The organism is Sphingobacterium sp. B29 (assembly GCF_001952815.1).
Taxonomy (GTDB): Bacteria; Bacteroidota; Bacteroidia; order Sphingobacteriales; family Sphingobacteriaceae; genus Sphingobacterium; species Sphingobacterium siyangense.
On the sequence record NZ_CP019158.1, the window covers coordinates 5,824,816 to 6,055,501 of the forward strand.

A 230,686-nucleotide genomic window follows, 5' to 3' on the forward strand; every position below is an offset into this window, starting at 1 on the left:
TGCAACTATGCTAATTGGTAATTTAGCCGCTTTGCGCCAACAGGATGCCAAAAGGATGATGGCCTATTCTTCTATAGGGCATACGGGGATACTTCTTATGGCTGTATTGGTTTATCAAAATAATGAGTCAAATGTGCTCTTATTTTACCTTTCCATATACGCCCTGATGAATATCGCTGTGTTTATCTTCATTGATGCCTTGGAAGCTAGTTTAGGAAATACTACAATTGAATCGTATCGCGGCTTAGGAAAGCAGTACCCACTGCTGTTCACCTCCTTTTCAATTGTTTTAATCGCTTTGGTGGGGCTACCCCCTACTGCAGGTTTTGTTGGAAAACTTTTGGTCTTTTCCAAAGTGTTCGAACAATATCAAAACTTCCAATCCTTTGGTTTATTGGCATTGCTCCTAGTTGGTGCATTGACATCTGTCATTTCTCTATTTTATTATTTTAAAATACCACTGAATGCATTTTTAAGAGAAAATACGGGATCTCCAGCAGTGAAGTTCAATATGGTACTCTTGTGTATTGGAATCTTATGTACCGTAGCCGTATTGATCTTAGGTATCTTTCCCGATGTATTACTTTCGGCATTCTAGAAAACAGGAAACTTCTTTCATTTTAAATAAGTCTATCGTCCAATTCATTCCCTTAATGTCTGCGTTGAATAGTAAGAATAACTCCATAATATATTTTATATTTCCTCAATAAAAGTATTATCAATGGTTGAGGAGAGACCGATAAATTGTTTTTTATGTAAAGCGCAATTAAATTGCATATAAAAAGCAATTTATCTAAGTTTGTACCATGATTAGTGCAATAGCAAATCCAATTTTTCAGCGTGCTATCCAGGATTACCACGTCTACGATCAGATTGATCATCCAATCCAAAATCCGTATGACAAACAATCCCTGGAACATCTCCTCTATTTAAAATGCTGGATTGACACCGTGCAATGGCATATGGAAGATGTGGTACGTAATCCCTCGATTGAACCCCAAGAAGGCTTATACTGGAAAAGACGTATTGATGAATCCAATCAGTACCGCACAGATACCGTAGAGTATATTGATAGTTATTTTCTACAAAAATTTCAAGATATACAGGCGAGTCCTACCGCAACAATCAATACTGAAAGTCCGGCATGGGCTATTGATAGGCTTTCCATTCTGGCTTTAAAAATCTACCATATGGAGCAGGAAACATTGCGCACGGATGCTTCCGAAGCACATATCATTTCCTGCCAAGAAAAACTGAACGTTTTATTGGAACAAAGGAAAGATTTGTCCCAAAGTATTGATGAATTGATGACCGCAATCGCATCTGGCGATAAATACATGAAGGTTTATAAACAGATGAAAATGTATAACGACCCTTCATTGAACCCTGTCCTATATTCTTCAGGAAAATAAAACATGTCCTTACCGCAACGGATCATAGTAACCCGATTTTCAGCTATGGGCGATGTTGCCATGGTTGCCTCAGTGTTGAAAGAATTCTGCATTCAGTACCCTGATGTAGAAATTATTATGGTCAGCAGGCAATTCTTTGCCCCATTTTTTGATGGAATAAAAAACATACGGTTTCACGCCATTGAGCCCAAAACAATTCATAAAGGTTTATTTGGTTTGGTCAGGCTAAAGAAAGAGCTAGCACAGTACGGCACAGATACTATTGCCGACTTACATTTCAATTTGCGTTCGCGTATAATTGATCTATTATTTTCCTTATCGGGCGTAAAAGTAAAGCAGCTTGACAAAGGGCGGGAAGAAAAAAAAGCTTTAAGCCGAGAAAATAACAAAATTAAGGTTCCTTTAAAGCCAACGGTGGAGCGCTATGCAGACGTATTTCGTGCATTAGGGTTCAAATTTGAGCTCAGCAAAAAATTGGTTTCTAATTTGCAAGATGTACCCAAAGCTGCTTTTAGTATGTTTGCAAACTTCAATCGAAAGAAAATTGGTATTGCCCCATTTGCACAACATCGTTATAAGATTTTTCCTCAAACCAAAATGGAAAAGGTGATAGACGAACTCACGCACAATGGCTATGATGTTTTGTTGTTCGGCGGTGGCGAACAAGAGTTCCAAATTGCCCAAAACTGGACCGAGCGATTTCCCAACACCTATAATACCATAGGCAAATTTTCGCTGCGGGAGGAACTGGATTTGATTTCGAACCTAGATCTCATGATCAGTATGGACTCTTCCGGACTTCATATGGCATCGTTAATGGGCGTAAGGTGTCTTTCTTTGTGGGGAGCAACGCATCCTTATGCTGGATTCACAGGTTATGGGCAACAGCTAACAGACTGCATCCAAGTTGAGCACCCCAATAGACCAAGTTCAGTCTATGGCAACAAGCCCTGTGATTGTGATGGGATAGAAGCAATTGATTTAATTACACCGGAAATGGTGATCGAAAAAATAAGAGCAATAGGATGAAAATAGGATTCGATGCAAAACGCTATTTCCTAAACAAAACAGGTCTGGGAAATTATAGTCGGGACTTAATTCGTATGCTCGAAAAGTATGCTCCCGAAAATGAGTATCTAAAATATACACCAAAAACCGGTGATCAATATATCAATCAACCAGCATCTCAAAAAAATATCCGGTTGCCACAGGGTTTTATCAACACTACTTGGCCTAATATCTGGCGTAATCAACGTATTGTTCATGATTTGAAAAAGGATAAAGTTGATATTTACCATGGACTGTCTGGAGAAATTCCATTAGGTTTAGCAAAGGCACATATTAAATCTATCGTTACCATTCATGATTTAATTTTTTTGAGACACCCTGAACTTTATCATCCAATTGATCGTTGGATTTATAAGAAGAAATTCAAGCATGCCTGCGAGGCATCTGATCGTATCGTTGCCATAAGCGAATGTACTAAAAACGATATTGTCGACCTTTTTCATATACCCGAAGAAAAAATCGATGTTGTTTACCAAGGTTGCCATGAAGCATTTAAAACTATCAAAACTGAAGAGCAGAAAGCAAATCTTCGAGAGAAGTTAAAATTACCACAGGATTTCTTATTGAATGTTGGAACTATTGAACCGCGTAAAAATATTTTACCAGTAGTGAAGGCCATAAAAGACCTTGATATCCCCCTTGTTATCGTAGGTAAACCAACACGTTACTATCAAGAGATCATGGCCTATATGCAACAAAACAACATGGAAAACAGGATATTCTTTTTCCAAGGATTAGCAATGGAAGAATTGGCCGTTCTTTATGCATCGGCAACGATTTTCATTTATCCCTCAATTTATGAAGGCTTTGGAATTCCTATTATAGAGGCGCTTTACTCAGGCACTCCTGTTATCACCAGCAATATGGGCGTCTTCCCAGAAGCGGGGGGACCGGCATCTTGCTATATTGACCCTACAAATATTTCAGAGATAAAGCATGTTATAGCGACGCTGCTTGTCGATTCATCCAAGCGCCATGAAATGATCGAGAAAGGATTGGAATTTGCGCAGAAGTTTAATGATGACCGTGTTGCCAAACAGATGGCTTCTATTTATGCCAGCTTATAAATCGACCGACTGGCCCGTTGAAATAAAATACTTCTTCAATACATGAAGAGAAACCAACTCTTCTTGTGCCCGATCCATAAATAATTTCACATAGGCATTGGCCTGTTTAACAATTGTTTCAGCCTCGTCCGGATGATCTATATAAAACTGTAATTTTTCTTCCAGGTCCGAATAATCGTTTTTAATACAGATAAAATGATAGTCCGGTAATAAGGTTCCTTCCATAAACCAGGTTTCATACGTTGGCATCGGCATGACAGCGATGGAATTTGAAGACATGATCCATTTTAAGTTGGTAGCGACGTCATTTCCTTCCAGGGCAAGAATAAATTTATAAGCTAAATGTCCAGTGATAGAAAGGTAATCGTGATCAGAAGACCTAAATGCTCTTCTTAAATCACATAAGGGATGTTTGTGGTATTTCTGAAAGAAAAGTTCCCGATGGATCTGTGCAAATTCACTCCTTCCAACAAGCTTATTTTTTTTCTCCCGAAAAGGTATATGGTCAGTAATAAAATTAAAGTGCCTACTCTTATCTAGGTTAAATAATACCGAGTTGGCATTGTCACCTGCGATTGGCCTACTTTTCACTAAGGCAGGTTTATCCGGAATAGCAATAATATCACCTGGAAGGATCTGAAATTTCAGTTTTTGATTAAAATAATCAAGAAATTGTTTACTATCAAAATAATAAACACGAATCTTCTTGGGCATCTTATAATCTTTGATCGGAATTGCATCGATTGACAAAGACCGCTGCCGAGATAGTTTATTATAATAGTTTATCCGAAACCGAACCCATTCAGACTGCTGGGCCAAATCTCTGTTCAGCAACACCGAGGCCTTTTTCCGCAGCAGAAACTTTGGTCTCAGCTGTCGTCCAAATACCCTCAAATAATAAAAGAATTTAACATTCTTATTTTTTAAAAAGATTTTCTTGAAATTCAACTTCATACCATATATAAGAAATAAGAGCTGTCGTTATCTAATCGTCCTTAGGTTTGACGACAGGTACACGAAGCTGCATTTTTTTCCAATGTAACGAGCGATCGCCGTAAATCAGAATTTTACTTAGCTTATACTTGAATTTCAAAAGTCCCTGATAATCGTCTGTTATCCGTCGATAGGCAACCTGAGGATCATCTTCTAAAACCCGATTTATAGCTTCGGTATATACCGTTGGTCCTGTCATCTGATGGACATCATGTGGATATCTATTTTCCTCGATATTACGGACGATCAACTCAATTGTTTTTTTCAGGAATGGATGCCCTTTATCGTAGATCAATGCCCATTGTGCATAAAGACTTCTATTCTTCTCATGCGTAATAACCGCCGTATCCTCAGGTTTAATCACTTCATCCAAAACGCCAATAATATCGCTATCTAAATCTAAATAGATACCGCCATAAACATATAAAACCGCATACCTAAAAAAATCCGCTTTGGCAGCTCCGATCTGTAAACGGGCAAAGGCCTTATACGTACGTTGGTCAAAATTTTCCCTGATGAGCGTATCGATTTGCCCATCATCAAAAAACCGTCTGCTATAGCCCTTATTTCGTTTTAGAAATCGCCAAATATAAAACTTCGTCAACAAGGGTATCTTATTGGTTTTAAAAGTCTGATAAATAACTTTTGGAATCGCCACTTGGATTAAAAATTAAATTATGGTAATAAATAGCTTATACAGTATTGTAAAAATAGATTCAAAACTATAAAACATACAAAAATAACGATATATCCCTTACAAACACGTATTTTCTTATATTTAGTTAATCAAATATTCGCTAACTGAGAATAAACTTGTACTTCACAAACATTTCATATTTTTTATATTTTATTACAAAAAATATGTAATATATTTGTCACAATGCAATAAAGTCCACTGTGGTGATCTACATTGTGAAAACATTAAATGTCATTTTTTCAATTTGTTTGTAACGAATTAGCGAACTTTCACGTTACAATAAAGTAAGGTCCAATTTTTCAATTATATCGTATACCTTGAGTCAAAAATTAAGCGCTTTAATCATTACATACAATGAAGAGGATAATATAGTAGAAGTCCTCAAAAGCATGGATTTTGCAGATGAGATTATTGTTTTGGATTCATTCAGTACTGATCGAACGGTTGAGTTAGCCGGTCTGCACCCCAAAGTGAAAATTTATCAAAACAAATTTGAGGATTTCACTAAACAGCGCAATTTGGCTCTGGCATATGCGAATAACGATTGGATACTTTTTTTGGATGCCGACGAGCGTTTGACTTCAGCATGCCAAACGGAAATACTATCGACAATAAACGATCCGCAAGCAAAAGACGCTTATTACATGTATCGTTTATTTTTCTTTTGTGGTGAACGCATTAATTTTTCGGGAACGCAAAACGATAAGAACTTCCGTTTGTTCAAAAAAAGTAAAGCAACATACGACACGAAAAAGAAAGTGCATGAGACATTACTGGTTAATGGTACAATTGGTAGCTTAAAAAACAAGATATGGCACTATTCCTTTGCAGACTACGCGAGTTACAAAGAAAAAATGGTCCATTATGGTCAGCTTAAAGGGAAAGAACTATACGCTAAAAATAAGCAGTACTCGCTCTTAAGTCACCTGGCGAAAGTGTCCTTTAAATTTTTTAAGGCATACTTTTTGAAACTAGGAATATTAGATGGGCGACGAGGATACCAACTTTGCTACTTACAGAGTCTCAGTGTGCATGAAACTTTTAAGTCATTGAAAAGAGAAGAAAAAAAATGAAGATTTGCATTATAAGCTTTGATTACTGGAATTACGACCACCACATTGTAAAGAAATTACAAGAAAAGGGTATTGATGCATCACATATCAATATGGGTACCTATAAATACAAGAATTTTAGTGAAAGGGCTTCCAATGCAGTCAGCAAAATTTTTCTAAATAGAAATATCAAACATATAAAACGACAAGAGTACGTATTAAATACCTTGGAAAAACTAGGTCCTCAAGATCAGATATTGGTACTTAATCCACATACTTTAGATTACAAGACTATCAAACAGATCAAATCTTATACACCATATTTAATTTCCTATCTGTATGATAACCTCGAGCGTTTTCCAGTGGAAGAAAAGTTGGAGTTGTTTGATAAGATCTATTCATTTGAAGATAAGGATGTAAAAAAATATGGTTTTGAAAAGATAACAAACTACAATTATCTTTCAGAACAACCCATTCAGGCCGAAGAAATTGAAAACGACTTATTCTATATCACTTCCTATGACAAACGGCGTATCAAGCTTTTGCGTAAACTCGCGGCTCGTCTTTCTACCCTCCAAGTACGAAGTAAGATTATTGTGGTCGGAAAACAGGTATGGAAAGAGAAATTACGGAACTTTATATTAAGGCCGAAAGGCGCATCACTGATAGAATACCGAAAAAAACCTATCGACAATGAAGCCGTATTAAAAGAATACAAAAAGTCAAAAGCGATAATAGATTTGATGCGTGAAGGACAAGAAGGTTTAAGTTTTCGAGTTTTTGAAGCGATGGCTCTAGAGAAGAAAATAATAACAGATAATCCATGTATTATTGATTATGATCTATATACCACACAAAATATTCTATATATAGATAAAAATTTAAGTAACTTAGACACATCATTCTTAAATAGCCCATATAAAGCTTTATCCAACGACATTTATGAGCGCTATACACTTGATGCTTGGCTGCAGAAAATTTTTAATCTTAAAACTCTTCTATATTAAATGAAGAAAAAAATTCTATTTATCGCTCCAGGATATTACGGATTTAATGAAGTGGTAAGCGATGGGCTCAAAAAATACAGTGGCTATAAAATAATTGACGTCAATTCAACACTCCCCTACCAATACAAAAATCTCGGAGAACGTATCTATAATTTTTTCCTCAAAACTTTTTTGGGTAAAAATTTGAAAGAGATCAAAAAAGGACAATATATCCGACAAACTATAACTCAGCACGGAGAAATCGATTTATTAATCGTTAATCGCCCAGATGTATTGACAACAGAAGATTTACGTCTTGCTCAGCAAGCCTGTAAACGATCAGTATGCTTATTCTGGGATAGTATAGATAAAATTCCCTCACAAAAGAATTTTATTAATTCTTTCGATACTATATTTAGTTTTGACCCCGTCGATTGTGAGCAATTTGGTTTTAAATCAATTACAAATTTCTATTTTGCAACTCTACGTAAAACAATATTACAATATGATATTGCATTACTGATGACTTACGACAAAAGAATCACTGATGCAATTAAATTGTTCAAATATTTTGAAAAACATGGAATAAAAGCTAAAGCAAAAATATTCACCTACAAATCCCACCCTATTAAGGAAGATCTTCCAAAAAATATGGAAGTAATTCATACAATTGTTCCATTTAATAAGGCCTATGAATACTATCTTGATAGCAAGATAATACTAGATTTAGCACACCCAAACCAACGCGGCCTATCATTTAGACCATTTGAAGCTATCGGTTTGGAAAAAAAAATTAATAACGACTGCTAATATTGATCAAGCGGATTTATATCATGAGGACAACGTATACATCATTAAAGATATAAATACGATAGATATACCTAAATCTTTTATAGAGAACGATTATAGGATAATCAGCAGCAATATCAAGGAAAAGTATTTTATAAAAAACTGGATTCAAACGATCATATCATAATGCCAAATACGCCAACTATTTATTTTATTTGTCCAACCAATAGATCTGCGAGCGGTGGTGTAAAACAAATGTACCGTCAAGTACAAGTCCTAAATGAGGCTGGGTATCATGCTATAATTCTACATCGTAAAATAGGGAAAGTAGAACGTTGGTTCCATGCCAAAGTTCCCATAAAATACAATCCTTGGTTATTCAAAAGATTAAAATACGATTACCGACAAAAAAAGATCACATTCACTAAAAAAATATTTTTAAAAATACTTCGGTTGATTAGCTGTCATATTGAAAAAGATGCTATTCTAGTATTCCCTGAAATCTATGGTCCCAGAATCCATAAGATCATGCCCTTAAATAAGCGTGTTATTTTTAATCAGAATTGCTATTATACTTTTGACCATTTTGGATTAGATGAAGACTATAAAGATACACCTTATAACTCCACCGATACTCTAGCTACAATTGTCGCCTCTGAAGATGCAAAAGATTATTTTAATTATGCTTTTCCGCATATAAAAACCCTAAAAATGAACTTAGGAATAGACCATAATATCTTTTCATTGGGCACAAACAAAAAAAAAACAGATATGCTTCATGCCTAGAAAGCTTGGTGGAGACGTTGCGCAGGTTATTAATATTCTTCGATTAACTGAGCTGCCAAACGACTGGTCTCTCATATCTATTGACAATAAAACTGAATCAGAGGTTGCCGCTATTATGAAAGAGAGTATGATCTTTTTAAGCTTCAACTTTAGAGAGGGCTTCGGTTTACCGCCTGTTGAAGCTATGGCATGTGGTTGCTATATAATAGGTTATATTGGTCAAGGTGGCAGAGAATATTTTAACCCTTCATTTACAACGGCAGTTAATGAAGGAAATATCATCGATTATGTCGAATCAGTAAAGAAAATTATTGATAAATTTAATGTGAACCAAGACGAGATGTTAGAAAAGGGTCGACTGGCTTCTAAATTTGTTTTTGCTCATTACACGATAGAAAAAGAAACAGAAGATACGTTAAACATTTGGAATGAAATCATGCAATCCTCCAAACTATTGGCTCGATAATCACGATTTAAAATACGAATGGAATACAATAATAGAAAAATTATTATACTGGGTACTCCAAAAAACTTTGGGCTGAATTTAGTAATCCGCGGACAACTGGAATCTTTAGGATTTGAAGTTGTGGATATTAATATAGAAGAAAAAGCATTTTATTATAAAAGTTATTTCCTACGGCTCAAAAACCTTTTTCGAAAACTTATTTTAAAAGATCATCAGTATAAAAATCTATTACGCAAAAGATTTTTGGATGAACAATATGAGGAAAAATTTGCACATATCCAGCGAGCAGATTATGCACTTTTTATCCGAGCAGATATTTTTCCCAAATCAATTATTTCTCAGGTAAAAAGTATCACTGAACTTACAGTCGCTTATCAGTGGGATGGTTTAAATCGATATCCAGATATTTTTTCTAGAATGGAGCTTTTTGATCGATTTTTTGTTTTTGATCCTGCTGATTTAGCCATTGACGGTACTTTACCATTAACCAACTTCTATCTGGATCAGCAATTAACTGAACAAGAAAACGGCAGTTTAATTATTCCATCCATTGATATACTTTTCATAGGCACCTATATTGAAGAAAGAATCGCTGATATTTATCGGTTCTTCAATTTATTCAAAGATCGAAAAGAATTAAAAATCAAAGCAATAATTAATACTCACAGCGACAAGTTGATAAAAGAAATAAAAGAAAAGTGCCCTATCATCAGCACTATTTATGATGGCATCACTTATTTAGAGAATATTGATATGGTTAAGAGGTCCAACGTCTTAGTCGATTTTTCTAATTATTTACATGATGGATTATCTTTTCGTGTTTTTGAAGCCATTGGCTTCAAAAAAAAGCTGATCACAACCCAAAAGTCGATTAAAGAATATGATTTCTATCAACCAGAGAATATACTGATCATTGATTCTACAACAGATTACGATCAGGTCATTACATTCCTTAACGCCCCTATGCAAGAAATATCGTCTATAATAAAGAGAAAATATAGCTTCTCTAACTGGATTAAGTATGTTCTTGACCAGAAAGATTATATTCCGATCAATTTCCCTATTCAGCTATAATTTATAAGGTTTCAATTCATTAACTACGTAGTTTAACATCTTTTAAAAATAAACAGATGTAATGAAAACCTCTTTGTACTCGTTATTGATTATAATCATATAAGAAAATATCCATTCCGATAGATGAGTACGGTCACAACTTTTTTATAACTAATTACACAATGGCATGTTGTGATTTTAAAAAAAATAGAACGAAATGGGAGAAACAAAAAAGATCTTAGTAGCAACTAATCATCTAGCCGGAGTCGGCGGTTCAGAAATGTATACTTATGATTTAATCAAAGCACTTAACGTACGGCCTAATGTTGAAGTAGAATACTTCACTTTTGATAAAGGCTTAATTTCAGATAAGATAGAAGAAGAATTACACATACCTTTTATGAAAAAGAAAAGGTATGATCTGATCTTTGCTAATCACAACAGCTCGGTTAAAGAACTCTTTGCTAAGGCGCCCATCATTCAGATCTGCCACGGTATTGTACCCGAGTTAGAACAACCCTCTCCCCTTGCAGATTATCATGTCGCCATTTCAGAAGAAATATCCGATCATCTAGTGAACCTCGGTTATGCAAATGATATTATTTTAAATGGAATTGATGTACAGAAAAAAAAACCATTACGTCCAATAAACAGCACACTTCAAAGCGTACTGTCGTTATGTCAGAGTGATAAGGCCAATGCAAAATTAAAGGCTGTCTGTGATGCTAAAGGTTTAGACTTTCAGGCTTATAACAAAAATAGTAATCCAGCAGTCAGCATTGAGCAAAAGATTAATCTTTTTGATTTAGTAGTAGGAATCGGCAGATCTATTTATGATGCAATGGCATGCGGACGTCCCAGTTTAATATATGATCATCGTGTGTACAACGGAAATAAAGGAGATGGCTATTTACGTCCTGAGAATTTTTCAAAATATGTGAAGATGAATTGCTCCGGACGTTATCTTAACCGACAGTATCAAGAAAAAGAACTGATCAGGGAACTGGAGAAATACAACCCCGAAGACGGAGAGAAATTAAGAAAGATTGCTTTGTCAGAATTGAATGCCTATAAAATGGTAGATCAGCTGCTAAATACCGAAGAGCGATTAAACTGGCGTAATCGCATCAATAAATGGAAACGTTTTACCGAACATACGAAATTAATAAAACATGCATTTTTCTATAAAAAATTATATGCATTTACCAAAAATGAGTATTTCAACAGATAGTTAACCCTCCAATAGTCATCGGAAAAAATCAAGTAATTTCTTCCTTAATAGCGTGTTTACTGTATATTCTTTTTTTCAAAATAATCGAATTTCATTTTATATTTCATTGAGCCAAAGTTCTCTAAGCTGTTCAGTTTATACCAAATAGGGAATTCGTAGCTTTTATTTCTTTTGTCACTCTTTTCTTTGAACATCTTCCATGCGGCTTCTATTTCCTTCAATCCTTCAGCTCTTTTAATATAACTTTCCTTACTACCACTGCGTAGATAGATAACTATAGAGCTTAATTCTAAAAGATCTTTATCTGTATTATCCAGCTGCTCACCTGCTTTCAACTTCTTCAAGATATTCTTGATCTCATCAACAGCATAATCACTTTCAACTAAAATCAAACTATGTTGCCCATAAGCAGCAGCGCTTACATAGGTTGGCACATTCCCTTCTGTAGTCAGGGATTCTACATATTTTTTATCGAAGAAAGCCACAAACTCGTCATATTGTGTTCCAAGCACAAGGTCCAACAAAACCTGATCTTCATAATAACCATGCTTTCGCTGCACCATTCTTTCTCCATCTTTATCCTTCACAATGAGTGTGAGAATTTCATCCGCATCAGAGCTATTTTTTAAGAAAGTCCTGATCATATTGTAATCAGAGAAATTACCATAGCTAAAATTGACATTTGCAGAAAATATATCATTCTTAAACAACTTTGCATAAGCTGCAACATTTTGATAATTCGGGGTAAAATCTCCAAACTTAATCGTACTTAGATCGGAATTATGAACAACTTTCATCTTAAAATTACTGATGTCTACACGTAGCTTCTCTAATTCCCCCCCTTCCTTTGTACTATCAACCAACCACAATCCTCCTAAGAAAAGATCTTTATCAATTGTGTTTGACATCATAAAATAGTTTGAAGAAAATACAGCGCTATTTTTACGATACTCCACTAGATCGGTTTCATTATCAAATTGTTCATCTTTCGAACAAGATGTTAAAAATAAAACTGGAATTAAAATAAAAGATAGAATCTGTTTCATTGCTAATAATATTACAATATATAATCGACAAAATTAAATTAATATTTATTATACACAATTAATTTTCATCTATTTTTCTTAAAAAAATTATAACACCTCTATCCCCTTCTTCAGATAATCCTGACAAATCCAATTATTGCTGATATAGTTTTGAATACTTCTTAGGCTTAAACAATAAATAAAATATACGTTTATACCATTTATGATAATATTTCCTTCTGAACTTTCCAAGTTCATCTTCCAAGATAAACAGATAATCCAGAGACATTTCGTTTTCAACATAGATCTGTTGATGTTTTTGAAAAATATATAACTGAACCTCCCGAAGTACCCTATGGTTATCTCTATATTTATCTAATGCCGAATCTATAGTAAATCTTTTTCGATAATAATATTGGGGTTCTTCTATTCGATATACCTCGGCATTAAACTGCTTAAATAAATGGATCCAACATTCCCAATCTTCACAGAAAACAATAGACTCATCGAAGCCACCAATAGCTCGCAACTGGTCTGTACGAACTAAAGCAAATACAGGAATACAGTTCGCTTTTAAAAAATTTTTAAATTGAATTTAGCTAAAGGGAAAGGACCTGATTCTCGCTCGAATAGCTCCATATTACTATAAACGAGGGTTAAACTCGGCTTCTTTTCAAATATATTTACTCCTAAATCAATATAACTATCCTTTAACTTATCATCACCATCCAAGAAAACAATAAAGCTTCCTCTAGCGACCCTTAACCCCAGGTTTCTCACCGCTGATACACCTTTATTTGTTTGTGAATAAATACTCAATCGAGAATCACCTTTAATAAGCTCCGCGACAATGGACTCCGAATTGTCTACTGAACCATCATTTACTACGATCACCTCAATATTAGTATATGTTTGAGACAAAGCTGATCCAATCGCTTCCTCGATCGTATTTTCACAATTATAGCAGGGAATTACTATGCTTACTAATGGTTTTACAAATTGATTAATCATATAATAATTGCTAATAAAATCTATTTTATTACTGAAATTTTTTGACACCTATCTTTTTTAAGAGTCTAAAGGCACTTGATGATCGAATCTTCTCTAACGTATTCTGTGTATTTGTATGTGTAAGATAATCTTGATAAAAAAGAGGGAATTCTATTTCTAAAACAGCCTTTCTTTCATTTGCGATCTTTAATTGATTTTCCTCCCTGGAGCTAATTCCATTTGTATCAAAATTGGAAATAACTTGTTTGACATGTTTGGTAGAGGCATTTTTTTGCGCTATGACTTTAATAAAGAAAGCCCAATCAGCAGCTATTTGAAAACGCGTATCATATTTTCCAAAACGTCCAAATAGATCCCTCTTTATAAATGTCGCAGGGTGTGCCAAAGAAGCATTAAATAGAAATGAAAAGGATAGCTCCGAGGGATAATGATATATATAAGGGTTTAGCTTGTCTGCAAAAAACAAATCACCATAGATAATGTCAAACTGGTTTAACAATGGAACTATTTTTTCTAAAGTAGTATTTTCATGGAGGCAATCACCACTATTTAAAAACAACAGATACTCACCAGTGGCAAGTGCTATACCCTTATTCATTGCGTCGTAAATTCCTTCATCTTCTTCACAAACCCATTTAGAGATAAATTGAGTTTGTTCAATTAATTCTTTACTCCCATCAGTAGACCCTCCATCAATCACAATATATTCTATCTCATTAAGAGTCTGTTTTTGGATAGATGTGATTGTCTTCAGCAATCCTGTTTTGTTATTTAAATTGACTGTAATAATCGAAATGCTATACTTCGTCATTTTTTCGTGCTTGTTTATAAAAATTTATTCATTACCTCCACAACCCTATTGATATCCTCTTCTGTATGACCATAGGAAATTGGTAGACTGATTATTGTACGATGGATTTCTTCAGAGATTGGATATCCTCCATCTGATAGGATTCCTTTCATCGCTTTTTGTTGATGTGGAGGGATTGGATAATGAATTTCCGTTCCAATTTCATTTGCCAAAAGGTGAGCGCGCAATCGGTCTCGTTCGGGATGACGGATCGCAAAAATATGATAAACATCTTCTTGTCTAGGTTGTACAACTGGAAGTATAAAATCGGACTTTAACTCACGTAGATAAACTGTTGCCAACCTCTGTTTGTGCGCTGTAATTTTATCTAGGTATTTTAATTTCACAGACAAAAAAGCAGCTTGCAGTTCGTCGAGCCGCGAATTATACCCCACCTCATCAAAGACATATTTAGCAGATGAACCATAATTCCGTAGCGTACGAATTGAATTATTCAGTATATCGGCCTTACATGTAATAGCTCCAGCGTCTCCCAGTGCGCCGAGATTTTTGGTAGGATAGAAACTAAATGCACCAAAATCACCAAAAGCTCCTGCCTTTTGACCATTGTACTTAGCACCATGCGCTTGTGCACAATCCTCGATTATCTTTAAGTCATATTGAGCGGACAGCTGAAGAATGGGATCCATATCACTCATCTTTCCATAAAGATGGACAACAAGTATGGCCCTCGTTTTTTTTTGTAATGCACTCTTCTATCCGTTTTGGATCAATATTGTACGTGTTTATATCCGGTTCAACAAGTACTGGTTTCAAACCAACTTGAACAATAGCCAATATCGAAGCAATATAGGTGTTAGCAGGTACGATAATTTCATCTCCGGGTTGAAATCCAAAATAGCGCAGTGAAAGAACCAATGCATCTAGCCCGGAGGCTACTCCGATACAGTGCTCGACACCACAGAAATTCGCAAATGATTGTTCAAATTGCTGTACCTGTTTTCCCAAAATATACCAACCTCCGCGTAATACCTTCTGAAAAACATGCGTGTATTCATCCATAAATTCCTTATTGACCTGCTGTAAGTTCTCGTATGCTATCATGTTTTAAATAGGGTTCATAAATGTAATCTGTAGCGTCATAATATTCAGAAGCAAGCACCATAAGAATAGCATCCTCCGAAAAGTCGAACATCTGATGCCAATCTTTTGGCTCTAAAATCAAGCATTGGTCCGGTGAATTCAATTCAAAAATTTGTTCCTTTGCACCATCTTGATTGTAAATTGCACAACGTCCACGCAAGCAGACTGCTGCTTGAACGGTCTGATAATGTCGATGCCCTCCTCTGATAGAATCATCAACTCCATAGATATAGAATATACGCTTGACATCAAAAGGAATAACCTTTTCAATCACTGTCAAATTACCGCGATCATCAGTAAATGTCTTTAAATCAACTTGGTAAGCCATCTCATTTTAAAATAATTGTTGTGATAAAACTCTCCTGTTTTTCCCTTAAAAAAGAGGTTAGCAATTCGACGAATGGATGTCCTAATCTTCGGAATTTTGATATTTTCATGTAGTACAGCAGTAATCCCCCGTTTCTTCAATCCATTACTTACTTCTACCAAAGCGGACATATAGGGCTTATACATAAACAAGAGGCCATTATCATTTAAATCATAGTACGCTGTTGGTAACGGAATAAAACTATTAGCTTCTGCTATCTTGAGCCCATGATAGTGATAAAATATGACTGGAAAACTAAGTCTAGTCCCTATACTTTTTGCCCATATTGAACTATCCCTATCACCAAATTCATATTGTTGAATATTCCAGGGAGCAATTCCCGCTCCTCGATGTTCACAAGCATGAACACAGTTAAATCTCGTCATCCAATCATCAAGATATTTCTGATCGCCAAATTTCCCATCTTCCACGCGCGCATAACACCAATCTAAACAAGCATTGCGCCACCATTCAAGTACTTCCATTCCCTCTTTCGTGTTTTTGAAACAAACGAATTGAACACAATATGTTCCACTTGTTGCTGACTGATCGTATTTTTCAGTATAATGATGTGGTGTAATTAATACCGAATTATCTCCCATCTCTTCAAACAGAACCTGTGGATTTCCAAAAAACAACAAGTCTGCATCCAGATATGTACACGATTGCAATCCATAGGTATTAATTGCATAACGTATAATAGATGGTGTACAAGTCCAGCAATATTCTGCAGCTGTACGCGTCGACTTAACAGCAAGTAAATCCCTATCCTCAAACTGGATTAGCGGAATAATTGTAGCTTTCGGCAGATTGAGATTTTTTAAAATTGAAAAGCACGCCTCATCAAATGCGAAAATATAAAGATGAAATCCCTTAACATACTTATCGAGAGAATTATACATTGCTAATCCTCTAGTCAAATATGTTGAGTTAAATAAAGTACAGTAGTTATGCATCATATCATTTTCTTAAAAAAAAATCCGCTATCATATCCTGCCAACTTTCCATCAATTAGCATATCTTGTTCTCCAATAACATAGGATGCAAATTGAGCTTGTAGTTCATACTCATTAAAATGGTTCAGGAATTTTGCCTCATTAAAAAACCATGCTGGGTAGGATGCATCATAAATAGATGGTGGCACACGTTGCAAGGTAAGGCGGTCAGGTCCCTCATAGACAAACGCCGTACGATCGAAAAAAAGATAGGCTATTCGCAAACCCGTCAAATAACTGAGAAATTCATGCGGTTTTTCCAAATATTGGACAACACTGGATAGAATAATTATATCTGGCAGGCCATCAGCAATACTCTCTTCTATTGTTTTATAAAATTTTAACTGCTTATTTTCAAACTCTTTTTTACCAAGCTCTACATAGGACTCTTGTTCCACAATGTGCCATTCTAACGATTCCAAAGGCTTTAAAAAGTCACGTGTTTGATAATAAGTTGTACCCAAAGAGCCTCCAAAATCAATGACTTTCAATTTCAAATCATTTTTTGTTGCTATATAAAGAAGACTTGAAATTAGTGCAAAAGGAAATTCTTTTTTCTCAAATAGCACGGAATCTCTCTCATATACAGCATGCCCATCACGAATTTTAAGCATCGATTGATAGGTTCTGTTCAAAATCAAATTCGCATCATACCCATCTGTTAAGCTTTTAACATCTTCCCAATACATATATCTTCCTGACCAGCCATATCCATGATCAGTCCTTTCTTTATTACTTTTTTTTGAAAAGAACTTCTTTATCATTTATCTTTTATATTTTTTAGAATCGCAGAACTCATACTTTACTATTTTGTTATAATGAAGAAAGTAATCTCATCATTTTTACAATGAAATATTGCTATCAAGCGTTATTAGTATAGAATCAAAAATTTTAATCATGGACAACAGTAAAAAACTTTATATCATCCGACATGCCAAAGCTGAAACCATTCCGGGAATAAACGATTTTGACCGAGCTCTTACCTCCGATGGAATTCAGCATGCAAAACAGGTTGCTGCCAAGCTTGCCACAAAATTGAATCTTGACGAAAATAGTATGGTGATCAGCTCCCCAGCCAACCGCGCACTTCAAACAACGCGCACTTTTCTGGACGTCATGGGTTCTTCTTCTTTTGATATTCAGATCGAAGAAACGATCTACGAATGCACATACAAACATCTGCTATCCATTATCAATGCAATTCCTGACCATATCAATCAAGTTCTGCTCTTCGGTCATAATCCTACGTTAACTGATCTCGTTGAATACTTAACCCGGAAAGCGGCATATCTACGGACCTCATCATGCGCAGAGATAAAACTCGACACCGGTTTCACTTTTCAGATGCTCAGCGGCAATTGCGCTGATCTTGGGCAAATAATTGATTAAAATTCAAAGAACCATTTGTATTGAAGCACGTCTAGTTGTTCAATCTTTAATAATGACAATAACATTATTAAAAAGTCCTAATAGCATTTTCATTTTCTAATCAACAAAATTTAATAGAAACAAATTCACATAAAAAAAGCCATATACGATTCTTACGTATATGGCTCTTAATTTTAATGATTAAATTGGCTATTTAGCGTTTCTAATATCTTTCATCGGAACTGTTTTCTTGATTCCATCCATTACATAGAAAAATCCAAGGGCGTTTCCCGTAACATTTCCTTGTACATTCGCAGGGACTGCTGACAATAGCCCTTTCCATTTTGTTTCTTGGAACAAATTATATAAAAACTTTGCATATCTCGGCGAAATCGCAAATTTAGAAATCGCTAAACTGTCTTTCCTTCCCATTTCATAACTATAAGTAGCAGCCAGCAATGTATTTAAAACATTTGGAGCTCCCGACCTAAAACTATAACTATAGGGTGCTTTAAAAAATACCATACTTTCATCCGAAAATTCCTTTTGCGGCATGATAAGCCATTTATTGGAATTGCTCATACCAAATAAATATGTATCAACCTTGACATGCCATTTTTTATTAACATCAGATTTTTCTACCGGAATAAAAGACTTTTCTATCGGCACATTGGTGATTAGCTGATCTTGTGATTCATACACCTTCCCATTCAATTCAATTTTTAATTGGAATATATTTCCAACGGTATCTCTTAAATCAAACAATTGACCTCTATACAGACCATTTCCAACATCTTCAAAATCAATTTGATTTGGACCATTTGTCACGATAACCGTAGCAGCAGTAATTCCTTCAAGTTCACTAGTAACGCCAGAAATATGAAGTCGCTTTAATTGAATATATTGCTCTTTATACATGGTATTGATACCACCTTCCACGATCATATCATAAGATTGCCCATCTTCTAGCGCTGATTTTTCACAGGCGTAAAGCATGCTGCAGCAAAACAACAAAACAAGGACTTTCCAATAGATATTTTTATTCATCTGCCCCAACCTAATTTACTAGTTCCAAATTTACATTAACCATACGATTAAAATGAACTTTTAGATACAGGGAACATCATTTATTTTAAAATCTTATTGCATAATTTACTGACGGAACAATTCCTGAAAATGAAGTCTGTTTAACGATGGGGGAACCATTTCCACTCTCTAAAAAACTATAATATAATGGATTACGCCGGTCAAAAACATTATATAGACCTATATTTAAAGTATTTAGCCGACCTTTTTCTCGCTGTTTTTTCGTTTCTAAATCGAAAGAACAGCTTATATCGAAGCGACTAAAAATCGGCATACGATGTGAATTTCTATCCGAATAAATAGGCATAACTATGCCTTCATACTCCGTAAACCCCATTGGATATGTTAATGGCCTTCCTGACTGTAATACATAAAATGTATTCAAATGAATAGTTGTATTGATATCGTAAGACAAACTAACTTTTGCCACATGTGGAATGTCATAGTTAGCCACGTATTCATTGCCTTTATTTATTCCTACAATTTTGCGAAAGGACCGAGAATAGCTATATAGAACAGTTCCCTCAACAGGGCCTATACGTTTATTAAAAGAAAATTCTAAACCATATACTCGACCGTTTCCCTGTTTTATCTGAGTTTCTATAAAAGGATTTAAAATAAGTTGCGCATGGTCAATAAGTTCAACTTGATTTTTCATCTTTTTCCAATACCCATCTATCGCAATGTATCCTCCATGAATCATTCTATTTATGCGAAATGAGACTGCATCTGTATATTGAGGTTTTATATTTTGCCCAGCAGGTATCCAGGCCTCCAACGATGAAAAAGCCAATTCATCATTCTGTAAAAGCTGTAGATATTGGTATACACGGTTATAAGATATTCTTGCATAATAAGCATCGGCAAACTTATACTGAAAAGAAAAACGAGGTTCGATCCCGTAATAAGTCTTTTTCTTATCCAAATCTCCCGCCAATACTTTGTATTGGTTATTCAATAAATAATATTGTCCAAACGAAGTGCTATAAAAAGCATTTAAACGTGTACCTAAAACGACCCGAAAGGAAGAGTCAATCTTCCAGTTAAAGGATACGTAGCCTGCATACTCATATGCTTGTGCCCTGAAAATATTTTCTTCCTTAGCTAGATCAACGGGAGAAATTTCCCCAGGTTTGAACCTATGCAGCGTCCCTTGGATTCCAAAATCAAGCATGCGATCTAATCCTCCAAAATAGGTAAAATCAGTTTTAAGGCTAAAATCTCTAATTTGGGTCAGCCATGTTCGGTTTTCTGGCGATTCGGGTTTACTGATATCCAACCTGTTCGAATAATTACTAAAAATCGCGGACAAATTCATAAACAGGCGTGGACTATGCACATAATTCCATCGTAATGTAGACGCCCAATTCCCCCAATGATTAGTATTTTTATTAGGTGCAACCACTTTATCTTGCCCGATATATCCAGAAACATAAACCCTATGACGGTCCCCAATTGCGTAATTCAATTTGGCATTATAGTCACTATAATTCCCCTTCACATTGAACAAACGATATTCTTTATTGAACACATTCGATATACTTGATCTTGCCGTCACTAAAAAAGATCCCTTCCCTTTCTTTATAAGTGGACCTTCAGCTCCAATGCGAGCAACTAGTAAGCTTGCGCCTCCGAAGACATGTACTGTGTTTACATCGCCATCACGTGTGCTCATCTCCATGATGGATGAAATCCGTCCTCCGAAATTCGATGGGATAGCATCCTTATAAATTTGAGTATGTTTTAAGATATCAGGATTAAAGACAGAAGTCAAACCAAATAAATGCGAGGGGTTGTAAACAACGGCTTCATCCAACAATATAAGATTCTGATCTTTACCACTGCCTCTAACAAACAAGTTACTCCCCCCCTCAGTCAATCCGTTAACACCATTTTGCATCTGTAAAACCTTGATAATATCCGCTTCTCCCTTATAGAAAGAACTTCTCCGAGCTCTATTCCAGTCTATCTTCCCATTTAACACCTGTAATTGCTTACTTCGCCCGATAGAGTCTCCATTGATCACAATTTCACTTAGATTCATATCTAGAGGAGAAAGTTTGATTAAAAATGTACCAAACTCCATATCGGGAGAAAATCTCACAATTTTTGTTTTATACCCGACATAGCTTACCACACAGACATTGGTCTCCAGGGGTAGAGTTAATGAATAAAACCCATATTTATTACTAAAACTACTTTTACTTTTCTCAGCAATCAACAAAGTAGCACCGATCAGGTTTTCACCGCTTAGACTATCTACAACACGCCCCTTAATGGTAAAAGTCTTATCCTCTTTGTAGAAGATCAGGGCCCTATTGATCATTGTGAATCCAATATTGGAATCTTTGAGCAAATAATTAAGAACCTCTTCTAAACTCGATTTATTAAATGATCGACTATAGATAATGTCCTTGTTAAAAATCTGCTCATCATAAGACATGGATATATCGTATGTTTTATGAATTTCGACAAGTATCTGAATGATCTGTTTGTTATGTGTGTCAATTGAAATTTGCGAATCCGTAGGAGAATTCTGCCCCATGGATTTCGAACACATGACTATAACCAACCAGCATAAAAAGAGCAAACGATACAGTACCCTATCTTTCATATCAGCAATGCGAAAAGTCTATTCGTAGATTCTATATCCTTTTTTACCCGATTTCCATTTCACATTGAGGGTCTTGGAGAGAATCTGAACAATCTCATTGAGCGTTTGTCCATCAAAATACATGGTCAGCTTCCGCGCTTTTAAGCTATCCCCAACAACAGTAATATTCGCCCGGAAATGCTTTTCCAAATCCGCACAGATACTATCCAATCGAATATTCGAATAGCTCAGTTTCTGAGCAACTTCGGTATCATTTTGCTCAGAAAGATCTATTTTGGACAAGGATGCTGTTTGTTTTTTATACAGGCCTTTCTGATTTTTTTGCAGAATAAGTTCTTTTGCATGATCTCCTTTTCCACTGCTCAAGGCGACAGAGCCCTCCTTAACAAAAACCTCAACATCATTTTCAAGCAAATTCACTTCAAAAGTAGTTCCGATATCACGCACATAATTGTCTTCAAGATCTACGACGAAAGAATTCCCCGTTTTGTGCTTTACATCAAATAGCGCTTTTCCCTTTTTAAGTTCGACAATCCGTTCTCCTAGAAATGTTCGCCTATTGAACAAAGCTTCCGCTCCTGCATGCAATATCACAATTGAACTATCAGGAAGCAAAATGGGCTGCTGCGCTGCTGATCCATATATTCGGATTTCATTGTCCATCCAGCGGTCAAAGTTCAGATAACAGGCAAAACCGACAACCAACAATACGGCTGCAGCCACAAATTTCATCCAGGGTTTCCAGATTGCTCGTACAGGTGTCTCGATCTCCGCTTCTTGTTGATCCCCTGTTTTATCCAACTGATTTTTAAATTTTTCCCATTGGTTACTGGCATCTACCTTTTTATAGCATTCCAGTGCTCTAAGATCATCAGCTATACTTCTAACTTCATGGTATAGCTCGTAGTTCGCCACATCCTCCGAAATCCAACGCCCAAGCAACACTCCTTCCCTTTCGGAAATAGTCCCATCCAGCTCTTTCTGAATCAAGTCATAAGGAATAAATCTTGAAGTATTGTTTTCTTCCATATCTATAAGATAATAAACTGAACAAAAAGTCCTAATGAAAAAAATAAAAAGCCGATTAGAAGCAACAGAAATGTCTTTTGCCTGGCCAAAGCCACCCGAATTTTATCGTAAGCAATCGTCAAATGATTTTTTACGGTTTTAATGGAAATCCCTAATTGATCCGCTATTTCCTGTTGTTTCATCTTATCGTACTTACTCATAAGAACGATTTTTCGACACTGCGGCGGCAGCCCTTCCAATATACTTTCGATCATCAATAATTTGGATTCGTAAAGTGCTGCGCTATCGGTCTGATCTTCCTCATCTGTCAGATCCAGTTCCTTGCTATAATCATTATTCCGTTCTAATAAACGTTGATTCTTTTTGAGGTAAGTAAGCGAGAGATTGATAACACTGCGGGATAGGTAGGCTCCAAGTGATTGATTAATGATCAATTTTCCTGCATTTTCCCATAACATCATAAATACATCATTGGTGAGCTCTTCAGCGATTGCCTCCTCTCGCACATACCGAAAAGACAAGATATACAATTTACGGAAATGACTCTTATAAATAGCTTCAAAAGCATTTCTATCTTTTTGGACTATCTTCTTAAGCAGATCAACGTCATTTGACATAGGACTTCGGTAAAGCTAATAATAAATGCATGTAAAACTAATCAAATTCATCGGACATTATATAACATCTAATTAATTTTCAATCCAATGAAGTTACTTTAACACGACGTAGAAATAAAAAAAAAATGCTACAGCAAAGTTTATTGCCTGTATGTTTTTCACTAGGCTCGTTAATAATTACTTTTTCACTACCTTCGTCTTATGGCGAATCAATTGCAATTTGAAAATTCACCCTACCTTAAACAGCACGCACACAATCCAGTAGATTGGATGCCCTGGGGGCCGGAAGCTTTAAAAAAAGCAAAAGACGAAAATAAACTGATCATTGTAAGCATTGGCTACTCGGCTTGCCATTGGTGCCATGTGATGGAGCGTGAAAGTTTTGAAAACTCAGCCATCGCCCAAACCATGAATACGTTTTTCGTATCGATCAAAATTGACCGCGAAGAACGCCCCGATATTGATCAAGTGTATATGCTTGCTGTGCAACTGATGACCAATGCCGGGGGCTGGCCATTGAATTGTATCTGCCTGCCCGATGGGAGACCTATTTACGGTGGTACTTATTTCAAACCGCACGACTGGCAGAATATCTTATTGCAAATTGCACAAATGTGGGCGGAGAAACCCGAAGTCGCATTTGACTACGCCGAAAAGCTAAACAATGGCATTCAACGGGCCGAGAAACTCCCCATCCATCCCATCCCCGATCAATACACGATTGAAAATTTAAATGAAATTGTTGCCCCTTGGACCGAGATGTTCGATAAAAAAGAAGGTGGTTATCAAAGAGCGCCCAAATTTCCGCTACCAAACAATTGGTTATTCTTCCTAAAATATGGCGTACTTGCCGACGATCGGGAGATCTTAGATCATGTCCATTTTACATTAAAAAAGATAGCATCTGGTGGTATATATGACCAGATCGGAGGTGGCTTTGCCCGCTATTCGGTGGACCATTATTGGCATATTCCCCACTTCGAAAAAATGCTTTATGACAATGGCCAGCTACTGTCCCTGTATGCCGAAGCTTATCAACAAAGTCGGGATCCATTCTATAAACGGATTATCGAAGAAACGATTACTTGGGCCGAGCGTGAAATGCTTGCTCCAAACCATGGTTTCTATAGCGCTTTAGATGCCGATAGCGAAGGCATTGAAGGGAAATACTATTCCTTCTCCAAAGTTGAATTTGACGAGGTATTGGGCGATGATGCCCCCCTACTCGGGCAATATTTTAACATAACCGAAGCAGGGAACTGGGAGGAAGAGAAAACCAACATTCCTATTTGCGCCATTAATGCAGACCAGTTAGCAACAAAGGTCAATATGTCAGCTGACGAATGGGCAGATTTTCTAAAAATTTCAAAGAAAAAATTATACAACTATCGTGAACAACGGATCCGTCCGGGACTCGACCATAAGCAGCTGACCACTTGGAATGCGCTATTTCTAAAAGGACTAATAGATGCCTATCACAGTCTTGGATACAGCCATTTCCTTGAACTCGCTTTAAACAATGCCCAGTTTATCTGTACACATCTTATTCAAGACGATCTCCAGTTATTGCACCAACCAAAAGATAACAATAGAGCGATCGCAGGCTTCTTAGATGACTATGCATTCACTATTGAAGCCTTTATAGCATTATATGAGGCGACATTTGACCTCAATTGGCTCACAAAAGCAAGACAGCTCGCTGATAAGGCCATTGCATTGTTTTACGATGGATCACAAAAAACATTCTACTATACATCGTCGCAGGCAGAGGAACTCATCGCACGGAAAAGCGAAATTATGGATAATGTAATTCCATCCTCTTCGTCGACAATGGTTCGTCAGCTGAAACGATTAGGTTTGTTTTTTGATGATGAAAATTACATCGCCATTACAGACCAATTGCTCGCGAATGTTTTCCCGCAAATCAAGACTTATGGTTCGGCTTATTCAAATTGGGCAATATTATTGCTAGAAGAAATATATGGAATCAATGAAATTGCATTGACGGGGGATAAAGCAATGGCTTTCAAAAATGAACTCGGCAACTATTATATTCCAAATAAAATTGTTCTTGGCGGTACAGAAGAAAATCTTCCATTGCTCGAACATAGAGTCGGAAAGGAGACAAAAGCATATCTTTGTAAAAACAGGACCTGCAGTCTACCACAGGATTCCATACAAGCGTTAATAAATTATATTTAATAAACGGTAGCCTCGGGCTTCCAAAAATCAAAATCAGATGGCTATAAAAGCAAACGACGTCGTAGCATTGACGTACAGACTTCACACAGTAGAAAACGGTGAAAAAGTTTTCGTTGAAGAAACAACTGCAGAACAACCTTTAGATTTCTTATATGGTGTAGGTATGATGTTACCTAAATTCGAAGAAAACATCGCAGACTTAAACGTTGGTGATAAAATTTCATTTGAATTGGCACCGGATGATGCTTACGGTCAAAAAGATGACAAGGCATTCGCACAGTTGCCAGTAGATATGTTCAAAGAAACAGGTTTACCTCCAGTAGGAGAAGTATTGCCTTTGCAAGACAACCAAGGAAACCAATTCCGCGCTGTAGTAGCTGAGGTTACTCCAGAAGTAGTTGTTGCTGACTTAAACCACCCGATGGCTGGCAAAACATTAAATTTCGATATCGAAATCTTAACTGTACGTCCTGCTACTGAAGAAGAATTGTCTCACGGGCATTCTCACGGTGTAGACGGTACGCAAGGTCACTAATCCTGACCCAAGATACAAAAAAACAAAGCCGGGTGTCAAATGACACCCGGCTTTGTTTTTTTGTTCTTTAAAAATCGTATTTTGTTTTTAAACACACGAACAATGCTAACATTTGCGGAAAAAGTAATTTTATTCAACAAACAACTTCATTACAGAGGGAACCTACCTGTAGGATTCAACGTTATCAACCCCTACCTTGATAACCCCGAAACATTAGTCGTAATGAAACAGTTCTACCAGAAATATTACAATGATAATCTAACCAGAAAATTCATTATCGGTATTAATCCGAGCAGACACGGTGCTGGTGTAACGGGAGTTCCTTTTACAGACACCAAAAGATTAACTAGTGCATGTGGAATAGAGATGCAATCTGCACATACCCATGAAATATCTTCGGTTTTTATGTACGATATGATTGAAGCTTATGGTGGACCAGAGATCTTCTACAAACAGTTTTACATCAATTCGCCATTTCCCCTCGCGATTGTCCGAGAAACAAAGCCCAACAACTGGATCAATGCAAATTATTACGACGACAAGCAACTTTTTGATATGGTCAAACCCTTTATGATCGATTCCCTAAAACAGCACATTTCCATAGGCTTAGCGACGGATGAGGTCTTTGTGCTCGGAAAGAAAAATGCAACCTTTCTTGCTAAAATCAATAATGAAGAAAAGCTCTTTGGAAAAATGACCATTTTAGACCATCCCCGCTATATCCAGCAATATAAATCCAAAGACAAACTGCATTACATCGATAATTACATCAGCTTGTTAAGCGGCCTTTAAATATATCAGTATGTCTTCCCTCCATCATGCTTTAGCCTTCATTCCGACTTTAACTCGGAGACAACACGGACACATATCGTACTCATGTCGCTAGCATGTCGAGCCTATCACGTCGTTGTCCCGAAGCTGTTACGAAATTATTCCGAAGCTTTCTCGAAGTGTATACAACGATCATACAATTTAGATAGATCCCTAACTGTGATGGCGTATTTTTTACAAATTCCACAGCGTCCTTTTGCTTCCTATTTCCAAATCTCCAATAGGAGTCGAACAGCAATTTCCATTTCCCCAAAAATTAACAACAAATTGTTTTTAAGTAACTTAACAAGTAATTTTATCCTATGGCAACATTAAAAAATGGAAATCTGAAAGGCGCCGTTGGAAATATCGTCTTTCGACAATCAAATGAACAAACAATCGTACAGACGATACCGAAACCTGTAAAGAAACCGACTCCGGCCAAAAAAGCTATTGGATCAGATTTTGGACATATCAGCACCGCCGGTGCCCGAATCAGGGAATTCATGGGGGATATACATTTGAACATGCATGATAGCGACATGCACAACAGGTTAATTACACAGCTCAAAAGAGTGGTCCGCCCAAATGGGCGTCCTACTGGAATGAAAACCATTCATGGGGGAAAAATAGATCGTTTAGTCAATTTTCAATTCAACGATAAATGCCACATCCATGATTTTATGCATTTTGACCCAGATCTTAGCTTATTGGATAAGCAGGTCCATATTCGATTTCCAAAGTTCGACCTTCGCAATGACATCGTATTACCAAAACATTGCGACGCACTGGCAATAAATTTTACCGTCGCCGTATTTAACTTCGAGCTACAGCAGCATATCCATTTTTATTGCCACGAGATTGAACTTAACCTTCATCGATCAGAGAAAATAATCGAGCTTGAGGAGCTTATTTTTGATATGGATTATAAAAACGCCGAAACAATAATCGTGGGCATGAATATAGAATATTACAAATTGTTACGTCAAAAACACCTGTTACTTAACAATAAAGAATTTCATCCAGCTGCTATTGTTGCCGCATTTGCTATTGAATCCTAAATAAACCGATATTTTTAACAAGCAGGGAACAAACGGAGTATTCGCCTTTTTTTGCGGCAAATAATTCTTTTATTTACCGCATATACTTTAAAGTCACGGCAGTTTATACACATGAACGATATCGTTTTGGGCAAAAGTACAAACGATACGGCGGTTATTCGACCCTTCATGCTATGATATAAGAATTATCCGTTACAACTTCGTTGCACGCAGCATTTCTCGCTTGCCAGGCGCACCAGGCGCCTTTTCTATTGAAAATCCCAATGCTTTCATACTGCGTTTGAGGTTTCCGGTAATAGCATAAGTCACAAAAACACCACCAGGTTTAACAAACTGCGCAATATGCCCCAATGCAGCATCATTCCACATCTCAGGCTGATGCACTGCCGCAAAAGCATCAAAATAAACGATATCAAACAAGCGATCCGACTGGAAATTCATCAATAAGGTATGGTCAATATGAAGCTTTAAGTACTCGTTAATCCGTACGTTTTCCGTCAAAGCCTGCTCGTATGCATTCAAATAGCTTGCCCACACGGTCGGATCTACCGTCGCCTCATAGCCCGTTGCAGCAATAGTGGATAAAGGCAAGGGAAATCCTTCTATTCCGACATATTCCACCTGAACGGATTTGGTCCTAAGAAAGTCAGCTGTTTGCAAAAAATTCAAACCTGTTCCGAACCCCACCTCCAAGATACCGACGTCGGTTACCCCTGTTGTTTGTACATAGTGGTCAAGCCCCGTTTTTATAAAAACATGCCTGCTTTCCTGTACTGCACCATGTTTCGAATGATAACATTCTCCTATTTTAGCATTAAACAACGTTTTCGAACCATCTCCTGTCGTTACAAATTCCATTTTTATACAAATACTTTAAGTTCCAATTTTCACACATTCAGTCTAAACAACTAAACAGTAATCCAAATAAATGGCGCATTCCTTACCCATGACACTTAGTCACTGCTACTGTCCAAAGATAAAAAAGCCAATTCGAGTATCAAAACCTTCCTGATTTCAACAGCATCAACAGCTGGGAAAGCGGACGGAAACTCTTTTGTAGATCATAAGCCGAGCATAGCAAGCTCTTTGATACCTTAATGAAAAGATACAAAGCAATCACCTAGATATTTGCAGAAAAAAGCGGATTTTTTCAGCAAGGTAAAACAAAAATGAACAAACACGCATAAATTCAGCTCGTTTTAATAGACCTATTCGAGAAAAACACTATTTTAGCAATCTAATTACGAAATATTCACAAAACCTAATGAAATATCCAAACCTAACAAGCGCAAGCAATACAACAGCATTGGATATGCTCAATGTGACCGAATACAAAGACAATATAAGCAGTTCTTCCATGTGAATGAACTCCTTTTAAAATAACTAATCATACACCTATGAAATACGCTACAAAAACTTTTGTGCAGAACTACGGCAGTATCTTACTTCTACTCCTTGGGATCAGTATTGGAAGTTTGATCGGCATCTTCTTTCCGCATATCGTCAACAATCTTAAACCGATCGGTGACATTTTCCTAAACCTCCTCTTTGTCAGCGTTATACCATTGGTGTTTTTTGCCATATCCGCATCTGTTGCTAATATCAATGGCGACAGTGTACTGGGAAGGATCATCGGCATGATGTCGTTCGTATTTGTACTGGGTATTGTCGTCGCTGGACTGTCAAGCATCTGCTTCCTTTACCTCTTTCCAGTGGATGCTCCACTGCCTATTGAACAAACAAACAAGATCATAGAAACAGTTGTTCATGATTCTTGGGGTGAAAAAATGGTCCGCTTTTTAACCGTTAGCGAATTTTCAAGTTTATTATCACGACAAAATATGCTGGCCTTTGTCATCTTTTCGTTCCTCGTTGGCATTGCTACGCGCAAATCAGGGGCATCTGCAGAGACCTTCCGTAAATTTATAAACTCGGGCAATGTTGTGATGGGAAATCTGCTCGTGATGGTCATGAACCTCGCTCCCATTGGTTTGGGAGCATATTTTGCCTATCAGGTTGGAACATTAGGCCCTCAGCTCTTTGGTTTTTATGCCAAACCTATCGGTCTGTATTACTTTTTTGGAATCTTCTATTTTTTCACGGTATTCAGTTTATTCGCTTTTTTTTGCATTCGGGCTAAGGGGTGTCAAACGCTATTGGCAAAATAACATATTGCCTTCCTTGACCGCATTGAGCAGCTGCAGTAGCCTCGCCACCATGCCAGCGAACTTACTTGCAGCCAAGCAAATTGGAATCCCGGACAGCGTCGCTAGTGTCGTCATTCCCCTAGGCACAACATTGCACAAGCATGGATCCGCGATCGCCTGTATCTTTAAAATCTATATCGCACTTTTATTAAGCGGCAAGGAATTTTTTGATCCAGCCAATCTGATTATGGCGGTTGGCATTACTTTACTGGTGAGCATCGTAGCCGGAGGTATTCCTAATGGTGGCTACATCGGAGAAATGCTGATCATATCGGTTTATCAGATGCCAACGGAGGTGATTCCTTCCATTATGATTATCGCCACGCTGGTCGACCCATTGGCAACAATGCTCAATGCTACTGGAGATACCGTAGCCGCTATGCTCACCACCAGATTGATCGGGCAAAAACTGGCTGACCATATTCCCGAAAACCCAGGTTAAACAATCTCCAAACGACAAACATTTGAACGCTGGACCAACGAAGATCCTATCAAGCGGATCCATGTAGGTCCTACCTATGGCCGGCTGATCAAAATCGGTAGGCAAAAAACAGCTCGCCATATTGATGCCGGTGAAACACCGATTTGAGCTCTTTCGAATTGAAGATGTAATTGATACCGTAATTGATCTTGTGGTTAGACCAATTGAAACCAATGCGGTGACTAAGCATCCAAGGCTGAATAGTGTATAACTTGCCTATGGGATCATTTTTACCTCTCCCTCCTTCTACCGTTGCGCTGTAAAAAATACGAGACACGCTTGGTTGATAGACAAAATACCATTCTTTATCATTGTCTGCTCTTCCCTGTGTCAAATGTCCATGTGTAAAGGTGGATGCCTGATAGGATTTCAGCTTCCCCAACCGAAGCGGGGCCGCAATTCCCATATTGGTATTATTTAATCCAATGGTCCCCTCACCTATAATTCCGACATCGAATTGCTGATTTTGACTGCGATATAGTCCTTTTTTATAGGTTGCACTTAAATCAATACCAAAGGAATTTCCAAGCTGCGTATCCCAACCTGTCGCCTCGTACATCCCAAAGAGATGATGGATAAACTTCTGTGCCTCTTCACCGTAGGATTTAGGGCCGATCTGCGCCAATTCAGTCTTGAACTCAACAACCTGATCGTGCGGTAAAAACCGCGTTACCCCAGCACTAAAATAGAGGTAACCTGCAAATGGTCTATCGTATTTCTTTTCCTGCCGTCTATAGTCAATGATACTGATACCATTGTAAATCCGTTGGCCTATTTCAAAATCCAATACCGTATTTGAAGTCTGGCTATCTGTTTTCCCTGGCAACGCAATCCTATAGTTGATATTGATACCATTGGTATAATAGCGGTCCTGACCGGTCAGTAGATAAACGTCATTGTCATTTTGGATAGCAATTTCCTGATTACGGAATTTTACCTGTCCAAAAACAAAAAAGCAGGGGAATATAACAGCCCAAAAGAGGCCTAAAAATCGCAAAGCAACACTCATATTAACAGGCAATTGTAAAATTCATGCGATATCATTAGAACCAAAATAGCAAATTTCACTTCAAATTATCCAAAAGCATTCGAATCTAGCTTATTTTTCCAATTAATTCAAACTATTTAGAATAGATATAAATAATATGGAAAAGTTGCATTATTCCTTTCTTAGCGAATCTATTTGTAATTTTGCATTCGATTAGGTCTCAAATGTAATCAATTTGGGATTTTAGTGAGCACAACGTTGTCAGATTTGGGTAATAATCTTTCTGAAAAAAAAGGAGAATATCTGGCAGATCGGAACTGCTATCCATCGTTAAGAAAAAACAAACCGGGTGAAACGAGCTCATTTTACGATGAGATCAAACACTTATAAAATAAGTAAATACAAATGAAAAAAAGTTCAATTATTCTAATCGCTATCATTGCTGTCGCAATTGCCATGATACTTGTTATCTATACCGATTCAAGTACCTATTCGACATTTACCGAAGCTAAAGAAAAGAAAACCGAACTATATGTGGTAGGTCAATTGAATAAAGACAAAGCGCTTCATTATGATCCCAAAACTGACGCCAACAAATTTTCGTTTTTCATGCGTGACAACGATGGTACAGAATGTGAAGTGATTTTTAGAGGCGCCAAACCTCAAGATATTGAACGTTCAGAGCAAATTGTATTGACAGGAAAAATGGACGGAAATGTGTTTAGGGCAAGTAAGATATTGATGAAATGTCCGTCAAAATATAACGATAAATCGGTCGTCACCGAGATCAATGCTACTGCTTTCAATAATTAATTCGTAAAATCAATTTTCAATGGACGTTAATTACGTTGGTGAGCACCTGCTACCAGGGCAGATCGGACAATTCTTTATTGTACTTTCTTTTGGTGCTGCACTTCTATCTTGTATCAGTTACTTTTTTGCAACAAAATACCCTGAAGAGAATTCATGGAAAAAAATTGCACGTATTGCCTTTTGGGTTAATGCGGTCTCCGTAGTGGCGATTGGTGCAACTTTATTTTATATTATATACAATCATCTTTTTGAATATAATTATGCTTGGGCGCACTCGTCCAAGACACTCCCTACCTACTATATCATTTCCAGTTTTTGGGAAGGTCAGGAGGGTAGTTTTTGGCTCTGGATGTTCTGGCAAACAGTATTAGGTTCTGTTTTGCTATTTAAAGCAAAAAGCTGGGAATCGTCTGTCATGACTTTCGTCATGTTATGCCAAGCATTTTTAGCTTCCATGATTATTGGTGTGGAAATCTTCGGTCTGCGTATCGGTAGCTCTCCGTTTATCCTATTGCGTGAAGCAATGGATATTCCAATCTTTAGAGAAGCTAACTATCTTTCACTTATCACCGACGGTAATGGTTTGAACCCTTTGCTTCAAAATTACTGGATGGTAATTCACCCACCAACACTGTTCCTTGGCTTTGCGTCGATGATTGTTCCTTTTGCGTATGCAACAGGTGCTCTTTGGACCAAGCGATACAAAGAATGGATCAATGCAGCACTTCCTTGGGCTTTATTTGCCGTGATGATTTTAGGTGCAGGTATTATCATGGGTTCATTCTGGGCTTATGAAGCACTTAACTTCGGTGGCTTCTGGGCCTGGGATCCAGTAGAGAATGCATCAATTATTCCTTGGTTTACCCTGATTGCTGCTGTCCACGTCATGATTGCTTATAAGAATTCAGGCCACTCCTACTTCACCGCTACATTTTTGGCGATGATCAGTTTTGTACTTGTTATCTATGCATCTTACCTGACACGTAGTGGTGTCCTTGGAGAGACTTCTGTACACTCCTTTACCGATCTGGGAATGAGCGGACAATTGATCTTATTCAATGTTGTCTTTTTGGTAATTATGGTCGTATTTCTTACCGTCAAAAAGAAAGAGATGCCCATCACAGAAAAGGATGAGGATATCTATTCAAGAGAATTCTGGATGTTTATTGGCGCCTTGGTATTGACTGTCGCATGTGCACAGATCATTGCTTCAACATCAATTCCAGTATTCAACAAGATCTTTGGCACCAAGGTAGCTCCACCTTTGGATCCTATCCAACATTATAACAAGTGGCAATCGGGTTTTGCGGTGATCGTTATGATCTTAACCGGATTTACACAATTTTTAAAATACAAACGTACCGATAGCCGCAAGTTTTTGGCTTCTACGGTAGCATCGTTGGTTGTGTCTCTCATTCTAACGGCTGCTGTCGTCTATTTTACGAAGACGTATACCAACCTGATCTATATTTTGATCACTTTCGCAAGTATTTTCTGTATTTTGGCGAATATCCGTGTATTGGGTGACGCTGTCAAAGGTAAATGGAAGCTGGCCGGCTCTTCGGTAGCCCATATCGGCTTTGGATTACTACTTATCGGTGCCATGGTGGCTGCAGCAACCAACGAGGTCATCTCGGTCAACAACACAGGTTACATTGCTGTATCCGGATTTGACAAAGTAGAGAAACCTGGCGACAACTTATTCTTGACCGAAGGTGAACCTGTACAAATGGGGGAATACAAAATAACCTATATCGGTGATAGCATTGTGGCTCCAAATACGTTTTATAAAATAAAATACGAGCGGATCGACGAAGAAACAGGTAAAGTGAAGGAGCATTTTGTGCTGCAACCTTTTGCACAAAACAACGCGAAAATGGGCGGTTTGATTGGTACTCCAGCGACCAAACATTATGTCACGCATGACGTGTATACACTGATTACCGCAGCTGCAGCTGAAAGTCAGGCAACACATACGAAAGTTCCGGCAGAAGACAAAACTGGTTTCGAAGACTACGAGGAGCCGGCAACGTATCAGGTAAATATCGGTGATACCCTACGCTACCGCAATGGATATTATGTCATTGAAGGCTTAAACAAAGAAGCTCACCTGGAGAAAATTCCAAAAGGTCCTAGTGATGTCATGGTTGGATTGAAAATAAAAGTATTTTCGGCCGACAACAAACAGTATGAAGTACAACCAATCTACTTAATTAAAGACGGTGGTGTTTATGACTTCAATAAAGATGTCAACGAGCAAGGGCTTAAATTCAGATTTACGGGAATTAAACCTGACAAGGATAAACTGGAAATCATGGTTTATCAAAAGCCGCTTCCAGAAAAGAAATGGGTCGTATTTAAAGCCATTAAATTCCCATACATCAACTTTTTCTGGTGTGGAACGATTGTCATGACCATTGGTTTTATCATGTCCATTGTGAGAAGAAATAAAGAGGAGAAACGAAAAGCACTTAAATAATGAACATTGTGATCTTAGGAAGCGGTAATGCCGCTACGCATTTTGGACAACAGTTTCAAAAAACAGGACATCATATCGTTCAGATCTACAGTAAAACAAAGGCCAATGCAGATGCATTGGCCTTTGCTCTTCATTGCGCAGCAATTGACCAACTATCTGAACTAGACCTACATGCTGATCTTTACCTCATTGCCGTTACCGATCAGGCCATTGTATCGCTGGTAGAAGCGCTACCAAAAGATATAAAAGGTGTTGTTATTCATTGTTCGGGAGCAACCGATCTTTCTGTACTAGCCGGATTTAAAAATGCGGGAGTCATCTATCCACCACAATCATTATCCAAAAATAAAGCAGTCGATTTTTCGACCGTCCCACTTTGTGTTGAAGGTAACACGGATGAAAATAGTGCCGCGCTACTTCAGGTAGCACAGACATTTGCACCGCGGAGCATCTATTGTAATTCCCAGCAGCGCTTAGCCATCCACCTTGCCTCGGTCATGGTCAACAATTTCACTAACATCCTTTATCAGATGGCCTATGAGCTCTTAGCAGAAAACGACTTGTCCTTTGATCTAATCAAACCAATCATCCTTGAGACGGCAGAAAAAGTGCAAAATCATATTCCAATAACAGTTCAGACAGGACCAGCGATCCGACAGGACAGCACAACAATGCAAAAACATTTGCAATTTATTAGCAATAAACCAGATTTACAGCAAATCTATCAACTTTTATCGCAGGAGATTAATAAAAGAAAATAGTTTGTGAGAAACGGTTATAAACTTATCAAAACTTACCTCCAAGGGGTAAATATATCCATTTACTTCAGGAACTTTAGTACATTTGCTTCGTCCAAAAGCGCATTTTGGAATGCTAATTGAGTAATAAAATAATCAGTTGGGCTAAACATTAAAATAGCGAATTAAAACTAAACAATCGTATTTTCTATGGAAGTTAGAAAACTCATTCTTTCAATAATGATTGTGATTAATTTAATCATTGTATCATTTGGATTTATATTTACATCAAGCTGGTTTTGGCTGCTTATCATCCCATTTCCATTGCTATTGATCGCGTTATACCATAGTTTCCAGACCAAACATGCCATCCTACGCAATTATCCCTTAGTTGGATATTTCCGTTATATCTTCGAATCTATTCGTCCTGAATTGAGACAATATTTTTGGGAATCAGACATGGATGGACGTCCTTTCAACAGAAGACAGCGTTCGATCGTATACCAACGTGCAAAAAATCAACGTGAAACTGTCGCATTTGGTATGCAGACTGATCCACAGGCTGTCGGGAACGAATGGGCTGCACACTCTGTTTTCCCTTGCCATATCGAAAATCACGACCTGCGCACCACTGTTGGAAATGCAGCCTGTAAAAAACCTTATAGCTTAAGTGTGTTCAACATCTCGGCAATGAGTTACGGTGCGTTGAGTAAAACAGCGATAACGGCATTAAATAAGGGTGCTGCACTTCAAAACTTTGCACACAATACCGGCGAAGGGGGAATCAGCGATTACCACAACAATGGGGGTGATTTAATCTGGCAGGTGGGTACAGGTTATTTTGGATGCCGTAATAAGGAGGGAAAATTTGATCCGGAACTTTTCCGAGAAAAATCCAATCGTGAAAACGTGAAGATGGTCGAATTGAAACTTTCGCAAGGAGCTAAACCCGGTCATGGGGGTATCCTTCCAGCGGCAAAAAACACCCCTGAGGTCGCGGCTATTCGTCACGTCATTCCAGGAACAGATGTGATGTCGCCTCCAGCACATAGCGCTTTCTCCTCACCGACTGAAATGATGCACTTCATACAACAGCTGCGCGAGCTATCGGGTGGAAAGCCTATCGGTTTCAAAATTTGTATCGGCGATAAACATGAGTTTATCGACATCTGTCACGCCATGCAAAACACGCAGATCTTCCCGGATTTTATCTCCGTAGATGGATCAGAAGGTGGTACAGGAGCTGCGCCACTAGAGTTTACAGATAACCTAGGAATGCCACTATACGATGCATTGGCATTTGTAACGAAAACCTTGATTGCTTTTGGTTTGAAAAAACATGTTAAAGTTATCGTATCCAGCCGTATTGTAACGGGTTTCGACATCTTAAAAGTTATTGCCTTAGGCGCAGATGCATGTTATAGTGCTCGCGGTATGATGTTCGCTTTAGGTTGTATTCAAGCACTTAAGTGTAATGAAGACGTTTGTCCGGTTGGAGTTGCCACGCAACAGCCGCATTTATACAAAGGACTCGACGTAAATGATAAATATGTACGCGTAGCTCAGTTCCACCGCAACACATTACGTGCTACAGTCGAAATTATGGAAGCTTGTGGTTTCAAAACACTTTCAGATGTATCTGCTGATAAATTCTATCGTAAGGTAGACGCTATCCGTACATTAAGTTTTCAGGAAATCTATTTCGGAACTGAAGGTAAATTGGTCAATAGCCACACAGATTTCGAAAGCAAACTTTTCGAAGATTAACTGCTAGAAATTCATATAAAAAAGGTCCCCTATGTATTCAACATAGGGGACTTTTTTATACCCTGATAGTTCCCTTATAAAATAACCCCCACTAAGTATCTTTATTTCAAATTAAATAATACGCGATGCAGAATGGTATTTGACAAGGCAATTTGATCGTCGGCTAATCCGCCTAAAGCCTGTTCAATGGTATTTTTTGCCTGCTTCATTCCTTCATCCTTCATCTTTCGTCCTATTTTTGTTAAATAGATCAGATTGGACCGTCTGTCGTTTTTATCATTAACGCGGATAACCAAATTTACCCTTTCCAGGTTATTAATTAATCGAGTGACACTTGGTTTATCTCGAAATGTGCGAACAGCAAGCTCCTGCTGAGTAAGCCCCTCTTCTACCCACAGGTTATACATGATACTCCATTGTTCAGAAGTAATGTTTAACCCGGCCTCCTTGAGATTACGCTGTAATCTCCGCATAACTGCAATTGAGTATTTCCCTGTTAAGAAATTATAAAAATACTCTTGTGATACTAAATCTTGGTCTAACATATGAATAATGGTTATGGTTGTTTACGCAACTTATTGCAATAATAAAACGTTGTCTTTCATATAATTTGAGAAAAAGCTAAACGTATTTTGGCTAATAGTTAGCCTAAATTACACTTTAATCTAACTGTCTCAAACAAAATTTTATCAACATGTCACCAGTAGATGTTGATAAATCATAACAATTTGATTTATACTAGACTGAATTTAACAAATAAAAAGGATACAAACAAAACCTTCATAACTTTACAAACACCAACAGCAATTAAATCAAACTGAAGGTTCTTTCTGACCAATAAGATCAGGCACTCTCAGAAAAAATAAATGCTTGCAATTATACCTAATTTAGAGCGTGTTACCCGATTGTAAAAGAATCGGAGTCTTTTAAGAAAGGAAATTTCTCCCGTGCTTCCAACAGATCATTCGGATTTAAGGTAAATGTATACAAATCCTCGTCTTCTGGCTTATAATACACCACATCACCAAGTGGAGAGATACACATAGAACCACCTGAATAGTAAATATCATTACCATCATGCCCAACCCGGTTTACTCCAACAACGTAAGCTTGATTTTCTATAGCACGTGCTGGAATAAGGGCTCTCCAATGTGCAGAACGCTTATCCGGCCAGCTGGCCGTATACACTAAAATATCATAGGCGCCATTTTGATTTTTAGACCAGACTGGGAATCTAAGGTCATAACAGATCATCGGGCAAATTTTCCATCCTTTGATATCCACCAGGATACGTTCATTTCCTGGCTCGAAGTACTCGCTTTCTTTAGATAATCCGAAAAGATGACGTTTATCATATTTTACATATTTACCATCTGGAAACATCCATACAAAGCGATTATAGTATTTCCCGCCTTCTTCGATAATCAAAGAACCGGCAACCACGCAGTTAAGTGAGCTTGCCATCTCAAATAGCCATCTTGTCGTCGGCCCATTTGCAGGTTCTGCACATTTCTCGACATTATTCGTGAAGCCTGTATTAAACATTTCGGGGAGAATAATAACATCCGTTTTCTCACGCAATGAGGAAAGTCTCAATGCAAGATTATTTAGATTCTTTTCGATATTTTCCCAGAATAAATATGCTTGAAATACGGTGATTTTTAAAGGCTCCATGAACGTAATCTAAAAATTTATTTAATTATTTTCTTACAAAAAAAACATTTACAGGCAAGATACGAATTTTAATAGAATTTATACTTATTGCTGTCTTACCAAAAGGTTATTTGCTAACACTAATAACGCTTCTTTGCGATCATTTGGTACATTCAATGCTTCCATTTTTTCAAATGCCCGTTGTGTATATATATCTTTCAATTCGTCGGCAGCACTTTTAATCGCATACTTCTCGTATAAGGTAAGCATATCCGCTACTTTTGATGGAGCAGTTGCTATAGACGCGTCCAATAAGCCTTGTAAGACGGTCTTATCTTCGTCCGAAATTACCGCCATCAACTTCACCAATAAAAAGGTTTTTTTATTGATCATGATATCACCACCAACGATCTTTCCAAAGGTATCTGGATCTCCATAGGCATCCAAGATATCGTCCTGTAATTGAAATGCTAAGCCGACATTCTCTCCAAAATCGTAGATCAGCTGCTGTTGCTGTTCATCTGCTCCAGACAAAATAGCACCCAACTGTAACGCTCCGCCCAATAACACCGAAGTTTTAAGACGGATCATCTCAAGATATTCAGGCATTGTCAGCGAATCCCGACTTTCATAATCCATATCTAATTGCTGACCCTCACATACTTCCATAGCCACTTTACTCAAAATTTTCAAGGTTGCAGGCAGGTAAATAGGATTACACTTTGAAATTTCCTCATAAGCTTTGACCAACAAGCCGTCTCCAGACAATATAGCAATATTAGCATCCCACTTTTCGTGAACTGTCGTTTTACCCCTTCTTAAAGGAGCCTTATCCATCAGATCATCGTGGATCAGTGAAAAGTTATGAAAAAACTCCACTGCCTTGGCAGCAGGGATAATTTCATCCATCTCTTGCATACCGAATAATTCGGCTGCCATCAATGTCAGCACTGGTCGAACCCTCTTTCCGCCCAAAGTCAATATATACCGTATCGGATCATATAAATTTGATGGTGTTTCAGGAAATTGACTTGTCTCTATCGCCTCTATCACGAGTTGTTGTAAATGTTGCATATATCTTTACGATCGAATCTTGCGAATATAGCAATAATCATATAGAAATGGCAATTTTGTCCCTTTAAAGGAAGTCACCTCAAAATTGTACATTTGTATAAGTCTTTTATTATGCGCATACTGATTATCCATACATTTTATCAAGATCCTGGTGGTGAAGACACTGTATTTCAGCAGGAATCTTCCCTCCTCGCGCAAGGACATGAGGTCCAAACGCTAACCTTTCAAAATAAAAAGGGTTGGCAGGGTGCATTACAGACAATAGGATCTTTTTGGAATATTTGCGCTGCTCAACGTGTCAAAAAAATAATTCGGACGTTTAAACCGGACATCGTTCACGTTCACAACACCCATTACGCAGCGGGCCCGATTATCGTTCGTACAATTGCAAAACTCGGCATCCCTCAGGTCATGACCTTGCATAACTTCCGTTTACTATGCCCTTCGGCGACGCTGTACCACCACAACCATCTCTTTTTGGACTCACTCCAAGAGGAGTTTCCGTGGACAGCCGTTCGACAAAAAGCATTTAACAACTCTATAGTAAAAACATTTCTTCTCGCACTGAATTACTGGTTTCATCGTAAAATTGGAACTTGGGCAAAGGTAAATCGCTACATCAATTTAAGCTCTTTTGCAAAGAACATCTTCGTTGAATCGACCATACACCTTCCGTCTTCTAAGTTCGAGATTAAACCGAACTTCGTTTTCCCTAATGCAATAGCGCCCGAAGATACACAGGCCCACTTCGTATACGTCGGTCGTCTTTCAGATGAAAAGGGGATATTGAATCTGATCGATACTTTTATCGGAACAGATTTTCAACTACAGCTAATTGGTGGCGGTCCGCTCGAAAATGAGGTCCTGAGAAGAATTAAAGACCAGCCGAATATTTCCTACCTCGGTTTTAAAAAAAGGTCAGAAATACTTCCCCTGATAGCCAAAGCACAGGCACTACTCGTACCATCGATTTGTTTTGAAGGTATGCCGATCACGATTCTTGAGGCTTATTCAGTCGGAACAGCTGTGCTCAGCTCAAATCTAGGCCCACTCCCCGAACTGATTATCCCCGGCAAAACAGGACAAACTTTCGATCCCCACAACAAAAACGATATCATCCAATGTTTAACGGAGTGGAGTACAAAAACGACAAATGAAAAAGATGAGATAAGAAAGACCTGTATTGCTTACTATTTTAGTAATTTTACTCCTGAAATAAATGAAGCGAAATTATTAGCGATCTATCAAAACGCTATTCACGATAAAAACTGAATAAATGAGTATCATTGTATTAGATAAACTGGGTCTAGCGCCACAAATCCAAGCTGTACTGGAAACAATTTATGATCCTGAACTGAAACCTGCAAATATTGTGGATTTGGGGCTTGTCTATGAAATCATTACGAAGGAAGAGGGTATTGCAAAGATTGTAATGACGCTGACGGCTCCTGGCTGTCCCGTGGCAGGCGAAATCATGAATGAAGTTCAAGAAAAAGTTGCTGCCGTCGCGGGTGTCAAAGAAGCATTGGTCGAATTGACATTTGATCCACCCTGGACAAAAGACATGATGTCGGAAGAAGCAAAGCTAGAATTAGGATTTTTGTAAAATTCAATAGCTCATACAAGCAAAGGAGGATCCTACAGTACTGTAGGATCCTCCTTTGCTTGTGAGCACTCATTTAAGAGCAACTCTATCATCCAGAAGTGCTAAGTGGTCTGCTTATTTTCTAAATCGCTCAACTTTTTCAAAGGCTTTGCACTGTTGGCATCTGCACCGAAAAGTAATTTCCACAGATTACGGGACTCTTTGGTCAATAGTGGGGATACTATGGAAAGAATGAGAACATATACAACCACAAAGGATTGAATAACGGGCAATAAAGCCCCTGCTTTACCAATGTTTGCCATGATAATGGAAAACTCTCCCCGCGCAGACAAGGTAAAGCCAATATCAAAAGAAGTTTTAGGTTTCATGCCCGAAAATTTAGCTGCAAAATACCCCGATGCAAGATTACCCATCACCGTCACCACTGCTGCAATCGAAGCCCAAAATACAGCTCCCCCAAGTGACATAATATCAATAGACAATCCGAAACTAAAGAAAAACATTGCCCCAAAAAAATCTTTATAAGGCAGTACCATCGATTCAATCTTTTTGATGTATTGCGAATCTGCCAACACCAAGCCAGCCATCAACGCCCCAATAGCCTCCGCAACATGGATGGTTTCAGAGAAACCTGCTACAATAAACAGTAAGGCAAAGATGATCAATATAAATAGTTCAGAAGTTTTCTCCTTCAATAAACGATCAATCGCAGGCACCAGTTTTCTGCCCAAAATCAAAAAGGCCAATATAAATCCCAAGGCCAGTAAGGACGTTCCTGCTACCGTCCAAAACGAACTGCTCCCGGTCAGTATCAAGCCTGAAAGGAAAGAGATGTGCATCGCGATAAACAGATCATCGAACATGATCATGCCCATGATGACCTCCGTCTCGGGGTTGGCCGTGCGTTTAAGATCTGTAAGAACCTTTGCGACAATGGCCGTGGAAGAACTTGTCATGATACCGCATAAGACCATCATCTCCTTAAATGGCATATCCATTAGCCATCCGATCAACAAGCCTGAAGTAAAGTTCAATAAGACGTAAATTGTTCCGCCTGTCACAATTGCTTTACCGGATTTAATAAGGCGATTGACCGAAAACTCAAGCCCCAAGTAGAACAGCAGGAATAATACACCCAACCGTCCCATGAAATCTATAAAGGGTTTACTTTCTGTAAATGTTAAATCCACCAGACCAACCTGCGGAGCGTGCTGTCCCAAAACCATTCCTATAATAATGAAAAATGGAATAACAGAAAACTTAAGCTTATTGGCGATTAGGCCAACAATGGCAACAAGTCCTACAGCGATTCCAATTTCCAGTATTAAGGTATGTGATAGCATAAATTACAGTAAAATTTCCTTCAAAAGTTTAATATTATTCTTCTTTCCAGCAATGACAAGTGTGGTACCTGGGCTAATCAAATAAGACGGTCCTGGATTGATAACCGTATCATCATCCCGTATCCCAGCAATAATCGATGCACCTGTACGTTGACGAACTTCCAGTTCTCCAATCGTCTTTCCGGCCCCCTCATTTTTGCCTTCCACTTTGTACCATTCAATACGCAAATCGTCCAAAGCAACTTCAATTGTCTCCAAAGCTTTAGGTTTGTAGGACAAGCCACCGATAATACCCGCGATCTGACGGGATTCATCGTCATTAAGTGTCATAACGCAACGTGACTCGTGCTCCTCGTCATCATAGCGATAAAGTTCCCGTCTGCCATCGTCATGGATAACAACAACCATATTGTCTCCCGCATCGGTTTCAATTTGAAATTTTTTTCCAATTCCAATCAGATCGGACTCTCTTACAATAGACATAATCTTCTATTTAAATAAATACTAATAATATAAGCTTCATAACGTTGTTTACAACAATTACGAAAACAAGCTAAAGGTTCTTTCTAACAAAAAAACAAAGACTTTTAGAAAAAACAGCATCAGCCCTTAGCTACTAAAACACAAATTTACCCAAAAAATCAATCTTAAACGAATCCGCTGGTATCTGACGGGATGGGCTACAAAGACCAAATTACCCCAAAATACTAAAAAAAGAGCAGAAAAACGACCCTTTTGATCGATATCATCCTTTTTTTCGACGTATGGCATCTTGATGACACAACTGAACAACAATAAAAGCGTTCGACGTATACATGTTATTAACGATCGGAATTTCTCGCCGAAAAAATCAGCTTTCATTAGCTCCAATTTTTCATTACAAAACCCCATTTCTATAACGTTTTCGTAGTTCGTGCAATCGTTTGTTCCAAGAAGCAATAGAATTGCCAACGCTTTATTTCTTTATAATTGCCGCATTAAACACTTACTGAATCTAAATTACACACCTATGGTCAAAAAGAGTCATCTCATCCTGCTGACACCATTATCAATTTTGTCATTAGCGGCACCTATTTACGGGGTAGCAAATCCACGTAATTTGGTTGCAATAACCAGTCGTTCACCCTTCCAGCAAGTCGTCTCCGGAAAGGTCGTTGACGAAACGGGGAATCCAATAAGCGGTGTTACTGTTTCTGAAAAAGGTAAAGCAGCAGCAACTACCACCAATCAAGACGGTATCTTCTCACTGAACGTCAGTTCAAAAAGTGCCATCCTAACATTTAACTCGATCGGATTTACGGCGAAAGAAGTTCCCGTATCACAAGCATCACAAATAACCTTGACAAAATCCGAGGATGTTTTGGATGAAGTTGTGGTCGTAGGTTATGGTAAACAGAAAAAGAGCGATTTGACAGGAAGTATCGCTACAGTGGAAGCAAAATCCCTGGAACGAATAAATTCACCGAATGTTGTCGATAAACTTCAGGGTAAGATTTCCGGTCTGGCGATCAATTCCGGTTCGGCAAAACCTGGCGAAACAGCTTCTATCAATATCCGCGGTGAGAACTCGATCTCGGCGTCCAATGCACCTCTAATTATCCTGGATGGAATTCCTTTTAGTGGTTCCCTGGGCGATATCTCTTCCAATACAATTGCCAGTATCTCGGTACTGAAAGATGCCTCATCCACTGCAATCTATGGTTCAAGAGCTGCAAATGGCGTTATCCTCATCACCTCAAAAAAGGGTGCAGCAGGAAAAGCACGCATCAATTATAACGGCTATTTTGGGGTTCAAAGTGTAGAACGCCGCCTTAAATTGATGAACGGTCCACAATACATCCAATTTATGCGTGATTACCAGGCTTCGAAAGGAAAAACCGGCGATCAACTCAACCCAGAAAATTATCTTTTTGCCAACGTATTGGAACAATACAAAAAAGGGGAAGAAGTCAATTGGCAGGACGAAGTATTCAATAGTGGCGCTCCCATTCAGGAACATCAACTCAGTTTTTCGGGTGGAACGGATAAATCCGATTATTATGCATCTGTAAGCTACCTAAATCAAGATGGTGTGGTAAAAAACACGCCCTACGAAAGATATAATGTCAATCTAAACCTCAACCAAAGTTTAAGCTCTTGGTTAAAGCTAGGAATGACCATGCAGGCTTCTCAAGGGAACCGTGACGGCGTACAGCCTAACCTTGAAAGTGTTGTAAAACTTTCCCCTTACAGTAAAAACCGTGATGCCGATGGCACTGCTGTAACGTACCCAATGTACGCACAAACGCTGTGGGCACACCCTTTCGCAGACGAAAAAGGCCAGTGGGATCAGACCAGAAGAACGGTCTATGCGAATACTTGGCTTGATGTGAAACTCCCTATTGAAGGATTAAGTTTCAAAACCACATTCGGAACCAACTACCGAAATATTAACGAAAACTCCTACTATGGCTCAAATACGGTTACAGGACGTGGCGTGAATGGTACCGGATCAATTTATAATGAGCATTTCTGGGACTGGACCTGGGAAAATCTCTTGACCTATGACCGTACCTTTGGTGACCACAAGATCAATGTCGTGGGCCTCTATTCTTCTCAGAAAACAAATTTGAAAACTTCAAGAATGAATGGAGACGACTTTGTATCAGATGCCGGATATAACAACATGGCTTCTGCCTCTAAAAATCTTAAGATCGAATCCAACCTTCAAAATACAGCGATGATTTCCTACATGGGAAGAATCAACTATGCCTTTAAGGATCGCTACCTATTAACCTTAACAGGTCGTTCGGACGGTTATAGCGCATTTTCTGTTAACAACCGATATGCATTTTTCCCATCCGTTGCAGGAGCCTGGGTGGTTTCTAAAGAAGGGAATGTGCAGGACTATTTCGACTTGTTAAAACTTCGTGTTTCTTATGGTAAAAATGGAAATCAGGCCGTATCACCTTATCAAACTTACGACCGTCTGACCAACGTCGATTATATCTATGGTCTTGACCCAGTCAAAGGACTTGTGATGAATTTCAATGGACGTGGAAGCAATCTAACTTGGGAAACGACAGCTTCATTAAACCTTGGTTTGGATTTTGCGATTCTCAAAAATAGACTTTCAGGAACGATCGACTACTACTCCTCAAAAACATCGGATCTTTTATTAAGTGAACAGGTCCCTGTCATGAACGGCTATAACACCATTTTAACCAATATCGGTGAAACTTCCAACAAAGGGATAGAAGTTACCTTGAATGCCATACCTGTCAAAAATGACAATTTCCAATGGAATGTAAATACAACCTTTGCCTATAACAACAATAAAATCACCAAACTGCGCGCTGACGGAAAAGATGATTTGACCAATGCCTGGTTAATCGGAAAGCCTATCCGTATTTTCTACGACTATAAAGTCATTGGTGTATGGCAAGAGGGCGACGACATCGCAAACTCCTATCAACCTAAAGCGAAACCTGGCGATGCCAAGTTAGCAGACCTCAACAACGACGGTAAAATCGATGCCAATGACCGTACCATGATGGGGAACAAAATATCACCTTATACGCTCGGTATAGGCAATGATTTCACGTACAAAAATTTCTCCCTGTCGTTCTTTATGAATGGGGCATTTGGTGGAACGAAAATAGATGATTTCAAAAACATCGAACGTTTCTTACCTAACAACGGCGCCAATTATCTTGCTGACATGCCTTACTGGACACCGGAGCGTACAAACACAGACATCCCATCCCCTGGATACACGCCAGTAAACAACCATACGTATTATATCAATTCATCCTATTGGCGAATTAGGGACTTTAGCTTGGGCTATACCTTTGATGGCGATTTTCTAAAAAGATTGAATCTCTCTTCCATTAAAGCATTTATTAACGCCCGTAACCTCTATACATTCTCCAAAATCAAAGGTTACAACGTAGAGGCATTGAGCGTAAGTTCGACCACAGGTAATCCAACAACGACAAATATTGCCAGTCCTTATCCTGTTGCGAGAACATTCTCATTGGGAGTAAATGTCCAATTCTAAACACATCAAGATCATGAAGAAAAGAAATACAACTTTATATACAATGCTAGCTGGCCTAAGCTTACTTTTTACAGGCTGCAGCAAGAACTTCTTAAATGAAGACACCAGCAGCTTTCAGTCACCTGATAATACCTATATTAATACGAAAGGCTTCGAAACTGGACTAAATGGTTTATACTCTTATGCCCGCATGGAATTCCTGACCTGGAACGGTAGTATCTTTTCCCAAGGAGCAACTCCACAGGAAGCGCTACAGGTCGGAACAGATATCGTTGCTATCAAAACCACAGGTACAGACGCTACATTGGCTCCATTCAGCAATTATACGCTAAATCCTGCTTCGTCTTATGTCCGCAATTATTGGAAATATGCCTACGGATTTATTGGTAATACCAATACCATCCTTGAGGCTTTAAAAAAGGATGGTATTAGCTGGACAGACAAGGACAACGATCCAAAACGTGTGGAAGCAACGGCTCGTTTCTTCCGTGCCTACAGTTATCGCTACTTGGTCAACCTGTATGGCGATGTGCCTTGGGTGGACAAAGTATCCGAAACACCCCGTCGTGATTTCACGCGTACACCGAAAGCTGAAATCTTGACGCACATGATTGAAGACCTTAAGTATGCAAGTGAAAACCTGCCCGACAATCCAGGAACAATTCAGGAAGGTAAATTGACGAAATGGGCTGCTTTACACTACCTGGCAGAAGCATATATCGAAGCTGGACAGCCTGATTTAGCTGCAGAAGCTGCCAACAAAGTTATTCAAAGTGGCTACTTTAAATTGAACGATCAACGTTTTGGCGCCGAAAAAGATAAACCCGGGGATTATTTCCACGATATGTTTATCGAAAACAATCAAAATCGTGGTTCCGGCAATCAAGAAACGATCTGGGCCATCCAATTGGAATACAATACACAAGGGGGCGGCGACCGCTACACAGATTGGAGTAAACGTGCCTGGGTACCTTTCTATTCACAACAAAAAGGATTTGCCTTGGCCGACTCACTTGGTGGAAGAGGTCTTGGGCATGTACGTCCTTATCAATGGTGGCTGGATAGTTATGAAAAACAAGATGTCAGAAACTCCTCTTTCAATATCAAACGCGATTGGTATTACAACGATCCTTCCGTCCCTGAACTTTATGGCAAGAAGATCGAACTGACCGACGCCATCAAAGAATCAGGCAATGTATTCCCGACAACAACCAAATTTTTCTACGGAAAGACAGCTGTTGACCCTGCATTTGAAGGAAATATGAAGGACCGTGTGAAAGTACGTTTGGCAGAAACTTACCTGCTATTGGCTGAAGCATACTGGCGCGCCAATAAACCAGCACAAGCTAAAGACGCCATCAATGCTGTCCGCGCGCGTGCAAAGGCGTCATTAATCGATGCCACAGCAATCAATGCTGATTTGATTCTCGACGAACGCGCCCGGGAGCTTATTGGTGAGGAAATGCGCCGTATGACCCTTGCCCGTTTTGGTGAGGACATCTTTTTACGTCGCGTGCAAACATTAAACACACAATCAAAAAATGTGGTGAAAAAAGAATTTATTCTTTGGCCTATTCCACAAGAAGTTATTGACAGTAACACTGGCGCAGCCTTCCCGCAAAATCCGGGATACTAAACCTTCCAAAAACCTCCATGTTCCCAAAAGGTCATGGAGGTTTTTCCTTTATAACTTTGCGTCAACTAGCTTATAGGTCCCATCTTCCCGGATCTGACTACGGCCAATGGTTATACTTTTAGAATGATAAAACAAAAAAATCCAGCCCGCTGGCGCGCCTTCTGCCCAATACTCCTGACGCAAGGATTTGGAGCGCCGACCATCGAAATCATATTTGGCGACATAATTATGGAAAATTTCTTCAGGCTCAGGTAATACATCTCCGCCAAAGAAATAGTGCTGATCATCCGTTTGAATATGAAATGCCTGATGATGCGCGGTATGTCCACCATTGAGCGCATAGCTGATTTCATCATTTATTTTTCCTTCACCTTCCACCAGTACCAAATTTCCACTGCGTTGAATCACATCAAAAATCTCGGTCCTGTATGAACTGGAGATGCCTGAATAGGCGTCTTCCCATTCGCCACGTTGAACAATATATTCGGCTTCAGGAAATGCGATACGTCCAGTTCCGTTTTCAAATGTGACCATCCCACCGGCATGATCCTTATGAAGATGGGACATCAGTACATATTTTACATCTTCGGGTCTAAAGCCAGCCTTACGGATATTATGATGCAGCTGTAGCACAGCACCGTCATCCGTATAGCCAAGGCCGGTATCACAGAGAACAAGCCCGGAATTAGTTTGGATCAAGAAGGGATGGACATGGATAAACATCGCCCCCGGTCGGTCCTTAGGGTCGTCTAGAAGTGGGTCAAAGGGAATAAATTTTCTACTCTTGTCTACGGAAAAAGAACCTTCATATAAAGAATAAGCCTGCACCATATTTAAAACATTGGGAATATGCACGTTAAGCAACAGCGGATCAATACCGGGTTTAGGAATTAGGTAAGTCCAGCCTTAAAACGTATATTTACACTTAAAATATTGTGCAAAGATATGCAAAAAAGGTGGGTACTAAAATCTAAAACTGATGTCAAAATAACCAACAAACTGCGCGAGGAATTAAACATCAACACTGTATTGGCAGAGTTGCTCGTGAGCAGGGGAATTGAGACTTTTGACGAATCAAAGCAGTTTTTTAGACCTCAATTATCGGATTTGCACGATCCATTTTTGATGCGGGACATGGAGAAAGCCATCACCCGTATTATCCAAGCCATCGGCAACAAAGAAAAAATTCTGATCTATGGAGACTATGACGTAGACGGTACCACAGCGGTAGCCGTTGTTTATAGTTTTTTCAGGGAATTTCATAGCCAGCTGGAGTTTTATATACCAGACCGCTATGCCGAAGGTTATGGCATCTCTACACAAGGCATCGACTATGCCGCAGCAAATGGTTTCAGCTTAATTATTGCATTGGACTGCGGCATCAAGGCAGTCGATAAAATAGATTACGCAAATAGCAAAGGAATTGATTTTATCATTGGCGATCACCACCTTCCCGGTGAAGAACTTCCTAAAGCTTATGCCGTATTAGACCCCAAGCGAGCAGACTGTGAATATCCCTACAAAGAACTTTCAGGTTGTGGAATCGGCTTTAAGATTATTCAGGCTTTTATATTGACCAATGGCATGGATATCAATGCCTGCTATCAGTTTCTAGATCTTGTGGCCGTGAGTATCGCTTCGGACATTGTTCCGATTACCGGTGAAAATAGAATACTCAGCCACTTTGGCCTTATTAAACTTAATACGAATCCCTGCGTCGGACTAAAGGCACTGATTGATTTATCAAATAATCGAACGAAGATCTTTACAGTTAACGACATCGTGTTCCAGATAGGCCCACGCATTAATGCTGCGGGCAGAATAGACCATGCCAAAGACGCCGTCAAGCTTTTGATTTCCAAATCGCTACAAGAAGCCAAAGACTTCAGTTCGAGCATAGACGATCAAAATAATGTCCGTAAAGATTTTGATCTCAAAATAACAGAAGAAGCGCTGGCACTCATTGAGGACAATGCCCTACTTAAAAGCCGTAAATCCACCGTATTGTATAAAGCCGACTGGCACAAAGGTGTCATTGGTATTGTAGCTTCCCGCCTGACCGAAAAATATTACCGTCCGACGATTATATTGACCGAAACAAATGGTCATATTGCAGGCTCCTGCCGTTCGGTCCTGGGTTTTGACTTGTATGAAGCCTTAAGCGAATGCGCCGATCTATTGGAGCAATTTGGTGGTCATAAATATGCTGCCGGACTAACGATGTCCTTAGATAATGTCACCCTATTCCAAGATCGTTTTGAGGAAGTGGTATCGCGACGTATCAGCCCTGAAATGCTGACCCAAGAAATTTTGATCGATGCTAAGCTAGCGTTGAAAGATATTGATGCTAAGTTCTTCCGTATTCTCCAGCAGTTTGAACCTTTCGGGCCCCAAAATGAATCTCCCATTTTCCTCAGTAAAAAGGTAAATGCAGTAGGACAAGCTTTTATTGTAGGCACCAATCACCTCAAGATGACCGTTGTTCAAGAAGACTCTCCTTCATTTGACTGTATCGGTTTTGGACTGGCAGAACATATCACACATATCAATTCCGGACAAAGTTTCGACATCTGTTACAGCATTGAAGAGAATGTGTGGCGCAACAAAAGAAACTTACAGCTAAACATCAAAGGGATTAAGTATTAGTATTGCAATAGTAAGAAGATATTAAATATATTTACACAAGATTTGGTCAGGCATAAAACCCTCATACTGGATTAGATGCCAGGCATGAAAGAACGGTGAGGGTTCTTAAGTAGTCCTATTGAACAGATACATATAACACAAGACATTCCACGAAGATGATTTTAAAGGCAGAACATCTCATAAAAAAATATAAGCAGCGCACCGTTGTCAACAATGTTTCCTTCCATGTGGAACAAGGAGAGATTGTCGGGTTATTGGGTCCTAATGGGGCAGGAAAAACGACCTCATTCTATATGATTGTTGGTCTTATCAAGCCCAATGAAGGCAAAGTATTCCTCGACGATCAGGAGATTACGCAGGATGCGATGTACCAACGTGCCCAACGTGGGATAGGTTACCTCGCTCAGGAAGCATCGGTCTTTCGGAAGCTCTCCGTAGAGAACAACATCCTGGCTGTATTAGAAATCCACTATCCGAATAAAGAAGAACGTTTGGCAAAACTGGAAGAACTACTCACAGAATTCAGCCTGCACCGTGTCCGCAAAAACAGGGGTGATTTGTTATCCGGTGGTGAGCGTCGACGTACCGAAATTGCGCGAGCATTAGCTGCAAATCCATCTTTTATACTTTTGGATGAACCTTTTGCAGGGGTTGACCCAATCGCCGTAGAAGAAATTCAGACGATCGTAGCCAAGCTCAAAACCCGTAATATCGGCATCTTAATTACCGACCACAACGTACAGGAAACCCTATCTATTACGGACAGGGCCTACCTCCTGACCGAAGGAAAGATTATGCTGACGGGTACACCTGAGGAAATTGCAGATAATGAGCTTGCCCGTAAATTTTATCTCGGTCGACATTTTGAATTAAGAAGGAAAAAATTTTAAAGATTAAAGAATCTCTCCCCCTATGGCCTTATTAAACTCCATTTTTACTTGGTTCATGAAAAAAAGAATTCACCAGATTGAACTTTTCATGAAATACCCACACGATGTACAAGAAGAATGGTTTCAGAGTTTAATTGCCACTGCTGAAGCTACGGAATGGGGAAAAAAATACGATTATACAAGTATATTAACGCCAGAAATCTTCAAAGAACGCGTCCCTATACAGGACTATGATGATATCAAGGGCTACGTTGATCGCATGATAAAAGGCGAACAGAATATCCTGTGGCCTTCTGATATCAAATGGTTTGCCAAGTCCTCAGGCACCACATCTGACCGTAGCAAATTTATTCCCGTTAGTGAGGAAGCACTCGAAGAGTGTCACTTCCAAGGCGGTAAAGATATGCTTACAATCTATTGTCATAATAGACCCGAAAACCGCGTATTTACGGGAAAATCTGTTGTTATTGGTGGTTCTTCACAAATCAACAATTTCAGTCCGGATTCCTACTACGGCGATCTTTCATCAATCCTCATCCGTAACCTTCCTTTCTGGGCAGAATTTAAGCGAACGCCCAATATGGAGGTTACTTTAAACCCAAACTTTGAAGAGAAAATTGAACAGATTGCCCAAATTACACTCAAAGAAAACGTAACGAGCCTAGCCGGCGTACCGACATGGAATATTGTTATGGCCAAACGTATTCTTGAGATTACAGGCAAAGACAACCTCCTGGAGGTATGGCCAAATCTAGAGTTTTATGGGCATGGCGGAGTGAGCTTCAAACCTTATCGCGAGCAATTCCAAAAATTGATCCCTTCTGACAATATGTATTATCTAGAGAATTATAATGCCTCAGAAGGATATTTTGGTCTACAAGATCAATCGGATTCGGAAGACCTTCTGCTTATGCTAGATTATGGTATTTATTACGAATTCTTACCTACTGAGCGAATGCACGAAGAAAATCCGTCAACCTTACGTTTGGATCAGGTGGAGCTTGGCAAAAACTATGCATTGATCATTTCAACGAATGCTGGTTTGTGGCGTTATAAAATCGGAGATACCATCAAGTTTACGTCATTATCTCCTTATCGTTTTCAGATCTCCGGACGTACCAAACAATACATTAACACCTTTGGCGAAGAGGTTATTGTTGACAATGCCGAACAGGCCCTGGCCGAAGCGAGCAAGTTGACACAGGCACGTATAAGAGATTATACTGCTGGACCTGTCTATTTTAAAGATGCCGAAGCCGGAGCACATGAATGGGTGATAGAATTTGAACAACAACCCAATGATTTTAGGCGTTTTTGTGAAATATTGGATGCTAAACTCCGTGAAATCAATTCGGATTATGACGCCAAACGTTTTAAGAATATGGCGCTACGACCACCTATTGTACACAATGCGCCAGAAGATACGTTCTATAAATGGATGAAATCAAGAGGTAAGCTAGGTGGACAAAATAAGGTTCCAAGATTGAGCAATAGTCGCGAATATCTCGACCCGCTATTGAAAATACTAGCCGAATAATACGGCTTACAGACTGAAATATTCCGCACATTGACCGAATAATAGGGGGTCTCCGGCTGGAGATTAGCCAAAATTTTTGGATTCCCTTATTTTGGCTAATCTCGTATTGCTGAATTTTGTTGTTTTAAAGAACCGCTGTGAGTTCGTCTAATTGGTAAGCTCAAGAAAGCTTAGACTATAATGGAGGTTTGTTAAGGTTTAATTGCCGTTTTATATAAAAAAACAAAAAAACCAAGGATAAAATTCATAGAAATACCTTTCTTCTGAACTTCAACTTCACCCTGTAACACTGAGCGATTTTCGCCTGATGTTACTTCACTACTTTTGTTAAGACTGTGAGTCAATTCCATACTAAGTTTATTTTTATGATAAGTGATTTTATAGCGTTACTGCGGACCAAAAAGCCCATCTATAGGACCGCATTCTTTATAGCCAAACTTTATGCCATAATATGAAATAACGGCGTTAATTAATAAATACTTAACACATTTAATTATTAATACAGTCCAGCCGAGAAATATGAAGTAAAATTCTTCCATTTCAAAAAAAGTGTAGTAAAATAGGGAACAACTGTCCGAAATAAAAGGCATATCGAAGCGGGTAAATTATCCGGGTACAGGTGCAACTTATATTTCATTTTTTTCCTAACTTAGCCTAAGTAATTAAAAAATAAGATGAACGCGACAGAGAACTATTCAATTCGCGTAGAGCCAACTCAAAATTCAAGACTCTCGCAAGTAGATTTCGACAATCTAAAATTCGGAAAGATTTTATCCGACCACATGCTGGTCGCAAACTATGATGACGGTGAATGGAAAGATGTCAGCATCGTCCCTTATGGAGATATCAGTATTAGTCCTTCGATGTCCGCTTTACATTATGGTCAAGCGATCTTTGAAGGAATCAAGGCTTATAAATTTGCAGATGGAACAGTGAGTATCTTCCGTCCGGACAGAAACTGGGAAAGATTCAACAAATCTGCCGCACGTCTTCAAATGCCGGAGGTACCTGAGGAGATTTTTATGGATGGCCTAAGCAAACTATTGGACATCGACCGTAACTGGATCCCGGCAAAAGAAGGTTCATCATTGTACATCCGTCCTTTTATGTTCGCAACAGAAGCAGCATTAGGTGTACACCCTTCAAAGTCATACAAATTTATCATTATCACTGGCCCTGTAGGCGCATATTACAGCAAAGCAATCAGCTTAAAAGTTGAGACCTATTATACGCGTGCAGCAGAAGGTGGTGTTGGCTTTTCTAAAAATGCAGGTAACTATGCATTATCGCTTTACCCTACACAATTGGCCAATGATGAAGGTTATGACCAAATTATGTGGACAGATGCTTCTGAACATAAATATATTGAAGAAGCAGGTACGGCAAACCTTATTTTCCGCATTGGAGATACGATTATTACACCACATGGTGATACGATCTTACACGGTGTAACACGACGTACAATTATGGAATTGGCGGAGAAATGGGGTTATAAAGCCGAGCAGAGAAAGGTATCTATTCAAGAACTAATTGACGGTATTAAAGCCGGTACAGTAACTGAAGCTTTCGCAGCTGGTACTGCAGCCACAATTACGGATATCAGCCGTATCGGTTTTGAAGGACAAGATTACCACTTGCCACCAGTAGAGGGCCGCGAGTTTTCAAATCGTGTTTTGAATTACCTCAACGACTTGCGCTATGGCAAAGTAGAAGATCCATTCGGATGGAACTATTTAGTAAAGTAATTTCCAAAATGAAATAGAAAAGCCTTTGTTATTAATAACAAAGGCTTTTTTTATGGCCTATATACGTTATGCATACCTTGAAACGCGGTCTATATACCTCGTCTGAACCTTCGAGGATAACATCTAGTTCACTGCTGCTAGATCCTTAGGAATGCTCTCCTGTCAGCTTCTTTTGAATAAAATCAATTATAGCAGCTGCCTCCTGGGATTGAAACCAGTGCGTATTACCATATTTTTTAAACCATGTAATCTGTCGCTTGGCATAACGTCTCGAATTTTGTTTGATTTTTTCGGTCGCTTCCGTCAAAGACTGCTTGCCATCGAGATAATCAAACAACTCAGCGTAGCCAACAGTGAGCAATGCAGGCTTCGTTCTGAAAGGAAGTAAAGCTTTCACTTCGTCCAGTAAGCCATTTTTCATCATCAAATCTACACGTAAATTGATCCTTTCATACAAGTTCGCCCGATCCATATTCAAGCCAATGGTAAGGATATCAAAAGGTCTTTTCTCGACATCTTTCTTATGGTAAAATGACATCGGTTTACCAGTCTCCTCAAAAACTTCAAGCGCCCGTACGACACGTTGCGGATTATCGATGTCTGCCGTTTCAAAATATGCAGGGTCAATACTTTTCAACCGATCTTTTAAGGCCTCCAATCCCAATACTGCAAGTTCATGATTAAGTCGTTCACGCACTTCATCCCCCGCCTTGGGCAGATCATCCAATCCTTCGCACAGGGCCCGTACAAACAGGCCCGATCCACCTACCATAATTACGACGTCATGCAATTGAAATAGTTCTTCTAGTTTCAGTAAGGCCTCACGTTCAAAATCGCCTGCAGAATAATCCTGCGTGATGGAGTGTGAATCAATGAAATAATGAGGAGCAGCAGCAAGTTCCGCTGGATCTGGTTTAGCTGTACCAATAGACATTTCCCGATAGAACTGACGAGAATCAGCAGAAATTATCGCTGTTTTAAAATATTGCGCCAATGAAATAGCCATTGTAGTCTTACCAACAGCAGTTGGCCCCACAATGGCTATCAATGTTTTTTTATTTGCCATAATATAGCACTTCACAGGCTGAAAAGAACCTGTAAAGTCTTGTTAATTAATATTCGTCTTCGTAGCCGTTGGATTCTTCACGCTCTTCACCTTCTTCGCCCTCTTCCTCATCGTCACCATCACTGTCGAAGCCATCCAATTCGTCTTCATCATCGACGCCATATTGCGTATCATCTTCCTCCACATAATCGTCCTCTTCAACCGAATCTGACACGGGGAAATTAGCCGCAGTCATAGTTTTGGGAACCTGACCCATAGACTTAAACAGCGCCGGATAGTCTTTTCCATCCTCTTCCTTCAAGATCTTGATCAATTCAACCTGGAAATCATAAGGACGATCAAAATTGTAAACGTAGTAAAATTTCTGATGTGGATCATCAATAAACTTACTTAAACGGATATTCTCCATCAACAATACCTCAGCATCTTTTTTACGTTGTGTAGGCTTGAATGCAATCTCCGTTCCCTTTTTCCACTGATCATTGCTCACATAGAACGAGGAAGATGCATCCGCAGCATAACCTGTTGATTTATGGATTTCCTCATGCAGGTCTATAAATGTACTTTTAGAAGGCATGTCGATCTCACGATATACATCTTCATAATCCTCAAAAGTAACTCTAAATCTATAAATTGCCATCTCTGCTATTTTCTTCTTTTAACCCTCTAAAATTAATACTATATTTTAAGAATTGGAAATTTCCAATGGGATTTCTTGTTTGATCGTCAGGTTCATTTCCCCTGCTTTTTTCACCAAGAATTGATAAGCTTCTACCCTGGAATTTGGAATATCGCCCTCCAGAATAGCCTCACGAATCAAATTTTTCAGCTGGCCTACAGTACGCCCTGGCGCTAAGCCAAATAGGATCATGATATCCTCTCCACTGATCGGCGGCTGCCAGTTTCGAACCTTGTCCCGCTCTTCGACATCCTTCAATTTTTGTTTGACAAGTTCAAAATTCTGACGATATTTTTTCTTTTTAAACTCATTTTTTGTAGTCACATCCGCATGGCATAGCATCATAAGGGCTTCAATATCATCCCCCGCCTCAAACAAGAGACGACGTACAGCAGAATCCGTTACGATATCCTGCGCCAAGACAATAGGCCGAAGATGCAATTGTACCAGCTTCTGAACAAATTTCATTTTCTCATGGAGCGGCAGCTTCAATTCAGCAAAAAGCTTTGGTACCATACGGGCACCACGATCTTCGTGGCCATGAAACGTCCAGCCGAGCTTTTTATCGAAACGTTTTGTTGCAGGTTTAGCAATATCATGCATAATCGCCGCCCAACGTAACCAGAGGTCTTCAGACAATTCACATACATTATCCAGCACTTCCAACGTATGGTAGAAATTATCTTTATGGCCTTTGCCATCAATAACATCAACCCCGTGTAAATTATACATGGCCGGAAATATCAATTCCAGGAGACCGGTATCAAAAAGATATTTAAAACCTACTGACGGCTTAGGTGAGAGAATAATCTTATTGATTTCATCGATAATACGTTCTTTCGAGATAATCTTTATTCGCTCTTTGGTATCGCTAATCGCTTTGATCGCATCAATCGTGATTTTAAAATTTAGCTGTGTCGCAAAACGGATAGCCCGCATCATACGCAGTGGATCATCGGAAAACGTTTCTATCGGATCCAGAGGCGTTCGAATAACACGCTGTTCAAGATCTTGCACGCCGTCAAATGGATCCACTAAAGTACCATAATCCGCTTTATTCAATGAAAACGCCATCGCGTTGATCGTAAAATCACGTCGATTCTGATCATCGGACAAGGTACCGTCTTCCACAATAGGCTTACGTGAATTGGCACGATAAGATTCCTTTCGGGCACCGACAAACTCCACATTGAGTCCTTCATAAACCAACATTGCTGTACCAAAATTCTTATAGACAGCAACTTTAGTATGTAGCCTATCACCCAATAAAGTCGCAAATTCAATGCCGCTGCCGACGACAACAATATCCACATCATTCTTAAAAGGCCGCTTCATAATATAGTCGCGAACATACCCCCCAATGACATAACATTCTGTATTTGTTGTCTCGGCGAGTTCCTTAATGATTGAAAAGATTGGATGTTGTAAATTATCGTACATAGTCAAAACAGCAGGTAAAAAACCAAACAGTTTGCAAAAGTAACATTTTTTTTCCCTAATCCCTATCTTTGGACAACTTACGGAAAGCAAGTGGATTTTTAAGTAATTCGGCTTGTTCACGACGGCGTTTTACAATATGTAAAGCCGAGAAAATTGCCTCTACAAAAGAGCTTTCAGAAGCTAAGTTTTTTCCAGCAATATCATAGCCTGTACCATGATCTGGCGAAGTACGTACGATAGGTAAACCGGCTGTAAAGTTTACACCGGCACCTTTGGCAATATGCTTAAAAGGGATTAACCCCTGGTCATGGTACATCGCGAGTACCGCATCGAATTTCTCATAAGCACCTTTTGCGAAGAATCCATCGGCAGGATAAGGACCAAAGCAGAAGATCCCCTGTTCGTTTGCTTTTTCTACGGTAGGTCTAATGATCTGATCATCTTCGGTACCAATAATCCCATGATCGCCAGCATGTGGATTTAGTCCCAAAACTGCGATCTTAGGCTTTTCAATCCAAAAATCTTTCTTCAACGAATCATTCATCAGGGCTAGCTTTTTAAGAATAGCTTCTTCGGTAATATTAGCCGCAACCTCATGCAGTGGAATATGACCTGTTACCACACCAATACGCAATTCATCACAAACCATAAACATCAATACATCATCCGCCTCTACTTTGGCCTGCAGGTATTCGGTATGTCCCGGAAATTGAAATCCCTCCTGTTGAATATTATGCTTATTAATTGGGGCAGTCACTAAAGCATCAATCTTGCCGGCTTTCAGGTCCTCAACAGCTTTCTCCAACGAAAGGAAGGCATATTTACCGCCAATTTCGTTTTCTTCACCCAACGAAATCTTGACGTCTTCCTGCCAGCAATTGATCATATTTGCTCTTTTGGAATGCGCCTGCTCAGCATCATTGATCACGTTAAAACTAAAATCATTTACACCGATCGCTTTACGGTGAAAAGAAGCAACCTTTGTATTTCCGTAAACCACTGGCGTAAAGAAATCGCACATACGCTGATCTACCAAAGATTTAACGATGACTTCAAGTCCAATGCCGTTAATATCGCCTACGGTAATTCCGATTTTTAATTTATCGCTCATTCTATTTAAATGCTTTGATTCAAAAATAGGGATTTTTTTCTTAGAATGACTTTTCACTTATTTATTTTTTACTTTTGCAACATGAGCACAGTAAGAGCAAAAAAACATTTAGGACAGCATTTCTTGAACGATAAAAATGCTGCACAAAAGATTGTGGAAGCATTGGATCCTAAATTGGGTTTTAGCCAAGTGCTTGAAGTAGGTCCAGGAATGGGTGTACTTTCTGATTTTCTCTTGCAAAAAGAGGAATATGAAACCTATTTGATCGATGTGGATGACGAATCCATTGCTTATTTGGACGATAAATATCCCCAATTGGGTAAGCGATTGATCCACGGTGATTTCCTAAACCTTGACTTTTCACAGTATTTTGGTGAGAAAATGGCTGTCATTGGCAATTTCCCTTACAACATCTCCTCCCAGATTCTCTTTAAAATTTTGGATGAACGCCAACGTGTCGTTCAAATGACGGGTATGTTCCAGAAAGAAGTAGCCGAACGTTGTACAGCTAAGGCGGGCAGCAAGGAATATGGTATCTTGAGTGTCTTTTTACAGGCCTATTATAAAGTAGAATACCTTTTTACTGTAAAAGCAGGAGCTTTTAATCCACCGCCAAAAGTATTGTCGGGCGTTATCCGCATGACGCGCAATGACCGTGAACAATTGAATTGTGATGAAAAACTATTTTGGCGTGTTGTTAAAGCGGGCTTCAATCAACGTCGTAAAACCCTCCGTAACTCACTTTCGGGCGTTGTTCCCAAAGATAAAATGTCCGACAATCCACTGTACGAGCTACGCGCAGAACGATTGACGGTAGATGATTTTGTCGGTTTAACAAACGAAATAGCAAACAGTCTTTAATATGCATTCGACGGACAGCACATTTATTATCGTAGGCGGAGGTATCGCTGGATTATGTGCTGCAATAGGGCTTGCAAAAGTAGGTATTGAAGCACATGTCTATGAAAGCGCCAATGAACTCAAAGGCATAGGTGCTGGATTCGGGCTCGCAGCCAACGCCATGCAAGCTTTGGAACATCTCGGATTGAAGGATGAAATCGTTCCGATTGGGCATTACCTTGCATCTTATAATGTCTTGGATCAAAAGGGAAATATTCTTGTTGAACCAGACACCAGGTCAATCAGTCAAAAATATCAACAGGACAATTTCGCTATCCATCGGGCAGATCTGCATCAGTTTCTCTTATCCAAAATCCCCAATGGACAAGTTCATCTCGGCAAACGTGCCGTTTCCTTTAAACGAGAGGGAGAAGATATTCAAGTTTATTTCGCAGACGGAAGCCATGTACACGGCCAAGCCCTTTTGATTGCCGATGGCGTACACTCAGCATTACGACAACAACTCATACCAGGCTCGGCACCTCGTTATTCAGGCTATACCTGTTGGCGGGCCACCATCGATAATAGCAGTATACAGCTCAGTAAAGGGACAGAAACCTGGGGCAGCAAAGGCCGCTTTGGGATGACCCCACTTGTCAATAACCGCATCTATTGGTACGCATGCATCAATACTGAGGCACAAAATCCGGTCTTAAAAAACTGGAAAACAAAGGAGCTCCTCGAAAATTTTAAAGATTATCATGCCCCTATTCCAACGATTCTTTCGGAAACAGAGGATAGCGAACTAATTGCGAATGACATCATTGACATCGAGCCACTTCAACAACTCGCTTTTGACAATATCCTATTATTGGGTGACGCTGGACATGCAACGACTCCCAACTTGGGCCAGGGAGCCTGTCAGGCTATTGAAGATGTTGCTGTTCTCGTGGATGAACTCCAGACCGCAGCTTCCGTTAATTTGGCTTTCCAGGGATTCGAAAAAAGAAGATTGGATCGGGTAAATTACATCTGTAATACTTCCTGGAGGATAGGAAAAATCGCACAATGGGAGAATCCATTCCTGATAAGAATGCGAAATTTTGGCATGAAAATAATGCCTAACCGCATGAAACAACAACAATTGAAAAAATTATTATCTGTAGATTTTATGCAGATCAACCATAATCATGACGCTGGGATCTAAATCATCGTACTACACCACAACGGTATTCACTGATCAGTCCCACATAAAAAAATAACTGAATGAAAACTACTATTTTGATCGTCGACGACATTCATGAAATCATGCTTGAGAAATTTGAAGAGGCTGGTATTGCCTACCATTATCAACCTGATATCAGCCGAGAAGAAGCTGAAAAAATCATCTCCAATTACTCCGGTATGGTTATTCGTTCCAAATTTCAGGTAGATAAGGCTTTTTTTGACCTGGCACCAAACCTCCGCTTTATCGCCCGTGCTGGTGCAGGTATGGACAATATCGACGATACAGTTGCTGCGCAAAGAGATGTGCTGTTAATTCCGGCCAATGAAGGCAATCGGGATGCTGTAGGTGAACATATGATCGGTATGTTGCTCAGTCTAATGAACAATCTGAATCGGGGTGACCAACAAATACGATCTGGCCAGTGGTTGCGTGAAGCCAATCGTGGATACGAACTTAAGGGACGTACTGTAGGCTTGATCGGCTATGGGCACAATGGTATGGCCATGGCAAAAAAACTATCCGGTTTTGATGTACAGGTGCTTGCTTATGATAAATATCGAATCGACTACGCCGATCAATATGCATCAGCAGCAGACATGGAAAAGATCTGCAAAGAAGCCGATGTGATCAGTTTCCATATCCCCTTAACGGATGAAACAAAGGGGATGATTGATGTGGATTATCTGGCTAAATTTGAAAAACCTATTTTCTTTTTACTGGGGGCACGAGGCGGTATTGTACAAGTACCCGCAGTGCTTAGCGGCCTTGATTCAGGTTCCATTATCGGAGCAGCATTCGATGTGTTGCCCGTAGAAAAGTTCCCAAAACTCGCTGAACAGAACTGGTATGCAGATCTTATCCGTAGAGACAATGTGATCTTATCTCCACATGTTGCCGGATGGACATTCGAAAGTTATTATAAATTATCGGAAGTGGCTGCCGATAAGATCATCGCCTTTCTGACATCTTAATTTTTACAAAGAGCTATTTGCCAAAATCTCCAATCAATCAATCAATCAATCAATCAATCTAGCAATCAATCTAGCAAGCAATCTAGCAAGCAATCTAGCAATCTCCTCCTATCCATACACGCTTAGGAGGTTAAAGTAACCTATTGCTCTTGAAACGTATAAAAAATCAGGTTCCGGCACTAAAGATACCGATAACAACAACAATCAGAAACTGAAGCACCAAGCTACCGTCAAGTAGATAAGCATAGTGATAATGATCTTTTGTTTTGAAAACAGCCAATTTTAGCAAAGCAAATATGAGCACGTTGGTCAGAATCAATCCAATTTTAATCGATACTGTATAAGGTACCGTCAGGATCAAAACACAATGGAGGCCCAACAGCCCATAAGTTAGATTTTTAGCTTTTTGTTCGCCCAGCATATTGGGCAAAGTCCGCAGGTGATAATAGGAATCCTGTTGGATATCCCGAATATCAAAAGGCAGGGTACAGATAACCAAAAATATGAACTTCAATCCGCAGAGCGCAATAAAAACCCACTGATCTATTTTGACACCGACGTTGGCCAGTTCCACATAGGGAAGCACCACACTGCTGCAGACCCAGACCAGGGCAATATGAAAAATCTTGGCCCCGGGTATCTGTCGAAGGCCCACTTTGCGGTCACGGAAGGTAAACAGGGGCATTCCGTATAATAGACTCAGGATTCCAATAAAACCCAAAAACAAAAAAGAGTACACATGAATATACCACAAGCAATAACCGAGCACAAGCAAAGCGATACCATTGTTTAACCACATGACCCATTCATGATTAAAGATCCAGCGTGTCCGCGGGAATTTTGATTCTTTTGGGTTCTTCGGTTTGGACCACCACAGGCTAAAATTATAAAGCAACAAAGTCGCTGTTCCTTCCACTAAAACAATATACCAATTGATAGGTCGTTCAAATATGATATAAGTCAGCGCGCATTGTGCCATGGCCGCCATGGCGATCAGCAGATTTGTATAGATTGTAATATAGAATAGCTTTCTTAGAAAAGACATCTTGGTAAATCTTGATGCAAGATAACAATCTTATAGATAAAAGTAGTTTAACATTATATTAAACATCAATTTTTTGATAAAATGGGCAAAAACCGCTAAATTGTACACCGAAATCGAAATATCAAAAACGATTTCGCAACGATAACAATATAAATTAAAATAATTCATAATAATCCTAATAACGATGAGCCTACAAATAAAATCATTTGAAGAATATCAAAGTGAATATAAGCGAAGTGTAGAACAACCTGAGGAGTTTTGGGCGAGCATTGCAGATCATTTTTTCTGGAAGAGAAAATGGAATAAAGTGCTGAGCTGGAACTTTGAGGAACCCAATGTCAAATGGTTTGAGGGTGCTAAATTAAATATTACAGAAAACTGTCTTGATCGCCATATTTATGCGAATGGTGATAAACCAGCCATCATCTGGGAACCTAACGATCCAAATGAAGCGCACCGCATTCTTTCCTATAAACAATTACTACAAAAGGTAGAGCAATTTGCCAACGTACTTAAAAATAATAACATCAAAAAAGGAGACCGGGTATGTATTTACTTACCGATGGTTCCTGAATTGGTTATTGCAGTATTGGCCTGTGCACGTATCGGTGCCATCCACTCGGTGGTATTTGGAGGTTTTTCAGCACGTTCTATCGCGGATCGTATCGTCGATGCGGAATGCAAACTGATCGTTACTTCAGATGGTAGTTACCGTGGCAACAAAACCATTGGTTTAAAAAATATTGTGGACGATGCTTTAATGCAATGTGACACTGTTGAAAAAGTAATTGTCTTAACACGTACACGTACACCGGTATCGATGATCAAAGGCCGTGATGTATGGTGGGAAGATGAGATCAAAAAAGTAGAAACACAAGGAAATCCGGCATGTCCAGCAGAAGAGATGGATGCGGAAGACAATTTATTCATTCTTTATACATCGGGATCCACAGGTAAGCCTAAAGGTGTAGTACACACCTGTGGTGGCTATATGGTGTATACAGGCTATACCTTTATGAATACGTTCCAGTATAAGCCAAACGATGTATTTTTCTGTACAGCAGATATTGGCTGGATTACAGGACACAGTTACATCGTCTATGGGCCGTTATCACAAGGAGCTACTTCTTTAATGTTTGAGGGTATTCCAACCTTCCCGGACGCGAGCCGTTATTGGGACATTGTTGATAAGTTCAAGGTCAATATTATCTATACATCCCCTACTGCACTGCGCTCATTGATGGCTTTTGGTGACGAATTTGTCGACAAGAACGACCTTTCCTCTTTGCGCGTTTTGGGATCTGTAGGAGAGCCAATCAACGAAGAAGCCTGGAACTGGTTTAACGAAAAAGTTGGTAAAAAGAATTGTCCTGTTGTTGATACCTATTGGCAGACAGAGAATGGAGGCCACTTGATCACTTCTTTGGCGGGAGTAACACCGGAAAAAGCAAGTTATGCGATGTTCCCGATGCCGGGGATTCAACCCGCTTTGATGGATGAGAATGGGAAAGAAATCGAAGGCAATGATGTCACAGGAAACCTATGTATCAAGTTCCCTTGGCCCGGTATGCTACGCACGACATGGGGGGACCATGACAGATGTCGTCAAACCTATTTCTCGACGTATAAGGATATGTATTTTACAGGCGACGGGTGTTTCCGTAGTCCGGAGGGTTATTATAAAATCACAGGCCGTGTAGATGATGTATTGAACGTTTCAGGTCACCGCATTGGTACAGCAGAAGTGGAAAATGCCATCAATATGCACGCTGACGTTGTTGAATCGGCCATTGTCGGATATCCGCACCCAGTAAAAGGCCAGGGTATCTATGCTTATGTAATTGCGAATCACCATACCGATGCAGAAGCCACCAGAAAGGATATCATGGAAACTGTTTCACGTATTATCGGTCCAATTGCTAAACCAGACATTATCCAATTTGTTGATGATTTACCAAAAACACGTTCAGGAAAGATCATGCGTCGTATCTTACGCAAGATTGCCGAAGACGATATCGCCAATGTAGGAGATACTTCAACACTTCAGGATCCTGCCGTTGTAGAAGGAATCATCAAAGGCGCTGCGGCCTTGAGAAAATAGTTCCGCAAGAACCTTTAACAAAGAAAGCCTCCCCAATGGGAGCTTTTCGACTTTCAATGAGTTTATGAGTTTTATCTTAAATTCAATCGTATTGGGAGGGTATAAGCCACACGCACAGGCTCGCCTCGTCGCAATCCGGGCTTCCACTTCCCAAATTTTTTTACGACACGTATACCGGCTTCCCCAGTGCCAAAACCCAAATCCTGCTTCACCTTAATATCCTCGACCTCGCCTACTTTATTGATGACAAAATCTATCTCCACAATACCGCCGACACCATTTTTCATGGCCTCTTTTGGGTAGTCAAAATTTCTGGCAACAAAAGTCATCATCTTATATATTCCTCCCGGATACTCTGGATTGACTTTATAAGTCGTTGAATCATATTGAATAATAGCGCCATTCGCCTTTGTTAAAGTCCCTGATAATAAACTATCCTGACTATAATTTTCTACAAAGGAATCTTTACCCGTCCATCCTTTCCATTCTCCCTCACGTAAATTATTAACAATTTTACCTTCTTCATATTCCTCTTTTCCTTCTACATTAAAGCGAATACGTCCATTTCCATTTTCCAATGTCTTGTTCAGAAGAGAATCATAATACACAATGTAGATCGGCTTTTTAACTTGTAACTTCTTTTTGTAAAGTTCACTGGGATAAAAAACCATCATTTTCAATTTATTATTGGGATATAAGTAAAATGCAGAATCCACGAGCTCTCCTTCATCGGTAAAATTCTCGAGGCTCTTTAATGTACCATTTTCGTAGAATTCATATTTCTTACCTTGAAATTGGAATGGGTTACGTCCATTCTTACTGATACCGTTGAGTTTTATCGAGTCGTTGCGCAGATAATATTCCTCAATTCGATAGATCTTATCTTTACCCTTGGCATCGACATGGACTGTCCTTAAAAAATAGGCCGAATCTTTTTGTTCTGTTTCATCACCATCTTTTTTATGATATGTGGTAAAGGTGATTTGTGCCGAAAGATTCAATCCGCAAAGGTTGAATAGAAGAAAACAAATAAGTTTCACCGGAAAATGTAAATAATACTTCACAATGGTTGTTAATATCTGTATAAATTAATAAATCGTTAGAGTAAATTACAAATTACCAGGTTAAATAATTAGTAGGTTCTTTCAACAGTGCTGCAATTAAAGCGGTTGGGTTTTCCACATAATGTTAATAACAATGTTAACAACTCAGAATATGATAGAAAAAGCCACCACACTGCCCAACGATTGTCTGCACCAATGCGTGATGAACCATCCGAACGCACATTCGCATTGAGGATATATTTATCTTTATAAATGTATGTTGCACGGGCAAATCCAGAAGCGATTGCCCATTCCTCGGGATAAGAATTTGCACCGGTAATAACATCTCCGGCAGTGATATATGGGCTATCATTATTCGGGAAATTTGACCGTTGTCCATGGACAAAGTCGAGTCTGGATTCCTGTACCGAAAATCCGGCTAGCGCATTGATGCTATGGTCACCAAATTTCTTATCATAGGTCAAGGTTGTCTCATTGATCCAAAGCTGGTCGCGGGTATTACGGCGTGCACCGATACCACCCTGACTGGCATAGGAACGAAGTCCCACAGGTGGCATAAAGAAGGTCTCATCAATAAAACTGATATCGGTACCAAAGCTTGTCTTTAGTAAGAGTTCGAGAAGAATATTGTATTCTGCACTAGCATTTGCCAATACGCGAAAAGTTTGCGCTTCATTGGTTGGAAATGTCAGCATGGCGACAGGATTTTCGCGTGTTGCTTTTACCTGGTCATAGACGAAGTTGCCAGCCGCATCGTATACGGCTAGATTAGGCGGAGAAAATATACCGCTCTTGGTGGCACCTTCTTTTGAAAGGAATGACTGCTTTAGGATCTTGTTGCTGCAGGATCTTATAATAATCTTTCATATAATCCTGATACTGCTCAGTATTCATAAAATCGTAATACCGTTCCTTGGGCACCTGTGAGAACCCTTCGTACATTGATACCTTGTGTACCACCTCCAAAATCAAATGTAGAACCTCCGGTGAAGTTGGTTGTGCTATTGACCGGAATGCCGTCGACAACGTATAGAGGGGCTGAACTTGCATTAATGGATGTCGTACCCCTTACCCTAATACTTATTCACCCTCCGGGTGAGCCGGACTTTTGCGTAACCTGAACTCCGCCCGCCTTACCTTGTATGGCCTGGGTAATACTTGGCAATACTTCATCTTTGATTTCATTAGCACCAATACTCGATACCGCACTCGGTAATGTCGCACGATTCATAGTACCATAACCAACCGAGACAACCTACACAGAATCGAGCACCTTAGTTTCGCCACTAAGTACGACCTGTATATCCTTTCGATCTCCAACGAGCTGAGTGATAGCTTCAAAACCAAGCGATGAGAATCTCAATTGATTCTTCGGGCCAGCAGCAATCTGAAATTTACCAGCTTCATCTGTACTTGCAGACACATTCGTACCTACGACCGCTACAGTAACTCCCGGCAGGGGCCCTTTAGGTCCCGTGACAGTCCCAGTCACTGATGTTTTTCCAGCGGACACCCCTCCGCTGCTATTCGGGCTATCGGTAACTTTTATAGTACTATCCTGATTGGCAACTATTTTTGTCGTGCTATCCCGACCGGCAGCGGCATTTGTAATACTATCCCGACCAGCGACAACAGTGGCTGTAGAATCTTTATTTTGCACTGTCGAGTCGGTTACTGCCGTTGCCGCACCGGCTGACAAGGAAACCGCTATAAGTTTTTGAATATTTACATAGACTTCTTTAATGGCAAATCCAGTTTTTATAAAAACTAATACTCCATTGGGATCCGCTGCAAGTCTAAACGCAACAACTGGAAGAAAAGGCAAAAAAATGGCCACATCCTCACGACGTGGCCTAAACTAAACATATAAAACTTAGTGAAACATTCTTTGGCTAATCAGTAGCAGGATTTTGGTCGGCCATGGTCAATGAAGCATTGGCATTGATCTCATCCTGTGGAATTGCAAACAGCCATCTATTGGAGCGTGCGGGCAATGTAGTCACTTGATGTGCAAAATTGTTTGCCCCATTTCCATTTAGATTGTCTCCACCGTGATTTCCCGGTCCCGTCGGACGGTTCAATCCTTTTCCAAGACGCTTAACATCCAAAATTCCGAATCCTTCCCCCCAAAGTTCAATCTTTCGTTGTACAAGGATCTCATCCAATAAAGCATTTCCCGCCAATCCTGTTGCCGTATATGCACTATATCTCGTCTTCACAAGTTCCTCTAAAGTCTGTATAGCAACCGCATTTTGCCCCAACCGTGCCGCAGCTTCTGCTTTAATTAGGTACATTTCAGCTAAACGCATAAACAGATAATCAGAGGCCCAATTTCCCGCTGTCCTTAATTGAAATTTAAGCTGGGCATAAATCGGCATAGGCGTACTTGGCGTAGCTTGAAATAAGCTTTTTCTGATGTCATCCGCCGCAATCTTATCATATAATGCCTTCGTAATCTTCTTCTGCCCCCCTAGTGCCGCGTATCCACCTACAGCTGGTCTGTTGTCTATGTGCGAATAGAAAGACGCAAAAATCGTCGCCTGCTCCACATTGACCTCTGCACCCCACATCCATTCTGCCGCACTGATCGTATTGAAAGCAGCAGCCGTATATTGTGTACGCGTATAGAGACTCTTACCACTATTTGCGATTGCTTTTGTAGCATAAGACAATGCCTTATCAAAATCACCATGTTGAAGTGCAACACGGGCATAAATCCCTTGGACAACGGACTGATTAAGGTGAGATGCGTGCTGCCTTGTGGTGCCTAACAATGTTTCTGCCCGTTCCAAGTCCAAATAAACCTGTTTGTAGATGTCTCCGACCGAACTTCTTGGAGCACCATCTGAAGTTGGGGCTAAGTACATCGGTACCCCCGAGTTACTATCTCCATACTGGCCGAAGAAATTGACCAGATAATAATAGGAATGCGCTCGAAGTGCCAGACATTGCCCTTCCAGATACGATTTCGCTTCGTCTGTCCCGGTAATTTCCGGTAGCCGCACCAAAATTCGATTAACGTTATTGATGATCCGATAATAATAAAACCAAGTCCGATCAGGTCGCTGATCAGGTTGCGCATTACTGAAAACCGAATAGTTGTACTCACTGTTTAACCAGTTATACCCTTGTGAGTGCACGACCATATCTTCACCCATCAGATCAGCAACCAGATCATAGGATTTTTGTCCAAAATTTCCGTGATTGGTCAATGAACTGTACATGGTACGAATAGCGCCATCCAGAGCGACCATCGCTCCGTCTGTGCTTTGGAACACTTCTTCGGCCCCCACACTCTCCGTAGGCGCTGTTTCTAAATACTCCTTCTTACAGCCCGTAGCGACTAAGGAAACCGCTATTCCGGCAAAAGCTATATTTTTAAATATTTTGTTCATCTTATTATCTTTTATAATCCTAAAGTAACACCGAATGTAAAATTGCGCATCGTTGGATAGGTATAATCCGAAGTTCCGGTAAATGCACGGGTAGGATCCATCCCTTTTCTTTTCGTGAAAATAACCGCATTGTCAACATTGGCAAAGAATCGCAAGCCTGAAAGGCCCATTCGCTCCACAGTTTTCTTATCAAGCTTATAGCCAAAAGTGATGTTCTTCACATTAAAATAGGTCGCATCAAACAGGAATCTCGAAGATAATGCATTTCCTGCGTTAGCAGCGGCTATACCATTCTGAAGACGCGGTACGTCTGTTACATCGCCGGGGGCTTTCCAAGCATTCAGGATATCGGTATGCCAATGCGAACCGTAAGACCCCTGGTGCATCAAGGCGGCATAATTACCATCATAAAACTTTCCACCGATTTGATAAGTCATCAAGATAGAAAGATCAAACTGCTTGTAACGAAACGAATTGGTTAGACCACCGACGACATCAGGAATCGCTGAGCCATGGTAATAATACGTCGCATTATTGACGTTATTAGTCGTCGTTTTACCTGTTACATTACCTTGATCATCTTTCTCATCCATATACCAAAGCGCATCCCCGTTATTTGGATCAACTCCGGCATAATCTCTTAACCAGAACTGATAGAGATCCTGACCCTCCATCATTTTTTTAGTACCCGAAATTATTCCGTTCTCCCTATTGGCTTCCGGCAATTTTGTTATTTTGTTTTTGTAATGACTCAGATTGACATCTATCCGCCAGTCAAATTGTGGCCTTCTTATCGCATTATAACCAATCTGCACATCTATTCCCCGGTTATACATCGTTCCCACATTTCGCCATATCGAACTCATTCCGGTTGACATGGCTAAAGGGACCTGAAAGAGGAGATTCGAAGATTCTCTATTATACCATTCGATGCTACCATCAACACGTCTGTCAAACAAGGTAAAATCCAGACCGATATTGAATGCTTTATTTTTTTCCCAGCCTAACGTTTCGTTTTCCAGCGTTGAGATAATCGCTCCCGGTCTGCCAACATTGTTCCATCCTAACCCATATAAACTCTGCCATCCATAAAAATTATCGATATTGGTATCGGTCGGATTCTCGCCATCATTTTCATTTGTCGTCCTTGCTTTTACGACCCCCTCATTACCTTGCTCGCCATAGCTTGCCCGCAATTTTAAGTCATTTATCCACTTGACATCTTTAAGAAATGCTTCTTCACTCAAGCGCCAGCCTGCGCCTATCGAGTAAAAATCCCCCCATTGATTACCTTTTCTACCGTTTGCTCCGGGGAAAAACCGAGATGTTCCATCTTTACGATAACTGGCCGAAAACAGGTATTTTTCATCCAGCGTATAGTTCGCCCTGCTAAAATAACTTTCTATCCGGTGATAGCTTTCATAGGACGTTGCAGCTTCCAGCGTTGAGGCTGGGGCAAGTTCACTATTTCCCGGAAAAGGAAATCCGGAGCGGGTTGCCGAGAGGAAATTACGCTCCAGACGATAATTTTCATGCCCGGCCATCACATTGATATGGTGCCTGTCGCCCAATGTCTTATCATATGTCAATACCTGATTGAAAGTAAATGCGAGTTGGCGGTTCTGAATCTTTGTAGAACGTCCCCTTACATTCTGGGCATCACCGTACTCCGAATTCTGGAAAGTCGTTCCATACCTGTTAAAATAATTTCCACCCAACGTGGTCCGAAAAGTAAAATCACCTGCACTCGCTTCAACGAAGGTGTTGAAATTCACATTTCCAATCTTTCCACTTCTATCATCAAGATCCAGGGAACCCAATAGGTTAGAATTTCCGGCATATGGGCGGGCTCCCATTTGTGCATTGGTACCCCAGTCGAGTACACGATCAGCTCCGGTCACAGGATCTGACACAAAATTACCATCTTTGTCCCTTTGCCATACCGGATATATCGGTCCCATTACCCGCGTATAATAAAAAGGATTGGTCGTCTGCGTTCCACCCATGGACCAGACATTATCCTGATAGCCCAATGCTCCATCCAGATTGATCCCTGTGCGTAACCAATCCTTAATATTGCTGTTTATATTTGCTCTGGCATTAAAACGCTCATAATTTGAAAATTTAACAAATCCAGGTTCATTTAAATAACCCACCGAAACGAAATGGTTGGTTTTATCTGACCCACCCGAATAATTTAAGTTGTAATCCTGTCGGAATGGTGTCCTAAAAAGGGCATTCTGCCAATCATCAGCATATAACACCTTTGCATCAGGATTGAACCTCCCATTAGGCAGAACCACCTTGTCATTCGGCTGATTTGTTGCATTGTAGATCAAACCAGGAATGAGATTAGCGGATGCCATTTCGTTGATCTGTTCCGGTGTTAACCCGCTATTGGCATTCGTATTGGCCAATCTATTGCGGGTAGCGTGCCACATTCCCTCGTAATATTCAGGAATTCCGACACGATCATATTCAGGTATGGCCCGATTGAGAAATCCGAGTCTAGCAGTGAAATTCAAGATGGACTGATTCGCCCGGCCTCTTTTTGTGGTGATCATAATGACACCATTTGCTGCCCGCGAACCATACAAAGCTGTTGCCGCGGCATCCTTTAGGACAGTGGTGCTCTCAATATCATCGGTTGAGATAGAAACATTGGAGCCTGAATAAGGCACTCCGTCAATTACATATAATGGTGAAGCGCTTGCATTGACCGACCCAATACCGCGGATACGGATATCAGCGCTTGTTCCCGGGGCACCACCACCGCTGTTCGCCTGTAAGCCCGCCACTGTACCTTCAAGTGCTTTAGTAAATGATGCCACCTGCTGCTTCTCAAAGGTTTCGGCTGTTACGGTGGATTCTGAACCTGTAAATGCTTTTCTCTTTATCGTTCCATAGGGTACATGGACGAGGACTTCTTCCAGCACTTCCGAGTTGCTAACCAGCTGAACATTCACTAATGAACGATCTCCTATCGAAATACGCTGTTCGGTAAATCCGACATATGAAAATGATAATGTCTTATCAGTTCCCACAACGTTGATGGTGAAGTTTCCGGCCCCATCTGTCTGGGTCGCAGTCGATGCTCCAACAACCTTGATCGAAACGCCCGCTAAAGGAGCACCATTCCCCGCTGATGTCACACGACCTGTAACCTGTCGGCTCTGCGCATAAACTGTCCCCAATAGCGAGGCCGAGACCATAATTACATTAAGTACTTTTTGTTTCATATTTTGGTTTTTTAAAATTTCTCATTCATTGTTTCTAGACCATAATTCATTGTTCTAATCTGCCCAATATGATGGATTTGCTTAGCTTACCTTTTCATATCCAACTTATAATAGCCGTCCTTTCCTTACTTAGACACTTTATAGATCAAATTTTCCAGGCAGCAATGCTCCCAAAAAAATATGCTAAACAATACATAGAGGTATTTATCAGATACCCTTATTTTATTAAGCGGTAAGGTGATATTCGGAAGGGAGTGTCCTTGATCCTTTAATCAGTATAAATTGTCCTGGTCTATTTTAAGTTAAATTGGATGACAATAACCAATTATAGAACCTAGATATTAAAATAAAATAAGCGTGAAATTATAATGATATGAGAATAAGATTAGAAAACCCACAAAACACTTGTAATCAAGATCTAAAAGTATTTTTTACGGCTAAGAAAAAAGGTGAAATCGAATACTTTGCTCCCATTAGGGTTGTAAAAGGGGGAGAATTTCCGTCAAATAAATAAATGGATGAAACAAAAAAAGCCACATCATCCCGACGTGGCTAAAATAAACATATGAATTTAATTAAACAGTTTCTATTTATACGAGTTTACGGAGCTTGCAACCTTCCAGGTTCCCGATTCATTGATCAATGTCACCAAATCTGTTTTCGTGAAATCCTCAAACTTCATGGTGACACGTGCTACCATATAGTTTTCAGACTCCTCGAGTACTTCGGTACTTGTACTGCAGTTCAATTTTTCACCTTTTTGCTTTTTTAGGAACGAAATGACTTCCGAACGGCTATTGGTGCGTGCAGCTTTTCCCTGAAATTTTTGATTGAATTCCGATGCGAACAATTTTTCTACGCCCTGAGATGCACCTTCTGTCATTACCGACACATAGCTATCGATGGCCAAATCGGCTGTGGAAAGGTTCAATGCTTTGCCAGGGTCAGCTGCTGCCATTGCGAAAGTTGATAGTGTAATCAATGCTGCTGCTGCGAATGTCTTTACTAAAGTTTTCATAATTGCTATACTTTATATTGTTAGTTTTTTTATCTCTTTTCTTATTGTCGCAAGGAAGTTGATTTTGTTGCATCATTTCCTTTAAGATTCTGATTCAAAAGTAAGACAACGCAGCATCCCATTTTATTACATTTAGATCAACGGAATAAAAAAGTCGGTAAATGGAGGTAAAGGAGCGGTAAATGGATATCCGCTCCGGTAGGAAAAAACACAGGTATGGGTTAACGTTACTTTTATAACTGGAAAGCAGCTAGAATAGTTGCAGGCGTACAATCAACTTCATTCAGCACATTGCACCGTCGGCCATTTTTATGAAGATATATGATCGTAAATCCAACCAGGATCGGCGTACCAACAAATTCGTTGCATGGAATGCTGATTGTCTTGGCCGGAATTGGATCCTGCCCATAGACGATATCGATTTCCCATTCTTCATCCTTTACCTCAGTGAACTCCCTTTCGTTGAAATTGAAAGAAAAGGTATGGAATTTAAAGGCGATAGCATTACAATCTTTGGGTAGCAGCAATGCTCGGTTAATGTCAAATATTGGAAATGATATTTCGATCTGATTCTCCTTGGTAAGGCTAACCGTTGGATCGATATTCAGCGCATCCTGCATATGGAAATTTTCGTTGAATTGGAAATTCACCAATCTGTCGAGCCTACAGTTGTTTAGGCAAAGTGTTCCCCTATCGTCATTGATATTTGTCTTCATTGCCCTATAAATCTGTCTATTCAAGCGATTGCCCATTTGTCCATCATGCAGTTCCTGATGCACTAACCCAAAAGCCTGCCTAATTGCGGCGCCCGCGCGACTTGCCTGTCCAAAATCTTTACCAGCATTCTTCGTGTCGACGTTTTGTTTTACACGGTGTGGTTTACCTTGAATGTAGTTCTTTGTTCCTACCTTCCTGCTTACCAGTGGGCCAACCAGTCCACGGATATAGCCATTATCATTTATTCCCATACAATAAATATACCACCAAAACGACCCTATGTCAAGTATCTTGTTCATTTTTAAGGATTTCGAAAGCTGCAGCAAACAGCAATTATAAATTTGAAAAATTAGTGATACCTTTTTGGGGATTAGTTATAACTAATTCCTAACCACCTTCTAATTGCAAGTAAGATGCAGACAGGATGTCTGTACAGTGCAAGCACCCTTAAAAGGTGGACTCAACGTGGACTCACTGTGCACACAAGGTGGTTACAGTACGGAGTTGATCGCAAGTTGGTATGGAGTTGCTGTCAGGAAAATATAATTATTTGCCTCGAGCGGCTGTATTGAACTTTGAGAATAATGTAATCACAATAGAGCTTGATATAGACGCCACGAACAAGGAATCGGGAATGGACGATTTCTCATCCAAGAAATAGTATACAGCAGCTGCTATTGAAAAACAGACGATGAAGGACAATATTAAAACAAGTATAAATTTGGTTTTCATTAGTCAAGGGTTAATAGAGTACAATTTAATATACAAAAGAAATCTAATAAATAAATGTAAATTTATTTAATTTATACCATTAATCCATTTCAGCAACTAGGAACACTATTTAACTACTCTGGAGTGAGAACGTTTTCCACAATGTTATTAACAAACTGTGGAAAACTTCGAACACATCAAATTTTACTCGGAAAATAGGACGATATACTATGTTCTATCGAAAGTTTTTTACGATGTAAATAAGAGATACATATTATTGTTTATTCAGCAGCCGAATAAAGCTACCATTTGCATAATCGAGTTTCTGCGCATAGTAGTTTGTTTCAGGGCCTGCTACCAACACACCTCCTATGGCACCTAGCAACACGGAAGCTACAACAACATTGGTTGCAGATGCAGTTTCCATAACGGGACCCACAAAAATAAAATCATCATCGTCCTTGATTAAAGCATAAAACTGATCCTGACTTGAAATAAAAGGATTACCAGCATGCACTACTGCATAATAATCTTTCGGGTTTACCTTTTTAAGTTTCCCTTTTTCATTCTCTTTAAAGAAGCCTAAGTTTAAATCCCCCTCTCTTAATTGGGCCTGCCCACCTGATGGTGTTTGAAGGGCAAATTCTTCGTAGCTCCGATAGAGTCCATCTTTATAGGTTGAAGTACTATATAATGCCAATTGTTTCTTTTGAATATCGTCGTAATGTTCGATTTCACTGAGACTATAGCTTTTTGTGGTATCGCCGTTTTTGGTTAATGCATCAAAGATCAGGTTATTGACAACCTCGCTGGCGCGTGCCAAAGTCGCTTTGGTTACATCCATCCCTTTAACGACGATAGCTGTATCAGCTCGGGCTAGCTGTAAATATTCTCCATTAGCCTCTTTTGAGAATAAGATTGCTCTAAAATCCAAAAATCCCTTTTCAGAAAAAGCTCCCGTCAATTCCGCTATGCAGAACTTTTCCAACCGCATCAGCAATTCACCATTGCCTTTACGACCGGTTATTTGTTCCAATTGGCTCTGCAACTGTTTTTCCAATGATGGCTCCGCCACCAACAACCGGTTTGCGTTCATTATACCGACCTGTATGACGCCCAGATTATCTTTTATCTCTCTTGCGTCGTATAGATTTATTTTGCCATACTTAGCGTTCTCGACGATCTTATGTGGTTTCGTAAATAGAAACGTTCTGGTCTTTTGTTGCGCTTGCACAACAACAGCCTTTATAAGAATAATGAATAGGAGGAAAATAATCCGTTTCATGGTAAGTAAATTTCAAAAAATAGGTTATGCTAAGTTATCGCATTATTTGCTTTTCTGCAATGCCCATACTTCTTTATGGATCATGGGCTTTCCACCCGAAGCGCTATCTATATCATTTACAACAAGTTCAAGTAGTCCATTCACAAAAGTATAACGATAAGTTAACTTATGCGGTAATGGTGCTAACTAAAAAGTCCGAACATTAGATTAAATTTATAAACTGCATCCGCTATTCCTTGTTATGCTTTTATCGTCCAATACCCCAAGCTAATTGCACATAGAAATGTCCCAGTCTATCCTCAGGTGCATTCGAAATTGCAGCATTTGCGACTTTCCATTCATTTTTTGTAATGGAAGATTTATAACCTACTCTGCATTCTGGACGAAGCTTGGTACGCTCCGTATCGGAAGTTTTCAAGGTGATGCTTAAATCCACGATCGCAGCATCATGTTCCATTTTTGTTTGGTTAGACTGCGTGGTCAAAAAATCTCCAAATTCCCCATTCAAATTTTTCTTTTGAACGGTAAAAGTAGTAGACTGCGTACCGACTCCCAACTGCGGGCTAAAGATCAATCCGCCTGTACGTATCGCATTGGTAGATACATATAGCGTAAAATCTCCTGTGTTCATTGTATTGTCATTTTTACTGCTTGTCGACAGGCTAAAATTCACGCCAATGAGCGTTTGTTTGATCCTGTATGCAAGTCCAGCTCCAGCATTCCAGCCAAACCCAGGTACCTTTCCGGAATCATAATCTTTCAAAATCCTATTCAAATTGCTTGCATTGTTAAATTGAATACCGGCAAAATAGATCGTCTCAAATGGCAGATGTTTAGTCCGAGTAACCAATTTGTATTGACGAAACTTTATTGAGGAAAAAGACTATTTCGCTTCGATAACATTGATATTGGGTGCAATTTGTTTCAATTTATCAATAAATTGGGTTGGATTTTCCGGATCAACGAATATATCATCAATTACATTATAATGCAGAATCATTCCCCTTCTATAGGGCCTTAAAACGGTGAACCTCATCGATCCAAACCAAAATACCTTATCAGCTTCAACTTTGCGAATGGAGTTGACATCAACAGAATCGGTTCCCCAGATACTTTTAATAAACAGTTTATTGTCTTCAATCCAATAACGTTTATAGAAGAAAGTGAAATACCAGGTTAATGCAAATACCGCAAACAACAAAAGTGCCCCAGTGTAAAGTCCTTGCTCCAAGTCTCCATATGATACCATGGCAATAAATATAATCATCCCAGCCCCCCATATATAACTACCGAAGGGTATGTGGGTATTAAATACTTCTTTCATAATCAATAGTTTGCTAGGTCAGTTACTTTTATTCCAAACGGTAAAATTTTGCTTAACTGAAAGCGGAAACAAATTATAGACTTCACGATATTGTTCGAAATCTTCTTTCGTATTAACCTGAATATGGTAGATTGGAGGAATGACCTCGCTATCTATATTATCTTTCATAAAATTTATTTCTTCACGTAACAGTGCTGTTTTAATATTTGGCAACCAATCTTTTGCTAAGAGCGCGTTTAATCGCTCTGAATCCTCGAATAATTTAAGATCATTATAATGTGCCACTACTTGTTGAAGACTATCTTTTTGATGTCGATTTTTAGCCCTATAACGATCCACTAATGCTAAGTATCTATTATATAACTTGTTGTTTGCTCCATCGGATACTACTGCAATTTTAATTGATTCACTCCCATTCTTAGCCAACAATAATTCTTCTAGCTCCGATTGTTGATAAGTACTGTCCAGTAACAATGTATAATTATTTGACTCTTTTGCATCTAACCAAAATGTGGCTGACAAATAATATTTTGGTGTACCAAGTTCAGGTTGACGGGCAAATCGTTCGATCTCCTGTGGCTTCACCACATCCCTCTCCCAGGAAAAAACGATTTGATAGATTCCCTGCGGAAGCTGCTCAACATTTAATTCAAAATTCTGTTTAAACAATGTATCTGACAAAACTTTGGTCCCATTGTTTAAATTGTATAAATCTATGTGAAAGTGAGGTGATATTGGTACACTGCCATTAATCTTATTGGAGGTATGTATATTACATGCCGATAAGAAAAATATAATTATATACAGAGAGATATGCCAATTTATAGTCATAATATCAAGTTAAAAGATCTTTTAATTTACAGACCATTAAAGCATAGCAAATGGTAATATCTATTTAAAAGCAGTGACTGCACTTACCTGCAATCACTGCTTTCATCTTAATATAAATCAAAAGTCATCGTAATTGATGGGTTCTGTACTGATCTTAACATACCACAGATAACTCCGTTGGCAACGTAATATTCAAGTGTAAAACTATTTGTTTTTAAAAAGCTATCCATTTTATCCATAATTCCACCTACATATCCTCCTGATGCTCCTTGTTTTAGTTTAAAGGTAAAGGCTTTTGTAGTTTCGTTGAACGTATAATCATAGACAATTTTTGTTTCCCAACCACTTGTACCACCGTTTTGACTACAGAATCCAATCAAAGTTACAATCCCCTTATCTTTTTCCCAATTCAAATCCATGTAGCCATAATTAAAATAAAATCCTGCAGCTCCATTTCCCAGTCCATCATGAAAACGTTTTAAAATCGTCAAACCATCTGCAGAAGTTCCAGGAAGATAGCTTTTGTAATCACTTATCAATTCAGAATATTTCGTACCTATCACTTCATACAACTGCCTAAAGGGAGCATTACTTTTGTTGACTGAATATTTTTTTCCATTTTTATCAACTGCTATTAAGCTACTACCTTCCCAAACGAGCTCTTTCAAAATTACGCCCTTATAAGGAAGACCTTGAACAAATTCAATTCCATTCAGAGTAAAAGCAAAAACAGCAGCATCCAAAGTGGAAAAGCTACCATCAGAGTTTCTGGCTTCCAAAGTGGTCGATTTACCTTTGTAATCAAATCCAAATTCGAATTGTGTCTCACCGATGCTAAGCTTCGAAAAGGGATTATTCGCAAAATAGTTTTTAAATTTATTTACGGCTTCTTCATACCCCCCGCCCATATAAGATTCTTGTTCTATCTTAGTTGCTTTTACTAACTTTAGCGGTTTTTGAAATTTTCGACCTTCAAAAAACAAAGTATCACCATGAGTTTTTACGTAGTCAAACTCTACATCACTCCCCATACCCTTTCCAGCTTGTCCGCCGAATGTACTAGGGGTAGGATCTTGCAACATTGTCAAGTAAGTATATGTATCAAAAGATAATGTAGCAGCCATAATTTGACGAATACGGTAAGTCGATTCTTTAGGCACCGATGCGGTGTTATCGTTCAAATCTGCAACCATTTTTAAACGATCATTGTTCCCAAATTCCATATAAAACCCATATCCACCAGAATACTCTGTCGTCAAACTTGCTTTCCATCCATAGGGGGCTTCCACTAATGTTTTTCTTACATAGGAAAGTGTATCAGAAATACGGGAGTCAGGATCAGCCCCCAATTCCAGCTCGACTTCTTTTGGTTTTGTACAACTCATCGCTAGTAATACAAAACATATAAAATAAAATATTTTTTTCATACTAATATTTTCTTGGAGTTATTTGACCCAGCATAATCGCTTTTGAATCTTTGCTATCCTTAAAATTTATAAATTTTAGATATTCCTGTGGTGTAACGTCTTTCAATGGAGTATACCAGTCCAAGTTAAAACTTGTATTTCCCAAATAATTAATTAAAGGCTGTACATCGCTAGCAATCCAACTTATTTTTGCATATTCGTACGCATTCTCATCAAATGGATTTTCCTCGCCCTGCTCTTCCGATAGTTCAAAAACAAAGGTATCATTGGCACTTTTAGTGATTGAAAAATCATACGCTGCAGCCCATGTATTTGAATTATCCCCAAAGGTGATATATAATGTGGCTTTATTGGATGACATCAATCTGAACTGCAATGACTTTGTAGTATAACCTCCCAAGCCATCGAGGATCGGATTTAACACTTCTTTTTGCTTAGCAGAAACTGGTTTACTGATCGACCAGCTATTACGAATATCCCAATCCAACCAACCGACTTGGTTTCTCGCGATTAAAGTCGGAAATTTAAATGCTGTACTTTTATACTGTTCCTCCATTACTCGCTGAAATTCCATTTGCAACTGTGTCACATCAATATTAAAATACTTGATCATATAATCCCTAACAATAGTCTCTTTCTTCCCGAATTTGGGATAGGCAGTCTCTCCAGATTCATAGGCATAACTATCATAGAACAACTGTCCCTGAACGATTAAATGGGAAAGCGTTTCCGCAAAGTCTTCACCTACAGATTTTCGAGAATATGGGGAGATAAAACCCAATGCCCTTGCTGTTGCTTCATCATTTTCTTGCGCAGTCCAATTGGAGTAATAATCTCCAACACATACTTTTTCAAAATCAATTGGTATAAATCGTGTTTGGTTTAGTATGTGGGTAAATTCGTGATGAATAACTTGCAAATTCCCAATTACTGAATTAGGATTATTCTCATTCAGTCCATTTAATCCATAGAGTGTTATCCGGCGTCCACCATCAGCTGTTCCTCCTTTCACTGAGCCATCTGGGTCATAATCTCCGGAACCAAATAATGCAAATTGTTTTGGGGTATAGGTTTTAATAAAGGTGGCTCCCCCAATTTTATTGTATACATCCAAAAATCCCTTTTTAACAATATCCATTTGCGGAATCACTTTCGATTCATCTGCAGGAGATATATTTTTATTTATATCATGCATATTACGCTGATAGCGGTATACGACTTCGATATTATAGGGATCTGTCAGATTTTTAGTAATCCATTCATCAATCGCCCCCGGAACAAATGTATCGTAGTTCTGAAGCGTGTAATTTAGTTTATCTTCTTTATTACAGGCAAAGATTAATCCGATCAGACTAACTCCTGTAAATATTTTAACAATTGTTTTCATGATTTATCTTGGGTTTAGTTCGACACCTGCTAACTTCGCTTCTTGTGGAATTTGAAAGACTCTCCTCGGATCCTCTGGCTTAAGTTCAAGAATAGTTTCACGTTCATCGTTGCCAATCATATTGTGTTTAACAGTTAATCCTTTACGTATAATATCAAACCAACGGAGCCCCATCGACATAAATCCAATTTGTTTAAACTGTAATGTTGTTTCAATCAAGGCTTCTTTTTCATCAGCCACACCAAAAAACTCCTTGGATTTTGCAACAGTCACCGCATGCGTATTGGGATTATAATTATTGATTCTATTACTGGCAAACAAATTAAGATCCGCCAAGGCACTATTGGCATTCCCCAATACAGCGTAAGCTTCTGCACGATTTAACAGAACCTCATCAGTAATCAATACGGGCACCATTAACATCGGAAAACCTGTATTTGCAGTTGGATTAGTCACATACCAAAACTCTTTCCACAGATAAGTTGTATAATGCGGTGATCCATAACTTACTCCAAAATTATAGAGCTTTGCCCCTGCAGCGGTCATGCCATTATAAATATTTTGGAACACATTTATCCCCATCGCATAACGATTGTTCCACCATCTTTGGTAACCGCTATAAGTTTCATTAATCAATAAGTTATAGGGCTGTTCGGCCTTGGCAAATTCGGTACGAACGGACTCAAAGCCTAATGTCTTGAACGTGGAATTATAAGGGATTAATTTACCTGTAAAATTACCACCAAAGATCTTATTGGCATTATCCACTACTTTTTGCCATTCTCCTGTGAACAAGTAGAAACGTGTAGCGAAAGCATGAGCAGCCTCAGGTGTAAAATGGTATTTAGGAACATCCCAAAGGCCTTTTCCTTTGTCCAATAATGCTAACCCTTCCTCCAGATCCTGACGGATATTATCATAAGTCGATTTAACAGTTCCTCGATCATATTTTTTTATAAGTACAGTTTCAGGTTCTTTCACATAAGGTACACCTGGGGAATCATTACTAGCTCCCGATTTTGGGTCATATACTTTTGCAAAATAGTTGGCAAGCATAAAATGACAATAAGCACGAGCAACAAGTGCTTCGCCCTTATAAGGCAAAACATCAGCGCCAAAATCATTCTTCTCAATAGCATCCAGTGCATGATTAGCTGCTGCAATTGCCTCATAACATGAATTCCAATAAGCGGTTGGAGAATCCGTATCATCGCCGATAATATCTTTCCACTCATAAAGAGCAGGAACCGGTTGATACAAATCGCCAACACCTTTGTCCTCGACATTGTCCGAATACGTTTCAGCCATAGCCAAAGAATTTCGGCCAGGATAGGCGGAAGCAATCAATCGCTTAACTTTATCTACAGTATTGATTTGAGCACGCATATCAGGCTCTTGATCAAGATACTTACTACATCCGCTGAACAAAAAAGCAGCGGATAAAAGAATATATTTGATAGTATTTAATTTCATGATTTATATTTTTAGAATCCCAACTTCACAGATAACGTAATTTGTTTTGGCACAGGAAGAGCAACTCCACCATTACTATAAAACTCCGGATCGACTCCGTTTAACTTCTTATCTGAGTATAATAACCATAAATTATTCCCTACAAGATTAAACTGTGCTGTTCTGAATTTAATGCGTGAGACGAGTTCCTTAGGTACATTGTATCCAATAGAAATTTGTGACAAACGAATATAGTCGCCTTTCGCCACACGCTCGGATGAATAGTTGTAAGCATTGTACGTATAGTTTGCCGCATTTCTTTCTTCCAAAGCATTCTTAACATCGAATTCTGCCGACAACGGATCCAAAGTCGAGGGAATCACCGTTAGATACTCATCACCACGATATAAAAACCTATTGATCAAATCCTTCGATACATTATACATATCCAAATAAGATGAGGAATAACTAGGTTGCAGACGAACCTTATTACCAAAAGCAAATTTCATTAAAAAGGACAAACTGAAATTTTTATACTCTAATCGGTTATAATATCCACCCGCTATTGTAGGGTCTACAGGGCCTTCATATTTTAAGAAATCAGTTTCATTGTCCTGCAGCCAAAAATACGTAGCACCTGGTGTCCCGTCAGTACCGATAAACATCGGGTACCCACCTCTTGCGTTAAGCTTATCGAAATCGATAGAATATAAGCCACGATGTGGCTTTCCTAATTTGGCCCCACCTTCAGCAGAAACTAAATTCCAGATGTTACGTGTCACATCAAGTTTTGTAATTTCTGTTTTATTAAAGCCTAGGGTAAACTGGGTCCGCCAAGTAAAACCTTGCGGATCTTTAAAAGGATATCCGCCTAGTTGAATGTCAACACCATGCCCCTTCATATCCGCATAGTTACCCAGTTTTTCGAACTGACCTCCAATACCCGATGTTCGAATAGGCCCAATCAAATCGAAAATGTTTCTTCTATAATAATCAAAGTTCAAATCAATTCGACGATTTAAAAAGCTTAGGTCAGTACCAATATTCAATTCGTACATCTTTTCCCAAGTCAATTCTGAATTTTCTAAACCGTCAATATTAATTTTACCTTCTTTCTCCGATTCGTAAGGTCGATAGGCCACCGCATTATAAAATACAGCAGAGGAGTTTGACGCATTCCCCATATTTGCCACAAGACCATAAGTTGCTCTTAAGCGTGCTGAAGAGAGAATTTTATTTTCACGGTTGAAAAAATTTTCCTGGTCAATGTCCCATGCTCCCGATAAATTCCAGGTAGGCAACCAGCGAGCTACATTAGAATGTCCCATTTTATTTGAGCCATCATACCGTGTCGTAAAGTTAAATGAATACTTATCCTTATAATTATAAGCACCTCGAAGTGCATAGGCCAATTTTCGATCATAATTATAAGCCATTGAAAAAGGAACGTTACCACTTTCAATCGCATACTTGTAATAGCGATAGGTAGGCATTACTAAATTTCCATTGCCATATTCTATTCCTGGACCATTAAAATCATGATTTTGTTTGTCCGCATACTGAAGCTCGTAGGTTCCAAATAAATTTAATGTATGATCATTCCATTTTTGATTGTATTCTAAATTGTGACGCATATAATAACTGATCATATTATTATTGGCTACATTAAAGAATCCTCCATTGGGTAAAATCACATATTTATCCGTATTGGGGAAATCTGGATCCGCGTACAAAAACCTATTTCCCGCATTTACTGTTTGATCCTGGTTTGCTCGATATGCTTTGGAAAGATTCGCATTTTCTGTGATCATATGCTGTCTTTCGGAGTTGTAATAACGATACATCCCATTTGCAGAATAAGTCAGAGAAGGTAAAATTTTATACGTTATACCAGCTTGAACCTTAATATCCATCAATTTTAACTTGATATAATTATTATCGAGTTCATTAAGGATATTGAATGGTGCGTAGTCTCTATTAAAATACTCAAGTTTTCCATTTTCATCGTAAGCGGTTATAATACGACTCGTATTTAGCGAATAAGAGTATGGGTTAATATCAAAATCACGAGAATAGCTACCATACACAGCATCCGAAACTCTATTTAATGTTCCTGGAGTACGCTGATCCCTAATATTACTTTGGAAGATAAATTCGGTACTCAATTTATCATTGATTTTGTAATTATTACGGACATTCGCAGTAAAACGCTTCGCAGAATTCCCCAACGTAAAACCAGAATCATTCATAAAACTAGTAGATGCATAGGTCTGGCTTTTAGCCGTCCCTGTAGACATACTTAGGGAGTGATCGTGAACAAGGGACTGCTTAAAAAGTAAGTCGAACCAATCTGTATTTGCATTGGTATAGCGCTGCAAAAATTGATACCGAGAGGGAGCATCATTGCGTAAAGCATACGAATCAGTAGAAGGATCATAATCATACATCAGATTATACATCTTGTTAAAGACACCTCCAGTTGGGGAGCGAGAAACCTGTGAATGATTTAAATAGCCTTTGTTTTCCATATCAATGATCAATTGCATCTGCTCCGCTGAGTTCATGATATCAAATTGGTTGTAATTAGGCTTAATATAGGTGGTGAAGTTTCCTGAATAATTAAAATTGACAACACCATCTGTATTACGTCCCCTTTTCGTATTTACGACCACAACACCGTTCATTGCAGCAGCACCATACATGGCTGTGGCAGCAGCATCTTTCAATACAGTGATCGACTCAATATCATCTGGATTTAAACCTGCTACAGAAGAACCTAATAGCGTATTTGCATCCCCTGTTGACAATGCCTCATTGGAGATATTGACCGCCTCATCCAGGATGACACCGTCAATTACCCATAATGGTTTGTTATCTCCAGTCAATGAGGTTGCACCACGTACCCGAATTTTAGGTGCCGCACCAAAAGTACCAGACACGTTCTGAACAGAAACACCAGCCGCTTGTCCCTCCAACATACGAGAAATATCCGGAACCCCTGCACGTTCAGCCTCCTTCGCATCGATCTTCGATGAAGCGCCTGTGAATAATTTACGATCCAAATTTTGGTACCCCGTGGCAACCACATTGACTTCATCCAATTTTTGATCATTAGCTGTAAGTACAATATTTATAGTTGACTTACCAGCCATGGAAATTTCCCTGGTTCCAAACCCGACATACCGAACGACCAAAACCGCAGATGAAGAGGCATTAATCCTAAAGTGCCCTGAATCATCTGTTTGCGTCGAAATAGAAGTTCCCTTTACAGTTACAGTAGCGCCACTTAATCCCTTTCCATTTTTATCAGTGACTGTACCTGAAACGGATTGCTGAATAGCCAATGGGACTGTCATGCTGATATTCTTTGCATTACTGTTGACCGAAATGGTGTTAGCAATAATTTTGTATTCAATATTATTGCTTTTCAAGACAGCATTCAATGCTTCCTCAACGGACGCATCCTTAACGTTCACAGAGATCCGTGCTTTAGTATTCAGATTTTCACTATATAAAACACGTAGATGGGACTGCTTGGAGATGGCAGACAATGCTTCTTCAATACGTGCATTTTTCATATTCAACGTGACTTTTTGTGCTGCGCTCTTAGCGTGCACACCCGTCACAAATGCGAATAGAAGACATGTACTAATTTTCATAATACGTAATGGTTTGCAAAATCGTGGGTCTTGAGGGATCAAGCTCCACCTTTTGCTAAGTGGTAAGTTATTCATACATTTACACTTTGTGGTTAATTGGGATTTAATTGTTCATTTTTAGATTTAGGACCTGATGATCGCATCTTTTTCTGAACAGGGATGCTGCAACATTCCTGTTCTCTTTTTTAGGTCATTGCTTTTTGATGTATTATTTTATCATAGGCGCGCTATTTTCTTTTTTATAAATTGTTAATCCTTAACTTTTGGTAGCAATAATCAATTTATTGCCTTCTACTTCAAATCTTAGGTTACTGACATAGGATAACATCTCCAATACTTGAGACAGTTTTACATCACGCTCGATACTTCCGGTATACTCCTTGTCCAACTGCACATCTCCTCGGAATGTAACATCGAGATCATACCAACGTGATAGTTGATGTGCAATATTCGTAATCGTTTCCTTCTTGAAATAAAACTCATTATTGTGCCAAGCAAGATCATGGGCCAGATCTGCTTTTCCCTTAACTAAGTTGTCTTTAAAAGAAGAAGCATATTCACCAGGAAATAATTCTACCCGTTGATCATGTTGACGTACCTCCACTCTCCCCTCTGCTAAAGTTGTTCGAACATGATCCGAATAAGAATTAATATTAAAATGCGTTCCGAGCACTTTAATTTCATTACCTTTCGATTCCACAATAAAAGGTTGATCTGACTTGGGGGCAACCTCGAAATAGGCTTCTCCATCCAAAAAGACTCTACGTTCTTTCGGTGAAAACTGCGCAGGAAATTTCAATTGCGATAGCGCATTTACCCAAACTTTTGTGCCATCAGCCAAAGTCATCTTATAGAAACTTGCTTTTGGCACAATCAAAGAATTATACTGCAATGGGATCGCTTGATCTGTTTGCTTAACGATCAGCTCATTGCTGTTCCCGATTAGATTATTGTTTTTAGTCAAGGTTTTAGTGGAATCACTATTCAAAGAGAGCCTGGAGCCATCAGCCAGCACTAATACTGCACCACTTGTAGCAGGAGCAATATCTTGCTTTTTTGAAACTATTACACTTTTATCTCCCGAAAAGAATGAGGCAAAATCACCTCTCCATAATAGAAAACCACCTAACAAGAATACAATAGATGCTGCAATGCTTAAAGACCATTTCCGGAAAGATCTCGCACTGTTGGATTCTTTATTTTTCAACCGCTCCCATGCCTGATTTACATCCAACTGCCGAATAACGGCCAAATCTTCTGCTATATTTTCCGCTTTTCGGAAGGACTCTAAAAGCTGCTTATTTTGTGAACTGGCATTGAGCCATTCATCAAGCTGCACTTGTTCCTCTGCTGTCAATTGACCACAAAGGAATTTCTGTATTAAATCAGTGATATGTCTTGTGTTTTCTTTCATCAATTACCATAAAGAAACTTAAGACGAAGAAAAGGGTGACAAGAATTTAAATATTTTTTAACAAAAATATAATAAGGGGTATAAACTCGGGATTCAAACGTTTGAGTAACATTTTCATGCCGCGTTGCTTTTGTGTTTTTACAGTATTGATACTAATTTGCAGCTCCCGTGTAATTTCAAGATTGGATAAACCTTCAAGATAACCAAGCCGAAAAACTTGTTGACAGGCGAAAGGCATTTCCTCAATAATTTTATATATTTCCTGAATGACCTCACTGTGAATCATATTCAATTCAAGCGCAGTATTATCTTCTTCGGTAAAACCTACAACATTCCAATATTTTTGACGGACCTTTTCATGACGGATATGATTATAACAAGCGAAACGCACAGAACTATAGAGATAGTTCTTTATTGCAATCTCATTATCACTGACATGATCAGTATTTTTGAAATAAGCAATAAAAGAGTCTTGTACCAGATCTTCTGCTAGAGAAAGGTCACCAACAATCTTCCAAGCAAAATGGCAAAGTCCATTATAGTGTGTCTTAAACAATACTTCTTCTTTCTGCATAGTTAGATCTCTTCCACACTCTGATTCTATTATTTTTAGAGATGAGATTATTTAGGGTAAAAAACACATCCAATTGAGGATGTTTAATAATTGTATCGTAAAAATGCTCTTTTTTTTTGTCAATCCCAAATAATAATTCTAAACCCGCATTTATTCCTCTCTAGATTGCTAAACTAGTTTAGTTTTTTTCCGACAAACAAAACAAAATTCCTGCTTTTATTATTTATATAGCGAGAAAACGGCCAAAAACTAGCATTTTTTCGCTTTTTTTTACTATATTGTAAACTTTCAAAAAACCTTCATCGCCATATAAGCATTGGCAACGATGAAATGTAGAAGGTTAAAAATTAAAACAAAGACTACATGCTATTTACTGTTCTTTCAGGACTAATAACATCGAGCCTTATTGTTCCATTTGGTCGATTCCTAAAAACCAAATGGGGTTTTATTCTCGCATTCTTACCGGTACTTCTATTTCTATACTTTGCTCAATATATTGTACCTATTGGTCAAGGCTCCTATTTCGTCCAATCAACATCGTGGGTGCCCTCCTTAGGCATCAATCTGGATTTTAAATTAGATGGACTGTCACTACTTTTCGCCTTATTGATTACTGGGATCGGATCCTGTATATTCTTTTACGCGAATGCCTATCTCAAAGGTCATCGATATATCGATCGATTCTTTGGCTACCTCTGCCTTTTTATGTCGGCTATGCTGGGGCTTGTCCTGTCGGACAACATGTTACTATTGTTTATCTTTTGGGAACTGACCTCGATCAGCTCATTTTTTCTCATTGGATTTAACAATGACAAAAATGATTCACGCAAAAGCGCACTGACTGCACTATCCATTACCGGGTTGGGTGGTTTTTTTCTACTGGCAGGTTTTATTTTGCTGGGTAATATTGCTGGCACTTACCATATTACAGCTCTCATCGGCAAAGTATCGATCATTCAGCAACATCCACTCTTTCCCCTGGTCTTTGGCCTCGTAGCACTTGGAGCGATTACGAAATCAGCACAATTCCCTTTCCATTTTTGGTTACCCGGTGCCATGAAGGCGCCAACACCTGTGTCGGCCTACTTACATTCGGCAACCATGGTAAAGGCCGGAATCTACCTTTTGGCCCGTTTTTCACCGATACTTGGGGGCAACCCGATCTGGATGTATTCCCTCATGGCCATTGGTGGCCTCACGATGCTTTATGCCGCCTTCCATTCGCTTTTCAGAACAGACCTCAAGGGAGTACTCGCTTATTCAACCATATCCGCCCTCGGTATTTTGGTTTTCTTATTGGGGCTCGGCACCAAGGATGCCATTATTGCTGCAAGTGTCTTTATACTCGTACATGCCCTATATAAAGCCGCATTATTCTTGATTACGGGGATTATAGACCATGAAACCGGAACGCGGGATCTTACAGTCTTGCGGGGGCTACGCAAGGTATTAATGCCTGTCGCTATCGCAGGTTTCCTAGCGGCACTTTCCAGTGCAGGTATTCCACTTACATTTGGATTTATTGGAAAGGATCTGATTTACGAGGCAACACTACATGCCACACCCGATTTATTTCTCTATTTGACCGTCGCTGCAGTAGTAACAAATATACTCTTGGTCTCTGCTGGATTTATGGCCGGCATCAAACCTTTTGTGGGTAAGCTACCCGAGCAATTTAATACAATCCACCTGCCCTATAAAGCCATGTGGATCCCACCTCTACTTTTAGCTATATTAGGAGTTGTCTTTGGGTGCATCCCAGGACTTGTCGGCGAATGGATTGCTGGACCTACCGCAACAAGTATACTCGCAAAACCCGAAACATTTCACCTGAAAATCTGGCATGGCTTTAATTTAATCCTGCTACTAAGCGCTATTACAATTGCCGCTGGTACGTTGCTTTATTTCACAAACAGGCCCAGCGAGAAAAAATTGGCTTGGATTGCAAATTTCAATAAGATTTCTCCTGAATATATCATCCAATTATGTGCGCAGGAAATTGTTTTGTTCTCTACTTTCTTCACCAACAAAATGCACAACGGCTATTTGCGTTCGTATTTGTTGAAAATTATCTTATTTGCCGAATTATTGATCGCCTACCAGTTATACCTGGGCGGGCCACTCCATATCAAATGGGAAACCTTATCTCCAGTGAGTTTCTACGAAGTTACCACAGTCTGCATTTTGATCGGCGCCATTGTACTCACCATCCGCACCTCATCCCGTTTAACAGCCGTAGTAGCCACCAGTGTTGTAGGCTATGCCATATGTCTTATTTTCGTGTTTTACAGTGCCCCAGATCTAGCGATGACGCAATTCACCATTGATACACTCACGGTGGTACTCTTCGTATTGGTACTCTTTAAGCTCCCTTCTTTTCTGAATTTGGCCAACCGACGCACCATCATTCGCGACGCCGTGGTCGCTATCGTTTTTGGAATTCTGCTATCCATGGTCGCACTCCGTGTCCTCCATGAACCAACGACAACCAATATCAGTGATTTCTATGGCGATTATGCTTATGTGCTTGCTAAAGGAAAAAATGTCGTCAATGTAATACTTGTGGATTTCAGAGGTTTTGACACCATGTTTGAAATTGTAGTATTGAGTATTGCTGCATTAGGGGTATATAGCTTATTAAAATTACGTTTAAAATCCTCTGATAAAGAATAATGATTGATAAAGGTTATGCACAAATGAGCTAATAACTCCTTGCTAAATAGTAACAAATGAACAGTACAATATTACAGACCGCTACGCGGTATTTATTACCGATACTCTTACTTTTCTCGGTGTTCCTTCTACTCAGGGGGCATTATTACCCCGGCGGAGGTTTCGTTGGCGGCTTGGTTGCTTCGATTGCCTTTGTGCTGCATAGTTTTGCCTTTGGCCCTCAAAATACCATGAAACTGATTCAGTACAAACCCTTGTCACTTATCCCCATAGGATTGGGGATTTCGGCCATAAGCATGTTCTTACCTGCATTTTTTGGCTACCCCGTCATGACCGGGCTTTGGCTGGAAGAGAAAATCCCCGTTATCGGGATGATAGGAACCGCCTTATTTTTTGACCTTGGTGTATACTTTGTTGTCATCGGTGTTGTCCTGACAATTTTATTTACAATTGCTTTAACTACTGAAGAAGAATAATGGAACTGATACTCGTGTTATTGATCGGCATCCTTTATGCTGCCGGAATATACCTCATCTTGCGTCGAAGCATGGTGAAATTGTTGTTGGGGATTATGTTACTGGGCAATGGTACCAATATATTGATCTTCTTATTGGGAAATATTATAAAAGGTAAACCACCCATCATTGGCCCCGATCTGAAGGTATTCACCGATATTTATGCGGACCCGATTCCGCAAGCACTTATTTTAACGGCCATCGTGATCAGCTTTGGCCTAACCTCCTTTGCCATCGTTTTACTCAAGCGTGTATATGCATTGCTGGGTACAGATGATCTGGATGATTTGAACACGCCTGAGGAAGAAGATATATGATAGACAACCACATTATTGCCACGATTATCGTGCATTTATTTATTGCTATTGTCCAACTGATGTTGTGGCGCAAATCCACTGCACAACGTTTTCTGAGCGTTGGCGGAAGCTTGCTCGCACTTATTCTTGCCTTCAAACTATTCTTCAAGGTTTATGATGATGGTATTCTGACCATGAATGCAGCGAATTGGAAAGCTCCTTTTGGGATCGTTTTTGTTGCCGATCTATTCAGCAGTACCCTTGTTCTCCTCACTTCTATCGCAGGCCTGGCGGTCTCCATCTTTTCCTGTGTCGGTGTGGGGCGCCAGCGCATACTCTATGGTTATTTCCCGATCTTTCACTTTTTGATGATGGGGCTCAATGGGGCTTTTCTAACCGGTGACATCTTCAATCTGTATGTATGGTTTGAAGTTATTATTATTTCCTCTTTTGTGCTGATGACTTTGGGGGGCAGAAAATCCCAATTGGAAGGTGCCGTAAAATATATGGCCATGAATATTCTGGCTTCCACATTTTTCTTAACAGGAATAGGTATACTTTATGGTATTTCAGGCTCATTAAACATGGCCGACCTGGCCCTGCGTATTCCTAAAATACAAAATCAGGCTTTAGTAGAAATTACAGCAACATTTTTCCTGATCGGTTTCGGTATTAAATCCGCCGTATTTCCACTCTATTTTTGGTTACCGTCCTCTTACCATACGCCACCTTCGGCCGTAGCAGCGACATTTGGAGGCTTATTGACCAAGGTTGGGATCTACGCCTTGTTCCGGGTATTTTCCTTACTATTTATTCCCAATCATTTTACCAAGGAACTGCTTATCGTCTTAGCCATATTGACTATTCTAACGGGTGCTTTTGGCGCACTGATCAAAACTAATATCCGAAGGTTGTTTTCTTATTTGATCGTTTGTCATATCGGTTTTATGATTGGTGGACTGGGCTTATATAGTAAATGGGCTTTATTGGGGGCAGTATTCTATCTGATTCATGATATCATGGTCAAAACGAATTTATTCCTCATAGCCGGTGTTATACGACAACTCCGCGGCACCATGGATATGACTAAACTGGGCGGACTTTATGCCCAATACCCAAAGATTTCATTACTTTTTGCCATTGTTCTTTTTTCACTGGTGGGCATCCCGCCTCTCTCGGGCTTCTGGCCTAAAATCTATCTATTCAAAGATGCCTTCCACTTAGAGAAGTATGCTTTCGCGGGAGCCCTGATTATTGGTAGCTTTATCACCTTGTTTGTCATCGCCAAAATGTGGGCGCAGGTATTCTGGAAAGATGCGCCTGATCCGGAAATCATTGAGGACAAATTTGCGGGTATGATCGGCTATAAAAGAACAATGCTCATACTGCCTGTTGTTATTTTGGCTTCTGCGTCCCTGTATATCGGACTCAACGCTGAAGCGATTATCCATGTCGCGGATCAAATCGCTACACAATTATTGGACACATCACCTTACATAAACGCTGTATTAGGAGGGCAGAAATGATATGATAAAACAGTTTTTAATGAACCTCATGTTATCCTTCATCTGGGTCGCATTGACGGGATCGATGTATTACACCAACTTCCTATTCGGCTTTATGCTGGGATTTGGTATCCTCTGGCTTATGAACAGGAATGAGGTGGACCAACGCTACTTTTATCGGGTCCCCAAAACATTGAGTTTTATTCTTTTTTTCCTGTGGGAAATGATTGTTGCCAATGTGCAGGTTGCCTACGACGTGATAACCCCCAAGTTTTTTATCAAACCTGCGATTGTCAAGTATCCCATGGATGCAAAAACCGATTTGGAAATTAACCTGCTTTCAACCTTTATCTCGTTGACACCCGGCACACTCATCCTCGACGTAAGTGAAGATAAAAAAACGCTCTTTATTCACGTCATGTACATGAAAAGCAAGGAACAGTTTGTTTCTACCCTTAAAAATAATGTTGAACGAAGACTTTTAGAACTCTTAAGATGACTTTAAATAGCTATTTTGACTATGTGATCCTTCCGATCTTGACTATCTCAGTCATATTGGCTTTTATTCGTCTGTATAAAGGTCCCCAGATATTTGATCGTGTTATTGCCCTAGATCTTATTATCACCATCGGAATTGGCATTATTACCGTTTATAGTATACGAACTTCGCAGGAAGTGTTTTTAGACATTGCCATGATCTTGGCGCTTATCGCATTTCTTGGTACGATCGCATTTTCATTTTATTTAGAAAAACAAAGCAAAGATGATTGATATTACTTTAGCCATTCTCAGTACCATCGGGGCCTTGGCCATACTATTTGCGTCTATTGGTATCTTGCGGATGCCCGATTTTTATTTACGCCTTTCGGTTACGGTAAAGGCGGCAACGCTGGGTGTGGGACTTTTACTCATCTGTGCGGCAATGACCTTCCCGGATGTATCCGTAACGACCAAGGCTATAGCTATTGGATTTTTTCTGATCCTAACGGCTCCGGTTGCAGCACACATGATTGGTAGGGCAGCCTATATCCAGCGGGTAAAAACATGGAAGGGAACCACCTTAAATGACCTTGAAAAGGAAGGTAAATTAGATTGTAGAAAAGAAGATTTTTAAGAAAAAGCGCATACGGTTTTTCCTAAAAATCTTCTTTTCTTATTCGAACTTCTTTTCTGGATTAGAAGATAATGCAAACTGGTGCTGGTACAGCAATTTCTTTTCCAGTATCTGTCAACAAACCCGTTTTAGCATCCCGACTAAACAAAACAATGTTGTTGGTATATTGATTGGCGACCAAAAGATATTTCCCATCCGGAGAAAGGTTGAAATTACGCGGACCTTTACCTTTTACTGAAAGATTCGCTATTTTCTTCAATTCTCCATCCTTTTCTACCGAAAAAGTAGCTATCGTATTGGCATCGCCACGGTTGGTCGCATACAGGAATTTTCCATCAGCAGAGATCTTCATGTCAGCACCGCCGTTACTTCCTTTAAAACCTTCGGGGTTAATATCAAAAGTACTTTGATACATCCATGCATCGCCATCTTTCTTATACGATGCAATTTGACCGGTCATTTCCAATACGACATACAGGAATTTCTCTTTCTTATCAAATACAATATGTCTAGGACCGCCACCAGCAGGCGTAAAGATATCTTCTGATTCATCAGCAAGACTATAGGCATTTCCAGTTTTATTCACCGGATAAATAGAAATCTCATCCAAACCAAGATCTTGGACGTACAACTTATCCCCTTTATTGGAGAAAAAAGTAGAATGTACGTGTGGCTTTTCTTGGCGAACGGGGTCCACTCCCTTACCCTCGTGTTGTATTAATCGTGCTCTTTTGCTCAAAACACCATTACTTTCTAAATCAAACAGCGCTGCAGAGCCGCCTGTATAATTTGCTACAGCGAGCAAGCTACCCTTAGGATGTACTTCAACAAAACAAGGCGACTCCCCTCCGGAAGGAAGTGAGTTTAGAAAAGTTAAATGACCGTCCTTAAAAGAATAGGCAGAAACAGTCCCCTCTTGATTTGGAACCTCATTAACGGCATAAATAAAGTTATTATTTCGCGCTAAAAAGGATGGATCTTTACTTTCTTGCGTGCTCGACAAGGTTGTTTCACCAGTTTTAACATCAAAATTATAAATATAGATGCCCTTGCTCGCGGTTTTGCTCGTATAAGTGCCCACAAACATGGGAATCTGTTGCGCAAAACTAGCCAGAGGTAAAATTGTCATCAAATAAATAAATGCTTTTTTCATTGAAATTATTTTATAAATGTAGCTACTCATTTGTTGAATGAGACCGTTACATCAAGTTTGTTTCTAAATTATACGGGCCCCTACTTAAATTCACCCATTCATCCTCCGTGTGAGGATCTAAAAACCCCGCTATTTTATAGGCGTAAATATCGTCAATAGACTTGTTAAATTTGGTTAAAACCGTCCTTTCTAATAGGCAAATGCGTATTTTAGCACATCAATTTTAACAATTCTAAAATCACCCATTTAAAATATTGGGAATACAAAAATATTGTTAAATAAAAGTACGAATAATTCATATAATCTGATAATTTTGTGCTGTTGTTCAAAAAAGTATATATTGAACACAATTACTACACATACCGCCGAAGGCAGCGTGAATGCTTGTGACAAAAAAATAAATGATGAACAAATAACCGAGTGAAACGAGTTCATTTATACAAATGAAGATCACTCATAAATATCATAAATAATTTATACGGATGAAAAAAAACATTTATATATTGTTTTTATTGCTGTTTGCATCAATTCAGGCCAGTCTTGCGCAACGTCAAGTTATTGATCGCGTTGTAGCAACGGTTGGATCGGGCATTATCTTACAGTCCGACGTGGATATGCAATATTCTCAATGGTTAGCGCAAGGGAATAAACCTAATGAAAATTTTAAATGCGGCGTACTTGAGCAGTTAATCATTCAGAAATTGCTTTCCCAACAGGCAGTAATTGACTCTATAGATGTAACGGAAACCGAAGTTGACGATAACCTTAACTCTCGCCTACGTCATATGTCACAACAGGCAGGAGGGCAAGAACGTCTTGAAAAATTCCTCAATCGCTCTTTATTGCAATACAAAGAAGAAATGCGTTCAAGTGTTTTTGAGCAATTGAAAGCTAACAAAATGCAGCAAAACATTGTTCAAAAAGTAGACGTAACACCATTGGAAGTAAAGCGTTATTTTGAAGGCTTGAATAAAGACAGTCTGCCTTACTTCAATACCGAGGTAGAAATTGGTGAGATTGTGATGATGCCCAAATTGACAGATGCGGAAAAAAAAGAGCAGCGAGATAAGATTGAAGGTATCCGCAAGCAGATTGTAGATGGATCGGACTTTGGTACAATGGCTCGTATATACTCGCAAGATCCCGGATCTGCTCCGTATGGAGGTGATTTAGGTTTCGGCACACGTGACAACTACGTAAAGGAATTCTCCGCGATGGCTTTTAAATTAAAACCGGGAGAAATTTCACCAATTGTAGAATCCAAATTTGGCTTTCATATTATTCAGGTACTCGAACGACGGGGCGAAGAGGTGCATACACGCCATATCCTGATGAAGATCAATCCTGGTACTGCTGCGTTGGAAAGAACGAAAAATAAATTGGACAGTATCTATAAACTGGTTGTTGACAAAAAAATGGATTTCTATCACGCTGCTACAAATTATTCGGATGCAGAAGAAAGCAAATTCAATGGGGGTATGATCCTAAATCAAGAAGGCTCAAGCCGCACAACCGTAATTCCTATGGATGGCTTGGAAAAATCAGTATTTACAGCAATCGATCCCCTAAAGCCAGGAGAATACTCCAAACCAGAGCAATTTACAGACAAAATGGGCGATGTTGGCTACCGTTTCAATTACTTGAAAACACGTATTCCGCCGCACAAAGCAAATTTGGACGAGGATTTCACCAAAATCAAAGAGGCTGCCAGACAAGATAAAATCAATCGCAATCTAAGTAAATGGTTCGATGATAAATCGAAAACAACATTTATCAATATCAGTGACGAGTTTGGTTCATGCGATGAATTGAAAAAATGGAAAAAACAATAAGTGTACAACACTTATCCTATAAAAAAGGGCTTGAATAGTATATATTCAAGCCCTTTTTTTATTTGGCAATCGTCATGCTATTTCTCAAACATCATCTCGATCAGAATATTCCAGTTCGCTTTCTTCACATCATCCTTCGCCAATTCGCTCAGTTGCCAGATACGAATATAATTATACTTCACCACCTTATCCTTTTGTCGTACCGTTGCAGTTCCTTTTGTATAGGCAAAATCGCCACTATACGAACGTTTTACTTCTTCCGGGACTGTTTCTATCGTCATCCGCTGTTTTTTGAGATAAGCCATCATTGTGGCCTTTCCTTCCATCGGACTGGTCCAAGGGAACAAAAAGCGGACATCCTCGCTTAAAAACTCCTTATATGCGGTTGGGTTATCGGCCTTCAGAACTGTTGACATCAATTTGTCTGTTTCCAGGACAATATCTTCACGCTGATTTAATCGCACTTTAGAGCGATGCTTCAGATACCACGAATCGGTAGGTTCGATATATTCAAGATCAAATTCCCCATCCTTCCCGTTGTTTTCAACTTCGGCCCGAATATCGACCAGCCACTTACCCTTTTTGTTGCGTTTCCAGACAGTCAAGTATTCTCCATGACGCAATCTTGCACCTACTTTCTGAAAGTCCATAGACCCCGAAGTCACACCAAATTCCTGACTTTTAGCAATCAACGCAAACGTAGGTTGCCAATTTAAAACATCGGGAATATTTGGTCTATTATTAAGATAGTTATAAGCATTTACTGCCGATGGGACATAAAACGTAGATTCCTTATCAATGATCGAAAGAAACGCTTGATGCGGTGTAGAGGCTTTAGCCAGTGCAGCAGCATCCTTATCGGCCTGCAATAGGCTTCCAACTTTCTCAGGTATCTGCGCATAAAGTGTTGTACCAGCAACACTCATGAATGCGACGACGGATAGCCTATTCCAAAAATTCATATGCAAATTGATCTTTCTTTTAAAGGTTACATGGAATATCCATTGGTTTCCACGATAATGTGTTTTCCCAATAGGAATATTCCATTTTATTCCTCTTTTATAAATTCGATTTCTTATCTATCAAATCTTATTCCAAAGTGTTCCTTCTTTGCTATCTTTCAATTGAATTCCAATAGAATTAAGCTCATCACGAATACGGTCAGAGGTGACGAAGTCTTTATTTGCTTTGGCTTCATTACGTAGTTTAATGACCAGATTCATGACGTCATCGATATCATCGGATGCTGAAGTCTGATCGTTTCTAAGCCCTAGGATATCCTCAACAAATTCTTTCATGAATACTTGAAGACCTTCCAATCCCTCAGCTGTTACTTTCGCTTTACCATCATAAATCGAGTTGATGATACGTACTATTTCAAACAATTCGGCAATGAGTACAGGACTATTAAAATCGTCATCCATAGCTGCGTAACACTTGCGGCGGATTTCAGCTAAATTGAATGAATCAGCACCCTTCGACACTTTCAATTTGTCTAAAAGACTGATCGCAGTCATAAGTCTTTTATACCCCTTGTCGGCCGCATCCAATGCCTCATTGGAGAAATCCAGCGTACTTCTATAATGTGCCTGCAACATAAAGAAGCGTACGGCCATCGGCGAATAACCTCTATTCAATAAGGGATGATTTCCAGTAAATAGTTCGCCCGGTAAAAATCCATTTCCGGCAGATTTGGACATACGCGCACCATTTACAGTCAACATATTCGTGTGCATCCAATATTTGGCAGGGCTCGTATGGTTACATGCTTCTGATTGTGCAATTTCATTGGTATGATGTGTCGCTGCCAAATCCATTCCACCGCCATGAATATCAAACTGATCACCTAAGTACTTTCTGCTCATGGCCGAACATTCAATATGCCAACCTGGGAAGCCAACACTCCAAGGTGCAGGCCAACGCATAATCGTTTCAGGTTTTGCTTTGATCCATAAGGCAAAATCCAAACGTCCCTTTTTCTCATCCTGACCGCTCAATTCACGGGTATTATTGAGCATATCCTCCAATTTACGATTGGTCAATATCGTATAATCGTATGTTTCAACGTATTTTTCAACATCAAAATAGACTGTACCGTTGCGCTCATAGGCATAGCCATTCTCCATAATCTGTTCGATCATTTCAATCTGCTCGGAAATATGTCCTGTCGCAGTAGGCTCAATACTGGGCGGCAACGTATTGAAAAGACGCAATACGTCATGAAAACCTATCGTATACTTTTGAACAATTTCCATCGGTTCCAATTGTTCCAATTTTGCTTTTTTTGCAAATTTATCATCCCCTTCATCACGATCGCCTTCCAAGTGTCCCGCATCGGTAATATTGCGCACATAACGCACTTTATAACCAAGGTGACGCAAGTATCTAAAAATCAAATCAAAAGACACAAACGTCCGACAGTTCCCCAAATGCACATCACTGTACACTGTGGGCCCACATACATACATACCAACAAGATTGGGATGAATAGGTTCGAATTTTTCTTTTGTTCGCGAAAGCGTATTGTATAAATAGAGATTATGGTCCATGTTTAATCGCTGCTTGGAAATCTATTTTTGTCTGAAATATATTTGAATTGGCACCCCTGTAAAGTCAAAGTTCTCACGCAATTTGTTTTCAATAAAACGTTTGTACGGATCTTTGATGTATTGTGGTAGATTACAGAAGAATGCAAACATCGGTGTCCGTCCTGGCAACTGTGTTGCATATTTAATTTTGATATATTTACCCTTTAAGGATGGCGGTGGATAATTCTCGATAATATCCAACATCACTTCATTCAATTTGGAAGTAGGGATCTTTTTGGTTTTGTTGGCATATACCTTGTCGGCAACTTCCAGTACCTTAAGAACACGTTGTTTTTCGGTTACGGAAGTAAAGATAATAGGCACATCTGTAAATGGTGCTATTTTCTCTTTGATGCGATCTTCAAAAGCCTTCATTGTTTTGTTGTCCTTTTCGATCAAATCCCACTTATTGACAACAATTACGATACCTTTACGGTTCTTCTCTGCCAGGTTGAAAATATTAACATCCTGCGCTTCTAATCCATCCTGTGCATCCAACATTAAAATCGTCACATCAGAATCTTCCAAGGCTTTGATGGTACGCATCACCGAATAAAACTCAATATCTTCATTTACTTTGGACTTACGACGAAGACCTGCAGTATCGATCAATAGAAAGTTATGTCCATATTGATTGTAATGTATACGGATTGAATCACGTGTCGTCCCTGCCATTGGCGTTACAATGTTGCGATCTTTGCCGATCAAAGCATTTGTCAAAGAAGATTTACCCACATTCGGGCGGCCTACGATGGTATATTTAGGTAAGGATTCTTCTTCTTCCTCCTCCACTTCGAAATGAGAAACCACAGCATCCAACAGTTCACCTGTACCCGATCCTGTAGCCGACGAGATATTGAAAACCTCTCCTAAACCAAAGGCATAAAACTCTGCCGATTCATGATGCAATTTCGCGTGATCGACTTTATTGGCCACTACATACACAGGTTTGGAGCTTCTTCTCAGAATATCAGCGATTTCGTCATCCAAGTCGGTAATGCCAGTTGTGACATCCACCATGAATATAACTACTGAAGCTTCTTCAATAGCGATATAGACCTGATCGCGAATAGCTTCTTCAAAGACATCATCCGAACCATGTACAAAACCACCTGTATCAATTACTGTAAATTTCTTTCCGATCCACTCGGCTGTTTCATAATGACGGTCGCGCGTCACCCCGCTAAAGTCATCAACAATCGCTTTTCTACTTTCTGTAAGACGATTGAATAAGGTAGATTTACCAACATTTGGACGACCAACAATTGCAACAATATTTGCCATATTTATTTTATTTGATCCACCCACTATCACAGCAGGTGGCACTTTTATGCTAAAAATATACTTAAGGGAACAAAGATACGGATTCGAAAGGGATTATCGCGACACAAAAACAAAAATGGCTTTACCGTGAAGTAAAGCCATTTATAGGGTTTAAATTATCAATATTCGCCTAGTTAGACGTTGGATTCTGAGTCAATTTGCCCGGATATGAATTGATCGCATCCTGAGGAATAAAATAAGTTACTCTAAAATCTGTTGGTACAATATCTTCAAATTGTTTCTGTGGCCCCGGATAGGTACGGTTTAACGGGTCCCCATTACGGAACACATCGTAGCTGCGTTCAGCCTGATAGGCCAATTCCAACTGACGTTCTTTGTCAATCAGTTTGCTTGCACTGGCCGCATCAATTGAAGTATATCCGCCATTGACAATAGAACGATTTCTGATGGTATTTAAATCATTTAGCGCTGCACCATAATTACCTAATTTTGCATTAGCCTCTGCGCGGTTTAAATAAATTTCACCCAAGCGGCTGATTACAGGGGAGTGCAGTTGAGACTCCTCACCTTCACGTGAGCATTTCACAATATAAAACTGTGGATAAGCACGATTTAAGGAAATATAGTAATCAATCATACCCGAATAGGTATTACCGTCTTCATAGGTAATGGAATAAGTTTGCTGACCAGCATTAATTGTCGCTAAAGTATATTCTTTAACAACTTCTTGATCACCCACCTTTTTTACTTCTCGAGCAATTACTGTATTCCCATTAATAATGGCCGGAATTTGCACATAACTTAATGTTTTAGGGTCACCGACTTTTGCAGGTGAGTTCTGTTTGATAAATCGAAAAACAGTTGAGTAATTGCCTTTATCGTCTTTGGAATAAGTCGGCTCTATAAAAGCTGCGCGTGCGTCCACAATGCTATAATGATCTGGCCGCCAGTCATTACGACCAGTTTCATTCAAAAGATCAATATATTTGGCACTGGAATACATCTCACCCCAGCCCATACCACCAATATTGGAATACATACCACCGATACCATAATAATGATCATCGCCCGAGAACTCAGACGCAACACGTTTCACGGCAAAGATGGTCTCCTTGTTATCTTCAGGTCTAAAGGTATTGTATTTCATGAACTGCTCACGGGCCAACAAGACATATTTACCTGAATTAATCACCTTATTGGCATACTCTAAAGAAAGACGTGCATATTCCGCGTTCGGATTCTTATATGTCCCGCTCATGTATAGATAAATGCGAGAAAGCATTGCCTGCGCTGCACCCTTAGACGCATACGCTGCCCCTTTATCAAGTGTCATTAAAGCTTCTGCTTTTTTCAGGTCACTGATCGCTTGCGCGTATGTATCTTTGACAGACGAACGATCGGGCAAGTTTAAATCATTGAAGACATCGTCAGGAGTACCATTAACGATCGGAACACCAAGATTTGTCTCTGGACTTTGATAATATGGCTTCCCAAATGCACGGCAAAGGTAAAAATACATCATTCCACGGATGTAATAACATTCACCCAGTTTATTATCCATTTCTGTACTCTGACCTTCCGCAAACATCTTGATTACGTTCGAAGACTGTGCAATAGCCTTATAGCCATAGTCCCAAAAATTTTGCAAACGGTAATTATTGGGTGTTCTCGCATAGGAGATAAATTCGTAGAACGCATCTGTCGACGACCCGCGGATCATCATATTATCACCAGCGTATTCACCAAGACGGTGCATCGGATCAGACCAAGCTTTTAACTGCGCATAGGTACCTGTTACCATTGCATCCGGATTATTAACGATATTTTCTTCATCCATTGAAGTATAAGGAAGACGATCTATATCACAAGAGGACACTGCTGTAGCTATTAAAAGTCCTATTAGTATTTTTTTCATGATTGATTTTCTAAACGTTAAAATTAAAATGTCACACTTGCGCCAAACATATATTTACGAACCATTGGGTACACCGAAACGCCCGTTGAACGGATCATTTGACCACCCCCACCTTTGCCATTCGGCTCAGTCAATGGAAGCTCTGGATCGACACCTGAATAGTTTGTAATCGTAAATAAGTTCTCCCCAGCTAAGAAGACACGTAAATTTTTGATGTTATATTTCTTTAGATCAAAGTTATACCCTAAGGTCAGTGATCTCATTTTCAAGAAATTGTTACTTTCTAAAAAGCGTGTTGAAGGTGAATTACCTTTATCTTGGTTGTCGTATCTTGCAATCGGGTGAGTGGCAACATCGCCAGGTTTTTCCCAACGGCTCCAACCATCCTGTAACTTCATCTGGTTACGATCCGTATAGGTTCCATCCGAATCAAATTCCTGACGCGAGTAATTATATAATTTCCCCCCCAAGGAGAAACCGAACACGGCATTCAGGTCAAACTGCTTATAACTTAAAGCCGTGCTGAAACCGCCAAAAAGATCCGGATTTCCTTTTCCTACATTACGGAAAGTTGCATTGGAATAGTTCGACGTCGTTGTCCTTGTTTCATTGCCATTGGCATCAGTCTCGTATCGATACCACATTGGCAAACCATTATCTACGTTAACACCAGCCCATTCTTTTAAATAATAGGTATCTACCGGAAGACCTGGCTGAAGCAGACGTTGCGCCGATCCAGCGATACCTGATCCATCACCTGCGATAATTGGTTTTGAAACAAGATTACCATTGGCATCTTTTGTCGCAAATAGCTCGGTCAATTTATTCACATTGTGACTCAAATTAACATCCAAGCTCCAATGTACATTGTCATTTCGAACGATGTCGCCACCGATGGTCAATTCAATCCCCCGGTTTTGCATCTTACCAATATTTTTCCAGATAGAAGTAACACCGGTCAGACCGCTGATTGGCACTTGATAAAGTACATTATCGGTCTTCTTGTCATAATAATCAACATTGAATCGCAATCTATTCTTAAACAAGGCTGCATCAACCCCAAAACCAGTTGTGTAAGTTTTTTCCCAAGTCAGATCTTTATTACCAATTTGGCTAATTAATGCCCCTGGTATACCATTATAACTTGATGATGCAGACACCGAGTAAAGACTATATTGCGGATATAATGAACTTGGTCTATTACCTACCGATCCATAAGCCGCTCTCAGTTTTAAATTATCTACCCAATCAGCCTTGAACCACTCTTCCTTATTGATATTCCAACCACCACTAACTGAAAAAAAGTTCCCATATTTTGCATTGGTACCAAAATTGGATGCTCCATCACGACGGAAAGATACCTGTGCCAAATATTTATTATCGTATGCATAGTTTGCATTAGACAAAAATGACTGTACTGCCCATTCGGAAATTCCACCTCTGGTTCGCTCTGGTTTTGCAACAACATCCAATACCTCGAAACCATTTACAATACCTGTTCCATAAGCATCTAAGGTTTTTGTCCAATAGTCGTTAAATTCGTATGCAGCCAATCCATTCAGGCTATGTTTATCCCAAGTCTTGTTGAAACGTAAAATCTGGTTGGTATACCGACGGGCAAATTCCATGCGATAATCTGTCACACGACCAATTACACTTTCGCCGCTGTTTGATCGTGGATCTTGATATCCGCTATCGGAATAACTATTGTAACGATAATTGTTGACAGAAGAGAAAGTCAACCAATCTGTTAATTTGATGTCGAAATCTAAGTTACCCATAAATTCATAATTGGTATTGGCACTATGATTCCATTGGAGGTCGTACAAGTAGTTTGTGCTTGCATTGTTGACCCAGCCGCTGTAACGATGTGGCACTAAATTTCCATTTGCATCGTAAGGACTGTCCCAAGGCAGGTTTCCATACATGGCATTGACATCATATTGACGATCATCTACAGCACGTCTTGATCCCGCAATAGATGGCTTAATGGTCAGCCAATCGAAAGGCTTATAGTTGGTACGTAATCTAAAATTATAACGATCGTAATCATATCCTTTTACAGCACCGGCTTCGTTGTAGTAACCTAAAGACAAATAAGACTGTAATTTATCATTTCCACCCTGAATAGACAAATTGTGGTTTTGGACAAATCCGGTTTTTGTCGCCAGTTTCCACCAGTCAAAATTGCTATCACGTAATTCAGAATTCCATCGTGGAAATTTGATGTCACCTGGATTAGAAAAAGAGGCAAAATAATCATAAAGTTCAGCTCCATCCATCATTTCCATGTGCCCATTGGAAAGTTGGTTGACACCCATTTTTGTAGAAAAGCTAATGCTTGTTTTGGATGCAGTAGGGTTTTTAGTTGTCACAACGACAACACCATTCGCACCTTGAGAACCATAAATCGAGGTTGAAGCAGCATCTTTTAGGATGGTTAATGACTCAATGTCGTCCGGATTGATATCACCTGGGCTTGAGCCAACAATAACACCGTCAATGACCCACAATGGGCTGGTCGTACCACTTAATGTTGCCTGACCACGAATCACAACACCGCCATTTGACCCTGGTTTACCGGCTCCTGGGGCAACATATACCCCGGCAGCTTTACCATTCAGCATGTTTTCAACCGATGGCGTAGTGACATCGCGTAATTTGTTTCCTTTAACCGCCTGAAGAGCGCCAGTCAAACTTTCTTTTTTCTGTTGTGTTCCATAACCAACAATGACAACTTCCTGGAGTGCTTCACTATTGGACTCCATATTGATGTTAACAACCGGTCCTGTTACGGTCACTTCTTGTGCTTTATAACCAACACTTGTAACGACCAGTACATCACCGTTTTTAGCATCTATTGTAAAACGTCCATCTGCCCCTGCGGATGTCGATTTACCGCTCCCCTTAACGCTAATGGTTGCTCCAGCCAATGGGCCGTCTGTAGACTGCACTTTTCCATTCACTTTTTGTTGATAAACCGCGTCATTCAACAAAATATTGTTGTTTGGAAATGTAAGACCATTAGCATTAGCCGAGTTGTGTGTACTTGCAATGAGTAAAGCTAATGATAACAGACTCAACTTGTGATTGTCGAGAATCTTTGAAATCATAATATTTAATAGTTAGTTTAAAAATTGATTAGCTTGCTAATCAAAATTTAGGTACATGAATGCTAAAACTAACGGATGATGACAGCATATCAAAATTTAGCGACAACGAAATCGATTGCGCCAATTAAACAAACGATTGCATAAACACACATTTTACAGCGTGATCCAATATCAAAAAATTAGAACGATTAAATAACAGCAAAAGACAGTTTGTTAACAACCTCACGACAATCGATAATAAGAAATTTAGAAGAGTAGGAAAAAAAGATGATCCTGAAAAACAGGCGGTATTATAGCGTAAATTAGGACACAAAAAAAGCCAAGATATTCACCTCGGCTTTTTTCTTTTAGTAGCGGGGACCAGACTCGAACTAGTGACCTTCGGGTTATGAGCCCGACGAGCTACCAACTGCTCCACCCCGCAATGTATTTTAAATTTCTTTAAAAGAACCGATCATTGCAACCGGCTCTTTCTTTTAGTAGCGGGGACCAGACTCGAACTAGTGACCTTCGGGTTATGAGCCCGACGAGCTACCAACTGCTCCACCCCGCAATATATTTTTGAACAAAATTGCTTTTTTCTTTTGAAAAAACAAGATTATGATCCTTCCGAATTGGAGTACAAAGATATATTTTGTTTCTTTGTAATCCTAATAAAATTTAGAAAAATGTCACATAAAGCAGGATTCGTAAGTATCATCGGAAAGCCAAATGCTGGTAAGTCCACCCTAATGAACGCTTTAGTGGGTGAAAAAATGTCTATCATTACACCCAAAGCGCAAACGACAAGACACCGCATTATCGGTATTGTAAACGATGAAGACCATCAAATTGTGTTTTCGGACACCCCTGGTGTTATCAAACCAAACTATTCTTTGCAAGAATCGATGATGAATTTTGTCCAAGGATCGTTGATCGATGCAGACATTATTTTATTTGTGACAGATATCCACGAAAAATACGATGAGAACGATGTCCTGGAGAAATTGCGTAAAACAAATTCCCCTGTTGCCGTGCTTATCAACAAAATCGATAAATCTTCGGAAGAAGAGGTCAAGGCTAAGATTGAATTTTGGCAGGAAAAATTAAATCCGGATACCGTTTTTGCGATTTCAGCAAAATTAAATCATAATGTTGCTGCCGTGATGCACTACATTAAGGACAAGTTACCTATTCACGAAGCCTATTATGAAAAGGATGAGTTAACGGATAAATCCATGCGTTTTTTTGTCTCTGAGATGATTCGTGAAAAAGTATTCAAACTATACGATAAAGAGATTCCCTACAGTACAGAAGTAATCGTTACATCTTACAAAGAAGAAGCAAATATCACACGTATTGCTGCCGAAATTATTGTTGAGCGCGACTCTCAAAAAAACATTATCATTGGAAAAGCAGGAGCCATGATCAAAAAAGTCGGCACCTATGCGCGCCAGGATATTGAAGAGTTTATCGACGGAAAAGTATTCCTCGAGCTTTTTGTTAAGGTAATTCCTGACTGGAGAAGTAAAAAGAACTACCTTAAACGTTTCGGGTACGACGATTAATCCGCATTGAAAAGTTCGTACGGAGATCTTTTTATACCGACCTCCCCTACACGAATTGTTCTTCTTGTAAATTTTTACTTTGCAAAATATTCACGAAGTGCTTTAATCTGTTTCAGATTAAGCACTTTTTTTAGCTCTTCATCTGAGGCTTCCTTCGCTTTTTTCACCGATTTAAATTCAGTTAATACTTTCTCAACGGTTGTTTTACCTATGCCCGGAACGTTTTCCAGCTCTGAAACGAAGGTCTTCCGGCTCCGTTGATTCCTGTGGAAGGTGATTCCGAAGCGGTGTGCCTCATCCCGAAGATGTTGAATGACCTTGAGGGTTTCAGATTTTTTATCTAAATAAAGTGGATATTGATCACCTGGGTAGAAAAGCTCCTCCAGTCTTTTGGCAATACCGATGACGGTTACTTTTCGCTCTATCCCCAACAAGCGCAGGCTCTTTAAGGCTGCGCCTAGCTGCCCTTTTCCGCCATCGATAATGATCAACTGCGGCAAAGGTTGATCCTCATCCAACAATCGTCTATAGCGTCTAAAAACAGCTTCCTCCATCGTGGCAAAATCGTTGGGTCCCTCAACTGTTTTCACATTAAAGTGACGGTAATCTTTCTTCGAAGGTTTTGCATCCTTAAAGACAACAATAGCCGATACGGGATAATTCCCCTGAATATTCGAGTTATCAAAACATTCAATATGCTGAGGGAGCACATTCATACGAAGATCTTTTTGCATCTGTTTTAAGATGCGCTCGGTCCGAATATCAGGATTAAGCTTTTCATATTGCAACAGACGCTCTTTTCTAAAAAATGCCACGTTCTTTTGAGACAACTCCAGCAATTTTTTCTTTTCGCCCAGCTTCGGAATCGTAAATCGAATCCGTTCGTTCTCTTCAATATCTAATTCAAAGGGTACGATAATTTCTCGCGAAAGGCTTTTGAAGCGTTCCCGAATCTCCGGTATGGCCAAGGCCAAAAGCTCCTGTTCACTCTCATCCAAACGCCGCTTCATTTCGAGCGTCTGTGTCTGAATAATAACACCATTCATGACTTTCAGGTAATTGACAAAAGCGTATCCCTCGTCTGAAGCGATACTAAATACATCCACATTTGTAATGGATGAGTTGACCACCGTAGACTTGCTCTGGTAATTGTCCAGCTTATCCAGCTTCGCCTTAATTAACTGCGCTCTTTCAAAATCCAGAGCTGCTGCTGCGGTAGCAATACTCTCCTTTAAACGATTGGTCACCACAGCAATCTTTCCGTTCAGAATATCCTTGATATCACTCAGGTTCTGATCATAGTCGTCTTCGGACTGATACCCTTCACAGGGCCCCTTGCAATTTCCAATTTGATATTCGAGACAGATCTTAAACTTGCCTTTCCGTATATTTTCCTGTGTTAGGGCCAAATTGCAGGTACGGAGGGGAAACAATTCACGGATCAGATCCAATACAATATGCATCATCCCCACCGAAGGATAGGGGCCATAATAACGGGACCCATCCTTGATATATTGTCGGGTCCAAAAAACCCGCGGAAAAGGTTCGTTCTTGATGACAATCCATGGATAGGTTTTATCATCCTTCAACAGAACATTATACTTGGGTTTGTGTTTTTTGATCAATGAATTCTCAAGCAGCCAAGCATCAATCTCCGTGTCAACGATAGTAAAAGATATACGGTTGATCTTCCGAACCAAAACACGGGTTTTGCCATTCAGCTGATTTTCATTAACGAAATACGAACCGACCCGGTTACGCAAATCCTTCGCTTTACCGATATAGATCAGTTCGTTATTTTTATCAAAATACTGATAGACTCCCGGTCGATGCGGTATCTTCTTTAATTCTTCTCTATAGTCAAATACGTCCATTATGTTCCAATATCAAACACCTTTAGCAAAAAAGCCAGACAACAAATCTCGAAAAAATTTATTGTCTGGCCCAATGGTATTCGTTAAAATAACTTAGAAACCTAAGCGATCATCTTTTAGTTTAGTCGCATCTTTGCCGCTTGAATCTGTAGACCCATCTTCGACATCGGAGCCACCACCGCCCCAATACTGATTACAGTCAATGACGCGGGTAAGCCCACCCTGCGGTTGCTCAAAATCACCCTTGGTATACTTCAAATTTGAATCTTTATACACTTTCTGCATGTAGTAAGCGAATACTGGCATCGCTGCTGCAGCCCCTTGTCCGTACTCCATCCTGTCGAAACTAATGCCTCGATCTTCTGCACCAGTCCAAACACCCGTAACCAGTTCCGGTGTAATACCAATAAACCAGGCATCTGAGTTATCGTTGGTTGTACCTGTTTTACCGCCAATTGGATTTGTGAGCTTATACATCCATTGAATACGTCTCGCCGTACCCTGGGATACCACCTTTTTCAACATATCAACAATAATATAAGCGGATTCACTATTTAAGGCTTTTACAACCTTTGGTGCTTTATCATAGATTGGTGTACCATTTTTATCTTCAATCCGTAAGATCGCTGTTGGCTCAATCCAAGTTCCTTGATTCACAAATGCCGAATAAGCACCCACCATATCAAAGACCGACGCTTCATAAGCACCTAATGAGATCGATGGATAGTTAGGCACATCACTTGTTATACCCATCCGTTTTGTCAATGCAGCTACTTCCGCAGCGCCAACTTCGTGCACCAGATAGGCCGTCGCATAGTTTTGTGAATACGCCAATGCTTTCGCTAGGGTAATCGGGTTTCCACCTTGTGCATTTCCTCTTGGTGTCCATCCGTTATAAGTTTGTTGGTAATTGGGAATACTGTAACATGGGGAATAACCATTGTCAATCGCCACCGCATACGTAAATGGTTTCGCTGTTGATCCGACTTGACGCGTACCCATTTTTACCTGATCATATTTGAAGTGGTCAAAGTCAATACCTCCAACCCAGGCTTTGATATGTCCGGTCTTCGGCTCCATAGACATCATCGCATTGCGCAACATGAGTTTATTGTACTTAATGGAGTCCATTGGCGTCATCATCGTATCAACACTTCCCTTCCATGTAAATATATTCATCGGAACCTTGACATTGAAGGCCTTTTTGATCTCGTCTTCATTCAAGCCCTCTTCTTTCAAAATACGGTAACGGTCAGAGCGCTTCATTCCGCTAACGAGCAGCTTGGCTTTATCTCCTTTAAAAGGATCTCTATTTTTCCATTGCGCGGCAAATTTAGACTGCAGTTGCCTCATCCACTCTTTTTGCGAATCTTCGGCATATTGCTGCATAGACATATTGATCGTCGTATAGATTTTCAATCCATCACGATCGAGGTCATAAGGTGTACCATCCGGTTTGGTGATGGACAATTTTGCAAATTCCTTTTTGATTTCATCCTTTAATACCGCTCTAAAATATGGTGCCAAACCCTCACCGTAATTTGCGATCTTAAGTTCTAAACCAAGTGGTTTTTCTTTTGCTTTTGTAGCCTCCTCAGCCGAAATAAAATTTGCGGCAACCATATTATTCAACACCGTATTACGGCGTTTCATTGCATTTTGAGGATAACGTACAGGAGAATATACGCCAGGTCCTTTCAGCATCCCCACCAAAAGGGCTGCTTGATCAGCTGTCAATTTATCTGGAGTCGTATTAAAATAAGTCCGCGCTGCAGATTTGATTCCGTATGTATTGTAAGCACCAAAGTCTACCGTGTTAAAATACATGGTAATAATCTCATCTTTGGTATAATTTCTTTCTAAGCGAACAGCTGTAATCCATTCCTGAAATTTCTGGATGACACGTTTAAGAAAATTCTTTTGTCGTCCATCCGAAAATAGATTAAGTGCCAGCTGCTGTGTAATTGTACTCCCCCCCTGTTTGTTACCGGTCAAGGTGTGAAAGATAACTGTAAAGGTACGCGAGTAGTCTATCCCAGAGTGATCATAAAAGCGCTTATCCTCTGTCGAAACCAATGCTTTGACCAAATAAGGTGACAACTCACTGTACTTCACATTGGAGCGGTTTTGGACAAAATAGGTCCCTAATACTTTATGATCTTCCGTGATAACTTCGGAAGCTAAATTACTTTTGGGGTTTTCCAAATCACTGAAGGAGGGTAATTTTCCAAATACGCCAAGACGTATACTCAATATAAAAAGGAAACCTATCGCGACGATCCCGACGATAATTTTCCAAAAATTGAACGTATACCGCTTGACATCAGCCTCAGTAAGTTGATTTTTTTTTGATACTCGTTTCATCTATTTACTAAATTTCAGACGTAAATATTATTCATTTTAAAGACCGCAATGCATAGTCCATTTTTCCATCTGCAGTCGTGTTTTGCAAACTTGGATACGGCATTTTTCGATCTTTAAAGACTTCAATTAAGACATTAATGCTCACTCTATCAGATAGTGTGCCAAGAATCCCTACTTTGGCAAAGGTATTACTAATTGGGCCAAAAGCAAGAATTTAAACGTGAAAATATTGAGGCGAACTACGCGCGTTCAATCAAACAAACCGCATAGGCAACCACCCCTTCCTGACGACCGATAAATCCCATCGTTTCATTTGTTGTTGCTTTAATAGAGATGTCGTCGATGTCCAAACCCGTTGCTTCAGCCAGTTTAACTTTCATTTGTGGAATATAGGGTTTGATCTTAGGAGCTTCGAGACACAGCATCGCATCAATATTGCCAAGCGTATATCCCTTCGCAGCAATCAGCGCCATACATTCTTTTAACAACAATAAGCTACTAATGCCTTTCCAGCGCATATCTGTATTTGGAAAGTGGTAGCCAATATCTTCTAAATTGGCAGCGCCCAAAATGGCATCACATATCGCATGGACCAACACATCGGCATCAGAATGCCCAAAGGCACCAGCATGATGCTCCAATTGCACTCCACCAACAATAAATGGATGACCTTCTTTCATCTGATGGACATCAAATCCAAATCCTACCTTAATTTTCATTACACGATTATAGCTATGGTGTCTGTTCATATCCTAGAAAACATGCCCAAACACCCGATTTAAATACAATAAAATACAGCCTATGTATGCTATTTGATAACCTAGCCTATTAGGTCTAGATCAAACCCGATTCATCTTCGCGGAGATCCCCGGGCATGAACATCTAAACACAATGACAGATTACTGCGAAGATAACAATTCGCAGCTACATTTACCGCGACAAAAGGTTTCTAGCAGGTAGCGCAACGAAAATCATTGAAATAACGGTTTGACCGGATGAAAAAAGAGACGCATAAAAAAAGGCTATCCTTGAGAATAGCTTTTTTATATTATTGTCTGTTTGTTTTTCGAAACGCTTCTAAAAGTAAAGCTTACGCTTCTACTTCTTCGGGCGCAAACTGATCATACACTTCTCCAAAAGCATCGTAGTCCTGATCGCCATTAGGCTCAAAAACCTGAATATCCTTTGAGCGAGCAAAATCAACTATTTCAGTGTTGACATTTTCGTCAGCGACAACCACCATATCGGTAAAATGCAAAGCACCTTTGTAGATCGCCTCATAACTACCATCACCGTACACCTGCGCATCCGCGGCTTTAAAGGAACCTTCTGGCGCCATTTCAGCATACTTTGTACCTAATGTACCTTTAAATTCTTCATTGAACAAAGAGTACATCACTTTTGCATCCTTGAATGTAGGATCGTCTTTATAAGTTGTCTTCACGTAAGCCGGTACCAAAGCAGAGAACCATCCATGACAGTGTACTACATCAGGGGACCATCCTAATTTCTTCACAGTTTCCAACGCTCCTTTACAGAAGAACACTGAACGCTCATTATTGTCTGCAAAGAATTCGCCATGCTCATCACTAAAAACTTTTTTACGCTGAAAGTAGTCTTCATTATCCAAGAAATACACCTGCATACGGGCCGCAGGTAATGAAGCAACTTTAATAATTAGCGGATTATCATTATTATCCACAACAATGTTCAAGCCTGAAAGACGAATAACCTCATGTAATCTATTTCTACGCTCATTGATATTCCCAAAACGCGGCATTAAGATCCGGATCTCAAAACCCTTTTCTTGCATCGCTTGCGGAAGTTGACGTGTAATTTCAGAAATTTTAGTTAATTCGAGGAAAGGCGACATCTCGTGAGTAATAAACAATATCTTCGTTTTTGCCATCTCCAGTTATTTTTATTTATTATTTTCGAACAGTAAAATCGGTCTACAAAGGTACGAAAAAAATACTTACTATGCAATTTACTATTAATCATCGTTTTATATTCCCAAAATATTATGCACCTTTGCCAACAAAAAACTAAATAGCAAAGTGGAAATTTTCAAAACGAAAGCATCTCTCCAAGCATACCTGCAAGAAGCCCGATCAACAGGTCAAAAAATCGCCCTAATCCCTACGATGGGCGCTTTACATGAAGGACATTTATCCCTATTAAATTATGCAAAACCGATCAGTGATATTCGTGTTTGCAGCATTTTTGTAAACCCCACACAATTTAACGATCCGAAAGATCTCGAAAAATATCCACGGCCCATTGAAAACGACATCAGATTACTGGAATCCGTTGATTGCGACATTCTTTTCTTACCAAGTGTTGATGAGATGTACCCCGATAAAAATGAGGCCTGGCATCTCGATCTTGGCGAACTGGACCAAATTTGGGAAGGTGAAAAACGCCCTGGCCATTTCCAAGGTGTCACGCAGGTGGTCTATAAATTATTTACATTGGTACAACCGGATATTGCTTGTTTCGGGCAGAAAGATTTTCAGCAGGTCATGGTTATCAAACGCATGATAGCCATGAAGGATCTCGCGATTCAATTGGCGATATGTCCTATCATTAGAGATCAAGACGGCCTAGCACTGAGCTCTAGAAACGCGCGCTTAAGCGAAGCTGGAAAAAGAACCGCTTTGGCACTCTCCCGTTCGCTGCAATATGTAAAAGATCATATACATGACCCTATCCCCCTAGCGGAAATAAAAGACAAAGCCCTGCAGATTTTAATAGACACCGATGGGCTTAGCGTTGAATACTTTGCGCTATGTGAAAGTTCAACGTTAAAAGAAGTCAACCACATCGATTTCAGCAAGCAGCATGTCGCACTTGTCACGGCCTGGGTCGAAGGTGTCCGTTTGATTGACAATATGATTCTGAATAATTTGTCAAATTAATTGACAAATCTTTCAAATTCAGCAGAAAGCCCTACCTTTGCGCCATGGTAATAGAAGTAATGAAATCCAAGATTCACCGCGTTAAAGTCACACAAGCGGAATTGAATTATGTGGGTAGTATCACAATAGATGAAGATTTGATGGATGCCGCAAATATCATCGCTAACGAGAAAGTTCAAATCGTAAACAACAATAATGGAGCCCGTCTTGAAACATACGTCATCCCAGGTCAACGTGGATCAGGTATTATCTGTTTGAATGGTGCTGCGGCTCGCCTGGTTCAAGTTGGCGATATTGTCATCATTATTTCCTACGCGAACATGGATTTTGAAGAAGCTAAGCAGTTTAAACCTTCCGTTGTATTTCCAGACGACAACAATCATCTGATTAAATAATCAGGAAGCACTGTAAGCTTAGTATATAGATATTTCATATTTTTTTAATGAGTAGATCACGAATACTCACAAAATAAAATCGTATTTTTGAAGCGTTACCCTAAAAAGTAGCGCTTTTTTATGTACCGAAAAACAACAAAATCCCCACGTCAGCTTATCGCATTTTGCCAATTGGTATTAATGTCGCTGATTATTATTTCGGGTGTTGTTTTTATGCACAAAGAGGTAAAATCAACCGGTGAAATTGTCATGCACACCCACCCTTATGATTTTACAAAAAAACAAAAGCCGCAAGAAACAGATGACCAAATCGAATACCTCAATGTCATCTATCACAATACCTACGTACAAACCGAATTTACCGTCCTTGAATTTCCTATTCCGCGTGAAGTAAAAGAAGAACATTATAATTCATTTTGTCCGGAGGCGATCACCACAACGATCGATCATTACCATTTACGTGGTCCCCCCTGCTTAGCATAAACCAAAAATCAAAGATTTCGAAGGCCTGTCCCTGGTTCCATAACGATCAAACGAACTTGGTGCAAACAAGTAAGAGATTACGTATGTGCTAAATCGCTTGGCTCCAGAACGACAGCATGAAATACCGCTATCGAGATATCATCTTTGATCCCATTTTTATTTGCCTCTTCTTTGAGAATTGTCCCTGTTACAATAGCGAAAACCTTCGCTGAATACTGTCATTATGGTTTCAGTGAGCTCATTGGCATACATTACCTTGTCGGAAACAAGCTATTACCCTGCTTCCGATAAGACGCAATGCCTTGGACGCTATTCATAACGAGGAACACACCATGCTATACGAGGCCTGTATTTATAAAATTTTTATAAAATTACGATGCTAAAGCAATACACTTTATTGGCCACATTACTGGCTGGTACATCCACTATATACGCCCAATCAAAACTCGAAGGCTACTTATTCAACAAAAACCATGAGGCGGTCCCTTCTGGCACACTGACTTTAAAAAACAGCAAGCTCGCAACTACATCCGATCCAAATGGCTACTTTAAGCTATCCGCCGTACCAACGCAAAAAGTAACCTTAAATATATCGGCAGTGGGCTATCGCTCCTTCAGCAAAGTCATCTCTTTAGACAGCTTGAAGTCGCCTTTGCAAATTCAACTGGAAGAAGACAACCTCAATTTGGATGAGGTTGTTGTTTCGGCTACACGCTATGGCGTCAAACGTAAGGACGCCCCCGTGGTTGTCAATGTCATCGGTCCAAAATTATTTAATGCGACACAATCTGTTGCCATGTCGGAAACATTGAATTATCAGCCGGGTGTACGGGTAGAAAACAATTGCCAGAATTGCGGCTTTTCACAAGTCCGCCTGAATGGCCTCGAAGGCCCTTATTCACAAATATTGATCAACAGTAGGGCGGTATTTTCCGCATTAAATAGCGTGTATGGATTGGATCAGATTCCAACAAGTATGATCGATCGTATTGAGGTTGTGCGCAGTGGCGGTTCGGCATTATTTGGTGCCAATGCGATCGCCGGAACAATCAATATTATTACAAAAGATCCTGTAGAAAACGACTGGCAAGTAAAATCCACCAATTCACTCATTGGCGGCAAAAGCTGGGATAATACTGTAGATTTTAATACCTCCACCGTTTCGGAGGACCTCAAAAGAGGAGCCACATTCTACGGTATGCACCGTAATCGGGAAGCTTACGATGCCAATGGCGACGGTTTTTCGGAAATAACCAAACTTCGTAACACCACGTTCGGCACAAAACTATTTTACAAACCGAGTGACCTGGATAAGATAACGGTTGATTTTAGCACCGTAAATGAGTTTCGCCGCGGTGGTGATCAACTCGATAAAGTACCGCACCTGACGCAGATCACCGAGCAGTTGGAAACCAGTTCGCTTGTTGGCGGAATCACATACGATCACTATTCCACAGATTATAAGCAAAAAATGTCGTTGTATGGCTCTGTACAAAAAACTGTTCGCGACAGCTACTATGGCGGTCTTGGGGGCGGAACAACCCTTGCGGACAGCACATTAGCCGCAAATGCCTATGGAAAAACTAATGATATTGCGCTAGTTGCCGGGGGACAATATACCTACAGCTTTGAAAGAGATGTATTTACTGCCGGAGTGGAGTTTTCATACAACAATACCCAGGATGAAATACCAGGGTATAAACGAACCATTGATCAGCAGAACAAAGGACTCGGCAGTTATGCCCAATACGAATGGAAGCCTTTAAGCAATTTTAAAACGTTAATCGGAGCGCGATACGATTACACCTATGTTGACGGCAAATATAGCCTCGCAGGTATAAACCGAAACTCAGATCAGCGCTTCGGCACCTTTAGCCCACGGTTGACCATCTTATACGATATCACAAAAGACCTTCAATTTAGAGGGGGTTATGCACGAGGGTTCCGTGCCCCCCAGGCATTTAATGAGGACATGCACGTCACTTCCATTGGCGGAAACCAAGTATTTGTATTGATCGGTGAAAATCTGAAAACAGAATACTCCAATGCATATACAGGCTCTTTTAGCTACAATAAAAATTTTGGAAATGTACAAACAAGTTTGCTCGTGGAGGGATTTTACACGGATCTAAACAATCAGTTTGTCAACGTCATGGCGTCTGAAAAAGATGGATTGATTATCCAGGAAATGCAAAATGGTGAAGGAGCCAGGGTGTATGGTTCCAATATTGAAATCAATATCGCGCCATCCTCCTGGTTTTCTTTCCAAACCGGTGGGACGATCCAGCGCTCACGCTATAAGAAAGACCAACTCATCTATACAGGAAAAGAAGACGGGCAGGACATCCTCACCAAGAAATATGTCCGTACGCCAAATATCTATGGTTATATGAATAGCAACCTGAAAGCGACCAAACAATTTGCGATCGATCTGACGGGCGTGTACACGGGAAAAATGATTGTTCCACATATTCAACATGATGTAATGACCCTTAAAAATGCCCGGGACTTTGTGGAATTAAATCTCCGCTTAGGGTACACCTTTCCAATACATAAAGATTTCAGCATTGAAATTTTTGGTGGTGTACAAAACATGTTCAATGCTTTCCAAAAAGATTTTGACAAGGGAGCACTCCGCGATTCAGACTATATCTATGGTCCAACACGACCGCGAACTTATACATTTGGCCTTCGTGTTGGTCATTTTCATTAACATGAATTTGGGATATGAAGCATTTCCAAAAAATATATGTGCTATTGATCCTATTCTTTTATCCGCTCTGTTCTCAAGGACAGGAGCGGATAAATTGGATTGATTTTGCACAACTGGATTCACTCCTGACTGTTTCTCCGCGCGAAACGCTCCTCTTTATTCATACGGATTGGTGCAGCTATTGCCGGAAAATGGAACAGGAAATCTTTACAAAAAAGGAGATTGTCCAATTAATCAACAAGCGCTACTACGCCGTTCATTTAGATGCAGAATCTATCCAAGACATTTCTTTTGACCAAAGTATATGGAGGCCCTTAAGCAAAAGAAAGAAAACAGGACAATACCATCCTTTAGCTTTGCAATTGCTACAAGGAAGAAAAATGATCTTCCCAACTCTCCTACGTTTTGACAGCGAATTTCGCCTAAAAAGTATACAGCAAAAATACCTGAACTCAAAGGAGTTATCCGTTTTTTTAGAATAATTTAACATTTACTTGTAGCGAACGCCATCATTCCTGCGTTTTGGATTTTATAATTAATACACACTTTAAGAAATTATGAAAAATATCACGAAATTTTTAATGGCGTTTTTGTGTCTGGGAACGATCTTCGCATCTTGTAGTAAAAGCGATGGCATTGACTGGGCAGCTGAACAAGAAAAACAAAGATTAGAAATGATCCGAATTGATTCTACAAGAAAAGCTCAGGCTCCCTTACTTGAACAATATGCCAAAACACATTTTCAAAATCCGGTTAAATCCGATTCTTCCGGAATTTGGTATGAAGTTCTTGCTGTAGGTCAATCAGATTCTTATGATTATAAAAATGGCTACCCATCAATCAGTGTAAATTACACTGGTCAACTTACGGATCAAAATGGAACTGTTTTTAGTAAAAGCAAAGAAGGTACTCCAGCTAATTTTTCCAATTTACTATTAGCAATTAGACAGAATTTTGGAATATGCTGGTATTATGCATTTGTGCCACAAACACTTAATCAAAATGGCCAAGATGCTAAATTAGGTGGCTTGCTACCAAAAGGACTACAAAAAGGTTCTAAGATTCGATTTGTGTCATCTTCGGTATTCGCATATGATAATCAAGAATATAAAGGTACAGAAAATGTAACTGTCCCTAAAAACTCTCCGGTTGTATATACTATTGAAGTAACAGATATTGCTAGAGCTACTTCCAACTAAGAAATAAAGACAATGCATTCATCGAAGCCGTTCTCCTAGTGAGAATGGCTTTTTTGCAAGTACACGTTCAGAAGTGTAAATTAATGTATCAAAATGTTAATTGTTATAGCGAAAACCTTTAACGAAGAAAAAATAATATACATTTGCAAAGCTACTTTCATAAAGAAAATAGCTTTTCCTTGAAAAACCAATAAAAAATATAATGAAAAAACTGTTATCACCACTATTCATGGGAATTGCAGCAATCGCTTTCCTTATTATCAGCTGTAACAAAAGCGACGATGTGCCGGTTTATGATGCGAATGCACAATTTAAAACGGATTCTGTAACACTTAAAAATTACGTTAGCCAAAATTACCCTGATGCGCAATACAACAGCGAAACAGGAATTTGGTATGAAATTCTTGCCGAAGGAACAGGGAACTATGAATATAAAGTGGTTGACACATTAAATGGCAAATACTTAAAATTTAAACCGACTGTAAAATACGTTGGAAAATTATTGAGTGGAAGTGTATTTGATCAAACTGATACTGCGAAAGAATTTGAAATCATCACAAACACAGGCTATCAATATCCATTTTACAGCACCATTATTCCTGCTTGGACCTTCGCATTTGCTCCGCAAAAAATCGGTGACATGAAATTAGGTGGCTTAACGGAAAAAGGTCTACAAAAGGGCAGTAAAATTCACATCATGGCACCTTCCCTTTATGGATACCAAAACCAGGCTGTGGGAACTATTCCGGCAAACTCGCCATTGGATTTTGTGATTGAAGTAACGGATATCAAATAATTATAGCTTCTCTTGAAGCAATAAAGCATAAAAGCTCCTAAAATGACATCATTTTAGGAGCTTTTTAGTTCAATGAGGTTTTCAACAATTAATGTGTTTATTGTACGATAGTTTTATATGCTAGCAAAATTATCCAAAACTTAAAAGTAAGATAGATCTTAAAACTGATATATTTTAAGATCAACCTATACCTAATAACAATTTTCAATCGCTTTTTAAACAGTGATCAGTCATTGATCATTCAGTCTACACTGAGCAATCACTGAACAAGCACTGAACAATCACTGAACAAGCACTGTCAAAAGAGTTAATTTGATCACTATCTGATTTTAATTTGCCGCTAAAAAATAAAAGAGAAAAAGGGTAGAAGCTATACTTACGTAACAAAAAGAGCGCTGTTGTGCGACAATAGTATGATCCATAAACAACACCTTAAATTAATTAAACAAAGAAGGAAATTGAAACACGACTTGAAACAGGTGTCTAGAAAGAATAAAAGCTCGAAGTGGGGAACTCCGAGCTTTACCTAACCAATTATTAACCTAAATTATGAAAAGTTCTTTATATATTATTTTTAATATCTTTCGTTTCTTTTGATATATCAAAGGTACTACAGATCTGCTTTCATGTCAAGAAATTTAACAGCATTTAACGTTGTTAAAATTATGTTAAAACAATTTAGCACATTCAATACCGTCCCGCGTTGTAAAAAACATACATCTACAACGATAGCAGCTCAACAGATAGGCTCAACATGGACTCACTGTGCATTCATTCCACTTACAGGCCATAGCCGGTAATACGATGTTCTTCAATTGATCGGAAGATAATTTAGCGCTTTTATTCGACCAAGGGCGGTCTGAGTATCAAAAAAAAGAAATAAATTTGTGAGAAGATCCGACATCAATTGGTATCTTATTTAGTTAGACGATTAATAGCATATGAAAATAGCTTTAGCACAATTGAATTACCATATCGGTAATTTTGAAGCAAATACTAAAAAAATAATTAGCGCGATCCAACAGGCCAAAGAAGCAACGGCCGATCTTATTATTTTCGCCGAACTCGCGATTGGTGGTTATCCTGCCAAGGATCTTTTGCGAAGTAAGGCCTTTAAACGTCAATGCGATGAAGCTATTCATCAAATCGCTGCTCATTGTCAGGATATCGCCTGTATCATCGGAGCCCCAGTCAAAAACAGTGATCCTGAGGGCAAAGAGCTTTATAATACCGCTGTATTTATTGAGCATGGGGAAGTCCGAAACATTGTTAAAAAAGGCCTTTTGCCCGATTATGATGTATTTGATGAATATCGTTATTTTGAGCCCAGCAGACGTTTTGATTGTATCGAGTTGAACGGCGTAAAAATCGCCTTAACCATATGTGAAGATTTGTGGGATGACGACGAAGGGGGCAACTCTTACGTTGGAGACCCCATGGCAGAGCTGAGAAAAGAAAATCCAGACCTCCTCATCAACATTGCGGCATCCCCTTTTTCCTATACCCATTTTGATGAACGGATCAAGGTCCTCAGCCAACAGGTAAAAAAGTCTGGCAGACCGCTAATTTATGTCAATCAAATTGGCGCTCACATGGATATTATCTTTGACGGCCGCTCAATCGCCCTGAATAATGAAGGAACAAAAATTGCTGAGCTAAAAAGCTTTGAAGAAGATCTTCAATTTGTCACCTATCATCAACGAAATATAACCTCCACCACAGCATCTTCGAAAGAGTCTATTGCTGAGATGGCTCTTATACATGATGCATTGATCCTCGGGCTACGTGATTATTTTCAAAAATCTGGTTTCAAGAAGGCGGTTTTAGGTCTGTCCGGTGGGCTAGATTCGGCCTTAGTTGCTGCTTTGGCCTGCGAGGCTCTGGGTGCCGATAATGTATTAGCCATTCTGATGCCATCGGTCTACTCTTCCGACCATTCGATAAAAGACGCGATGGATCTCGTCAACAATACCGGTTGCAAACATTATATCGTTCCGATCAAAGATATCGCCAATGCCTTCGAACATAGTTTAGCTCCTCTTTTTGAAGGGCTACAGCCAGATACGACTGAAGAGAATATTCAAGCGCGCGCACGTGCGGTAATTCTGATGGCCGCTTCCAATAAATTCGGCAATATTTTACTCAATACATCCAACAAAAGTGAGGCTGCTGTAGGATATGGTACACTCTATGGTGATATGGCAGGCTCCATCTCTGTAATCGGTGATGTTTACAAATCCAAAGCCTACGATTTAGCGCGCTATATCAATCGAGAAAGGGAGATCATTCCAGTCAATACCATTGAAAAAGCGCCTTCTGCGGAACTTCGACCAGATCAAAAAGATTCGGACTCGCTACCCGAATACGATCTATTGGATCAAATCCTCTTTGAACTTATCGAAAATGAGAAAGCGGGATCTGAGGTTGTAGCAATGGGCTTTGAAAAATCGTTAGTAGAAAGGGTATGTAAATTAGTTAATAATGCGGAATTCAAACGTTTTCAAGCTCCGCCTATCCTGCGTGTTAGTCCAAAAGCTTTTGGTCCAGGAAGGCAGATTCCGTTGGTGGCAAAATATCCTTATTAATTTTACAATTCGGATTAAACCATATTTATAGTTTTTTGTCTAAAGTAATAGATTGTAAAATCAAAAAGGATGGTAGCATCCCGGACGATAAAAAAACAATTGCCATGAAGACCGTCAACTGTACAATTTTTACAATTGAAAGGTATGCGGATAAAGAATAAAAACAAATTAGTTAAATAAATATAAGTTCCATATAGGCCATGAACCATCATGAGTGTGGTTGTCCAATGCAGCGACAAAATACTCATGGTAGATTCATCACAGTTGATAAATAAATTACTACGATGAAAAAGATTCTATTATTTTTGGTGCTTTGCGTTGCACTCGCATCATGTTCGTCTTATCAATACAATACCACTCGGGTAGAAAAGATGGATTTTACTCCTTTCAAGACGTATGCTTGGTTACCTCCGGTAGACTCGCTTTCGAAGTCTTATTTTGACAACGATATCGCCAAAGCCAATATCCTGGATGCCGCGAATACTGCGCTGGAGGCAAAGGGCCTACAATATTCTAAAGATAATCCTGATTTACTATTTCGGTATATTACCATTGTCAACAATAAAAGCCGTTTGGTCTATGGTGGCGGCGGTTATTACGGATGGGGTGGCCCCTGGGGCTGGTACCGTCCATGGTTTTCACCATATTACTATGGCGGCGGCTATTACCCAGTTGCAAAAGAACGCTATCGTTATGGCCATTTGATTATCGAGGCCATCGATCGCAAAACGAACGCTGTGATCTGGCAGGCACGTGGTTCTGGCGATGTTGACAACCCCGAAAAAGCAATTAATAACATCAGCAAGGTTGCAAAAGGTGTTATTGACTTGTTCCCTGTGAAGACCTTAAAGAAATAAAAACCTACTAGCTGCTTCTTTGATTATTGCATCATAATACGCAAAGAGCTAGAAAATATTTATCAAAAAAAACAGGCTAATCAGCGCGATTAGCCTGTTTTTTTGGGTCTATACAGAAGGCCTAAGCTTTAAATAGAATGGCACTTCAACGCGATCTTTAGATTTATTGATAATCAATTCAGCAGCCATTCTCCCCATCATTTCAAAGTCAGTCGATATTGTCGTAATACCATTTAGGATAAACTTTTTCAATGGAGTTTCATTATAGGAAATGATACCCACATCTTTTCCTATGACCAGTTTTTTCTGAATAACCTTGTTTAACAATTTTACCAGATCATCTTCTATAATATTGATGTAACATGTTCCTTTCTCTACTTTCTCTTCATCAATATCGGATACGAGCTCGTGTTCAAATGCATATTGCTGACAAAACTTATAAAAGCCCTTGATAATGGCTTTTGGAAAGTCGCTATAATCGGGAAATACCAGTTTCAAATTCTTGTACTTACTCAGTACGTCATTAGCTTCCTCCAATGCGGAATAAATATCATGTTCGTAATTTTCATAAACTGCAGGAAAGTCTCCGGGCACATCTTCAATAAACTTACCCAATAACATCAGCTTTTCTGTCGGAATCTTACGGATGATGTCAGGTGCTTTGTCCCTTCCTTCTTTGAAATGTGGAAATAGAACATAGTGGTCATATGTCTTTGTTAAGCTTCCCAACAGTGTATTCAGATACGATAGGTCCGAATTGTATACAAATAGATCCAGGTTGGCATAGTCACTCAGCTCTTTTGCAAAGGAATCGTATACTATTTTTTTATGGGCACTTAGTTTGTTTAGAAAGAGTGCTATCTTAAGTTTAGATTCGACATCCGTTTTATTCACATAATACCCTTTTCCCGGGTTAGATGCGATAATTTCATTTTTCTTAAGATAACGATAGGCCTTCTCAACCGTATCACGGGATATTTCGAGATAAGTGCTTAATTCATTAATGGAAGGCAACATATCATCTCTGACCAATGTTTCATTTTTAACAGCATCTATAATTGTATTTGCCAATTGCAAATATTTTGGAGTAGCAGAAAAATCACTGATTTCTAATGTTTTCAGAAACTGATTTATGGAATTGGTCATTGTAAGATCTAAATAAACCCTAAATTACTGATTTCAATAGTTTAAAACAAGTTGGTTAATATTTATCCATTCACAAATTGCTGAAGTTATCTGGATCAAAAAAACAAAAATAGATTACTCCCATCCTAGTACCACCTGACCTAAACCAAAAAAGACCTTCCCTTGCTTCGTATAGCGTGCGGTGTAAACGACGGTAAACGATCCATCTTCTTCTTCTATCGCACCCAATGGTGTACGGGTGGCATGGTCACCGGCATCGGCCCAAAGGTTGTTGGGGGACTGTACCTTCAGCCGGCGCTCTTTAGCCCAATGGATACCATCGTCAGAAAGGCTGTAGCCGATTTCCTGATCACCAAAAGAATCAAAAATAGCGAGATAGCCACCAGCTTTAAGTTCTGTAACTTCTACATTTTCATTAAAAATAGCCGAAATCGGGATGGGGTTTTGTCCTTCGGGCAGCCGGGTCCAGGGGCCACTTAATCGGGGAGCTTTCGCGATCCCCAGTGGCCAATCGCTCTTGGGCACATGATTATGTCCATCGTAAAATGCATACCAGCTATCCCCTACCCGATAAGGATTGAATGCTGCGATAGCTTGCTGCCCTTCCCAGGATTGACTGTTTGCATCGGGCTGCAAGACAATACCCGTATCGACATAAGGTCCTGCTATACCATCCCGACCCGCAACCGTCGATTTTGCCCGCCAGATGCGACCGGCATAGTCATAGCCTTCCAGTTCGCCCCGGGCCTTGTCACCGCCACGATAGGCCACATAAAAGATATTCCAGGCCTGCTCTTCTTCATTAAATTCAACAGCGGTCACCCACACTTCTGAGCGCAGGTTAGTTGCCGAACGGCCGGGTACACTCTCAACGACGGTGGATTTTCTTTTCCAGGTTACCGCATCTGTACTTGTCCAATAGGCAATCCGCATATCCAAATGTGGCCGACCAAACATTTCATTGACAAACATGTGATATACGCCCTTGATTTTGACAACCTGACCGGTTTCAAAGCCACTTTTATTGCCGCTAGCGCTAATATCTGGGTGCTTATGGTCAATAATTGGGCCTTCTTGAATCTGTTTAACGACTAATTCCTTTTTTCCCTGTGCACAAACTGTTACAGCCATGAAAATACTGGTTATTAAAGCACTGAAGTATAATTCCACTGATTTTCTACGCATGGTTATCTTTTTGATCAAATTGGTTTTTGTATTATCCTATTAAAACCTGTTTGCTCCTACTTATGTCCTTATTGACAGCGCAAGCACTAGGTTACAGATGTATTTTTCCAATAAAAATAATCAAGCTTTTCCGAGCAACTGTTCTGCACCGTTATGCCCATCAACAGTTCAGGACAGTCAAATCATTTCTTTTCATGATCTTTAAACCATCATATAATAATTAATATAATTATTCATAATTTTAGGTTAAAAAAAGGTTTTCATTCTCCCCGTTTGAAAGCCTTTTTTATGTTCAATTGTATCTTGGAGATAACCGCTCTTAATCACCCCTGATTTATTTTCTTCCGTATATCCTTCCCATTCGATCTAAATACCTTAAAAAGCTGCTGTGGTCCTATAAAAAAGGCCAGACAACGAATTGCCTGACCTCACACGATAACTAATAAAAAAACTAAATTTATTCACCTAATTCATTAATGCAATGCTTGTTTTGTTCTGAAATAACGCAGCTCAATGATATCATTGGGGATGGCTTGCGTATTCCAATGGTCGTGAATGACGAGTGCCGCTCCCAGGGCAGTGGCCTGCGCCATGGAAGCACCGAATACTTCACTGTTGGGAAAGGCTTGTGCGAGTAAGGCCATATAGATCGGATTGCGGCTAAAACCACCATCCACAAATATGCGCTGTACGCCTTTTTGGTTCATCACCAGCGATGTTGTTTTAATCTGTGCCTTGACCAAATGCATGATCAGCACATGATAAGCCTCGCTATAATTATCAAAATGACTCAGGTCTATCGTCGAAAAAGCAGATAATTCATCTGAGATATCCAAAGCCTGATATTTCTCTATAATAGCCCAGTCCAATGTAATCTGCTTGAATTTCCCGGTAGATACCTGAAATGCTTTAGCAATCCGTTTCATCTGTTCCTCGTGCTCATAGCCTGCAAACAAACGGGATGCTTTGACCGGTTTACCCGTATAGGTCATATATAAGAGACAGTCGTTATTCAACTCATCTTGGGTCAGCGGATCCGTGTTAAATGGATTGAATGATATGCACCAGGTACCCGTGGAAATCAAGATAAAAGGTTCATGAAAATTCAATAAATAGGGGATCAATGCCGAGGAACTATCATGTAGTCCGCTCCCCACCAGATACCCACTACCTGGAAATGTTGCCCGATATAAACGATCACCAGGGACAATAGGGGCCATTTTTTCGATGATGCCGCTATCCTTCACCCATTGATGGTAATCATTTTTCCGATAATCCCAGAGTGCTGTATGACAGCCTATACTGGTCATATCTGCATAAGGCGTACCCGAGATCAGATAACTCAGGTATTGGGGCAGGTGAAGTGCCCATTTTACTTCCTTGAAGATCGCCGGTTTCAATTTGGACAGACGATAGACCTGCAGGCCTGAATTGAGGCTTCCCAAACTTGGCGAGGAGGTCTCCGTCGAAAATTTCTCTTTGCCACCATACTGGGCATAAAAGGATTCCAGCATTTTTTTCGGATATTCTTTCAAGTAATTGTACAGGGGTGTCAATGGGCGGCCATCTTTGTCGATATAGACAAAGCTTGCTCCATAGGAGGTGAAATTAATGGCCTTGATCTCAAACTCCCCTTTCCGAAATACTTCATGCAATGAATCAAACACAGATAGGCGCAAACTTTCCAGGTTTTCACAGGGATCGCCGTCTTCATCTACTGTTTCCAAAAAACGGGCTGACCGCTCAAATACGATCTGATACTGCTCGTTAAATAGAAACAACTTCTTATTCGTCTTCCCGACATCAAATATCGCCACTACCGGTATTGGTTTCCCCTTCATTTCTCTCCTTCTTTATAAACCGGTGGCTACGGTATTCAGGCCACGTTCGGCGATAAGTTGATCTCTTAATTTCGTCTCATTAAACAATTGAACAGGGTTCAATGCTGCGCCACTGCGCAAACGCGCTTCAGCTACCAGTGACCTCACATCGGTACGGAAAGCATCCTGCAAAATTTCCTGTGCTTTAACCACGTCGTTTGCCTGTTGCGCCTGCTTCAAGGCAGTACGGTCCACCAGCAGTGCCTGCGCGTAAGCGATCTTAATGGCTTCCACAGATTGCAATAAGTCCACCAATGGATCTTTCAGGTTATGTGAGGCATCAATCATCCAGCCCAACCCTGAAGCATGGTCTATCCCATTGCGGTCCATTCCGTCAATCAATTCGTTAAAAATCAGAAACAATTGATAAGGCTTGATACTTCCCGCCGTAAGATCATCATCTGCATATTTACTATCGTTGAAATGGAATCCCCCCAATTTGCCTTCCATCAGCAACAAGGAAACGATCTGTTCAATATTGGCATTTGGCAAATGATGTCCCAAATCCACCAAAGTATAGGCCTTGGGACCTAATTTATTGGCCAGCAGCAGGGACTGTCCCCAATCACCGATCGTCATCGAATAAAAATAGGGTTCAAATGCTTTATATTCGACAAATAGCTTCCAATCCTCCGGTAGATGCTTATAGATTTCCTGTAAACTCGCCAAGGTATTTTGAAAAGCATCCCTAAAATTTAATTGCCCGGGGAAGGATGATCCATCTGCCAGCCAGACTGTCAGCGCTTTCGAACCGACAGCTTTACCATAGTTGATCACTTCAATATTATGAGCTATAGCCTGTTGACGAACTTTGGGGTCCACGTGGTGCAATGAGCCGAATTTATAACTATGCTCCTGTCCGACCTGATCCTGAAAGGTATTGGAATTGACCGCATCAAAACCGATTTCCAGAGAAGCTGCCAGGGCCTTTATTTTTTCGCTGTCCTTAGGAATATCCCAAGGAATATGCAAGGATATTGCACCGCTGGACTTATTCAGGGCATGAAGTAGGCCTACATCTTCAATTTTCTGCTCCAGAGTACCTGGCTCGCCTGGGCCAGAAAAGCGGCCAAAACGTGTCCCCCCTGTTCCCAGGGCCCAGCTCGGAATGGCAATCTGGAATTGTTGAAGTCTTTCGATAATGGGCTCCACATTCGGTATATCCTGAGCAAGGTAGCCAAATGCTCTTTTATGTTTATCGATGAATTGGTTATTGTGCTGATTTATAATTTGCTTATCAAGAATCATAATGTTTTGGTTATTGTAAAAAATCGTTAGGTGCCGCGCCCGTTTCCCTTTCCACACGCGACACCTAAGATATAAAAATTAGCGTACAAATGCCATTGCCACACCACCATCAACGTTCAATACATTTCCGGTCGATTTGTTCAACAGTCCACCCACAAAGGCAAAACAAGCGTTGGCAATATCTTCAGGTAAAATGATTTCATTGAGTAGCGTCCGTTTTGCATAATATGCTGGTAATTCCTCCACTTTCACACCATAAGCTTTTGCCCGGCCTTCAGCCCAGCCCCCGGCCCAGATATTGCTATCTGAAATCACCGCATCTGGATTGACTACATTCACACGAATACGTGCCGGTCCAAGTTCTGCTGCACATAGGCGGCTTAAATGCAACTGGGCACCTTTGGCGCTGCCGTAACCCGTATTATTTGGGCCACTGACCAAAGCATTCTTACTTACAATATTCAGGATATCACCGCCAATATCCTGACCTTTTAATACGGATATGGCTGCCTGTGTAACCAAAAACTGTCCCTTTACAAGCACATTATACAAGAGGTCCCAATCTTTCTGGCTATGTTCTTCAATGGATTTAGAAATCGATAGTCCAGCATTATTCACAATGATATCAATTCCACCAAATGCCAACGCCGCGTCCTTCAGTGCAGCATGAATCTGCTCTTCATTGGTGACATCGATTATTGCTGAGATGACCGCATCTTTACCAAAAGCTGTAATGAACTCCTGCTCAGAAGCCGCCAGGCGCTCGGCGTTGATATCATTCAACACGATCACTGCACCTTCCTGCGCCATCTTTTTGGCGATTGCTTTCCCTATTCCGCCGCCACTGCCAGTGACCAGTGCAATTTTTCCCGACAGCGGTTTGGGCTTCGGCATACGTTGCAATTTCGCCTCTTCCAATAACCAATATTCAATATCAAAGGCTTCCTGGCGTGGTAAGGCCGTATATTCACTCACCGCCTCAGCGCCTTTCATCACATTGATTGCATTCGTATAGAACTCTGCTGCCACACGGGCGGTCTGTTTATCTTTGGCAAAAGAAAACATCCCCACACCCGGGTACAATACGATAACCGGGTTTTTATCACGGATGGCAGGACTATTATCATGTTTACAGCTTTCATAATAGGCGGCGTACATGTTGCGATATTCTTCAAATAATGGCGTCAGTTTTGCTTTCAGCTCTTCGACGTTATCCAAGTTCTCCGACTTATCAATGTTCAACACCAACGGTTGGATCTTAGTTCTTAAGAAATGGTCTGGACAGCTTGTCCCTAAAGGGGCCAAACGGGTCAGGTCATTCGAATTAATAAATTCCAATACCCGCTCATCATCTGTAAAATGGCCGATCATATGGCGTTCGCTAGAACAGAATCCTCTCAGGATAGGCGCTAATTTGGCAGCTTGTGCTGCACGCTCTTCCTGAGGTAGGCTTGTTTCCTTTTGACCAGCAAATACAGGTCCTTTTTTTCCATAATTTTGCTCCAGGTAGGTCGCACAGGCTTCAATGACATCCAAGGAGTTGATATAACATTCGTAAGCAGTGTCCCCCCAGGTAAACAAACCGTGTGAACCCAGCATAATACCACGAATACCCGGATTTTCTTCCAAACAGGCTCTTAATTGTAGGCCCAGATCGAAGCCCGGACGTTGCCAGTCTACCCAGCCGATCGTTCCCTTAAACAGTTCTTGCGTGATTTGCTTACCATCTTTCGCTGCCGCAATGGCAATTGCTGCATCAGGATGCAAATGGTCGATATGCTTAAACGGCAGGAATCCGTGCAATGGCGTATCTATCGATGGCGCTTTGGAAGCTAAATCATAGATACAATGATTAAATAATTCGACCATCTCATCCTCATGTTCAATACCGCGGTATACATTCTCCAGATTGCGGAGCCGCTGTAAGTACAATGCTGCAAGGCCTGATTTTTTGAGCGTACCAATATCGCCTCCTGAGCCCTTGATCCACATGACCTCTACTTCCTCTCCGGTCAACGGGTCTTTTTCCGTCACTTTACAGGATGTATTTCCACCACCATAATTTGTTATGCGTAGGTCAGCGCCTAAAATATTTGAACGGTACAGCAGTAAAGCAACCTCGTCACCTGCTAGCGATTGTGCTTTCTGGTCGTCCCATAAATAGTTTACATGTTTGTATGTTTTCACTTTGTCTATATTCATATTAAGTCATTATTTTTTAATAGCTGTTCTAATGTATCCATGCGTTTATGATAACAGCATTGTTTCCAGAGCACAAAAGGGTACTCCTGATCTATTGCTGTTTGGTTCCTTTCAATCGCTTTAGCCGTTCATACCTATTAATTTTCCAATGTTTTTGCGAAGCCGACCACACCGATCGAAATAATGATCGTCACGATACCGGCAATGATTGAACGGTACGTTGGCTTGTCGACGCCTTTCCATTCTTTGAGCGCAACACCCCAGGCATTTGAAATCAAAATGATAAAGGCCATATGCAGTATCCATGAGCTTGCCCCATTACCCAGTCTGCTTTCCCCCATTCCATAAAAGAAGAACTGTAGGTACCAGGTTGTACCGGCAAGGGCGCAAAGCAGGAAATTTTTGGCTTTCGGTGCCGCGGGTTTACCATAATCCCGATAGCTTCCATTTTTTAAGAGTAGATAAGCGCACCAGATAAAATTGGTGGTGAAGCCACCCCAGAGGATGACAATATATGTCACGTTATTCTGATAGAGGAATTCACCCTGTCCTGGATGGGCGGCCTTCCAAAACGCATTAGCCACCTCGGCCATTGGTTTGCCAGCTTCGATACCAAAATTGAAACAGGCACTTAAGATACCAGACACAATTGCAACGATAATGCCCAGTCCAAAATTGTAATCCGACTTTGTTTCCTTGGACAAAGAAGATAGGTGCTTTTCTTTAGACATGCCGGCTTTGCCACAGAGGTATACGCCCAAAACGCAGATCATGAGACCGATGAAAATACATATTCCCGAATGTGTGGTAAAGAAATAATCGATACCGTGTTTACCGGCGGTTTGATTGAAGAAATAATAAATGCTTGGCATGAGCGAACCAAAGACCATACTGAGCCCCAGAATAATGCTGCTGCCCAGCGAAACACCGAGATAACGTACCCCTAATCCATAGGTAAGTCCACCGATTCCCCAAAGTAATCCAAAGAGAAATGTATAACCCAAAATGACTGCATCCGTACTTTGGATAATCGTCACAAAGTTGGGGATAGTCAATAGGGCGGCAATCGGAGGAACGATGATCCAGGAAAATAGCCCACCTAGAATCCACATCGATTCCCAAGACCATGCTTTCACTTTTTTGTACGGCACATAAAAACTTCCCGAGGCGAATCCGCCTATGAAATGAAATATAACTCCGAAAACTGCATTCATATATACGTTATTTAGGTTCTTAGGGACTAAGTTAATTCTTTGACTTTTCAGAACTGTTATGCACTGTTATGATCCCCTCGTTTGCGGGGTCAAAAACACAAAGGTGCTGTCCAAAAAGATTGGACAGCACCTTTGTGTTTTGGTATACGCTTAGCCCAACGATACGGGGCTCAACGATGAAAGCCTGATTTTTTTCGTCTGAAGTGCTTACCTCACTCAGCGTCATTCATTGCGCTATAATGAGATAACCGGCCATTCAGGACAAAAGTTATTTTAAAAGATTGACGATGGCAGCTTCCCGATCCTTTGGAAAAACATTCAGTTCAAGCAGTTGCCCATTTTTCAAGCGTCCTTCGACAATGGTCTGGTTGGGTGCATGTAATTTGAAATCCACATCCCAGTCCTTAGGCCAGGCCGGAAACAGGTAAATCTTATCATCAGTTGCCTGCAGCAGCATTTCCTGCAGTCCGATCATGCCAGAGCCACCCCAATTATGATCCGGCACCCAATCAAATCCGGGTCCCCAGAATGTTGGAAATCGCCGGTCAGCATTTTTGAGTTTTAAGACCGTGAGCTCTTTTGCTTCTTCGATCAAGCCCAGGCGTGCAGCAAAAATATTATGCTGTTTCCAGCCGACGTGGCTCCGGAATTTAAGCACATCGGGATCGTACTTGTAGGTATTTATCGCGGTAGCTAGATCGGGTTTACCGATACCATAAATTCCCCAGGGATAAACAGCATATAACTGCGGCGATTCTGTATTGTTGACCCTCGCCCATTGCTGTGCCGGTGCCAATAACGTTTTTCCGTTCAGCTCGCGTAATGGCAAGGGTGGAATGCGTGTCAAAAAGCCCTGCAGATAACTTTTAAGTGTTGGATCGACCAGCGTTTCCGGCAAGGTCAGCATCCGGCGGGTCACCTGCTGTAAGGCTGCAATGGTCGTTGCTGAATTATAAGCCATTTTATACGTTTCGGCCGAAGAACCTGGATACAGCACAAGGTGCCCTTGATCGTCCAGGACCTTACTTCCGCGCTGACGTGCTCGATATTGATAATGTTCATCAAAAAAACGTAGGCAGCTTTCGATAAATGGAATATACGTATGAATATCAGCGCCCTGATACCGTTCGGTCTCCAGCATCATCATGCAAAACTCCAATACCGTATCCCACTCATATTCCAGCCAGGCATTGTATTCAAGACCTTTGTCAAAATCTTTTGGCCGTTTCCAATTGTATTCTGCCGGATTGGGAAGGCCGAAATTTTCGATCTGTTCGGTAAAACTCGCTCCCGCATGCCCCCAATAAACCTTGGACCTCCACTCGGCATTTTTTAGTATCCGTTGATAAAACTTGAACTGCGCCGGAAGCATATCTAAATCCCCACTTTTCAGCATGGGCCAATACACCAAACGCTGATTTTGGGCCGTATGCGTTCCCCCACCCCAGTTTCGAAAATCCGGTGTAAAATTAAAACTGCTATCGATGCTGACAGGATCATAGGTAAACAATCCACCATTAAACTTTGTTGGGTAATCGCCATAGGCATTACAGGCCAACATAAACCGAAATAACTGATAGTTCCGGCCGACCTGCCAAGCGGTATCGTTAGGGTCTTTCTCTCCGGGCTGGATAACGATATGACTTCGGTCCCAAAAGGATTTCCACCAGGATTCTGTCGCCTGCTTGCGGGATACCAATGTGGGCTTGGTTGCTGCCAGCTCCTTTAGTGCTGTCTTCCATGCATGCTGTTCAGTCTCCTGCCCCACATGTAAGGTCACTTGAAGTGCATGATGGGTTTTTGCAGTTTTACTTTTGAGGATCCAGGATCGATACGGTGTATTCATGTAGCTGCCTGACCGCTGACCGCTGTACACAAAATCCCGTCCTTGAACAAGACCACCGGAGATCAACTTTTTCAGCGGATTGTACAAGGAATCTTTTATTGCTGCCAATCCTTGTTGATTCACGACAATATCGAATGCGGTACTGTCCTGATTTTGATGGTAGAAAACAATATTATTTGCTATTACTTCTATCTGGTCCTTGGGGGTTACCACCGGTTTTGGGGGAGCCCATTTCCAGGAGTTGGCATTATTTTCCTTTTTCTTTGGAAAGAGATCCTGAAAACGCCAGCTTTCATAAGCGGCTTCCACCTCAATTTTCCGATTGGCCTTCACTTCGAGATGGACATTGGGGCTGAATACATCCACCCAGACCAACACTTCGGCCTTGACACCTTTATGTTCACCTGTCACGACGATATGACCTTTGTCCAACTGCAATTCTTGCCGGAATTTTTGGCCTTCAAAGGGGTTCGGATACAGCTGGAGACGAATCCGACCGAGTTTCAACAAGGTGTTATTTTCATCAAATGCGCCTGTTTTGCCCAAGTACAAAAGCAACTCCCCATTCTCCACCCAAACGTTCAGGCCAATATCTCCCCCACCCACAGGCATCGATTCAGCAGAATTTTTGCTTTGTGTCGTCCAGGAGACGTTATAGTCTTTCCAGTTGAATTCTTGGGCCCGGGCGGGCGCAACGAAAACAACGTACAGGAATAGCATACCGAAGATAAGTTTTCTAGTCATTTTATTTACCAATCGTCTGTTCGAAAGGAGCTCAATGGTAAGCCATTGACGCCAAACACATCTCCAATAATATAATCTTTAAAGGCATACCGTACCGCCACCGGTTCAGCCACCTTCGGTGAAGCAACAACAATCGTCTTTCCTTTTAATACAGCTTGTGCAGGATAAAACTGCTGATCCTTACCGGCAATTTCAAAAGTCTTTACTTCTTTGCCATAGGCTGTCAATCCCAAAGGTGCATCGCTGAAGGAAAGTACCGCTGTGCTGCCTTTGATTTCAAGCTTGTCGTAACGGGGGCTTTTCAGATTCAGTGTACTAAAGCCATAACTATCGTGCAAGGCGAGGTAAGCCAGACGTTCACCACTTTGTTGTTTATGCGCCGGATGGATACAATTTTGCTCACCCAAATCCATTGTGACGGCCATTCCCGCCTGGGGAATCTTATCGAGCGACTGACGCTGTGCATCCCGCAGGTAGGCTGAATTATATTTTCCACCCACATGATAAGGGGGTAATGCAGCATAATCAAAGGGGGCAATCTGCGTAAAATAGAAAGGCAACTCCTTATTTCCCCACAGATCGCGGAATTTTTCCACCATTCGGGGAAAGAGAACTTCATACTGATCCGGACGCTCGTAATTGGATTCGCCCTGGTACCATATCATCCCCCGGATCCCATAACCGGCAACGGGATGGATCATACCATTATAAAGCATGGTCGGAACCCGGTTTTTATCTTTCAGCCCTTCTTCTTGTCTGGGGATCTGAATATCCTGTTGATCTGCTAGCCAGGAGGCTTCCATCCAGGCCTCGACATTGGAACCGCCATAGCTGCTATGGATCAAACCTACCGGTACGCCCAAAGTCTTGCGCAGTTGTCGCCCAAAGAAGTACGCTGTTGCACTAAAGCCGACAACCGACTGTGGTTCGGCTTTCTTCCAACTACTGGGTTTACTGTCCACTGCCGGTTGGAGCAGTGGATTGCGCGGTATGGTGTAGATACGCAACTGCTCATCTTTTGAATTCATGATCGCTTCTGTACTGCCCAGGATAGGTTGTCCGGGATAACCTTTCAAAGGCATCTCCATGTTTGATTGCCCCGAACATAACCACACTTCACCGATCAGGATATCCTGAAGTTCAATGACATTCTTTTCAGCGACTTTGATCTGATAAGCACCGCCGGCAGCCGGTGTTTGCACCTGGATTTTCCATTGGCCCAAGCCGTCGGCTTTCGCCTGGTATTTTTGTCCGTTCCAGGACGTTTGCAAAGTCACAGTAGCCTGTGGATCAGCCCAGCCCCAAACAGGAACCTGCGCCTGTTGTTGCAGCACCATTCCGTCCGTAAAAAGGGCCGCTAAACGAACTTTCGCCATCGCGCTCCACTGCATAAGTAGCAGCGCTATCGTAAAAAAATAAGGTTTCATGTAAACGATGATCTATTGTTTTTGATTTCATGGGAATGAATAACACATAACAGGCATGATTCACTCCGGTTTATGATCAGTTCTCATCCTACGCTCAACGCGCTCGGTTTATTCATCTGATGAATAATCATTCAGACCCTTTTGTTGATCCATAGGAACGTGCGATAGACTGCACAATCCTATGGATGGGTGCATCACAACGCAGGTAACCACACGCTCATATCACCAAATGTACGGTTTCCCCAAGCAAAATAGGGCACCAATCGTACAGGAACAGTCTCCTGCTTTCCCGCAGCAGCTCTGCGGTACAGTGAATTCCATTCCGTGCTGCTTGTACGATAGGCGTTTCCTTCCAATAAGACAATATCCTGTCCGAGTATATCCTGATGTTTGGGTACAAAGTCCGTTGCCGGTTTCATTTTTAAATCAAAGATATTGACATCTGCTGCAACATCCTGCTTTTCCAGACAATACACAATTGGTCCACGCATAACAGCGACCTGGTTACGCGTTTCCTCAACAAGCGGATTTGACTCCATCAAAGAAATCGCCATTGGTAATCTGATCTCGATGCGGTCACCTTTTTTCAGCGATCCAGTTAAAAGGGCATAACCTTTCTCGATTGGTGTTTCAATCTTTACATTATTTTTCCATATTTCGGCTTTGCCGGCCCAACTTGGCACTCGTAGTTTCAGGGTATAGTTAGAAGGAAACTCTTTTAGAGTAAAGGTAGCAGATCCTTCCCATGGATAGCTGGATTCTTGTACAATGTTGATCTGTTTGCCTTGATACCTTGTATTCAATTCATTTCCACCGTACAGGTTGACCGCAACAGCATCTTTGGATAGTCCGTAAGCATAGTTGGCTACTTCTGCAATCGTACGAACGATATTGGGTGGACAGCAATTAGATAATGAGATATAAGGAACCCGCTTTTTCGACCAGCGCTGCTGGAATGGAAGATCGGAGGAGTAACTCAATGGATTGGTATATAAAAATTTGTCACCGTCCAAACTAATTCCCGAAAGCACACTGTTGTAGAGAGCCAATTCCAGGACATCAATGTATTTTGCATCACCGGTAAAATTGGCCATCCGCCAATTCCACAGCATATTGCCGATATTTGCACAGCTCTCATTATGGGCTGTCAAATTGGGCAATTGATAATCCCGGCCAAAAGCTTGGTGGATCTTTTGCACGTCCGTTGGGTCATAGGATGTTCCGTCCGGTGAGGTTCCGTCATACAGTGCACCTAAGCCTCCCGTGATGTACATCTTACGCTGGGTGACATCATCCCAGATCTCAAAAAGACGGTTGCTCAGTGTTGTATCGGCCAGCTCGGCGCATAAATCCGCTACACCCGCATAGAGGTAGCTTGCACGCACGGCATGCCCTGTGGCTTTATGTTGCTTCCGGAAAGGAATGCGGTCCTGATTGTCGTCCGTGCCATCTTCAATTTCACCTTTGATATCGATCAAATGTTTAGCCAGTTCGAGGTACTTGGGGTCCTTGGTTGTCCGATAGAGTTCGATGGTCCCCATATAATGGGACGGACAAATCGCATTGCGGGCCAAGGTTGGGTTGGACTTTTTATAGAATCCATACAGGTAATCTGCCGCTTTTATCGCAATATTCAATAGGTCGCGCTGTCCAGTCGTGCGATAATGTATGCATCCGGCGGTCATTAAGTGACCAATATTATAGGATTCAAAACTTAAACGGTCCTGAAATTCGATATTCTCACCCGATCGTTGCTGGTCAATGGTTGCTTTGGTATAGATATAACCGTCTGCACGTTGCGCTTTGCGGATTACTGGGATTACTTCGTCCAGCATGCGAAGCAGCTTTTTATCTTTCGTCTGTGCATAGATGGCGCAGACAGCTTCCAAGGTTTTGTAAAAATCACCATCATGAAAGGAAGGTCCGCTATGTTCACCCTTTTCCAATCCAGCGGCTATTTCAAAATTGCGATAGGCATGACTGATGGAGGCATCAGTATAGACGTGCCAAAGTTTCGGCACCATCTGCTCATAGCATGACTTTGTACGATCCGCCCAAAAGCCTTTCGTCCATTTCACGTCGCCCATATCTACAGCTTTCTGAACAGCATAGGGACTCGCCCCCGTGTTGGTAATTGACTTTTCTTGCGCCTGCGATCTCCAGGCAAACGCAACAGAAAGGGCCATCATTACTAATTTACGCTTCTTCATCTTTTTCTATTTTACATCTAACCACAGTAAGTCAACTTTCCCTTGTAATCCGGAAGGTAATAAGCCTTTGAGGAACTTGTCTGACGCTGTTGTCTGTATTTTCTTTTCTACTGTTGTATTCTCTTTTTCATAAAGGAAACGGTTCCCCCATGTATTATAGACCTTGACGTCTATTATATTATCACCTTGTCGAATAAAATCTGTTACATCAATTTGATAGGGTTTGGTCCACAGGACACCTGCATATCGGCCATTGATAAAGATTTCGGCCATGGATTCAATGTCCGAAAATTGCAAATAAGCCCGTTGATTTTTAACTATTTTTTGGATATGAACGGTAGTTTGATAATTTCCCGATCCAGCATGATATTTAATGTCATCGTCTGCACTGGCTGTCCAAAACTGAGGCTCTTGCTGTTTAATTGCCCGCTTGCGGGATAGCCCATCAGCCGTAAATGACCAGGCTCCTGTCAAAGCTGTTTTTCGGGAGTATTGATAGGTCGGTATATCGATTTTTGTATCGCTGGTCAATACAAAGCCAGATTGATAAGCATCAAACGATAGTTCAGCCACTGTCCTATCGTTGATCACTTTAAACGGTAAAACCGCTAGTTTATCGCTTACAGGATCGTAACGGTAGGCATATTTTACTTTTGTCCGTAAAGATAAAGTTGCCTTTTGTGCTAAACTATCTTGATTGGCTACAAAAAACAAATCACCACCATCGAAACGGCGATGGTTCCAAGAAATATGTCGATTGTACCCTTCGTTGATCAGCACATCGGGAGCAATATTTAATGGACTAAAATCCTTGGCGTTATAGTTTCCCACATGTACGCGCCCTTTGCCGAATTGCTTAACTTGTACTGTTGTATTTGTCAATGGTTTGAGGTCGCTGAATAATTCTGCGAGCAAAGCGCGATACTGTTGTGCTTTTTCGTCCGTCAGTTTGCCCCGCCATGTCTGTGGGATATCTTGGAAGAGCACCGTAGCCCCCGCATGGACGAGCGTACGCAAGCGTTCCAGGGTACGTAGTGAATATTGACTGCCATTTGGATTCAACGCAGTTTGACCTGGCATCACAAGGATAGCATAAGCGATATCGTCCGCAAAAATCACCTTACCGTCCTGCACCCGAGTCTGGTTCCAAAGCGCATCGGGGTTGAAGGAATCGTAGGCATAGCCGCGTAGTGGATCGACCCAATCTTCCGGCCTATACATATTGGCTCCAGTAGTTACACCAGCGATTTTTTGCAAGGGTAAGCCGACATTGGCCAACAGAGAATCTGTCCGATGGACACGACCTTCACCGATAATACCTGGCAGCACATCGACCAAAGCACTTGGGAGTACCGATCTTCGGGGAATCTCCTCACCAATAAACACGGCCACATCGCGTACAGGTACCCCGTATTGCAATAACTGCTGTGAACGGATCGCATAATTGACCCATTCCTTAGCGGGTTTCCACCAGGTTTGATCGCGCTGAAAATAGGTTCCGATACCATCCATTGTCATGCCTGGCTTACGGTTCATCCATGGATTATGGACATACACATGGTAAACCAGATTGTTGATCCCCAAGGCATAATTTCGGTCCTGAAGACTTTTCAGGAGCCGTGGATGTTCATCCCATTGCGCTCGAATCTGGGTAAAGGCTTCGGACATGGTGACCCGCTTGCCATAAATATGGCTTCCTGAAATGGCATCTAGGATATCCGCAGGTTTGTCGTGCGAGGGGCTTCTGAGCCAAAATTCCCCCATCGGACGATCGGTCGAAGCAAAATGAGCCAAACCGTCACCAACCATCACAGGGGCTGTGGCCTCGGCAGTAAATTCGACACCGTATTCATCTGCTTTCCGACGTAATGTTGCATAGCCATTCTCCTGCAACAGTTCGCTGATCGTCTGTCTGTAATCTTGCAAAAAGGCTTCAGAATCTTCCACAGTATTGACAAAACAACCTGCTAAAACAGGGAGATAGCCGGTCAGGTCATATCCCCGGCGTTTTAAAAACTCATCCGGAAAACTACGGGTCCAGTTTTGACTGCCACATTCCCAAGAATCAATATGAAATACCGTGAGGACTTCTTTAGATAACTGTGGATCCACATGCTTTTTGGCTGCTCCAAACCACTGATCAAATTGAAAAGCAACTGTAGTAGCGTCCAATTTATCACATTCCAGCCCCTTTCCAGCCCCAGCAGTTTCATTTTTATGCCCTGTGGAGGTATGTCCAAGACGCAATATTTTCCACTTTCCTGCGGGTAATGTTAAGTCTACACGGCTTGCTTGGTCTGGCCTAGGCAAACGGATAAGCTGCTGTTGTCCGAAAACAGCTTCCTTGGCAACAGCGCTTGGGTCGGATTTTTTCCCAACACGCCAGATCTCTCCTGTCTTGCCTTCGATTTGATTAACCTGCGCTTCTTCAAACAGACTGATTCCATTTAATTTTAGGGAAGGTTTCCATTTACCGGAATCAAGATCTTCGGCTCCCGGCTCACTTCCTGTAGGATCGTATACAAAGCGGAAATATTTCGCTTTGGTGTAGGGGATCAGATGTGTTACGCCATTATCCCAATCCAACCAGCCCATTCTCGGGGATTCTAATTGTGTAATCTTCCGAAAGTTTAGGCCATCATCACTGGCCCAAACTTGCAAACGATTCGCTTGGTAGTTGGATGCTGTCCATTCAATCTTCAATGAATTGCAGGGGAAGGGCTGATCAAAAGTATACTGTATCCACCCTGGCACAGCTGTTGCGAAATTTTGGTTGTTACCCTTGTCAGCAAGACGTTTCAGATCTTCACCATAGCTATTGGATACCTGTACCTTCTCTGTAAAGCTTTTTCGCGGCGAATGCGCCAGTGGCATTGCAAATAACGCAATATCCTCGTAATAGCCTTGTTGGGCTTGTGGTTGTGGCAACTGAATATTCCGCAACCGCTTCCCATTGCTATCGATTATGGTATCGGCATACACGACTTTCTGCATCGACTTCTCGGGACTGATCCACGGTCCCCCCGCGGTTGCAAATCCATCATTGGGCAATAAAGCTATTTTTACTCCGTATTTTTTTGCTTCACGGACGATATATTTGAACATATCCCACCATGCTGGTGTCAACGTCTCTGTCGGCGGATCGAAAAGAGGCGGATTAGTTTTGCCCTTGATCGGTGCTAGATAGGCTCCTGCGATCTTATTTTCTGCCATCGCTTTCAGATCCGCAGTAATCCCTTCCTTGGAATAGCTGGCATGCATAAAGTACCAAAACACCCAAGGTTTTGCTCGTTCAAACGAATGTTGATCCAAAGGAACTAATGCCGTTGGAATACCTTTAATCTGCGCATTGCTGCTCAAACAGCCCAAAAGAAGACTTGTTCCTAATAGCAACTTAATCCTCGTCATATCTTATCTTGTTCTTTAAAGCTATCCAAAAAGGTTGGACAGCCTATTTCTTTCAATTTTGAATGTATCTCCCTTATCGCGTCATTTCAAGTAGTCGACTCTTACAGGGTTTAACTTTACTTGCTGGATATCTTCCTGCTAACCTTTATTTAATCAGATTTTACAAAATCCTTGATCGATTGCTTCAAATCCGTCGGAATCAAATAAAAGGAATAGTTGTAGTTTTTTGCCGGAATTTGATATTTTTCCAACGGTTGCGACACATCTGTCCAGGTGTCATTTCCGCCAACCCCCATCTGCTTTAAATCGACATTTAAAGTGATCTTATCTTCTTTTTTCAATTTAAACCAGTGTTTTGCTTCGACGATTGCTTTTTGTGAATAAGGCCATGCACTCATATACAGCGGCTGCTCGCCGACAACCAAAAGACCTGCATTTTTATTTCGAAGGTGCATCCAACGAACATCCATCCGATTCCCGTTTTCCTGTGGATAAAGATAATGCTCCATGAATTGATCGATGTTCATGTGATAAACACCAAGATCAAAACCATAGGCACGATCAGGGTAGTTTTCCATTGGCCCTAGGCCATAATATTGGATATCTTCAAATGTAGGATTGATCCCCATTTGAAGCCCTACTTTCGGAATATTGGGGAGTCCAACCTTCACCTGCAACTGGTAATTTACTGACACAATACCTGGATTTTTCACCGTATAGATCACTTTTACCTGTGCAGAATCAGCTGCAAGGGCATACAGTGTATGTATTTCATACCCTTGATCTTTTTCCTGCGCGTTTACCGACACTATTTTTGGTGCGCCATACCAGTATTTTAGTTTTTTATCCGGTTTCCAGCCCCGGCGGTCATTGTCCGTAGCCGGCCGCGTAAAGCTTGGGCGAATTGCTTCTTTGATTATTTCTTGTCCCTTGTAATTAAATGCAGTCAAACTTCCAGTCGATTTGTCAAAGCTAACCTGAAAGTCTTTGCCTACGATCTGATACTTATCGGCAGTTTCTGTCTTGATCAATTTACCTCCTTTATTTAATAAAGGTCGCAGGATATTGGATTGTTCCTGCAATCGAACCTGCGAGGAAGAGACTACAAATCCCGCTGGTCCCCATGCTGTCGCTTCCCGTAAACGAAATTGAATATCGAGTTGATATTCCTGATCTGCGGCACGTTTGAAAGGTAAATATTTGGCAAAGCTTACCTGTGCAGAATCGCCTGCGGCCAGATTCATGGCCGATATCGGCACTTCTTTTACGAGCAGCCCATTTCTGCGAAACAATAAGACGGCATCGTAATGGTTGAGGTTCAGCACCGACGATCTATTTTTTAGCTGTACCATGATCTTCTGCGCATCAACCAAAGTGACCTCTGCAGGCTGATAGATTCGTTTATTCTCATACATCGCCGCTTTTGGTCGCCCCCAGGCATCGGTGATACCATTCAAACTAAAAGCGCCATTGTGTACTTTTTCGCCAAAATCACCACCATAGGCCAATACTTTACCATAAACGGAATCTTTGCGAATCAAGGCCTGATCCTTATAGTCCCAGATAAAACCACCGATCAAACGGGGATGTGTACGAAAGATATCCCAGAAATCACGAATGTTACCGGTCGAATTGCCCATGGAATGGGTATATTCAACAAAGAGAATCGGCCGATTATCACCATTATTTTGACGTAGTAAGAGCGCGGGGGTGAAAATGCCCGGATAAAACCGCGACACGATATCGACATAATATTGATCCTTTATGTTCTGAATCCGGTGCGAGTGATCGTTGGATTTTGGATAACGTGGGTCCGAAGGATCAATATACCCCGGTAGTTGGTGGCTTCCCATTGCCGGTTCGTAATGTACAGGACGTGTGATGTCGAAATCATGGATCCAGGCAGCCATCGCGGCAGTATTCGGACCTCTTCCAGATTCATTTCCCAACGACCAGATGATAATGGAAGGATGATTCTTGTCCCGTTCCACCATGCGTGTGACACGTTCCTGAAGCGCCGCCAGCCAGGAGGGATCGTTCATGAGTTTTCCACCAAGCCCATGGGTCTCCATATTAGCTTCATCCATCACCATAATACCATAACGGTCACAGAGCTCATAGATGTAGGGATCATTCGGATAATGAGAAGTACGGATGGCATTAAAATTAAATTGTTTGATTTGGCGAATATCCGCTTCCATATCTTCACGTGTCAGTGCCTTCCCACGTTCGGGATGATGATCGTGACGATTGACACCGTATAGGTAGGTGGTTTTGCCATTGATCAAAAGTTTACTGTCTTTTGAAGAAAAAGCGATGCTCCGAAACCCGACTTGACAAGTCTTCGCTTCCAGCAAGCGATTTTCCTTATCGTAAAGGGTCAGTACCAAACGGTAGAGATGAGGTTCTTCCGGCGACCATTTCTTTGGATTTTTGATCGTCGTTTCCAATAGTCCGAACTTCACATTATCCAATCTCGGATAGATTTCATCAAAGATAGCCGAAGCATCTTTTTCTAATGGTTTATCGAGAATAGGTTTATTATTGCTATCATACAGTTGTGCTCGTAGCGTAAAACCGTTAATGCTGTCGCCCGAAAAATTATCGATTTTTGGGCGAAGTGAGAATTTGGCGTCCTGATAAGCCCCATCTAAAGTCGCCTGCCAATGAAAATCGGTAATGCGAACTTTCGGTTCTGCCATCAAAAACACCTCGCGGTGAATACCGCTCATGCGCCAATGATCCTGATCTTCTAGATAGGAAGCATCGCTCCAACGCAAGACTTGGATAGAGATGCGATTTTTACCTTTTTTAAGATAGGGTGTGGCATTAAATTCAGATGGCAAGCAGGAGTCTTCCGCATACCCTACGTATTTGTCATTAATCCACAACTGATAGGCAGAGATAACACCACCAAAATGTAAGGTAATGTTCATTCCATCCCATGATTCGGGCAATTCGAATGTTTTTTGATAAGACCCTACACCATTGTAATCTTTGGGAATGCGCGGCGGATCAATTGGGCTAAATGGATAGACTGCCGAACGGTAAATGGGAATATCATAACCTTTCATCTCCCAATTGGAAGGCACCTGGATTTTGTCCCATCCCTTGACCTCGGATAAATGAAAATCTTGCGGTGCATCGGCCGGTTTAACGGCAAATTTAAAATCCCATTCGCCATTTAAAAAAAGCATCCGTTTGTTTGTTTCTCTTTCATTCTTCAAGGCTTCTTCAAGCGTGGCATAGGAATATCCTGTCGCACGTGAGGGGTCTCTATTGATGGAAGTAATCATCGGATTTTCCCAAGGCGCGGCAATCTGACCATTCGGTACCGGAGGGATGACCGCTGGCTTACCGTCTACCGTTTGCGCCTGTACTGAAACCGCAAACATCGACAGCAACAAAGCAACACTCAGCTTGGACACGACTATTTTTTTATATAACCTAGTATTTGTAATCGACTTCATATGTTATTCCTTTTTCCAAAACGAGCTCATAGTCGTTTCCTGAGATATGTTTTACCTGACCGTGTTTCACGCGTGGAACAACCTTGCTCCGCAGTTTTAATGTCCCTGTTCCAACAGGTGATTTTACCTTGATCTTGTTTTTCGACACGTAAAGTTCAATCTCACCATTTGGTGTTGGTATTTTTCCCTCCATCCACGCTAAGGATGCCAAATAGGGCTTGATTTCGTACTGCGAATAACCCGCAGCCGTTGGTTGTACGCCGAGATAATACTTGCCCAGAAGATAGATCGGACTTGCTCCCCACGAATGACAGAGGCTCTTACCAAAATCCCTTCCATACATCGCATAGTGTTCAGCTCCTTTTTTCGCTGGATTAAATTCTTCCCAAAAGGTCGTCGCACCCAATCTCAGCATACCGCCCCAATAGTCTTTCATTTCTTTCATCACATAGTCCTTTTCACCAAGTGCACACAAAGCTTCAAGTTCGTAGTAACGCATATAAGGTGTGGTAATCTGTTGGACTTGATCATTTAACAAGACATTAGCCTTCACGCCTGCCTGTTGCTGTTCGTTCAGATAATTAAAGAAAATCGCAAACATATTGCTGTAGCGTGTCACGTTATCGGTTTGCTTGCCATCAATACGACTATGTGCAAAGGCTTTTTTCTGATCGTTCCAATAATAGGCAAATAGCTTATCTTTGAGTTGTTGAGCTTCTTGTTGATAGTGTTGGTTGTCTTTCGGCTCATCAACCAAATCGGCACACATTGCCATGGTTTCGAGACTACGGCACAGCAATAATTGTTCAAAGCTCACTTCCCCTTGCTTGCTGAGACCTTCGGCCCAGTCAATAAAAACCCAATCGCCAGCTAAACCTTTCATCAAACCATCGCTATTTCTTCTATCCAAACAAAACTGCATCAGGCTTTTCATACGTGGATAGATGCCTGCTATAAATTCCTTATCACCGGTATAACGGTAATAATCCGCGATACTCAAAAACCAATAGAAGGTATAGTCCATAATGGTGTTGATATGGCTGATCGTCGGTTCTTTACCCCGTAAGGCTAAAATAGTTCTCTTGACGGCTTCGGAATCAAAACCCAAATAGTAATTCATGGCATACGATTGATAGGCGTCACCACTCCAGATCCATCGATCACGTTTGATACCATCAATAAAAAACTCACGTGTGGTTAGTTCCATGGTATATTTGGCAACATCCCATATCTTGTTTAATTCATTATCGGAACTACGAAAGAATCCGCGATCTGCCACTGGTAAGTATTCATATTTCATGGATATTTGATCAAACTTTACCGATCCTTCGGGTTCTAAATAAACAAAGCGGAAAGCTTTGGATAGATCAAGTGTACTATCTTGTGGCTGTTGATTATGTACCTCAAGTAAATCGATGGTCTCACTGGTTTTCGTCGAAAGTGCTTCCTCTCGGGATTCGCCATAATAGATGTTCAGGCGACCTGTCCCCACCAACTTATGCAGAGTCAGAAAACCAAATGTATTTTTTCCAAAATCGACCAAAATACCATTACCTTGTTTTTCTCGCGAAAACGCTTCTTGTGGTTTCACGGGCAATTTAAACGTGGATGGTCGAGCTGTTGGTTCGTTAAAGTTCCATTTACCGGCCTTAACATAGTTTGTTCCAGATTGATCAGACGCTTTACCTGTCTCATCAATCCATTCCTTATCTTCATAGGTTGCGTTCCAATCGCTATCTGTCGTTACGTTTTTTCCTGCAACATACAGCGCGGGAACATTTCCTTGATTGTAAACTTTAATATTGATTTTTTGCTTTCCCTTTTGAAGCTGTACTTTAGCAGGTGCCCCTGGAAGCATTTTCCCGTTGATCTTGACATTATACTTGCCTTCGGCATAAATACTGATTTCTTCATCAGCAGGCAAATCAAACTCTTTACTGAACTCGACAAGAACATAGTGACTATCCATCTTCCAAAACGGTGGAAAGAAGGTTCCTCTGTCCGTACGACGATTTTGCATGTTGTTGCTTAACCACACTTCATAATCTCCAGGATACCAGATCCAGGTACTTACCTGTTGTGCAAATGCTGTCGTTGTTGCAATTAAACAACCTATAATTAAAATAATTTTATTCATATTCGAATCATTGTTAATCAATTCACTAACACCAAAACCAACGCTAACTTCGGCGGTATACGTGTTTTTCACTAGTAAAACACGCGCTCTAGTTTTTTCAATTGCTCACTAAAATACACGGTGAGACACAACTTAGGCTTTTGCCGGTTTATATCCTTTCAATGCAAACCATAAAATAACAAGATAACAGACCAAAGGTACACTATAACCAATCTGCGTATTATCATGCAGCGCATCAATAATATTTCCGGTCACAAAGGGAAATACGGCACCGCCGACAATTGACATAATCAACCAGGAAGAGGCTTGTTTCGTCTCGTTTCCGAGTCCAGCAATACCCAAAGAAAAAATCGTAGGAAACATAATTGACATAAAAAAACCAAGTCCACCTAGCGCATACAAGATGACCATACCTGTACCCGAAATGGCTACAGTTGCCAATATAGCACAGCAAACGGCATAAATAGCCAATAAACGCTGGGCTGTCGTATAACGCAACAATAGTGTACCGACGAAGCGTCCGCCCATAAAGAGCAAACCATATACACCTAGGAAATATCCAGCAGTCTTCTCGTCAACACCTGCTCCCTGCTGTGCCATACGAATAAAAAAACTGGTTACACAAACCTGTGCTCCAACATAGAAAAACTGCGCGATCACAGAAAAACTCAAATGCTTGTGTCTAAGTACAGCAAATAATCCCGACTTTTCACCCGTTTCTCTTTCTTCCTTTTCACTTTGAATTTCAGGAAGTTTTATAAACAAAAAGACAAATGCTACAACTAACAAGATTAAACCTAATATCAAATAAGGCATTTTTACGGAAGACGCTTCATGGAGCAGATATGCCATGCGATTACTTTCTGTCATAGCCGACAATTCCGTTTCTGAATAGCTCGTACCCGACAAAATAAAGGTCGTACCTACCACTGGAGCGACCATTGCCGCCAATCCATTAAAAGAGGCCGCCAAATTAAGCCGATGTGTTGCTGCTTCGGGCTTACCCAAAACTGCAGCATAGGGATTAGCCGCTGTTTCTAATAAAGCTAGTCCACAACCAATAATAAATAAAGCCAATAAAAAGAGCTCATACATCCGGTGATCTGCAGCAGGGATAAATAAAAATGCGCCGACGGAAAAAGTAAGCAGCCCGAGAATAATAGACAACTTATATCCCCACCTGCGTAATATATAACCTGCGGGTAGAGCCATAATGAAGTAAGCGAAGAATACGGATGTATCAACCAGTGCCGATTGGCTGTTATTCAACTGACAGGCTTTTTTCAAATGCGGGATCAGCACACCATTTAAATTATGAGCCATACCCCATAAGAAAAACAGGCTGACAATCAGAATAAACGGAAGGAGATAGCCCTTATTAGACGATGCCTCTGTTAGCTTGATTGATGATTTTGTACCAATTTCCATATGCTTATCATTTAATTGAAGCTTCCTTACGTTTTGCTAGCAGGATATGGTCTGCGACCAACACCACTTCACCATGTTGATTGATAATTTCAACATGCTCAACTACAGTACCGAATTCAGGCTTTTTTGCGTCGGATTTTTCAGAAATAGTCACCTCAGCGTGGATGGTATCGCCAATAAACACAGGCTTGACAAAACGAAGGCGATCGTAGCCTTTGGAAAATGCTTCCGGATTAATAACTGAGGCCGTCAGTCCGATACCAATCGCAAAGATCATTGTTCCGTGCGCGATGCGCTGTCCGAAAGGCTGGGTCTTGCACCATTCCGCATCCAGATGATGGGGAAAAAAGTCGCCCGTATGTCCAGCATGAACAACAAAATCTGTTTCGGTAATCGTACGGCCCAAGGTCGTCCGTTTGTCGTTTAATATATAGTCTTCAAAAAAAATCGATTCAAAATGCATATTGTTTATTTTATGTTTATAACCTCTAGTTCCTACTCGCTGATCTCCAATCTTTATTTTCTAGTCTCTACGATAGGTACACCGCCCTGAGCACTGCTTTTATAAGCAGCCTCCACGACGGCCATGGTCTCGATCACATCCTCCACCGCTGCCGGTAATAAGGCAATTTCGCCCAGTTTAAAGCGCATCAAGCTACCCATACTACCGATAAAGGCGTCTGGAAACCAAGTCCCTTCGATCGGGAATTGTACCCACTGCGGCTTACTACCGTCGGTCGGTTTGATGCAATATTCAAATACGTCGGGCACGCCGTGCGGATAATCCATCAATAAGCCCATCGTAGCTTTGATCGCTCCTTTAGTCCCTTCCCATTTGATGTAACTTTCTTCGTTGTGTGGTCCAAATTCATGGTCGTGATTGGTATTAACCACCGCGTGCATAGTATCCCCATAATCAAATAACAAGGTTGTCCGGCTCGAAGATAGTTCTTTGGCTGGATGCTTCAAGGTCTTGGCATAAACCGATGCCGGTGTACCCAAAAAAGAACGGATCAGGTCTATATAATGCACGCTATGGTATAGTATTTCCAAACGCGGATGCACCATCACGTGTGGAAAAAGCTGCCAAGGGGTATGCACGGCTACGCGCACCTCTATATCGTAGAGTTCGCCGATGTAACCCTGATCGATCAGCCAACGAGCCGCATTGACAAAAGGTGCCTGACGCAACTGACAATTGATCGCAGCCACCAACCCCTTGCGCTGGCAGACCTCCAAGATTGCCTGGCTATCGACATAGTAATCGCCCATCGGCTTTTGGATCAATACCGCTGCTCCATCGGGCAAAGTCTCTAAGGTTTCGACATAGATATCCGGCATAGTCGTAATATCGTACACCGCATTTTCGGGTGCCTGCGCGACGGCATCCGCCACCGTATCGTATACATTCGGAATACCGAACTCCTGTGCCAATGCTTCTGCTTTCGCCTTTGTACGATTGACAATACCATGGACATGAAAGCCTACCTTACGATAAGCCGGGAGATGTGCATCTTTCACTATCCCGCCTGCACCTATTATAATAATGGGCAAAGACGTTTGGGGTAATATTGTTTTATATTGAATATCTATCCTATCCATGTATTTATTTTTTTCTGTGCTTTACTCAATAATGAAAGACTACTCTCCTCGGAATTAATCGCTGCTATGACGGTCTCATCAATGATATGTGCAATCTGCGGCCAGTTGGCCAAGCGCGGTAAAGTACGTGCAGTATTGTGCAATTCAGCCAATTTATTATAAAAGGGTATTATCTGATTGATTTCGGAATCATACCAGGTAGAGTAACGACAGCCTACTCCCCCTTCGACGGTGAGCTGTTTGTCTTGTTGGCGGCCAACTGCAAAGCGGATAAAGTCATACGCAACTTGCTTATGGCGGCTACCTTCTGGAATAGCATACAGCCAATACACATTTAGAGAGGATGACATTCCACCTTCTGCTGAAGGAATGGCTGCTACATCTACCTTACCTTGCGCTGCCGACGCCGCATCAATTTGTGCCCAGGATGCAAATCCAAACCAATTGACCATCATGGCTACTTCTCCCCGCGCAAAGGCGGCACCGGCCTGCACGGATTCATAATTGACCGATTCGGGGTGCAATCCCCTACTCTCTTTAAATAACCCTCTATAAAAATCCAATGCTTCTACAGCCAATGGCTGATCCAGCTTAACAGGTATCTCTCCTTGCTGCAAATCGCCTCCACGGGACCAAAGTTGAATACAGAAATCGAATACCGCATTGTGTCCATCCGGATAGCCGGCAAACACGGTTCCGTACAGGTTATCTTCCGGACGCGTAAAAAATGTAGCAACGGTTAAAAAATCAGTCCAGGTTGTTGGGACAGCCAAAGGCTTTCCGTAAAGCGCTTGAAAACGGCTCTGCTCCTGTGGATCATCGAACAGATCTTTCCGAAAGACCAGGCATTCGGGACCATCATGAAAAGGTAAACCAAACACTTGCCCATCAAAACGTTGTAAAGCCTGTAAACTTTCGGGCCATGCACGCTCCACTTCTTCGGGTGGATATTGATCGAGCATAAGATCGAGCTTAGCCAAACCTTTCGTTTCGTAAGCACGTGCGATCCAATCGGTATTGATATGGACAATATCCCAATCACCATTATGAAGGCCTTGATTTTCAAAGAAGGCTGCTGTCAATTCCTCTAAATCTAATGGAACAAACTCTATCTTCATATCCGATGGATATAGCTTCTGATAAGCCGCCCAACATTTCTCCATGGCACGCTCAAAAGGTTCAAATTTCCGCACTGCAAAACGTAATTTATCCATATAGTTCCTCCAGTATTTTAGCGGTGTGCTCACCTAGTTTGGGCGAGCCTTTTGTCGCGGTTAACCGCTCGCCATCGATGCGAATCGGACAACGGGTGGTCTCATAAACGAAGCCGTCGCCCATCGCTACTTCCTGTAGCATGTCTAGCACTTTAAAAGCATCGTGCTCTGTCAAGCGGCGCCAATCCAATACGTCTGCACACCAGATGTCAGCTGCTTCCAAGATCGCTAACCAATGCTCCGTAGATGCTGTTGCCAAGTGTACCCCTAATATCGCTTTAATGGCATCTCTTTCGCGGAAAGCCTGTTCACCGTCCGCGAAGCCTTCCAGCGCTGTGCAATCTAATAATTTGCTGAGAAAAGGAATAGAGCCCATAGCAAGCGCCAGAAAACCATTTTGGGTACGGTACACGCCATATGGCGCCGCCAAATATGCATGCGCATTGCTCACCTCGCTACGTTGGGGTAACAATTTACCATCACGAAAATAGGTTGTGACGGCCTCAAATTGTATATCCACAGCAGAATCCAACATGCTAACATGCACGTGTGCCCCCATCTGTTGCATCGCACGACGATACAGGCAAGCCAATACGGCACTACATAGGTTAGAGCCGGCAAACATGTCCACAATGGAAAGCCCCATGGCCACTGGACCATTATTGGCATCGCCGCTCAACCAGGTCATCCCAGTAAGCGATTGCAATAATAGATCCTGGCCAGGTCGCTTCACCCAGGGCCCTTCTTTTCCATATCCCGAGATCTCTCCATAAATCACTGTCGGATTGATCTCTCGGACACCTGCATAGTCAAAGCCCAAACGTTCCATGACACCTGGGCGAAAGTTGTGCAGCACCACATCTGCCCGCGCGATTAAATCACGTATGATCTGTTTGTCGGATTCGCTTTTCAAATCCAAAACCATACTTTCTTTATTCCGATTAATGGCATGAAACACTGTTGAAGTACCATTCAATATTGTATCAGAGGTATATAATTGCCTGCAAATATCACCCGTCTCCGGTTTTTCTATTTTTACAACCCGCGCGCCTAAGTCAGCTAGCCGTAAACTTGCTAATGGGCCGGATAAAAATTGACTAAAGTCGACTACGGTATAACCTGCTAATGGTAACATATTAATTTTCTAAATAATCGTGAACAATTGATGCGGTATGTTGACCCACTTTTGGTGCAGGTTTGTCCGCATATAAACGCTTTCCATCAATCTGGTAAACACTACAGGTGGTGGTTAGTCCGGTACCGTCCTGTAAACTGACTTCCTGCAACATCCCTGTCTCCTTAAAACCTTGCTCCTCAAAAAAACGATGGTAATCGTTGACTGCACCACACCAGACCCCTTCCGATTCCAAACGGGATACCCATTCGCTAGTGGTCTTCTGGCACAATACCGTAGCAAAGGCCTCCAATATTTCATCACGTCGCGAAAACCAGGTTGAAGCATCTTGATAAGGCTCACTAGACAGACCTATTGTTTCTGCAATATGTCCCACGTTGCCCATAGCCAAAGCTAGATAACCATCTAGTGTCTTATAAAGTCCATAGGGTGCACTTAAATAGGCATGGCCTGCTCCTCGAACAGCCGAGCGCTGTGGCAACTTACGTCCATCATTGACATGTGTGGTCAGCATTTCAAACTGCATATCCAACACAGATTCAAGCAAACTGACTTCAACAAGAGCGCCCTGTTGGCTTCGGGCACGTTTCAACAATGCCGCCAATATACCTTGTGTCAGATGTGTCGCGCAATACATATCGACCACAGCCAATCCAAAAGGTACTGGTCCATCCTGCGCACAGCCTGATAACCAAGAAAGTCCCGACAGCGACTGCACAAGTAAATCTTGCCCTGGTTTTTTTGCCCAGGGACCTTCATTCCCGTAGCCAGTTACTGTGGCATAGATCATCTTTGGATTGATTTTCCGTACGCTCTCATAATCCAAACCGATCTTTTCCATCACTCCCGGACGGAAGTTATGTGTCATTACATCCGCCTGACGGATTAATTTCTTAATATTTTCCAGATCATTTTCGTCTTTCAAATTGGCCGCATACGATTCTTTATTTCTATTAATGGTATGAAAGACCAGGCTGCTCTCATCTACAAAAATATTTTTAATCGCAATCTGTCTTCCGCCTTCTCCGGCGCCGGGACGCTCGATTTTGACAACTCGGGCACCGAGATCAGCCAACCGCAGGCCAGCGGTTGGCCCTGCCATAAATTGTGAAAACTCGAGAACTAAAAGTCCTTCCAGTGGTTTATTATCCATTGTCTTCTCTGTTCAATAATGATTCCCGATACATCTTGTTCATCTTTTCTAATACGGCAATTTCATCCCCGCCCTGTCTGAGATAGTCAACTACAATATCACCTGCATGATCCTGAAAATACAGATGACCATCATAACGCGGGCGCAGATAGGCACGCTCCAATGTAGGTAGGGTATTTTTAAAATAGTCGGCCGTATAGGCGTTGACTTGCTCATCTTCCCAGGCACCTAAATGTCCCGGCTGACCACCATTTTCGACATATAATGTTGCCTGAATTTCTGGTGAAGCAACAAATCGAGCGTAATCCATACCCACAGGAATATGTTTGCTCTGAGAGGATACTGCCAATCCCGCACCACCCAGTGTACTAATCATTGGCGTACCGTTTAACGACACTAAATCATGAAAATGCAATACTTTACTGGCATAACCAGTTCGCGCATAATTGGAATAACCATACGCAAATGGACAATAAGCAATTTCATCCCGCTGCGTCATTTCTTCGAACACTTTGAATGGATTTTTCTCATAAAATCCAGCATCCAATTCATCCGCAAGTGATTTGAATAATTTTAAGACCTGTACCCCGACAACTTCGCTGATTACTTTTTCGTCGTTCTGGCAAGGTTCTTCACCCAAAGAACAACAAAGGCCATAAAAGTGCATCAAAGAATCAATCGGCAACAGTGAAAATCCAACCCGTCCTGCTTTAGCTAAGGCCAAGACTTCTTCAATGGTACGAGGGAGCGCCACACCTAGAGAACGTAAAATATCAGGGCGGCTTGCAGCCACTGGTGTCGCCGCATCAGTAGCCAAGGCCCATTGCTTGCCAAGAAAGTTGTAACTTTCATAAGACTTCCCAACACTATTCGCCTGTTGATCGGCCAAAAACTCCGTGGACAGATAATCATCATATGGGGCCAGCATCCCCTTAGCGCGGCATGTCCCGTCCAAGGGTGATCGATCACCAACAGGTCATATTCCTTGGCTAAATCCGTTACCGACTTATCAGCGAATTCCTGCAAAGTACGTTTTGTCCAAACAATCTCTACTTCCGGATGTAATTCTTCATAACGTTGTGCCGTTGCAACCATTGGCACAAAACCTCTCGTATGCCCCCAGGTAATCCCCTTTAACCGGATTTTCTCTGTCATTGTATTTATGTATTATTTTATGTAGTCTTGTTGAGATATTTATCCAACCATTTGATTACCAAACTTCAACTTATTCCAATATCAAAAAAAAGTAAAACATAACATTGTAGTTGTAGCTATTTTTATCCTATTCTTCTTGACTATCCAGTCACGATAATATAGCCCAAGCAGCGCAATACTGTAATCTAATGTTGATATTAAATATGTTTATAATCTTTTTCCCTTCTAATGCTTTTTCGCAATGAAAAAAGCGGTTTATAATATTCAAATATAAATACAATATTTGAATATAAAAATTTAACCTGTTTTTTGAAGAGCTAAAACGCCGCTTCAAATACTTTTTCTATCTTTAGCCCGATCATTTGTAAGCAAAACATTTTATGACATCAAATAGCTCCGATAAATATAAAGCGCCAGCGCTCGAAAAGGGATTGCAGATTCTGGAATTTCTGGCCTTACAATCCACAGCACAATCACAATCCGAGATCGCCTTGGGATTACATCGAAGTCCCAATGAGATCTATCGGATGCTTGCATCGCTGGAGTCCAACGGCTATATTCATCGTGACCCAATTTCATCCAAATATTCGCTTTCACTGAAATTGTACTATCTTTCGCACCGTCATTCCTTTATAGAGAAATTACGGGCAACGTCTTTATTGCCAATGCAGGAGAGCTCCAACGAAATTAAGGATCCATGTCACCTGTGTGTGATTTACGACAATCAAGTCATGGTAATTGCCTACGCCAAAGGATCTTCCCCCATCAGCATCGTTATTGAAGAGGGTAAGTTATACAATAGTTCACAAACAGCTTCAGGCAAGCTCCTTCTAAGTTTTTCCGAGACCGAAAAAAGAAAATCCATTTTAGAGGCTGATTCCTATTACCGGAGTTTGAAGAAAGCAGATCGCCAACAATTCGACCGTGATTTGGACGATATTAGAATTAAGGGATTTTATGAGATGCCTAGTGCTTACGCAGAGGGCATCATCGATATTTCTGTCCCTATAGGAACCAGCGAAACAGGCACCATCGCCTGTCTCACTGTTTCAAAACTCATCCGACGTCAAACTGAGCATACCGTGTCTACGGAGGACATTGTAACAAGCCTAAAAAAATGCAGATCACAAATTGAATCCAATCTCGGGTTGAGGTGAAAAGGCTACTTAAATACGGTGTACAACAATACCATGACGACAAACAGCATTCCCCAAGCAATTTTGACCCGATTACTCGGTTTTTCCATCCTGATATCAACCATATCTTGATGTGCTAATTCGTAAGCTGATTTTGGGACGAGCAACGATACACCAGTTCCAATAAGCAGCAATAGAACAAACAAACCGAATGAAAGCATCAAGTAATGCGGCCAAAAAGTATAGACATCTTTAGGAAATATCCAAAGATAACATATTCCTGTACCCAAACTTAGTAAGGCTCCAAAGGTTAAAATGGTATTGATGGCCGTTCGATTAGTCCGTTTCCATAATACAGCCATCAGGAAAGCGACCGCTAACGGGGGCGCGATAAATCCAAGGATAGATTGGAACACATCAAAAAGATTAAGTCCTTTAATCTGATCAATCGCCAGTGCGACAAAAACCGAAGTTAAACAGCCCACAATAACTGTATATCGCCCTATCTGCGTAATCTGCTGATTGTTTGCTTTTGGTCGAATATGCTTGAGGTAAATGTCCATGGTGAACACCGTACTCAAGGAATTAAGCGACGAACCAATGGTGCCCACCAATACAGCAATTAACACCACGATTACCAATCCATTCAGGCCTGTAGGAAACAGGTTAGTCACCATCGTCATATAAGCAAGTGATGGGTCTTTAAGTCCCGGAAATAAAACCGAACAGATGATACCGGTGAGGATAAACAAAGGCAAGGAAAGTATCTTGAGCCAAGCGATAAAGTTAATTCCTAGTTGCCCCTGTTCGAGATTCTTTGCACCCAAAACTGATTGTACCATGGCTTGATCCGTACAGAAAAAAGCGATCGCTGCCACTGGATATCCTAAGGCGATGGCGTACCAGGGGTAATCTGGATCACTCGCAGGTCTAATCAATGACCAATAGCTAGTGGGAGTCTGCTGCGCCAAAGCACTTAACCCTCCGATTTTGGACAGTCCCAGAAAAGTCAAAAATGCCGACACGGCGATCAGCAAGATCATCTGAAAGATATTGATTTTAGCAACTGTCTTTAATCCTCCCGTATACGCAAACAAACCAGCTAAGGAGACTAAAACAGTAACCGATTGCCACATTGGAATACCTAAAATCTGCCGCACTAAAAATCCGCCAGCAAACAGTCCCAACGACAACCATGAAATAAGCATTTTTACCAATGAATACCAAGCCAGAATAGTCTGCGTATTTGGACCGAACCGCTTGCCCATAAACTCGGGTAAGGTACGTACTCCAGTAGCAATATAGCGGGGTGCGAACACCACCGCTAACAAAAATAAATAGATAAAAGCATACCAATCAAAATTGACTGCGACGATACCTGTTGTATAACCTACTGTAGCGAAAGCGAGCAGCATAGATGGTCCAACATTGGTCGCCCACATATTGAAGCCAATACTGTACCAGCTTAAGGATTTGCTGGCTAGGAAGTGTTCTGCCCCTTCTACCTTTTTACGAGATGACAAGAGGCCGATTGTCAGTAATGCTAACAAATAGGCTACGACGATGCAATAGTCGTAAATGGTTAACTTGTCTAAGATACTGTTCATCTTCCTAAGCTCAAGTCGACACCATATCTTTCCAGCAGTTCATTTGGACGGACAGGCTTTCCTGTTGTCAATGATTCATCCATAGCTTGCAATAAAGCTATTGTCCCGATACCTTCTTTCATATCTGGATAGGCTTCCTCTCCAGTACGTATAGCTTTTGCAAAATGCTCTAGGTAATTTTGATACTCACCAGCGTGATGGCTTTTTCCTTCAAAACGGAAATAGTGTTTTAGTTGATGCTCCCAAGTCAACATGCGTTCTTCGCCGGTTTTATCTGTGATCGCATAACGAAGGTCCATATAGTCAGCCTGGCTCGCCCCTTCTGTCCCTCTTAGAATACAGCTCATTTCGCTATCTCGTGTAACAGGCTGTACAGGACCCGTATACGCCCCGCTCACACGGGCGACCCGGCCATCTTCGGCTTTAAAAATAAAATGCATCGTATCAACATTTTGAAGCCCACCTTTTTTCCCATTAGCACTCAACATGCCATAGCCCATCACCTCTTCAATATTGGGGAGGTACCAGCGGATAAAATCAACTGGATGGCTCAATCCTCCATAAAGCCATTTGAAAGAAGACTGCAAAGACCAAGGTTTATCCAAAAACCAGCGGTGATCAGCATGATAATAACCTTCGATCGTAATTAAGTCACCAATAAGTCCAGCGTCAAAATCTTCTCTTTGCTTTTTTACCGGTTCAAAAAAACGGGAGCTCTGTCCGACAAATACACGTTTGTTTTTCTGTGCCGCGAGTTCCAATAAATCGTTGGCATCGGCTAGGTTGTCAATGAATGGTTTGGTGCAGATCACATGCTTATCGTGTGCCAGCGCCAGACGAATATGCTGTGCGTGAAGATGATCGGGCGTATAAATGGCGATGGCTTCAATACTTTTGTCATTGAGCATCACCTGATAGTCATTGGTATACGCATGAAAATCAAATTCTTTCATACGCTTGCGCCCAAGTTCTTCATTCAGGTCACAGATCTTGACCAATTCGACATATGGGCTTTGCAATGCTGCAGACATGGTGCTACGGCCCTCACCTAGTCCTAAAATTCCTAATTTTAACTGCTGTATATTTTCCATTTTACTGTTTATAAAAAATCCATGTTTCATTTTTTTTGGTTCCGGGAATACCTTCCTGATAGGAACTCATGAGTTTGTTCCACTCCACAACTCGTGGATTATCCTTGGTTGTCAACGGATCAATTGTTTTAAAATTCTGTCCTTTTGGAAAAGAAATATATAACATCAGCTGACGCCCATTGCGATAGACGAGCACTTCGTCAAATCCAGCGTTACAAAAACCTGCCGCAACCTCGGGCCATTCTTTAAATTGTCTTTTATGTGCGTTGTAATAGGCCTCCTGTTTGGACTTATCGTCTACCAGCTGCGCGGTAAGCAGCACAAAATCGGTTTCTTTCACTTTTCCGCCACAGCTGCTGCGATCGAATGTGTAAAAAAGATCATTAAACAACTTATGGGGAATTTCCGGATAATTGGCTATCCAGGCACTGGATATTTTCTTTCCGATCTCATCATCTGTCATGAGCAGGATATAATCCTTCCAACGATATACCTGGCTGCTATCAGCGCCTTGTCGAGCAAAAAAATCTTTTATTTCAGCCATTTCAAGCTGCATTTTCACATCGTGGATCTGGAAAAACACAGGCTTTGTAAATGGTACATAACTGTTGATCCTGTCCGTTGCTACCCATGACTTTTTTGCTTTCAGCAGCTCCAGGTACCTGGATTGGATACCGGCTTGTTGGGGCACCTCAGCAGCGGCGTCAGGCCCATTGTCATCCCATTCCACGCCTGGGCCATTCGCATTTTTCAATATCTTGTTCGTAGGAAACCAATTGTTGCTGACATTCATATAGGCCGAACCTTCATCAGTATAGAGATAAAACCAATGATCCGGAATATGGGCATAAGGTGAGACATAGATACTATCGATATAATTTTCCTGTATTTTTGTTCCAGGTTGCGCCGATAAGGTGTAGATACCAGCTACATCATACATGTATTTGCCATAACGTGTGATCTTATTTTTGAAAACACGATTATTACGCATAGCATTGACTGTAGGTGTCCAGCCCCAGCCCAGGCTGATACCTGTGTACGGAAGATCCAGCAGTTCGTTGTGCAGAATGGATACATTGCGGACAAATCCAGCGCCTATCCCCACTGTTCCCCAATCTTCATTCCCAATATCCTGGATTAGATTGTTACTGACCACAACGCCATCTGTCAAGATTCGCCCATCGCTGGGCTGAAAAGGCAAATGTGCTTCAACTTGCTCATCTGAAAACTGACCAAGCAGTACGCCCGATCCGCCGATCTCCTGGAATAGATTTCCAATTAGACTATCCTTAAGGTTGCCCTGCCGATAATCAATGCCGGTGGATGCCAAATGGGAAAACCGGCAAGCTGAAATACGGGTAAAGGCCGTGTGGCTAAGTGTGACTGCCGCCTGTGGCCGACCCAACCAGGCCTGATTTTCCAGCCCAGCTTTATCAACAGTCCCCGGCTTAGCTAATTTATACGCATCCAAAAAATACATACCTGCCTGTAAAGCAACATGACCGTAATAATGAGGTCTTAACCAGGCACTATGCTGAAATTTCAACCCTTCGATATACACATGGCTAACAGGCGCCTCTAATGTACCTTGCATTGTCAGAATTGTCTCCAGGTAAGGTGCAACAACATCTAACTGGTCTAAATTTTCATCAGGTCTTTTGTAATAATATACCTGATGATTTTCTTCATCTAAATACCATTCTCCTGGTTGATCCAAGAATTCAAGCGCATTCACTAAGCGAAATGCAGAGTTGCCATGTTCTTTGGATAGCCATGGCTTTGGCCAAGGATGTTCGTTCTGGATTTTCCCTTCCGGTTCATGAAAAAATAGTGTGATACTATCTTTTGTAACAATCGTCTCACGAATACGAAGCTGTGCTATTGCCCACCATTGATGGATAAAAAATTCCATACCGGCTTTGTAGCTGAATTTTTTGGGTAACACATTGGGGATAATAGCCGCCTGTTTGTTAAAATCCCAATTGATAATCCGGGGCAGATGGGCATCGTCATGACTTTCTGCCCGAACCGCCTTCCGAGAGCCGATCCATAATTGACGGAAAGGAAAATATTTTCCACCGGCCTGTGGGGCATCGGCCACCATAATATGCTTGACAATAGCAGGGTCCAGTCGTTTTTCGCTTTTTACTGGCCGCCAGCCGGCAACCGCAATCCCACCTGAAAAGATCGCGTTTCCTCCTACGGCTTTAATTCGGGTTGGGCTTTGAGCTGTACCGCTGTCTTCTGGCCGAATCAAAATGGTCTGAACGGGTGCATAGACTGCATCCCGAACCCAGATTGTGATACCATGCTGCATCCTTGGATCCTGTAATCGCCGCCATTCCCTCGCCTCGCGCAAGGCATCTTCCAAATTTGAAAACGGTGCTTCGAAGCTGCCGTCCCGTTGCCCCTTTTTACTTTGTTTACCCACATAGATTTCTCCGCACTGGGCTGAAAATGCCAAAAGCGAAAACACTATAAAAACCGATATGAGAATGATCTGCTTCATCTGTTAATGATTTTTGTGGTATGCCTGTTTTAGTCCTGTGACAGACTAAAGCAGGCACATTTTTTTGCTCAATGACCATGGAAGAGCGAGTTCATACCATAACGCGCTACCATCTGTTCATCCATCTGCTACATAGGGCTATTAATAGCCATTATTCTGAACAAATTCGCCAGGATTGCTGACGGCATCCATCTGTCCCTGCGGAATAGGCCGAAGGCCATGTACGCCATCTTTAAAATATTGTCCTACATCAGGGTTGACCGCCATCAGATAGGAGCGGTTCAATTTGCCCATTCTTTTCAGGTCATACCAACGTGTATACTCACCACATAATTCACGGGCGCGCTCATCGAGTATAAACTGGGCCGTAAGATCCCCAGCTGTAATCTGTCTGGCTCCAACCCGGTCGCGTAACACATTGATGTAGCTGGCGGCTGTGGCATTGGCGCCGTTCAGATAAAAGGAAGCTTCAGCAGCAATCAGGTATACCTCCCCCAGGCGCATGACAGTAGCATAGGCGTCGCTGGTAAAATTGTTTGCCTTCGGACTGATTAACGATCCGGAATTGAATTTCACTAGAGATGGATAAAAACCGATGAATGGATTGTCCACCTGTCCCGGCTGCTGGTTTGTCCGCGTATATTTCATTTTGACCTTATTATCCGATCCATAGACATCTTCGAGGTCAAGCCAAATATAATGCTGTTGAAATTGGGTCTTTTTCTCTTCGGCGTAGCCGGTTTCCTCGCTACGGGCTATTTTAATCGCTAGACTTCCTTTGGGAAGGTTAGCCCCGACGGAGACAGCATTTTCATCACGGTCAAATTGCACGACAGCATCTCTGCTCCAGCTGTAATTGGCATTGGAGATCCACTGTGTTTGGAATGAAACACCATAACGGGGATCTAAGGTGTTATCGCTATTTTTGAATACATCAAGCAGGTATTTGCTCGGCATAAATGTTCCACCGGACCAACGCCCTACTTCGGTCTGAAATCCGGAAAGCTGTATGGCACCAAAGGTCGTCGGTGTACAGTAAAAACGCTTAAAATCATTGTTGTGATCGTATACATTGGTAGATCCATACTCCTGCGAGTAAGGAATCTGGTAAAGTGCTTCGGCGTTTTTCTTGTTATTTGCCGCATTAAAATTGTCTATAAAGGAGGCGTAAAGGCGTACATTGTAGCCTGCCTGGTTATCAATCAATTTCTTTGCCGCCAGCAGCGCTTCTTCCAAATATTGGTTGGCATTATATTCTTTTGTCTGCAAACAGGCCTTAGCCAATAGTCCCAATGCAGCCTTTTGGCTTGGCCGCCCGGCTTCTGTAGGTCCTACAGGCAAATGCTCTGCCGCAAATCTCAGATCGGGCAGGATACATTTTTCATAAATTTCCAACACAGGTGTACGTATGGCGGCAGTATTGGCTGTAGTTGTCTCCGTAAGATTGAGCGGACAAGGACCAAACTGTTCGACCAAATGAAAATAATACAATCCTCTTAAAAAATAAGCTTGGGCAACTTTTTCCTGTTTTTCCTGCTCACTAGAAAAATCTTTGACCTGATCTACTCTACCGATGACGATGTTGCAGTAATTGATGGCATCATAAGCACCATTCCAGTAATCCTTAGCCATGTCTATGGACATGGAGCCACCGGAAGCATATTTTAAATAATTTTGGTTGTTATTTGAATTGAGATCGGAAGTCCATAAATCTGTTCCTCCTTCGGTAACAAGTAAGAAGTTTCGCCCATAGAAATAACGTGGCAAATCAAAATAACAGCTATTGATTAATTTATCGAAACCGGCCTTATTTTCTGCGACTTTATCCACAGTGACCCCTGAGGGATTATATTCATCAAGACTACAGGAATTTAGAAAAAGGCCAGCACATAACAGTATATTAAAATAGTTGATTTTCATAACATATTGGCATTAAAAAGTAACATTCAATCCTACAACAAACTGCTTGGTCAAAGGAAAATTATCCGAACCGTTGGATTCGGGATCCTGATACTTTAACAAGTTGCTTTTCGTAAAGATGAACGGATTGTTAGCGGTTGCATAAAAACGGAAACGTTCCATGGAAAGCCGCTTAATAAATGATTTCGGCAAACTATAGCCCAAGGTGATATTTCGAATCTTGAAATAGGATCCATCCACGTATTTCAACGCATCAAACCCGATATAACCACTGGTCGAGGAATGTAATCCTGGTCTTGGCAAATAAGCGTCTGGATTTTCTGGTGTCCAGTAATCTATATCATCGGGACTATTTCCCACGCCTGTTGTCGGATCATATCGTGTGATCAGGTTGCTGGACAGCATCTGCCCCCATCTTGCGGTTAAAAATACCGAAAGGTCCCAGTTATTGTATTTAAAATTATTCTGAAATCCACCGGTCCATCTCGGGACCGCTGATCCGAGAATGCGCTTATCGTTGGCACCATAGGCATGGGTACCATCTTCATTGACCGTACCATCGGTGGCTAATTTAATATCACCTGGCCTAGCATTGAACAAGGCTGCCTGCTCCGCTTCACTTTCCTGCCAGATGCCGAGGTATTGATAATCAAAGAATGTTCTGATCGGCTGATTTAAAAATAGGTTATTTGAAATCAGGTCTTTTCCTCCGGGTAGTGCAGTCACACGTTCTTTATTCGCTGCAAAAGTCAATGTTGAATTCCAGGTAACCCCTTCCCCCTGAATATTTTTTGTATTTAAGGTCAGTTCAAATCCTTTGTTGTTCGTTGCACCAATATTCTGCCACATCTTGAAAGGGGCACCCCAGGAACCGCCTAATGAAGCTGGCATATCCCTTAGAAAGAGTAGATCTTTTGTTTCCGTATTGTACCAATCAATGGTCAGGTTGGCTCTTTGATTCATGAATTGCGCATCGAGACCAATATTGGTTGTATAGGATTTCTCCCAACCCAGGTCCTTATTAGCGAGTTGTTGATTCAGAATAAAAGCCGGACCAAGCGTACTTTCACCAAAGCCTACCGGCTTAGGTGCATTAAATCCGCCCGCCTGCGTACCGTAGGCACCCACACCACCAGAATTACCCGTGATACCATAACCGGCACGCAGCTTTAACTCCGATATTTTGTTTTTCAATGATGCAAAGAACTGCTCGTCACTCAGGCGCCAGGAAAAAGCTCCCGCTGGAAATACATCCCATTTGTTGCCTGCCGAGAGTCGGGAAACACCGTCCCAACGGCTTGACAAGGATAGCAAGTATCGTCCTTGATAATTATAGTTTACACGGCCCACATAAGACATCGACTGTGAACCAATATAAGAAGAACGGATTACGGAAGTTGTGGCCGCACTGAGGTTGTGGAAAGAATAGGAATCCAGGTCAAATCCCGACCCGCCGGCATAGGCTTGTTCCGCTTGATTTTTCGACCAGGATGTTACTCCCGTCACTGTAAAATGATGATCTTCCTGTAGGTTAAATTCGTAGTTCAGGATATTTTCCCAACGGTAGTTGTAATTCCTGTCATTGATAATTACGGCGGCCGGTAATTTGAAACCCGCCTCTGGATTGGCAATTGACTGCATTCCAAAATATCTTCCTGTACGTTGGGAGCCAATCGTCGCACCAAAAATTGAACGAAAGGAAAGTCCTTTGAACGGTGTAAAATCGAGATAGGCATTCCCCGCAAAATAATTGCTCAGGATATTATTTTTATACTGATCCTTGATCTGATCCGACAAGGGATTGGTGACCCCATCCACGGGTATATGATTGATATTGCCATCAGCATCAAACGCGTCTCCGAGAGGCAAAAAGGTCAGGCTGTTGCCGAATACATTCTGTGCGGCCTGATTATTGTCCTTATACGTGTACTGTAAATTCGTACCTAATTTAAATAGGTCAGAGAGTTTATGATCTATATTTGCCCTTACAGCGTATTTTTTACTATTATCATTTTTTATAAGGCCTTCTTCATCGTTGTAGTTGAGTGACAAAAAAGCTTTTGTTTTTTCATTCCCGCCATTCACTGAAAAGCTATAGTTCTGCTGGATTCCGTCTTTTAAGACCAAGTCCATCCAGTCCACCCATTTATCATTTTCAAAAGCCTCCAGCTGTGCGGGATTCTTAAAAATATTATTGGCAAATTCCGGATAGTTACCATGCTCACCCCGGTACGCTTCCCTTTTCAGTTTCATATAATCGTCTCCGACCAACCCATGGGGGTATTTGGGAAATCCATTATATCCAAAATAGGAATCAAAATTCACGATTGCTTTACCGGCTTTTCCCTGTTTTGTCGTAATGATAATAACACCGTTTGAACCTGCAGAGCCATAGATTGCCGTAGATGATGCATCTTTGAGAATGTCTATGGATTCGATATCGCTTGGATTTAAACTGGTAAAATCACCTGGGATACCGTCAATAATATAGAGCGGATTATTATCACCATTGATGGATCTGTTGCCCCGTAGGCTCGCACTGACATTGGCACCTGCACGTCCGGATGATTTGCTGATATCCAGACCGGAGACTTTTCCCTGAAGCGCGTCCATGACATTAGCCGTAGGCGTCATCATAATTTCTTCTGATTTGACCGAAGCTACCGCTCCTGTCAAGTCCCGACGTTTGGCCGTACCGTAACCGATGACCACGACTTCGTCCAATGCCTGATCATTTTTCTTAAGCACCACATTGACACTATTTCCAGCTTTTACGGTCAGCACTTTTTCAGCGTAACCCAATGATGTAATTTTGATGGAGCCACTTTCACCTGACAGCTTCAGGATAAATTCTCCAGAAGCATTGGACGAAGTGGTCTGCGTCGAATTACCAAGCGCCACAGTAGCGCCCACGATTGGATTTCCCTGCTCATCCGTAACTTTACCTTTTATTTCTTTTACCTGATTGACCGTGACTTTATGAAGCGTAGCGGCATTTGACACAGCAGTGGAGAAGAGTGCCCCGCCTAGTATAAAGCTGCTGCAAAAGAGCATTAACATCGGATACTTTGAACCGGAAGCAGCGGCCCCCAATGTCATTTTCCCGAGATTAATCTTGTTTGTATTCATATTGAGTTTTTAGATTTATTTGCGTAATGTGGTTATTTTTTTATTTGTTTAGATCCAGCTGTCTCTTTATCATAAATGAATAGCTGGACTTAGATCGTTATTTGTTTGTCACCTAAAGCCGAGCGGATGATCACAGTACAGGGTGTGTCGGCCATTTTTTGAATCATTCCCAATGCTTTTCCCTTAAATGTTTTTCTTTTGGGCTGATGTAAGCCCCTTAGATCGGCCTGAAATCCGTTATCGGTTCCGAGCACTTTCGCATTTCCCTTTACAATAAACTCAATTTCCTGATCATTGTGCAACACGGACTGTCCTGCCTTGTCCACCAGTTCTGCGGTCACAAAAAAAAGGTCTCGGGATTCTCCAGTGGCAAATTTTTCATGTTCCACAGAAACTTTTACTGCATGTGCTCCTGTAGCCGTGCGGACACTCGCTTCCTGAACAACTTTACCATCTCGTTTTTTAACGACTTTCAATTCCCCCTTTTCAAAGGGCACCTTCCAGCTGGCGTGCAGACGATCTGCGGTTTTAGCTGAAGTTCCCAGACTCTTTCCATTGAGAAATAGTTCGACATCATCAGCCTTATTATAATAGGCCCATACATCTACACTGTCGCCAGCTTTCCAATTCCAATGCGGTAAAAGATGAAGGACATCCTGGTTTGTCCATTCAGACTGATACATGTAGTACACATCTTTGGGAATACCAGCAAGATCAACAATACCATAATAGGAGCTCCTTGCAGGATAAGGGTAAGGAACAGGCTCCCCAAGATAATCGAAGCCGGTCCAGACAAATGTTCCCGCCAAAAAAGGACGGTTCTTAACCGCTAGCCAGGCTTTCTCATGGCTTGTACCCCAATAGGCAGCAACATTATCATAAGCCGAAACCGTAAAATCGGGATTACCATTGACGACATATTTGTCTTTTGATGATGCTGGCCATAGCTGAATCGTATCTTGCAACTTGTCGTATACCCCTCTAGTCTCTAGGGCAGAAACAGTTTCTGATGCCAACAGCGGTATATTTTTGAATTCTACAGGTAATTTATCATAATCTTCATGTTTGTAGTTGAAGCCCAGTACATCCAAAGCCTCTGCCTGTGCGATAAAATTCTTTACATAATTATTTTCGGTCAAGGCAGCAGTAACGGGGCGTGTTGGATCCAGAGATTTTACCAATTTGGCCATTTCTTGCGTTAAGGCAATACCCGTGGAGTCAAATTGTTCTCGGATTTCATTTCCGATGCTCCATAGGATAACCGAAACATGATTGCGGTCTCGACGCACCCATGTTTCAATATCCTTGAGGTGTTCCGTAGGAAAGTCAATGTGGTAGTCGAACTTATTTTTTCGCTTTTTCCACATGTCAAATGCTTCATTATAAACCAAAATTCCCATTTCGTCGCAAAGATCGAGTAACTCTTCTGCCGGTGGGTTATGCGCAGTGCGAATAGCATTGGCGCCCATTTCTTTCATCATGACAAGCTGCCTTTTTGCAGCGGACTTATTGAAAGCGGCCCCTAAAGCGCCCAAATCGTGATGCATGCAGACTCCATAAATCTTCAAAGATGCGCCATTTAAGTAAAAACCTGTTTTTGCATCAAACCGAATTGTCCGGAATCCGATACGCTTTTCAATTTGATCTTCAACTGTATTATTTTTATTTAAAAGAGTGAGTTGCACGCGATATAAATTTGGCGACTTTGGATCCCACAACTGGGGTTTTTCCACTTGAAGTGATGCATCAATATATCCATCTTTCTCAACCCCTGTTTTTTTCAGCAGCAGATTGCCATTGGGATCCCATACCGTAATTTGATATTTCTTCCCTGCAACTCCATTAGAACGGGACAGCTTGTTCAATTTGGAAAGTATTTTCAGCTGCCCCAGTTCACCATGGATTTCGGGCGTGGTGATAAAAGTCTCCTGCTCATCGAGGTGTACTGCGCTGCTCTTGATCAGGTAGACATCGCGGTAGATTCCGGAGCCCGAATACCACCTGGAGTTTGGCTGTTTACTATTATCCACACGGACAGCAATCCGGTTGGGCTGATTCCCAAACTTAAGGTGTGGCGTAAGATCCAGTGTAAAGGAAAGGTAACCATTGGGCTTTTTTCCCAAATAAACACCGTTGATCCATATTTCCGAGTAGCGATATATTCCGCCAAAGTAGAGTTGTATACTTTTGCCCTGATCTGCTGCCGGCAATTTAAATTCCTTACTGTACCAGCCAATTCCGCCCGGCAATGCTCCACCGGCATTTCCTGCGGGATAAGTAGCAGCAAAATCAGCGTTGATACTCCAGTCATGAGGCAGTTTGACCGATTCCCAGGCCTGCGGATTGATATCCTGCAGGCGGTAGCCCAACCGGTCCTGCAATGTAAAATGCCAGCTATCATTAAAGCTTATTTTGGCAGGTCCCTGTCCAGATACAAGTTGAAGCTGCAGTAAAAAGAGCATGGAAATAAAATAATGTAACTTCATGTTCAAATGGTGATTTATTAGCACCGCTTTCATTGCCGTCAATGAAAGTGTTGCCTATTTATTTATTAATCAATTTTAGGGTATTTATGCTACCCTAGTTTCAAAACTCAGGTGGAGAGGCCCTCCATAGATGATGATTGCCTAAGGGCTATTCTCGTTTTTGGTTTAAGATCTTAAAAATGCAGGTTACTCCGGCCTAAATCTTTAGAGGTCGCCAAGGCTATGCCGCGGTTACCTTTGCTATCTACGGCACAATAAAAGTGATAGACGATACCCTCCGTTTTCAATACAAAAGACTTGTGGGCATATTGCTGATCAAAGCTTTCACTTGATTCAATTAGGTTGGCGCCTTCCCAATCCGTCCAATGGATCAGATCTTTGGATGCTGCAAAGCGGTTAAATGCGCCCTTACGATCCTTCCAAAATGCCCCGAAATAGAACATTACCCAGGTGTCATGTATACGCTGGATCATGGGGTCGCCTGTGATACCCATGGGATGATGAACCACCGGATCTTTTTGAAAACGCTTCCAGGTTTTCATATCGTCAGATACGGCCATACCAATGCGTTCATACCAGCGGGTTGCCTTGTTGTTCGCCAAAGAATCGCCCACAGCATTGTAATACATCACAAAACGATGTCCTGTATTTTTATCAGGGTCTTCAATGACATAGCTTTTAAATAGCTTATGACGGTTTTCCCACCAAGAAACATCTGGGTCTGTACTGTTTAGGACTGGATTGGTCAGCTGCTGCCACTGGACGGGTTTGATGGGTTTCATACCGGTATAAGCGATTCCTATCGACAAAGGTTCAGGCTCATAACCTGCAGTAGAACCACCGAAATAGGACATCCAATATTTTCCAGCATAGGTATTGAGTTTATATTTTCCGGCCCATTTTGTATCAACCAAGGCATTGTAGCCTGCTCGCTGCTTGGCATCCCAGCTGCCGTCGGGTGCCACAGAGAGCTGTTTCCCCAGGGTCTTCCAATTCAGGAGATCCGAGCTCTGCGCTAACCAGGTCTCATAACCACTTCCATCAAATACAATATAGGTCATATACCAATATTTTCCGGCTTTGTATAGCGTTGGACAGTCCATCAGCTCACCTTTATGCTGCGGAACCAGCACGAGCCCGTACTTGTAAGGTGTCTTTACTTCTTGATAAATTTTTGTCATTTCCGCACTGGAAATTCTTTGGGCCTGTGCCCGAGATGTCCAGCCTGGCAATCCAAAAAACAGCAATATTAGTATTCTTTTCAGTTGTCTCATCTATAATCGTTATTCTTTCATCGTTGCTTTCAAGTCCCCCATGTGACAGCAAAACCATCGTCCATGCTACTTTTAACGACAGGGGGCTTGCTTGTTTTTACTTTGTGATGGTATATTTTCCGGAACCCAACTTCAGCTCTACCTGCTCCTTCGCAGACAACACGAGATCGGGGTCCAGCTGTTTTCCATTAACCAGATAGCTTCCTTTGGGCAATACCAAGGTACATTGGCTATTGACGGGGATCTCCAACTTGTACACTTCCGCTTGTTCCCGGTTAAAATAGATCTTCCCATAAGGGCTTCCAAAACTTATTTCACAATCCTTCAGCAGGTCTATCATTTTGGGCTCGATCCGAAAATTTGTAAATGCGGTAGAACCTGCAGCTTGCTGTATGCCACCCAGACCGGTATGAAACCATTCCATCAGGTGTCCGAGCATAAAATGATTATTGGAGACATTCGGGAGCCCCGCCCAGGATTCGGTCAGTGCTGTGGCACCTTTCCGCAGCTGATAACCATATCCGGGCCTGTCATCACGGTGATGCATGGCATAGATCAGGTCATCACGGTTGTTGGCCTGCAACACCTGCAACAGGTAACGATGACCGATATCTCCAGCAGTCAACGCTGTATCGTTTCGACAGACCGTTTTTGTTAATCTGTCAAAGACTGCCTGTTCAGCCTCCTGAGGTACTAAACCAACGTAGAGCGGCATGGCCAGCGCTGTCTGACTACCAGAGCCATAGCTATGCTCCTGAGGTCGATAAAATTGCTGATTGAACGCATTGAATACAGCCTGCTGTAACGTCTCGAATTTTTTGGCATCTTCTTTTTTTCCAAGCTGCGTAGCAATTTCTTTCATCAGTTTGAGGTCATAGTAATAGATTGCCGTAGCCGTGATTCCCGGGGTAGTCAGCTGGGAAACACCCGGACGCTCTGGTCCCAAATCATACCAGTCACCCAAGCCCTGTGTCAAAATATGGTCCTTCGCCTTGGAGCCCAAATAATCGATATAATGGGTCATCATGGCATAATTATCGGCAAGAAAAGCGTTGTTTCCATACCAGCGATAGGCATACCAGGCCAGGATAATCGAGCTGCTCCCCCACTCGGGTGAGTCCCTGAACATATCGCCCCCCCAGTCAAACTGTACATATTCGGGCGCTATTTCAGGAACCAGACCATCCTTTGTCTGAGATTGTCGCATATCTCGCAGCGACTTGGCAAACAGGCGTTCAGCATCAAAGTTAAATTGTACCGACGGCCCCATTAAATGTAACTGCTCCAGCCAGCCCAATTTTTCGCGGTGTGGACAATCGGTAAAGACACTGACCATATTACTCTTAATAGCCCAATTGATCAATCCATGGATCTGATTAAATAGCGTATCGGAGCTTTGAAAGCTTCCTACCTGCGCTGTACTATTCCGGATATGGGCCAACTGTATCGCATCCATCCGAACCGCTTTGCTACCGGCAGGATGTAACTGAACTTCGGCATAACGAAATCCATAATACGTAAAACGTGGCTGCCAGGACACAGCCCCATCTTTTGCAAAAATATATTGATAATAATAGGGGCTTCCTGAATGTTTTTGACTAGGGCGTCCATCCGCTGTCAGCAATTCGGCCGGATACACCCGTACGGTATCACCAGCTTGCCCGGTCATTTGCATGGTGACTATGCCTGATGCATTCTGTCCAAAATCATAGGTGATCCGTTTCCCCCCATCAGCCTGCTGAAATCCAACAGGTGCGAAGCGCTGCATAATTTTCACCGGATCGATATCCTGTGCCCGTAGATGTGGTCCATCCGTTATGACCGCTTGCTGCCAGTTCCGGTCATCGTAAGCAGGAGCTGACCAATCCTCAGGCAAAATCCGTGCATCATAATCCTCGCCCCCATACATGCTGGAAAAAGTAATTGGCGACCGATGTGTTTTCCAGCCGGCATCACTAACGATGATTTCTTGCGTCCCGTCCGTGTAGGTATTGACGATCTTAAGTTTGAGCTTTGGCAGGCCAAAAGCAACTTTATGTTTTTGAAATCGGCCTTTAATTGGTGGGATATAATAAAACCCATTTCCTAATAGGGCAGCGATAGTATTCTTTCCCTGTTGCCAGGCTTGGGTAAGATCGTAAACCACATAATAGGCTTCTTTATCGTATTTTGTCCAACCCGGCTGTAGCACTGCATCATCTACCCGCTTGCCGTTCAATAGCAACTCGTAATGTCCCAAGCCTGCCACATAAGCGATTGACGAACTGATCTTCTTTTTCACCTGAACTGATTTCCTGAAAACCGGAAGGTCGTAAGTTTTATCCAACCGAAGCTTACTGGAGCTTAGTGGCAGTGGATTGACCAACGAATCCGGTAATATATCTTTAGCAATCCATCGGGCATTCCCCCAATCTTCTGCATTCAGCAATCCCGTATGAAATCGTTGTACCGCGCTTCTGGCTGTCTCGTTTTTATTATCACGAACGTGTATCCTGATGTAATAACTTGTACCTGTAACTAAAGGGCTTCCCTGGTATAACAAATTTAGGGATTGTTCTGTCGCTACCCATTGGGAATCCCAAAGTATATCCTGTTTTGCAAAACGAGTGCTTTTACTGATCCAGATACGATAAGCTTGTTGTTGTACATCAAATTTATCGCTGTGCAATTGCCAGCTAAATGAAGGTTTTAATGTATTTATACCCAATGGGTTTTCGCGTCCTTCTATCAAAACACGCGTTACTGATAACTTGGCCATACCAACTATGGGCATAGCAAGCAATAACAGAAAAATGCTTCCTAAAACGATTCCCTTTTTTACAATATTCTTCATTCTTTTTCTTTTTTCCCCGACTGTATTCATATCCAACTATTAAGGCGCTTCAGTCATCACGCGGACACGATCCTGTATCAGTCCCGAAACATTGATTGTCGAAACGCTGGTATCTTTACACACAAAAACACTATTTTTAATCTTGATATTTTTAGCATCTTTAATCGACAAATACCGGTCACCGCGTCCGAAAACACGATCAATAGATACGTTTTCCAAAACAGACTCCGGAATACCTTCAATCTTAATACAGTTTTTAGCCGCATCAATATATATATCCTTTATTTGGATATTCGAGAAACGTGGTGTCAGAGCATTCTTCTGAACTTCGAAATCACGGCTAGCCTGATTGCCTACATGTTGGGCCTGTCCCAGCATATCCCAGCGTAAAGCTGATTCGACCTCCTGCATCCGGATACGCTCAAAGTAAATATCAGATCCGCCACCACCCCGTGGCCTTCTCGTCTTAAAACGGATACCAACATTGGTTTTTCCAAACACACAGTCATGGACATACACGTGCTTGGCCATGCCGCAGTCTCACTACCGATCGTAAACCCACCATGACCTTTTTCCGAAAAACAATAGCGGACAACAATATCCTGCGAAGGTCTGTTCACCCGCAGTCCATCATATCCACGTCCTGCTTTCACGGCAATGCAGTCGTCGCCGGTATTCAGAGTACAGTACTCCACAAGTACACGGTTGCATGATTCAATATCGATCCCATCCCCACGTGGTATACCCATAGAATGGATGCGGACTCCACGGATCACGACATCCTCACAATAAGTGGGCACGATATTCCAAAAAGCCGTACGCTCGAGCGATACACCTTCAATCCAGACCCTTTTGCAGTTAATGGGCGCAATGAGTGCCGGTGGAAAGATGAAATCTGCGGTCTTTCCATCGTAAATCCGCTGCTCAACAGGCGTATTACTGTCGACAATATTTTCAATGACGTCATGCGTCATGGTTTTATTCCGGACGCTGCCTTCACCGGGGCCAATAATTCTACCTGATCCCGTGATGGCAATGTTTTCTGCCCCATTGGCGTAAATACAAGCCCCCAAACTATATAATTCTACCCCTTCGTTCCGTGTAAACACCACAGGCAGAAAATCATTAATTTCATTCTTAAATTCCAAAACGGAACCTTCATCCATTTTTAGATTAATATGGGATTTTAGCGTAATACGTCCTGTATGGTGGTGTCCTTTCAGTACTAACGTACCTCCTCCATGAGCTGCAAGCTGATCGAGCTTACCCTGAATATCGTCATTCGGCCATACCGTATCTTGTCGCATCGGAAATGTTGGCCGCTGGACATTCCATGCCGTAAAAGGGGATTGCACCTTTTCTGGCTCAGCGGGCATCTGTCCAGCCCCTACCTGATCGGAACGCAACAGTATCTTATTCAGCCGCTTTCCAATCGGAAGACTTCGACATCCCTGCATGCCCATTACTACCACTACAAGCGATATTATCCAGTTTAATTTCATTGAAACACCTGTTTTACGTAACGTGTATTTGCACCAAAATTTTCTTTGACGGCACGTGGTGATAGATTAGCATCGCGAGATCGCTCGATCACGAGCCAACCGCGCCAGCCCATACGGTCCAAGGTCCGTTTTACCAAAGGCATATGCAGTCGTTTGTTATTTTCGAGCCATACACCATCTTCATCCGTACAGTGAATCTGACAGATCCGCTTCTTTCCTAAAATAGTCAGCTCCTGAATCAGATCACGCCCTTCTTTCAACGGATTGGAAAAATTAAAATAGATTTGGATATGTTTGGACCCAATTTCCTTTAAAAGCTCAACCTCAGCTTTTGCATCCAATGCTGTTTCAATCCCGATGATCACACCGGCCTTTTTTGCCATTTCACCTACTATACGAAGACGCTCGACGATAGCAGGTCGCAGTTCGGGATATTTAACCAAGTCGCACGTCACGCCTAAAGGCAAAAAAGCCACTTTAACCCCCATTTTCTGACAAGTGTCCAAACAATCCCCTACCATCTGCTGATAAGTCGGCCGCGTAGCAAAAGACTGTGCATAAAAGCCGGTCATGGCCAACGAACAGATCGTTATTCCGGTTTCCTTTGCTTTGTCAAGAAAGGCCTTCCGTTGCGCAGGATCGCCCAACTTACTATCGAAAGTAATCCGGTTGCCCAATCCGCCCATATCAACTTCCAACCCATCCGCTCCTATTTCTTTTGCCAGGTCAAATGCACTTAGTTTTTGCCGCTTTAAAATCATCAGATCAATTACGGCGACATTGTAACGCTGCTTAGGTGCGGCAAAGACAGCAGAAGGCAGCGCTGCTACACCAATTAAGGCCAAGGTATCGCATATAAATTTCTTTCGGTTCATCATAGTTCAATCTGATATGATTTTAACAATGCTTTCAATTGTTCCATCCCACGAATCGCGTTTTTTGGTAAGTTTTCCCCCTTCTTTCCAAAACTGTATAACAACTCCTCTGGCTCGATCTGAATACCGGTCTCCGCGATGTTATCGGCAGCTTTCGCTTGATCCAAACGAAAATGATCTAGCAGGAATTTGTAGAGCGCCTGTCTTTTGTTATAGCCAAAATCATGACCTTCCTCAGGAAAATGTGCGTGTTGTACCTGATTTTGCTGCCCATAATATCCGTATATCCTTTGCAGGTATGGAAAATCGTTGATAGCAGTCTCCTTCGTCCAATCCTGACCATCGGAGATGATCAGCTGTGGTTTGGGCGCTGTCATCGCAGCCAGTTCGACATTATTGGTCCCGCCACAGACAAAATGCACGGGCAGTCCACTCTCACAGGGACATCCACCAAAGAAGTAGGAGGACATCGCCACGACAGGAGCCACCAACGTAAAGCGATCGTCTAAGGCAGCCATCAAAATACTGTGACTACCCCCACCCGATCCGCCACTAATGCCTATCCTGCTTCGATCGATCTGTGGTAAGCTCATAACATAATCTAAAATACGCGCTGCACCCCAAGTCTGCATCAACATAGCCTCACTGCTGCGATGGTCTGTCGACGCAAACAGTAATAGGGACTCGCCCCAGGCAAATAGGTCATAGCTTACAGCCATACAGCCCAGTCGAGCCAAGGTGATAAATCTCTTCTGCGCATCCGAACGATACCGCTGCTGTGGCCAATGACCGTCAGGAGATAATACCACAGGAATGTTTTTCTTCTGTTTGAGCGGAGAATAGATACTGCCATTGATATAGACCCCTGGTATAATTTCTAAGGCAAAATTCTGAACTTGGTAGTCCGCATAGCGACGTACCCTGCCCAATCGAATGGGTTGATTCGGTATACTTTTCAGCTTATCCCAGTACATCGCTTGTCTCAACGCAACACGCAATTGATCTTTTCTCTTTTCCCAACTTGCCTTATCCGTATATTTTTTGGACAGTAAGCTCAAAAAATCCCAACCCTCCTGTGGTTTCCAGCGGTTATATTCGTATGATTTTAATTTATAGGTATCGGGCTTGGCTTCCTCCTGCAGTTTAAACCCCAAGGGATACAGCAAATTGATTTCTGTGCCCACAAGATCTGCCCTAAACTTCCAAGGTGCGTAGTCCACCATAATGTCTTTGACATTGCGTGGATCATATTTGATCTTGACCTGATACCGTTCTTGCATCATTGCCAGAACTTTTTCCAGGGGTTGCTTAAATTTATGTTCATAATTGAGTAAGCTGTCCTGCCCCTGGACAACAAGCGAGACAAAAAACAAGCAGACTGCACAGACGAACTTAATCTTCTTCCTTAACATATGCATTAGGGTCTGGTTTTTTATATCCTTTTTTTGTTGGCCAGATGCCGTCCTCAATTGGGATTAATTTCACTTTCTTCGGATCTACGACGACATGTTTCATTTTCTTTCTACGCCAGGTGTAGCCAAAATGCAATAGCCCATCTTTCGTTTGAATCACTGCAGGATAAGAATACTGACTGATTGGCGAATCCTCAAGTATAAGTGCGGCCTGCCACTGCTTGCCATCTTTGGAAAAAGCCACATTCAATGGTGTACGCGCCCCTTTGGCTAAGTTACCTTCCGGAAGCACGTGGTTATACACCAATACATGCCGTCCGTCTTTTAGCGTTACGGCATCCGTACCCGAATTATTATTGGGGAGCGTCGTTTTTTCCAGTGGGGTCCAATGTTCGCCCCAGTCCTTAGACCAAGATGTTACGACCGCACGGTTGCGTGTGCGCGCCAATATTTGCAACTGACCATTTCCGTGATCAAGTATGCTCGGTTGTATGGCATCCAGATTATCTGCACCACGGGCAATCGGCCCTATTTTACGCCAGGTCTTTCCAAAATCCGAACTCGCCTCAAAATGTACGTTCCAACCATTTCCTTCGGTGCTTGAAGGACTCAGCAAGGTGCCATTTTGCAAAAGAACAGGCTTATTTTTCACCGGTCCAATAAAGCCTTCAGGTAACTTTTCGGCAGCAGACCAGGTCTTACCGCCATCTTTGGAGTGTTTGAGCATGCCCCACCATTCCGATGGTTTAGGCCCAATTTTATAGAATAACAAGAGATCTCCGTTAGGTATTTGATATAAAACTGGGTTCCAGGTCGGCAAGCGCTTGCCATCCGGTTGTACACCATCCGCTGCCGACACTGGCGCTAACCAGTTGCCGTTTTCAAATCTGCTCACATAGATCTCCACATCGGGATGACGTTCTTTCGTTCCACCAAAAAAGGCATAAACCAAACCTTGGTCTGTCTCTGCCATGGTAGCGGAATGACAGGAAGGGAAAGATGCCGTATCATAAATAAACTCATCTTTTATGACCCCTTTTTGCCATTTTTTTAATGTCGGATTTTGTCCGTAAGAACTCAAGGAGCATAAAAACAATAGGGCTGTTGCCAATTTGATCTTTATCTTCATCTGTTTATCGATATTTTATACGTATGCATCTTAACTGGTTTTTCCCCTGCCAACGCATACGATGTTTGTTTTTTATTGGAACTGATTTGGTAAACTCAAGTCTATTTTTGTTGCTTTTCTTTTTCGGATTTTACCTTTGCCACATAATCTTTGAATAATTGACGCCAATTGCGGCCGTTGGCATTTAAGTAAGCTTCACATTTATTTTTGTAAATTTCAAAAATGGCAGAAACTTGCTTAATCCCTTTATAATCTATTGCTTTTTCGCGGGCTTCTTCTAAATTTTTACGGATGGTCTGTTCCTCAACTGCTGTCAGATCTGGGACAATTGCCTTATATCCTTTTAAGGTGAAATCAACTTTTCCGATCGTGTATTTGTCCAAGATAAAAGCAACCTGTTGCTCTTCAAGCTCTTGATGCAAACCAGCCATCAAGTTGTTGTGTATAGAATCGGGCTGCGCTGAATCTGCAATAATGGAACGATCCATATCACTTAATTTTTCGCCCGTGTACGGATTTATTCCTGCTGGAACAGTACTAATCGGATGGCTATTATGCCACTCTTTCACGGCTATCAAATGGTTCAAGATCAAGCTTTTGATCTTTTCTTCTTTTGCAGGATTGGCAAGCTTGAGCTCTGCAGTCCACTCCTGCGATTTTTTCTGCTCCGTTGAATTGTCCTGTGCATACAAACTCAGTGCAAACAAGCTGAGGATAAAGATTGACAAAGTCTTTTTCATATTGTTATAATTTAATGCTGAACTGGTAATCTCCGGATCCGATCATGAACCAAGTGCCTAATTTTTCCTGTCGTAGGATCTGAATATCTTTATCGTTTTTTAATTTTCGGTTGCTTTCCAGGATAGATGACCGTACTGTTGTGGGCAGATAGATCTCTGCTTTGGTATTGGCCGGAATAGAAATCTTCCATTCAAAAGCCGATTTGCTTTTGCTCCAATTGGATTGAATGGTTCCATAAACACTTTTGTAGCTTGCATCCACATGATCCAACCCTGCTACGACCTGCGGTTTCATGACAACAGTCTGAAAGGCATGCTCCTTTGATTTGATACCCGCTAAATCCTCATAGAGCCATACCAAGAGATCGCCCAACATCATCACATGATTTTGTGAATTCATCTTGGGATGGGCTGTATTGCCATTCCATAGTTCCCAAATTGTTGTGGCCCCATTTTCGACCATATAACCCCAGGAAGGATAGGTCTTATTGGTTGCAATCTTATAGGCAAGATCTGCTCGTCCGATTTCGGTGAGCGCACGCATAATCCATTGTGTTCCGATAAGTCCTGTACTCAGATGCCCCCGATTTTCTATTTCGACAATCTCCACAATCCGCTTACTGAGCTTTTCTTTGTTTGTATCTTCGACTAAGCCAAAAGATAGCGCCAATAAATTATCAGTCAATGAATTGCTACCATAATATCCTGCATCGTGATAGAAAGCGGCATTAAATGCGACTCTCATCTTCGCTGCACGATCCAAAAAGTTAGCTTGATCCTGTCCGTTGCCGACGAGGACACTAAAGCGGGCCATGGTCTGTAGCAAATGATAGTAATAAGATGTCGCGATCAATGCGCTTGGATATTTTTTATCGGCAATCTTACCTCTGCCGGCTTCAATGGTTACCGGTGGGAAACACCAATCTCCATAACTGTCCTTGGTAATGATACCGCCCGGGCCTGTATAACGGGCCTGCATATAATCCATCCATTTTTTCATGGCCGGATAATGTTTTTCCAAAATGCGTAGATCTCCGGTCTGCTGATAGAGCATATCGGCGATAAATAGATAAGTTCCTGGCCAGCTGATATTATCACTATAGTAGCGCCAGAAAACTGGTGCAACATCCGGTAACGCGCCATCCTCCTTTTGGGACAGCCGAATATCTTCGAGCCATTTATGATAAAAATTGGCGTTATCAAAGAGGAAGTTCTCACCGTATGCACTGACTGGACGGTCACCCAACCAGGGCTGACGCTCATTGCGTTGAGGACAATCTACCGGAATACCTTTGTAATTGGAAGCGATACCCCACCATGCATTCTGATGAATCTGATTGATGAGTGTGTTGGAAGACACAAAGGTTCCTGCATCGGGTATATCGTCGTAGACAAAACGGCCAACAAAATTACTTTTTGAAGCTACACCCGGATAGCCGCTGACTTCGACATAACGAAATCCATGATAAGTAAATCGCGGCTCCCAGGTTTCCTTTCCGCCACCTTTTAATATATAATGGTCCGTTGCTTTCGCGTCACGCAGATTGGTCGTAAATAATTCGCCGTCTTCGGTCAAAGATTCTGCAAAACGGAATGTCACTGCTGTTCCACGCGTACCGGACACCGTCATCTTTACCCAACCCGAGAAATTCTGTCCGAAATCAAGGATGTATTTTCCTTCAGACTTTTTGACGATCGAAACCGGTGCAATATCTCGCATCACCTTCATACCTTCCGACTGCGCTTCATAATTGCCACCGGGCTCCTGCACAAAAGCAGCCTTTAACCATGTTTTATCGTCATAATCCGGATTTGCCCAACCCGTTAGTTCTTTTCTGGCATCATAATTCTCACCGTCATATTCGTTATTTGCCGTTATGGGTCCTTCGGTCGTTCCTTTCCACGAATCATCGGTCTTAATGACCTCTGTTGAACCATCCGTATAAGTCAGCATAAGCTGCATCTGCATTTTTGGGAATCCAAAAGTTTTCACTTTATAGGGCTTTGCTTGACGCATGGCATAAAACCGTCCATTTCCCAAAATGACACCAAGCGCATGTTTACCCTGCGAAAGTGATTTTGTTACATCCAAAACATTATATTTAATGTTCTTGGTATAATCCGTAGGCACTGGAGCCAGTACTTGATCCCCTATCTTCTTGCCGTCGATATATAACTCATAAAGTCCGAGCCCCATCACATAGGCTGTAGCCTGCTTAATCTGCTTGGTTGTTATAAATTCCTTTCTGAAATAACGGGCAGCCAATTGACCAGTCTTTTCATTGTCTGTCGGGAAGTACTGATCAAAACCAATCCAGCGTCCTGTCCAATCCTTGTAATGCAGCAGTCCCATGGTCCAACCCGCCGGCTCAGACCAGCTACTTTCACCCTTATTCGTATACACTTTTACTTTCCAGAACACTCCCATGCGGCTCCGCAGAGCGCTGCCTGCATAAATAACATGCGTAGAATTATTCGAAAGCTGTTTCCCAGAATCCCAAAAATCGCCGATATTCTGATCCAGTTTTTCTTGTGAAGAAGCAACCAAAACCCGATAGGCTTCTTGTCGGATAGACCGCCCGCTGCCCTGCAATTGCCAGCTCAGTCTTGGAGCAATGGCATCTATACCGATCGGATTCGAACGTAATTCAGTCCGCAGGTTTGCAACAGTGATCTGCGCTGTAGCTTGATGCCACAAGATCGACAAGAAGACCATTACAGTAGATATGACAGTTCCTGCTTTCATTAGTTTTCAAAATCAAAATAGAGGACCATATGCAGCGCCCGGCTCGGTTCCTTCTCAAAATCGTAGTAAACGTGCTTCATGCCCATAGGCCCGGTCGTTTCTGGCTTTTGTGTTTTCGTGCCGATGGCTGAAATACCATTCATAAAAGAAATATCGCCTTTCGGAAAAGTAGGTTCCATGTTTTTCCATTCGGTATCTTGCTGTCCTTTTGGCGTATATAAACGCAGAAACACATCCTCCCGATCGGTAAACACGCGGAAACTTTGATCCTTTCCGATAAATTTGGTCCAATACATATTGGCATGGTACCCTTTAAATTCGGGATATTCGAATGGCGATTCGCCCGTTGCGGTATTATTGTACTTCTTTTTCCAAACGCCAAACTGATTCCCTTTCATCCGATTTTTCCAAACCCGATAAGGGCCCATTCCCCGATACTCAACACCTTCGATTTGATCTTCTGGAAAATCGAAATTCACTCCAACAAAACGTGTAAAATAACTTTCAGGAAAATATTGAACATGCATTTTCAACTGTCCCGAAGCAAGGATTTCCCAACGCAAGGTATTATAACTATCTTTTTTATCAAAAGTAGATGCGATAATCACTTTCCCTTCCTCACGGCCCAATTTGAAATTCTTATAATTTGTCGCCGCTTCCTGCAAAACCGGTCCGTTTTTGAAAGGAATTATTCCTTTGGCATTTTGAACCTGCTCCAGCAATCCGCTTCTCTTATTGATTTGAAAGCGAATGCCATTCGCTTTCACCAGATAGGCATTCGCGGTCTCCTGTACGGCAATCTCCCCTGTTCCATTTGGTTTCAGAAGGCTACTTGCCACCTGATTCGGCAATGTAATCGGAAAGCTCCAGGTAAAGAGTTCCTGTTGATGCACATCCTTTGCGGTAAGATATAAGACATCAAAGTCCTCCCAACCCGTAGGGAAATCAACTTTTAAAATCCCTTTATCACCGGGGCGGATATTGGGAGCGACAATCGTTCCGCTTTTTGTTGCTTTCACTTCATCATAGCCGCCTAACTTTTTGAGTTCGTACGAAAATGTACACTGATTAGTATTGGTAAAAGAATATCTATTTTCAATATGGAACGAACCATCAAATCCTTTTGTCATTTCTCGTTTTTCAAAGAAGATAGGACTCCAAACTTCTTTTATGGTAAAGAAGCTTCCTTCCTTTTCGCCATGTGGACCAATAATACCATCCGAACCGCGATTTCCATCAGTATCTATAATACCGCCTTTATCTGTCCTAACGATCCCCTGATCGCGAAAATCCCAAAGAAAACCACCCGCAGCAAGGGGATTGGCAAGCATCGCTTTCCAATAATCTTCCAATCCAGCACCATGCCCGCCATCGTACATGCCATGCAAAAACTCCGTCGGCATAATGATATTGTGTCCATGATCATAGGTACCAATACCATAGTTATATTCCCGGTAATGGGTTGTTTCAAAACCATCATGTACGGCCCAAGGATAAATCACGGCACGTTTTTGAATATCCTCCTCTGCGAAGATGGGATCGAAATCCGGATTATGCCCACCTTCATTCCCATTTGCCCAAAAAACAACGGACGGATTATTTTCGGATACCACCATCATCTCCCGCAATAATTTAGTACCGACTTCCTTATCGTAGTGCCCGTGCCAGCCCGCTATCTCGTTCATGACATATAAACCCAATGAATCACAGACAGCCAGAAAATGATTGTCTGGTGGATAATGGGCCATCCGAACAGCGTTCATATTCATTTCCTTCATGAGTTTCACATCGGCAATGCTAACTTCTTTACTCGTCGTCCGTCCGGATTCCGGAACGAACGCATGCCGATTGACACCTTTAAATCGAACCTTTACGCCATTGACATACACGCCATCACGTTCTTTCACTTCTATGGTTCGAAAACCAAATTTTTGCTCCAGCTGGTGCTGTACCTTACTATTTTTCGACAAGGTAAATTGTGCTATATATAAGTTTGGAAATTCAGCAGACCATAATTGCGGAGCTGAAAATTGTCCCTCGAGCCAATTGTTTTTGTCTGACAGCTTTGCTTTCAGCTGTTTTCCAAATTTCTTTCCTTTTGCATCAAGCAGTTGAACCGTAATTTCGTCCGCTTCTCCCACCGTGGCAATTTTAGCCCGGAATGTACCATCGGCTTTTGCATCCAACGAAACACGTTCAATATGATGCAGGGGCAGAGCCTCCAAATAGACCGGTCTAAAAATGCCGCCGAAAATCCAGAAGTCACCTTCCCGTTCCGCCGCATTCACTGACTTGTTTGCCGAATGCTTAGCAACATGGACCTCCAATAGATTTTCTTCGCCAAATTTCAATAGTTTTGTAATATCGTATTTGAAAACATAATATGATCCTTGATGGATAGCGCCAGCCAGCTTACCATTGATCTTGACTTCGGTATCGGTCATCGAACCTTCAAAAACTATCCGAACCTGCTTATCTTTCCAGGCATCGGATACATTAAATCTATATTTATAGTGACCGACCTCTTTGCCTTTATCAGCCTCTTTATTGAAGCCGTAATTATATTTCCCAAAGCCCTGTTGTTCCCAGTTGGAGGGAACTGGTATTTTAGTCCATTTCCCAGCGTTCAAGCCTTCGGTCACATAAAAATCCCATAACACACCATCATCCTTTCCTGTTCCAGAGAGGTATTGGCTCGCTGTTTTTTGGGCAGATACCTGCAATCCCATAGTCCCAAAAAAAAGTAAGGATAACGCTATTTTTGTTTTCAAGTTCATGATCGCTAAAGACTATTTCAATTTAATATGTTGTAATGGATTATTTGTTCTAAAAGGTGCGGCCGGCAGGTCAGCGGTATTCACCAGGTTGGGTTGCGCGACTTCGTCCCATCCGAACCGAACCTGACGGATCTGCTGTACCTGGTCACTTTCAAGTATGACTGTCTGTCCGTTGATAGCAGCCTGTGCTGGATAAAAGATGCCATCCTCACCCGCAACTTCAAATGATGTTAAGAGGTTACCATCAATGGCCTTTAAGCCTTTCGCATGTTTCAATTTTACCCTTGCTTGTTTGCCTTGATATTTTACGATCTTTAGTTCAGGGCCATCGGCTACAATATTTTTATGATAGACATATTTTAAAGCCTTAAGGGCATGACGACGACCGATTTCCCATTTATAACTTGGATGGAGATCGTGTGGATCATCGACCAAATCCGTCGTAATGATACGTGCTGTATGCGGCAATTGTAAAACCAGATCTTGGGCTTCCCGAAATTCCGGCAACACCGTTCTCGGCATACGGACATGATCTTTTTCGTCCAGGGAATAATAAAAAGGTGCGATCTCGGTAAAATAAAACGGTAATTTGGGGTTCTCCCAAAGAGTCCGCCAATTTTCGATCAGCGCCTTCATTTTATAACTATAACTAATATTCTCTTTTAAAAAGGTATTGGATTCACCTTGATACCAAACAAATCCTTTTAAGGTATAAGGCGCTAATGGCTCAATCATCGTATGAAAGAATTTACCGGGATCGCCTTCTTTCTTTTTATCTTTCAGATAAGGTGAACCTGCCCAATATTCTTCAGAGAACCAAGGCTCGATTCTGCTGCCGCTCACAGCTGATGAAATAATGCCTACAGGAACACCTAATTCTTGCTGTAGCGTTTTCCCAAAGAAATAGGCCGGTGCAGAAAATTGACGCAGTGCCGAATCCCGTGCTACAGCCCAGCCCTGATATTGGCCATCCGGCTTGGCCAGAAATTTTCGGCGTACTAAAAAAATTCGGATATTGGGATTGTTTGCTTCTGAAACTTCATTTTTAGGGAAATAGGTACCTCTCAACGGAGCTTTAACTTTCTCAATTTTACGCATTTGGTATTCCATATTCGATTGGCCCGAGCACAACCATACTTCACCGACCACAACATCTTTAAGTTCGATCGTATTGTTTCCCCTGATGGTCAACGTCTGTCCAACCGCATTAGCCGGCATGGCTTTTAGTTCAACTTTCCAACGACCATTTTGATCGGCTTCTGTCGTCTTCAACTGGTTTTGAAAAGCTACGCTTACCTGCTCGCCAGGGCTCGCTGAACCAAAAATCGCGACCGCTTGGTTGCGCTGCAAAACCATGTGATTCGCAAAAATATTCGGCAATATGACATTCGCCTTTGCCGAAAAACCGGCTACCAATAAAGCTATATGTACAATAAACCGTCTCATTTATTTCAGCTTTTGAGCTTTCAACGAAGTAATCTGATAAGTAGCTTCTTTTACCGAAGCTCCCGCATTTTCGACATCAAAGTCCTGATCTGTTTCCGTATCCGCATTGGGAAACCTTCTGACATCGCCCGTACGGAACGACACTTTGCTCACGTTGCTTACGGGTTGGAAAAATAGCTTCATACCTTTGTCCTCGCCATTAATGGCAACTTGATAAGAACGGGTGTTCACATCGAAAGTTAACACAAAGTGGTAAGATTTTCCAACCTCATATTTCGTCAACGAAGCATTTCGGTACCCGGCTTTATTTTTAATAATGCCGTCTTTGTCCATGATAATTCGCGCAGCTGCTAAGCCACTATCATTCACCAATTCGATCTGTAAAGAGCCATGATCATTTTGCTGTGGCGTCACCGTAAATTCAATGGTCCCTTTTTGGGCCGATTGAATCACACGATCTGCCTTCGCATAGTCAAAAGGATCTTTATCACGCAAGACCAACGCTTTTCCTTCAACCTTGGCACTTGCCCACAATGGACTATAGATATTCCAGTTGTTATAGGCTTGTCCTGCATTTTTCGCAAAATCGTCGTTCACGGCCTCATCTACGGTAGATTTGATCGGAACAGGCACAACTGCAGTCCAAATATCTTCCTTGTTCATGCTGTACGTCAACCACATGTTACGATCGGGAACAACACCATTACCTTCGACGATACCACGAACATATTGCGGTCCATAAGACTTATAGTTACCGCCATAACGCATAGTGGTGATCTCCCCGTTAACCAATAACAAATCCGTGTAATTCAATCCATCATTACTGGTCGATACGGCCAACGGCCATCTGAATTCCGATGGGTTATACACTGTTGCATAGCGCCCGTCGGATGTTTTTTGTCCCCAGATTTTTGCATTGCTATTCACAAATCCGGGGGCACGCAACGGTGAATATTGCCAGGTCTTTCCATTGTCCTTGCTCATCGATGTCAATGCATGCTTCCATAAACCGACGACCCTTCCATCATTGAGATGATAAAAGGAAAACGCTTTTACCGGACGTTGCAAAGGAATTAACGGATCGTTTCGGTCGGACTCCTCTACCCATTGTTGCATCATAAGCGGCGTGCCGAGCAACTCGTCACAAGCTTGTACAAATGCCTTGTCCTTACTCTTCTTATAGAACGGATATTTTGCGGTCTTCTCATCGAAAGAGGCATTGAAGTGGATAAAATAGATCGGCCCAAAGCTACCATCTTTGTGGATCTCCCGAACGACACGTCCAAGACCATTTCCATCATTTGGATCGTCCTTTGCATCCAGGGCTACACCGTAATATGCGAGCGTCAGCAGTTTATCATTCTTTGCATGATAAAAGCCCATACGTTGGTGCATGATTGCATATAAATTTTTCCCGGCCTTATCAGTATGTCCTGGCTTGGTAAAACCTTCCGGAACCAGATAAGTCGGGAACAAATCCGTTGGATTAGACCAATTGCGGCCATCTTTTGACGTCAGCAACAAGGTCTTTCCTTCCGCGATATGCTCACCAATAGGATTGCTCAGAAACTGTAAATAATAAGTATCATTCCAATACGCTAAAAAAGGCTGATGGTTATAGGTAAAATTGTGTCCGCCGGCCAATTCAGGAAATTCTCTGTTTGCTCGAAATACCTGGATATTGTGCGTACCCACAGCAGGTGTCAGCTGTCCGTGGTGATAGTCTACATTGGATAATGTCTTTCCTATATACCGTACCGTATCTTGCTGTGCTACCACCTGTTGCACGACAGCAGCCAGCGATAGACTGACTAATACTGATTTGATCGTCATATTATTTCTTTTTGGCTTCATCCCGAAGCAAATTTTTTAAATCTTTATTGGACGCTTTGAAGATCGTTCCATGTTTATGCCCTTCTGGAACGGAAATCTTGTCGTTGATTTTTTCGAAGACCTTAAAATCTTTGGTGGACACAGCCTCATAGCTTTTGCTACCATATGAATCGAAATAGATTAACCATTGATCCTTGACTTTAAGCACCGCAGGCCCCTCACTTAAATACGGCGAGAAAGGCTCAGAGATCTGCTGAAATGGTCCTAATGCATCTTTTGCAAAAGCCACTTTTAGATTCCGGTTGGGCCGCGTATTATCTTTTAGTACCAATACATAATCTTTTTGCGCCTTCTTGACAATGACCGCATCAATGACACTAAATCCGGGATCGCTAAATAATTTGGTTGCCGTAAAAGATTTAAAATCCTTGGTTGTCGTAGAGTACATGCGGTGATTGTTTTTCTCTTCTTCTACGCCTTTTGCGAAGCGATAAGGAATGGTGGAAGCCCAAATAATAATAAACCGGTCTTCTATATCATCATAAAATAACTCTGGCGCCCAAACATTGACAGTGGTTGCTTCTTGTTGCATCACTGGAACGATCTGTTGATTTTCCCAATGGATCAAGTCTTTTGAACGTGCATAGCCGATTCCTTCATTTCCCTGCCAACCAATGGTCCATACCAAATGATAAATACCTTGTTTATCCCGTATCATCGACGGATCGCGCATGATTTTCTGTTTTCCTAATTCCGGTTTCAAATAAACCCCATTAATCGCATTCCAATGGTAGCCATCTTTGCTATACAGATAACGTAAACCTTCATTAGCTGGTTCGCGGAAGGAGGTAAATAGGTAAACATCCCTCTGACATGAAGCCAAGAGAGATGTCACACTAAATAAAACAAACAATTTGACTAAATTCCTCATTAAATGCTATCTAAGATCAACACCCAGTCGTTTCCCTCCTTTTGCCCGCCTTCGGGCACAAAAGTTTGTACACCTTTATTTTCAAACTCTCCGATTACCTTGGTTGATCCATTTCGGGGGTCAAACCAGGATGCTTTTACTTTGTCCCCTTCGATTTTTCCCATATTAATTTTCATTTCCCTCCCATTGTAATTGTAGATAAATGCGTAATTCCCAGTTCTTGTCGCGAGTAAACGATTGTATTTCTCACCATTATCCGCAATTAAAGACTGATCGGGAACACGATCAAAATAATTGTCTCTTGACAGCATAAGCTCCTTCAAAAATCTCATTTGGAACGCACCCGGCGCATTAATTGCCGAACTCCATAGCTCATCCGAACCATACGCCGAGGTGGAATCTTGCTTCCCATGCATCTGCATGACCGAGTTTTGCCCATAGGTATAACCAAATGCACCCGCAAATACAGACCAATAGCCATATCTTCTGACGTCAGCATCTTTCCATCTCGGTTGATTTATATCGTGTAATCCCTGTGGAATACCTTCATAAGAAGGTTCCCCGTCGATGGTTGGTTTAAGGGGTTTTATATCCCAGTCGGCTGCCATAAACTTCCAGTTATCCTCGCCATAATGTTTCCGTTCATTCGCGGAAGTGTCCTGAGCGTAGGTACGGTGTCCAGATTGCACCATATTGAAATCCAGCCAGGGTCTATCGTGGAACCAATCCGAAGAAGCCGTTCGTCCTCTAGGATGAAAAGTCATTAGATGGTTATGATCGATGGATTTTATTGTTTGGCCGATTTTCTCCCACACTTCCATCTTATCTGATCCCTTTATATCACCACCATTTAACCAAATGATATTCGGACGGTCTTTCCACCTTTCCGCAAGAAACGTAGCATATTTTTCTGCTTGCTCAGCTGATACTTTTCCATCCTTCACTGGTGATCCCCAAACCGGGACCAAAGCAACATAGAGTTCCTTTTCAGCAGCCTTATCAATAATGTAATCGACATGATCCCAATAATCATACGCTGTTGCATTATCCGGATTGTTCCCTTCGGTCACAAGCGGTCTGGAAATATCTTTGTTGACAACCGAAGAATCACCATAACTATTTACGGAAGGAACGGTATGCAGGACCATGGCCTGGATGACATTGAAACCCTTTTGCTTCCGATCTTCCAGATATTGCTCGGCTTCCGCCCGGTTCATCTTGTTGAAAAGCAGCCAGCCTGTATCACCCAACCAAAAGAAGGGACGCCCATCCTCGGTCATCATATATCGGCCATTTTCCGAGATCTTCAAAAGCGTGGACTGGTTGGACTCCTTATTGGACGCACACGAAAAAAGGGCTCCTGCAACTGTAAATAGTATAAGTTTCTTACGAATAGACATGTTGTTATTTCTTATTTAGCCAAATAATTTCTGGCTCTTTTGTATAATTGCTCAAATGAATATGCTTCCCGAGATTGATCTTCTCCGTTTTAATAATCGTTCCGTTTTTCGGATTAATGCGTGTCATTTCAAAACCGCCTTTATAATCGGATAGATCAATATCTTCTGCATCGGATTTTTCCTTATAAATGATCAGACCTTGGCTACCTTTTAGCAACCAAGCGCCATTGATTTCTGTCGCTTTCATCGCTGATGCTGCACGGTAGAAATCGTTGTTTCCTATCCTAGGTAGGTTTGCCATAGAGCCTCCTGCCATAAAAGATGCCCAAGCCATCGTTGGGTAGTTGTCAGCAAAGTATAACACTGCTTTATCCGGATATTTTGTGCGGTATTCGGATACGGCTTTATAAACGGCCTCCATCGATGTTTTCTTTGGTTTCAACAATCGTGCATGCTGACGCGGCGCCAGATTTTGTCCACCTTGGGGAGCATAGCTCTTTCCATCGGCTTGATAATGCCAGTAGCGGATATCAATGACCTGAATTTCTTTAGCAAGTTCTTTATCGGCTAAAATGGCATCTTGTACATCTTTTGTTGCACTCAAACCAATAATTGGATTTTTACCTGTCTCCGCTTTCCATTCTTTGATCACGTCGACCCAAAACTGAACGAAATGTAAGGGTCCCGTATATTCGGCGCTGATCATCTGAATGACTCCCGAGTTATCTTTAAAGTTATCCAAGCATTGACGGATATAAGCGCGATGTAACGAACGACGAACAGGGTTATCGATATCATAGAACTGTTCTGCCATAAAAATTCGTTTATTACCAGCATAAGGAACCGGTTCTGGAAATCCGACATTATTGATATTATTAGCTGCACGCCATGGGAAGTCCACGTAATGTGCACCAGCTTCAATAATATTATGTTGAAAATAATTTTGATGAAGCAATACCAAACCTTTTTGGTCTGCTAGATCTGCATATTGTTTCAAGCGTCCCCAGTAAAATTTGTTGTACTTTGTCAAATCATACTTAGACAGGCCGTCATAGGCTAACCCCTGACCACTACGCGCAAATGGCAGTTCATAAAACGGAGGCCACACCTCCCCATTGATCCGACGAATACGTTCGTGATCATCACGTCTCCGATCATACCAAAGTCCGTAATTGTGATCAATGGCGATAATGTTATCTTTTTTTAATGAATCCGTCATCTCCTCAAGATCGTCTGTCAACCCCGTGCCAACCTCTCCAGGCACATAGCGCGTGATATGTGGTTTAGCTTTTTCAGCACCATGCGGTCGAGCGCTACCACTCCACCACGGAACATCCGATTTGGCCCCTACGAGTACTTCATCACCACGTACCAACCAACCGTTTACGACACGCATATCGGCTTGTTTTTTTGCTGGGGTAGTCTCTTTATAGCCGATTTGATCGATGGTTTTTACATTTGCGGTCGTATTTAAGGGGTAACGATCACCGGCTTCTGCAATAAAGTCAACCAGTTTCGTCATTGGATTTTCAGACTGACGTGTCAGCTCCATGGCAACACTGACGGGCGGACTACTGGATGCTTCGGTCAAAACTGGCAACAGTACTGCGCGTTCATCAGCCGCTAGGCCAATTCTTTCCCGTAACTGTGCATAATACAAGCTTTTGGGCTTGATATATTCATTCGATTGCTCCCAATAGCCATTTCCCTGAAATTGAGACCAAATCCCAAAAGCCCAGTTCTGTGCCGTCGGGGGTTGGAAACACTCCACGAGTCCAGCTGTAGACTGCCAAAACACAGAATTTGCTGCTGACCAGCCCGCCCCTTGACCATCTTGACCTCGGTTTTTATAGCTTAGCGCCTGCGCATCAATATCTGTATTATCAAAAAGAATCCCCGATGCCCAGCTATCTATCCCGCCACTAAAACTGAAAGGTTCTACTGCCTGGCATTGGACAAAAGCATTTGGCCCTGCAGCCAAATAGCCTACAGCGAAATCGTGGTACCCATGTTCGGAATAGAGCCGTTGAAACAAAGTCTGCTGACCCTTTGTAAAAAACGTATATCTTCTTTGCCCACCAATTTCCGAAACCGGATCGCGGGAAATACAATCTTCTACAGTTAATTTTTGAGTACTTGCCAAAGCGTAGACAGCTGATCCTGCAAAATGCCGGAACTGCATGCGCCGAACCCAAACGTTTTCAGCATTTTCAATGGTAATTGCCATCCAGCGATGGTCTTCGTCTTTTGGGTTATTCGCATCGAAAGCAGATTTAAGTTCGATATTTTCGATACCTACATTTTCGACTCTTCCTTTCCAATTATACTGCTCAACAGTCGCTTGGCCATAGCGTCTATCCAATGCTGTTGTGATTGGTGCATCAATCTCGATACCATTACCTTTCACTGCAACAATCGTTCTATCCCAAGTCACATCGCGTTGCCCGGGTTTCCAACCTAGCGAAGTAATGCCACCACCAAAATGATCAGTACCAAGCTGATTAATCCAATCTTGCGTGGAAGGTCTTGTAATCCTAATTTTATCTCCAGCTTTATAGGAAGCCGCATGATCAATATCCAATACCCGCGCGTTGACAGGGACGTAAGCGCTTGTTACGTTTGTCTTTTTTGCAAACGTGATATCGTCTTTTCCGAGAATACGGATGAGTGTTTCTCTTGTTGTTCCTTCACCAATGATGACCGTTCCATTTGTTGTGAAACCACTACCACGCAGAATAACACCTGAGGCACTTATTTTAAGAGAACCGGAAACAGAATAAACTCCCGCTTGTAAAAGCACCACTCCTCGTAATCCATCTTTACCCAACGGTAGCATTGACACATAGTTGATAGCAGCTTGAATACGCTGTGTAGCATCACCTGTTTTTAGAGGAACGACAACAGCAATCTCCCCTGTAGGAATAGCTGCATTTCCCCCTTTGTATCCCGCATAGGAAAAATCAGGAATCTGATTTCCAAGCGAATCTGCATGGTACACAAACTTTGCCTCATCCCATACCAAAGGTGTATATGCTTTCATTTGTTGTGCATGTGCAGTAAAAGCAATACAGGTGAAAGCATATAATCCGATACAAGAAAAAAACTGCATTCTTTTTCTCATGGTTATTTTTACTTTTTGGGTACGACAGCATCTAATGCTACAACCCCATTTAAATAGTTCTCAATATTGGCATAGCCGTTTTTTGCTATTTTTCTCGAATCGCCGGGATCATTGGGATTTAAACCCATGCTCTTCTCCAGATTGTCAGGAATACCGTCATTGTCTGAATCTTGATAAGGTTCCCCCACATAAGTTGGATAACCGCCCACCTGCGCGATATCCGATATAATTCCTTGTTTGTAAGAATCTTCTGGGAGGCGTCGCTTAACATATGGTGATACAAATCCATGTTGCGCTTTCGTTGTATCATAATAAACCTTATTCTCCGACACTTGCTTAATGATCCGTTGATCAACAGCATCCTGTTTAGGCAGAAAAGCACCTACGTTTTTAAGCACATAATTGTAAGCATCTTGAGCGGATAGTGTTGTAACTGGAGCCATTGGAAAAGCTTTATCAACACGGATTTCTTTTTCACGGCCGCCAACATTCGGTAGATCCTCAATCTGGATACCGCCATCCCAGTTATTGTCAGTGACCTTTGGAAAACCTTCTACTACATTTCCATGTGCATATACCTTACCATATTGATCTTTAAATGCTTTATCTCTTCCAGACTCTGGCTTTAAGATACGGTATGCGATCGGTTTATCTTTGGGTGTAATCGGCCCGGGTTTATAGTAATTATTGATAAAGTTGAATAAGGATTTATTGTCTCCGCCATCAGCACTTCGATTCCACCAGTTCCAAATGACATTATTAACAAATCCAAAGTCACCATACATTCCTATGGAAGGATTCCGGCTAATATTTGAAGCCCATAGATTACGCATAAATGTACTATTCAATCCGCCTATTGTACTTCCGAATGCGTGGTTGTAAGCATCCAATGCTTCAGAAAAAATAGAATTCTGGATCGTAATATTTACTGTAGGCAATTTGAGATTTTTGCCTTCGCGGTCGTATACATGCCGGTAGATCGACATATTTTCATCCAGGCCCCAGCTTGCAGATACGTGATCAATCATGATATTACCAACCACATTACCGCCTACAGCATCATCACGACGCGTTACGTCAGTTTCACCGCGACGTAAACGTAAAAAGCGTAAAATGACATCGTGTGTATCAATCAGAAAAGATTCTCCAGCCACACACACTCCATCTCCTGGTGCTGTCTGTCCGGCAATCGTAATATAAGGCGCCTTAACGACAATTGGTTTTTCCAGTCGAATAATACCAGCAACATTAAATACAACAATACGGGCACCACCAGCTTCACAGGCTTCTCTCAACGTTCCCGGTCCACTGTCCGCAAGACTCGTCACAACAAAAACTTTTCCACCTCGGCCACCAGCAGTGTAAGCACCCCCACCTTCAGCCCCAGGAAACGCTTTAATTTTCGCCTGTGGTAAGTCATTAGGTTTGGCTGCCCAAGGAATATAGGGCTTCCCTTCTTTCTTTATAACTTCCTGTGCCTTCACCCACACTTTTTCTAAGCGTATGTTTTCCATATTTTCCCGTTCAGCAGCCAATTTGTTTAGTGAATCTGGAATAACGGGATATTGAGCTAATGCTGCTATTGGGCTTATTAACCCCAAAATTAACATGGTATTTCGCTTAAATAATGATTTCATATGTAAGTAATTAACATAAGCTCGCAAGCTCCGTTTATTTTTTTTGGTTATATAAATACCCAGCTTACTTGATGCTGTGCCTATCTCCTAAACAAGGGTATGCCAGCAGCAATTATTTCGCCGCCAAATTATTCAGATAGATTTCGATATTCGCATAACCTGATGCTGTAATCTTCGCAGAATCGCTAGGATCATTTGGATTAAGTCCCATTTCTTTTTCTACTGCATCCGGAATACCATCATTGTCGGAATCTTTGTAAGGTGTCCCTTTATATACTGGGTATCCGCCCACTTGGGATATGTCAGTAATAATACCGATTTTATACGAATCCTTTGGTAATCTCCGATGTTCAAAATCTTTTTCTGGCAGTTTCACATTGCTTAATAGTTTGACTGGCTTACCGTTTTTAACATCGCCAATAACCCGTGTATCGACAGGATCTCTTTTAGGTAAGGTGGCTCCTGCATGTTCAAGAACAAAACCGTAAGTTTCCTGCGCAGACATTACAGGGAAATTAGCATGAGGAAATGGTTCCTTTGCGCTCATTGCTGCAAAGTAAGGTTGCGCTTCAGCATAAGTCATCGCATCCCCCTTTTTATTTTCCAATTGTACTCCACCATCCCAGTTGTTTGAAGTGATTTTGGCGTTCCCTTCCACAATGTTACCTTTAACATGTGCACGGCCAAATACCACGTAAGACAGTTTACTTCTGCCGGATTCGGGTTTTAAGATCCGGTAACTTACAGGCTGATCCAGTGGGGTCGCTGGACCTGGTTTAAAGTAATTATTCACAATATTATAAGTCGCCTGATAATCACCGCCATCAATTGAGCGATGCACCCAGTTGTAAACAACGTTATTATAGAAATTGAACAAACCATTCCAGCCAATAGATGGGTTACGGGCCGCATTGTTCGCCCAAAGGTTACGCATAAACGTACAATTTTCTCCACCTAAGGTACTACCGAAGGCGTGGTTCCAAGTATCCAGCGCTTCAGAGAAAATAGAATTTTGAATAGTTATATTCACTGTACCTCGTTTTTCCTCTGCTTTTCCCGTGCTGTCATTATACATATGACGGTACATGGACATATTTTCATCCAGTCCCCAACTTGCAGAAACGTGGTCTATCATAATATTTCCCACCGGATTCCCTCCGATCGCATCATCCCGACGACCGACGTATGTTTCACCGCGTCTAAAACGCATATGACGAATCAAAACATCATGTGTATTGATCCAAACGGATTCACCCGCCACGCAGACACCATCACCTGGTGCAGATTGTCCAGCAATAGTCACATATGGAGCCCGAATAATTAATGGCGTTTTCAGACGAATGATACCCGAAACATTAAATACGATAATACGAGGGCCACCTTTCTCACAGGCTTCCCGCAATGAACCAGCACCATTATCTTCCAGGTTGGTCACAACATACACCTTTCCACCACGTCCGCCAAAAGTAAATTTACCACCACCTTCCGCTTCTGGAAAAGCCGGAATAGTCGCTTGTGGTAAATCTGCAGGCCTCCCAGCCCAAGGAATATAAGGCTTACCTTGTTTTGCATATTCTTCTATGACAGGTAGGGCTTTTTGCCAAGCTTCATCAGACTGTTTGGTCGCTTTGCGCATCAGCTCATCTGTATTCTTCTTAACGTCTTCTGGAATTTTGGGATACTGACAAAATGCGATTGATGTAATGAGACTTAACAATGCTGTCAGCGTTATTTTATGTAACATGTTTATCTAGTTAGTAGGATTTATAATTCTTATTTCAAATATATGTCAGATATACATTTATAAAAAACAATGCGTGTCACAATTCACATACATTGCTTTAATATTTTTTACAAATGGAATTATTTTAGCGGATCAAAAGTTCCAGCTCCATTCATGCTATCCCAACCTGTAGTTTGTTGTAAATAAGGTGAAGTAGATAAGGCTGTTTGATTTAATCCGAAAAAGTAATACTCTGGGTACCATTTAAATTTCCATGGAGTATTTGTCGGATCCAAATCATCTTTTTCAGCAATTACAAAATAATTATCGTACAGATAATCCAAATATTGCTCCTGATTTTCAATTCCGTCAGGATAAGTTGCGGGCTGGCGTTCAACTACAGGAACATTTGAACCATTCCGAACTAACGGATCTGAATTACCGGTATATTCCATGCCATTGTTTTTTACCGTAATTAACAAACCTGTTCTTCTTGTTCCATTTAATGGTTTTAAACCAATACGTTGGGCAGTAGGTGAACCCTCTTCAAAAAGCTTCCAACGTCTAAGATCATAAAATCGTTTACCTTCATACGCAAACTCCAATTTGCGTTCATTAATAATCGCCCCAAATAATTTATTGCGATTCCCCGCAACCGTGGCTAAACCATATGATCCATCACCGACCTCAATTCCTGCACGTTTCCGGATTTCAATGATTCCATCTAAACCTTCTTGTAATTTATCGACGCCGATAGCCGATTCTGCTAAATTCAATACTACTTCAGCAAAACGCATTTCCATATAGTCTGTACCACTTTGCTGAAATCCCGCTGCCCCATTCGATGTAGCAGACGCAGCAGGGTTAGATCCCTTTCGAAGATAGATACCACTTGCGTTAGAACCTTTAGTTTCCGTCGAAACGTAGGCTCCTTTACTATTTTTCCAATAATAGGTCCATTGGCGGTAGCTCTCCCCATTTGCATAAGGAAATAAAGCTCCGTTATAAACGAAAGTTCGGGCAAAGCGTGGATCTCTATTTTTATAAAACTTTTTCGCATCATAAGTATATGTAGATGTCGGATCGTCAATATTTTTACCATCTAACATCGGGAAAGCGTCAAATATCTGCTTAGTTGGCGAAATCGATCCTGCACCGGAAAGTTCTCGCGGGCGAATTACTTGCTCCCAGCCGTTATTTTTTACAGCTGTTGAACTGGAAGATGCATTATTAAATCCGTATACAATAACAGCTTCGGGATTATTTACTTCAGTAAACCACATATCACTCCAAGCCTTGCCTCCTACAGTACCTCCGGTTTGAAATAAACCGAAGCCATTTTGCTCCAGTAGCGCTTTTGCTTCCGCATTTGCCGCATAAGCCGCTTCCCAACGATCACGTGAATCATTTGGATTAAATTGCGGACTAGCATAAGTCAAGAGCACGCGTCCTTTTAACGCTGCTGCTGCACCGCTAGTAATCCGCCCCCAGTTGCCGCCATCCCATTTACCTGGCAAGAGGCTTTTGGCTAAATCCAGATCTTTCACAATTTGCGCAATACATTCTGTAGTTGTACTTCTGGGAATTGAATTAGCATCACTATCTCCTACTATCGGATTTTGTGATTCGAGAACTAAAGGTACACCACCATACATCCGAACCAATTGGAAATACTGAAAAGCACGCCAAAAATACATTTGACCTTTTAATTGATTTCGAGTTGCTTCGTCAATCCCTCCCAGATCGATTTTTTCGAGAAAAACATTGATCTCTTTCATTCGCGTCCACACATTATTCCCAATACTAGCACTCATGCGCTGACCAAAATATTTATTTGCATGATTATTAATATAGGAAATCGCATTCCATTGCTTATTGAAATCGGTTTCCCCAGCTAATTCATCTGTGGTTTGTGTAAAAGTATTGTTATACCCTCCGTTATCCGAAGCATCTTGAGTAGCAACAAAAGATTGTGCATTATTCGCTGGCAAGAACAGGCCATAAACATAATCCACATAAGCCGTGGCTAAAATAGGATCTTGAAACAAATCTGTTTCATCAACGGCCCCTAAATCTCTTTTTTCCTCTAGAAAGTTATCTTTACAGGCTTGATTGGTCAGTAACAAACAACAAAGTCCTATATTTAAAATTGTTAATTTTTTCATTGCCTAATTATAATGTTACGTTAATACCAAAAGAATAAGTTCTCAAATTCGGATATACATCCCATCCTCCACCATTACCGTCTTTATAACCAAATGGATTATAAATTGTCAATGGATTCATAGCACTTAAATAGGCCCTTAGATTTGAAACTTTCAAGTATTTATTAACTTTATCTGGAAATCTATAACCTACATTAAAGCTGCTCATTCGCATTTGAAAAGCTGGAACAGTCCAGAAATTCGAACGAACATTATACATATCTGCCCAATTGGGATTTGGCATATTCCCTGTTGGGTTTAGCACTGGATCATAAACATCTCCCCAAAAAGCGGGTAAATTCGTGTAAACACGCGAAATATCATTATTCAATGGTTTACGTTCAGTAATTTCATTATAACCGCCGAAAGAACCAGTAATAACTGCTTCCGCACTTATCCCTTTATAACCAGCCTTTAATGTCATTCCAACTGAGTAATGATTGGTATTATTTTTGGCTAATTGAATTTGGTCGAATTCGTTGATAATTCCATCAGGACCAGCAAATGTACCATCAGCTTGGAGCGCCCCCCGAACGTCACGATAGTAGAGCATACCTGGCCTCAACTTATCGGCCGTCTCATTGAACACTTGGGTAATATTATACTGGCTGACGTAGTTATCGATATCTTGTTGTGTCTTAAACATACCCAAATAATCATACCCCCAGGCACCATTATCTGAAGAAGCATTTAGCTGGGGATTCCATGGATACATCATATCCACATCATTATAATTCCACACCAGAATCTTATCATTTGTCCATGAAAGGCGCGTGCTAATTCCATAGCTAAATTCGTTAATTTTATCTTGCCACCCCAAGTCAAACTCAAGACCATAAGTATTCTTTTTTGCAAAATTCTCAGCAGCAACAGAACCGCCGACCGAGATTGGGACATTTCCTGTACGCTCGAGGAGCAAATCTCGTCCGAAATTATAATAACCATCGATGGTAGCCGACAACCGACTATTGAAGAAACGGGCATCGATACCGATATTATTTTTATAATCATTAGCCCACGTGGCGTTCCTGTTAGCAGTTTTCTCCATCTTCATTCCTGTGGTTGCGTCGCCGTTTCCTCCAAATACTCCACCTTTTCCGATTTGATAGGTATAACGTTGTTTCCATCCCCAAGCGGCGGTCTGATCATTCCCCAATTTACCATGTGAAAGGCGCATTTTTAAATAATCAATACCTTTTACATGAAAGAAATCCTCTTCACTGATGACCCAACCTACAGAGACGTTATAAAACTTACCCCAATAGTTTTCGGGCGCAAACTTCGTCGAAGCATCCGAACGGAATAATACCTCCGCAAGGTATTTTTCGCTATAGCGATAATTTAGTCGGCCAAGGTAGCCTAAGGTTCCAGATTCATAAGCCGCTGTACGTCCTTCTACAGTACCAAAAGCAGTTCCAAATTGTCCATTCGTATTTTGTAATGGATCATTTTTCCAAACGTCTTCCTGGGACGATTTTGCTTCCGCTTTTTCCACCGAAAATAATCCCGAGAAATTATGCTTCTTCCACTGTTTATCATAGGTCGCCGTAAAGTTTGCCTGATAATTATTACCGGTTGCATTTGAAAAATAAACGCGATTACCGTTGCTAAAAGTGACAGCCTTTTCTCCAGATATATTTTCATCGTAAATATGTCCGTTTTCACCGCTTCTTTGATCAAATGTATAAGTTTGATACTTTGTCCCAATTTGGTCCCCACGCTCATTTTTTAAATTTTTAGCATAGGATCCTCGTAAAGTCAAACCTTTTAACCAAGGGGCTTGATATTCGGCATTGAGGTTAATACTGAATTGTCTTGAATCGGTAGTTGTTAAATTACCTAATTTCTGCAATTCATAATAATGATAAGCAGATAGATCACCTGCTGTTCCCGGCAGACGAACTGGCAAACCATTGACATAAGCTGGAACATAGGGCGAAGCCAACAATAGATTTCTGTAATCGTTATCGTCATTTTCACCGCCAATCTTATTAAAGGTTTTTTGCTGGTTACCTGTATTCCCCGAAACCTGCATACCTACCTTAAAGTTACTTGCCACTTGAATATCACTTCCGGCTCGGAAATTCCAGCGATCATAATCCAGTGTACCCAAATTACCGTTTTGTTTATTATAAGCCACATTTGCAAAATAAGTCGCTTTATCTGCGCCGCCCGAAATATTCAACGAGTGTCGTGTCAGATAACTTGCTTTCCAAGCATCGTCTAACCAATTATAAGAATGATTCTCAAAATAGTCTAGCTCATCTTGCGAGAAAAACCATTTGTCAAAACCGGCTGCTTTTGGGTCACGGTTTGCTCCATTCAGTCCGTTCATGATATTAAAGTAATTAGCAAATTGATACGCATCCATCACTTTTGAATGATAGGTTGCATCATTAATGGCATACGAACCGTTGTAACTGATCTTTGGCGTACCCACTTTTCCTTTTTTGGTTGTTACCAAAACAACGCCATTTGCCCCTCTAACGCCATACACCGCCGCAGCACCATCCTTTAAAAAGGAAATATTCTCAATTTCTGAAGCATCGAGATTATTAAACAACGTCTGATCAGGTTGATTTTGTCCATCTACCTGAATCACACCATCAATCACAAATAAAGGGGCACTTGTTCCGCCATCTTTACCGCCGCCCATTGGATTCCGTAGAATGTAGGAGGGCTTTGCTCCCGGACGACTCGTTCCCCCGCTGACGTTAAGACCTACAACCCGGCCCACCAATGTCGAACCCACATTCGTCGAAGGTAAATCTTCAATTTCTTCAGCTTTTATCGCCACAACCGATCCAGTCAAATGTGCTTTTTTCTGTGTGGTATAACCAACTGTCACAACCTCTTCGAGCTCCTGACTTTCAGCCTCCATGCGTATGTTTAACACATTCTGGTTTCCAACTGGTATTTCTAATCTTTTATAGCCAACAAAATTGAGCACCAAAATCTCATTTCCAACTGGCAAATTTAGCCTGAATGTACCATCTGCGTCTGTTGACGTCGCAGTTTTTGATCCCTTAATGGATATCGTTACCCCCGCAAGAGGTTTTCCGTTTTGATCAACAACCTTCCCTGTGATATTTTTAAAAAAGTGTAGATTGTGTTCACTTAGATTTACTCCATAGGAGTATGACGGAATGATCCCGCCAGTCATTATTCCAATGGCCAGCAGTTTTGCCAACCTTTTAGAGGATTTACTCGGGAATATGAACTGATTCATAATTTGGGTATTAATTTGATTTATTGGGTTATTTTTTTAATCTCGCGGCCCATTTATCGCCTTCTTCTTTGAGGTTATAACCGTGGGAAGCTAAATAGTTATTGATTTTACCTTTGTATTTGCCAAACCAAGCATGCTTTTTTTCAGATGATTCAGCTTGCATGGCAAAATCCCGTGCTTCATACAACAAACTATCAATCATATGAACTTCATCTTTTGTAAGCAGCGGAATCATATCTTGGTAGGCTCTCACCGTATTTGGATAGACATTATAGGTCATACCGTTTTTAACCGCCTCAACTTCAGGCTCTGTTAAAACCTCTTTTAGCCGAGCTACAAAAGCTTGATTTAAACTAGTTGTTTCCCGAAGCGTTTCTTGTGTGATTTGTTCTTTTAGGCTCTTATCCGTATTCTCCTTGATTTTCAAATCACGAAGCGCATAACAAGCGTTTAAAAGATAATACTGATCACGAATAATGTGAACTGCTGCTTCCTTTTTTTTCTGATCTTGTAACGATAATTTCGCTACAATTTTTTCTGATCGATCGGTAATAGTTTTCCAATAAGCGTCTTGTGTTTGACTAAATGTCATAGACACACTTAAAAATAAAAACGTGAGTAATGCAAAACGTTTCATAGGCATGAAATGGTTTATCCCTTTTTTGGTTATTATTAAACATAAATAAAGTCCCTTAACTTTATTTTTTTATATAATCACTCAATTAAACGTCAAAACGACATAAAAAAATTTTGAGTGTTCAATATAACTGAAAATTTTATGGACAACCATCATGGACTATCCTGACACCAATTTATTTAACCTCTAAATTATCCAGCATAACACCCTTTAAATCAACAGAATAAATCTTTAAAAAATAAGTACCTGCATTGATCATCGTCTTTGTATCAGTATTGATATAATTCCATTTGCCTGAACGCGTGGGATCCATTTGTAGAGGAGTTTTAAGCACTAGTACGTGCTTATCTTTATCTAAAATCTCATAATAACCTTGGCGTGATTCCTTAAATGGGTTATGATACTTAATTGATAATGAATACACGTCCGCTGCACCAACCTGAAATTGCCAGCCGATATAACCATCTTTACTGCTAAATACCAAACGTTTTTGTCCTGCAAAATCGATTTCCGAAACACCTTCCCGCCACTCACTTTGATAGGCCTTATAGTTTTTCACCTCTTTCAGATCATAAACAGGTAGCAGACCGCTTTGCTGCTGAAATACCACCACTTCTCCTCGGCGGCCAGAGGTTAACAGGACCTCATCGCCTGCCTGCAACACCTTACGAGATACGGAAAGATATTTTCCCGTATTTAATTGAACACTGTCTTTGGTATCTTCAAAATCAATAGGTTTCTTATGCCCCAAAAAAAAGATATTAGTTGGTTCTTTAAAACGTAAATGATAGGATTTATGGATGTCAAGCGCGAAATAGTCTGAACCAAACAAAGATGGTGGCAACGAGAAGAATGATGTAACTGAATCCCCCTTCTTCTTCAATACACTACCTATATCCAGCCAACTATGGCGTTGAATTTTCTGATTCCCTAAATCAAGATTATAATGATCTTGAGCACTTGATTTTGAGACTAAATGAACGGGCTTCTTTGACACAATAGTAATTGCCTGTATTAAAGCCTGACCAGCATACGCACGTGGAAAGTTGATCAATAGCTTTCCACCAACCACGTTGACAGCATACTTCTTTTTGATCGCTTGCTGGAAACCCGCATTTTTATAAATATCAAACTTATGTTCTACAATTTGGCCATTGATAGCAATATCGAAAACTCGATCGCCATTTCCCGACGAAAACTTTCCGTACCAAGGTTCGGCAAAATATAATTCAACCCAATAAGTTCCATCTGGAAGATCAAATTGATAGCCCAACTTATCCAGTCCATAGCGGAAGCTCTGAAAAAGCGACCAGTCTTTTGTTCCACCAATTGGATCAAAAATAATCCGTTGACTAGCAAAATTAGTATTCATCCCTTCAAAACTATCCGCCCAAGATCTACTACCCCAGCCTAATTGGGACCGATAAGGTTGGTCAGCTTTCCACTCGGCCCCGTATTCATCCGTAAAATTATCGCCGCCACAATTAATCCGGTAGATATAGTGATATCCCGGCTCCGGTTTTAGAATCTTCAATGGATCTTGAAACAGGTCAGTAAAATGTGGACTTTGCGGAAAATTTTGCAATATAATGGTATCACGAGTAACAACTTTTCCTCCGATGCGACCCTCAGCGTACAATACGTTATACTTGACATTTACACCGTCAAATTCAATATGCTGTCCAAATCCAGCATGTCGTTTTTTCCCTAACGACAGGTATCCTAGATCATTGAACAGTTCGACTTCCTCACAATTCGAAAAAATACGGATATTGTCTTTCACTCCGGGAGCTAACCAACGGTTTGGCCAAGAATGCATAGCAATATAAACCATGGGTTGCTCCTTCTTACCATAATGCGAAAGATACATATAATAAGCGTCTGTGGGTTCCCCCCAAGGTGTCAATAAGCCTTTATAGTTAACTGGTCCAATCCGATCGATCTCTCGATTTCCCTCTCCTCCCTGAATACGGCCCGGATTATCATGGGAGTTCCAAAGCCATAAATAATGACCTATGACATTATTTCTAACAGAATCTGCCAAACGTACTTTTGTTTGTAGGATATCAGCAAAACGCTCTTCGCTGTATTTATTTTCGTTAGGAAGATAGGGTGGCCCGGCATGCATTCCCAAACTTCGCCAAGCGCCATATTCACCAACAAGCAGCTGTTTTTTCAAATCTTCACCATAATATTTTTGGTCTCCCCCGTAGGTTCCCGTCCAATTTTGCGGGACATCCCAATCGGTCCCACTGCCACCATTACATGTCGTCACTAATCGCTGTATGGATGCTGTAGGATCTAGTTTGCGAATTAATACTGTACATTCGCGCGCAAATTCTTCTGGAAGCGTGCTTTCATTTTCGAGCCCCCACAAAATCACTGATGGGCTATTTCTACGTTCGCGAACCCATTCTGTTAATAATCTTTTAAAATTCGTACGAAATGTGGGAGTATCAAACCAGATATGTGCTGCGAGCTGCGTCCATAATAAAATACCGTGTTGATCCCATGCTTGTTGATAACGTAAGTTATGTGGCTGATGTGCATCCCGAAATGAATTGAATCCGAGAGTCCTAATTTGTCTAACCCGGGACTCAATCTCCTCTTTATCAAAGGCATGCGATTGCCCCAGTTTATGTTCATATTCTGCAATGCCATTAATAAATACGGGCTTTCCATTGACCAAGAGACGTGGATCACCAGAAGGCTTTAAACCTTTTGACCAACGAACCGAGCGAATTCCATAGCGCGTTTCTACCTCATCAATCACCTGCCCACCATGTTTGAGCTGCATTTTTATACGATACAGGTAAGGTGACTCCACAGACCATAATTGTGGATTTGTCAGCACAAGATCTTTCAGCCGAATTTCCTTAATTGCGTTTCCCTCTATCTGGTCCTCCGATGTTGATCGAATAACTAATTGGCCCATCTGATCCAAAACTTCGGTTACAATCTCCAAATCTTTACTTTTCTGGTTTTTATTATTCACTTCAACGACCTGATGTACGACCGCTTTACTAGAATCAGCAGTCTCATCATTCCAGTAGTGCTCGCCAAAAGGTGTGATAGCGACTTCGTTTTTCATCAATAGGCTCACTGGCCTAAAGATTCCCATAGGCTGCGATCCTTCGGAAAAACCGCGCTCCGTAGAACAACCTCCATCGACCCAAGGAAGATCCATAATATGAACTGGATGGTCTGCCCGGACAGCTAATAGATTAGGAGTACCGTCCAATCTAATCGCATCAGTAACATCCAATGTAAATGTGGTTCTTCCGCCCGCATGATACCCAACCCGTATACCATTTAACCAAACTGTAGCATAGGAACCTACTCCCTCGAAAAATAAATAGAATCTATTTTTATTTATTTGTTGATTGAGCGAGAAATTTTTCCGATACCATGCGTAACCATGTAAATTGCCATGTAGCAATCTACGATATCCTTCGTAGCCATCCCAGTTATGTGGAACATCGACCTTCCGCCAGTTCTTATCTGTCATAAAAGACAGATTGTGAAATCCATTGTACCTCGCAGAATCTTTTTGGTCCATTATCGTCTCCCAGTCAGTATCCAGTGTAATCGTCTTACGAACGTTCTGACCAAATGAAAATAGTCCAAAAAATAAGATACATAGGCAGCAAAACAGCTTTCTCGTCAACATCAATCTAGTCTTCATTATTTCTTTAAAATCAACTCTTTATCAAAGGCATAAGATTCGCCTCTCTTAGTTTTTATCTTTACTTCATGGTCCTGATAACGCAAATGGAGTTCTTCTCCTGAAAGCGATTCAACGGTCACGGCTAGTAACTGACTATCTTTCCATTCCATACTAATCTGAAAATCACCACGGGATTTGATCCCTTTGACTTTCCCTGTGCCAATTTCAACTGGTAATGCCGGTAATAGCTCAATTCCATCCGTCTGACTCTGGAGCAACATCTCGATAATTCCCGATGCCCCTCCAAAATTCCCATCGATTTGAAATGGAGGATGAGCGTCAAATAGGTTTGGATAAGAGCCGCCACCTTTCCCCGCCGGTCGCAATAGCATTTTTACCATGTGATAAGCATGCTGAGCATCTTTTAATCTAGCCCAAAAATTAATTTTCCATGCCAAACTCCAACCTGTCCCTTCATCTCCCCGTAACACCAACGAGCGTTTTGCAGCCTCTACCAACTGTGGCGTACGAATCATATTGATCTCATCTCCGGGAAATAACCCCCACAAATGGGATACATGCCGATGTTTATTCTCTGGATCATCCAAATCCGTCAACCACTCCTGCAGCTGTCCGTACTGCCCAACCTGGTTCGGCGCAATCTGATTCCGCATCTTTATAATTGAATCCCGCAAGAGATTATCGGCATCCAACAACTTCGAGCTTTGATTGAAAATATCAAACAATGAACGAATAATTTGATGATCCATTGTAGGTCCCTTCACCAACCCGCCGTTTTCAGGAGAGTTTGAAGGCGAGCTTACCAACCATTCCGTTGCTTTGTCTTTGACGAGAAAATCCTTAAAAAATAAGGTAGCATCTTTAATGATTGGATAATATTCTTTTAAAAAGTGTATATCTTGCGTATATCGATAATGCTCCCAAAGATGTCTCACCAACCAAGCTCCACCTGTAGGCCATATACCATGATTGGAACTATTGATGGGAGCTGTGCCGCGCCATAAATCCGTGTTATGATGCAAAACCCAACCTCGAGCAGCATAATATTCTTTGGCCGTTTCTGCACCCGCCATATGAAGATCCCGAATCATTTGAAATAGAGGTTGCTGCAACTCAGAAAGATTTAAAGCTTCAGTCGGCCAGTAATTCATCTCCAAATTGATGTTAGTTGTGTATTTGCTACCCCAAGATGGTTCTAAGGATGGATTCCAAATACCTTGAAGATTCATTGGCTGGCTACCTGGTCGAGACGCAGCAATTTGAAGATATCGGGCATATTGCACATAAAGTGCGAGCAGCCCTGGATCATCAAGCATTACTGCCCTTTGTAATCTTCTATCTATTGGAATAGTATCAAGTTGGCTCCCGTCGCCAAAATCTATTTCAAAGCGATGATGCAACTGTTGATAATCTTTTTGATGGAGTTCATACAATTTATCAAAGTCCAACTTACATAAATCTTTGAATCTATCCAATGCGACAGCAGAATACTGATCATTCAGCTCTTGATATGATTTAAAATTTGTTGCGGCAGTCAGATAAATTTGAGCTTCATCCGCTTGTTGCACGACAAGTTCGTTGCCAGTATAGGACACTTGTCCCCCTTTCAATTTAAGCTGAAGAAAAGCTGTTCCTCGCATTGCTCCATTTTTCACCCATACTTCCAAGCGGATTGATGATTTATTGAGGCGATCAAGTTTTGCACGCTGATGTTTGGTATTCATTGCAAGCCTAAAGGTAATTTTTTTCTTCTGGTCAGCCTCCAACCGTATGCCGATAAAATTCTGGGGATAGCTTGCAAAATAAGTTCTTTTATAATGGATTCCACTAGCATCATAGTTGACGCAAACTTCGCCTTTATCCAAATCGAGTATCCGGCTGTAGTTCTTTGTCTCTTTGTGATTGAACTTTAAATTTAATGTACCAAAAGGCTGATAGGATGCCTGAAAACTTCCTATTTTAGGAATATTTTGATCTTGAATATAGTATCTCCAGTGCCCATTTAGTGAAATAATTTTTCCGCTCGCACTTTTTAATCCTATTGACTGCTTTGTGTCCTTATATCCAGCTACACCTCCTTTTCCTTCCAAATTGATCACCTGAATTGCGATACTATTTCTACCTTCCCGCAGCAGCTCTTTAGGTATTTGATACAGCCTTCGGGTATCATCTCCCGCTGACTGGCCGACAAGCTTACCATTAATATAGGTATAATCATTGGTCCGGATTTTATTTAAATCCAACGACCAGCGCTCTGATAGCTGATTTTTTGAAAGGTTAAATTCATAACGGAACCAAACAGCGCCATCCAAGCCCTCCAGTCCCAGATTCTCCCAGCCCTCGTAATGCGGCACCACTATAAGTGGCCATTTGCTATCGTCAAAAACGACCTGAAATGGCCCATGTTTCTGCTCACGAATTTTCCCAATTTTTTCCAACCAGGCACTAGGATCTTCTGATTCACTTTTAAGCCCCATAAATTCCCGCATCGCCAAAGATTCCGCTTCTTTCTGTTGACCTTGATCAAGCAGGTTCCGTATACTTTGAAGATACTTCGATGCGCCTTTTTTATTATAATTTCGTGGTCCATCCGTCCATAATGTCTCTTCATTAAACTGTAATTCTTCTTCCTCGACCCCGCCATAAACCATGGCCCCAAGCCGCCCATTACCAATAGGTAAAGCCTCCTCCCATTGTTTGGCAGGATGATCAAACCATACACGCGTTTGTGCAAAAGCGGAGTTTAAGAGACATATCGATAAAAACGATAATAAAATATACAGGTATAAACGCATTATTTAGATTCCGAAGGGTTTATATTTGATATGAACTGACCACTTTTGTAAGTACCACGGAGAATTTGCTTTACTCGGGCTAAATTATTGCCATGAATATAAATCGACTCATTCTCTGATCCTACTAAATCCAAAAATAGTGCTGTACCTAACAAAGGAAAACAACTCTGCACATTCACTGATTTACAATTTTCAAGCTCGATCAGCGATTTTTCTGCCACTGGTGTCGCATTTTTTACATTTACTAAACTCAGTTCCTTAGCATTGTTGACAGATAATAATGCACCTTGTTTGATTGCTATGTTTACGTTACTCAATGTCAATCCATTCACATTGAGTGCTGAAAACCCCGTATTTCCTTCCATATTTATATCCGAAAACACTACATTGTCTATTGGCATTTCTGCTAAGCCTCGCATGTAGCCAATACGGTTTGTTGTGCCAGACAAATTATTAATAAAGATATTCCTGAATTTAGGCGTACGTTCACTAATTGGCCCTGGTTCACTTTTAGCATATTCCATGTCCATGACAATCGCCTGATCTCGAATATCGCGCATCACAATATTAGAAACTTGAATATTTTCCACGATGCCCCCTCTACCTCTTGCGGTTTTTAGACGTATACCGCGATCTGTTCCGTCAAAAATACAATTAGAAATAACAATATTTTTAACTCCACCGGACATCTCACTCCCGATAACCACCCCACCATGCCCGCGAAGCATTGTACAGTTTGTAATGGTATAATTCTCTGCTGGGATATTGATCTTTCTTCCCGAGCGATCCTTACCAGATTTTATGGTAATACAGTCATCCCCTACACTAATGTGGCAATTGGCGATACGAACATTGGAACAAGATTCTGGATTTATACCATCTGTATTAGGCGACGGGGGGTTATCAATCGTTACGCCGTCTACGGTAACGTTATCACAATATTGTGGATTAATTGTCCAAAATGGCGAATTTTGAATTTTAATATCCTTGATCTGTACATTTTTACAGTTTAAGAACTGTATAAAGGGCGGTCGTAAAAACCCTCTTTCAATCCATCCCGGAAGGTCTGGAGCCAAAACATTCTTATTGAGGCGTTTAAATTCTTTTTGCCATTTACTATCTTCTGTCTGTTTTTTAACTTCAACCTCCGAATAGCCCCACCATTTTTTACCGTGTCCGTCAATAATCCCACGTCCTTGAATACTAATATTTTCGAGGTTATTTCCATAAAATAATGGCGAAAAATTTGTTACAGCAGTTCCTTCCCAGCGGGATTCTACCATGGGCAAATAATCATCAAAATTATCGCTAAAATGTAACTCAGCTCCCGCATCGATATAAATCGTAATATTGCTTTTCAAATGAATTGGTCCAGTGACGTATTTTCCTGCCGGGAAATAGATCGTACCCCCGCCTTTATTTGATGCTGCTGTAATAGCCTTTTTGATAGCCAATGTGTTACTTCCGGTACTATCTTTCTGGCCACCAAAATCCATGACATTTAGCCAAGTTTGTGCTTGCAAACCCAGCATGGATAAACAGAGCAAAACAGTTATTATTCCACGATGATAGCGCTTTCTGATCATATTAATTTAAGTTAATCTTACAATTTTTTAAATCCCTTTTTTGTAGTGATTTCACTCCATCTACATAGATGGTCAGTCCCTTTCCTTTGTGATATTTTTCGCCAGTGACATCCCAGTAAATAGCAATGTTCTTACGGTGATACGTTAATTGGGTCAACGCAAAGTAGTCCCACTTATCTTTCGAAATCAAGGGTTTTATTTCAAGAATAGAATTAATTTGTGGTTTTACTCCAATTAAATCTTGAATAATGACATCCGCAAATGTGGAATGGTTATAAAATTTACTTCTCGGATTGTCTCCTTTCAACCATTCTCCAGTCTTCTCATCCTGGTATTCACCTATATAAGGTTTACCGTTCATCACATGCGATTTAGCATATTTATGAATTTGGTCATATAAGTCGTTTGCATCCAATTCCTTATTCTTTTTATAATCGCTTAAATAATTAGCCATTCCTCTGATGGTCTGTGAACTCGTAAAAGGCCAAATTGCTCCGTCCCATTCACAACTATGACCAGTTCCGCGTGTTCGAAATGTCGGCTCACGTCGTTCAGCGGTTGTTGTTCCCCACAGCGCATTAAATCCTGCTGTATCAGGAAGCTGGTGCCAAGCTTTTCCATACGTCGTTTTGTCTGGTGGCAAATGAAAATACCACGGTATAAAACCAATTGCCTCACGTGTAGGATGTAGACCTCCTTTTTCTAACCTCGTTTTAAAGAACTGATCTTCTTTGTCCCAAAGTGAATCCAATACCAATTCACGTAAAGTTTGGGCATAGGTAATGTACTTTTTCTCTAATGCTGAATTGGACACCAATTTGGCAATTGTTGCTATTGCTACAGCGTTCCCATACATATAGCTATTGATCGAAGGTCTCATATTATGAACTTTACGTCCACCAGAAACAGACTCTTCCATGCCATCCTGAACGTCAAATTGCCAAAAGAGACCGTTTTTACTTTTTCTTTCTTTCTCCCATTTTTCAAAATCTAGATCAAGGTCCGACAGTCTATCTCTTAAGTATTGCTTATCGGGATTTACTTTATAATAAGCTAATAAAGCATCTGGCAACCAAGAACTGAACTGATGAAACCTCGGTTTAGATTGATTTTTATCAGCATGATAAAGCCAAAAGTCTATGTATTCTTTTAGAAATGCATTTTCACGAATCCATCTTCCTTCATACAAATGGTGCCCTAGCGCACAGCTGATTGAATTATATTTTCCAGCGTGTTTTACAGGTTCAATGAATTCGGTTACCAAGGTACCTTCGGGGCTCGATTTAATATGTTTTCGAAAAGACCACCATCGAAAATAATAAGTTTGCTCAATTTCTTTATCGGGACAGTCCAATAAAGGAATATTCGCCAGCATCCAATCATAGGCATCCTTATTCGGAATTTTATTGATCACAGCTTCGTTATCGTTGTTATTAAACTCTTGAACATAAGTGTGAACTTTATCCACTAATTTTTCTTGTGCTTTTGCATAAGAAAGAGCACAGAAAAGAAGCGCAAGAATAGATTTTTTAATTTTCATTCCTTATTATTATCAAAAAAGTTGAAGTAGATCTATTGTGTTTTCGTAAAATACCTACTTCGTTTAAGTTGTTTATCCTGTACTATCCTGAACATAGTTATATTTACAATTTAGTTCCACGGTAATAACCAAACAAATCGTCTAGATCATCGCCTTGATTGTCCACATCAGCATTATATGGATTTTGGAGTTCCTTGTCATCCACAATACCTAAGATCAGCACTTCTCCTTTCGGTATTTTTAGCTCATTGGTTCCTGGAGGAAAGGAATAAGTATGAATATCAACCATTGGCATGTACTGAATTCGGATGGCATTACGTACTTTTGTTTCTGCCTGCCCAAAATCATTAGCGCTCGCATCAATTTCAAGTACAGGTTTAGGTGCGAAAACTTTGTCGGTGCTATTGTAGTAACCCACCAATATCTTTACAGCTCTTTCATTCTTAAATCGAAGCTGTGTTCCTTGGAGCTTTTGCTTTTCAGCGTCAATCTGTAGCGCTTGAAGTCCTTCCAATTCATTCGCCATATGTGTAACTACCAATTCCTGATCTGCATACAATTTTGCTCCTTTTTTCAATGGGAGCAATTGTTGACGATCTTCAAAGGTAATCTGTTGGGATTTTAGCTTTTCTTTTGAACGCGCTGAAATGCCAGTCCTCGCTGATAAGGAATCTATCGCATGTTTAAAGTTATTCAATTCAGTTTCAAAGACAGGCAACATCTCATTCCAGTGAATGAAGGTAGCATCTGCTCCACGCATCGGTATTTTTCTTTGTTTGGTTTGCATACTGTTTGCGTATAAATAGCTTTCATTCGTTATCTCTGTCAGTTTACGGTATTCCAAAACACTTTTTTCAAGATCAGGCAAAGCTTTTCGAAGAGCGTTTAGTTCATGAGTATATTTATACTGAAGAAGCTGAATTGCGGCCTTAACCTTACAACTATAATGGTTCGCTAGTAAATCATGAATCCGAATATCTTGGAGCCAGCGATTAAATTCAGCCACATTTTTAGTCGGCTTTCCCAATCCGCTAATGAGCATCAGCGCACGTTCGCCATGCTGCACAATTTCTTTTGCCACCTGCACTGGAGTTTCTCCAACATGAGTTTCATGGCGATCATCCTTCTCTACATAATCGACTATCATTTCCCCTGCTGGAGCTTCCGACTCATAAAGTAAAGTAAACAAGCCATAGCGATAAGGATTAATCAACTGCGTCATCAACATTCCCAAGGAGGATGTCTGCCTGTTACCATCTGTAATACCAAATCGTCGCAAAATTTTAGGCGATATCTCACCAATTTCTTCAATAGCCAATAATAATTTTTGAGCATCTGTCTCACTGATACCATAATATTGAGCAAGCTCCTTCGACCAATACGATTGCTCATGTAGTAAATCCCGATTTTCATCCCAAGCATACCGTGCCCACGCTTTGTACCACATCCAATCCCGATCTTGTTGCAGCAATCTATTAGCGACCTTGTCGGCCGAATATGGCCAATCCCAATACGAAGCTTGTGGATATATATGGATACCATTGGAATGATGAATTCCGTGCATAGCTTTAACTGATTTTTGAATAAAATCAGGTGAGCCATATCTAAAAGGTTCCAAGTTGGCCAAAATATGGACGTTCTGAATATGGACCGTGCCGATAGCACTTAAAGAGCGGTGTAACTCCGCCCACTTCCCTCTCGGCGTATACGTAGTCAATGCCTCACCATTATATTTTGCCATGGTATACAGGTTCTTATAAATTGGTAAAGCGGCCTCCATTACCGCAGGTGCATCGGTATCGTGTGCTCTTAAAATAATAGGCGGCTCAACGCTGATCCCTGATGTATGTAGTCCATCCTGTACTCCCGGAATAATTGTCTTCGTAAACCAGTTGACATCATCCTGGCCGACGCCTTCCATTGCCTCTCCTAACGTTATTAGTAAACCCACATTAGGATATTTAGCCACAAAAGCGGCAATACTTTTTCGGGTATAATCGGAAATTAAGGGCGTAATAACCCGATTTCGTTCCTGTGTTTTTAAACCATGGCGATCGGCGAATGGCTTTGGCAAGATAATATTGTAAAACATCTGGATAATCCAGATCCCTCTTTTATTGGCTTCTTTGGTCAGAAATGTATAAATCTCCTCGTTTTTTCCAAATGTTCCCTCATCCACCTCTAGCGCATAAGGATAATCCTTTAATTTTACTAACGAAGAAAAAGGATGCCCATTCCATAGATACAGAGCATTATATCTATTTTCGGCCATCATATCCAAATAGTTTAACCATAACTTCTTATCGTAAAACCAAGGAAAAGATTCCGGTGTGTAAGGATACTCGTAAATATCATGGCCGGGCAAATAGGTTGTTTTCTGAAGTCCAACACTTGTCCCGCGCATAACCATTTTTGGACCGTCGGCAAAAAAGAATGGCTCCCCTTTCAACCATTGTCTGTGTGCAAGCAATGTCATACACCCGTAAAGCACACCAGATTCGTCCATACCAATCAAGGATATTGCTCCTTTACTGGATTTTCTATATATAATAAAATGTTCCTTATTAACTAGCTTTTCTTTCAAAGAATCGGGCAACGAACTATGTTGTCCCACTGTACTGATTTCTATCTTCGTGGTTAATGACGAGACCTCTAACTCATGTTGGAGAAGTTCAATCGCATAATGAAATCTATCACGATTTGTAATCCCATCCATTGTATAAGAAACGGAGGATGTTTTATCTCTTGCGTTGATCTCAACAACAAGAGAACAGACACAGAGTAACGTGCATAATAGCCTTCTGTACATAATTGGTTATTTTAATTCACTAATAAATGTCAATTTTACATATAAAATTTCAATAATTTAAACACGTATCTCGTTTTTTACAAAGCTATCCTTCTACAAATAGAGATTTATATATTTAATAACTAGATTATTTTAGTATTTTAGAATTCATTCAACTGCAATTCATTGAAAAAATATTTTCTATTCTTAGATACGGAAACATCTGGTTTACCGAAAAAGTGGAACAAGAGTTACATGGACGGTGATAATTGGCCCCACATCTTGCAACTGGCTTGGATCATTTATGACGAAGAGCAACATGAAGTTAAACGAACCAATAAATATATTTATGAGCCGTTAATACCAATCAGTCCTGCATCAGAACAGATTCATGGATTGACACCGCCTTTTCTAATGAAATATGGTGAGAAGAAAAAAGAAGTATTACGGAAATTCAGTCATGACATCAAAAAATATAAGCCCCAGCTTATCGGGCATTTTCTTTCATTCGACCTGCAGGTATTAGCGGCCGAATTCTATCGATCCAACTTGGCTATTCCATTTCATAACTTAGCTTATTTCTGCACCTTGTTGCATAGCAAAAAATACGTTCGGAATCCGAATATGGTGCATCTTCCACTTTCATCGCTGCATGATACACTATTTGCGACTCCAGCCACAGAAATGCACAATGCTGAAAAAGATGCTGAAATAACTGCTAAATGCTATTTTGAAATGATTCGAAGAGATGAATTATCCGAGCAGGACATACAAAATCAGCAAGCTGAATTCGAGAACATCTGTTAATGTGACTTCCATGAAAAACTCCGACGCTATCCTACCCCTGCTGAAATCTACGCAGCCATTTCAAATTCTGCCCGAAACCCTACAATTGAGTATTGTCGACAGATTCAATGAACATCGTTTTTCCAAAGACACCTTAGTTTATCGGCAGAACATTACCGATATGGATGGTGTTGATTTAATCCTCGAAGGTGAATATGAAACATTCTTTCTAGATGTTTCCGATAATAAACGATTGGTCGAGATACACCATAAACCGTATTGTTTTGGTGGAATATCGGTCTTATTAAACCGAACGAAAGCACTCAAGTCCGTCATTGCCAAAAAAGGTACGGTCATTTATCGTTTACCCCGAAAAGACTTTATTGAGCTCTGTAATGCGAATGAAGAGTTTTTCCATTTTTTCACCAATTCCTTTGGAAAAAGAATGTTAGATGAGGAGTTTTCTCATTTTGTTAAGTCGCCAGCCTCCTTCGAGGAAAGCTATTTTGCTGCAGATCAACTTTATTCGCGTAAAATTGAACACATCACCTACAAAGATATCGTTTCCTGTACACCGGATACACCAATCTTTGAGGCTGCACAAACCATGGCGAAACACAAGGTAAGCTGCATATTTATCAAAAAAGGGGAGCATATTCTTGGCTATGCGACAGATATTACCTTAAGAGACAATGTCGTGGCCCAGCAGATTCCTGCAACACAATCTATTGCTCAGGTAATGGATAACCCTATTGTCAGTATTTCGGATCAGGCCTATCTTTACGAAGCTGTACTGATGATGTTCCGTACGAAATCAAGATATCTCCTTGTTGAGAAGGCAGGCAATTATATCGGCTTCCTTAGCCGAAATCGGTTATTGAGTGAACAAGGGCAGTCTCCTCTCGTATTTATTCAATCGGTTAAACTCGCAGAAACATTGGATGAATTGCGTGAAAAATGGAATAATGTTCCTGAGATTATTCACCAATTGCTCGGTAGAGGTGTAAATGCAGAGATTGCGAACCAAGTTATTACGACCGTTGCCGACAGTATTGCACTTAAAGTAATTGAAAAAGTGATCGGGGAAATGGGCGAACCGCCTGCAAAATTTGTGTTTATGGTAACGGGTAGCGAAGGAAGGAAAGAACAGACGCTAATGACCGACCAGGATAATGCAATTATTTACGAAGATAAAGCAAACGAACAACGTGATCTTGTACGCGCGTATTTCCTCAATTTTGCCAGTCGCGTATCGGATCATCTCAATACAATTGGTTTTAGCTACTGTACCGGGGGGTATATGGCCAGTAATCCCGAATGGACACATTCGCTGTCACATTGGAAGAAAAATTACAAAAAATGGATTGAAGAAAGTATCCCCGAGAATGCGATTAAATTTTCGACCTTCTTCGACTGTAGGCGATTATATGGTGACCAGGGCATTATTGATCAACTCAAAGAATTTCTCAATATTGAGCTACAAAAACCCAACGAGCGTTTTTTTACGTTCATTGCAAAGAATGCGCTGCAATATGAACCGCCGCTCACATTTTTCAAAGCGATAAAAACGCAAACAATAGGTTCTTCTGAAGTCTTCAATATCAAGAAAGCGATGACGCCCATTGTTGATTTAGTCCGGGTTTACGCGCTGAAAAACAGAATTTATGAAGAAAATACAGGTGGTAGGCTAAAACAGCTTCTTGAGTTGGGCATCTTCACACAAGAACAGTACGAGGAATTAAATCAATCTTATTATTACCTGATGTCGATCCGCCTAAAAAATCAGGCTAACCAGATCCGTATCGCTAAACTGGCACCCAACAATTACGTACCTATAGATAGTTTGACAAATATTGAAAAGGCGACAATTAAAGAAATATTCAAAACAATCAATAATTTTCAACTCGGTATTAAGCTTAAATTCACCAGCAATTTATTTGGTTAAGTAACTTATTGCCATATAAAGGCAATAAGTTACGAAGATCTGTTCTAAAAGCTTCTATTTTTTTTGCAAAGACAAATCAAACTGCCAATGCTTTGCTAATCGCTCCAGCTCTTGCTTTGTTATTGGGATGACAGCGCCATGTTTAGGCGAAGTGAAATTAGTAGATTTCATTTTACCTGCATTAAAGTGTCCCAAATCAACAAAATTTTTAAAATCTGTTGTTTCACTAAAGCCAAAATTATGGGGCGATATCCCATAGATATCATACATCAAAACCCATTTATCTTCCCCTATCCTTTTCCACACATTCGGAGCTTCGCAGGCTTCTGGTTCAGGATCATAGAAGCGATCATCGTACTGATAAGGGCCATTTGGAGAATCTGAAACAGCTTGCTTAATGCCCGGAATACCATCGTGGGCGACATAAAAAAGATGGTATTTATTGCCCACTTTCGTAATATCGCCATCGATGTAATTTTTATTTGCTTTGGGGTATTGAAACAAAAGCTGTGGTTCTGATTCAAATGCTGTAAACTCCTTATTTAAGTAGGCATAATAAAGCTGATTCAGTCCATTGCCAAACCGCATCGTAAAATAGATCATCATCTTCCCAGTACGATCATCATATATGAGTTCGGGAGCCCAGAAGGAGCCTACATTTTCCCAACCTTGAAAGGCTTTTTCCAAGTAGAGCTCCGTATGCTTCCAGTGAATTAAATCAGTCGATTTCATTAAGACAATACCTCGGTTGTTACCCCATCCAAATGCGACTCCGTCACGCTCCCATTCCGTATTTCTATAACCCTGCCTTTGTGCGTAGATATGTAAATCCGTCATGACCATATAAAAATAACCATCTTTTCCGCGCATGATATAGGGATCCCGAATACCTTTCTGCTGTGCAATGCTATCGCCAGCAATGATCGGTTTACCTTTATTGATATCGGTGAAAGAATAGCCATCCTGACTGACAGCAACATACAGACCATGGCTTTCATCCTTAAAGTAAACCATCAGGTAAGCCGCCAGATCCGATTCCTTTACCTGTGCAAACACGTTATGTGCAAATAGAATCAGGGTAGTAAAAAAGAGTCTACGGATATTCATCTTATTTAACGGACATTTTAATCAAGGTAAAGGAATAGGGTTCAAATGTTTCAACAATCGTCTTTCCCTTATAAGTTACCGTATTCTGTTTTGGACGGATGTTCAATGGTTCCTCGATACTGTTACTCAGGTTTAGGTTGGCATTGGCCAAAGTGATTTTCTCTGCTGCCGCAGCAGGCTTTTTCTTCGAATCTATGTCGAGGTTCACTTTCATCGGCTTACTGTTGTAATTGACGACTTTCACGATAAGCTGTTGCGCAGCTGCATCAAATACTGCAGAAGCATATAGGCTATCTTTGCCAGCTACGAATTCGCCATCCCGTTTGATCGGAACAATGCTTGTTCCTTTATTGGTAGCATATAATTTTTGTACTTGGTAGCTCGGCGTTCCATATACCTGCAAGTTATCCACCCAAATTAAATCCGGTGACCACTGCCAGCCATCGACATGACCGAATAATGGCGCATAAGATGCCATCTCCACCACGTCGCCATTTCGTTCCAGGCCCGTCATGAAAGCGGCTTCCGAGAGGGCCGCCTCCCAGGTACTTTTCCCTGGACCGTTTGGTCGCGTCGTATGCGAAGCGTATTCTCCTGCGAAAATTTTCACCCCATTTCTAGCGTAATTATCATAGCGATTGGCGCTAGACAGAAACCAGGATGGTGGACGGTAATAATGTTCATCAATGATATTGATATTCATCGCCCGTAGCTTATCATTTAAGAAGTCAAAACGATCTCCTTCGGGATCCGTGCCCGAACTGGCGATAATTTTGATCTCTGGATGCTTTTCGTTTAACGCATTCTTGAAGACGGCCAACCGTTCGATATATTGTGGCCCCCAATTTTCATTTCCAACTCCCAGCATTTTGAGGTGGAAAGGCTCAGGGTGCCCCATATCCGCCCGTAATTTCCCCCATTTTGTATCTGTTGCGCCATTGGCAAATTCAATCAGATCTAAAGCGTCTTGAACATAGGTATCAAGTTCGTCCAATGGTACAAGTTCTCCGGTATTAAATTGGCAGGCCATACCGCAATTGAGAATGGGAACTGGAGATGCTCCAATATCTTCTGCCAGTAAAAAGTATTCATAAAATCCTAAACCAAAAGTCTGAAAATAATCAGGTGTAAGCCGATGGCTGAATTCGGTATTCCACCGGTTGATAATCAATTCCCTTTCTGTTATTGGTCCAACAGTTTTTTTCCATTGAAAGCGATTGGCCAAATCTTTCCCTTCAACAATACAGCCTCCAGGAAAACGGATAAAGCCGGGTTTCATATCGGCAAGCATCTGAACCATATCTTTACGTAAACCCTTCGGTCTTCCTTTCCAGGTGTCTATTGGAAATAATGAAAGCATATCTACGTCTAACGTACCCGCCCCTGTAAACCAAACATTTAACTTGGCTTTATCTGTCGTTTGGTTGACAGGAAATTTGACTGCAGCTTCAGACCATGATCCGACGGGTTCAAGTGGAAGTTCAGCTGCACCAATAACCTTATTCTGTTGATCGAGCAGCTCAACATGGATTTTCATCCCCTTAGCTGCACTTTGATATTGTACAGAGAACTCATATGCTGCCCCCGCTTTCACCCCCATTCCTCTAAAGCCTTCATTTTGTAGCCCTAATTTCAAATTAGTCGCATTGTTTATCCTTAAATAACGTTTATTCCCTTTACGTTTGCTATCATTTAGCAGCAGGTAGGTTCCCTCAGAGCCATTTTCGAGCTTTTTCCAGCCCATCCAAGGCTGATCAAATTCAAATGATCTATTCTTTACCAATTCAGCATAGATTCCCCCATCGGCACCAAGATTGATATCTTCAAAAAAGACACCCCACATATGTGGCGATATTTTGCCTGTAGGTTTATCCAATGCTATATTTAATGTTATCGGTGACTGTGCCATTGCTGAAGAGCCCAAGCTCGCTAACAGTAACAGTATTGACACTACTCTTTTCATCCCTATATGTATTTGTTCAACAATAATTTATCATTTCAGGTTTTTACACCAGCTCTAACAGCATAAATAGGGTAGCACGACATGACACCCTATCAAAATCGGCTGTTATATTAATTCCAATACAATAACTGAAAATGCAGGAATATCCATTTCAATGGCACCATTCACTACCTTTGCCTTATTGTACACAACAGGTTTAATTGTTGTGGGCTTCTTGAAGGAATTATAATCGCGTAGATTCTCCGCGGTAAGAATTCGACCTGAAATTTTTGCAGCTTTCACTGAACCGAGATCCACACGTACCTTATTATTCTTTTTCGGATCAATATTTACCAAGGAGATATGAGTACGGCCCTGCTTGTCTTGTGACGCTGAAACCGAAACGGCCGGAATTTTTTCCTGGTTAAATTCAAAATCCGTTGATTGAAGTGAAATAGGAATTAACTTAGCATCCTGATGTACCTTATACATTTCCATCACATGATAAGTCGGCGTCAAAATCATATTCTTTCCTTCTGTTAGAATAACCGCCTGCAATACATTCACAGCCTGCGCTAGATTGGCCATCTTCACCCGACGAGCATGATTGTTAAAGATATTGAGCGTCATTCCTGCAATCATGGCATCACGCATGGTATTTTGTTGGTAGAGAAAACCCGGGTTCGTACCGGGCTCTACAGCATACCAGCCACCCCATTCGTCTACAATCAGATCCACAAGTCCTTTCGGATCGTATTTGTCCATAATGGCGATATTCTTCTCCACCAGCTCATTCATAAACCAAGCTGATTTCATGGTTCTAAAATATTCCTCTTCCGAATATTGAGTTGCTGAGCCTTTGTTATCCCAGTTGATCACCGCATAGTGATGAAGCCCCATGCCTTTCATCAAACCACTCGGAATTTTCTTCATGAGAGTCTCCGTCCAATTATAATCTGCACTATTGGCTCCTGATGCTATCCGATACAAACCACTTCCATTAGTCCAATCCGACATAAAAGTGGCGTATTTGCGATAAATGTCGGTATAGTAATCGGCGGTCATATTTCCGCCACAGCCCCAGGCTTCATTTCCTACGCCCCAGAATTTTACCTTCCAAGGTTCCTGCCGACCATTTTTTCGTCGCCAATCCGACATGGGGCTTTCTCCTTTAAAATTCACATATTGGACCCAGTCGGCAAGCTCCTGTACCTCACCGCTACCCACATTACCCGCCAGATAAGGTTCCGCACCAAGCAATTCACACATATTGAGAAAATCGTGTGTACCAAAAGAATTATCCTCTGTCACGCCACCCCACCAGTTGTTTACGATAGCAGGCCGTTGCGCTTTGGGCCCAACTCCATCCTTCCAATGATAGGTATCGGCAAAACATCCACCCGGCCAACGTAAATTTGGAATGTTCAAATTCTTAAGGGCTTCGATAACATCTTTCCGGACGCCATCAGCATGCGGAATTGAGTCATTTTTCTCACCGACATAAAATCCATCATAAATACAGCGTCCCAAGTGCTCGGCAAAATGTCCATAGATATGTCGACTTATAATCTGCTCCTGCTGCGGCGTTTCTAATCTTACACTACTCTGTCCATACAGTAATCCAGTGGCCAGCGTAAAAACAACGCCTAATTTTAATCTTAGCTTCATCATATAGATTCAATTATTTCACACTGAACTGGTAGGTTGTTTTTGAACTATATTTTTCTCCAGGTTTTAACACCGTTGATGCAAAATTGGGGTGATTTGGTGCATCTGGAAAATGTTGTGTCTCCAAACAGAAAGCAGAACGGAATGGATACACTTTTCCCTCTTTCCCTTTAGGGTCCGAATCTTTCATAAAATTACCACTGTAAAACTGTAAACCAGGTTCGGTTGTGTAGATGTCCATTTCAATACCTGTTTTCGCGGCATACACCTGTGCGACCTTCTGGAAACCATCCTTCTTGTTTAGTTCAAAATTATGGTCATAGCCTTTTCCGATCTTCAGTTGTGCATTTTGATCTTCAATACGAGCACCAATACGTGCAGGTTTTGTAAAATCGAATGCTGTGCCCGCTACAGGCAAACTCTTTCCAGTTGGAATCAAGGTATTGTCAACTTCGGTAATTGCCTTTGCATCAATTTGAAGTTCATGATCCAAAATAGAAGAATCTCCGACCCCATTGAGGTTAAAATAAGCATGGTTGGTCAGATTTAAGACCGTCTCTTTATCTGTTGTCGCCTGATAGGCTATGGCCAAAGCACCATTGTCCTCCAGAGTATAGGTAACCTCCATCTTGACCGTTCCCGGATAACCTGCTTCTTTATCAGGTGAGGTATAGGCTAATGTGATTGATGTCGAAGTGCTACTGACTACATCCCACACTTTGTTGTAAACGCCATTGGTACCGCCATGAAGTGAATTCTCGCCATCATTCTTTTCTAAAGAATAAACCTCTCCATTCAGTTTAAAGCTAGCTTTGCCAATCCGATTCCCATACCGTCCTACAATTGCGCCGTAAAAATTATTATAGTTATCCTTGTATTCTTTGGCCGAATCATAGCCCAAAATCACATCAGTCAATTTACCGTCTTTATCTGGCACTTTTAAACTTACCAGGCGTGCGCCATAATTTGTCAATGTAATAGCGAGTCTGTTATTCTTGAGCTGGAATAGTTTAACTTCTTTACCATCAATCTGGCTATCAAAAGCTTGGTTGGAGGTAGAGTCAGCCAAGGTCGCTGCTTGTTTACTTTGAGTTGATGAAGACTGGCAGCCATAAGCCAATGAAGCACAAGTCAACAAACCAATAATAATTTTCTTATTCATCTGCAATTAAGTTTTACCCCATCGGTCTGATGGAGGCTTCCTAATTTTAATTAGGAATGGTTCATAATCATTTAATTATTCAAATGGCAACATTTCTACCAAAAACGCACATAGATAGCAGTCACCAACAATAAAGTCACAACAATTAATGCCAATACGGACGGTTCCACTTTAAACATGGATCGATCCAATACAAAAGCTTTTGGATTAACTTTTGGCCCAAATAAGCTGACAGCAATCATAGCGATCATCGTAAACACAAATGCTAGTCCCATACATATCTGAAATGGAATTTCATAAACACCCGCTTTGTTAAGATATGCCGTATAGATCCATGTTTCTGGTCCGAAAACTTTTGTTGCAAACTCGTTGAAAAATACCGACAATGCAAATCCCGTAACCAGGCCTGTAATGGCGGCTGCACCCGTAGTTCTTTTCCAGAACATACCGAGCAAAAACATCGCAAAAACACCCGGACTGATAAAGCCTGTATATTTTTGGATAAAGGTAAATCCTCCGGCGCCACCGATGCCCAGCGCATCATTCCAGGTAAATAAAACAGAAAGTAAAATAGAGATCACAATTGTTATCTTTCCAACCCAGACCATTTTTGCTTCGCTCGCATCTTTATTGATGTATTTTTTAAAAATATCCAATGTGAAGATCGTTGCGATACTATTCGCCTTTCCGGCCAATCCGGCCACAATAGCCGCCGTAAGCGCCGCCAGTGCTAATCCTTTCATTCCATTTGGCAGATAGCCCAATATTGCCGAGTACGCATTATCGGCATGAAACACCCCTCCAGGAGCCATTTCGTGTTGTAATGCGCCATTTTTATAAAGCACATAAGCAGCTATTCCTGGAAGCATGACGATAATCGGCATAAACAACTTTAGAAACCCTGCAAAAAGAATCCCTGTACGTGCCGTCTTTAAATCAGCTCCCAAAGCGCGTTGTGTGATGTATTGGTTACAGCCCCAGTAATTTAGGTTGACAATCCAGATCCCGGCAAGGTACATCCCTATTCCAGGCAGCATCAGATATTTATTGATATCTTCCTGACTGGCACCCGGTCCAGGTTTATCGACAAATAGGTTAAAATGCTCCGGCGAATCTTCCATCAGTTTATTGAATCCCGCTAAGGCGTCTTGTCCCAAACCAAAATGTTCACTGACCAAGGTCAATGCCACATAGGTCGTTGCTATACCACCAATAATTAATACAACAACCTGAATAACATCTGTAAAACCAATAACACGCATTCCACCCAGCGTAATGATAACGGCAAATACAGCTAAAGCAACTGTAATGGTGTGGAAACTGTCACCACCTCCGGCCATACTCGAAATGGCGATTGCCCCGAGATACAAAATGGAAGTCAGATTGACAAAAACGTACAAAAACAACCAAAAGATTGCCATAATAAGACTTGTTGTTTCATTGTATCGGTTGTTCAAAAACTGGGGCATCGTGAAAATCTTGTTTTTCAGATAGACCGGAATAAACCAAACCGCAACAATAATTAACGCTACCGCAGCAATAAGCTCATAAGCGGCTACAGCAATACCGACCTCAAATCCATTACCGCTCATACCAATAAACTGCTCAGCAGAAATATTCGATGCGATCAACGAAGAGCCTATGGCCCACCAAGTCAATGATCCCTCCGCCAGAAAGTAGTCCTTGCTACTGCTTAAACTATTCGTCTTTTTACGATAAATCCAGTAGCCATAACCGGCTACAATAAAGAAGTAAATTACGAAGATGATGTAATCTACCGTTGCAAATTTTTCCATATTTCCCAAATTGGTTATTATCAATAAGCCATCTATACCCGAAGAGCAGGTATAAATGGCTTAGGCTATTATTTACTCAGTAAATAATATAGTTCATTCCATTTCAATTGATCTTCGAGTTTCGCTACCGTAGTATCCTCGTCGATCAATACATATTCCAGCCCGGCAATACGTGCAAAATCTTCCAGGTATTCGGGTGTTAAGCTCAAGCTGTAGGCGGTATGGTGTGCCCCCCCCGCCACAATCCAGGCACTACAGCCTGTTTTCATATCTGGCAGCGGTTTCCATAACACGCGTGCAACAGGAAGCTTAGGTAATTCCTCTTCTACAGCGACACCTTGTACTTTATTCACGATCAAACGAAAACGCGTTCCCATATCGACCAAAGAGGCATTCAATGCATCTCCGCTCTGGCCATTGAAAACCAAACGGGCAGGATCCGCCTTGCCGCCAATTCCTAGCGGATGTACTTCTATACGTGGTTTTCCAGTTGCTAAAGCGGGGTCCACTTCTAACATATGTGAGCCAAGTACCATGGGATTCTGCGGATCAAAATGGTAGGTGTAGTCCTCCATAAATGCGGTTGTTCCAGCCAATCCTGCACCCATTACTTTGCAAGCACGCACCAAAGCCGGAGTCTTCCAATCCCCTTCGCCGGCAAAACCATAACCCTCAGCCATTAAACGTTGTACCGCCAAGCCCGGAAGTTGTACCATCCCATGCAGATCCTCAAAGGTATCCGTAAAACCTTTAAAGTTTCCTTGTTCCAAAAATTTCCGTAGGCCAATTTCTATTTTAGCAGCTTCGATGAGGTTAGTATGATATTCACCGTCAACTTTTACATTTTCGGCAAGTTCATAAGTCGCTTCGTACTCCGCTAATAATGCAGCGATTTCCGCTTCCGTACTCGCATTGATAACCTCTACCAAATCACCAATGGCATAGGTGTTTACAGCGAAACCAAATTGCGACTCTGCCTCCACTTTATCGCCATCTGTAACAGCCACATAACGCATGTTATCGCCAAATCTTGCAAATTTAGCACCTTGCCAGTCGTGCCAGCCGGCTGCTGCACGTGCCCAAACATTAATCCGTTCCAGCACTTCCGCATCTTGCCAATGCCCGGTAACGACTTTACGACCTATTTTTAAGCGGCTGACGATATGTCCAAATTCGCGATCCCCATGCGCACTTTGGTTGAGATTCATAAAATCCATATCGATACTATTCCATGGGATATCTTGGTTATACTGCGTATGCAGATGCAACAATGGCTTTTGCAAAGCTTTTAATCCTCTGATCCACATCTTTGCAGGTGAAAATGTATGCATCCAGGTAATAACCCCAATACAGTTTTTTTCATTGTTGGCGGCTGCCAATGTTGCATAAATCTCGTCCGTATTTTTTACGATCGGTTTATATTTTACCGCTACTGGAATCGCTGCTTGGGTATGTAAATAATTGGCTATTTCCTCAGCATGTAGGGCAACTTGTCGCAAGGTTTCTTCACCATATAGGTCTTGGCTTCCCACGACAAACCAGACCTCAAGCTCTTTTAAATTGATATTCATGTTAAATTGTAGTTTTTGCTATAGATTTTTTATTACTAAAAATTATTGACCATAATAGGCGTTGGCCCCATGCTTCCGTTCGTAATGCTTTTTGATCAGTGCAGGCTTTAATCGAGGCGCACTTGGATTGATTTGTTCTGTCAACCAAGCCATTTTAGCAACTTGTTCCAATACTGCACTGTTATAAACAGACTTTGTTCCAGTTTTACCCCAGGCAAACGGCGCGTGGTTACCAACCAGAATCATTTCCACCTCTTTATAATCCAGCTTATTTTCGGCAAAGTGATTGATAATCTGAAAACCCGTTTCATGCTCATAGTTTCCGGCGATCATCTCATCGTGCATTGGTGGAGCACAGGGAATATCTACAGTCAAATGATCTGCATGTGTCGTTCCGAAAATGGGAATATCCCGTTGCGCCTGTGCCCATGCTGTCGCATAGGTGGAGTGCGTGTGGGTGATCCCACCGATTTCCTTCCAATGTTTATACAGTAGCGCATGAGTTTTCGTATCTGATGATGGCCGAAGATTCCCCTCAACCACCTGACCATCGAAGTCTACAATCACCATATGTTCGGGTGAAAGCTCTTCATATGGAACCCCACTTGGTTTAATCGCAAAAACTTCCTGACGACGATCGACAACGCTCACATTTCCAAATGTAAAAAGCACCAATCCCAGCTGGGGCAATTGCATATTGCAATGGTAGGCTTCTTCTTTAATTGAATTATACATGATTAAAAGTTGAATGGTTAAACAGTAATGGCTAGCGATTCCTTTCCTTCGATGAAAGCTCCCAAAGCCTTGTAATATTCATAGCGTTCGGCATAGATTGTTACCCATTTTTCCTCAGGTATGTAGGTTCGTTCAAAACCTTGCCCCATTGCCTTCATAGCATCTTCAACCCGGTCATATAAACCAGCAGCTGTTGCGGCGAACATTGCTGCGCCAATGGCACAAGTCTGTTCACTTTTATGAATACGAATAGGCATATTCATCACATTGGCCATCATTTGCATAATAAAAGGTGATTTCTTTGCAACTCCGCCTAAACCGATCAAACCTCTTACCGGAATACCCTGCTCCACGAAACGGTCAACAATAGCCTTTGCGCCAAAACAGGTCGCTTCGACAATCGCCCTGAAGATCCGCGGCGCATCTGTTCCGAGGTGCAAACCTGTAATCGCTCCTTTCAAGGATTGATCCGCATCCGGAGTTCGACGACCATTGAGCCAGTCCAAAGCTAATTCAGATGTTGCCGTTACGGGAAGTAATGCCGCCTGCTCACTTAGACTGAACAAGAGTTTATCTTCCAGGGTTGCCATCAACTGTTCACGCGTATGCCCTTCGATCTCTTCAATATCTTGTATCAAATTTTTCGTTGGCCACAGTAACACCTGTTTCAGCCATGCGTAAGCATCTCCAAATGCCGATTGCCCAGCTTCCATACCAATCATTCCCGGTATAATTGAACCGTCTACCTGACCGCAGATTCCCCTGACCAACGTATGCTGAACCTCCTCCTTCGGAGCAACTAGCATATCACAGGTCGATGTCCCCATCACCTTA

General features: G+C 41.1%; 171 protein-coding genes and 2 tRNA genes (2 of these 173 running past the window's edge). 55 read left to right on the top strand and 118 right to left on the bottom strand.

Features of this window, described 5'->3' with window-relative positions:
- The 4 genes from BV902_RS25055 to BV902_RS25070 all read left to right on the top strand — a co-directional run.
- Positions 1–598, top strand: the 3' portion of a protein-coding gene (locus BV902_RS25055) for an NADH-quinone oxidoreductase subunit N (RefSeq protein WP_075994235.1). 881 nt of this gene lie to the left of the window's left edge; 598 of the gene's 1,479 nt are visible here — the last part of the coding sequence; the start codon falls outside the window, past its left edge; the stop codon is at positions 596–598.
- A gap of 208 nt (positions 599–806) precedes the next feature.
- Entirely contained in the window at positions 807–1,412 is a 606-nt protein-coding gene (locus BV902_RS25060) for a DUF4254 domain-containing protein (protein ID WP_075994236.1), read from the top strand.
- Positions 1,413–1,415: 3 nt separating this feature from the next.
- Complete coding sequence (locus BV902_RS25065) at positions 1,416–2,441, top strand: glycosyltransferase family 9 protein (protein ID WP_075994237.1); 1,026 nt, start codon at positions 1,416–1,418, stop codon at positions 2,439–2,441.
- Positions 2,438–3,547, top strand: a complete 1,110-nt coding sequence (locus BV902_RS25070; RefSeq protein ID WP_075994238.1) for a glycosyltransferase family 4 protein — start codon at positions 2,438–2,440, stop codon at positions 3,545–3,547. The genes BV902_RS25065 and BV902_RS25070 overlap by 4 nt, the downstream gene beginning before the upstream one ends.
- Here the strand turns inward: BV902_RS25070 and BV902_RS25075 are convergent.
- Both BV902_RS25075 and BV902_RS25080 read right to left on the bottom strand, forming a co-directional pair.
- Positions 3,542–4,501, bottom strand: a complete 960-nt coding sequence (locus BV902_RS25075; RefSeq protein WP_075994239.1) for a glycosyl transferase family 90 — start codon at positions 4,499–4,501, stop codon at positions 3,542–3,544. The genes BV902_RS25070 and BV902_RS25075 overlap by 6 nt on opposite strands.
- A gap of 31 nt (positions 4,502–4,532) precedes the next feature.
- Complete coding sequence (locus BV902_RS25080) at positions 4,533–5,198, bottom strand: glycosyltransferase family 32 protein (protein WP_075994240.1); 666 nt, start codon at positions 5,196–5,198, stop codon at positions 4,533–4,535.
- A 356-nt stretch (positions 5,199–5,554) separates the two neighbouring features.
- Here BV902_RS25080 and BV902_RS25085 point away from each other — a divergent pair, with 356 nt between their 5' ends.
- From BV902_RS25085 to BV902_RS25110, 7 genes are all read left to right on the top strand, one after another.
- Positions 5,555–6,310: a glycosyltransferase family 2 protein gene (locus tag BV902_RS25085; protein WP_216640410.1), complete on the top strand. Its 756-nt coding sequence runs from the start codon at positions 5,555–5,557 to the stop codon at positions 6,308–6,310.
- Positions 6,307–7,296, top strand: a complete 990-nt coding sequence (locus BV902_RS25090; protein ID WP_075994242.1) for a hypothetical protein — start codon at positions 6,307–6,309, stop codon at positions 7,294–7,296. Before BV902_RS25085 ends, BV902_RS25090 begins: the two co-directional genes overlap by 4 nt.
- The gene (locus BV902_RS25095; RefSeq protein ID WP_216640411.1) at positions 7,297–8,085 is read left to right on the top strand and encodes a hypothetical protein; all 789 of its coding nucleotides are present in this window, start codon (positions 7,297–7,299) and stop codon (positions 8,083–8,085) included.
- 165 nt (positions 8,086–8,250) lie between these two features.
- A complete protein-coding gene (locus BV902_RS27890; protein ID WP_216640412.1) occupies positions 8,251–8,850 on the top strand; it encodes a hypothetical protein in 600 nt (199 codons plus the stop codon).
- Entirely contained in the window at positions 8,843–9,316 is a 474-nt protein-coding gene (locus tag BV902_RS27895) for a glycosyltransferase (protein ID WP_216640413.1), read from the top strand. Before BV902_RS27890 ends, BV902_RS27895 begins: the two co-directional genes overlap by 8 nt.
- A gap of 18 nt (positions 9,317–9,334) precedes the next feature.
- Positions 9,335–10,390, top strand: a complete 1,056-nt coding sequence (locus BV902_RS25105) for a hypothetical protein (RefSeq protein WP_075994243.1) — start codon at positions 9,335–9,337, stop codon at positions 10,388–10,390.
- Between the two features lie 196 nt (positions 10,391–10,586).
- On the top strand, positions 10,587–11,600 hold the full coding sequence (locus tag BV902_RS25110) for a hypothetical protein (RefSeq protein ID WP_075994244.1): 1,014 nt from the start codon (positions 10,587–10,589) through the stop codon (positions 11,598–11,600).
- A gap of 56 nt (positions 11,601–11,656) precedes the next feature.
- Here BV902_RS25110 and BV902_RS25115 read toward each other — a convergent pair whose 3' ends face one another.
- From BV902_RS25115 to BV902_RS25150, 8 genes are all read right to left on the bottom strand, one after another.
- Positions 11,657–12,646 (bottom strand): hypothetical protein, encoded by a 990-nt coding sequence (locus BV902_RS25115; RefSeq protein WP_075994245.1) that lies wholly within the window; start codon positions 12,644–12,646, stop codon positions 11,657–11,659.
- A 552-nt stretch (positions 12,647–13,198) separates the two neighbouring features.
- A complete protein-coding gene (locus BV902_RS25125; RefSeq protein WP_157626219.1) occupies positions 13,199–13,636 on the bottom strand; it encodes a glycosyltransferase family 2 protein in 438 nt (145 codons plus the stop codon).
- 28 nt (positions 13,637–13,664) lie between these two features.
- On the bottom strand, positions 13,665–14,447 hold the full coding sequence (locus BV902_RS25130; RefSeq protein WP_075994248.1) for a glycosyltransferase family 2 protein: 783 nt from the start codon (positions 14,445–14,447) through the stop codon (positions 13,665–13,667).
- A 14-nt stretch (positions 14,448–14,461) separates the two neighbouring features.
- Positions 14,462–15,145, bottom strand: coding sequence for a DegT/DnrJ/EryC1/StrS family aminotransferase (locus BV902_RS28270; RefSeq protein WP_237241835.1), 684 nt, complete (start codon positions 15,143–15,145; stop codon positions 14,462–14,464).
- On the bottom strand, positions 15,138–15,551 hold the full coding sequence (locus BV902_RS28275; protein WP_237241837.1) for an aminotransferase class I/II-fold pyridoxal phosphate-dependent enzyme: 414 nt from the start codon (positions 15,549–15,551) through the stop codon (positions 15,138–15,140). The genes BV902_RS28270 and BV902_RS28275 overlap by 8 nt, the downstream gene beginning before the upstream one ends.
- A complete protein-coding gene (locus BV902_RS25140; RefSeq protein WP_075994249.1) occupies positions 15,517–15,918 on the bottom strand; it encodes a sugar 3,4-ketoisomerase in 402 nt (133 codons plus the stop codon). The genes BV902_RS28275 and BV902_RS25140 overlap by 35 nt, the downstream gene beginning before the upstream one ends.
- Positions 15,897–16,877: a glycosyl transferase gene (locus tag BV902_RS25145; RefSeq protein ID WP_237241839.1), complete on the bottom strand. Its 981-nt coding sequence runs from the start codon at positions 16,875–16,877 to the stop codon at positions 15,897–15,899. The genes BV902_RS25140 and BV902_RS25145 overlap by 22 nt, the downstream gene beginning before the upstream one ends.
- 35 nt (positions 16,878–16,912) lie before the next feature.
- On the bottom strand, positions 16,913–17,716 hold the full coding sequence (locus BV902_RS25150; RefSeq protein ID WP_075994250.1) for a methyltransferase, TIGR04325 family: 804 nt from the start codon (positions 17,714–17,716) through the stop codon (positions 16,913–16,915).
- A 133-nt stretch (positions 17,717–17,849) separates the two neighbouring features.
- Between BV902_RS25150 and BV902_RS25155 the strand changes: the two genes are divergently transcribed.
- Positions 17,850–18,341, top strand: a complete 492-nt coding sequence (locus BV902_RS25155; protein WP_075994251.1) for a SixA phosphatase family protein — start codon at positions 17,850–17,852, stop codon at positions 18,339–18,341.
- Positions 18,342–18,530: 189 nt separating this feature from the next.
- Here the strand turns inward: BV902_RS25155 and BV902_RS25160 are convergent, their stop codons facing one another.
- The 4 genes from BV902_RS25160 to BV902_RS25175 all read right to left on the bottom strand — a co-directional run bounded on the left by BV902_RS25160 (position 18,531) and on the right by BV902_RS25175 (position 23,666).
- Positions 18,531–19,367 (bottom strand): DUF4249 family protein, encoded by an 837-nt coding sequence (locus BV902_RS25160; protein WP_075994252.1) that lies wholly within the window; start codon positions 19,365–19,367, stop codon positions 18,531–18,533.
- An 85-nt stretch (positions 19,368–19,452) separates the two neighbouring features.
- The gene (locus tag BV902_RS25165) at positions 19,453–22,020 is read right to left on the bottom strand and encodes a TonB-dependent receptor (protein WP_083663762.1); all 2,568 of its coding nucleotides are present in this window, start codon (positions 22,018–22,020) and stop codon (positions 19,453–19,455) included.
- An 18-nt stretch (positions 22,021–22,038) separates the two neighbouring features.
- Positions 22,039–23,049, bottom strand: coding sequence for a FecR family protein (locus tag BV902_RS25170; RefSeq protein WP_075994254.1), 1,011 nt, complete (start codon positions 23,047–23,049; stop codon positions 22,039–22,041).
- 2 nt (positions 23,050–23,051) lie between these two features.
- Positions 23,052–23,666, bottom strand: a complete 615-nt coding sequence (locus BV902_RS25175) for an RNA polymerase sigma-70 factor (RefSeq protein ID WP_075994255.1) — start codon at positions 23,664–23,666, stop codon at positions 23,052–23,054.
- A gap of 201 nt (positions 23,667–23,867) precedes the next feature.
- Between BV902_RS25175 and BV902_RS25180 the strand changes: the two genes are divergently transcribed.
- The 4 genes from BV902_RS25180 to BV902_RS25195 all read left to right on the top strand — a co-directional run bounded on the left by BV902_RS25180 (position 23,868) and on the right by BV902_RS25195 (position 28,274).
- Positions 23,868–25,868: a thioredoxin domain-containing protein gene (locus tag BV902_RS25180; protein WP_075994256.1), complete on the top strand. Its 2,001-nt coding sequence runs from the start codon at positions 23,868–23,870 to the stop codon at positions 25,866–25,868.
- A 37-nt stretch (positions 25,869–25,905) separates the two neighbouring features.
- Positions 25,906–26,403, top strand: coding sequence for an FKBP-type peptidyl-prolyl cis-trans isomerase (locus BV902_RS25185; protein ID WP_075994257.1), 498 nt, complete (start codon positions 25,906–25,908; stop codon positions 26,401–26,403).
- Between the two features lie 102 nt (positions 26,404–26,505).
- Complete coding sequence (locus tag BV902_RS25190) at positions 26,506–27,195, top strand: SMUG2 DNA glycosylase family protein (RefSeq protein ID WP_075994258.1); 690 nt, start codon at positions 26,506–26,508, stop codon at positions 27,193–27,195.
- Positions 27,196–27,536: 341 nt separating this feature from the next.
- Complete coding sequence (locus BV902_RS25195; RefSeq protein ID WP_075994259.1) at positions 27,537–28,274, top strand: hypothetical protein; 738 nt, start codon at positions 27,537–27,539, stop codon at positions 28,272–28,274.
- 192 nt (positions 28,275–28,466) lie between these two features.
- Here the strand turns inward: BV902_RS25195 and mnmD are convergent, their stop codons facing one another.
- Positions 28,467–29,132 carry a tRNA (5-methylaminomethyl-2-thiouridine)(34)-methyltransferase MnmD gene (mnmD, locus tag BV902_RS25200; protein WP_075994260.1) on the bottom strand — a complete coding sequence of 222 codons (666 nt, stop codon included), beginning with the start codon at positions 29,130–29,132 and terminating at the stop codon, positions 28,467–28,469.
- Between the two features lie 539 nt (positions 29,133–29,671).
- Here mnmD and BV902_RS28410 point away from each other — a divergent pair.
- Together BV902_RS28410 and BV902_RS28415 are read left to right on the top strand one after the other, a co-directional pair.
- Positions 29,672–30,442: a dicarboxylate/amino acid:cation symporter gene (locus tag BV902_RS28410; protein ID WP_250637948.1), complete on the top strand. Its 771-nt coding sequence runs from the start codon at positions 29,672–29,674 to the stop codon at positions 30,440–30,442.
- Positions 30,324–30,923: a dicarboxylate/amino acid:cation symporter gene (locus BV902_RS28415; protein ID WP_250637949.1), complete on the top strand. Its 600-nt coding sequence runs from the start codon at positions 30,324–30,326 to the stop codon at positions 30,921–30,923. The genes BV902_RS28410 and BV902_RS28415 overlap by 119 nt, the downstream gene beginning before the upstream one ends.
- A gap of 88 nt (positions 30,924–31,011) precedes the next feature.
- Here BV902_RS28415 and BV902_RS25210 read toward each other — a convergent pair whose 3' ends face one another.
- Entirely contained in the window at positions 31,012–31,971 is a 960-nt protein-coding gene (locus tag BV902_RS25210) for a lipid A deacylase LpxR family protein (RefSeq protein WP_075994261.1), read from the bottom strand.
- 384 nt (positions 31,972–32,355) lie between these two features.
- Here BV902_RS25210 and BV902_RS25215 point away from each other — a divergent pair, with 384 nt between their 5' ends.
- From BV902_RS25215 to BV902_RS25230, 4 genes are all read left to right on the top strand, one after another.
- A complete protein-coding gene (locus tag BV902_RS25215) occupies positions 32,356–32,763 on the top strand; it encodes a cytochrome c maturation protein CcmE domain-containing protein (RefSeq protein WP_046672794.1) in 408 nt (135 codons plus the stop codon).
- A 19-nt stretch (positions 32,764–32,782) separates the two neighbouring features.
- Positions 32,783–35,242 (top strand): heme lyase CcmF/NrfE family subunit, encoded by a 2,460-nt coding sequence (locus tag BV902_RS25220; RefSeq protein ID WP_075994262.1) that lies wholly within the window; start codon positions 32,783–32,785, stop codon positions 35,240–35,242.
- Positions 35,242–36,003 (top strand): Rossmann-like and DUF2520 domain-containing protein, encoded by a 762-nt coding sequence (locus BV902_RS25225; protein WP_075994263.1) that lies wholly within the window; start codon positions 35,242–35,244, stop codon positions 36,001–36,003. Before BV902_RS25220 ends, BV902_RS25225 begins: the two co-directional genes overlap by 1 nt.
- A gap of 186 nt (positions 36,004–36,189) precedes the next feature.
- The gene (locus BV902_RS25230; protein ID WP_075994264.1) at positions 36,190–37,746 is read left to right on the top strand and encodes an FMN-binding glutamate synthase family protein; all 1,557 of its coding nucleotides are present in this window, start codon (positions 36,190–36,192) and stop codon (positions 37,744–37,746) included.
- A 101-nt stretch (positions 37,747–37,847) separates the two neighbouring features.
- On the opposite strand, the gene BV902_RS25235 is transcribed toward BV902_RS25230, so the two are convergent.
- From BV902_RS25235 to BV902_RS25245, 3 genes are all read right to left on the bottom strand, one after another.
- Entirely contained in the window at positions 37,848–38,291 is a 444-nt protein-coding gene (locus tag BV902_RS25235; RefSeq protein ID WP_070560735.1) for a MarR family winged helix-turn-helix transcriptional regulator, read from the bottom strand.
- A 352-nt stretch (positions 38,292–38,643) separates the two neighbouring features.
- Positions 38,644–39,420 (bottom strand): amidohydrolase, encoded by a 777-nt coding sequence (locus BV902_RS25240; protein ID WP_046672799.1) that lies wholly within the window; start codon positions 39,418–39,420, stop codon positions 38,644–38,646.
- 84 nt (positions 39,421–39,504) lie between these two features.
- On the bottom strand, positions 39,505–40,473 hold the full coding sequence (locus BV902_RS25245; RefSeq protein ID WP_075994265.1) for a polyprenyl synthetase family protein: 969 nt from the start codon (positions 40,471–40,473) through the stop codon (positions 39,505–39,507).
- A gap of 111 nt (positions 40,474–40,584) precedes the next feature.
- Between BV902_RS25245 and BV902_RS25250 the strand changes: the two genes are divergently transcribed.
- A complete protein-coding gene (locus BV902_RS25250) occupies positions 40,585–41,745 on the top strand; it encodes a glycosyltransferase family 4 protein (RefSeq protein ID WP_075994266.1) in 1,161 nt (386 codons plus the stop codon).
- Positions 41,746–41,749: 4 nt separating this feature from the next.
- Positions 41,750–42,079 (top strand): metal-sulfur cluster assembly factor, encoded by a 330-nt coding sequence (locus BV902_RS25255; RefSeq protein ID WP_046672802.1) that lies wholly within the window; start codon positions 41,750–41,752, stop codon positions 42,077–42,079.
- Between the two features lie 101 nt (positions 42,080–42,180).
- On the opposite strand, the gene BV902_RS25260 is transcribed toward BV902_RS25255, so the two are convergent.
- Together BV902_RS25260 and BV902_RS25265 are read right to left on the bottom strand one after the other, a co-directional pair.
- Positions 42,181–43,422 (bottom strand): cation:proton antiporter, encoded by a 1,242-nt coding sequence (locus BV902_RS25260; protein WP_075994267.1) that lies wholly within the window; start codon positions 43,420–43,422, stop codon positions 42,181–42,183.
- A 3-nt stretch (positions 43,423–43,425) separates the two neighbouring features.
- Positions 43,426–43,905, bottom strand: coding sequence for a cation:proton antiporter regulatory subunit (locus tag BV902_RS25265; protein ID WP_046672804.1), 480 nt, complete (start codon positions 43,903–43,905; stop codon positions 43,426–43,428).
- A gap of 526 nt (positions 43,906–44,431) precedes the next feature.
- On the opposite strand from BV902_RS25265, the gene BV902_RS25270 reads away from it, so the two are divergent.
- The gene (locus BV902_RS25270; RefSeq protein ID WP_075994268.1) at positions 44,432–47,461 is read left to right on the top strand and encodes a SusC/RagA family TonB-linked outer membrane protein; all 3,030 of its coding nucleotides are present in this window, start codon (positions 44,432–44,434) and stop codon (positions 47,459–47,461) included.
- A 13-nt stretch (positions 47,462–47,474) separates the two neighbouring features.
- Entirely contained in the window at positions 47,475–49,097 is a 1,623-nt protein-coding gene (locus tag BV902_RS25275) for a RagB/SusD family nutrient uptake outer membrane protein (protein ID WP_075994983.1), read from the top strand.
- Positions 49,098–49,145: 48 nt separating this feature from the next.
- On the opposite strand, the gene BV902_RS25280 is transcribed toward BV902_RS25275, so the two are convergent.
- On the bottom strand, positions 49,146–49,928 hold the full coding sequence (locus tag BV902_RS25280) for an MBL fold metallo-hydrolase (RefSeq protein ID WP_075994269.1): 783 nt from the start codon (positions 49,926–49,928) through the stop codon (positions 49,146–49,148).
- A 114-nt stretch (positions 49,929–50,042) separates the two neighbouring features.
- Here BV902_RS25280 and recJ point away from each other — a divergent pair, with 114 nt between their 5' ends.
- The 3 genes from recJ to BV902_RS25295 all read left to right on the top strand — a co-directional run bounded on the left by recJ (position 50,043) and on the right by BV902_RS25295 (position 54,170).
- Entirely contained in the window at positions 50,043–51,743 is a 1,701-nt protein-coding gene (gene recJ / locus BV902_RS25285) for a single-stranded-DNA-specific exonuclease RecJ (RefSeq protein ID WP_070560747.1), read from the top strand.
- A gap of 155 nt (positions 51,744–51,898) precedes the next feature.
- Positions 51,899–52,633, top strand: coding sequence for an LPS export ABC transporter ATP-binding protein (gene lptB / locus BV902_RS25290; protein WP_028072074.1), 735 nt, complete (start codon positions 51,899–51,901; stop codon positions 52,631–52,633).
- Positions 52,634–52,655: 22 nt separating this feature from the next.
- Positions 52,656–54,170: a GH3 auxin-responsive promoter family protein gene (locus BV902_RS25295; RefSeq protein WP_075994270.1), complete on the top strand. Its 1,515-nt coding sequence runs from the start codon at positions 52,656–52,658 to the stop codon at positions 54,168–54,170.
- 191 nt (positions 54,171–54,361) lie between these two features.
- On the opposite strand, the gene BV902_RS27500 is transcribed toward BV902_RS25295, so the two are convergent.
- Positions 54,362–54,520 (bottom strand): hypothetical protein, encoded by a 159-nt coding sequence (locus BV902_RS27500; protein WP_157626221.1) that lies wholly within the window; start codon positions 54,518–54,520, stop codon positions 54,362–54,364.
- A gap of 324 nt (positions 54,521–54,844) precedes the next feature.
- On the opposite strand from BV902_RS27500, the gene BV902_RS25300 reads away from it, so the two are divergent.
- Positions 54,845–55,915, top strand: a complete 1,071-nt coding sequence (locus BV902_RS25300; RefSeq protein WP_046672808.1) for a branched-chain amino acid aminotransferase — start codon at positions 54,845–54,847, stop codon at positions 55,913–55,915.
- A 145-nt stretch (positions 55,916–56,060) separates the two neighbouring features.
- Here the strand turns inward: BV902_RS25300 and miaA are convergent, their stop codons facing one another.
- Genes miaA through pdxA form a run of 4 tightly spaced genes read right to left on the bottom strand, consistent with a single transcriptional unit; the run spans position 56,061 to position 60,211 of the window.
- Positions 56,061–56,981, bottom strand: coding sequence for a tRNA (adenosine(37)-N6)-dimethylallyltransferase MiaA (miaA, locus tag BV902_RS25305; RefSeq protein ID WP_075994271.1), 921 nt, complete (start codon positions 56,979–56,981; stop codon positions 56,061–56,063).
- Between the two features lie 46 nt (positions 56,982–57,027).
- Positions 57,028–57,621 (bottom strand): IS1096 element passenger TnpR family protein, encoded by a 594-nt coding sequence (locus tag BV902_RS25310; RefSeq protein WP_070560757.1) that lies wholly within the window; start codon positions 57,619–57,621, stop codon positions 57,028–57,030.
- 45 nt (positions 57,622–57,666) lie between these two features.
- Positions 57,667–59,100, bottom strand: a complete 1,434-nt coding sequence (locus tag BV902_RS25315; protein WP_075994272.1) for a CCA tRNA nucleotidyltransferase — start codon at positions 59,098–59,100, stop codon at positions 57,667–57,669.
- 55 nt (positions 59,101–59,155) lie between these two features.
- The gene (gene pdxA, locus BV902_RS25320; protein WP_075994273.1) at positions 59,156–60,211 is read right to left on the bottom strand and encodes a 4-hydroxythreonine-4-phosphate dehydrogenase PdxA; all 1,056 of its coding nucleotides are present in this window, start codon (positions 60,209–60,211) and stop codon (positions 59,156–59,158) included.
- Positions 60,212–60,292: 81 nt separating this feature from the next.
- On the opposite strand from pdxA, the gene rsmA reads away from it, so the two are divergent.
- From rsmA to BV902_RS25335, 3 genes are read left to right on the top strand one after another with little or no spacing between them, the layout of a single operon-like run.
- On the top strand, positions 60,293–61,072 hold the full coding sequence (rsmA, locus tag BV902_RS25325) for a 16S rRNA (adenine(1518)-N(6)/adenine(1519)-N(6))-dimethyltransferase RsmA (protein ID WP_070560762.1): 780 nt from the start codon (positions 60,293–60,295) through the stop codon (positions 61,070–61,072).
- A 1-nt stretch (position 61,073) separates the two neighbouring features.
- A complete protein-coding gene (locus BV902_RS25330; protein WP_075994274.1) occupies positions 61,074–62,258 on the top strand; it encodes an FAD-dependent monooxygenase in 1,185 nt (394 codons plus the stop codon).
- A 59-nt stretch (positions 62,259–62,317) separates the two neighbouring features.
- Positions 62,318–63,250 carry an NAD(P)-dependent oxidoreductase gene (locus BV902_RS25335; RefSeq protein WP_070560765.1) on the top strand — a complete coding sequence of 311 codons (933 nt, stop codon included), beginning with the start codon at positions 62,318–62,320 and terminating at the stop codon, positions 63,248–63,250.
- A gap of 166 nt (positions 63,251–63,416) precedes the next feature.
- Here the strand turns inward: BV902_RS25335 and BV902_RS25340 are convergent, their stop codons facing one another.
- Complete coding sequence (locus BV902_RS25340) at positions 63,417–64,295, bottom strand: hypothetical protein (protein WP_075994275.1); 879 nt, start codon at positions 64,293–64,295, stop codon at positions 63,417–63,419.
- A 184-nt stretch (positions 64,296–64,479) separates the two neighbouring features.
- On the opposite strand from BV902_RS25340, the gene acs reads away from it, so the two are divergent.
- Positions 64,480–66,396: an acetate--CoA ligase gene (gene acs / locus BV902_RS25345; protein ID WP_075994276.1), complete on the top strand. Its 1,917-nt coding sequence runs from the start codon at positions 64,480–64,482 to the stop codon at positions 66,394–66,396.
- Between the two features lie 71 nt (positions 66,397–66,467).
- Here the strand turns inward: acs and BV902_RS25350 are convergent, their stop codons facing one another.
- The 19 genes from BV902_RS25350 to BV902_RS25430 all read right to left on the bottom strand — a co-directional run bounded on the left by BV902_RS25350 (position 66,468) and on the right by BV902_RS25430 (position 89,893).
- Entirely contained in the window at positions 66,468–67,460 is a 993-nt protein-coding gene (locus BV902_RS25350) for an energy transducer TonB (RefSeq protein ID WP_157626223.1), read from the bottom strand.
- Positions 67,461–67,528: 68 nt separating this feature from the next.
- Positions 67,529–68,155, bottom strand: a complete 627-nt coding sequence (locus tag BV902_RS28280; RefSeq protein ID WP_075994278.1) for a TonB-dependent receptor — start codon at positions 68,153–68,155, stop codon at positions 67,529–67,531.
- Between the two features lie 73 nt (positions 68,156–68,228).
- The gene (locus BV902_RS28285; protein ID WP_237241842.1) at positions 68,229–68,510 is read right to left on the bottom strand and encodes a hypothetical protein; all 282 of its coding nucleotides are present in this window, start codon (positions 68,508–68,510) and stop codon (positions 68,229–68,231) included.
- Between the two features lie 34 nt (positions 68,511–68,544).
- The gene (locus tag BV902_RS28290; protein WP_237241844.1) at positions 68,545–68,691 is read right to left on the bottom strand and encodes a hypothetical protein; all 147 of its coding nucleotides are present in this window, start codon (positions 68,689–68,691) and stop codon (positions 68,545–68,547) included.
- Positions 68,692–68,715: 24 nt separating this feature from the next.
- Positions 68,716–69,297, bottom strand: coding sequence for a carboxypeptidase-like regulatory domain-containing protein (locus tag BV902_RS28295; RefSeq protein ID WP_075994279.1), 582 nt, complete (start codon positions 69,295–69,297; stop codon positions 68,716–68,718).
- A gap of 55 nt (positions 69,298–69,352) precedes the next feature.
- Positions 69,353–70,855 (bottom strand): RagB/SusD family nutrient uptake outer membrane protein, encoded by a 1,503-nt coding sequence (locus tag BV902_RS25365; RefSeq protein WP_075994280.1) that lies wholly within the window; start codon positions 70,853–70,855, stop codon positions 69,353–69,355.
- Between the two features lie 11 nt (positions 70,856–70,866).
- Entirely contained in the window at positions 70,867–74,094 is a 3,228-nt protein-coding gene (locus BV902_RS25370) for a SusC/RagA family TonB-linked outer membrane protein (RefSeq protein ID WP_075994281.1), read from the bottom strand.
- 586 nt (positions 74,095–74,680) lie between these two features.
- Positions 74,681–75,112 carry a nuclear transport factor 2 family protein gene (locus BV902_RS25375; protein WP_075994282.1) on the bottom strand — a complete coding sequence of 144 codons (432 nt, stop codon included), beginning with the start codon at positions 75,110–75,112 and terminating at the stop codon, positions 74,681–74,683.
- A 233-nt stretch (positions 75,113–75,345) separates the two neighbouring features.
- Positions 75,346–76,128 (bottom strand): hypothetical protein, encoded by a 783-nt coding sequence (locus BV902_RS25380; RefSeq protein WP_157626225.1) that lies wholly within the window; start codon positions 76,126–76,128, stop codon positions 75,346–75,348.
- A 686-nt stretch (positions 76,129–76,814) separates the two neighbouring features.
- Positions 76,815–77,825 carry a hypothetical protein gene (locus tag BV902_RS25385; RefSeq protein WP_075994284.1) on the bottom strand — a complete coding sequence of 337 codons (1,011 nt, stop codon included), beginning with the start codon at positions 77,823–77,825 and terminating at the stop codon, positions 76,815–76,817.
- A 247-nt stretch (positions 77,826–78,072) separates the two neighbouring features.
- A complete protein-coding gene (locus tag BV902_RS25390) occupies positions 78,073–78,600 on the bottom strand; it encodes a hypothetical protein (protein WP_157626226.1) in 528 nt (175 codons plus the stop codon).
- Positions 78,601–78,708: 108 nt separating this feature from the next.
- Positions 78,709–79,149, bottom strand: a complete 441-nt coding sequence (locus BV902_RS25395; protein ID WP_075994286.1) for a PH domain-containing protein — start codon at positions 79,147–79,149, stop codon at positions 78,709–78,711.
- A gap of 18 nt (positions 79,150–79,167) precedes the next feature.
- Positions 79,168–79,980, bottom strand: a complete 813-nt coding sequence (locus BV902_RS25400; RefSeq protein ID WP_157626228.1) for a hypothetical protein — start codon at positions 79,978–79,980, stop codon at positions 79,168–79,170.
- Between the two features lie 107 nt (positions 79,981–80,087).
- Positions 80,088–81,407 (bottom strand): DUF4302 domain-containing protein, encoded by a 1,320-nt coding sequence (locus tag BV902_RS25405; RefSeq protein WP_083663763.1) that lies wholly within the window; start codon positions 81,405–81,407, stop codon positions 80,088–80,090.
- Between the two features lies 1 nt (position 81,408).
- Entirely contained in the window at positions 81,409–82,794 is a 1,386-nt protein-coding gene (locus BV902_RS25410; RefSeq protein WP_075994289.1) for a substrate import-associated zinc metallohydrolase lipoprotein, read from the bottom strand.
- A gap of 3 nt (positions 82,795–82,797) precedes the next feature.
- Positions 82,798–84,267 (bottom strand): RagB/SusD family nutrient uptake outer membrane protein, encoded by a 1,470-nt coding sequence (locus BV902_RS25415; protein ID WP_075994290.1) that lies wholly within the window; start codon positions 84,265–84,267, stop codon positions 82,798–82,800.
- A gap of 11 nt (positions 84,268–84,278) precedes the next feature.
- Positions 84,279–87,905 carry a SusC/RagA family TonB-linked outer membrane protein gene (locus BV902_RS25420; protein ID WP_075994291.1) on the bottom strand — a complete coding sequence of 1,209 codons (3,627 nt, stop codon included), beginning with the start codon at positions 87,903–87,905 and terminating at the stop codon, positions 84,279–84,281.
- A gap of 256 nt (positions 87,906–88,161) precedes the next feature.
- Positions 88,162–89,319, bottom strand: a complete 1,158-nt coding sequence (locus BV902_RS25425) for a FecR family protein (protein ID WP_075994292.1) — start codon at positions 89,317–89,319, stop codon at positions 88,162–88,164.
- A gap of 46 nt (positions 89,320–89,365) precedes the next feature.
- Positions 89,366–89,893 carry an RNA polymerase sigma factor gene (locus BV902_RS25430; protein WP_070569139.1) on the bottom strand — a complete coding sequence of 176 codons (528 nt, stop codon included), beginning with the start codon at positions 89,891–89,893 and terminating at the stop codon, positions 89,366–89,368.
- Between the two features lie 363 nt (positions 89,894–90,256).
- Between BV902_RS25430 and BV902_RS25435 the strand changes: the two genes are divergently transcribed.
- From BV902_RS25435 to mnhG, 7 genes are read left to right on the top strand one after another with little or no spacing between them, the layout of a single operon-like run.
- Complete coding sequence (locus BV902_RS25435; protein WP_075994293.1) at positions 90,257–92,566, top strand: putative monovalent cation/H+ antiporter subunit A; 2,310 nt, start codon at positions 90,257–90,259, stop codon at positions 92,564–92,566.
- Positions 92,567–92,622: 56 nt separating this feature from the next.
- Positions 92,623–93,042, top strand: coding sequence for a Na+/H+ antiporter subunit B (locus BV902_RS25440; protein WP_075994294.1), 420 nt, complete (start codon positions 92,623–92,625; stop codon positions 93,040–93,042).
- On the top strand, positions 93,042–93,398 hold the full coding sequence (locus BV902_RS25445; protein ID WP_046671609.1) for a Na+/H+ antiporter subunit C: 357 nt from the start codon (positions 93,042–93,044) through the stop codon (positions 93,396–93,398). The genes BV902_RS25440 and BV902_RS25445 overlap by 1 nt, the downstream gene beginning before the upstream one ends.
- Positions 93,395–94,903 carry a proton-conducting transporter transmembrane domain-containing protein gene (locus BV902_RS25450; protein WP_075994295.1) on the top strand — a complete coding sequence of 503 codons (1,509 nt, stop codon included), beginning with the start codon at positions 93,395–93,397 and terminating at the stop codon, positions 94,901–94,903. The genes BV902_RS25445 and BV902_RS25450 overlap by 4 nt, the downstream gene beginning before the upstream one ends.
- A 19-nt stretch (positions 94,904–94,922) precedes the next feature.
- Entirely contained in the window at positions 94,923–95,381 is a 459-nt protein-coding gene (locus BV902_RS25455; RefSeq protein ID WP_227550155.1) for a Na+/H+ antiporter subunit E, read from the top strand.
- A complete protein-coding gene (locus BV902_RS25460; RefSeq protein ID WP_046671612.1) occupies positions 95,378–95,653 on the top strand; it encodes a monovalent cation/H+ antiporter complex subunit F in 276 nt (91 codons plus the stop codon). Before BV902_RS25455 ends, BV902_RS25460 begins: the two co-directional genes overlap by 4 nt.
- Positions 95,646–95,996 carry a monovalent cation/H(+) antiporter subunit G gene (mnhG, locus tag BV902_RS25465; RefSeq protein ID WP_046671613.1) on the top strand — a complete coding sequence of 117 codons (351 nt, stop codon included), beginning with the start codon at positions 95,646–95,648 and terminating at the stop codon, positions 95,994–95,996. The genes BV902_RS25460 and mnhG overlap by 8 nt, the downstream gene beginning before the upstream one ends.
- 61 nt (positions 95,997–96,057) lie before the next feature.
- On the opposite strand, the gene BV902_RS25470 is transcribed toward mnhG, so the two are convergent.
- Entirely contained in the window at positions 96,058–97,149 is a 1,092-nt protein-coding gene (locus BV902_RS25470; protein ID WP_075994296.1) for a lactonase family protein, read from the bottom strand.
- A gap of 482 nt (positions 97,150–97,631) precedes the next feature.
- Here BV902_RS25470 and BV902_RS25475 point away from each other — a divergent pair, with 482 nt between their 5' ends.
- Positions 97,632–98,981 (top strand): peptidylprolyl isomerase, encoded by a 1,350-nt coding sequence (locus BV902_RS25475; RefSeq protein WP_075994297.1) that lies wholly within the window; start codon positions 97,632–97,634, stop codon positions 98,979–98,981.
- Between the two features lie 77 nt (positions 98,982–99,058).
- Here the strand turns inward: BV902_RS25475 and BV902_RS25480 are convergent, their stop codons facing one another.
- From BV902_RS25480 to BV902_RS25510, 7 genes are all read right to left on the bottom strand, one after another.
- Positions 99,059–99,943: a DUF4440 domain-containing protein gene (locus tag BV902_RS25480; RefSeq protein WP_070569123.1), complete on the bottom strand. Its 885-nt coding sequence runs from the start codon at positions 99,941–99,943 to the stop codon at positions 99,059–99,061.
- A 120-nt stretch (positions 99,944–100,063) separates the two neighbouring features.
- Complete coding sequence (cysS, locus tag BV902_RS25485; RefSeq protein ID WP_075994298.1) at positions 100,064–101,530, bottom strand: cysteine--tRNA ligase; 1,467 nt, start codon at positions 101,528–101,530, stop codon at positions 100,064–100,066.
- A gap of 21 nt (positions 101,531–101,551) precedes the next feature.
- Positions 101,552–102,853: a ribosome biogenesis GTPase Der gene (gene der / locus BV902_RS25490; RefSeq protein WP_070569188.1), complete on the bottom strand. Its 1,302-nt coding sequence runs from the start codon at positions 102,851–102,853 to the stop codon at positions 101,552–101,554.
- A gap of 169 nt (positions 102,854–103,022) precedes the next feature.
- Positions 103,023–104,768: a RagB/SusD family nutrient uptake outer membrane protein gene (locus BV902_RS25495; protein WP_075994299.1), complete on the bottom strand. Its 1,746-nt coding sequence runs from the start codon at positions 104,766–104,768 to the stop codon at positions 103,023–103,025.
- A gap of 23 nt (positions 104,769–104,791) precedes the next feature.
- Entirely contained in the window at positions 104,792–107,881 is a 3,090-nt protein-coding gene (locus BV902_RS25500) for a SusC/RagA family TonB-linked outer membrane protein (RefSeq protein WP_083663765.1), read from the bottom strand.
- A 351-nt stretch (positions 107,882–108,232) separates the two neighbouring features.
- Positions 108,233–108,305, bottom strand: a tRNA-Met gene (locus tag BV902_RS25505).
- A 56-nt stretch (positions 108,306–108,361) separates the two neighbouring features.
- Positions 108,362–108,434, bottom strand: a tRNA-Met gene (locus BV902_RS25510).
- A 115-nt stretch (positions 108,435–108,549) separates the two neighbouring features.
- Between BV902_RS25510 and era the strand changes: the two genes are divergently transcribed.
- Positions 108,550–109,428, top strand: a complete 879-nt coding sequence (gene era, locus BV902_RS25515) for a GTPase Era (RefSeq protein ID WP_070570335.1) — start codon at positions 108,550–108,552, stop codon at positions 109,426–109,428.
- Positions 109,429–109,502: 74 nt separating this feature from the next.
- Here era and uvrC read toward each other — a convergent pair whose 3' ends face one another.
- From uvrC to BV902_RS25535, 4 genes are all read right to left on the bottom strand, one after another.
- Positions 109,503–111,302, bottom strand: a complete 1,800-nt coding sequence (gene uvrC / locus BV902_RS25520) for an excinuclease ABC subunit UvrC (RefSeq protein ID WP_070570103.1) — start codon at positions 111,300–111,302, stop codon at positions 109,503–109,505.
- A gap of 93 nt (positions 111,303–111,395) precedes the next feature.
- Positions 111,396–113,666: a transglycosylase domain-containing protein gene (locus tag BV902_RS25525; protein WP_075994300.1), complete on the bottom strand. Its 2,271-nt coding sequence runs from the start codon at positions 113,664–113,666 to the stop codon at positions 111,396–111,398.
- Between the two features lie 239 nt (positions 113,667–113,905).
- Positions 113,906–114,385, bottom strand: coding sequence for a 2-C-methyl-D-erythritol 2,4-cyclodiphosphate synthase (gene ispF / locus BV902_RS25530; RefSeq protein ID WP_070570337.1), 480 nt, complete (start codon positions 114,383–114,385; stop codon positions 113,906–113,908).
- Positions 114,386–114,756: 371 nt separating this feature from the next.
- The gene (locus BV902_RS25535; RefSeq protein ID WP_070570107.1) at positions 114,757–115,575 is read right to left on the bottom strand and encodes a glycogen/starch synthase; all 819 of its coding nucleotides are present in this window, start codon (positions 115,573–115,575) and stop codon (positions 114,757–114,759) included.
- Positions 115,576–115,723: 148 nt separating this feature from the next.
- Here BV902_RS25535 and panC point away from each other — a divergent pair, with 148 nt between their 5' ends.
- From panC to BV902_RS25580, 9 genes are all read left to right on the top strand, one after another.
- A complete protein-coding gene (panC, locus tag BV902_RS25540; protein ID WP_075994301.1) occupies positions 115,724–116,584 on the top strand; it encodes a pantoate--beta-alanine ligase in 861 nt (286 codons plus the stop codon).
- A 44-nt stretch (positions 116,585–116,628) separates the two neighbouring features.
- Positions 116,629–116,979, top strand: coding sequence for an aspartate 1-decarboxylase (panD, locus tag BV902_RS25545; protein WP_070570112.1), 351 nt, complete (start codon positions 116,629–116,631; stop codon positions 116,977–116,979).
- A 120-nt stretch (positions 116,980–117,099) separates the two neighbouring features.
- A complete protein-coding gene (locus tag BV902_RS25550; protein ID WP_157626232.1) occupies positions 117,100–117,462 on the top strand; it encodes a hypothetical protein in 363 nt (120 codons plus the stop codon).
- 376 nt (positions 117,463–117,838) lie between these two features.
- A complete protein-coding gene (locus BV902_RS25555) occupies positions 117,839–120,175 on the top strand; it encodes a TonB-dependent receptor (protein WP_075994302.1) in 2,337 nt (778 codons plus the stop codon).
- A 14-nt stretch (positions 120,176–120,189) separates the two neighbouring features.
- The gene (locus BV902_RS25560; RefSeq protein WP_075994303.1) at positions 120,190–120,657 is read left to right on the top strand and encodes a thioredoxin family protein; all 468 of its coding nucleotides are present in this window, start codon (positions 120,190–120,192) and stop codon (positions 120,655–120,657) included.
- A 75-nt stretch (positions 120,658–120,732) separates the two neighbouring features.
- On the top strand, positions 120,733–121,374 hold the full coding sequence (locus BV902_RS25565) for an FKBP-type peptidyl-prolyl cis-trans isomerase (protein WP_070570120.1): 642 nt from the start codon (positions 120,733–120,735) through the stop codon (positions 121,372–121,374).
- A gap of 202 nt (positions 121,375–121,576) precedes the next feature.
- Positions 121,577–122,170: an FKBP-type peptidyl-prolyl cis-trans isomerase gene (locus BV902_RS25570; RefSeq protein ID WP_083663766.1), complete on the top strand. Its 594-nt coding sequence runs from the start codon at positions 121,577–121,579 to the stop codon at positions 122,168–122,170.
- A 941-nt stretch (positions 122,171–123,111) separates the two neighbouring features.
- Positions 123,112–124,755: an NAD+ synthase gene (locus BV902_RS25575; RefSeq protein ID WP_075994304.1), complete on the top strand. Its 1,644-nt coding sequence runs from the start codon at positions 123,112–123,114 to the stop codon at positions 124,753–124,755.
- A 284-nt stretch (positions 124,756–125,039) separates the two neighbouring features.
- Positions 125,040–125,612 carry a DUF4136 domain-containing protein gene (locus BV902_RS25580; protein WP_075994305.1) on the top strand — a complete coding sequence of 191 codons (573 nt, stop codon included), beginning with the start codon at positions 125,040–125,042 and terminating at the stop codon, positions 125,610–125,612.
- A 108-nt stretch (positions 125,613–125,720) separates the two neighbouring features.
- On the opposite strand, the gene BV902_RS25585 is transcribed toward BV902_RS25580, so the two are convergent.
- The 20 genes from BV902_RS25585 to BV902_RS28300 form a co-directional block, all read right to left on the bottom strand.
- Complete coding sequence (locus BV902_RS25585) at positions 125,721–126,758, bottom strand: GntR family transcriptional regulator (protein ID WP_075994306.1); 1,038 nt, start codon at positions 126,756–126,758, stop codon at positions 125,721–125,723.
- A 114-nt stretch (positions 126,759–126,872) separates the two neighbouring features.
- Positions 126,873–127,943: a hypothetical protein gene (locus tag BV902_RS25590; RefSeq protein ID WP_075994307.1), complete on the bottom strand. Its 1,071-nt coding sequence runs from the start codon at positions 127,941–127,943 to the stop codon at positions 126,873–126,875.
- Between the two features lie 473 nt (positions 127,944–128,416).
- Positions 128,417–129,784 (bottom strand): FGGY-family carbohydrate kinase, encoded by a 1,368-nt coding sequence (locus tag BV902_RS25595; protein WP_075994308.1) that lies wholly within the window; start codon positions 129,782–129,784, stop codon positions 128,417–128,419.
- A gap of 12 nt (positions 129,785–129,796) precedes the next feature.
- Positions 129,797–131,071: a sugar isomerase gene (locus tag BV902_RS25600; protein ID WP_075994309.1), complete on the bottom strand. Its 1,275-nt coding sequence runs from the start codon at positions 131,069–131,071 to the stop codon at positions 129,797–129,799.
- A 78-nt stretch (positions 131,072–131,149) separates the two neighbouring features.
- On the bottom strand, positions 131,150–133,273 hold the full coding sequence (locus BV902_RS25605; RefSeq protein WP_075994310.1) for a bifunctional aldolase/short-chain dehydrogenase: 2,124 nt from the start codon (positions 133,271–133,273) through the stop codon (positions 131,150–131,152).
- Positions 133,274–133,410: 137 nt separating this feature from the next.
- Complete coding sequence (rhaT, locus tag BV902_RS25610; protein WP_075994311.1) at positions 133,411–134,487, bottom strand: L-rhamnose/proton symporter RhaT; 1,077 nt, start codon at positions 134,485–134,487, stop codon at positions 133,411–133,413.
- Between the two features lie 268 nt (positions 134,488–134,755).
- Positions 134,756–137,077 carry a DUF5703 domain-containing protein gene (locus tag BV902_RS25620; RefSeq protein WP_075994313.1) on the bottom strand — a complete coding sequence of 774 codons (2,322 nt, stop codon included), beginning with the start codon at positions 137,075–137,077 and terminating at the stop codon, positions 134,756–134,758.
- Positions 137,078–137,082: 5 nt separating this feature from the next.
- A complete protein-coding gene (locus BV902_RS25625) occupies positions 137,083–138,504 on the bottom strand; it encodes a sialate O-acetylesterase (RefSeq protein WP_075994314.1) in 1,422 nt (473 codons plus the stop codon).
- Between the two features lie 194 nt (positions 138,505–138,698).
- Entirely contained in the window at positions 138,699–140,714 is a 2,016-nt protein-coding gene (locus BV902_RS25630; protein ID WP_075994315.1) for an aceric acid hydrolase, read from the bottom strand.
- A gap of 6 nt (positions 140,715–140,720) precedes the next feature.
- Positions 140,721–144,122, bottom strand: coding sequence for a glycosyl hydrolase (locus tag BV902_RS25635; protein WP_075994316.1), 3,402 nt, complete (start codon positions 144,120–144,122; stop codon positions 140,721–140,723).
- A 149-nt stretch (positions 144,123–144,271) separates the two neighbouring features.
- Positions 144,272–147,592, bottom strand: coding sequence for a glycoside hydrolase family 2 TIM barrel-domain containing protein (locus tag BV902_RS25640; RefSeq protein ID WP_237241846.1), 3,321 nt, complete (start codon positions 147,590–147,592; stop codon positions 144,272–144,274).
- A complete protein-coding gene (locus BV902_RS25645; protein WP_075994988.1) occupies positions 147,570–149,729 on the bottom strand; it encodes an alpha-L-rhamnosidase-related protein in 2,160 nt (719 codons plus the stop codon). Before BV902_RS25645 ends, BV902_RS25640 begins: the two co-directional genes overlap by 23 nt.
- 132 nt (positions 149,730–149,861) lie before the next feature.
- On the bottom strand, positions 149,862–151,157 hold the full coding sequence (fucP, locus tag BV902_RS25650; protein ID WP_075994317.1) for an L-fucose:H+ symporter permease: 1,296 nt from the start codon (positions 151,155–151,157) through the stop codon (positions 149,862–149,864).
- Positions 151,158–151,164: 7 nt separating this feature from the next.
- On the bottom strand, positions 151,165–151,620 hold the full coding sequence (locus tag BV902_RS25655) for a MaoC/PaaZ C-terminal domain-containing protein (protein ID WP_075994318.1): 456 nt from the start codon (positions 151,618–151,620) through the stop codon (positions 151,165–151,167).
- 53 nt (positions 151,621–151,673) lie between these two features.
- Positions 151,674–152,759, bottom strand: coding sequence for a Gfo/Idh/MocA family protein (locus BV902_RS25660; RefSeq protein WP_216640414.1), 1,086 nt, complete (start codon positions 152,757–152,759; stop codon positions 151,674–151,676).
- Positions 152,747–153,973 (bottom strand): extracellular solute-binding protein, encoded by a 1,227-nt coding sequence (locus BV902_RS25665; RefSeq protein WP_075994319.1) that lies wholly within the window; start codon positions 153,971–153,973, stop codon positions 152,747–152,749. The genes BV902_RS25660 and BV902_RS25665 overlap by 13 nt, the downstream gene beginning before the upstream one ends.
- On the bottom strand, positions 153,966–155,108 hold the full coding sequence (locus BV902_RS25670) for a CaiB/BaiF CoA transferase family protein (RefSeq protein ID WP_075994320.1): 1,143 nt from the start codon (positions 155,106–155,108) through the stop codon (positions 153,966–153,968). Before BV902_RS25670 ends, BV902_RS25665 begins: the two co-directional genes overlap by 8 nt.
- Position 155,109: 1 nt before the next feature.
- Positions 155,110–156,261 carry a CaiB/BaiF CoA transferase family protein gene (locus tag BV902_RS25675; protein WP_075994321.1) on the bottom strand — a complete coding sequence of 384 codons (1,152 nt, stop codon included), beginning with the start codon at positions 156,259–156,261 and terminating at the stop codon, positions 155,110–155,112.
- On the bottom strand, positions 156,254–157,078 hold the full coding sequence (locus BV902_RS25680; protein WP_237241848.1) for a hypothetical protein: 825 nt from the start codon (positions 157,076–157,078) through the stop codon (positions 156,254–156,256). The genes BV902_RS25675 and BV902_RS25680 overlap by 8 nt, the downstream gene beginning before the upstream one ends.
- Positions 157,018–157,416: a hypothetical protein gene (locus tag BV902_RS28300; protein WP_237241850.1), complete on the bottom strand. Its 399-nt coding sequence runs from the start codon at positions 157,414–157,416 to the stop codon at positions 157,018–157,020. Before BV902_RS28300 ends, BV902_RS25680 begins: the two co-directional genes overlap by 61 nt.
- A 380-nt stretch (positions 157,417–157,796) precedes the next feature.
- Here BV902_RS28300 and BV902_RS25685 point away from each other — a divergent pair, with 380 nt between their 5' ends.
- A complete protein-coding gene (locus BV902_RS25685; protein WP_075994322.1) occupies positions 157,797–158,573 on the top strand; it encodes an IclR family transcriptional regulator in 777 nt (258 codons plus the stop codon).
- 5 nt (positions 158,574–158,578) lie between these two features.
- Here the strand turns inward: BV902_RS25685 and BV902_RS25690 are convergent, their stop codons facing one another.
- From BV902_RS25690 to BV902_RS25840, 31 genes are all read right to left on the bottom strand, one after another.
- The gene (locus BV902_RS25690; protein WP_075994323.1) at positions 158,579–160,159 is read right to left on the bottom strand and encodes a sodium:solute symporter family transporter; all 1,581 of its coding nucleotides are present in this window, start codon (positions 160,157–160,159) and stop codon (positions 158,579–158,581) included.
- Entirely contained in the window at positions 160,156–161,250 is a 1,095-nt protein-coding gene (locus BV902_RS25695) for a Gfo/Idh/MocA family protein (RefSeq protein ID WP_075994324.1), read from the bottom strand. Before BV902_RS25695 ends, BV902_RS25690 begins: the two co-directional genes overlap by 4 nt.
- Before the next feature lies 1 nt (position 161,251).
- Positions 161,252–163,759 carry an L-rhamnose mutarotase gene (locus BV902_RS25700; protein ID WP_075994325.1) on the bottom strand — a complete coding sequence of 836 codons (2,508 nt, stop codon included), beginning with the start codon at positions 163,757–163,759 and terminating at the stop codon, positions 161,252–161,254.
- 141 nt (positions 163,760–163,900) lie between these two features.
- The gene (locus BV902_RS25705; RefSeq protein ID WP_075994326.1) at positions 163,901–165,679 is read right to left on the bottom strand and encodes a RagB/SusD family nutrient uptake outer membrane protein; all 1,779 of its coding nucleotides are present in this window, start codon (positions 165,677–165,679) and stop codon (positions 163,901–163,903) included.
- 12 nt (positions 165,680–165,691) lie between these two features.
- Complete coding sequence (locus BV902_RS25710; protein ID WP_237241853.1) at positions 165,692–168,808, bottom strand: SusC/RagA family TonB-linked outer membrane protein; 3,117 nt, start codon at positions 168,806–168,808, stop codon at positions 165,692–165,694.
- Between the two features lie 89 nt (positions 168,809–168,897).
- On the bottom strand, positions 168,898–171,294 hold the full coding sequence (locus BV902_RS25715; RefSeq protein WP_075994327.1) for a glycoside hydrolase family 2: 2,397 nt from the start codon (positions 171,292–171,294) through the stop codon (positions 168,898–168,900).
- Between the two features lie 173 nt (positions 171,295–171,467).
- Positions 171,468–172,568, bottom strand: coding sequence for a glycosylase (locus tag BV902_RS25720; protein ID WP_075994328.1), 1,101 nt, complete (start codon positions 172,566–172,568; stop codon positions 171,468–171,470).
- Positions 172,569–172,665: 97 nt separating this feature from the next.
- The gene (locus BV902_RS25725) at positions 172,666–175,401 is read right to left on the bottom strand and encodes a family 78 glycoside hydrolase catalytic domain (RefSeq protein ID WP_075994991.1); all 2,736 of its coding nucleotides are present in this window, start codon (positions 175,399–175,401) and stop codon (positions 172,666–172,668) included.
- A gap of 39 nt (positions 175,402–175,440) precedes the next feature.
- The gene (locus tag BV902_RS25730) at positions 175,441–175,812 is read right to left on the bottom strand and encodes a hypothetical protein (RefSeq protein ID WP_157626239.1); all 372 of its coding nucleotides are present in this window, start codon (positions 175,810–175,812) and stop codon (positions 175,441–175,443) included.
- Positions 175,755–176,903: a glycoside hydrolase family 28 protein gene (locus BV902_RS25735; RefSeq protein ID WP_075994330.1), complete on the bottom strand. Its 1,149-nt coding sequence runs from the start codon at positions 176,901–176,903 to the stop codon at positions 175,755–175,757. The genes BV902_RS25730 and BV902_RS25735 overlap by 58 nt, the downstream gene beginning before the upstream one ends.
- A complete protein-coding gene (locus BV902_RS25740) occupies positions 176,900–177,781 on the bottom strand; it encodes a sugar phosphate isomerase/epimerase family protein (RefSeq protein ID WP_075994331.1) in 882 nt (293 codons plus the stop codon). The genes BV902_RS25735 and BV902_RS25740 overlap by 4 nt, the downstream gene beginning before the upstream one ends.
- Entirely contained in the window at positions 177,778–179,196 is a 1,419-nt protein-coding gene (locus tag BV902_RS25745; protein ID WP_075994332.1) for a glucuronyl esterase domain-containing protein, read from the bottom strand. The genes BV902_RS25740 and BV902_RS25745 overlap by 4 nt, the downstream gene beginning before the upstream one ends.
- The gene (locus tag BV902_RS25750; protein ID WP_075994333.1) at positions 179,171–180,319 is read right to left on the bottom strand and encodes a sialidase family protein; all 1,149 of its coding nucleotides are present in this window, start codon (positions 180,317–180,319) and stop codon (positions 179,171–179,173) included. The genes BV902_RS25745 and BV902_RS25750 overlap by 26 nt, the downstream gene beginning before the upstream one ends.
- A 101-nt stretch (positions 180,320–180,420) precedes the next feature.
- A complete protein-coding gene (locus BV902_RS25755) occupies positions 180,421–181,059 on the bottom strand; it encodes a DUF3826 domain-containing protein (RefSeq protein ID WP_075994334.1) in 639 nt (212 codons plus the stop codon).
- A gap of 4 nt (positions 181,060–181,063) precedes the next feature.
- Entirely contained in the window at positions 181,064–183,805 is a 2,742-nt protein-coding gene (locus BV902_RS25760; RefSeq protein WP_075994335.1) for an alpha-L-rhamnosidase, read from the bottom strand.
- The gene (locus tag BV902_RS25765) at positions 183,805–186,582 is read right to left on the bottom strand and encodes a glycoside hydrolase family 2 protein (RefSeq protein ID WP_075994336.1); all 2,778 of its coding nucleotides are present in this window, start codon (positions 186,580–186,582) and stop codon (positions 183,805–183,807) included. The genes BV902_RS25760 and BV902_RS25765 overlap by 1 nt, the downstream gene beginning before the upstream one ends.
- 12 nt (positions 186,583–186,594) lie before the next feature.
- Complete coding sequence (locus tag BV902_RS25770; protein WP_075994337.1) at positions 186,595–188,028, bottom strand: sialate O-acetylesterase; 1,434 nt, start codon at positions 188,026–188,028, stop codon at positions 186,595–186,597.
- The gene (locus BV902_RS25775) at positions 188,029–189,861 is read right to left on the bottom strand and encodes an exo-alpha-sialidase (RefSeq protein ID WP_083663854.1); all 1,833 of its coding nucleotides are present in this window, start codon (positions 189,859–189,861) and stop codon (positions 188,029–188,031) included. It abuts the gene before it with no gap.
- 1 nt (position 189,862) lies between these two features.
- Positions 189,863–190,792, bottom strand: coding sequence for a glycoside hydrolase family 43 protein (locus BV902_RS25780; protein ID WP_075994339.1), 930 nt, complete (start codon positions 190,790–190,792; stop codon positions 189,863–189,865).
- Positions 190,792–192,192 carry a glycoside hydrolase family 140 protein gene (locus tag BV902_RS25785; RefSeq protein ID WP_075994340.1) on the bottom strand — a complete coding sequence of 467 codons (1,401 nt, stop codon included), beginning with the start codon at positions 192,190–192,192 and terminating at the stop codon, positions 190,792–190,794. The genes BV902_RS25780 and BV902_RS25785 overlap by 1 nt, the downstream gene beginning before the upstream one ends.
- Positions 192,193–192,196: 4 nt before the next feature.
- Entirely contained in the window at positions 192,197–195,313 is a 3,117-nt protein-coding gene (locus BV902_RS25790) for a DUF6298 domain-containing protein (RefSeq protein WP_216640415.1), read from the bottom strand.
- An 8-nt stretch (positions 195,314–195,321) separates the two neighbouring features.
- Positions 195,322–196,950 carry a polysaccharide lyase gene (locus tag BV902_RS25795; protein ID WP_075994341.1) on the bottom strand — a complete coding sequence of 543 codons (1,629 nt, stop codon included), beginning with the start codon at positions 196,948–196,950 and terminating at the stop codon, positions 195,322–195,324.
- 112 nt (positions 196,951–197,062) lie between these two features.
- Positions 197,063–198,694 carry a polysaccharide lyase gene (locus BV902_RS25800; RefSeq protein ID WP_075994342.1) on the bottom strand — a complete coding sequence of 544 codons (1,632 nt, stop codon included), beginning with the start codon at positions 198,692–198,694 and terminating at the stop codon, positions 197,063–197,065.
- 119 nt (positions 198,695–198,813) lie between these two features.
- The gene (locus BV902_RS25805; protein ID WP_075994343.1) at positions 198,814–200,838 is read right to left on the bottom strand and encodes a RagB/SusD family nutrient uptake outer membrane protein; all 2,025 of its coding nucleotides are present in this window, start codon (positions 200,836–200,838) and stop codon (positions 198,814–198,816) included.
- A gap of 7 nt (positions 200,839–200,845) precedes the next feature.
- Positions 200,846–204,106 carry a SusC/RagA family TonB-linked outer membrane protein gene (locus BV902_RS25810; protein WP_075994344.1) on the bottom strand — a complete coding sequence of 1,087 codons (3,261 nt, stop codon included), beginning with the start codon at positions 204,104–204,106 and terminating at the stop codon, positions 200,846–200,848.
- A gap of 28 nt (positions 204,107–204,134) precedes the next feature.
- On the bottom strand, positions 204,135–204,743 hold the full coding sequence (locus BV902_RS25815; protein ID WP_075994345.1) for a DUF3826 domain-containing protein: 609 nt from the start codon (positions 204,741–204,743) through the stop codon (positions 204,135–204,137).
- A 175-nt stretch (positions 204,744–204,918) separates the two neighbouring features.
- A complete protein-coding gene (locus BV902_RS25820) occupies positions 204,919–208,428 on the bottom strand; it encodes a glycoside hydrolase family 2 (RefSeq protein WP_075994346.1) in 3,510 nt (1,169 codons plus the stop codon).
- Positions 208,428–211,226, bottom strand: a complete 2,799-nt coding sequence (locus tag BV902_RS25825) for a glycoside hydrolase family 95 protein (RefSeq protein WP_075994347.1) — start codon at positions 211,224–211,226, stop codon at positions 208,428–208,430. Before BV902_RS25825 ends, BV902_RS25820 begins: the two co-directional genes overlap by 1 nt.
- A complete protein-coding gene (locus BV902_RS25830) occupies positions 211,226–212,812 on the bottom strand; it encodes a glycoside hydrolase family 28 protein (RefSeq protein WP_075994348.1) in 1,587 nt (528 codons plus the stop codon). Before BV902_RS25830 ends, BV902_RS25825 begins: the two co-directional genes overlap by 1 nt.
- Before the next feature lies 1 nt (position 212,813).
- Positions 212,814–214,352: an MGH1-like glycoside hydrolase domain-containing protein gene (locus BV902_RS25835; protein WP_075994349.1), complete on the bottom strand. Its 1,539-nt coding sequence runs from the start codon at positions 214,350–214,352 to the stop codon at positions 212,814–212,816.
- A gap of 103 nt (positions 214,353–214,455) precedes the next feature.
- On the bottom strand, positions 214,456–217,161 hold the full coding sequence (locus tag BV902_RS25840; RefSeq protein ID WP_157626241.1) for an alpha-d-galacturonidase: 2,706 nt from the start codon (positions 217,159–217,161) through the stop codon (positions 214,456–214,458).
- A 165-nt stretch (positions 217,162–217,326) separates the two neighbouring features.
- On the opposite strand from BV902_RS25840, the gene BV902_RS25845 reads away from it, so the two are divergent.
- The gene (locus tag BV902_RS25845; RefSeq protein ID WP_075994351.1) at positions 217,327–217,947 is read left to right on the top strand and encodes a 3'-5' exonuclease; all 621 of its coding nucleotides are present in this window, start codon (positions 217,327–217,329) and stop codon (positions 217,945–217,947) included.
- Between the two features lie 10 nt (positions 217,948–217,957).
- Entirely contained in the window at positions 217,958–219,871 is a 1,914-nt protein-coding gene (locus tag BV902_RS25850; RefSeq protein WP_075994352.1) for a DUF294 nucleotidyltransferase-like domain-containing protein, read from the top strand.
- 54 nt (positions 219,872–219,925) lie between these two features.
- Here the strand turns inward: BV902_RS25850 and BV902_RS25855 are convergent, their stop codons facing one another.
- The 8 genes from BV902_RS25855 to BV902_RS25890 form a co-directional block, all read right to left on the bottom strand.
- Positions 219,926–220,978: a glycoside hydrolase family 43 protein gene (locus BV902_RS25855; RefSeq protein ID WP_075994353.1), complete on the bottom strand. Its 1,053-nt coding sequence runs from the start codon at positions 220,976–220,978 to the stop codon at positions 219,926–219,928.
- 1 nt (position 220,979) lies between these two features.
- On the bottom strand, positions 220,980–222,941 hold the full coding sequence (locus tag BV902_RS25860; RefSeq protein WP_075994354.1) for an alpha-L-arabinofuranosidase C-terminal domain-containing protein: 1,962 nt from the start codon (positions 222,939–222,941) through the stop codon (positions 220,980–220,982).
- Between the two features lie 105 nt (positions 222,942–223,046).
- Positions 223,047–224,591, bottom strand: a complete 1,545-nt coding sequence (locus BV902_RS25865; protein ID WP_237241855.1) for an alpha-N-arabinofuranosidase — start codon at positions 224,589–224,591, stop codon at positions 223,047–223,049.
- 10 nt (positions 224,592–224,601) lie between these two features.
- Positions 224,602–225,750 carry an aldose epimerase family protein gene (locus BV902_RS25870; protein ID WP_083663769.1) on the bottom strand — a complete coding sequence of 383 codons (1,149 nt, stop codon included), beginning with the start codon at positions 225,748–225,750 and terminating at the stop codon, positions 224,602–224,604.
- Positions 225,751–225,845: 95 nt separating this feature from the next.
- Positions 225,846–227,546 carry a sodium:solute symporter family transporter gene (locus BV902_RS25875; protein WP_075994355.1) on the bottom strand — a complete coding sequence of 567 codons (1,701 nt, stop codon included), beginning with the start codon at positions 227,544–227,546 and terminating at the stop codon, positions 225,846–225,848.
- Positions 227,547–227,614: 68 nt separating this feature from the next.
- The gene (gene araA / locus BV902_RS25880) at positions 227,615–229,117 is read right to left on the bottom strand and encodes an L-arabinose isomerase (RefSeq protein ID WP_075994356.1); all 1,503 of its coding nucleotides are present in this window, start codon (positions 229,115–229,117) and stop codon (positions 227,615–227,617) included.
- Positions 229,118–229,159: 42 nt separating this feature from the next.
- A complete protein-coding gene (locus BV902_RS25885) occupies positions 229,160–229,852 on the bottom strand; it encodes an L-ribulose-5-phosphate 4-epimerase (protein WP_075994357.1) in 693 nt (230 codons plus the stop codon).
- A gap of 17 nt (positions 229,853–229,869) precedes the next feature.
- Positions 229,870–230,686: the final stretch of a ribulokinase gene (locus BV902_RS25890; protein WP_075994358.1), read on the bottom strand. 872 nt of this gene lie beyond the right edge of the window; only the last 817 of its 1,689 coding nucleotides appear in the window; the start codon falls outside the window, past its right edge; its stop codon occupies positions 229,870–229,872.

What these genes read in the sequence shown, in the direction of transcription:
- BV902_RS25060 (WP_075994236.1), top strand. Translation starts at nt 807, where the DNA reads ATGATTAGTGCAATAGCAAATCCAATTTTTCAGCGTGCTATCCAGGAT.
- BV902_RS25065 (WP_075994237.1), top strand. Translation starts at nt 1,416, where the DNA reads ATGTCCTTACCGCAACGGATCATAGTAACCCGATTTTCAGCTATGGGC.
- BV902_RS25070 (WP_075994238.1), top strand. Translation starts at nt 2,438, where the DNA reads ATGAAAATAGGATTCGATGCAAAACGCTATTTCCTAAACAAAACAGGT.
- BV902_RS25075 (WP_075994239.1), bottom strand. Translation starts at nt 4,501, where the DNA reads ATGAAGTTGAATTTCAAGAAAATCTTTTTAAAAAATAAGAATGTTAAA.
- BV902_RS25090 (WP_075994242.1), top strand. Translation starts at nt 6,307, where the DNA reads ATGAAGATTTGCATTATAAGCTTTGATTACTGGAATTACGACCACCAC.
- BV902_RS25095 (WP_216640411.1), top strand. Translation starts at nt 7,297, where the DNA reads ATGAAGAAAAAAATTCTATTTATCGCTCCAGGATATTACGGATTTAAT.
- BV902_RS27890 (WP_216640412.1), top strand. Translation starts at nt 8,251, where the DNA reads ATGCCAAATACGCCAACTATTTATTTTATTTGTCCAACCAATAGATCT.
- BV902_RS27895 (WP_216640413.1), top strand. Translation starts at nt 8,843, where the DNA reads ATGCCTAGAAAGCTTGGTGGAGACGTTGCGCAGGTTATTAATATTCTT.
- BV902_RS25105 (WP_075994243.1), top strand. Translation starts at nt 9,335, where the DNA reads ATGGAATACAATAATAGAAAAATTATTATACTGGGTACTCCAAAAAAC.
- BV902_RS25110 (WP_075994244.1), top strand. Translation starts at nt 10,587, where the DNA reads ATGGGAGAAACAAAAAAGATCTTAGTAGCAACTAATCATCTAGCCGGA.
- BV902_RS25115 (WP_075994245.1), bottom strand. Translation starts at nt 12,646, where the DNA reads ATGAAACAGATTCTATCTTTTATTTTAATTCCAGTTTTATTTTTAACA.
- BV902_RS25125 (WP_157626219.1), bottom strand. Translation starts at nt 13,636, where the DNA reads ATGATTAATCAATTTGTAAAACCATTAGTAAGCATAGTAATTCCCTGC.
- BV902_RS25130 (WP_075994248.1), bottom strand. Translation starts at nt 14,447, where the DNA reads ATGACGAAGTATAGCATTTCGATTATTACAGTCAATTTAAATAACAAA.
- BV902_RS28270 (WP_237241835.1), bottom strand. Translation starts at nt 15,145, where the DNA reads ATGAGTGATATGGATCCCATTCTTCAGCTGTCCGCTCAATATGACTTA.
- BV902_RS28275 (WP_237241837.1), bottom strand. Translation starts at nt 15,551, where the DNA reads ATGATAGCATACGAGAACTTACAGCAGGTCAATAAGGAATTTATGGAT.
- BV902_RS25140 (WP_075994249.1), bottom strand. Translation starts at nt 15,918, where the DNA reads ATGGCTTACCAAGTTGATTTAAAGACATTTACTGATGATCGCGGTAAT.
- BV902_RS25150 (WP_075994250.1), bottom strand. Translation starts at nt 17,716, where the DNA reads ATGATAAAGAAGTTCTTTTCAAAAAAAAGTAATAAAGAAAGGACTGAT.
- BV902_RS25155 (WP_075994251.1), top strand. Translation starts at nt 17,850, where the DNA reads ATGGACAACAGTAAAAAACTTTATATCATCCGACATGCCAAAGCTGAA.
- BV902_RS25160 (WP_075994252.1), bottom strand. Translation starts at nt 19,367, where the DNA reads ATGAATAAAAATATCTATTGGAAAGTCCTTGTTTTGTTGTTTTGCTGC.
- BV902_RS25165 (WP_083663762.1), bottom strand. Translation starts at nt 22,020, where the DNA reads ATGAAAGATAGGGTACTGTATCGTTTGCTCTTTTTATGCTGGTTGGTT.
- BV902_RS25170 (WP_075994254.1), bottom strand. Translation starts at nt 23,049, where the DNA reads ATGGAAGAAAACAATACTTCAAGATTTATTCCTTATGACTTGATTCAG.
- BV902_RS25175 (WP_075994255.1), bottom strand. Translation starts at nt 23,666, where the DNA reads ATGTCAAATGACGTTGATCTGCTTAAGAAGATAGTCCAAAAAGATAGA.
- BV902_RS25180 (WP_075994256.1), top strand. Translation starts at nt 23,868, where the DNA reads ATGGCGAATCAATTGCAATTTGAAAATTCACCCTACCTTAAACAGCAC.
- BV902_RS25185 (WP_075994257.1), top strand. Translation starts at nt 25,906, where the DNA reads ATGGCTATAAAAGCAAACGACGTCGTAGCATTGACGTACAGACTTCAC.
- BV902_RS25190 (WP_075994258.1), top strand. Translation starts at nt 26,506, where the DNA reads ATGCTAACATTTGCGGAAAAAGTAATTTTATTCAACAAACAACTTCAT.
- BV902_RS25195 (WP_075994259.1), top strand. Translation starts at nt 27,537, where the DNA reads ATGGCAACATTAAAAAATGGAAATCTGAAAGGCGCCGTTGGAAATATC.
- mnmD (WP_075994260.1), bottom strand. Translation starts at nt 29,132, where the DNA reads ATGGAATTTGTAACGACAGGAGATGGTTCGAAAACGTTGTTTAATGCT.
- BV902_RS28410 (WP_250637948.1), top strand. Translation starts at nt 29,672, where the DNA reads ATGAAATACGCTACAAAAACTTTTGTGCAGAACTACGGCAGTATCTTA.
- BV902_RS28415 (WP_250637949.1), top strand. Translation starts at nt 30,324, where the DNA reads ATGCCAAACCTATCGGTCTGTATTACTTTTTTGGAATCTTCTATTTTT.
- BV902_RS25210 (WP_075994261.1), bottom strand. Translation starts at nt 31,971, where the DNA reads ATGAGTGTTGCTTTGCGATTTTTAGGCCTCTTTTGGGCTGTTATATTC.
- BV902_RS25215 (WP_046672794.1), top strand. Translation starts at nt 32,356, where the DNA reads ATGAAAAAAAGTTCAATTATTCTAATCGCTATCATTGCTGTCGCAATT.
- BV902_RS25220 (WP_075994262.1), top strand. Translation starts at nt 32,783, where the DNA reads ATGGACGTTAATTACGTTGGTGAGCACCTGCTACCAGGGCAGATCGGA.
- BV902_RS25225 (WP_075994263.1), top strand. Translation starts at nt 35,242, where the DNA reads ATGAACATTGTGATCTTAGGAAGCGGTAATGCCGCTACGCATTTTGGA.
- BV902_RS25230 (WP_075994264.1), top strand. Translation starts at nt 36,190, where the DNA reads ATGGAAGTTAGAAAACTCATTCTTTCAATAATGATTGTGATTAATTTA.
- BV902_RS25235 (WP_070560735.1), bottom strand. Translation starts at nt 38,291, where the DNA reads ATGTTAGACCAAGATTTAGTATCACAAGAGTATTTTTATAATTTCTTA.
- BV902_RS25240 (WP_046672799.1), bottom strand. Translation starts at nt 39,420, where the DNA reads ATGGAGCCTTTAAAAATCACCGTATTTCAAGCATATTTATTCTGGGAA.
- BV902_RS25245 (WP_075994265.1), bottom strand. Translation starts at nt 40,473, where the DNA reads ATGCAACATTTACAACAACTCGTGATAGAGGCGATAGAGACAAGTCAA.
- BV902_RS25250 (WP_075994266.1), top strand. Translation starts at nt 40,585, where the DNA reads ATGCGCATACTGATTATCCATACATTTTATCAAGATCCTGGTGGTGAA.
- BV902_RS25255 (WP_046672802.1), top strand. Translation starts at nt 41,750, where the DNA reads ATGAGTATCATTGTATTAGATAAACTGGGTCTAGCGCCACAAATCCAA.
- BV902_RS25260 (WP_075994267.1), bottom strand. Translation starts at nt 43,422, where the DNA reads ATGCTATCACATACCTTAATACTGGAAATTGGAATCGCTGTAGGACTT.
- BV902_RS25265 (WP_046672804.1), bottom strand. Translation starts at nt 43,905, where the DNA reads ATGTCTATTGTAAGAGAGTCCGATCTGATTGGAATTGGAAAAAAATTT.
- BV902_RS25270 (WP_075994268.1), top strand. Translation starts at nt 44,432, where the DNA reads ATGGTCAAAAAGAGTCATCTCATCCTGCTGACACCATTATCAATTTTG.
- BV902_RS25275 (WP_075994983.1), top strand. Translation starts at nt 47,475, where the DNA reads ATGAAGAAAAGAAATACAACTTTATATACAATGCTAGCTGGCCTAAGC.
- BV902_RS25280 (WP_075994269.1), bottom strand. Translation starts at nt 49,928, where the DNA reads ATGGTGCAGGCTTATTCTTTATATGAAGGTTCTTTTTCCGTAGACAAG.
- recJ (WP_070560747.1), top strand. Translation starts at nt 50,043, where the DNA reads ATGCAAAAAAGGTGGGTACTAAAATCTAAAACTGATGTCAAAATAACC.
- lptB (WP_028072074.1), top strand. Translation starts at nt 51,899, where the DNA reads ATGATTTTAAAGGCAGAACATCTCATAAAAAAATATAAGCAGCGCACC.
- BV902_RS25295 (WP_075994270.1), top strand. Translation starts at nt 52,656, where the DNA reads ATGGCCTTATTAAACTCCATTTTTACTTGGTTCATGAAAAAAAGAATT.
- BV902_RS27500 (WP_157626221.1), bottom strand. Translation starts at nt 54,520, where the DNA reads ATGGAATTGACTCACAGTCTTAACAAAAGTAGTGAAGTAACATCAGGC.
- BV902_RS25300 (WP_046672808.1), top strand. Translation starts at nt 54,845, where the DNA reads ATGAACGCGACAGAGAACTATTCAATTCGCGTAGAGCCAACTCAAAAT.
- miaA (WP_075994271.1), bottom strand. Translation starts at nt 56,981, where the DNA reads ATGGCAAATAAAAAAACATTGATAGCCATTGTGGGGCCAACTGCTGTT.
- BV902_RS25310 (WP_070560757.1), bottom strand. Translation starts at nt 57,621, where the DNA reads ATGGCAATTTATAGATTTAGAGTTACTTTTGAGGATTATGAAGATGTA.
- BV902_RS25315 (WP_075994272.1), bottom strand. Translation starts at nt 59,100, where the DNA reads ATGTACGATAATTTACAACATCCAATCTTTTCAATCATTAAGGAACTC.
- pdxA (WP_075994273.1), bottom strand. Translation starts at nt 60,211, where the DNA reads ATGAGCGATAAATTAAAAATCGGAATTACCGTAGGCGATATTAACGGC.
- rsmA (WP_070560762.1), top strand. Translation starts at nt 60,293, where the DNA reads ATGAGCACAGTAAGAGCAAAAAAACATTTAGGACAGCATTTCTTGAAC.
- BV902_RS25330 (WP_075994274.1), top strand. Translation starts at nt 61,074, where the DNA reads ATGCATTCGACGGACAGCACATTTATTATCGTAGGCGGAGGTATCGCT.
- BV902_RS25335 (WP_070560765.1), top strand. Translation starts at nt 62,318, where the DNA reads ATGAAAACTACTATTTTGATCGTCGACGACATTCATGAAATCATGCTT.
- BV902_RS25340 (WP_075994275.1), bottom strand. Translation starts at nt 64,295, where the DNA reads ATGTCTTTTCTAAGAAAGCTATTCTATATTACAATCTATACAAATCTG.
- acs (WP_075994276.1), top strand. Translation starts at nt 64,480, where the DNA reads ATGAGCCTACAAATAAAATCATTTGAAGAATATCAAAGTGAATATAAG.
- BV902_RS28280 (WP_075994278.1), bottom strand. Translation starts at nt 68,155, where the DNA reads ATGCTGACATTTCCAACCAATGAAGCGCAAACTTTTCGCGTATTGGCA.
- BV902_RS28285 (WP_237241842.1), bottom strand. Translation starts at nt 68,510, where the DNA reads ATGCAAGTTCAGCCCCTCTATACGTTGTCGACGGCATTCCGGTCAATA.
- BV902_RS28290 (WP_237241844.1), bottom strand. Translation starts at nt 68,691, where the DNA reads ATGAATCGTGCGACATTACCGAGTGCGGTATCGAGTATTGGTGCTAAT.
- BV902_RS25365 (WP_075994280.1), bottom strand. Translation starts at nt 70,855, where the DNA reads ATGAACAAAATATTTAAAAATATAGCTTTTGCCGGAATAGCGGTTTCC.
- BV902_RS25370 (WP_075994281.1), bottom strand. Translation starts at nt 74,094, where the DNA reads ATGAAACAAAAAGTACTTAATGTAATTATGGTCTCGGCCTCGCTATTG.
- BV902_RS25375 (WP_075994282.1), bottom strand. Translation starts at nt 75,112, where the DNA reads ATGAAAACTTTAGTAAAGACATTCGCAGCAGCAGCATTGATTACACTA.
- BV902_RS25380 (WP_157626225.1), bottom strand. Translation starts at nt 76,128, where the DNA reads ATGAACAAGATACTTGACATAGGGTCGTTTTGGTGGTATATTTATTGT.
- BV902_RS25385 (WP_075994284.1), bottom strand. Translation starts at nt 77,825, where the DNA reads ATGAAACGGATTATTTTCCTCCTATTCATTATTCTTATAAAGGCTGTT.
- BV902_RS25395 (WP_075994286.1), bottom strand. Translation starts at nt 79,149, where the DNA reads ATGAAAGAAGTATTTAATACCCACATACCCTTCGGTAGTTATATATGG.
- BV902_RS25400 (WP_157626228.1), bottom strand. Translation starts at nt 79,980, where the DNA reads ATGACTATAAATTGGCATATCTCTCTGTATATAATTATATTTTTCTTA.
- BV902_RS25405 (WP_083663763.1), bottom strand. Translation starts at nt 81,407, where the DNA reads ATGAAAAAAATATTTTATTTTATATGTTTTGTATTACTAGCGATGAGT.
- BV902_RS25410 (WP_075994289.1), bottom strand. Translation starts at nt 82,794, where the DNA reads ATGAAAACAATTGTTAAAATATTTACAGGAGTTAGTCTGATCGGATTA.
- BV902_RS25415 (WP_075994290.1), bottom strand. Translation starts at nt 84,267, where the DNA reads ATGAAATTAAATACTATCAAATATATTCTTTTATCCGCTGCTTTTTTG.
- BV902_RS25420 (WP_075994291.1), bottom strand. Translation starts at nt 87,905, where the DNA reads ATGAAAATTAGTACATGTCTTCTATTCGCATTTGTGACGGGTGTGCAC.
- BV902_RS25425 (WP_075994292.1), bottom strand. Translation starts at nt 89,319, where the DNA reads ATGAAAGAAAACACAAGACATATCACTGATTTAATACAGAAATTCCTT.
- BV902_RS25430 (WP_070569139.1), bottom strand. Translation starts at nt 89,893, where the DNA reads ATGCAGAAAGAAGAAGTATTGTTTAAGACACACTATAATGGACTTTGC.
- BV902_RS25435 (WP_075994293.1), top strand. Translation starts at nt 90,257, where the DNA reads ATGCTATTTACTGTTCTTTCAGGACTAATAACATCGAGCCTTATTGTT.
- BV902_RS25440 (WP_075994294.1), top strand. Translation starts at nt 92,623, where the DNA reads ATGAACAGTACAATATTACAGACCGCTACGCGGTATTTATTACCGATA.
- BV902_RS25445 (WP_046671609.1), top strand. Translation starts at nt 93,042, where the DNA reads ATGGAACTGATACTCGTGTTATTGATCGGCATCCTTTATGCTGCCGGA.
- BV902_RS25450 (WP_075994295.1), top strand. Translation starts at nt 93,395, where the DNA reads ATGATAGACAACCACATTATTGCCACGATTATCGTGCATTTATTTATT.
- BV902_RS25455 (WP_227550155.1), top strand. Translation starts at nt 94,923, where the DNA reads ATGAACCTCATGTTATCCTTCATCTGGGTCGCATTGACGGGATCGATG.
- BV902_RS25460 (WP_046671612.1), top strand. Translation starts at nt 95,378, where the DNA reads ATGACTTTAAATAGCTATTTTGACTATGTGATCCTTCCGATCTTGACT.
- mnhG (WP_046671613.1), top strand. Translation starts at nt 95,646, where the DNA reads ATGATTGATATTACTTTAGCCATTCTCAGTACCATCGGGGCCTTGGCC.
- BV902_RS25470 (WP_075994296.1), bottom strand. Translation starts at nt 97,149, where the DNA reads ATGAAAAAAGCATTTATTTATTTGATGACAATTTTACCTCTGGCTAGT.
- BV902_RS25475 (WP_075994297.1), top strand. Translation starts at nt 97,632, where the DNA reads ATGAAAAAAAACATTTATATATTGTTTTTATTGCTGTTTGCATCAATT.
- BV902_RS25480 (WP_070569123.1), bottom strand. Translation starts at nt 99,943, where the DNA reads ATGAATTTTTGGAATAGGCTATCCGTCGTCGCATTCATGAGTGTTGCT.
- cysS (WP_075994298.1), bottom strand. Translation starts at nt 101,530, where the DNA reads ATGGACCATAATCTCTATTTATACAATACGCTTTCGCGAACAAAAGAA.
- der (WP_070569188.1), bottom strand. Translation starts at nt 102,853, where the DNA reads ATGGCAAATATTGTTGCAATTGTTGGTCGTCCAAATGTTGGTAAATCT.
- BV902_RS25495 (WP_075994299.1), bottom strand. Translation starts at nt 104,768, where the DNA reads ATGAAAAAAATACTAATAGGACTTTTAATAGCTACAGCAGTGTCCTCT.
- BV902_RS25500 (WP_083663765.1), bottom strand. Translation starts at nt 107,881, where the DNA reads ATGATTTCAAAGATTCTCGACAATCACAAGTTGAGTCTGTTATCATTA.
- era (WP_070570335.1), top strand. Translation starts at nt 108,550, where the DNA reads ATGTCACATAAAGCAGGATTCGTAAGTATCATCGGAAAGCCAAATGCT.
- uvrC (WP_070570103.1), bottom strand. Translation starts at nt 111,302, where the DNA reads ATGGACGTATTTGACTATAGAGAAGAATTAAAGAAGATACCGCATCGA.
- BV902_RS25525 (WP_075994300.1), bottom strand. Translation starts at nt 113,666, where the DNA reads ATGAAACGAGTATCAAAAAAAAATCAACTTACTGAGGCTGATGTCAAG.
- ispF (WP_070570337.1), bottom strand. Translation starts at nt 114,385, where the DNA reads ATGAAAATTAAGGTAGGATTTGGATTTGATGTCCATCAGATGAAAGAA.
- BV902_RS25535 (WP_070570107.1), bottom strand. Translation starts at nt 115,575, where the DNA reads ATGGCAAAAACGAAGATATTGTTTATTACTCACGAGATGTCGCCTTTC.
- panD (WP_070570112.1), top strand. Translation starts at nt 116,629, where the DNA reads ATGGTAATAGAAGTAATGAAATCCAAGATTCACCGCGTTAAAGTCACA.
- BV902_RS25550 (WP_157626232.1), top strand. Translation starts at nt 117,100, where the DNA reads ATGTACCGAAAAACAACAAAATCCCCACGTCAGCTTATCGCATTTTGC.
- BV902_RS25555 (WP_075994302.1), top strand. Translation starts at nt 117,839, where the DNA reads ATGCTAAAGCAATACACTTTATTGGCCACATTACTGGCTGGTACATCC.
- BV902_RS25560 (WP_075994303.1), top strand. Translation starts at nt 120,190, where the DNA reads ATGAAGCATTTCCAAAAAATATATGTGCTATTGATCCTATTCTTTTAT.
- BV902_RS25565 (WP_070570120.1), top strand. Translation starts at nt 120,733, where the DNA reads ATGAAAAATATCACGAAATTTTTAATGGCGTTTTTGTGTCTGGGAACG.
- BV902_RS25570 (WP_083663766.1), top strand. Translation starts at nt 121,577, where the DNA reads ATGAAAAAACTGTTATCACCACTATTCATGGGAATTGCAGCAATCGCT.
- BV902_RS25575 (WP_075994304.1), top strand. Translation starts at nt 123,112, where the DNA reads ATGAAAATAGCTTTAGCACAATTGAATTACCATATCGGTAATTTTGAA.
- BV902_RS25580 (WP_075994305.1), top strand. Translation starts at nt 125,040, where the DNA reads ATGAAAAAGATTCTATTATTTTTGGTGCTTTGCGTTGCACTCGCATCA.
- BV902_RS25585 (WP_075994306.1), bottom strand. Translation starts at nt 126,758, where the DNA reads ATGACCAATTCCATAAATCAGTTTCTGAAAACATTAGAAATCAGTGAT.
- BV902_RS25590 (WP_075994307.1), bottom strand. Translation starts at nt 127,943, where the DNA reads ATGCGTAGAAAATCAGTGGAATTATACTTCAGTGCTTTAATAACCAGT.
- BV902_RS25595 (WP_075994308.1), bottom strand. Translation starts at nt 129,784, where the DNA reads ATGAAGGGGAAACCAATACCGGTAGTGGCGATATTTGATGTCGGGAAG.
- BV902_RS25600 (WP_075994309.1), bottom strand. Translation starts at nt 131,071, where the DNA reads ATGATTCTTGATAAGCAAATTATAAATCAGCACAATAACCAATTCATC.
- BV902_RS25605 (WP_075994310.1), bottom strand. Translation starts at nt 133,273, where the DNA reads ATGAATATAGACAAAGTGAAAACATACAAACATGTAAACTATTTATGG.
- rhaT (WP_075994311.1), bottom strand. Translation starts at nt 134,487, where the DNA reads ATGAATGCAGTTTTCGGAGTTATATTTCATTTCATAGGCGGATTCGCC.
- BV902_RS25620 (WP_075994313.1), bottom strand. Translation starts at nt 137,077, where the DNA reads ATGACTAGAAAACTTATCTTCGGTATGCTATTCCTGTACGTTGTTTTC.
- BV902_RS25625 (WP_075994314.1), bottom strand. Translation starts at nt 138,504, where the DNA reads ATGAAACCTTATTTTTTTACGATAGCGCTGCTACTTATGCAGTGGAGC.
- BV902_RS25630 (WP_075994315.1), bottom strand. Translation starts at nt 140,714, where the DNA reads ATGAAGAAGCGTAAATTAGTAATGATGGCCCTTTCTGTTGCGTTTGCC.
- BV902_RS25635 (WP_075994316.1), bottom strand. Translation starts at nt 144,122, where the DNA reads ATGACGAGGATTAAGTTGCTATTAGGAACAAGTCTTCTTTTGGGCTGT.
- BV902_RS25640 (WP_237241846.1), bottom strand. Translation starts at nt 147,592, where the DNA reads ATGAAGTCGATTACAAATACTAGGTTATATAAAAAAATAGTCGTGTCC.
- BV902_RS25645 (WP_075994988.1), bottom strand. Translation starts at nt 149,729, where the DNA reads ATGAATAAAATTATTTTAATTATAGGTTGTTTAATTGCAACAACGACA.
- fucP (WP_075994317.1), bottom strand. Translation starts at nt 151,157, where the DNA reads ATGGAAATTGGTACAAAATCATCAATCAAGCTAACAGAGGCATCGTCT.
- BV902_RS25655 (WP_075994318.1), bottom strand. Translation starts at nt 151,620, where the DNA reads ATGCATTTTGAATCGATTTTTTTTGAAGACTATATATTAAACGACAAA.
- BV902_RS25660 (WP_216640414.1), bottom strand. Translation starts at nt 152,759, where the DNA reads ATGGATAGGATAGATATTCAATATAAAACAATATTACCCCAAACGTCT.
- BV902_RS25665 (WP_075994319.1), bottom strand. Translation starts at nt 153,973, where the DNA reads ATGGATAAATTACGTTTTGCAGTGCGGAAATTTGAACCTTTTGAGCGT.
- BV902_RS25670 (WP_075994320.1), bottom strand. Translation starts at nt 155,108, where the DNA reads ATGTTACCATTAGCAGGTTATACCGTAGTCGACTTTAGTCAATTTTTA.
- BV902_RS25675 (WP_075994321.1), bottom strand. Translation starts at nt 156,261, where the DNA reads ATGGATAATAAACCACTGGAAGGACTTTTAGTTCTCGAGTTTTCACAA.
- BV902_RS28300 (WP_237241850.1), bottom strand. Translation starts at nt 157,416, where the DNA reads ATGACAGAGAAAATCCGGTTAAAGGGGATTACCTGGGGGCATACGAGA.
- BV902_RS25685 (WP_075994322.1), top strand. Translation starts at nt 157,797, where the DNA reads ATGACATCAAATAGCTCCGATAAATATAAAGCGCCAGCGCTCGAAAAG.
- BV902_RS25690 (WP_075994323.1), bottom strand. Translation starts at nt 160,159, where the DNA reads ATGAACAGTATCTTAGACAAGTTAACCATTTACGACTATTGCATCGTC.
- BV902_RS25695 (WP_075994324.1), bottom strand. Translation starts at nt 161,250, where the DNA reads ATGGAAAATATACAGCAGTTAAAATTAGGAATTTTAGGACTAGGTGAG.
- BV902_RS25700 (WP_075994325.1), bottom strand. Translation starts at nt 163,759, where the DNA reads ATGAAGCAGATCATTCTCATATCGGTTTTTATAGTGTTTTCGCTTTTG.
- BV902_RS25705 (WP_075994326.1), bottom strand. Translation starts at nt 165,679, where the DNA reads ATGAAAATCAACTATTTTAATATACTGTTATGTGCTGGCCTTTTTCTA.
- BV902_RS25710 (WP_237241853.1), bottom strand. Translation starts at nt 168,808, where the DNA reads ATGAATACAAACAAGATTAATCTCGGGAAAATGACATTGGGGGCCGCT.
- BV902_RS25715 (WP_075994327.1), bottom strand. Translation starts at nt 171,294, where the DNA reads ATGAAGTTACATTATTTTATTTCCATGCTCTTTTTACTGCAGCTTCAA.
- BV902_RS25720 (WP_075994328.1), bottom strand. Translation starts at nt 172,568, where the DNA reads ATGAGACAACTGAAAAGAATACTAATATTGCTGTTTTTTGGATTGCCA.
- BV902_RS25725 (WP_075994991.1), bottom strand. Translation starts at nt 175,401, where the DNA reads ATGAAGAATATTGTAAAAAAGGGAATCGTTTTAGGAAGCATTTTTCTG.
- BV902_RS25730 (WP_157626239.1), bottom strand. Translation starts at nt 175,812, where the DNA reads ATGCAGGAGGTCGAATCAGCTTTACGCTGGGATATGCTGGGACAGGCC.
- BV902_RS25735 (WP_075994330.1), bottom strand. Translation starts at nt 176,903, where the DNA reads ATGAAATTAAACTGGATAATATCGCTTGTAGTGGTAGTAATGGGCATG.
- BV902_RS25740 (WP_075994331.1), bottom strand. Translation starts at nt 177,781, where the DNA reads ATGATGAACCGAAAGAAATTTATATGCGATACCTTGGCCTTAATTGGT.
- BV902_RS25745 (WP_075994332.1), bottom strand. Translation starts at nt 179,196, where the DNA reads ATGCATATGTTAAGGAAGAAGATTAAGTTCGTCTGTGCAGTCTGCTTG.
- BV902_RS25750 (WP_075994333.1), bottom strand. Translation starts at nt 180,319, where the DNA reads ATGAAGATAAAGATCAAATTGGCAACAGCCCTATTGTTTTTATGCTCC.
- BV902_RS25755 (WP_075994334.1), bottom strand. Translation starts at nt 181,059, where the DNA reads ATGAAAAAGACTTTGTCAATCTTTATCCTCAGCTTGTTTGCACTGAGT.
- BV902_RS25760 (WP_075994335.1), bottom strand. Translation starts at nt 183,805, where the DNA reads ATGAAAGCAGGAACTGTCATATCTACTGTAATGGTCTTCTTGTCGATC.
- BV902_RS25765 (WP_075994336.1), bottom strand. Translation starts at nt 186,582, where the DNA reads ATGAACTTGAAAACAAAAATAGCGTTATCCTTACTTTTTTTTGGGACT.
- BV902_RS25770 (WP_075994337.1), bottom strand. Translation starts at nt 188,028, where the DNA reads ATGAGACGGTTTATTGTACATATAGCTTTATTGGTAGCCGGTTTTTCG.
- BV902_RS25775 (WP_083663854.1), bottom strand. Translation starts at nt 189,861, where the DNA reads ATGACGATCAAATCAGTATTAGTCAGTCTATCGCTGGCTGCTGTCGTG.
- BV902_RS25780 (WP_075994339.1), bottom strand. Translation starts at nt 190,792, where the DNA reads ATGAGGAATTTAGTCAAATTGTTTGTTTTATTTAGTGTGACATCTCTC.
- BV902_RS25785 (WP_075994340.1), bottom strand. Translation starts at nt 192,192, where the DNA reads ATGTCTATTCGTAAGAAACTTATACTATTTACAGTTGCAGGAGCCCTT.
- BV902_RS25790 (WP_216640415.1), bottom strand. Translation starts at nt 195,313, where the DNA reads ATGAGAAAAAGAATGCAGTTTTTTTCTTGTATCGGATTATATGCTTTC.
- BV902_RS25795 (WP_075994341.1), bottom strand. Translation starts at nt 196,950, where the DNA reads ATGAAATCATTATTTAAGCGAAATACCATGTTAATTTTGGGGTTAATA.
- BV902_RS25800 (WP_075994342.1), bottom strand. Translation starts at nt 198,694, where the DNA reads ATGTTACATAAAATAACGCTGACAGCATTGTTAAGTCTCATTACATCA.
- BV902_RS25805 (WP_075994343.1), bottom strand. Translation starts at nt 200,838, where the DNA reads ATGAAAAAATTAACAATTTTAAATATAGGACTTTGTTGTTTGTTACTG.
- BV902_RS25810 (WP_075994344.1), bottom strand. Translation starts at nt 204,106, where the DNA reads ATGAATCAGTTCATATTCCCGAGTAAATCCTCTAAAAGGTTGGCAAAA.
- BV902_RS25815 (WP_075994345.1), bottom strand. Translation starts at nt 204,743, where the DNA reads ATGAAACGTTTTGCATTACTCACGTTTTTATTTTTAAGTGTGTCTATG.
- BV902_RS25820 (WP_075994346.1), bottom strand. Translation starts at nt 208,428, where the DNA reads ATGAAGACTAGATTGATGTTGACGAGAAAGCTGTTTTGCTGCCTATGT.
- BV902_RS25825 (WP_075994347.1), bottom strand. Translation starts at nt 211,226, where the DNA reads ATGCGTTTATACCTGTATATTTTATTATCGTTTTTATCGATATGTCTC.
- BV902_RS25830 (WP_075994348.1), bottom strand. Translation starts at nt 212,812, where the DNA reads ATGATCAGAAAGCGCTATCATCGTGGAATAATAACTGTTTTGCTCTGT.
- BV902_RS25835 (WP_075994349.1), bottom strand. Translation starts at nt 214,352, where the DNA reads ATGAAAATTAAAAAATCTATTCTTGCGCTTCTTTTCTGTGCTCTTTCT.
- BV902_RS25840 (WP_157626241.1), bottom strand. Translation starts at nt 217,161, where the DNA reads ATGTACAGAAGGCTATTATGCACGTTACTCTGTGTCTGTTCTCTTGTT.
- BV902_RS25850 (WP_075994352.1), top strand. Translation starts at nt 217,958, where the DNA reads ATGAAAAACTCCGACGCTATCCTACCCCTGCTGAAATCTACGCAGCCA.
- BV902_RS25855 (WP_075994353.1), bottom strand. Translation starts at nt 220,978, where the DNA reads ATGAATATCCGTAGACTCTTTTTTACTACCCTGATTCTATTTGCACAT.
- BV902_RS25860 (WP_075994354.1), bottom strand. Translation starts at nt 222,941, where the DNA reads ATGAAAAGAGTAGTGTCAATACTGTTACTGTTAGCGAGCTTGGGCTCT.
- BV902_RS25865 (WP_237241855.1), bottom strand. Translation starts at nt 224,591, where the DNA reads ATGATGAAGCTAAGATTAAAATTAGGCGTTGTTTTTACGCTGGCCACT.
- BV902_RS25870 (WP_083663769.1), bottom strand. Translation starts at nt 225,750, where the DNA reads ATGAATAAGAAAATTATTATTGGTTTGTTGACTTGTGCTTCATTGGCT.
- BV902_RS25875 (WP_075994355.1), bottom strand. Translation starts at nt 227,546, where the DNA reads ATGGAAAAATTTGCAACGGTAGATTACATCATCTTCGTAATTTACTTC.
- araA (WP_075994356.1), bottom strand. Translation starts at nt 229,117, where the DNA reads ATGAATATCAATTTAAAAGAGCTTGAGGTCTGGTTTGTCGTGGGAAGC.
- BV902_RS25885 (WP_075994357.1), bottom strand. Translation starts at nt 229,852, where the DNA reads ATGTATAATTCAATTAAAGAAGAAGCCTACCATTGCAATATGCAATTG.